Here is a 215,492-nt window from a genome sequence, read left to right on the forward strand (position 1 = left end):
TGTAACCGCTCCTCCAGCACCACCCGCTCACCGGCGGCACCGAAACGGCCTGCAAAGGCCTCACGGATGGCGGTTGCGGATTCCTCGATGCTGTCTGCCACGGTCACGCCTTTGCCGGCGGCCAGGCCGTCGGCCTTCACCACCAGCGGCCGTTGGATGCGATCAAGCACCGCCAAGCCTGCGTCGGCATCGGCCACTGCCCAGTGGCCTGCGGTAGGGATGCCCGCTTCTGCCATCAAGGCCTTCGCCCAGGCTTTGCTTGCTTCCAGCTGCGCGCCATCGGCTGAGGGCCCGAAGACTGTCAGGCCGGCTGCGCGCAGATGATCGGCTACCCCAGCCGCGAGGGGCGCTTCAGGTCCGATCACTACCAGATCAATCGCTTGCTCGCGGCAGGCGGCAATTAAGCCGTCGGAGTCGCATTCACCAATGCTCAACTGCCCGCAGTCACCCAGCGCAGCAGTGCCGCCATTGCCGGGAGTCACCCAGACCGCCTCCACTCCTGGGCAGCGGCGCAGGGCCCACGCCAAGGCCTGTTCGCGGCCGCCGCCGCCCACCACCAGCAGATGTCGCAGGGGAGGCAGGGCTTGGGGACGGGAACTTGAATGGGCCATGGGAGCAGGCGTGACGGGCGAAGACCCTTAGGTTTGAGCGTCGCTCCCTCGCTTTCAGCACTGGCTGTCGACGATGCGGAGACTCGTCCATCTTTGTTGAGCGCCTGCCAGCCCATGGGATTGCTCCCCCTGCCCTTGTCATTGCTGCTGGCGGCGGCCCCTGTGGTGACCCCGCTGGGATCCGCTCCTGCTCCCGCCTCGCTACCAATGGCTCAGGACACCTTTGATGCGTTGCTGCTGGAGGGTGACCTGTCAGAACTGCAGGAGGCCTGCGTGGAGTCAGCTGGCTTCGGCGCCAATGATCGGCTGCAACAGCTGCGGGATCGGCTCCTGCAGGTGGCGCCGGCTCCCCAGCCTTTCTCTGTGGTGATGGCGAACGCCAGGGCTCTGATGACTTGCAAGGACCCTGCTGGTGCCCAGCGGGTGCTGAGTCGCTACGGACCTGGCACGGCGCGCCAGCGGCGCGAATGGCTGCTGCTCTCCTGGCATGCCGCGAGTGCAGCGCTGGATCAGGAGCGCGCCATCCTGGCGCTGCTGCGATTGGCTGACGGACAGCCCGGACGTCTGGAGGGGGAGCAGCTGGTGGTGGGTCTGGATGCGCAGGGCCAACCCCTTGTGCGTTCTGGCCTGGATGTGCTGGCGCAGGCGCAGGTTGCGTCTGGGCAGACGCTGGATGCGGTGCAGACGCTGTTGGCTGGTCGCACGCCTGGCAAGGTGGCAGCGCGTCGACTCGCGATCGTCGCGGAATTGCTGGCGGAATTGGAGCCGGACCGCAGCGCACCCCTGTTGGAGACGGCGCTGGATCAGGCGGCTGCCGATCAGGCCTGGAGCCTGGCGGAGGAGCTGCTGCGTCTGCAACTACGACTGGAGTTGGCCAACGGTGGCAGTGGTGAGCGGCCGAGGGAGCGATTGCGTCGCCTGGCAACGCGTGTGGATGACCAGTTCACCCTGCTCGAGCTCGAGGAGGAGGATCCACTGCTAACCCCAGAGCAGCGCCAGCAGCTCGAGCAGCAGCTGCGCTCTCCCCGCGAGCCCGGGGGGCATGCCGCGCTGGGAGAATCGCCGAATCCTGAAGCCGGTGCGTCCGGTGTTGACGACCAGCCATGACCATCCCCCACGGTGATCTCCTCTACGAAGGCAAGGCCAAGCGCATCTATGCGAGCGACAGCGATCAACAGGTGCTGGTGGAATTCAAGAATGACGCCACGGCCTTCAATGCTCAAAAGAAGGCTCAACTCGACGACAAGGGACGTTTGAACTGTCAGATCTCCGCCTGTCTCTTTGAGCTGCTGGAGGCGCAGAACATCCCCACGCACTATCAGGGGCTGGTGAACGACACCTGGATGGCGGTGCAGCAGGTAGCTGTCATCCCTGTGGAGGTCGTGCTTCGCAACACCGCCACGGGGTCCTTGTGCCGGGAAACGCCGATTCCTCAAGGAACATCTCTCGATCCCGCCCTGCTGGATCTCTATTACAAAGACGATGGCCTGGGCGATCCGCTCCTGACCGATGCCCGTCTGGCATTGCTAGGCGTGGTGTCGGTAGAGATGCGGGATCGGATCGAGGTGTTGGCCAGACGGGTGAACGCTGTGCTGATTCCCTTCTTTCGATCCGTCGACTTGCAGCTGGTCGATTTCAAGCTGGAGCTCGGGGTGAATGCCACCGGTGATCTGTTGGTGGCTGACGAGATCAGCCCCGACACCTGCCGCCTCTGGGATCTGCGTAGTGCCGATGAGAATGAGCGGATTCTGGATAAGGATCGCTTCCGTCAAGACCTCGGCGGCGTGATCGAGGCCTACGGGGAGGTCTGCAAACGGGTACAAGGGGCGTGCCCCAAACCCCGCATCTGGGGCTAGTTTCTGCGACGTTTGTGGCCATTAAGGCCAAGTTTCGCCCTCCCCCATGGCCGCTTTTTCCTCCCGCCGAACTCGGAATGCCGTTCGGCACGGCGCATTGGGGCTGGTGCTGGCCTTGCCACTGGTTGCGGGTCTGCCGACGCAGGCCCAAAGCGAGGGCTCCGAATCGGAACGTGATCAGGCCCAGCTCGAAGACGTGCAGGTGGATGCTCAGACCAATGGGTTGAGTGAAGAGCCGGGTGCTGCGGAGCCCATTGAAGTGGTGCCGGCTCCCGCTTCCGGTCCGCTGGCCGAACCGATCCCGGTGACGCCGGAGCAACCGCGGGTGTTGATCACGGAGGTGATCATTGAGGGCATTGATGGCCACCCTGAGCAGGAGCGTCTCGAACTGGCCGCCTATGACGCCATGGCCGTGCGTCCCGGCAGCCGCGTCACCCGAGATGAGCTGAAGCTCGACCTTGATGCGATCTACGCCACCGGTTGGTTCTCTGATGTGCGCATCGAGCCAGTCAATGGTCCGTTGGGTGTGCAGCTGGTGGTGCAGGTGATGCCCAATCCGGTGCTCAGCGAGGTGGTGCTTGCGCCGGAGGACAACTACATCGAGCCGCAGGTGATTGAGGACACCTTCAGTTCGGACTACGGCCGCACGCTCAATCTCAGAGAGCTGCAGCTGCGCATGAAGGAGCTGCAGAAGTGGTATGCCGATCAGGGCTATTCCCTGGCTCGGGTGAGTGGACCGACCCGGGTGAGCCCGGATGGTGTGGTGGAGCTCAAGGTGTTGATCGGCACCGTGGCCGGTGTGGAGGTCCAATTCGTCAACAAGGAGGGTGATAACACCAACGAGAAAGGCGAGCCGCTGAAGGGCAAAACCAGGCCTTGGGTGGTCTCCCGCGAGATTTCCCTGAAACCGGGCGAGCCGTTCAACCGAACGCAGCTCGAGGGTGACATCCGCCGCCTCTACGCCACGTCTCTGTTCAGCGACGTCAAGGTGACCCTGAAGCCAGTGACGGGTGAGCCGGGCGAGGTCACCATTGTGCTGGGCATCGTGGAACAGTCCACGGGCTCGCTCTCCGGTGGTCTCGGCTATAGCCAAAGCCAGGGTGTGTTCGGCCAGGTTCAGCTGTCGGACAGCAACCTGTTTGGTCGCGCCTGGAATCTGGCCCTCAACATCACCTACGGCCAGTTCGGTGGCCTGGCCAACCTCACCTTCTCGGATCCCTGGATCAAAGGCGATTCGCATCGCACCTCCTTCCGGACTTCGCTGTTCCTTAGCCGCGAAGTGCCGCAGGTGTTCCAGAGCCAGGACGAGGGCGATATCCGCACGCTGGATGCCTACGAGGACAATGGTTCCAGAAACGCCTATTCGATCAACTCCGACAAGAACCCGGCAGGTCGCAAATTCGACAATGTCGCGGAGGCCAGTGAGAAATTTCCCAACGTCAGCTGGTTTGATTACGAAGGCGATTCCGTGGCATTGCAGCGGGTTGGCGGCAATGTGATCTTCGCCAGACCGTTGAACGGTGGCGATCCTTTTAAGCGGGTGCCCTGGTCCGTGCTGGCCGGTCTCAACCTCCAAAACGTCCGCCCGATCAACTTCAGTGGGGATACACGCCCTTACGGCATCCCCAACGACCGCTTCCGCGACGGCAAGATCCCCGACGACGAGATCATTTGCGTTGCGTTCAACTGCGCCAACGAGAACAATCTGGCAAGCCTGCGTCTGGCCGCCTCCTACAACAATTTGAACGATGCCCGCAATCCAACGTCGGGCAACTTCTTCAGTGTGAGCACGGAGCAGTACGTCTCCGTGGGTGAGAACTCACCCACGTTCAACCGCGTTCGCGGCACCTACACGCACTTCATTCCGGTGCGGTGGCTGAAGCTGTTCAAGGGTTGCCGACCGAAGGAGGGTGAGCCCGAGAACTGTCCGCAAGCATTGGCCTTTCAATTCAAGGCCGGCACCGTGATTGGTCAGCTGCCCCCGTACGAGGCTTTCTGTCTGGGTGGTTCCAACTCCGTACGTGGATGGTTTGATTGCGACCTGGCTGTGGGTCGCAGCTTTGGCGAAGCCACGATCGAATATCGCTTCCCATTGATCAGCATCTTTGCGGGCGAGGTGTTCATCGACGCCGGCACCGACTTCGGGTCTCAGGGCAATGTTCCCGGCAAGCCTGGCGAACTGCTCGACAAGCCCGGTTCCGGTGTGTCCCCAGGTGTGGGTGTGATCATCACCACGCCGGTGGGTCCTCTGCGTCTGGAGGTGGCCAGCCAGAATTTCACCGAAGAGTATCGCTTCAACCTGGGCGTCGGCTGGAAGTTCTGATGGTCTGCTGGCCCAGTGATTACGACGGTGCCTGGACCTTGGCCGGTTCAGCCCGTCGCAGCGGGATCGGTCTCCACAGCGGCCATGAGGTGGCTGTGCTGTTGCATCCCTGGCCGGATGCTGGCGTCTGGGTGAGCTGGTCAGGTGACTCCGAGCCACCGGTGCGGCTGCAGCCCTCTCAAGTGCGCGACAGTCAGCTCTGCACCACGCTGGAACTGGGGGATCGGCGTCTGTCCACAGTGGAACACCTGCTGGCGGCTTTGGCTGGCTGCGGCCTGACCCATGTGCATCTGGAGGTGGATGGCGGTGAAGTGCCGCTGCTAGACGGTTCAGCGCAGGGCTGGGTTGAGGCGATCGCTGAGGTGGGGATCACGCCTGCCGGTACACCCGCCGCCTCTCGCCCCGTGCTAGAGGGGCCAGTGACTCTCCACCGTGGCAACAGTGTGATCACGGCGACGCCAGCGGAGCAGTTCACGCTGGTGGGGATGATCGATTTTCCGCAAGCTGCGATCGGTCGTCAGCAATGGACCGTGGCGCTCACGCCGGAGCGCTTCGTCGCGGAGATCGCGCCCGCCCGCACCTTCGGCTTCCGTGAGCAGGTGGAGCAGTTGCGGGCCGCAGGCTTGATTCAAGGTGGGGCTTTGGACAATGCTCTGGTCTGCGACGGGGATCACTGGGTGAATCCACCTCTGCGTTTTCCCGACGAACCGGTGCGCCATAAGCTGCTGGACCTGATCGGTGATCTGGCACTGGTGGGTTTCCCGCGTGCCCAGGTTCTGGTCTACCGCGGCTCCCATGGTCTGCACACCGACCTCGCGGCGGCCCTGGCCGATCGTTCCGCTGTTCAGCTCTGACTGATTTGACTTCCCCTTCCACCACTGCCGCCACTGCTGCCGCCGCGATAGTCCCCGAGACCCTGCTCAATGCCGAGCAAATCATGGGGTTGCTGCCGCATCGCTATCCCTTCGCTCTGGTGGATCGTGTGATCGAGCATGTCCCCGGCGCAAAGGCGGTGGCGCTCAAGAACGTCACCTTGAACGAGCCGCAGTTTCAGGGGCATTTCCCTGGGCGACCGTTGATGCCTGGCGTTCTGATCGTTGAAGCGATGGCCCAGGTGGGTGGATTGATCGTCACCCAGATGCCCGATCTGCCCAAGGGGTTGTTCGTGTTCGCCGGTATCGATGGCGTGCGCTTCCGCCGTCCGGTGGTGCCTGGTGACCAGCTGCGCATCACCTGTGAACTGATCAGCCTCAAGCGTCAGCGTTTCGGCAAAGTGAAGGCTGTGGCGACAGTGGACGGCCAGCTGGTGTGCTCCGGCGATCTCATGTTCTCGTTGGTGGACTGAGCATGATGAGCGAACAGCGTTCCCCCGCCGTGACTGCTGAGGACCGTCCTCCACAGATTCACCCGCTGGCAGCGGTCGATCCAGGCGCTGAACTGGCGAATGGAGTTGTGATTGGCCCTGGTGCCGTTGTGGGCCCTGAGGTGCAAATCGGAGCCCACACCTGGGTGGGCCCTCATGCCGTGCTCGATGGCCGGCTGACGATCGGCGCGCACAACAAGATCTTCCCTGGTGCCTGCATAGGGCTCGAGCCTCAGGATCTCAAATACAAAGGTGCCCCCACGCAAGTGGTGATCGGTGATCACAACGCCATCCGTGAATGCGTGACTATCAATCGGGCTACCGAGGAGGGAGAGGAGACTCGCATCGGTAACTACAACCTGCTGATGGCTTACTGCCATTTGGGCCACAACTGCGTGCTGGGCAACGGCATCGTGATGTCGAATGGCATCCAGGTGGCTGGTCACGTCTTGATCGAAGACAAGGCTGTCATCGGTGGATGTCTGGGTATCCACCAGTTCGTGCACATCGGTGGCATGGCCATGGTGGGAGGCATGACGCGGGTGGATCGCGATGTGCCTCCTTATTGCCTAGTGGAGGGTCACCCCGGCCGCGTCCGTGGTCTGAACCGCGTCGGCCTGCGGCGACGCGGCTTTAATGGCGAGGAGCTCAAGCAGCTCCAGGAGGTTTGGTCGTTGCTGTATCGATCGGACCATGTCATTGCCGAGGGTCTGCGCCTGGCGCGGGAGCAGTCGCTGATGCCCCTAGCGGATCATCTCTGCACCTTCCTTGAGGGCTCGATCTCCAAAGGACGGCGGGGTCCCATGCCAGCTGCCATCGGGCGCTGATGGTGCGGTTACTGATCAGCACCGGAGAGGTGTCAGGCGATCTGCAGGGCAGCCTGTTGATCGCTGCGTTGCACCGACAGGCTGCCCTTAGGGGGATCGACCTGGAGGTGTTGGCTCTCGGCGGTCAGCGCATGCGTGCCGCTGGTGCGGAGCTGCTGGCGGACACGGCCCCGATGGGGGCTATTGGGCTCTGGGAGGCCCTGCCGCTGGTGGTGCCTACGCTCAAGCTGCAGGCAAGCGTGGATCGGCTGCTGGGGCAGCGTCCCCCGGATGGCGTGGTGCTGATCGATTACATGGGTGCCAACGTGCGCCTCGGCAACAGCCTGAGGCGGCGCTTGCCGCACATTCCGATCACGTATTACATCGCTCCCCAGGAGTGGGCCTGGCGCATCGGTGATGGTGGCACTACGGAGCTGCTCAAGTTCACCGACCGCATCCTGGCAATCTTCCCGGCGGAAGCAGAGTTCTATGAGCGGATGGGTGCTGAGGTCACCTGGGTGGGTCACCCCCTTCTCGACACGGTGCTGAGCCGACCGGAGCGGGCCGAAGCTCGTGCCCAGCTTGGCTTACCTGACCAAGGCAAGCTGCTGCTCCTGCTGCCAGCTTCGCGGCCCCAGGAGCTGCGTTACCTGATGCCAGTGCTTGTCGAGGCGGCGCTTCGCCTGCAACAACGGGACCCCAGCTTGGATGTGATGGTTCCCGCTGGGTTGGAACGATTTGAACAGCCCCTGCGTAAGGCCCTGGCTGCGGCGGGTGTGCGCTCCAGGGTGATTCCCGCCGATCAGGCGGACAGCCTCAAGCCACTGCTCTTCGCTGCGGCCGATCTGGCTCTCGGCAAGTCGGGCACCGTGAATCTGGAACTGGCCCTGCAGGGGGTTCCCCAGGTGGTTGGGTATCGGGTGAGCCGCGTGACCGCCTGGGTGGCCCGGCATCTGCTGCGCTTCAAAGTGGCGCACATCTCACCGGTGAACCTTTTGCTGAACGAGCGGTTGGTGCCGGAGCTGCTTCAGGATGAGTTCGATGTCGATCGCTTGGTGACGCTGGCGGCACCGTTGCTGGAGGCTGGCGAGGCACGTCAAGCCATGCTCAGTGGCTATGACCGGCTGCGTACAACTTTGGGTGAGCCGGGGGTGACTGATCGTGCCGCCGCCGCCATCCTCGACAAGCTCCCTGCGCCCTCCAACTCGTGATCCGATGCCTGTTGCCGCTGCTGATGGCGGTCCTGTTGCTGCTGTTCGCTCCCGTATCGGTGTTGGCGGCGGCGCAGGACGCGGTGCTGGCTGGGGGCTGCTTCTGGTGCCTCGAGAGTGATCTCGAACACCTGCCTGGGGTGCTGTCGGCGGAGAGCGGCTACACCGGTGGCACGGTGGCCCGGCCGACTTATCAGCAGGTGAGCAGCGAGACCACCGGTCATCAGGAGGCGGTGCGGGTGCGGTTTGATCCCGCAAAGATCAGTTACGCCCGTTTGCTGCAGTCCTATTGGCGCAATGTGGATCCGCTCGATGGCGGCGGCCAGTTCTGCGATCGTGGTGATTCCTATCGCCCGGTGATCTTTACCCAGGGGGAAAGACAGCAGGATCAGGCCTTGGCCAGCAAAGCTGCAGCGGCCGCGGAGCTGGGTGTGCCGGAAACCGCGATCAAGGTGGAGATCAAACCGCTCACAACCTTCTGGAAAGCTGAGGGTTACCACCAGGATTACGCCATGCGGTCCAAAACCAAATACACCTATTACCGCTGGGCATGCGGTCGTGATCGCAAGCTTGACCAGGTTTGGGGAGCAAAAGCGCGAAGTGGGGCCCCATGGGCTGATTGATGCTTACTACCCCGCATGCTGTCCTGAGGTTCACACGGCATGACTTGATGCTCGTCAGTCCGTGGTGCTTCGCTGTGGTGAACCCACTGCAGCGGCGGCGACTCACCCTCTCTGGAGATGCGTTGAGGAATCGCAGCGAACCAACGATGAGAGCGTTCGTTCGCTGCGCCAAACGATGTGTTGCCTTACGGAAAAAGGACGCGATCCTGAAGACAAGTTTTTAGTCGCTCCGTGATGTTCATCACTGTTTTTGGTCAAAAGGGTGGTGTCGCTAAAACATGCAGCAGTGTTCACATCGCAGCGTGCTGGAGCCACCAGCAAAAACGGGTGGTGCTGGTTGATGCCGATCGCAACCGCTCAGCGACGGCGTACGGGGCTAGAGGGCTCTTGCCTTATCCCGTTGTGCCCATCGAAGCGGCAGCCAAAGCGACGCGATCAGCAGAGATTGTGATCACAGATGGGCAAGCCAGCAGCAACGAAGAAGAAATGAAAAACTTAGTTGAGGGGGCTGATTTCATTTTGCTACCCACCACGACGCAGAGTCGATCAATCGAATTGACAGTTGAGATGTCACAAATGCTTAGGCAATACAAAATCCCGTTTGCTGCATTGCTTGTTAAAGTAGATGCACGCAAAGAAGCTGCGGCTGAACAAGCGATCGAGTTATTTGAAGGCTTCGATATCAAGGTTTTGGCTACGCAGATCCCACTCCTGAGTGCTTTTGAACAGGCAGAAACAGAAGGAGTCACGGTTGATCGGGCCATTGACAAGCGGGGTCGTGCCAATTCCCGCCGAATGGCAGGTTGGGCTGCATACAGTGCAGCCTGCAAGGAAATTGAGGTTCTATTTGAGGAGCACCACAAACAGAATCAGAATCATTCACCGATTGGATGGGACTTCACACCCATGGAAAATCGTATGGCGGCGTAAGACGAATGATGTGCGAACGAGCCGTCAACTCAACTCGCGGGATGAGGTCTCGCTGAGTTCAGAACGAACCTCGTTGCGACTCGTTTCTTTCGAGTTGTGACTGCAGGGGTCAACGCTGCCGCAGCCTGCTGAGCAGTCTGAAGTCCCGAACGAGGGGCTGGCATGACAGCCCCTCGTTCGGGACGACAGGTTGACCATTCACCGCCAGGACCCCAGGGAGCGCAACGCGTCCAGGACAACCTCGACTGCTGGGACTGCGGGCTTGACCGGCACCTGAACGGCGTCTGGAGATCCAGGGCGCACGACAAGACCGCCTGGGGTATGCCTTCAGGGCGCAGTATTCGCCGCGTCTTATTTTTATGAATCTGAGGAAAATCTGTGGAAATTCTGTAGCAACTGATGCTATTGGATTCAGTCACTTCTCAGTGAAGGTGCGGGTTTTCCCCCCTCGACGTTGACCCAAACATTGCGTACTATCAATGGACGAATTGTGAGAAAACTGTATGTATCTGCTGACCATCAAAGACGGTCTCGTGACACGTCATGTTGGTCCGTACCCCTCTCCGAAGCAGGCCTCCGATGACCTTGAAAGAGTCATGGCCACCTGCTCGGATCGGGCTCGTTGGCAGATTCATGCTCTGGAGCAACCCCAATCGTTGGCAGTGATGGCCTCCTGAGGCTTAAGACTTGCGGCCTGGATATCCGCGCAATAAACCTGATTCGATCATCAGCCCAACACCGGCGTTGATCAGGATCAGGCTGAGTGTGCCGTACCACCACCAGGGACCTCCATCGCTCCCCGCCAGCTGAAGGGTGCGACGGCTGACGGCCTCCCCGAACAGGCAAAGGCCCGCGGGGAGGAGCAGCACGCCCAGCTGAGCGCGGACGTACCAGCGGAGAGGGCTGGAAGCCATGGAGCTTGCTCCGGTCTGGATGGAATTTAGGCCGCTGCCGTTGAGGCCTGGCTCAGCACCCAGTTCACCAGCGTGCGAACGCCGTAGCCCGTGGCACCCGATGGGTTGAGATCCCGGCCCTTGTCAGTCCACACTGTGCCGGCGATGTCGATGTGCGCCCAGGGAATACCTGCTTCCACGAATTCTTTGAGAAACAGCGCTGCGGTGATTGAACCACCGGGGCGGGGACCGGTGTTCTTCATGTCTGCCAGCAGCGACTTCAAGCCCTTGCGGTAGCTGCTGTGCAGCGGCATACGCCAGAGCCCTTCGCCAGCATTGCTAGCGGCGGATTCCAGCGCTTCCGAGAGGCCGTCATCACCGCTCCACAGGCCAGCGATTTCATCCCCAAGGGCCACCACACAAGCACCGGTGAGAGTGGCGAGATCGACGATCGCGTCGGGCTTGAGCTCGCTGGCATACACCAGTGCATCCGCCAAGGTGAGGCGGCCTTCGGCATCGGTGTTGTTGATTTCGATCGTGGTGCCGTTGGAGGCGGTGACGATATCGCCGGGGTGCACAGCCGAGCCGTTAATCATGTTTTCGCAGGAGGCCACCAGCATGTGCACCTCCACGCCGGCGGGTTGCAGCTCTGCGATAGCGCGCATGGCGCCGAACACTGCAGCACTGCCGCCCATGTCGAACTTCATCATGTCGATCTGGGCCGCACCCACTTTGAGGTTGTAGCCGCCGGAATCGAAGGTGAGGCCTTTACCCACGAGCACCAGACGCTTGTGCACCGCATCGCTCGGGCGGTACGTGAGGTGAATGAACTTGGGATCCATGTCGGAGCCCTGGCAGACCGACAGGAAGGAACCCATGCCCTTGGCCTCGCAGTCGGATCGCTCCAGCACCTTGAGCTCGAGACCATGGTCTTTCGCGAGGGCCTCGGCGGTGTTGGCCAATTCGCTGGGGGTGACGCTGTTGGGCGGTGCAGCCACCAGCTCCCGGGCCAGTTCCACACCGGCGCACACCGGCTGAATCGCCGCCAGGGCTGCGTCGATGCCGGCAGGCCATTGACCCAGCAGCTCCAGCTGATCGGGGCAGGGTTTGGGCTCCGGCTTGCTGTGGAAACGCAGGTCGCTGTAAAGGCTGAGGCGCACGGCTTCCGCAGCGGCGATGGCATCGCCCGCCGGATCCTCTGATCCCCAGGGCAGATGCAGCGCCAGGCTGCCGCTCTGACCATTCGCCGCCCGGGCAGCCGCGGCAGCGGCTTTGCGCAGGCTGTTGCGGTCCACCTCAGCGGCATCCCCCAGGCCCACCAGCACCAGCGCTGTGCAGTCGCTCCTCAACAGCTGCAGGCTGGCCAGATCACCGCTTTTGCCGGTGAAAGGTTTCTGCTTTAGCCAAGCGCTGAGCTGCAGATCGAAGCGCCGCTCCATCGCCGCCACCAGGTCCTGTGGGTCGTCCTTGGGGATGCCAAGCGCCAAAACGGAACCACTCCAGGCCTCAGGGGTGGCTGGAGAGAGAGAGATCTTCATGGGGAGCTGATGCCTGGACTGATGCTAGAAGCTGCGCTCAGTCGGCTTGGAAGGGGGTGGCCCAGCGGTCGCGCATTTCCTTGTTGAACGGAGGCTGCCAGCGCCTGATCAACGTCTGTTCCAGTTGCCGTCGTGCTCGGGTCCCTTGGGGAACATCCCCCCAGAAGCGGATGCTGGGGCTGCAGCTCAGTCCGCAGCTGGCGCAGGCTTCCTGGTATGCCGCCAGATAGGCCTTGCAATCGTGCTCGCCCTTCCAACGGCGATCGGCGGCCTTGGTTTCGCCCAGATAAAGAAGGATGGGAAGGTCGAGATGGTCCGGGCGGTCCATCACCCAGTAGAGAGCGGCCCCCTGGTGGGGACTCTCCGGCCAGCGCCAGAAACTGAGGGGGAGGGGATTCAGGCTCAGCGGTTGAATGTCTTCCGCCGGAGCGCTGACCGCCCCGAACAAGCTGCCCTGGCTGTCGACCTGGGCCTTGGCCTCAAACAACGGGGCTTGGGCGCGATGCACCCGCTCTTGCCAGCTGCGCAGTTGGTCAGCGGTGAGTGTGAGGGCAGCCGCCTGCTGATCGGATGCGCCAGCAGCTGCTTGATTGAACAGGTCGCCCTGGCGCGGAGCAGCAGCCATGGCGCTTAACCCCGTGGTGGCAGGGAGGGACCTGCGGGCCTGGCACCGAAACGCACCCGACCGATCAAAGCCTCCACGGCATCTGGCGGCAGATAAAGTCTTTCCTGAAGATCGGCGAGGTTCTTGAAGGGTTGGCGGCGACGTTCGGCCATCAGCCGTTCCAGGCGGTCATTCGGCCACTGCAACTGCCCTGCGAGCACCGCGCGGCTGGCGCCATTGAGATCGAGCGGTTTGGGCTGGGGCAAGGGCGGCGCATCACCGTGCCAGCGAAAAATCAGGTGGGGCTGCCACAGGTCGCGCAGATCCTCCGACAGATCGAGCAGCTGGGCTAGATCCTCCAGTTGGCTGAACTGCACGCCGCCCCGTTGCAGACGCAGTAGTAGATCCACCATGGCATCGCTGCAGCCAGGCAGTTGGCGCCATTGCTCGGCGCTAGCGCGGTTCACGTCGATGCAGAGGCTGTCGACAGAAGGGCTCCCGGCCGATGCAGCCTCCGGCTCGAGTGACGGGCTACGCGCCTCCTGCACGCGGGGCGCGGGGTCGGGGGGCAGCTCGCCCATGGCCTGGAGCACCTTGCGGGCCAGGGGATCGAGCCAGTGCCGGCGCGCCATCGCCGCGTCTCTCCTGAGCAGCTTCGCCAGGACCCTAGGTCCAGCGCGGCGGTCTGGTGGGCACTTGCACCAGCCCCTCACGAAATGCGGTCACCACCGCTGTGGTGCGATCCCGGGCCGGCAGCTTGCGCAGCAGGCTGCTCACGTGACTTTTCACGGTTTCGATCGAGACCACGAGGGCATCGGCGATTTCCTGGTTGGTCATGCCTCGGCAAAGGCCACGCAGCACGTCTTCCTCTCGCATGGTTAGCTCCTGGAGCGGCGTCTGCTGGCCACTGCGGCGCAAGCGGCTGTGGTGCAGCACGCCGCTGATCAGAGGGTCGATGTAATGCCCATCGGTATCAATGGCCGTGAGAGCCGCTGCCACCGTGCCGGTGCCGGTGGCTTCCGCGGAGCAGAGACCGTGGCAGCGAGCATCGATCGCATCAAGAATCGTGCGCGGGATCGGCCGTTGAAGCAGCATCAGCACCTTGAGGTCCGGGTGGTTCTTCCGAGCGCGGCGTACCAGGTTGGTGCCACTACCGCCTTCGAGGTTGTCAGTGCAGAGCAGCAGGTTGGCGCCGCTGCTTTGCAGTCTCTCCAGGCAGTCGTCTTCGCTGGTGCAGGCCGCCACCAAAGGACCCTGCCCTTCAAACCAGCTCATCCAGCTGGCAAGGAGCACGCGGTCGGCGCTGGCGATGGCGGTACGACTGCGCTTGAGCAGGCTGTAACCCTGGCGAGAGCGCTGCTGCAGTGAGGGGATCCGATCGCTGAGATCCACAGATGAACAGGCTCGTAGCCCTGACCATTGCCTCACCATGGTGGCTCGGAACAAGGGGGTGTGGATCCGCACTGTTACCGCGAGCTCAAATTGTTCAGAATCTCTGAGTTGCATCGATGGCTCATGGCGTTCTTCGACTCGGACATCGTTCAGGAGGAGGCCAAGCGGCTGTTCGGCGACTACCAGCAGCTGATGCAGCTGGGCTCGGACTACGGCAAGTTCGACCGGGAGGGCAAGAAGAAATTCATCGACACGATGGAGGAGCTGATGGAGCGCTACCGGGTGTTCATGAAGCGCTTCGAGTTGTCGGAAGACTTCCAGGCCAAGCTCACCGTGGAGCAGCTGCGCACTCAGCTCGGCCAGTTCGGGATCACCCCTGAACAGATGTTTGATCAGATGAATCAGACGCTCGAGCGGATGAAGAGTCAATTGGATCAGCCCCCTAGCTGACGGCGGCTCGTACGATTCAGCCCGCTCACGTCCCGCTCGTCCATGGCCACGACCCCATCCCTGCCGGCTTGGTTGTCGCGTGGCATGGCTGATCTGTTCCCTTCCGGCGACCCCGGTGATGCGGACGAATCCCTTGCGGCGCGGCTGGCGCAGGCCGAGGCCGGAGGTCGGCCGCTGCGCATCAAGCTGGGCATCGACCCCACCGGCAGCAACATCCATCTGGGCCACAGCATCCTGTTCCGCAAGTTGCGGGCCTTCCAGGACGCCGGTCACACCGCGGTGCTGATCATCGGTGACTTCACAGCGCGGATCGGCGACCCCACTGGCAAGAGCGCCACTCGGGTGCAACTCACCAAGGAGCAGGTGGCTGCCAATGCCTCCACCTACCTGCGTCAGCTGGGGCAGGACCAGCCCAAGGAGACGGCGCTGCTGGATTTCGAGACGCCAGGCCGTCTGGAGGTCCGCTACAACTCCGAATGGCTGGAAAGCATGGATCTGCCGGCGGTGATCGGCCTTCTGGGCACCGGTACCGTGGGTCAGATGTTGGCCAAGGACGACTTCTCCAAGCGCTATAGCAGCGGCACGCCGATTGCCTTGCATGAATTCCTTTACCCGCTGCTGCAGGGCTATGACTCGGTGGCGGTGAACGCGGATGTGGAGTTGGGCGGCACCGATCAAAAGTTCAACGTGGCCATGGGCCGCGACCTGCAGCGCCGCTTCGACAAGGGCACCCAGTTCGGGCTGTTGCTGCCGATTCTGGTGGGTCTGGACGGCGTGCAGAAGATGAGCAAAAGCCTCGGCAACGTGGTGGGGCTGGAGGAGGATCCGTTGTCGATGTACTCCAAGCTGGAGAAGGTCGGCGATGCGGCCATCAACGACTACGTCACGTTGCTGACCGATCTGGATCTGGCCTCCCTACCGGAAAACCCGCGCGAGAAGCAGAAGGCGATGGCTCTGGCAGTGACGGCCAGCCGCCACGGACTGGCTGCTGCCAGCAAGGCACAGAGCGATGCAGCCACCCTGGTGGGTGTCGGCGGTGATGCCGCTGCCGATGTGCCGGAGGCGTCGCTGGCGCAGGTGAACTTCCCCGCCAAAGCGTTTTATCTGCTCAGTGCCGTGGGCATCTGCGCCAGCAGCAGTGAGGCACGCCGCCAGATCAAAGGTGGTGCTGCCCGTCTGGAGGGGCAGAAGCTCACCGACCCCAACCAAGAGTTTGCTTCAGCGGCCGAGCTGGAGGGCAAGGTGCTGCAGCTGGGCAAGAAGACCTTCCGGCGGCTGATGGCCTGAGCTGCCAGATTCTCCTCGATTGGGAAATCCCCTGATTGAGCAGCGAAGCGATGCTGAATCGAAACTGAGAAGCCGATCCAGGCCTGCGTGTTCTGCATCTCTTCGAGGCACTCACCGCCGTTCTCGCTGGTCCCGTGTTCATTCGACGGCCTCATGCCGTCACCTGCAGCCTGAGCGTCGCCAACGTTGTGTTCGCCGGCTGGATGAGCATTGCGTCGATGCACGGCTCACCTCTTAGATGTCAGCCAAACTGGCAATAACAATGGGGTGTTGTGATGCGGCGGAGTCTCAGCTGGTTACGTGCCTGCGCTGCGGCTCTGCTGCTGATCGGTGCGCCGCTGAACGCCGAGGCGGAGCCCCGCAAGACTCTGGTGGTGGGTGTGGTGGATGAGGCGGCACCCTGTTCCAACCGCGTGGGGCCTCTGTATGAGGGCTATGCCGTTGAAATCTGGGAAGCCATCGCCTCACAGAAGGGCTGGCCCTATCGCTTTGAGCCAGTGCCGTCACCAAATGCTGCGGTGTCGATGGCGGCGAGTGGTGAGATTGATGTGGGGGTGTCCTGCCTCAACCAGGTACCGGAGCGCCTGGCGGTGACCAATTTTTCTGTCGCCATCAGCTCTGATGGGCTGGCCTTCCTTTCCCCCCGTGAGAACAGCTACCCCCTGAGTGCGCTGCTCACAGGGATGGTGGGCAATGGCTTGCTGCTGCGTTCCTTGTGCTGGTTGTTTTTGGTGTCGCTGGCTGGGGCGGTGCTGTTGTGGTTGAGCTACGGGCGCTTCAGAAGCAAAGACGTGGAATGTGCCACAGCCCAGGGCACCTTCATCAAAGGCTGGATGATGCTGCTCATGGGCTCCGGCACTTACAAGATGAGCGACAGTGCCGGCGGCATTCTGTTGGTGCTGGTCACCAATTTGTTCCGTCTGGTGATCGTGTCGATCTTCGTGGGTGCGACGGCGAAAACACTGATCCGGGAATCGGTGCCAGTCGATGGCAACGCATCAGAGATCCTCGCCAGCAAACTTGCGGATGGGGTGGCGGTGGATGCCCAGACCATTTCCGAAACCTGGTTGCGTTTCAAGCTGGAACAGCTCCCCTCGGGGGCGCGCGAGGCAGCAAAGGTGGAACCCATCAGCGGTGATGAGCAACTGATTGAGGTGTTGCGTTCCGGAGTGGTGCAACATGTGCTGGCCGATAGCTCCCGGGTGAATTATCTGCACAATCAGGTGCTGTCTTCGTCGGATCGCTCCCGCTACGCCGTGTCAGCGCAGGTGTTCAACAGCACGCCCCAGGGCTTTGTGTTTGGCAGGGATCTACCGGAGACCACCCAGCGGCAGATCTCGGTGGCGATTGCCGATCTGCGTTTCCAGGGGGTGATCGACGCCATGGTCAACCGCAATCCCTAAGCGGCCTCTCGTATCCAGATGGATCAGAGGTTGCGCAGCACCTCCAAATCTTCTGGGTCAAGGGCCGTGGGAATGCCACATTTCACTAGCTCGGAAAAACCTTCATCACGGTTGAGCACCGTGAGCAGATAAAGGCGATCGGGGCCAGGGTTCTCGAAATCATGGGCAGCATCGGCCGGCACCACCACAAAGTCTCCGGTGTGGGCGGTGATGGAGCGATCGTCGATGTGAAACAGCACCGTGCCGCGCAGCACGAAATAGAACTCGGCGGAGCGGTGATGGCTGTGGGGCGGCACCCGGTCGCAGGGGTCGTGGATCTCTAGAAACAGGCTCATCGCTTCGCCGGAGCCGCGATCGTCGTCGCCATCGGCGGGTGCACTGAGCAGAGCCAGGCGGCAGTGATCCTGTGCGTGCAAGCGAAAGCCCTGGAGCTGCTCGGGGTGAACGATGCGCGGCAGCATGACGGCGGAACGGTGTGAGCTCAGGATGGAGGCAGTTGATGCCGTTGCCTTGGCTCCGTTGCTTTCTGCGAATCCCGCCGATCGGATCATCGTGGCCCTCGATGGCATGGCACTCGAGCAGGCGCTGGCTTTTGCCGGCCAGGTGGATGGGCTGTGCTGGGTGAAGGTGGGCCTGGAGCTCTTTGTCCAGGCCGGCCCGGAGGTGGTGGCGCAGCTGCGCGAGCAAGGGCTGCGGGTGTTTCTTGATCTCAAATTCCACGACATCCCGGCCACGATGGCCGGTGCTTGCCGGAGAGCGGCGGCTCTGGGGGCCGAGCTGATCACGGTGCATGCCTGCGCCGGCAGCGAAGCGCTCCAGGCGGCTCAGGCCGCGGCGATAGAAGGGGCACAAGGTGCTGGCCAACCCGCCCCCACATTGCTGGCGGTGACGGTGCTCACCAGCTGGGAGGAGCAACGATTGCAACGGGAACTCGCCATCTCCCAGGGAATCGCCGAACGGGTGCCGGCGTTGGCGCAGCTGTCGGCAACTGCTGGGATCGGCGGTTGTGTGTGTTCACCCTTGGAGGTTGAGGCATTGCGGGCCCAGCACCCCGAGCCGTTTGCGTTGGTGACTCCAGGTATTCGCCCGAAAGGCTCTGCTGTGGGTGATCAGGCCCGTGTGATGGGGCCTGCTGAAGCGGTTGCAGCGGGGGCCAGTCAGCTGGTGATCGGCCGGCCGATCACCAAGGCCGAAGATCCCAGTGCTGCCTTTGGCCAATGTTGCTCTGAACTGATCGCTTAGGACTCGGGCCCGAACCAACCAGGCAGCTCATCGCTCGGCAGTCATGCCGACGTCCTTGGGGGGTTGGAGCGATCTGATGGGCCTGCGCACCTCCAACACCACCGCCGATGGCTGAAGTGACAATGATCACTCCAACGACGCCTTGCTCAGCTTTCTTGGCCGATCCGAGCACTGCTCCTTCAGCCGCTGTCGCATCCAAGCGGCAGCCGTGTTGGGATCTTGGTCGCTCCAGCGCTGCAAAGCTCTGGCCTCCTCCTCCAGGGCGTCGACACGCTGCTCAACATCCAGTTGCGCGGCCAGTTCCGGTTGACGGCAATGCTGCAGCCGGTGCATGGCTTCATGCAGCAGCGTGCTGGTGAGCGCTGCATCGCTGTTGTGGTTGTTGCGGCAGAGGCCGATACGGTTGCGCGATGGGGCGTAGAAGCCCTCCAGGCCAGCAGGGCAGTCGTCCAATAGCAGGACGCGCGTCTGGCCGGCGCTTTCCATCTGGGCGATCAGGGTGAGCAGGGCGATGCCGGCTGCTGCACTCAAGACTTCTGGCCCACTTTGGGTTCGGTGCCATTGATCAGCCGCTGGATGTTGCTGCGGTGGCGCCAGAGCACCAACGCCATTGCCACCAATGCCACCAGCAGGTTGGCGTTGCTGCCGGAACCGGTGGCCATCAGCAGCGGAAGGCTGATCGCGGCCACCACGCTGGCGAGTGACACGATTTTGCTGAGGCTGAACACGGCAAGAAACACCCCGAAGCAGGCCAGCCCCACCGGCCAGGCCAGGCCCAGGAACAAGCCCAGCCCCGTGGCCACCGCCTTGCCGCCCTTGAAGCCCAGCCACACCGGCCAGATGTGTCCAGCCAAGGCCGCTAAGCCCGCGAGCACCTGAATCCAGTCGTTCAGTGGATGGGTCGCAGTCAGGGCACCAGCCAGCAGCACGGCAGCGGCACCTTTGGCCACATCCAGCAGGAACACCACCAGCGCCGGACCCTTGCCCACGTTGCGCAGCACGTTGGTGGCGCCGGTGGAGCCGGACCCGATCGTGCGCAGGTCGATTCCTTTGCACCAACGACCGGCCAGATAGCCGCAGGGCAGGGAGCCGAGCAGGTAGCCCAGCAGCAGTGCAAGGAAGGGCATCAGAGCAGGTCGTCGTCGTCGTCGTCGGTTTCGCCAGGCCCTGCCGCAAACGCCAGCCAGAGCGGGAACTGAAGCACAGGGATGTCGACAAACCGTTCGCCTGCGTCGATCAGAATCAGCGGGACCTCGCCGCGTTCCTCCAGTCGGTCGGCGCGCTCCACCAGAGCATCACCCCGTTCAAACAGCACGATGCCGCTGCTGGGGCCAAAGTCTTCTCGGCCTAGTCCGAGGGCATCCTGCAGTCCCCGGCGCCACTCCCCCAGTCGTTCCGGCCTGCCAGCCAGCACCAGCGTCTGGAATTGATCGCCATAGAGCTCGCCGATCACCGCGATCAGGGCGGCGCCCACCAGCACGTTGCGCGGGCGGTTGCCGCGGCTGGCTTGAGCGCCACGGCCCCCCTGGTTGAAGAACCAGTCTTCGAGCATCGCTGTGTCGCTGGAATCGAGGCTGCGGCGCAGCTTCCAGGGTTCGGCGTAGAAATCGGGTTGCTCCAGGAAGCGCGTGATGTTGGCGCGGATCAGCGCCTCATCAGGGCGAAAGGTGTCCGCCACTGCCGGTGCGGTGCCATCGGTAGGAGCAACGGTGTCGTCGGCGTTGGCAGCGGCCTCTGAGTCCAGTGGTGAGGGCTGCACCACCATGGGCTGCACCACCAGTTCCATGGTCTCCACCGACTGCACCAGGCCCTGCAGGGCTCCTCCTAGGTAGTCCTGGAATCCCTTCACCTTGCGTGCGATCGCATCGGACTGACCCGCGAAGCTGGCGGTCATCTCCTGCTCCAGAGCTTGCTTGCGCTGGCTCAGGACCTCGATCTCCTGCTGCAGTGCATTACGGCGGTTCTGCAGATCAGTGAGGGCCAGCTGAATCAGAGCCTCGTGACCACCGTCGGTGGTTGATCGTCCTGTTGCGCTTGCGCTCGTTTGGTCCGTTTCGATGGCTGTGGATGGTTCAGCCGCTGCTGCCATTTCAGGGGCTGGCGCTTCACTGGTGACGTCCTCGGAACCCTCCGCGGCAGGTGTCGCGTCTTGGGGCGTCAGGTCGGTGTCGTCAGGCATGGCTGGCTTGTCCTGCTCTTATTTCAGCCGATCGCAGGGAGCTTGGCAGCGTAGGCACGCTGGCGTTCCTGTTTCGTATCTTTAACGTTACGCTAGTGTGCCGCTTGGTTCTGGCAGGTGGCCGCAGCTCAGGCTTTGGGTGTTTCCAGAGCTCCCACCCGCAGCTCCAGTTGCTCGCGCAGTTCCTTGGCGTTGAACAAGATCGGCAGGAAGTGAATGCTCTTCACCTCGCGGAAATAGAACAGGCCTGGCATCCAGGCGGCGAACAGACGCCAGCTCTGCCAGTCGGCATAGGGAAAGCGCCGCAGCTCCTGCTTACCGCGCCACACCACCAGGGTGTTGGCGGTGAACTCAAGCCGCAGGCTGTAGGTCTGAACCAGCAGGAACAGGCCAAACAGGCCAACCACCAGGGTCGGCCAAGGCCGCAGCGGCAGGGGCAGCAAAGCCCCGCTCAACAGCACCACTAGCAAGGCCAGCCGCGGGCTTGGGCTGATGCTCACGCTGGTGGCCTCGCTGCTGGGCTGTTCTGAGGGGGAGGGTGTGAAGGTCATCGAGGGCAAGGGCGGGTCAGCCGAACAGGAGTTGCGTGAGCAGGACGTCCATCAGGGCGACGGTCACCAAGATCATCACCACTGCGCCGGTGGTGCTGGTGCCCACTTCCTTGGGGCCGCCCTGCGTGGTCATGCCCCAGCCGCAGGAGAGCACCGCAATTTGCAGGCCAAAGATCAGGGCCTTCACCAGCATGAATGGGAGATCTTCCGGTGACAGCCAGGTGCGCACCGAGTTCCAGAACACCTCTGGAGGGATTTGATAGATCTCGGTGCTGCTGATCTGGCCGCCCAGGATCGCGACCCCGAAGAACAGCAGGCACTGCACCGGTGCCATCACCACCATCGCGATCAGGCGGGGCACGACGAGGTATTCCACCGGATCGGTGCGCAGCATTGTGATGGCGTCGATCTGCTCGGTCACCTTCATCGTGCCCAGCTGCGCTGCATAGGCGGTGGCCACCTTGCCTGTCAGCAGCGTGGCGGTGAGCAGCGGCGCGATCTCCCGTGCCAGGCCGATGGCCAGCACGCCGCCCACGGTGGCGTTGGCGCCCATGCTGTTCAGTTCCTTGGCCACCTGGATGTTGAACACCGTCCCCGCGGCCAGGGCGGTGATGATCACGATCAGAAAACTGCCGGGTCCGGCTTCTTGCAGTTGATCGAGCAAGTCGATCGTGTTGATCCGCCCTCGCGCGGTAGCCGTCACTGCCTGGCCACCGATGATCAGGCTGCTGCCCAGACGGTTCAGCCAGCGGGGTGATTTCAGACGGACGCGGAGGCGGGACGTGGTCATGTGCGTTGCAGATGGGCGCCGCGGTCGGGCCAGCGACGCATCACCAGGAGGCCAATGCCTACCAGGATGGCGGGAATCAGCCCCATGCTCATGCGGATGGCGAACAGTGCTGAGGCCGGCTGCTCGATGAAGTTCATGGCGCCTTCGCAGCTCGCACTGGAGATGTAGCCGGTCAGCGACAACAACCCACCGAACACGCTCATGCTCACGCCGATGATCAGTTTCTGGCCGAGCACCATCCAGGCGGTGTAAAGCCCGGCCGGTCGGGTGGGATCGGCGTCAATGGCGTCTGGCAGCAGTGACCAAGGGATCAGATAGGCGGTCGAGGCGCCGATGCCCACCAGCGCAATCAGACCGATCAGCGGAGTCAATTCAGCCGGGGTACCGCCGTGCTGCATGGCTGGGAACACCATCGAGATTAGGCAGGCCACGATCCACAGGCCCGCGCCCCAGCGCAGGGCCACCAGGCGCCCTCGCCTGTTGGAGAGCAGGCTCCACAGCTGCAGGCCCAGCAGGGCACTCAACTGGAAGGGCAGCAGGATCCAGGTGGAGAGATTCGGGGGAACGTGCACCACCTGCACCAGCCAGATCAAGGCCACCACCTGCATCAGCTGCAGGCCGAACCAGAGCGCCAGATACAGCCCCAGCACCATTAGAAAACGGGGATTGGAGCGGATGCGCTTGAGCTGCGCCAGTGGCGGCTCCGCCTGGTTGATTGGCCGCGCTGATTTCTTGGCGTAGGGGGCCAGACCCCAGCAGCAGGCCAGGGTGGCGAGGGTGGCAATGGTGCCAGTAATCCGCCCCATGCGCAGATAACCATCCGCCCCATCAGTGAGCACCAATGAGGCCACGATCAACCCGCTGAGTCCAGCCACGATGGAGCCGGTGAAACGGGCCGCGTTCAGGCGGGTGCGGATGGCGGTGTCGCTAGTGAGTTCAGTCGAGAGCGCTGCGTAGGGCAGGTTGACGCTCGTGTAAGCCGTCATCAGCAAGATGGCCATCACCACGTAGTAAAAGGTGCGCTGCAGGGTGGTTCCCTCCGGAACCCACCACATCGCCGACAGGCTGATGCCCAGCGGTAGTGCAGCCCCGAGAATCCAGGGGATGCGCGGCCCCCAGCGGCTTTGGGTGTGGTCGCTCATCCAGCCGATCAGCGGGTCGTTGATGGCATCCCACACCTTGATCACCGTCAGCAGCGAGCCGGCAATGAAAGCCGGTAGGCCCGCCGTGCATGTGAAGAATGGGAACAGGTAAAACCCCAGCTGCGTCGCGGCCAATCCTGTGCCGGCATCTCCCAGTCCGTACGCAACCATCAGGCGCCGGCGGGATCCCCCGGCCAGGGTGCTCGTGCTCATCGGGCAGGAAGGGGGGCGGACGGACCGCCATAATGGTTAGGCACAACACCCACCAGGCCTCTGCGGCATTGGTACGGATGTTTTGGTGCGGGCGTAGTTTAGTGGTAAAACCTCAGCCTTCCAAGCTGATGATGCGGGTTCGATTCCCGCCGCCCGCTTGCTTCAAGCCGACACTCAGAGCTTGAGTTTGGCGGCCTCATCGCGGGCCACCATCACCACCAGGCTTCGGGCCTCCAGCGGCACACCCTTGGGGCTCCAAGGTTCCAGGGCAGTCGGCAAGTCTTCGCCAGCGGTGAGGGCGGTATCGATGAGTCGGCACCAAGGTGATGACGGCTCGGGCAGATCGAAGTGCATCGCCTTGAAGTAGGCGTTGAATCCAATCCAAAGTGCTGCCCCTTCGCTGCCCCGTTGCACGCTGTAGGCCAGGCAGTGGGACCAACTGGCCCAATCCGGTTTGTTCAGTTCTACGCCATGCCATTGGCGCCACAGCCCCTCTGGCTCACTGAGACGTGGTTCGGGCGATTCGGGCGTTTCGGGCGTGTCCGCGGATGGTGCCGGCGGTGGCGGCGGCTCGCTGTGGGCCACGAGGGGATTGATCAGCTCCGCCAGCTGGGAGCGCACCTTCAGCAGCCTCTGGGCATAGGTCAGCAGCGCTTTATCGCAGTGGGTTTCAGACCAGATCATCCAGCTCAAGGGGGTGTCCTGACACCAGGTGTTGTTGTTACCGCCCTGGCTGCGGCCCACTTCATCGCCCATCAACAGCATCGGGACGCCCCGTGCGAACAGCAGCGTGGTGAGCAGATTGCGCTGCTGGCGCTTGCGCAGCGCCCGGATCGCCGGGTCGCTGGTGGGACCCTCCACGCCATGGTTCCAGCTGGTGTTGTGGTTTTCCCCGTCGCGGTTGTCCTCGCCGTTGGCCAGGTTGTGCTTGCCGTTGAAGCTCACCAGATCGAGCAGCGTGAAGCCGTCATGGGCGGTGAGCAGGTTGATCGAACGCCCAAGGCTCGCCGCTTTGCCGTCGTAGAGATCCGGGCTGCTGCGCAGTCGCTGCGCCAGGGCCCAGGTGCTGTCGTCATCACCTTTCCAGAAGCTGCGCAGCGCATCGCGGAACCGACCGTTCCAGGTGCCGATGCGTTGGGCTGGGAAGTCATTGAGCCGGTAGAGGCCGCCGCAGTCCCACGGTTCGCTCACCAGCTTCAGTTCGCTCAGCAAGGGGTCGGCTTCCATTGCTTCAAACAAGGCCGGTTTGTCCAGCGGTTTGAGCCCTTCGCCACGGCTCAGAGCAATGCCGAGATCGAAACGGAAGCCATCCACCCCCAGTTCCAGAGCCCAGCAGCGCAGCGACTCCAGGATCAGCTCACGGCTGATGGGTTGGTGGGCCGCAATCGAATTGCCGCAGCCGCTGACATCCAAATACTGACCCTTGTCGTTCTGGTGGTAGTACGTGCGGTCGGCGAAGCCCCGCCAACTCAAGGTGGGGCCCTGGCTGTTGCCCTCGGTGGTGTGGTTGTAAACCACATCCAGAAGCACCTCCAGCCCGGCGTCATGGCAGGCCGCCACCAGGGCCCGCATCTGGTCGCGGGCCAGCAGTGGGTCGTCACCACACACATAGCCCTGATGCGGTGCGAACCAGCTCAGCGGGCTGTAGCCCCATACGTTGTCGCGTCCGGGAGGGGCGTCCTGGGGGTCGAAGGCCTGCACTGGCAGCAATTCGATCGTGGTGACGCCCAGGCTCTTCAGGTAGGGGATCTTGTCGATCACCCCCAGCAGGCTGCCGCGATGCTCCGCAGCGACTCCGCTGTCTTCCGCCTTGGTGAAGCCGCCCACGTGCAGCTCATAAACCACCGTGTTCTGCCAGCTGTGCCGCGGTCGCGGATGCGCATCGAAGTCGAAGCGATTCCGTTCACACACCACACCCTTCAGGCAGCAGTCGGTGTTGGGCGACGCTCCAGTGGCGGCGCCACGTTCGTACACCGACCAGCCGTCAATCGCTCGGGCGCAGGGGTCGAGCAGCACCTTGCCGGGGTGGAAGCCATGTCCGCCGGGGGCCAGAGCACCGAACACTCGGTAGCCGTAGCAGCAGCCGGCCTGCAGTCCTGGCAATTCCACATGCCAGTAATCACCCGAGCGGTGCCGATCGCCTTCCAGATCGATCACCTCGCAGGGGCTGGCGGCTTCACCAGACTCGAACAACAGCAGTTCCACCCGATTGGCGGCCGGTGCCGCCACCGAAAAATTCACGCCCAGCTCACTCAAGCTGCTGCCCAGGGGCCAGGGTCTGCCGCGCAGGATCGTGCTCAAGGCTCCACTCCCGGACCGCTGAACGTGCTGCCATCAAAGTAGTGAGAACTGCGGTGAACCACCGTGTCTGTGATGACCTCCGCTCTGGAGTCGGGCCGTCCGCCCCAGCAGATCCGGCCGGACCTCTGGTTGTTTCCCCCCAACCGCGACTGCCGTGGCGGCTCCTCTTGGTGGGTGGATGTGGATCCGGAACCGGTGCTGATCGACTGCCCGCCGTTGACTGAGGCCACCCTCATGGCCTTGCAGGCGTTGGCGGCGGGACGCCGAGCTCGCATCTTGCTCACCAGCCGGGAAGGTCATGGCCGCCTGCGGCGTTTGCAAGAGCGTGTGAATTGGCCTGTGCTGGTTCAGGAGCAGGAGGCCTACCTCCTGCCCGGCGTTCAGGAGCTCGACCTCTTCGCCGACGAAGCGACCACTGCCTCCGGTTTGCGCCTGCTGTGGACCCCTGGACCGACCCCAGGCCATGCCGTTGTGCATGCGCCTGGGCCTTTGGATGTGCTGTTCTGCGGACGTTTGCTTGTTCCTGTCGCATCGGATCGTCTCGCTCCGCTGCAGCATCGGCGCACCTTTCACTGGCCGCGGCAGCAGCGAAGTCTGGAACGTCTCCGCCAATGGCTTCCAGCAAAAGCCGCGCCAGCACTAGCTTCTGGTGCGGGGCTTGGAGCGCTGCGGGGCGGTCGTCTGGCGCCGTTCAGCAGTTGGGTCGAGGCCGATCCGTCAAAACCGGACTTTTTTTGAAGCGTCGCTGATGCTGTGAATGCATTGCGGCACGGTGTTTTTGGTTGCCGCACCGCGATTGTCTCCATACGATTGGCGCGCTTGGGAAGCCGTGCGGATGCCGACTCCGCATCGTCGATCCAACTGCTTCCGCCACTTTCCCCCTCCCAGTTCATGAACAAAGCCGATCTCGTCAATCTGGTTGCAGCCCGCACTGAGCTCACCAAGACCGACGTGTCCCTGGTGGTAGACGCCGCCATCGAGACCATTATTGATTCCGTTGTCGAGGGCAAGAAGGTGTCCATCCTCGGCTTCGGCTCCTTCGAGCCCCGTGAGCGTTCCGCCCGTCAGGGTCTGAACCCCAAGACCGGTGAGAAGATCAAGATTCCCGCCAAGCGCGTGCCTGCCTTCACCGCCGGCAAGATGTTCAAGGATCGCGTGCAGGGCTGACGTCTCGGCCTCAACGCTTGATTTAGGTGGTCCTGCGGGGCCACCTTTTTTATGTGGACTTCCCCGACCATCTTCAGGCCCTGTTCGAGCAGGGATACCGCGCGCGTCAGCAGGGCTATCGCGGCCGGTTTGCTCCGACACCCTCTGGTCCCCTGCATCTGGGCAACCTGCGCACGGCACTGATCTCCTGGCTCCATGCCCATCTGCAGGGTGGGGAGTGGTTGCTGCGCATCGATGATCTCGATACCCCGCGCATCCGTGCCGGGGCGATTGCTTCAGCGCAGGAGGATCTGCGTTGGCTGGGTTTGCTTTGGGATGGACCGGTTCTGATCCAGAGTCAGCGTCGGGGCCTTTACGGCAGTGTGCTCTCAGCCTTGCGGCGGGCCGAGCTGCTCTATCCCTGCCGCTGCAGTCGCCGCCAGCTCGGGCAGGGTCGGCGCTATCCCGGCACCTGCCGTCACCAGTTCCGCGGTTGGGATTCGCAGAACGGGCGCCTACCGTCCTGGCGGCTGAAGGTGCTGGCGGCTGACGAGACCCAGTGTGGCGACCTTGTGCTGCGTCGAGCCGATGGATTCATCGCTTATCACCTCGCCACAGCCGTCGATGAATTGGCGCTTGGCATCACCGATGTGGTGCGTGGTGACGATCTGGCTCCGGTGTGCCGTGCCCAGCGGGCGGTGATTGCCGTGTTGGACCAAAGCCCACCGCGCTACCAACATGTGCCGTTGCTTTGTGATGCTGAAGGCCAGAAGCTGTCCAAGCGTGAGCGTGCCCAGGGGCTGGCGCCGTTGCGAGACCAGGGCTGGACTGCAGAACAGGTGCTGGGTCGTCTGGCCGCGTCACTGACCCTGGTCCCTGAGGGATGTGCGCTGTCGGCCACTGAGCTGCTCGAGCACCTTCGGCAACAGCCGCGATTGCTGCAGCACTGCATCCAATCCTTGGATTCTTAAGGAAAGTTTCGGGATCATGGCGGCCTGGTGATCCCACACTGGCAATGGCTTTAAGGCTGGGTTATGGCGATCTGCTCGAGCTGTGGCGGCAGCGGAATTCAACGCATCAGTCAGCAACAATCCCGCACGTGTCAGACCTGTCTCGGTCGTGGCGTGACCGCAGCGGTTGAGCTCGCTCCACAAACCCTTGATTTGGCGAGGGTGACTGGTCTCCGGGCTGGGGTCAGCACCCAAGAGGCCCCTGCCACGCCTAACGCAGTTGCTTCTTCTTCTGCTGCCAGATAAAGAAAGTGGCAGTGGCCACCACGGCCAGCAGCGGTACCGCGGTGAACAGCAGCAGGGCAACGGCGGTCCAATCGGTGTACATCCGGTGTCTTCAGCGAATCGACAGCATTCTTTCAGCCAGGAGCAGCGCAGCGTGATGGCGTTGATGGTTGAAAACGATCGAGGTGGTTTGGGGCGGTGCACCCCATGGATCGTTTCGCTTGGATGTGCCGCTGCACTGGCTGGGTTGCCATCGCAGGCCTCGTCGCTGTCTGCGGTCAGGCCCTTGCTGTTGCACTGCTTTCGCGCGGCCCATGCACCCAGTTGCGAGCAGGCGCTGTTGCTGACTGAAACGCTGCAGCGTCGTGCTGGAGCTCAGGATCGATATCCCTGTCAGACCTTGCTGTTGGGCCTGCAGGCCGAGGTGGTGATGGTGCAGCTGGATGTGGCCCGTGGTGAGGAGGCCTTCGAGACGCTGCGGGAAAGCGAACAACTCTGCTCCGGACTCTGATCAGCCACAGCCCTCCGATCTCGGCAAAATGGAGGTTGTTGCTTCGCGCACCATGAGGATCTCGGGCTCAGGGCTTACCGCCGCTTTGCTGATTGCCGGAGCGTTGTCCGGTACCACCCATGCCCAGGTGCGCTTTGACGACTGCCAACCCGTCGCTGGTGGTGGGATCACCTGCAATACGGTGCCGACCGGCAACACTCGCGCTGACATGATCGATGGTGAATATGGCCTGATGGATCAGGCCAGCCCCGGCTGGTCGGAGTACAACCCTTACGAGGGGTATGACGACATGCTTGGCGGCAATCAGACCTGACCTTTTGCGCGCCGGCTGACGCTCCCGCAGGCTGTGGACGCCTCAGCGATCTCTGCGCAGCATGGGATCAGATCTTGCTGTCGCATGCGCCCGCTCCACGCCTTCAGAGGACCTGCTAACCCCAGCTTTTCGGGGTGGCTGCTGATCGCGTTGGCCTCCGGAATCGTGCCATCTGCGCTGTTGAATCCTGCACTGGCTCAGAGCCAGAGCAGGGAGGCGATGTTGAATGACGACTTGGAACTCGTGCAGTTTCACTGTGCGCGTGGCGCTGAGGACAATCGCCAGGGCCTGTCGGCGTTCAATGATGCCTGGGTCCAGCAGACGCAGATGCTGCGCTTCGAGGCCGGGGTCGCGCCGGACCGTCCCGATGGCTCCAATGATTTCTTCGCGGCCTTGTCAGCGGCGATGCACGTGCAGTGCCCGAACGTGTGGTGATCGAATCAAGCGCCCGTGTGCTGTTGGCTCAGGAAGCGATCCATTGCTTCGATTGCCAGAGCCCAGTTCGATGCTTCGCTGTGGCCTGAACTCTTGCGAGGCTTGAAGCTGTGATCCCCGTCGGGTAACCAGGCCAGCTGCAGCTGCTTCGACAGCTTGTAAGTGCTCACCTCCTCCTGGCGTCCCATCGCGTCTCGCTCCCCCTGAACGACCAGCGTGGGTGTGCGCAAGTCGGCCAGATGGTCTGTACGCAGCTGATCGGGCTTGCCCAATGGATGGAACGGATAACCGAGGCAGATGCAGGCCTGGATGCGTTGCTCGTCGAACAGAGCATCCGCCAGAAGGCTGGCGATGCGCCCGCCCATCGACTTGCCCCCGATCACAAGGGGCTTGTCGTGCGCCAGCGCCTTCACCTGTTCGCGGAAGCTGTTCAACAGAAGTTCAGCCTTGTCGGGCGGACGCTTCTTGCCGCTGTTGCGTTGCCGTTGCATATAAGGAAACTCGAAGCGCAACACCTGCCAGCCCTGATCGGCAAGGCCGTCGGCCATTGCCGCCATGAACGGGCTGTCCATGCCGGCACCGGCTCCATGGCCCAGCAGCACCCTCAGCGGTGCTGAATCCGCACCCGACACCAGCAGGTTGTCCATCCCATCTCCTTGGAGGACCAGCATGCTCCTTTGCCCTGCGAACCCTTGCTATGCCAAGCAGGGGTTCAGGATGCTGTGCGATGCCCGGCAGGAGCTGTTGCAGCATGCCAATGGCAACAGGCTTCGCATCCAATACCCGCCCTGAACCTGTCTCTCAGGGGATTTTGCCGTCGTGATCGTAATGGGTTGACGTGGCCGCTGGTCGCGGTTTCTCCTGCTCCATCTCCTCGGAGGGCTCCGCTGCCAGCTGTTGTGTGCCGGAATTCATCATCTCGGTGTAGGTGAGCGCCCGGCGTTTCCGGGTTTGCGGTGATTCCGTCATCGCTGGCGACTGGGCTTCGTTGGTTGTGTTTTAGGCATGCAGTCACGCCAGGAGGTGGTCAGAGTGATGGAACGGAGATGGCCGCCCCACCGGATGGTGAGACGGCTATGGTCGCTCGTTCATGCAGGGTTCAACCCTTCAATCAGTGATCTGAAGTCGGGGTCGACACGACTGGCTGGGGCGTCCCTGGGGCCATGGGTTCAAGTGTTGGGTTGATGCAACTCCCGGGCACCTGGGACGGTGCAGTGGAGTGTCGATCGGCGTGGCGGTCCGGGTCATGCCTGTCAAAGGACCAACCTCACAATTCGGTTGAAACTGTTGGAGCAGGGTGCCAAAAAGTCAGACTGCTTCTCAGTTGTGCTGGGGTGGAGTGTCAGCTGTCATGAGCGCCTCCGTTCTCGATGCACTTACTGTCCACCGTCCGGCGGGCATTGCCTACTGGTGTTCATGCTCATTGCCCTGCGGGCGGAATCGGCGGAGAGTTGAAGGGTGTGGATGGACGGTTGTCTGTTAGAGCGCTGTCGTCGTGATTGGCCGTGATGCCAATCAGAGACCGAGGGCCTGCAGCAGTCCTTGTTGCAAACAGGCCTCCGTTACCAGCAGCGCAATGAATCCCAGCATGGCCAGGCGTCCGTTGAGTCGTTCCGCTCGCACAAGTCGCTCACGCCGGATCTGGGCGGCGGCCAGGCCCTGCCAGTAACGCTCCTGGGCCTGAAGTGTGGTGGCCGTCATGGTGGTCTCCGAAAGGGACCTGATTGGTCTACGCCTCGCCTTAATCCCAGGGAAGGAGGACACCCGACCGTCTTGGTTCGGTTTCAGGACCTGTGCTGCTGGGTCCTTTCAGGAACAGATTTAGGCATGAATGGTATTCATTGGAATCGTGACGTTACCGCTGCTGTAGGGGGACAGGCCTCACACGGCAGGAACCTTTGGGGCATCAACCTGTCCTGGCCGTCCTGCTTGACAGCTAGCCAGCCGGTGGAGAGCTGCCCATTGGCTTGATTGTTAAGCGGCCACTTTCACCATCAAGGTGGTAATGACCACGGCCAAGAGAACCGTTCCACCGAGGAAAGCAACGTTGACGTGAAGTTGATGCACGCAAATCGTTTCGAGATGGATGAGTATTGCGCTTTTTAATCCTTCAACGACTAAGTCTTAATGCCTAAATTTTCAAATTTGGTGGTTGACTCTGCAGCTCTTTTATTGCGAAAAAATATTAGCTCAGATACGTGTTTTTGCGAAAATGCCTTGTTGGATGTGAATTGTTGTAGAGAATGAAGGTCGTCGTGTGGAGAAAAGAATGGGGCTCACAATTCCAACGCTTTGCTTGACCGTTTTGGGATGTCTGATCGGGTATCTCCTGCTGGCTCCGGTATTGGGTTGATCGTATGTAGGACTCATCGTGTCCACCCCGCCTTGTCTTCAGAATTCAGAGCGCAGGCACGATGTGCGTGATCTGGTGGCCGCTGATCCAACGAATCACGCCGGTGTGAACGTCTATCACCTCAAACAGCGGAGGGTTCTGTGTGGACTCTTGCTGGTCGCTGACGCGTCGCACGTCGGCCATGCTGATGTTTGAGTCTTTTGAGCGGTGGATGACTGTCATCCCCGCCTTGACGTGATGAAACAGCGGGTCAACGTCGTTCGTTGTGAAGCGCGAGTGGCAAGTTGGCATGGAGTCGTGGCAACGCCAGCGCAATTCGAGCACTGATCGAAGTTCTGGCGTGTTTCTTTGGCGACATGACGGCGCATCGCGGAGCACATTTTGCCGAGGTGGCCGGGTTTGTGAGTGGGTAATTGTTACTACCGAGTCTTTGGACGCGAGCCATCAGAATGCAGCGGTCTTCGGGTGAAAACCGGAGATGCGTCGAGCTAAGGAGGGGTGGGACCCTCCTTTTTTTTTGGATGACAAACCTCCAGCGGAGCTAATTGTTTGCTGATTTGGAAGTGGGTTGCGAGTGATACGTCAAGTTTTTGGAAAGGCTTGTAACACAGTGTCAGCAAGTTAATTCCCATGGGTGACGAGATCGTCGCGAGCTTCGACTACGACCTGAGGGCGTTGCGGCTCGAATACAAAACCACCTGTGATGCCTTGCGTTACTGGCCCGGTGGTGATGCGCAAGAGCAGGAGTTTCTTGTCTACAAGAAGCAGGAGTTGTTCAGGGTTCTCGTGGAGCAGACGCTTCAGATTGAGGCGTTTTGATCGGCTGCGATCGCAGTTCTCAAGTTTCATGCGCATTCGGGTGAGCGTGAACCATCAAGGGAGAGAATTCCCTGCATGCAGGATCTGATTGATTCCAAGTGGCCGGTCTCCGCTCACCACGACCGGGGCACCTGGATGGTGAATGGTATGGATCAGCGCTTGGTGCATTTCCGGCCCGACACCAAAACGAGCCACGGTCAGTGGGTTGAGCTGCGGGTTTACGAATGGATTCGTCCGCAGCCTCCTGTTCCGCGCTACCGCCGACGTCTCTTGAGGGCCAATGCGATCGATGTCTGGAACAACATGCTCAAAGTGGGATGGCGTCGTTGTTTTCCCCCTGTTCGCTGATGGAGGAGTGGACGGATGAATTCATCACTCATGCGCAGCGAGAGCTCACGGGGATGGTGGATGATTGGAAATACGACTACGGCGCCGATGACCGGGCCTGCGTCGCAATGCTGCTTTGGATGGTGTTGAAGCTCAACCCCGAGGCCGACATCGACTCCAGCTTGGTCTGAGCTTGTGCAGATAGGGGGCAGGGGTTTGTCTTATACTTTCGATACGTTGGTCCCCTGGTAGGGGACGCAGTTCGATCTCAAACAAGCAACGGGGTTTGAGACGCTGTCGGTGATGTCCATGAACACCCTCCTTTTGATCAAAGCCAAAGAGCTCAAGGCTCGTCGTCTTCAAAGTGCTCAGCATGTTTTTGCTGCCCACTCCGAGGGCATCGATTACACATCAGCTCATCTGTCCCCTGTGAAGCTCTCTGCCAACGCAGGTTGATCACGCTGCGTTGACTTTCAGCTGAAGTCTCACCCCGCCAATGGCGGGGTTTTTTTTTTGGAACTGCATTCCTCGTCAGGTTCGGCAGCGTGACACGCGCAAGTCAGGATTTTCTGCTGATCTTGTTTTCTGCTGATCTTGACGGAGGCGAGATGAAGGTGGGCAGGCCAGTGCACTACAGGGTTGGTGAGCGGATTCGATGATCAGATGGCCCATCGGTTAAGCATTGGCAGCGTCAATGATGATGTGATTGCCGTTGTCCGCCCCGGTGAACTGTTGACGGGTTGCCTTGTCTGTCTGTTCACGGCTAACCGACAGAACAGTGTCGATCGTCAATCCTGATGGCCGTTGCGAATCGGTTGCGATGGCAAGAAGCAATTGGCTAAAGACTCCGACACGGTGTTCTCCCGCTTCGACCTGGCGTTCGCCCGTTGTGACAACCAAGCCGAGTTTGAGCAGTAAAGCGGCGTCGGCGTCGAAGCGAGCGTTATCGATTCCCATTGTGATGGCGAAGTCCCTGAGACCAGCATCCGTTTGAAGCTCAGCTTGCGTCCTTTGAATGGTCAGAACCACGTGTTGAGTGCTTAGCCAAAGATTGAGGACTTCATCCGTAATCGGCGCGAGTTTGACGTGATGTTTCCTGATCAACCTGTTCGGTCCCTGTAGCAGCAAGCCTGAGGTCTGAACCGCCTCAGTTGAGTTAATGCTGTGTTCGAGAGTTCAAGGTCCATGCCTAGCTCTGAACTGCATTGAGGACGGCTTGGATGTTCGGGTGCGTTTGTGCAACTCCGCTCGTTTTTGTTGTCACACCCGCAACTAACACGGACTCAGCCACAGTGATTGACTAGCGCAACCATTTGATTAAGTCATGGAAACCACCGTGTGGACTTTTAGCCTGAGCGTGCCTTTTGAACAGTGGGCAGCGATTTACGACAGTGAGGATGTGACCAAGATGCATGAATCGATTGGTCTCAAATCGCTGTTCCGCGGCGTGAGCAAAGACGACCCCACCAAGGTTTGTGCCGTTCAGCAAGCCCCAGTGGGTGCAGCTCAAAAACTCTTCGAAGACAACAAAGCGATGATTGCCGGAGCTGGGCACATCATCGAGAGCACGGTAATCACGGCGTATTCCCAAAGCTGAGCAGCTGTCGCATCCAAGGACACAGACCAAGGGCTTCGTGGACGGTTTTGCACCACGCGAAGCCTGCCCCAGGGTGGTCAGTTGCGGAGTGGGTTCAGTCTGGAATCACCGTCAGGCTGTAGTGGCCATCTCGCACGAACACATCATTGCCTTGATGGTCGGAGCGTTCGTAGGTCACCCCTTCCTCATGACTTAAGAAGCTGAAATTGAGGTATAGAAAACCGTCCACATAGGTGTGTCCCTCATGCTCATTGACCAGACAGGGGCCTTCGATAGTGCTGGTGCAATCGTTGTGCCAATCAAGGGTGCAATAGGCATCAACGGGTTCGGTAAGACCATCAGCTCGCAGCAGACTTTCAGAGACGGTGACCAGTGCTGCTGCCGCCGCCAAAACCAGAGTTGTGCTGCGCATCATGAGCTCTGCTGTGGTTGATGCCCCCAATTAACCGTCGGCTGGTTCAGTTGTTGACGGAGGTCTTCCCCGACCCTAACCAGAGATTGCTGATCAAGCCTTGTCGGGACGATCCAAATTGGTTTGGATGGAGAGTCGACACCCGGGAGTCCCCGCTGTGATCGGTCTAACCAGGATCTACTGCAATCAGGGGGAGGAATTCCTTCTCGTTCATGTCCCCGCCCAGGATGCAGCGCAAACGGCTGATGAATTGACTGAAGAGGGGTGGGACATTGAGGCTGAAATCCCTTTGTGATGCTGGTGGATGTTTCAAGGGTGGCCTCCATTGGTGCAGGCATTGACGAAAACAATCCCGAGTCAATCGGGTTGGATTGACCCAGCACTGATTCTTGTCGCAAGGGCTTCAGGCCGCCCGTTCATCATCTTTGAGCCAGATGTTCCGGCGGCTGTCGGGCAGCCGAATGACGGAGCGTTCATATCTTGATCGGCAGCTCTGTTTCTTCAGGTGATTTTCCGCGTCCTGCAGCAGTTGCTCAATTCTTTGATCAGTCATGGTTGAGTGTCAAAGGGGGCAAGGCCATTCAGAAGGAGTTGGTGCAGGCGTCAAGGCCCCAATCTGGTCGGCTTCCTTAAGGCTGTTGGTCCAAAAGACTGTGAAATGTCAAGTTTGGATTGATCACCAGCATGGATCCCCCAAGCGCGGGCGATAAAAGACATCGGGACCTAACTGATTCGCTTGGCAGGCTTCAACAATCACGCGGGTTCGGTCTTCAGCGATGTTGGCCCCATGGCGATTGAGAAGTTCATAGAGGGCCGGAGTGATCAGGCGCTCCTGGGGCAGTTCTTCATTGGTTTGAGCGAGTGCTGGCATGCCCAGCGCCAAGACCAGGGCAGCGATTGAGAGCATGCTGTTTGCCCTTTCACTGCTTGATGCACAGATCTTTCTAAGCAAGTGATCCATGTTCGACCCTTTGAAAACATGGAGCATTCACCCATAAAAAAGGAGCCCCCTCAGGCTCCCAACGCACGAGGCGTCATTCTCTCAACAAGCTCAAACTACTGACGCATGATGCGTCTCAACCGTGGCGTTTGATACCAACTGTTCTGATCATTGCCGTCGCCCATTGGCTCCCGCCGGTTTGTCCTCAATGGGTGTGCAACGCTCTGCAGGATTCAAAGCCTCGGGGGGCATGACGACGTGGTTGGCTGGGCTCGCATGCCTGACATTGCTGGCGCCTGCTGAGGCACGTGCCCAGAAGCGCATTCCGAAGGCAACCGGTCATGATCAGTTCCCCCTCGATGATGTGAACACGTTGGAAACGACCTGTGTGTTGCCGATCCGCTGAGACGTGAAGCTCACCAACGGTGAGGCTTGCCCGAGCGGTTGGATGAACATCAGCGCCGGCTACCGCCTCAAGAAATAAAGACCCCTTGGTAGGAACGGGGTGCTGAGAGTCCAACCTTTAACAACCCCTGTTGGCCTTGTGGTGGATCGAGGTGGGGTGTCTTCTGGTGTTTGGTGAGAAGGAGAATTCTGAACAACATCCCAGCGCCCTTCCCAAAGTGTTTCGTTGTGGAATTCAGACAAGCCCTCCTTGTTTTCGTTTCATGGGCGCCGTGGATGAGAAGACAGTGAGGCCTCCGCTGATGGATGCGAATCAACGCGGGGTGATGTCTTTGTCTATTCAGGTGCTGAATGATCAATGTTGCGCCAAGGGCTTTAGGTGTTATGAGCATGGTCGTCAGTGTCGGCTTGGCGCAACCCTCCATCTGAATTCCAGTTGCCCATGACGTCCCGCAGCACGATGCAGTCATGTGTTGGCGGTTTCACTGTTGTGGAGTGCGACATTTCAGTGGTTAAAGACCACCTGATTTTGCCCTTGGGTGTAACGCCAGGAACCTTTGCAAACACTCGTTGATGTGGCAGTTTTCTGGTATTCCTATTGCCCAGCTCAACAATGCTCACCGGAGCCGATCTTCTCGCCAAAGTCAAAGAGCTTGGCGATGTTTCCAAGAGCGACATGGCGAAAGCCTGTGGTTATGTGTCGACCAAAAAGGACGGTGGAGAGCGCATCAACTTCACCTCTTTTTACGAAGCCCTGCTGAATGCCAAGGGTGTTGAACTTGGTGGTGGTTCTGCGGGTGTTGGCAAGGGTGGCCGCAAGCTCTCCTACAAAGCTGTCGTGCAAGGCAATGGAAACCTGCTGGTTGGCAAGGCCTACACAGCCATGCTTGACCTTCAGCCTGGGGATGAATTCACCATCAAGCTTTCCAAAAAGAAAGGTGTTTCGCTGATTCCTTCAGGAGCAGAAGACGAGGAAGGCGAGGAGTGATCGTCTGACTGATTTCATTGAACGGGCACACCTCAGCGTGTGCTTTTTTTATTCAGTCTCCCTGCGCACGGGTTTAGAGGCTTTCTTTATGGGGTACCCTTTGCCTACTCAGGCACGCCTGAAGAGGCTGAGGGGGCTGGAAACGCTCAGCGTTGCTTGCTGTGCCTGATGTTGTCGGAAGGCTTGATCACTTCAGAGCAAGCAGACAAAGCTGTTTTCTTTGTCAGTGAGCTCAATGATCAATTGTTCAATCAATACACCGAAGAGTACGGACGAATGCGATCTGATGCCTATGATTTGGCTTGGATATCGACTACTGTTGCTACCAACGAGTACGACAGTCGCTGAGAGAAAATTCAACAGCCAAAACCAGTTTTTTTTGAATCAACGAATGGTTTTATAAAGAACATCAAACTTCTTACTGCTGACAATCGTTGCCTAGTGCTAGCAAAAGGGGCAACTAGTGATGATCAAAACAGTTTGGGTTGAAGGTTCTGGTGAGACCTCTCTCTTAGCCTTTCATCATTTGCCTGTCTCACCGTTAGGGCAGATCGATTCATTCCTGTCAATGGCGGAGATGTCTCATGGGTAAACGCAGACTTAGTTGGTCGTGGAATTGACCCAAAGCTATGATTGCGGTGGAGTAAACAAGCAAGATGAATTTTTCTTCGCCAAGTTTGCTTGATAAAAATATATTTTCTGACCCATTCGCAAAGCCAGACTTTTTTACAGATTTACCACCTTTGGGTATCGATGATGGACTGACTAGTCTTGCAAAAGACTATCTTGACGATTATTTCCAGCTGGCTTTTTCTAAGCCGGAAAATGAAAATGACTCGTATTTTACTGATGAATTTGTCACTTTTGAAGGCGAAACAGCACTGTCTGACGGAAAAGACGACATCATTATCGGCACAGGCCGTGGTAATCCTACGGGACCGTTAGTACGCGTCATTGATCCAGTTACAGGTGCTGACAGATTTAAACCTTTTTTTGCATTCGAGCCAAGCTTCCAAGGTGGTGTTCAGGTGTATGGCGCAGACGTCACCGGTGACGGTGAGCCTGACATCATTACTGCTTCAGGACCAGGTCGACTGGGTGAAGTCAGGGTCTGGGAGCTCATCGACGATAGAGCTGTTGAAAACATCGCGTATAACTTCTTCCCATTTGGAAGAGGTTATACCGGTGGCGTAGAAATCTCAGCGGGATCGATTACAGCTCCCGGAAAAATTGAGATTGCAGCAGCTCAAGGTTTAGGTGGGCTTGTCAGTATCTTCGGAGTTTCATCGACTGCTGCTGACCCTAATTGGCAAGGAAGCGCCTTTAGTGGTGATTCTGACTGGCAATTGAACTTGGTCAGGCCAAGGCCGATTCGACAACTGCGACCTTTTGGATCTTCTTATCTTGGCGGTGTCAGAATCGAGACGGCTGATGTCGGCACTTTGCGTGGAGGAAACGTGTCATCAGTCAATCCTGATGGCATTATGGAGCTCTTCTTGGGAAGCAGCTTCGGCATTCAGGCTCAGGTCAGGGGATACAACGGCACGACAGCTGGACCGACGCTCTTCAATTCATTCAATGCGATTCGTACTGGATATCGCCGGGGAGTATCAGTCGCACGCCTGCCATCGAGCACAACCAATGCAGCGAATCGCATTCTTGTGTCAAGTGGTTTCGATGGTAACTCGCTGGTTGAAATTTATGATGGAAGAAAATCCACACGTGATAAGAGTTTCTTTGCGTACACTGATAGCCGAGCAGAGGTGTTTAGCGCCGCGATTGATGATGATTCAATTTTCAACGTACAGGGTTTGCTCGGGAAACAAGGTGGTGTACAGAATGCACTCTTGCCATCTGGTGAATCGAAATTCACATTCACTCGCCCTTTGGCACAGTCAATAGTGATCTCTCCACCACTGCAGATTTCTATTCTGAGAAATTAAGGCTGAAATCATTTCTGACCAGGATCTTTTCCACGCGTCGAAGGGAGGTCTTGCCACCGATGGACGTCAATTCGGGACGTTCTACTCTCGATCGCTGAGGAGTTGCATATGTCATCTCCTCAGCGATCCTCTGACACCACGTTTAAACCGTTTGGCTGAACTGTTGCCTCATTGCAGCTAAACCGGAGTCACGCTGCAGCTCCCCCTGTGTTGGGAATGGATGAATTGGCTACATCAAGATCTTCAAAGGCTCTTTTCAATGGCGTGTATTGCCGTGGGTAGATGCCGGAGTCAGGACCTGATCCCTATGTGCAATTTCTAGAGAACTGGATTCCCGGAATTGGCGAGTGCACTGAGCTGCACGATAAACTCCACGATCATTTCGGTCTTGATTTCAGCGTCAATAGCGAAGCCCGTCTGCTGGGGTTTCAGCTAGGTCATCACCCCGCAGGAAATTTTTTTCACGTCATGATCTTTGCTGTCATCAGCACACTGCTATACCCAAGCCAATATCGCAATAGTTGGATAGATTTGAAAGATTTTTTTCGCTCCTATATTTTGGGCAAAAATTTTCAGCTCATTTCCTATTGGTTTATCCCAAGGGGAATCTTGGCATGGCAGAAAGCTTGAAAGCTACTATCCGCTGTTCTGGCTGGCTGTGCATGCGCTTGCCTAATTTGAGACTCTTGTTCACTTGCTAGCACTCATGGATACTTCTAGAGGAAGGCTAGTTCAACCAAAAAGGAGCAGTCCTTAGACACGTCACTTTTGATGTGATTTGCGCATTGTCATTGTTTTGTTGAGTGATATATCCTTCGACAACATCGATAGTCCAACGCTCGTAGATTCCTTCTCTATCTCCCTCCCAATAAATTGCGAGCCCTTCATCTTCTATCGTAAATCCGTCATACCATCCCAGATAATTGTTGAAGGTAAAACGACGATTGTTCCAATCAATTGTGAGTCGCGTCCCTAGCTTTGGAAATTCGTCGCTGATGAATGGATCTCTACATAAATAATGCCTAACATCCTGTTTGGATTGAGCCGATACAGCAGGACAGCATGAGGCCAGCGTTATTAATATAGCAAGAAAGTGTTTCATCATTGTCAAAACCGATCAGAAATTTTTCGTTAAACTATCGGCGTGGGTGAACCAGATGCAGGGCATCAATTCCTTCAGTTATAGGTCTGTGAAGGATGGTCTTGATGAATGCTTTTAATTCTTTCTCTCGCGATGCATTCGATCTGAAGGGTTTTGGACAATTTGCTTGCGCTTGGCCTGGATGAAGGGAGCTAGATCGTCGTGGTTAGCCAACATGGGACTGTCTGGTGCCATTGCTGAGCGAGGAGGAAGCGGATCAGATGGCGTCCTGGCTGGTGGGTGCGATCGAGTTCAATCGCGGCAAGGTTTGTTCTGATCGAGGGATGGAGCAGGTCTGGATGATCAGCCGCGAACCGAAGCCCGCTTGTCGTTATCCGACGATGGTTTTGCTTGAGCCTTGGACGGCGTCTTGGTAGCCAAGGACGCTTCAAGACGCTGGAGCTGTGCATCGCGCAGTGCCGCTGAGATGCTGATTGCGAGGTCAGTCATTGCTTGGTGTTCCCGGCTGCTGCAGGCCATGAGCGCGTGGCAGCGGAAGGTCACCTGCCGATCAAACAACCGACAAACGATAAACAGCTCTTGGCTCGCCACAAGGAGTGGAAATACTTAGGTGAGCAGTTCATGACACCACGTCTCTTCCCGTTGTGCAAAGCATGCTGTCTTGACACCAGATTGGGCTGCAACAGCAAAAGAAAGCTCTCGTATCTGTACAGGTGGCCACTGTGATGGACCACGTGGATCAAGCAGGGTTTTGCATGCTTCGGTTTTGTGGCGGGTTTTTCCGCGCTGGACGCGCCTCTTTGTCCGCTTCATCGCTTTTGGACACGTCGGCCCATTGTTCTTCAACGGTTGTTTCACTACCTCGGCACTGAAAACCGCATCAATCTGCAGAGAATCGACTGGAAGCAGGTCACTACTCAGTGAGGGGTTTTGGTCGTTGGATTCTTCGATGAAGTCTTGTTTATTGAATCCAAATGGAATGGAATGGTCAGTGGTGTGATGATTAAAGCGACTAGAGAGAATGGACAATGTTTCTGAACTGATGAGCCAGACAAGTGTTGGGACAGTGTTCTCAATCCTAATATGGGCTGAGTTAGCCTAAGATTCTTCAAGGTGTATTCAAAGACAGTGTTCAAACGACTTATCCCTGCAGTTGTATTATTCAGTGCAGCCATGGCGAGCCCAATGGCTTCAGCAAGTGTTCCTGAGGTACAACTTATTGTGCTCTCTCTGGGATCGCAAACACTGCGTCAATGTGAGCGTTCATCGTTAAGGTTCCTGAACGCCAATGGCTTTGCAACAAGCGTCCGGAGAGAGGGCTCTCAATTTGTGAAAATCTTTGGTGAAAAAGCTTTTGATCGCTTCAGTTTGCAGCTTGAGTGCGATCGTTCACTTAACACCAAAGCCTTGGCTTTTTCGCATCCCCGTCGTGCGAGGCAATCATTAGTCGATGCAATTATTGAGGGTTTGCTTGAGTGATGTCTGCAATAGGCTTATGCGCACCTTGCTTTGCCCTGCAATCGCGATTGCACGTCCCATGCAGCTCCATCGTCGCGGGATTGCGTGTCACTGATGGATCGCGAGCGATCGCAGGATGCAAAATTGCCTGACCCATTCTTGGTTCGACGTGTTGTTCTGCCGAGGCAGCAATCGTGGAGATGGCGTCAATCCGATTGGTTTGGTTCTGCGGAGGTACGTCGTGCTCGTGACACAGCCGGTTTCTGAATCATCAACCGATCGGGTCAGAAGGCGCGGGCGAGGGAACCCGCTAAACATCTGCCTCCTGTCGATGCGTCGAGCGTCGAAGTGCATTTCTACGCGATGTGAGAACGATTATCAAATGAGTCTTAATGCCTGATCCAAAACTGAATCTTGTTTGTCATGACGCTGCGTTGGGTCTCTCAGGGCGGAGAGTGATGGTTGAAGGCGTTGCCTTCATGTGTTGAGACGAGACTGGCTGAGAGGTCTGTCTCTCTCCCTCGGCAAAATCGACGGTCGGAGAGGCGCTAGCCCGCGCTTGCCACGATGCAGCGGCAAGCCTTCCTGCAAACAACTGCTTGAAGACGCGCCGGTATCGGCGCTCATCGGCCGCTCGAGCCATGCGGCGGGGTGGCTCTCCAGCGATCTGATCTCGACGCGAATGAGTGCACGGATTGAACAATGACCAAGATCACAGGTCGAATTGATGCTGGTCGCCATCTGTGATGTGGATTCCCGAGAAGGTGATGTCACACGGGGGAGACCCCAAACCACACACCTCTCAACCCATGGCTTGCGCTCTTGTCATTGCTTTCACCATCATCGGCATGCTTGCCACGCACTCCGAGCAAGCATCACTCAACCGCATCGAGGACGGTCTGCAGGTCCGAGTGCGTTGAACAGGATCCATCGAAAGTTGACGGCTGCGGCCAACACATTGGTGGCACACAATGCGGCAGAGCAGGGCATCACGCTCACAGTGGACGAGATGACGGGTTCTCTCAATCCAATGGATGAAGTCGATGAGGGCCAATCGATGCTGTGGCCATTCGTTGCCGTTACTCTTGGACGCCGCATCGCGGTGAGTGCTGAGAAACAATCAAGTGGACGACGAGCCCAGAGGGTGGTCGCCCTGGCGTGCGTCTGATGCGCCAGTGGCTCTGGTGGCTCGCCCCAGAGCGCTTGTGACGTCGATGCCGCTACCAGTCGCTGACTTCAGCTCACGCAGTATGCCTATGCCAGTTGGCGAAGGCGGCAAGATTAACGCTCGATGCAATTGTTGATCACCCTGTTCACCTTCGACGAGTTCGTTGATCGTTTTGTATTCCAGTGAACCCTTGGTTACCTAAATACATCTACAGGTGTATTTGAGTGAAGCAATCAGGCAGAAGTTGTTCTCGGTTTTTAGCGTCCAGAAAACAGAATTACTTTCAATGACGCGTGTATCAGGCCGACAACAAATTGCCAGGAATGCTCAGCTTGAACAACTGGCAAAGGAAGCGATTGAAGCAACGTATGGTGATCCATCCAAGATTGCTTGCCTCCGGTTTCTTGCGAATCCTGTTCTGCCACCTATTACGTCTCAACCAAGGTGGAGAGGTCGAAAATTGAGTGACTGATTGCGCAGTCTCTTTGGACTTTGGCTCGACTCACCAACATGGCTTGTTATTTGTAATGGAAAGATGTGTGCTTTTTGATCGATGAAACCCTTGAAAAAAATGGCCTTCATATAGTTCTTTCATTGCTCGTAGTAACGATTGATGCGTGTCCTGTTGTTCTTCGCCACTTCTAACCGAATTAAGACGATTCAACTGCTTCAAGGTGTCAGTCGACCACCACACTCGTGGATGTTCATGCTGACCTCCCTTCTTTGTCGTCAATGCACCCGCTGCCGGCATGCCTCGGCGATCAATTGCACGCCCTGCATCTTCAGAATCATCGGGTTGCTCTGAATTCGAAATACGCTCTTTCCGCTGCAGCACAAGCGGAGACCAAGTGAACCCATCGCCTGTGACCACTCTTGTGACATGAAAAATTACCCTGAAACCCGAGATTCTCGTGCTGGGCTTGGTTTTTGACTGACGCCCCCAGATGGTTTGAACCACCGACCGACTGCTTAGAAGGCAAAAAATTTTTAGTTGTGGATTGGATATTTCATGATGACTGGGCTCTTGGATGTGGAGGGCGCCACCGGTATCCCTCAAAAGTCCCTTTAGTGATCCCATTTTTGTAAACTGCACCACTTTTAAAAAGACTGACCACCTGAGAGAAAAGTGCTCCTTCTTCGGGATCCAGTTGATCTAACACCATTGTGCGATGTGGGTTGGATCAAGCTCAGCAATCGCCGCCTGCAACAAACCCGCTGTCATCCCTGACTTCTCAAACGGATTTGATGGACTGATCTTGCTTGAATCAACGCCTGCCATCTTGCAAGCACGATTCAATCATTGAATCTGATTTGGTGTCATGATTTACGGGCTGCAATGTCCCTAATTGACACCCTAATTTTAGCGAATGCGTTTTATCTACTTTGACTCAACTGCCCTCACTCGTGCCAGGTATCGAAAGCTGATTTGGGGGATTATTGGCGAGATTTAAGAAATAAAAGCCACTGTCATTGCAGGGATTTTGGGTGGTTTAGTCTTATGCCTGACCTCATTTATAGGTGGTTTTATGTTTGGTTTTGTTCCAGAATTTTTTTGTGGTTCGAGGGGGCAAGCCAGTAGTTACTACAAGTAGTGGTGTATACCAATCGTCTCTGGCAATAAGTCATGTCGTGCACCCTGACATCCCTGTTTTTGGGTGATGCAGTTAGGGCGTGAATTGTTGGATTTTCCCACTTTTTCTTCTTGGCTGCTGTTGTATTGGGTCCGCCAAAACGAACGCTGATATCAGCGGAAACGCGCGTGTCAAAAGCCTCGTCGTAGGAAATATTGATTCCAGTTGTTAATCCTTGGCTGATCTCATAAGCGAGGCGACCGCGAACGCCTGAACCATCGACGTCTTCTTGATCACGGTGCTGGTAGTAGTAACCAGCGGAGGCATGAAGTTGTGGGGTTATGAAATAACCAACATCCAGTCCATAGGTGTTGAGTGCACCAGCGTCATAAACGCTGTTGAGTCTCTGCTCAATATCCCCAAAGGGGATCAGTCCATAGCCATTGAAGGTCCAGCTGTTGGAGACCGCTTCTGCGTTAACGGCGACCTGGTTGAAAAAGATCGTTTGCTTATCAAAGACCGGGATGTTGGTATCAGCATCCCCGGATTTGATGGTGCGGGTGTCGTAGCCAGCATTCAGCCCGTACATCCAAGAGCGATCACCGTTCAGCCAGCGGTACCCCAAGCGTGTGGAGGTGGAGAAGCCACCATCCACATCGGTGTTGATGATGCTGCTCTCACCATCGCGATCAGCGAAATTGACGTTGACCAGGGCATCAAGGAACCAGACGCTGTTCTCGCCAACCGAGAGTGGCAGGAACCCGCCGATACCGGCCTGGTTGGGAGTGCCAGCCCCTTGCAGAGCACCTTGAAAGCCGACGTTGGGTTTGACCACATCTTTAAGGCTGATGCTCATCACACCACCGAGATCCTCAGCGCTGTCTGCGTCTTGAGCAGCAGCAGGCAAGAGAGTGACGCTGGAGAGGACCAGTGCAGCGGCACCACCAAGCGAAAGCGACAAGTTGATGGAGCGCTGCATGCCACATCGGAATTTCAGGCAGTCTGCCGACGGTGTACACGTTGTGCACGAGTCGGGTTTTGCTTTCACAAGCGCCTACGCTTCTGCAATAACTGGTACGCAGGCAATAAAAAAGCCTCCTAAATGCGGGCGATGGTGCCAGGTATTGACTGCTGATTGATGGGGTTAGCCAGACTATTGAAGTAATAAAAAGCCCCTGCATAAGTAGGGGCTTTGAGGGCCTAGGCAAATTACCTTTTCAGCTTCCTAGTTACATCGCCACTGTGTTACTACTCGTCCTTTTTTTCCACCCCTACCGCCACCTGCATCTTCTAGCTCCTCATCTGACACTTCTGCCGTTGTCGATTGCATTGATTGAATATCTTCTGCGGTGATTGCAAACCCAGCTTCTTTAGCGATTGCAATAGCAGCTTCAGGTGTGTTTGCTGCATTGAGCTTTTCCTGCAGGCTGGTGTCGCCTTGGACCTTTTCTAGAAAAGCATTGAGCTGCTCTTCTGACATTGGAGGGACTGAAGCTTCAGCTCGGTCATAGCAACGGTCGGGAGCCGTGCCTGTAAGCGATAAAAAGCCACTATCAATGCAGGGTGTTTGAAGGCGAAGGCGCTTTTAAAAGTGGGGAACTAGAACCCATTTCGTCGCCTCCTCCGGGCCCGGCAACACGCTAATTGCACCACCACTGGGTAGTGGTGCCACCATCGAGCGCAGTACGTTGACACTGGTCGAGGGGCCCACAACCCCTGGCAAGGTGAGTATCGCGAGTACCGCGAGCGCATCCACCAGCTGCACCTTCCAGCTCTGCGTCTGACAATTCGTTTGCTGATTGCATTGATCGAATATCTTTTGAAGTAATCGAAAAGCCTGCTTTTTTCGCAATCTCCGCAACAGCATCTGCATCTGCAGCTCCATTGAGCTTTTCTTGCAGGCTTGTGTCAGCTTTGACCTTCTCTAGAAAGGCGTTGAGTTGCTCTTCAGACATGGGAGGGAGTGGAGCTACGGCCTTTTGAAGTCACGATCGGCTTTACGAATCAAACGATAAGGGATGGGCCACCCGGTTCGATCCGGGTGGCCCATTGCAAGGGCAGTTAGGGAGCGATCACCACGGTGCTCACCAGAGCTTCACAGCATCGCTGCTGCCGACCTTCCAGGGCGTCAGGCTTTTGCTGATGGCGATCGCCATGTCAGCGGTGGCCTCCGCCATGTGGCTTTTGTCGCCGACCATCCGCTTGGCTTTGCCTGAAAGATTTTAGACGCCCCCTGATGGATTCGAACCATCGACCGACTGCTTAGAAGGCAGAAAAATTCACAGTCGTGGACTGGGTTTTTGAAGCTATGACTGCGCTCTTGGATGTGGAGGGCGCCCTTGGTATCCCCCCAGAATGCCAATAGTGGTCCCGTTTTAGGGGGCGGGACCACTTACAAGGTGGGACCACTTTGCAATCGACCGACTGCCTCCAAGGCAGTTGGTCTTTCTTCTGCATCCAGCCGATCCACCGCAGCAGGACCACCCTCAATCAACTGCTGGCAACGATGCCGTGCCGCAGCATTCTCAGCCGGTGTGTGGAGGGCATCGTTGGCACGCAACTGACTCCAGCGACCCTGTTCAAGGATCTCCGCTTCAGCCTGTGCCCTGGCCTTTGGTGGCAAAGGGCGTCGACGACGCTTGGTCGCCATCAGCGCAGCCTCGCCATCAGCTGAGACATCACCACAAGCGCATCCTGGAGAGAAATGCACACCGGCTCATCCAGTGCTGATTGCTCTGGCATTGCCTCCAATGCCTCGCGTATACGGCTCAGTGATCGGAGTGATGCGGCGCTGCGCAACCGTGGTGTCTCATCCAGTTGAGTGATGAACTCACTGGTGGGATTCATGCAATCCGCCTGATCGGCAAATGCATCCCAGACGGTGGACTGAAGAGGAAAGCCGATGCCCCCATCGGCATTTGACCGGGCGCCCATGTCCTCATCACTGCCCCCAGGCGTGACGATGACCTCAGCGGGTGGATCCACCACGGTCTGGATGGGTTTAGGTGCAGCGCAACAGGCTGATTCACAGCCATGGTCACCATGGTGGTGATCGGGCGCGATCAAGCTCAAAAACCTGCAGAAGAAACCCAAGCCTGGCCCTCGGGCCATACCCACCGATGACGCGATCATCAAACTTGTCGATGCAGTCAGAGGCGAGCGTTACGGCTGGTGTATCGCTGCAATGGCGACCTTCGGCTGCAGGACAGGTGAAGTACCCAGCCTGCAACTCAACGATGACGGCACCGCCAGCTGCCTGACGATCAAAACCAAGCTGTCCCTGCCGGAAGAGCGCACCTGTTTTGCGTACCCAGGGGAGTGGATTGAACGCTGGTACCTACATAACGTCGATATCCCAGGTGGTGTCCGCTGGCTAACGCCTCAAAGCTGGGACGCTAAGCGGAGCGAAAACTGGGTCGCAGCATGGCGGCAGTAGAGGTGCAGGTCAGTCTTCAAGGCCATTTCTGAAGAACTCACGCCGGGCTTCGACCTCTACAACCTTCGCCACCGCTGGGCCATGCGCTCCATCGAGGCGAACATCAACCAATCCCTGTGCGCCCAATCGATGGGTCACACCCTCAAAGAGCATGAGCAGATCTGCCACCGTGAGCTGAAAGGGAACACGTTGAGAGCCGCCATGGCGAAGCTCACCATGTAGCTCCGCAGCACCTCGAAAATCGAACACTTAATGGTGTTGGGAGAGGCCTAATGGAACTCGATCCCCCCTTTGTGCGGGAGGAGGCCTAGTGGTCCTCGACTCCCAGCTGCAGACAGATCCCTCACGCCAGCAGGGTCAAGATGCGCCTGCCGCTTGATTCGTCGAGAGGATCTCAGTTTCCTCCTCCATCCAAAGCGGCTGCAGCGCGGTCTACTGCCTGGATACCCGCTTCAATGGCCCCTTCGAAATAACCAGGCCAGCGGGTGGATTCTTCCGTGCCAGCCCAGAAAATTCTGCCGTGAGGCTGCTGCCAGGTTGTGCCGAATCCAGTCCATGCTCCCGGCGTGCGGAAAGCGGTGTAGCCACCGGTGGTCCACTGTTCATCGATCCAGCGCTGAACAACAAGATCGAGCGGTTCGGCAGCCTTTGGCCCCCAGTATCGAACAAGATCTTCAAGGATCAATCGCCGTTGTTCTAAATCTGGGAGACGATTCAGCTGAGATGCTCGATGTCCAGAAACAAATGAAGCCAATATTCCCGGACTTGTTTCTGGGGGACCGCTATCGGCAGTCTGTTCAAGCAATTTTAAGTTTCCTTGGCCTGCCCCACAGAACCCCTGTTCTCTCCAGAAAGCTTCTTTGTAAACCGCTAAAACTTTAAATTTTGTTCCCATTGGCGAACGTTGGATAAATTGCCTGTACTCGCTTTCAAGTCCAGGGTTGAAGGTTATTTTTTGACGTAATACTGGTGGAATTGCAACGATAGCTGCATTAGATGAAATTGATTTATTTGCACCATATCCATAAAAAACTTCAAGACCATCACCTGTTTGAGTAATTTCTTGAACTGGAGCAGAAAGTTCTATATCCTCTCTCATTTCTTCGCCAAGTAGTTTTGCAACCTCTCCCGCACCCTTCGTGATGAGCCATTCCTCTCCACCACCACTTTGAGGCGCAACGTTCTGGCCTAAAGCAAGATGCAAAATAGAGGATTCACAGGGTTCATACCCTCCTGTACCAGTTCCGCCGGTGCAGTTGTAGGCAAAGAGCCATTGAGCAAGGCGAGACGCGTTGTTTTGCTCGAGCCAATGCGAAACAGTTGTTTTATCTAAAATTTCTGCATCAGCGGCTAGCCAAGGCTGACTTGGATTAATCGTCTTACTGATGGCTAATAGTTTATTCCACAAATTAATTGCAGAGGTTTTCTCTTCTAAATTGATGTTCAAACCTCTTGCAATAAAAAAGCCAATTGATTCAACTTCTCCTGGCATAATGCTGATATCAGCTATAGACTTTTCACCATCCCAAATAAAAACACCCTTGCCGTCGTAAAAACTTGGATGTCGTTGTAGTCCTAGCTCATCAGTCAATTGTTCTAAACGGTGATGAGTATGTCCACCCCACTGTCCCCCGAGATCAATAATTCCGCCGCTGGGGGTGATTTGATTAAACATCCGGCCGCCCACGCGGGACCGGGCCTCAAGCACTTTGACGCTGTAGCCCTTTTTCTTGGCTTCCCTTGCTGCAATCAAGCCAGAGAGACCGGCACCAACGATAGTGATGTCAACTTGATCCATGCTTTGTTATTGAATTTGAAGGGGAGAAATCTGCTAACTGGCCCGAATTAAAGCAACGGGGAAAATCCCAGTAATTGCTTTTGATGACTGGCTTCAGGCAGGCAGACTTGCCCGCATGTTGACAACGTACCCGGTTGGAGTGAACCCGTCAGGAAGTTGCGGTTTGGATTTCTTTGCGATGGCACATCGCTGACTAAGGGCTGATTCTTCGACGTGTGCCAACCGCAGGAGGCACGCCATTGCGCTTCCTTCCTCCTCGGTCAGCAGTCGAGGCTCAAACATCGATCGGTCGTCCTTGCTCCAGCTGGGCCATCTGCTCGCGCAGCTCGGCGATGTGTTCCCGCATCTCGCGGTCCAGCACCCCTCGCTCGATGCTGCGGATCACTGCCTCGCAGGCAGACACCGCGGCATAGGACTTCGTCGCCGGATCCAACGCAATCGACAGCAGCCGATCGGCAACAGCTGGGCCTGCACTGATGAGCCTGTTGTAGGTGCCCGCTAGGGCCTCCCTCACCTTCTCCTCGACGTAGGCTTCAGCTATCGGTAGATCCTTCCATTTCAGGAGGTTCCGGTAGCTGGCCCCGGTCATGTCGGAGCACTGTTTCCAGCTGTGGCCGGCGGCCCTGAGGGTTAGGGTTGCCCGCACCTTGGGTGGGATCTCACCGGATTCCTCCCGGGTGGGTCTGCCGGTGTGGCACGCCAGCGACGTCATTCGCTGATGCCCCATTCCCGCCGGGCTGCTGCCGCCGCTTGGTTATCCATCTCCGCTTGGCTGCGGGACGTCTGATTGCGCAGGCTGGCTTCCACCGCAGTGGCATGGATCACAGCATCACTGACGCTCGCCAGTTGCTCTGACAGCTCATTGGATTTCTCGATCGTCACCACGGTGTCGATCTGTTCCAACCGCCGCTGGAGACCCTCCACCACCGTCAATGCCGTCGACATCTGAGTGCGCAGCGCTGCAATCTCACGCCGATCGGCATCACGTAGATCCAACAGCTGATTGATCATCCCCATTGCAGCGTTGTCATCGCTGTCCTTCTTCAGATCTGCTGCTTTCAGCTCCAGAAACTTTCGCTGCCGTTCTGCTGGCCAGTCATAAATCTCTTCTGGCACCTCCATCCCGCTCGAATGCTTGATCGTTCGACCGCTCAACGTTGGCTTGGCTGGTGATGACGCCCGCGGGGCAACAGGTGTTTTCACTTGCCCTAACGCACGAGCCCGAGCCCGCTCCACTGCACCAGGAGGTGCTGCATTCAATGCTTCTGCTGCACCACGATTTCGCGCTGCTTGTTTCTTTGTTCGCTCAGCACTGATGTCGTAAGCGACCTGTTCACTCTTTGTCAGTTCTGCCATCAGACCCGACCTCCTTGTGCCCACACTGCGCGTTGTTCAGACAGTTGCTGTGCCTTTGCATCCTGTGCCGCAATTGCTCGCTTTGCCTGATGCTCATTGCCACCGGCACTACGCAATTCACGGTTAAACCGCATCTGCGCTGCTTGCTCTTCGAATGCCTTCAGCTGTGCAGCTTCCTGATCAACATGCTGCTGCTGAATCTCTTCAACGTACTTGGCATCATGTTCGAACAGATCACGTTGCGCTGCAGCGCTCAACTCCTGCCCAGATTGCAATTCAGCCATCGTCGCAACACTCAACCCACCACCTGCAGCAACACGCCACCGTGCCGCCTGTGCGGGATCAAGCTCTGCAATCGCTGCTTGTAACAAACCCGCTGTCATCCCTGACTTCTCAAACGGATTTGATGGACTGATCTTGCTTGAATCAACGCCTGCCATCTTGCAAGCGCGATTCAATCATTGAATCTGTTTAGGTGTCATGATTTACGGGCTGCAATGTCCCTAATTGACACCCTAATTTTAGCGAATGCGTTTTATCTACTTTGACTCAACTGCCCTTATCTATGCCAGGTATTGAAGGCTGATTGATGGGGTCAGTCAGACTGTTGAAGTAATAAAGAGCCCCTGGTGCTGCAGGAGCTTTGAAGGCGTAGGCTGTTTCTATCCATCGGTCAACAATGCAAAGCGTTTGACAAAACAAAACACACTAACAGTATTTCGATTCTGGACAGTTTCGCGAATATTTTTTACCTGTTCCACCAGCTGCACCTTCCAGCTCCTCGTCTGATACATCTCCCGATTGCGATTGCACGGATTGAATATCTTCTGCGGTAATTGAAAATCCAGCTTCTTTGGCGATTTCAATCGCAGCTTCTGGGGAGGCTGCTGCTTTGAGCTTGTCCTGAAGGCTGGTGTCGCCTTGGACCTTTTCCAGGAACGCTTTGAGTTGCTCTTCTGACATGGGAGGGCGTGGAGCTACAGCTTTTTGATAGTCACGATCGGCTTCAACGACTCAAACGGTCATCGATAAGCCACCAAACAGCCACTTGCGCATGGGTCGCATGCCAGGGCGACGCCCCCAGGGCTCGTCATGCGCTTGCTTGTTTCTCAGCACTCTCCTCCCGCGCCACTATTACCCCCTGCAATGGCAGCAAGAGCGACAGCATCCAGCTCGATGTCATCAAACTCGTCATCGTCATCCATCTGCCTGAGGAAGCCACGCACCTCTTCTGAGGTGACCGTCATCCCTTTCTCAGCAGCGATCTCCACAATGCGCTGGATCGAGGCATCAGGGTCTGAAGTCATCAGCTTGAACAGCTCCCCTTGCACCGCAGCGGGCACCGCATCACGCATTGCCTTGAACTCGTCCAGCGTTGCCATCAGCGGATCTGCAGCGTGACTCCGTTGTAGCCCTGATGCGGCAACAGTTCAGTCACCCGGTTCGATCCGGTTAGCCCATCGCAAGGGCAGTAAGGGAGCGATCACCACGGTGCTCACCAGACCTTCACAGCATCGCTGCTGCCGACCTTCCAGGGCGTCAGGCTTTTGCTGATGGCGATCGCCATGTCAGCGGTGGCCTCCGCCATGTGGCTTTTGTCGCCGACCATCCGCTTGGCTTTGCCTGAAAGATTTTTAGACGCCCCCTGATGGATTCGAACCATCGACCGACTGCTTAGAAGGCAGTTGCTCTATCCAGCTGAGCTAAGGGAGCAGAGGGCTCATTGTTGCAGTCGATCCCGGCGGCGGCACCTAAGGTTGAATGCTGTGCAACTTTCGCGATGGCACCCAGCCGGCTTACAGACAGTCAGAAGCAAGAGCTGCTGGAGCGGTATCGCGCCGGGGAAACCAGTGCCGTACTGGCAGACGCCTTCGGATGCAGCACCAACACGGTCAGTCGTACGGTGCGAACGCTGTTGTCGCCTGACGAGTACAGCGCACTCAAAGCTTTGCGTTCCCGCGGTGCTTCTTTTGCACCACAAGCCAAGGCCGGTGCTGACCTCAGCTCAGCACCGGAGGCTCCGAAGTCCGAAGCTATGCCGTCAGACCCGTCGGATCCAGAGGAACAATCAGCCCAAGAAGACGAGCAGGCTGAAGACGACAGCCCGTCCACTCTGGCTCTCGACGATGCTGATGACTTCGGAGCGGATGAGCCAGAGGACATCAGTGAAGACGACGACCTTGCTCCTGACCCTGATGATGTGTTTCACGAGGTGGCCGTTCTCGCTGTTGACCTGCCCCAGGTCAGCCGCGAGCAAATGAGCTGTCTGCCCTTTGCCGCTGGCGTGTTGCCTGAAAGTGTTTACATGCTGGTGGATAAAACCGTGGAGCTGGACCCACGACCGCTGAGTGAATTTCCTGAGCTCGGCGTTGCTGATCCTTCTGAACTGTCGCGACAAGCCTTATATCTGTATGCCAGCCCCAGAACGGCAAAGCGTCAGTGTGGTCGCAGCCAGCGCGTGATCAAAGTGCCTGACACGCAGGTGTTTGAGCGCACCACGCGTCACCTTGTGGCTCGCGGCATCACGCGGCTGGTGATGGAAGGAGCGTTGTATTCCCTCGACGCCTGATTGACCTACTGCTGAGAGTTGGGCATCAGGAGGGCTGTAAGGCTGCCACCGCTAACAACCCCAAGCACCGCACTCACGCCAACGACAAAACCAGCGGGCAATGGAGCCGTTTCTCCAATGCCAAGTCGCAGGCGATAGCGATCACTCAGGTTCTGGGCTCCTAGACAGAGCACCACCAGCAGGGCTGCGCCTGATCCCAGCGTGATCAACAGCAGTCGCAGGCGCAGCAGCATGCCGCGTGGTTCAAAGGGTGGGCTCAGTCTGCCTGGTTCTCTGCGGTGTGCAGCAGTGCATATAACTCCCGCTTGGATCGGCCACTGCGTTGAGCCAGATCCCGAGCTGCATCACTGGCTTTCATGCCATCGGCAATCAGTTCCTGGAGTTGCTGCAGGCATGCCTCGTCATCCAGAGGGTCTGGAGCCTGCACTTCGGCGCCACCCAGCACCAAAGTGAATTCTCCTTGGGGTGCCTGATGGGTGAAATGAGCCAAAGCGTGCCCGATCGTCGGTCCAACCTGCTCTTCGTGGCGTTTGGTTAGTTCACGGGTTACCTGCAGAGGGCGTGCCGCACCACAGTGCTCCTGTAATTCCTCCAGCAATTTCAGAAGTCGGTGGGGTGCCTCGTACAGCACAGTCGTGCGGGGTTCCTTGGCAAGGGTTTCCAGGCGTTGTCTGCGATCCCTCCCCTTAGCGGGCAGAAATCCTTCGAAGCAGAAACGACCGCTGGGGAGTCCGCTGCTAACCAGGGCGGTGGTGGCGGCGCAGGGCCCTGGGATACAGATCACGGCATGGCCTGCTGCTCTGGCTGCAGCCACCAGCTCTTCGCCTGGGTCGCTAATCCCTGGTAGCCCAGCATCACTGATCACCGCCACGCTGCGGCCCTGGCTGAGCTCATCCAGCAACTGGGGGATGCGGGCGTGGGTGTTGTGCTGATGAAAGCTGCAGCGTCTGGCTGTCGATCCCAGAGAGACGAGCAGCTGGCCGCTGTGACGTGTGTCTTCACAGGCCACCGTGTTTACCGCCGCCAGCAATGCACGCGCCCTTGGCGAAAGGTCACCGAGATGACCGATCGGTGTGCCGACCATATAAAGAACACCGTTCTCCGGTTCGGCGCGCTGCTTCACAATGGCTCCGCCCAGACCTACCCATGATGCCGACTGCTCTGACTTTGCCTGCCGGTGTCAGCCAGGACGCTTTGCTCGCGGCTTTGCGTCCACTCTGTTGGGGAGCTGCAGATATCTTGCGGGCCTATGCCCGCGGTGAGCAGCCACCGCACGGCTTTCCCAAGGTTTTGCGCGTTGATGACGGTGGAGATGGCCCGGTGTCTGCGGCTGATCTAGCTGTGAACCAGTGGTTGCTGGATGGCCTTAAGCAGGCGTTCCCGGAGGTGGATTGGACGCTACTCAGCGAAGAAACGGCCAAGGAGCAGCTCACGGAAGGCCAAACGCTGCCTGCGGAATGGCTCTGGATCCTTGATCCCCTCGATGGCACCAAGGATTTTCTCCAGGGCACCGGCGAATACGCCGTTCATCTGGCTCTGGTGCACGGGCGGCGTCCCGTGCTGGGGGTGGTGCTGCTGCCGGAAGCCGACGAACTCTGGATCGGCCTTGTCGGCGAGGGGGCCTGGTGTGAAGACCGCCAGGGCGAGCGGTCGCCGGTTCGCTTCAGCGACAGAACCACGGTTTCGGAGCTGATCCTGGTGGCCAGCCGTAGCCATCGTGACGACCGTCTGGTGACGTTGATTGACACCCTCGCCCTTGGCGGTTCTAAAGCGGTGGGCAGCGTCGGCTACAAAATCGCCACGATTCTGCGCGGCGAGACCGATCTCTATGTTTCACTCTCCGGCAAAAGTGCTCCCAAGGACTGGGACATGGCCGCGCCGGAAGCGGTGCTGCTGGCTGCAGGTGGTGCCTTCACCCATGCCGATGGTCAGCCTTTGACGTACAACACTGGCGATGTGCGTCAGGCCGGGTGTCTGATCGCTAGTCATGGAAAAGCCCATGCCGCTCTTGAAGAGAAAGCGACACGGGCCATGGAAAGGATCGATCCTGGTTTTCAGGTCTGAACCTGAGCCCCTCAGGAGAGGGGCGCGACGGGGGTCGGAGCAGGTTCGGGAGCTGCATCCTCACCGCTCTGGGGCACTCCGCGGAGAGTGAGGTTGATACGGCCGCGGTTGTCGATCTCACGCACGCGCACGGTGACCTCATCGCCCACTTTCACCACATCTTCCACTTTCTCCACCCGCGCCTCGGAGAGCTGGGAGATGTGGATCATGCCCTCCTTGCCAGGAAGAATTTCCACGAAGGCCCCGATCGGAATGATGCGGGTGATCGAACCGCTGAACACTTCGCCTTCATTCACCTTGCGCGTCAGTCCTTCGATGATCTTCTGGGCCTCGTCGGCGGCCGCACCGTCGTGCGAAGCAATGGTGACGATGCCACTGTCCTCGATGTCGATCTTGGTGTTGGTGCGCTCGGTGATGCCCTTGATGGTGCGTCCGCCAGGACCGATCACTGTGCCGATCAGTTCCGGATCGATGCGGAAGCTCAACAGACGTGGAGCATGGGGTGACATGCCTTCACGCGGGGTGTCGATGGCCTCCATCATCTTTTCAAGGATGTGAAGACGGGCAGGACGCGCCTGATTGATGGCTTCAGCCACTGTGTTGATGGCCAAACCGGTGATCTTCATGTCCATCTGCAGGGCGGTGATCCCCTTGTCGGTGCCGGCCACCTTGAAGTCCATATCGCCGAGGAAATCTTCGATTCCCTGGATGTCGGTGAGGATGCGTACCTCCTTGCCTTCCTTGATCAGGCCCATGGCGGCGCCGCTCACCGGTGCCTTGAGCGGAACACCAGCGTCCATCAGCGCGAGGGTGCTCCCGCAGACCGAACCCATGGAGGTGGAGCCGTTGGAGCTGAGCACTTCGCTCACCACACGCACCACGTACGGGAAGGTGTCTTTGGCTGGAAGCACGGGAAGAATCGCCCGCTCGGCCAGGGCTCCATGACCGATCTCGCGCCGTCCCGGAGAGCGCATTGGTTTGGTCTCGCCGACGGAGTAGGGCGGGAAGTTGTAGTGGTGGAGGTAGGTCTTCTCGGTGTTTGGGTTGAGATCATCCATCTCCTGGGCATCACTGGGAGTGCCGAGGGTGGCGGTGGACAACACCTGGGTGAGTCCACGTTGGAACAGGCCCGAGCCATGAACGCGCTTGGGCAGCACGCCAGCCAGAGCGCTGATTGGACGAACCTGATCCAGGGCGCGTCCATCAACGCGCTTGCCGTCCTTAACAATTTGCTGGCGCATCAACTTCTTGGTCAGAGCCTTGAAGCTGGTGGGCAGGGCCTTGCCGTTGGCAGACACCAGCTGACGCACTGGGTCGTTGTCCTTCAGCCCGTCAATGCTCTCTGCGGTCTTGCTACGGATCGCGTCCAGTTTTTCGTCCCGTTCGGCCTTGCTTTGGTCGAACTGGCTCAGCACCTCACCAATCGCCTTGCTGCACGCCTTCTCGAGGTAAACCGGCAGGGTGGTGTCTTCGCTGGGAGCCTCAGGTTTCACCTGCTTGATGCCCGCGTCTTTGAGGATGGTCTCCTGGGCCTTGATCAGCTCGCAGACAGCCTCGTAACCGAAGTCAATCGCTTCGATCACGTCCTGCTCGGGTAGCTGGTTGGCGCCTGCCTCCACCATCACCACACCTTCCGGTGTTCCGGCTACCACCAGGTCCAGATCACCGCGTTCGATTTCTCGGTAGCTGGGGTTTAACACGAAGTCGTCTCCGAGGAGACCGACTCGCACCGCCGCCATAGGGCCGTGGAAGGGAATGCCTGCAAGCAGCGTGGCCAGGGAAGCACCAGTCACCGACAGCACATCAGCGGGGACCCGCTCATCCAAAGACATGCAGGTGGCCACGATCTGCAGGTCATCCCTGAGCCAGCTGGGGAACAGCGGCCGCATCGGGCGGTCGATCAGGCGGCTGATCAGCGTGGCCCGTTCTGGCGGACGTCCTTCCCGGCGCATGAAACTGCCAGGGATGCGACCTGCGGCATACAGACGCTCCTCGTAATCGCAAATGAGGGGCAGGAAATCAATGCCCTCGCGTCCTGCTGAACGGGTGGCGGTCACGAGCACGGACGTGTCACCGCACTCAATCATCACGGAACCACCGGCCTGGGGGGCATACCGCCCTGTGGTCAGTCGAATCTCCCGACCGTCAAAGGAGATCGACTGTGTCTGACCTTGCACTGTTGTTTATGTCTTTCTGTCAAGTCTGATTCTGGCACTTCACCGGATTCAACCGCCAATCCCTCGGAATCCACTCAGTTTGCTGACGACGATTGCATCAAAAAAGGAGGTGATTGCTCACCTCCTTTTTTCGCTTGAAAGCGTTTTGACCTCAGCGGATCACCAGCTGGACTTGACCACGCCGGGCAGTTCGCCTTTATGGGCACGTTCGCGCAGCTGGTTGCGGCAGAGGCCGAAATCCCGATACACACCGCGGGGTTTGCCGGTAGCCCAGCAGCGATTGCGCATGCGAGTGGGTGCACTGTTGCGGGGAAGGGCCTGAATCTTGCGATGAATTTCAAGACGCTCCATTGGATCCTTCGCTGCATCGAAGGCGGCCATCAGGGCTGACCGCTTGGCAGCGAAGCGCTCCACAATTTTTTTCCGCTTCGCATCGCGGGCAATCATCGACTTCTTGGCCATGCAGCGGTTGAAAAGGAGCGGTTCGATCAATAACGATACCGTCTCACTGTCCCAGTAACTGACGCACCACTGGCAGCTGGCTGGTGTCGCGCACGATTAGCAGAACACTGAGGCCGAGCACGAACAGCAGGCTCGATTGCATCACCGCCAGTTGGAAGCGCTCGGGCAGCGGTCGACCGCGTAGGCCCTCCAGGAGTAACAACACCGCCTGGCCTCCATCGAGCAGGGGCAGGGGCAGGGCATTGAGCACGGCCAAGTTGATGGAAATCAAGGCCACGAACAGGGCCAAGCCGGAGCCTCCCTGACTGGAGAGTTGAGCGCCCATCTCCACGATTTTGACCGGGCCCGACACCTGCTGCGCTGTGGCACCGAAATTGGTGAACAGTCCGGCATATCCGGCCGCTGTGCGAGTGACCAGTCCGCTGAACTGATGGCTGGACACCGTGATTGCTTCCCAGGGCGATCCCACGGGTCGGCTTTCGCCGGTGAGAACCTCTTGCAACTGAGCGCCGATGCGACCGGTGCCCTGTTGATCTGAGGGGGTGAGCGTCAGGGGGAGTTGCTCCCCGTTGCGTTCAATGCGCAGGCTCAGGGATTGCCCGGGGTGTTGACGGATCGGGTCCACGGCTGCTTTGACCGCCGGCTCGCCGCTTCCAAGAAGAACATTATCGATGCTGAGGATGCGGTCGCCCGCCCTCAACCCCGATGTGGCGGCTGCTTCGCCGCCCTGCACGCTCATCACCATCACCCCAGGGGCTGGTTCTCCAGGCACCCCGGTCACGGCCGTGTGGCTGACGAGCACCAACCAGGCCAGCAGCAGGTTGGCCAGCACTCCAGCACTGATGACGAGCAACCGCTGAGGAATCGGACGGTTGCGTAGCAGATCTGGGTCGTCATCCGGAATCTCGCTGGCCTCGTCATCGTCCGGGAAGGAGACGAAACCGCCGAGGGGTAACAGGCGCAGCGCGTAGGTGACACCATCGCGCTCGGTTTTGAGCAATGCAGGTCCGAATCCCACCGAGAAGCCATTCACACGGATGCCCTGCAGTCGAGCAGCCAGGAAGTGCCCGGCTTCATGGATCACGATCAGCAGCCCCAGAGCCAGCAGTGAGGCCAGAACGTTCATGAGATCCGATTGAGTGGAATCATTCTGGCCGGATGTGGTCGCCACCGAAGTAAGGCACCAACGCCTGGGGGAGTTTCACGCTCCCATCGGCTTGCTGACCGTTCTCCAGCAACGCCGCCATGGTGCGGCCGATGGCCAGACCGCTTCCGTTCAAGGTGTGAACCAGCCGGGTGGCTTTGCCTTCTTTGGTGCGGATGGAAGAACGCCTCGCCTGGAAATCTCCGCAAACGCTGCAACTGGAGATCTCCCGGTAGGCTCCCGCGCCGGCAAGCCACACTTCCAAGTCATAGGTTCGGGTGGCGGAGAAGCCGAGATCACCGGTGCAGAGCTCGAGCACGCGGTAGGGCAGTTCCAGGGCCTGCAGGACCGCTTCGGCATCGGCAGTGATCTGGGCGTGGGCCTCAGCCGACTGGTCGGGATGGGCGAACCAGTAGAGCTCAACTTTGTTGAACTGGTGCAAGCGGATCAACCCACGGGTGTCACGGCCATAGCTGCCTGCTTCGCGACGGAAGCAAGGGCTGTACGCCACGTAGCGCAACGGCAGCTGATCCACCGGGATGATTTCTTCACGGTGCAGTGATGTGACCGGCACCTCGGCCGTGGGTGTCAGCCACAGGTCGTCTTCAGCGCAGCGAAAGCTTTCCTCGGCAAATTTCGGAAGCTGACCGGATCCTGTGAGGCTGGCGCTGTTGACCAGCACTGGAGGCAGCACTTCCCGGTAGCCCTTACCGGTGTGCAGGTCCAGCATGAAATTGATCAGGGCCCGTTCCAGCCGCGCGCCCTGGCCGAGCAGGGTCACAAAGCGGCTCTGAGCAATCCGCACGGACCGCTCGCTGTCGAGAAGCCCCAGGCGATCGGCAATCGCCCAATGTTCCTCGAGGCCTCGCTCTTCGCGTGGACTGCCCCAGCGGCGCACCTCAACGTTGTCGGTTTCGTCCTTGCCATCGGGGCTTTCGCTCGACGGCAGGTTCGGAAAGGTGAGCAGCTGGGTCTTCAGTTTCAAGGCCAGCTGCTTTTCCTCGTCTTCCAGCACCGCCACCTTCTGCTTGATGGCGTTGCCTTCCTTGCGCAATTCGGCGACGTCATCCCCCTTCGGATCCGCACCTCCTTTGATTCTCTGGCCCACCTCCTTGCCGATCCGGTTGCCTTCGGCTTGGAGGTTGCTGCGTTGTTCTTCGAGGTCGCGCTGTTGCTGTGCGATCAGTTGCAGGGATGTGAGATCAACATCCATGCCTCGGCGCCCCAGTTGAGCCGCAATCAGCTCAGGGTTTTCTCGCACCAGACGCTGATCGAGCACAGGGATTCAGATAACAGCGCCGGCAGCCTAAGCGTCCGCTGCCAGCGCCTTCCTCGCGCTCAGAGAACCTGTCCCACCATGACAGCTGCGACGGCGGAGAACAGGGTGATTCCCAGTGCGGTAATCGGGTTCTGGCCCTGCGCCACAGCCACCGTGGTGATCACACCGGCCCCGAGGCAGGCTGCTGCCAGCTGAGCAGTGAAATCGGAAGGACGGTTCACAAAAAGATCGCGGTCGATGACCGGAACTTACGGAGTGCACAGGGTTTTGACCTGAGTACCCCACTCAGATTGTTACGCCGTTTGAGAGTTCGTTACGCCCCGCAATGAAGCGGGTCGTGCGCGCCCTGCGCTCGCCCATTGCTTGAGGCTCTCGAGTTGTTCCCGTGCGGTGCGTGACAGTGGCACCAGCTGTGCCGCTGCTTGAATCAAATCGCTCTCAGACAGCTCCCGGCTGTCTGCGAAGGCCAGGTGCATGGCTTCAATCACCACCTGCTCGAGTTCAGCGCCTGAATACCCATCGGTGCGGTCGACCACGGTGGAGAGAGGCAGCTCGAGACCGGGGCGTCGGCGCTGGAGGTGCAAGCTCAGGATGCTGTTGCGCTCGTCCCGCGAGGGAAGGTCCAGCAGGAAGATCTCATCGAATCGTCCTTTCCGCAGCAGTTCCGCTGGCAGGCGCTCCACGCCGTTGGCGGTGGCCACCACAAACACCGCAGAGCGTTTCTCGGCCATCCAGGTGAGCACGGTGGCGAGTACGCGCTGGCTGGTGCCGCCATCGCTGCGGCTGTCATTGCCGAACCCTTTATCGATTTCGTCAATCCACAGCACGCATGGGGCCATGGCTTCCGCCCGTTGAATCATGTCGCGGGTGCGCGCTTCACTGGCCCCCACCAGACCGGAAAACAGTCGGCCCACATCCAGTCGCAGTAGCGGCATGGACCAGCTGTGTGCGATGGCACGGGCCGTGAGTGATTTCCCGGTGCCCTGGGGGCCGACAAGCAGAACCCCGCGGGGGAGGGGCAGGCCGAATCGACGGGCATCGTCATTGAAGGCACGGTGGCGTTGATCCAGCCAGTGCTTCAACGTCTCCAAGCCGCCGATGTCGCCCGGTGTGGCATCGGTCCGGCAGAACTCGAGTACTTCGCTGCGGGCGAGGGAGAGGCGTTTTTCCTCCAGCACATCAGCCAGATCGTCACGGCTCAGGGATCCCCGTTGAGCGAGAGCCTTAGCGGCCACATGCCGCACGCGTGCCTCGCTGAGGCCACAGCAGGCATGGGTGAGTTCTTCCAGCACATCCGCTTCCAGGTCGCGTCCGCTGGCGCGGGCGATATTGGCCAGCAGTGTGCGTAGCTCCTCTTCCTGGGGCAATGGCAGATCCAGCAGTGTGAGCGCTTCATCCAGGTCTGCGGGTGGAGTCCACTGCCCGCAGGTCACGATCAGGGTGTGAGGCGTCGTGCGCAGCTGGCTGGCAAGGTTGCGCAGCATGCGGGCAATGCCAGGGTCATCGCAGAAGCGATGCACGTCTTTCAGCAGCAGCAGCGTGGGGTTGCTGCTGGGGCGATCTTGAAGCCACTGGAGGACGGCCATGGGCTGACGCGCACCCAGCTGTTCTTGCCCCAGCACGCCACTAAGGCCGCCTACGAAGTCCCAGCTGGCCAGGGTTCGATCCGGAAGGCGCTGACAGGTCTGCCTCAGCAGTCCCTCAACGCGCTCTTCTTCATGGCTGCGGATCCAGATCAGGGGTGTGCCCGACCGAATGAGCAGATCCAGTTGACCGATCCAGGTGTTAGCCATGGTCTCCCCTATCCGGTTGCAGGGACGACTGCAGATCCCGCAGTGCCTTCCAGCGAGGATCCACGGCCGCGGCGCTTGATGGTTTGCGAGGCTCGGCCGCGTGAGTTGGCATGCCTGGGCAGAGATCGCCGCAACGGTTGACCACCGACATCTGAAGACTCAGTTGTTCAAACACCCAGCGTTCCGGTTCGAAATCCCCACGGGGATCCAGCACGTCCACCAGACCGTCAGGGATTTCCGGATCAAGCCCTGCATCGGCCAGCAATTCGTCCGTTGGCTCACCCCCAAGCCAGATCAGTTCTTTGGACTCGGCCTTGAGCTCTTGATTGAAGCGACCCAGGCAGCGATCGCAACGAAGGCAGACGATGGTCTGTAGCGACCCCTCCACCTCAAGCAGGTTGCCGCGGTGCTCAGCCCTGAGGCTGCCACGCACGGGAGTCAGGCTTTGGATCGCCTCGAGTTGCCCCTCCACATTCCAGACCCTGGACGTTCCCAGAGCCTGGAGCTCCCTCAGCGGTACCGGCTCGAGGCCGGGGATCATTTGTTCCCGCCTTTCGGCTCGAAGGGCAGCCGGCTGCCGGCTGCACCGCTGGCGGTGGCGGCTGCAGGTGTCTGGGCCTGTTTCAACTGCTCATCAAGAATGGCCTGGAGGTTGTCAGGCAGGGCCTCGCGGGTGAGCAGGAAGGTTTGCGCAGCCTGGAAGATGTTGGCGATCACCATGTAGAGGAGAACGCCCGCGGGCAGTGGGAAGAACAGGAACATGCCCGTGATCATGACTGGCGTGATCTTGTTGGCGGTGGCCTGTTGGGGATTGGCAGGCATTCCCATTCCTGACAGCAGCTGGGAAATGAACAGACTCACGCCAAAGGAACCCACCAAGATGGCGATGTCCCAGTTGATCGAACCATCGGTGTAGAAGCCCACCTGACCCAGGGCCTTGATGAAGAGGAAACCACTGCGGGCCGCTAGGCCGGGGATCTTGCCTTCGACGGTGGCGTCGCCGGGAGCCAAAGCAGTGATGGTGCCGCTGTCCGAGACGGACACGATGGATTCGCCTTTGGTCACCGTCCAGTCGGGGAGAAAAGACTGGCCGTTGTCGACCCCAGTCAGCACCTCGCTAAAGGGCGTGCCGCTTTTGGTCTGCAATTGGATCTGGACCGATTCCCCTGAGCCGATCTTGGTGCCGCCCGGCAGGCTGGCGATCACGGGAACGTGATCGGTTTCGGTGACAAAGATCGAGTGGCTGGCGCTGCTGAAGGGCTTGGGTTCGATGGCAGCGATCTGCTCCGAGGGCAGCACCTTCAGATTGAGGGTGTACGGCACATCCGCGAACGGTGATCCGCGCAGCGTGGCGAACAGGGCAAACAGGATCGGCATCTGCACGAGCAGAGGTAGACAACCGGCCAGCGGGCTGCCGAACTCCTTCATCAGCTTGCTCAGCTCCTCTTGCTGCTTTTGAGGGTTGCTGGCGAAGCGCGCCTTGATCTCGGCTTGCCGCTTCTGCATCACCGGTTGGGCGATGCGCATGCGGCGTGCACTGCGGATGGATCCGGCGCTGAGAGGGAACAGTGCGAGGCGGATCACCACCGTGAGCGCCACGATCGCGAGTCCGTAGCTGGGGACCAATCCGTAGAAGAAATCGAGGATTGGCAGCAGCAGATTGTCGGAGATGTACCCGATCACGATGGCGTTCCGCGTGGTGATGAAAGGTGATGCCAGTGTGCAACAACGGCGATGCCGTTGCGCTCATGCCAAGGGTCAGGCAGCGAATCCCTTGGTGGAAGCGATGTCGCTCTCTGCACCTTTGGCCGCAGGACGGGACTTAATCCGTTCCTCGATGTAAGTCTCGATCTCTCGGAACTTAGGCATGGAGCGAAGTTCCAAGCGCGAGCCGTCTGTTAGCACCAGCACCATGTCCCCCCAAGCACCGAAGCCCCGAGGCACACAGCGCACTTCCTTGATCTGGCTGTAAACAACCTGGGTGCGATCGCGGCCCAGCCAGCCGCCGCTCACGGAGATGCGCCGGCTGGTGACCTTGAAACGCAGCCAGAGAGCACGAACAACCCCGCCAACAGCGAAGGGCAGACCAATCAGGGTGAGGCCCAGAAGGAGGTTGAAAATCAGATCCCCTTTGGCAGGGCCCCCCTCGTAAAAGGTGTCTTCCTGGATCGAACCGTTCATGTCGTCAGCCCTGCCTGTTTAAGCAATCTGTCGCATTCTTCCAGCAAGGCGTGGCTCTCGGGGGCAACCCCTGGCTTCAAACTCACCAAAAGCCAGATGGCACCGTGTTCCGGTGCCTGTTCGAAGCGGCTGCGCAGATGCGCGTGCAAGCGGCGACGCAGGCGATTGCGCACAACGGCACGCTTGCTCACCTTGCTGCTGATTACGACAGCCACGCGGCAACGTGCGCGATCCGCTGTGGACGATGAGGTCTTCAACGCCGCGTTGCGGTTCAGCAATTCATTTCTGGCTGGGGCAGTGCGCAACACCATCAAGGTGCTGTGAAATCGTCTGCCACGCCGATGAAGGTGGTCGAAACAGCGATGGCCACGCAGGCGCATGGATGCCGGCAAGACCATCGCAGATGTCTTGACTGATCAAGCAGCGAGACGGGCCCGTCCGCGCTTACGGCGACTGCGGATCACGCGCCGGCCAGTATGAGAGCGCATCCGCACTCGGAAGCCTGAGACGCGCTTGCGCTTGCGGCTGGTGCCTCCGAGAGTTCGTTTGGTCATTGGATAGTTACGGCGCCCGGCCTTTCGTCAAGAAGCGAGTTTATCAGCTTGGGTCAGTCAATATCGACGGACCAGCTGCCCAGATAGCCAGACACCGGCACTTCTCCGGGGGCCTGAGCAAGGGCATTGAACTGGAACATGCCCGACTTGGTGGGGTTGAACACATTCATCACCACGGCAACGGTGCCACCGGTCGGGATCGGCGTGTCGGGAAAGACATCAATCGCGGTTTGCTCTTCGTTCACCTCAATCACCGCCGGCAGAACCTCTTCGCAACGACTGCGCGACAGCATTCCGCCCAGTTTCATCCTGCAAAGAGAGAGGTTTTTGGGACGAATGCGGGCGTTGAAGTGCCTGGGCACGCTGATGCTCAGTTTGAGAATGGCGGTCTTTCGATCCTTGGGTCGCAACATGAACATGTACTCAGCCCGTTCCCGTTGACGCTGGCTGCTCTGCACGAAATACAGCTTGCGATAACCGCTGTTGTCATCCCAGCGGAATTCCAAGAGCGACGGAGTGTTTTGTGCCGATGCCGGTGGTGCTGAAAGGGGTTGCAGCAAGGCGGTGGTACCGATGGCGCCACAGCTGATCAGGGCTGCGATACCAGCGCTTCGGCTCATGAAGGGAAAATGTCGGGTCATCGCGGCAAGAAAGTGATCGGCCCTTGAGCCGTGAGTCGTTTGTGAATTGTCGTGAGAATCACTCCCGGTGAACGGCCGTGGGGGTCGGCCCTTGATCTGTCAGTTGTGACGAGATCGGTCCGGGCGCAGCTTCATCGCCCCGCGCAGATAGGGATGATGCAACGGTTGCGTCGCGGGCAGCCAGGCATGGGCGAGCAGGCGGATGCAGCGGGCCAGATCCCCCTGCACGGCCATCTGTTGGACATCCAGCAAGGCCACGGCGTCCCAGCCGGGACGGTGCCGTGCCGTGGCGGCAGGGAAACTTGCATCCAGATCAGCGGTCACCGAGAAGGTGACAGACACCAGCTGTTGGGGGCTCAAGTGGTTTTGATCCATCAGGGCTTCCACCAGTTCATTGACCGCATGACGGATCGCTTGAACCGTGTTCTCACTGCTGGTGGTAGCGCCGCGCAGCCCGCGCAGTTGCAGGGACTCCGTCATGGTCGATGCATCCAAAGGGGCTGACCGCTGAGTTCCAGTTCGGTGTTCAGGACCTGCTCCAGCCTTGTGAGCAGCCGCGAGCCCGGCAGGTTCTGCAACAGTCGCTTGCGGGGTTTGCCGAGGGTCACCGGCTTGCAGCGCTCCTCATCGAGATCAGCCAGGCGTGCCGCCAGCCTTCGCGCTGCCTCCTCATCGCCCAGCTCATCCACAAGGCCGAGATCCTTGGCCTGGGCGCCACTAAACACGCGGCCATCGGCGAAGCTGCGGACCTTGGTTTCTTCAAGATTGCGGCCCTCCGCGACAGCGGTCACGAACTGGTCGTAGCTGCTGTCAATCAGGCTCTGCAGCAAGGCGCGTTCCTCGGTGCTCAGGGCGCGGTCCGGCGAGAGGATGTCTTTGTAAGCGCCGCTTTTCACCGTTTCGAAGCGGACACCGATCTTCTGCAGCAGCTCAGAGAGATTGTTGCCGCGCAGGATCACGCCGATCGACCCGGTGATGGTGCCTGGGTTGGAAACGATCGCTTCAGCGGCGACGCCCACGTACACCCCGCCAGAGGCCGAGATGTTTCCGAAGCTGGCCACCACCTTGCAGCCCTGGTCCCGGAGTCTCAGCAGCGCTGCATGGATCTCTTGGCTATCACCGACTGTGCCACCAGGGCTGTCGATGCGCAGCAGCAGTGCCGGGAATTCCCGCTCCTGAACCTCCCGCAGGGCCTTCAGCACTCTCTGTCGCGTCGAGCCGCTAATCGCACCTTCGATTTCGATGCGCGCCATGCGGCGTTTGGATTTCCGGCGCCACAGCCAGCCCATGGCCCTCCGTTCAACTCGTCAGATCTTAAAAAGGACCCTGTCGGCCCAATGTCATGACGTCGCTGCAGCGTGGTCTGCTGATGGTGTTGCCGTTTGCCCTCTGGGGAACGGCGATGGCAGCGATGGCGCCCCTGGTGCAATCCGGCGGCGCACTTTTGGTGGCCTGTCTGCGGCTGTTGCCGGCTGGGGTGGTGATCCTGATGGCGGTGCCATGGCTGGGTCGCTCGTTGGCCATCGATCCAGGAGACCGCATTTGGTTCCTACTTTTCACCCTGGTGGATGCAGTCCTGTTTCAGTTCTGTCTGGCGAAGGGGCTCCAGGGCACCGGCGCGGGTCTTGGTTCAGTTCTGATCGATTCCCAGCCCTTGATCGTGGCCCTGCTGGCCCGCTGGCTGTTTGCTGAGTCGATTAATCCGATTGGCTGGATCGGTCTGGTGGTGGGTCTGGCAGGGATCGTCTGCCTCGGAGTGCCGGCCCCACTGCTTCAGCACTGGTGGCTTCAGGCCGATCTCTCGGCTCTGCAGACGGGCTGGCAGCAAGGCACCGGTTGGATGCTGCTAGCAGCGCTGTCCATGGCCTTCGGCACCGTGCTCAGCCGTTTCGCCTGCAGGCGCAGTGATCCGGTCTCGATCACTGGCTGGCACATGGTGCTGGGGGGAATCCCGCTCCTGCTCCTCCATAGCGCCGACAGCAGCACGGCGCTGCTACCAGCCTGGACCCTCTGGAACTGGGCCCAGATGGCCTATGCCTCCCTGCTAGGTAGCGCCCTGGCCTACGCCTTGTTCTTCTGGTTTGCCAACCGTGAGGACCTCACCGGTTTCAGCACACTCGGCTTCTTGACACCCGTTTTTGCCCTCGCAACGGGCGGTGTTCTGTTGGGTGAGCGCCTGCAACCTCTGCAATGGTTCTCCGTGCTGTTGGTGCTGTTGTCTGTTCTGCTGGTCAGTCAACGCCAACGCCTCTGGGAACCGTGGGTCTCCGCATCGATCAGCAGTCCTGGAGATCTGAAGGCATGACGGATCGGCCTCTGACGCTGGTGCTGGTCAGCACACCCATCGGACAACTCGGCAGTGGCCGCGGCGGTGGCGTTGAACTCACCTTCACCTCGGTGCTGAAAGGTCTGGTCGGCCGCGGACATCATCTGCATGTGGTGGCGCCCTCCGGCTCCCATCTCCCTGCCCTGGATGGTGCCGTGACCCTGCACACGGAGCCTGGTGTGGATCAGCCCAGTTGGCAGCATGCCAATCGAGAGGCCGCGATGCAGATTCCGCTGGACGGGGTGCTGCCGCAGCTCTGGGATCGAGCCCTCGCGCTCAGTGCCGATGCGGTGCTCAATTTCGGCTACGACTGGCTACCGCTCTGGCTTACCCCCCACGTGGTCAGCCCCGTCTTCCACCTGGTGAGCATGGGATCGGTGTCCTCCTTGATGGATCGGGCCATTCAGGATTTGGCGCATTGGGATCAGCGCCGCATGGCCTTTCATACCCAACGTCAGGCCAAAGATTTCGCTCTTCCCCATCCCCCTGAGGTGGTGGGCAATGGCTTTGACCTGTCCCGCTACGCACTGCAGCTCACCGGGGATGGTCCGCTCGGATGGGCTGGTCGTGTGGCTCCCGAGAAGGGGCTGGAGGATGCTGCTGCCGTCGCAGCGGCGCTGGGCGAGCCCCTCAAAGTGTGGGGACTGGTGGAGGATCCCGCCTATGCCAGCCGTGTGGAAGCGCAGGTGCCTGCCGGCACGATCGAGTGGTGTGGTTTTCAATCCACGGATGAGCTTCAGCGACAACTGGGGCGTTGTCGTGCCTTTCTCAACACTCCCAAATGGAATGAGGCCTACGGCAATGTGGTGGTCGAGGCCCTGGCCTGCGGCGTCCCCGTGATCGCTTACGACCGCGGTGGCCCTGGCGAGATCATTGAAAACGGTGTGACCGGATGGCTGGTCACTGCCGATGACCGCGAAGCGCTCACCGAAGCAACCCGGCGCGTGGCGGCTATCGACCGGCGTGCCTGTCGACGCTGGACGGAGCAGTGGGCCAGCCAGGAGGCCCTCGCGGCTCGAATCGAGGCCTGGATCCGTCGTGGTTTGATCCCAACGGATGGCACCATCAGCTGATGACCGCGGTTTCGTCAGCTCCAATCGTTCCCACGCCACGGCAGCGCCGACGGGGACTGTTGCTCATTCTTGCCCTGGGGGTAGCGCTCTGCTGTTGGAAGCTCGGCAGCACAGGATTGGTGGATGAAACACCACCGCTGTTTGCAGCTTCAGGACGAGCCATGGCCGAGACCGGTGATTGGCTGACACCACGGGTGAACGGGTTGCCCCGTTTTGACAAGCCGCCCCTCGTTTACTGGCTGATGGGGCTGGGGTATGCCCTGCCTGGTCATCAGCTCTGGGATCCCCTTGGGACCTGGGCGGCGCGTTTGCCGTCCGCGCTGGCTTCTGTGGTGACGATGCTGGCCATCGGTGACACCTTGATGCGTCATCCCGGTTCCGAGGATGACCATCCCCGCCGCACGGCAGTGGCAGCAGCGCTGGCTTTCGGGTTGTCGCCCCTTGTGCTGATCTGGAGCCGCACGGCCGTCAGCGATGCCCTACTGAATGGAACGCTGGCTCTCAGCCTGCTCTGCCAGTGGCGTTGTTACGTCGCCGAATCCGAACGGCGCTGGTGGTCGGCCTGGATCCTCCTGGCCACAGCTGTGCTCACCAAGGGGCCTGTCGCAGTGGTGCTCACGGGCATGACTCTGTTGCTGTTCGCGATCACCCGACGAGACTTGGCTGGTCTCTGGCGTCGCCTCAGACCGTTGCCAGGACTTCTAATCACCGCGGCGATCAGTCTTCCCTGGTATGTGGCTGAGTTGCTGGTGGAGGGTCAGCCGTTCTGGGACAGCTTCTTTGGGTACCACAACCTCCAGCGACTCACGAGCGTGGTCAATGATCACCTCCAGCCCTGGTGGTTCTTCGGACCTGTGCTGGTGGTGGCATCTCTGCCGTTCACGCCCCTCCTGCTGCTTGGGTTGGGACGGGTGTTGACCGGCTTCTTCGGCAGCGCCTCCACCGCTCGAAAGCCTTCTCACGACAGCCTGATTGATTTCGCTGGTTGTTGGTTGCTGGCTGTGCTGTTGTTGTTCACCGCAGCGGCCACCAAGTTGCCCAGTTACTGGTTGCCTGCCACGCCGGCTGCGGCGCTGATTATGGCGATCACAGCGCGCCCAGCGGCGCTTCAGCGCCGCTGGGCGCTCCTCACTGCCTGGTCCTGCATAGCGGGTCTCGTCTTGATCCTGACAGTGGGTTTTTGGCTGTCTTCGCTTTGGATCCCTTTGATCCAGGATCCTGAAATGCCCACCCTGCCCGCCGAGCTGCTGGCCAGTGGTCTTGTGCTGAGGTCAGCGGTCTGCTTTTCAGTCGCTCTCTTTCTGGGCCTGGGGTGTCTGGGTTCTCCGGTGTCGGGGCGACTGCTTGCCTGGCAGGGGCCACTAGTGGCCTTCCAGTTGTTTGCGCTCGTGCCGATGATCCAGCTGGGTGATCGGGTGCGCCAGCTGCCGGTGCGCCTTGTGGCCGAGCAGGTCGTGGCGCAGCGCCGGACTGGCGAACCGCTCGCCATGATCGGCGTCCTTAAGCCATCGCTGCACTTCTATACCGGTCAGGTGGTGATCTACGAAGGCGAATCGCGGGCCGCACTCATGAACCTGGCCGATCGCCTCAACCATGAACGTCGGCGCGGATTTGAGGGCCGCCCCCGCGACGCTGCTGATGGATCTCCCTCGGTGCTTGTGGTGATCAACACGGGCACCGCAGCCAAGGAGCATTGGCAGGATCTGCAACCTCAGATCCTGGCCCGTGAAGGAATTTATGAGCTCTGGCGCCTCGAGCGTGAACGCCTGGAGGAGCGCGCCGATGCATTGCAGGCCAGTGGCGTGGTGCTCACCTGGCGCAAGCCAAGACCAGAGCGCTACTGATCGCCCCCGTTTGCCTTGCTCAGCTCCATGCGACGGCAGAAACTGCAATGACCCCACTGGGCCATCTCGCCCAGGGGGGATGGCGTGCCGCAACGGGGACAGGGCGCGATGCCATGCACATCGATTCGGCTGGGATGGCGCTTCCAGTCTTCAAGAGGGTCATCCGCAGCTGGGCGCGCGACTGCGTGGTGCTGCTGGATGCGCAAATCCTTCACCGGATGGCCTGCGGCACGAATCGCCGCCAGCAGTTGCAATTTGCTGTAAAGCAACGCCTGGCGCCACTGGGGGTGGCTGGCCCCCACGGTGAGGACGCCATTGCGCAGGCCCAGGGGTCTGCAGTGGCCAGCGAGCTGGTCGCCGGCCAAGGTCGGCCAGTCCTGCCAGAGAGCCGCTAGGGACCCTTCCTGACGCCAGGTCTTCTGGAGGGCTTCCAGACATCCGCTCAACGGTTGGGCGGGCGCAGGCATGGGTGGCAGAAGCACTTCACCCTTGCCAAAGCGACGTCGCTGCGATTGCGGGGCCCGTCCCATGGCCGTCTGCCGATTTCTGCCAAACCCTAGGCAGGTCCGGTTGATTCGCTCGCTACCCTCAGGCAACGCTCTCCGCGATTCATGGGTTTCTTCAATCGGGTCAGCCGTCTGCTGCGCGCCAATGTCAATGATCTGGTGAGCAAGGCCGAGGATCCGGTCAAGATTCTCGATCAGTCCGTCGCGGACATGCAGGAGGACCTGGTGAAGCTTCGCCAGGCCGTGGCGTTGGCGATCGCCAGCCAGAAGCGTCTGCGCAATCAGGCAGATCAAGCCGAAGCGCAAGCTCGCACCTGGTACGAACGGGCTGAGCTGGCACTGAAGAAAAACGAGGAGGATCTGGCCCGTGAGGCGCTAACCCGCCGCAAGACCTTCCAGGAGACCGCTACGTCCCTCGCCAAGCAGGTGCAGGGTCAGGACGCCCAGGTCGAGACCCTGAAGAAGAGCCTGGTGGCGCTCGAAGGCAAGATCGCTGAAGCCAAAACCAAGAAAGACATGCTGAAGGCTCGGGCTCAGGCGGCCAAGGCCCAGCAGCAATTGCAGAGTGCTGTGGGCAATCTGGGCAGCAACTCCGCCATGGCGGCTTTCGAGCGCATGGAGGACAAGGTCGAGGCCATGGAAGCCAGTAGTCAGGCTGCGGCCGAGCTCGCGGGAGCTGATCTCGAAAGCCAGTTTGCTGCTCTAGAGGGTGGTGACGACGTCGACGATGAACTGGCTGCGCTGCGCCAGCAACTCTCGGCGGGTCCCGAGGCTGCCGCTCTGCCCTCTGCAGACCAAGCAGCAGATGCCACCGTCGAACCGGTGAAAGTTACGGAGGTTGATACCGACCTTGAAGAGTTGCGCCGCTCCATCGACAAGCTCTGAGCCTGCAGGCCCTCCGGCAGTCACACCGATTCATAGGATCGAAGCACTTCGCAGCTCCGATGTGTCCGCCTCTGTTTCTGATTTCACCGACGCAGGGTTTGCTCAAGAGGTGCTCAAGGCAGACAGCACCGTTCTGGTGGACTTCTGGGCTCCCTGGTGTGGTCCCTGCCGGTTGATGGCGCCGCTGATGGACTGGGCCGCGGAGGCTTATGCAGGTCGTCTGAATGTCGGAAAAATGGAAGTGGATGGCAATCCCACCACCCGCGATGCTTACAAGGTGCAAGGCATTCCCTGCTTAATCCTGTTCCGGGATGGTGTGGAACTCGCCCGGCATGAAGGAGCGGTCGCCCGCCCACAGCTGCAGGCCTTCCTGGATGCTCACCTCTGATCGTCTGGCCAGGCTGGGCAGCGGTGTTTTTGACCGCAACGATCGCCGTAAAGCCGCTTATGGACGCAGCGCCGCTTGCGCTGAACAGCCGCTGATCGATCTTTCGCTTGGCTCAACTGATCTTTTGCCTCCGCCGGCTGCTGTGCAGGCCATGGCATCTGTCCTGACGGAACCGGCCAGTGCCTCCTACTGCCTGCACGCGAGTACGGAACCCTTTCGCCAGGCCGCGGCGGCCTGGTGCCAGCAGCGCTTCGGTGTGTCGGTCGATGTCGACCGTGAGGTGCTGCTGCTGGTTGGCTCCCAGGAGGGGACGGCCCATCTGCCGCTCGCTGTGCTCAATCCAGGAGATTCAGCGCTGATCCTCGACCCCTCTTACCCCTCCCATCGGGGCGGCCTCGAACTGGCGGATGCCGCCATTGAGACCCTGCCCTTGTTTGCTGAGCGGCAATGGGCTCCCGATTTCGACGCGCTCTCTCTGGCTCAGTGGGATCAGCTGCGCCTGATGGTGCTGGGCTTTCCGCACAATCCCACCGCCTGCACCGGCGAGCAGGCCTGGTTGGACGCGGCGATGCGCCGCTGTGATCGGCACGATCTTGTGCTGGCCCACGACAATCCCTACGTGGATCTTGCCTTGGAAGGAGAGGCGCCGTCATTGTTGCGTTGTCCCCATTGGCGGGAGCGCGGTATCGAGTTCTTCTCCCTCTCAAAAGGGTGGTGTCTTGGTGGGTTCCGTTTGGCATTTGCGGTGGGAGCGGCGCCTTTGATTGCGGCCCTACGCGAACTCAAGGGCGTTGTGGATTTCAACCAGTGCCGGGCGCTGCAGCAAGGCGCGATTGTGGCTCTTGATCAACATCCCGACTGGCCATTGCGCTTGCAGCCGGTGTATCGCGAACGGCGGGATCGCACCCGTCAGGCCTTGGCAGCTTTCGGATGGTCGATCCCCGAACCGTCGATGGCGCTTTACCTCTGGATGCCTGTACCGGGTTGGGCTCGTGCCCGGGGTTGGAGTGATGAACAGTTGTCGGCTGACCTCTTGGAGCATTGCGGGGTGGCCCTGACACCTGGCTCCGGGTTCGGTGATGCCGGCGCCGGTTGGCTGCGCCTGGCCTTGGTGCGGCCCACCGATGTGTTGGAGCAGGGGGCAGCCCGTCTGGCTCGATGGTGGACGCAACAGCATTGAAAGAGATCCGCATCCCGCAGGGACGGCTAGTTCACGCGCTTCGCGACAGGGGCTCGTCCGGGTGGCAGCTGCGTCATCTGAGTGTCTGTTCCAGCACTGAAACCGCGTTGACGCAGTGGTTGCGTCAACAACCCTGGTTGGCGCGTCAGCCCCGGGCGGTGCTGGCCCAGCATCAACGCTTCGCCCACGGCCAGTACGGTCGCTTCTGGATGGCACCGCCAGGAGGCGTCTGGTTGAGTGCCGCACTGCCTTGGCCGAACGGTGAACCCTCCACGGGCCTCTTTGGGCTGACTGTGGCGTTGGCGATGGCCGAGCAGCTGGAGAGCCATGGGGTGTCGGCAGCCATCAAGTGGCCGAATGATCTGCTCGTTGGCTCCCGCAAGCTGGCGGGTGTGTTGCCCAAGCTTGTGTTTCGTGGCCATCACGTGCGTTTGGCCCGGATCGGGGTGGGGCTGAATGTGTGCAATCCAGTGCCGCAGGGGGGCATTGCCTTGCGGGAGTTGCTCCCTCCCGGACGTTGTCGAGTTCGCTTGTGGCAACTCCATACGCTGCTGGCACTCGAGCGTGCCAACCAGCTTGCGGCGCATCCTCAACGGGTGGTCGCTGCGGCGGATCAGCGCCTGTGGTGCAGGTCCGTTGCCGATCCGGCTAGCGGTGAACACTGGGCTGTGTGCGGCATCGGTCTGGATGGTCAGCTGCTCCTGCGTCAGGGAACCCGGACCACCAGCTGGACGCGTTGGGGCGGTCGCTCAGAAGGGAATCTTTAAAGTCTCACCAATGAGATGGCGTTGTTCATTGGCATTGCGCTTGCTCGCTGCGTCCCTGCTGCTGTCCCTCCCTTCACTGCAGGCTCCGGTGCAACCTCAGGAGCTGCTTCCACCTCAGGCGCCTCTGACCTTCGACCGGTCGCTGGAATCTCTGGAGCGCAATCAGGTGATCACACCGCAGGAGCGTCGACAGCTTGAAACCGGTGATGTCAGCCGACCAATCAACGTGCCGGCATTTCAGCAGGCCTGTCGAAGTGGTGCCTTGTCACGCCAGGAATGCAACGGTGGCGTCGCCGTGCGTGGTCGTGGGGTTCGCTCGCCCCGAATTGTCTGGAATGGCCGTGATGAGTTGCTCACTGGACTGCGTCGTCTTGGACCGGATGGTCAGCCCTTACCCCCGATTTCGGTCCCCGTCGGCGCTCTTCTCGCGGGACCGTCTCCCGGATTCCGGCTGGACTCGGTCTTTGCGGTGTCACCGCGTCCTGCTTCCGTCGCAGGCAATGGCGATCGCCAGCTGTTATTCCCGATCATCGGGTCTGCCATCACCACGAGTGAGTTCGGATGGCGCCTCCATCCGATCGTGGGCCAATGGCTGATGCATGCCGGCAAGGATTTTGCTGCGCCGGAAGGGACTCCCGTCGTGGCAGCACTCTCGGGCCGTGTGCTCAGCAGTGGTTTGGCCGGCGGCTACGGCATCGCCATTGAACTGGAACATGAACTGCCCCGCCGCAGAACGCTCTACGGCCATCTCTCCGAGCTGTATGTGAAGGCCGGCCAGACGGTGCGCCAAGGAGAGGTGATCGGTCGGGTCGGCAGCACTGGTCTAAGTACGGGACCGCATCTTCACTTTGAGTTGCGCCAGCCGCAGTCAGGCGGATGGGTGGCCAAGGATCCAGGCGATCTGGACCTTAATCCGCTGACGGCCTCCGGCGCTGATGCAGTGTCGTTGCTGGTGGCCCAGCTGATGAACAGTCTTGAGCGGCCAGAGGGGTCATGACGCCGACGATCGGCTGTCAATGCGCATGATGAATCCCACACCGCGAACAGTGTGGATCAAAGGAGGCAACTCCTTCGATTCAATTTTCTGACGCAGATAGCGGATGTAAACATCCAGCAGATTGTCGTCGCCGTAGAAGTTTTCGCCCCAAACACCGCGCATGATTTCGGCCCGTTCCAGCACCTTGCCCTGGCCACGCATCAGGAAGTTCAGCAGCTCGTATTCCTTGACCGACAGCTGAATCATGCGGCCTGACCTGCAGACATCCCGGGTGTTGGTGTTCATGGTGAGATCCCCCACCTGGAGAGTTTCTGGTTGAGCGGCTTCGCCATCACCGCCAGAGAAGCTGATCGCGCGTCGTTGCATGGCCCTGAGCCTGGCCATCAACTCTTCGATCGAGAACGGCTTGATCAGGTAGTCGTCTACGCCCGCATCCAGTGCTGTGACGCGATCCGCGACGTCATCGTGTCCCGTCAACATCAGGATCGGTGTGGTGATGCCACTGCTGCGCATGCGTTGACAGATGTCCACGCCACTGAAGTCCGGAAGATTCCAGTCCAGAACAATCAGGTCGGGAGCGGGTTCGGTGCGGGCACGGATCAGGCCACTGGCACCATCAGCGGCCACCTCCACGGCGTAGCCCTCCACCTCCAGCTCCATGGACAACAGTTCTGTGAGTCTGGCTTCGTCATCCACAAGAAGGAGTCGGGTCTTCGTTGTAGTGGAGGACGCCATGTTGGCCAGCTCACTCGCGCCCAGACTAATCAGCTTGTCCCGGGCTTCCCAGCTGATTTGGGGCGCTCGTTCCAGCGCTCGATGCGACCGTCGCGGAAATGGGCCACCCGCTCGGCTCGCGCGGCGACGTCATCTTCATGGGTCACGAGCACCAACGTGATCCCCTGAGCATGCAGTGCATCAAACAGGTTGAGCACATCGTCGGTGGTGCGGGAATCCAATGCTCCGGTGGGTTCATCTGCCAGCAGCAGGCTCGGCTGGTTGATGATGGCTCTGGCAATGGCGACACGCTGCTGTTGGCCGCCGGACAGCTGGTTAGGACGGTTCTGCATGCGATCTGCCAGACCGACGCGATCCAGGGCTTGGCTGGCTTTCTCGCGTCGTTGCTGGGCGGGCACTCCCGCGTAGATCATCGGCAGCATCACGTTTTCCAGTGCTGTCGCATGGGGCAGCAGGTGGAACTGCTGAAACACGAATCCCAGCTGCTGATTGCGCAGGTCAGCCAGAGCATCATCGTCAAGATCCTCAACAGCGTTCCCATTGAGGCAATAGGACCCTCCGCTGGGTCGATCCAGGCAGCCCAGGATGTTCATGGCCGTGCTTTTGCCTGATCCGCTGGCCCCCATCACGGCCACATAATCGCCCTGACGAACGGTGAGATCGAGTTGATCAAGTGCTTTGACCAACCCATCACCATTCCCGTAGACCTTATCAACGCCGCGCAGTTCTGCGACAGGAAGCCTTGCGACTGCCGTTGATTTATCCAAGGGTTGTTCCGGAAACACTGGCGATCGCCTCCTGCAGCAGTGGAGTGCCGGCGACAGCATCACTAGCCCATTGGAAGAGGGGATTGGACAGGATTCCACCGATCGCGGTGATCACTACGCAGGTAACCAGGGCCACGCGCAGGGGTGGAAGGCCAAGGGTGTCCCACTGGATGGAGGGGTAAGCCTTCACCACTTCAGAGGCCTCCTGAGGCTCCTTGACCACCATCATCTTGATCACACCGATGTAGTAGTAGATCGAGATCACCGAAGTGATCAGGCCCACCACCACCAGGAGGTACTGCTGATCGGCCCAGCCAGCGAAGAACAGGTAGATCTTGCCGAAGAAGCCCAGCATCGGCGGAATGCCACCCAGGGAGAGCAGGCAAAGGCTGAGGCCCAGGGTGATCAGCGGATCCTTTTGATAAAGGCCCGCGTAATCGGAAATTCGATCACTGCCGGTGCGAATGGAGAAGAGGATGATGCAGGCGAAGGCCCCCAGATTCATGAACAGGTAGGCCGCCGTGTAGAGGATCATTGCGGCGAAACCGTCTTCCGTCCCGCAGACCAGTCCGATCATCACGAAGCCGGCCTGACCAATGGAGCTATAGGCCAGCATTCGCTTCATCGAGGTTTGCGCCAAAGCCACGACGTTGCCGAGCGTCATGCTCAACACGGCCAGAACTGTGAAGAGCAGTTTCCACTGGGTGTCGAAGCTGCCGAAGCAGCCCACCAGCAGGCGCAAGGCCAGAGCAAAGCCCGCCGCTTTGGAACCCACGGAAAGGAAGGCCACCACAGGGGTGGGAGAGCCTTCGTAAACATCGGGGGTCCACTGGTGAAAGGGCACGGCCGCAATCTTGAACGCCACGGTGGCCAGCACGAACACCAGCGCTAGAGCCGCCAGGGGGGTTGGACTGGTCAGCAGCGACTGACCGATTACCTCAAGACTTGTGGAGCCGCTGAGGCCGTAGAGCAGGGAGGAGCCGTAAAGAAATACTGCCGCCGCGGCTGAGCCCACCAGGAGATATTTCAGAGCTGCTTCTGAGCTGCGCGCGTCGCCCTTCATGTAGCCGGAGAGCAGATAGCTAGCGACGGATAGCGTCTCTAGAGACACAAAGACACTCACCAGATCGGTGGCTCCGCAGAGCAGCATTGCTCCGAGCGTGGCCGCTAGCAGGATTGCGGCATATTCCCCGACCGGGGTGCCTCCCTGTTCGGCGTAACGCCAGCTGATCAGCAGCGACAGCAGGGTGGATGCTGCCACCACGGCGCGGAAGGCGATGGCCAGATGATCCGGCAGGAACGCCCCGAGAAAGGAGCTCTCCAGTGGTGCATTCCATTGCAGGGCAAGCAGCACCAGAGCCGTGCCAAGGCCGGCATAGCAGATGGGTGGAACCCAGCGAACAGAAACCTTTTCACCGGCCAGATCCACCAGCAAGGTGGCGAGCATGGCGAGGAGGACTGCACCCTCGGGGGCGACGGCTCCAGCGTTCAACGCCAGGTTCAGAAGGTCACCAGGGGCTGCCAACGCCTGGGTGGAAAGAAAGAAAGCACCCAATTCGGGCATGGCGCGCGCAGGGCAGAGCGGTTCGGGTGACTGTAGCTGCGCTTTCGTTCTGGCTTGTGGCTTCCGATCAATTCGCTGCAGCCGGCGCGACGGTGCGATAAAGAGGGTGACGGTTACCTGCCCCCCTTTGGCGCACACCCTGGTCATCGTTGAGAGCCCCACCAAGGCCCGCACCATCCGTGGATTCCTCCCCAAGGACTTCCGAGTGGAGGCCTCGATGGGACATGTGCGCGACCTTCCCAACAACGCGAGTGAGATTCCTGCTGCTCAAAAGGGGCAAAAGTGGGCCAATCTCGGCGTCAACACGGAAGCCGACTTCGAGCCCCTATACGTGGTTCCGAAGGACAAAAAAAAGACGGTGAAAGAGCTGAAGGATGCGCTCAAGGGTGCCGATCAGCTGCTTCTGGCAACGGACGAAGACCGTGAGGGAGAAAGCATCAGCTGGCATCTGCTGCAGCTGTTAGCGCCGAAGGTGCCGGTGAAGCGCATGGTGTTTCACGAGATCACCAAAGAGGCCATCGGTCGCGCGCTTGAGCAGACCCGGGAGCTCGACATGGAGCTGGTCCACGCCCAGGAAACGCGCCGCATTCTCGACCGACTGGTCGGATACACCCTCTCGCCGCTGTTGTGGAAGAAAGTGGCCTGGGGGCTCTCGGCCGGGCGGGTGCAGTCGGTGGCCGTGCGTTTGCTGGTGCAGCGCGAACGGGCTCGGCGTGCGTTCCGCAGTGGCAGCTACTGGGACTTGAAGGCGGCTCTTGAGCAGTCCGGCACGCGTTTCGATGCCAAGCTCACCCATCTCGAAGGGCAACGAATCGCCACCGGCAATGACTTCGACGAGAGCACAGGTGGACTGAAGGAGGGCAGCAAGGTCCGATTGCTGAGTGAGGGCGATGCCCGCACGCTGTCAGAAGCTGTGAAAGCCGCCGCCTGGGCTGTCACCACGGTGGAGGAGAAGCCCACGGTGCGCAGGCCCGTGCCGCCGTTCACCACCAGCACCCTGCAGCAGGAATCCAACAGAAAGCTGCGTCTGTCGGCGCGCGAGACCATGCGGTGTGCACAAGGTCTCTATGAGCGTGGCTTCATCACCTACATGCGCACTGATTCGGTGCATCTCTCCGACCAAGCCATCAGTGCGGCCCGTAGCTGCGTGGAGTCCCGCTACGGCAAGGAGTATCTGAGCAAAACCCCTCGGCAGTTCAGCACAAAGGCTCGCAATGCGCAGGAGGCTCATGAGGCGATTCGCCCTGCCGGTGAGAGCTTCCGTGCTCCCCAGGAGACCGGACTCGATGGCCGGGATTTAGCCCTCTACGAATTGATCTGGAAACGCACGGTGGCGAGCCAGATGGCCGAGGCGCGCCTCACCATGCTGTCGGTGGATCTCAGTGCTGCGGAGGCCGTGTTCCGCGCCAGTGGCAAGCGAATTGATTTTCCCGGATTCTTCCGTGCTTACGTCGAGGGCAGCGACGATCCCGATGCTGCGCTGGAGGGCCAGGAAGTGCTGCTGCCGGCCTTAAAGGTTGGTGATGCTCCCAACCTTCAAGAGGTGGAAGCGCTCGGTCACCAAACTCAGCCACCGGCCCGTTTTTCCGAAGCTTCCCTCGTGAAGATGCTCGAGAAGGAAGGCATCGGCCGGCCATCCACCTATGCATCCATTATCGGCACGATCGTGGATCGCGGGTACGCCTCTCTCCTTAACAACTCACTCACTCCGAGCTTCACGGCCTTTGCGGTGACGGCGCTCCTGGAGGAGCATTTCCCCGATCTCGTCGACACCTCCTTCACGGCCCGAATGGAGAACACGCTGGATGAGATCTCCCATGGCAAGGTGCAGTGGCTGCCTTACCTGGAAGGTTTCTACAAAGGCGATGAGGGCCTGGAGTCCCAGGTGCACCAACGTGAAGGTGACATCGACCCGGGGGCATCACGCACCATCGATCTCGAGGGTCTTCCCTGCGTGGTCCGCATCGGCCGTTTCGGTGCCTACCTGGAGGCGAAACGTGTCGGTGACGATGGCGAAGAGGAGCTGATCAAGGCCACTCTTCCCCGCGAGATCACTCCTGCCGATCTTGATCAAGAGCAGGCCGAACTCATTTTGAAGCAGAAGGCCGATGGGCCTGAAGCTCTTGGCGAAGATCCCGAAACCGGTGATCTGGTTTATCTGCTGTTCGGTCAGTACGGCCCCTATGTGCAGCGGGGTCAGGTCAGCGACGACAACCCCAAGCCCAAGCGCGCTTCGCTGCCGAAGGGCGTCAAACCCGAGGATCTCAGTCTTGACGATGCGCTGGGCTTACTCCGCTTACCCCGTCTGCTTGGTGAGCACCCTGATGGCGGCAGGGTGCAGGCCGGTCTCGGCCGTTTCGGGCCCTATGTGGTTTGGGACAAGGGCAAAGGGGAAAAGGATTACCGCTCCCTCAAGGGTGATGACGACGTGCTTGCCGTTGGACTCACCCGTGCCATTGAGCTGTTGGCCATGCCCAAGCGTGGCCGCGGCGGCCGCACGGCGCTCAAGGATCTGGGCAAGCCTGACGGCAGCGATGAGACCGTGCAGGTCTACGACGGTCCCTACGGGCTCTACGTGAAGCAGGGCAAGGTCAATGCCTCTTTGCCTGAAGGCAAGGGGGCTGACGACATCACCCTGAAGGAGGCGGTGGAACTTCTTGCGGCCAAAGCGGCCACCAAAAATAGCAGTCGCAAGTCGGCATCGGCGAAGAAGCCAGCCGCCAAGAAATCAACAGCGAAAAAGCCAGCGGCCAAGAAGCCTGCCGCCAAGAAGCCCCCGGCCACCACCAAATCGGGTCGGCTTCGCGCCAGTGCCGTGCGCGTGATCCGGCCCGCCGATTCCTGATGGACATCCGGCGGTTTTCTTCGGCGCTGCTGCCCCTAGTGGTGCTGCTTCAGGCGTGCTCCAGCACCCCGTTCGGTCAGCAGCTCTCTGAGAGTTTCGATGGGCAGACTGCTGCGGACGTGCCCACCGCTGCACCCTCCCAACCTGAACCGTCCCAATCCCAACAGGCCCAGGCCACGGAGTCGAAGGACGATGGGTCCGATCGCGCTGCTGAACAGGAGCCGCCGAAGGATCCAACCATTTCGGAACCTCAGCAGGTCAGCGCCGATCAGCCGGTTCCAACAAAGGATGTTCAGCCAGCAGATGGTCAGCCAGCAGATGGTCAGCCAGCCGAAGCGCGCGCGGTGCCGGAGCGGACCCGTCCTTATCGGATCATCATTCGCTTGTCAGCTGCTGATCCAGCGGCACCGGCAGAGGGGGTCACGGAAGCTCTGCGGCGCGCGGGAATCGGTTTCGAGGTGGAAACGATTGAGAAAGTTCCTGCGCGAGATCTGAATCCGTCCCCCAGCGCTCAGCCGTCCAGCACGCAGCGACAGCCCGCCTCCTGATGCCTCCAGCCCTCAGTCGTCGTCAGGCTCTGCGCATGATGGAGTCCTCTTACCTAGCGGCCGCGGCCGCGTTGATCTGGCTGGCTCTCTACTACCTGCCGGTTGGCGGTGCGTTGTTCCGGCTCGCCCTGCCGCTTCCGTTGGCCTTGCTGACAGTGCGTCGCGGCGGCCGCGCTGGTGTCGAGGGGCTTGCGGTGGCGATTCTGCTGCTGATCGCCCTAATGGGGCCCGTCCGCGGCCCCCTAATGCTCTTCCCCTACGGCTTGTTGTCGGTCTGGTTGGGCTGGTGCTGGTTGCATCGACGCAGCTGGTGGCTGAGCTGGGGCATCGGTCTGCTCGTCGGTGCGGCGGGCTTTCTGGTGAGGGTTGTGGCGCTGTCGTTGCTGGTGGGAGAAAACCTGTGGCTGGTCATCACCCGGGCTGGGGCTGGCCTGCTAGATCGCCTGCTGGATCTTTTGCAACTGCCCGTGGCTCCAGATCTGCTGCTCGTGCAGCTCATGGCTCTCGCACTCGTGCTGATCCAGCAGCTCGTGTATGTACTGGCGCTGCATGCTCTGGCTTACTGGATCTTCCCTCGGCTGCAGGCTCCTGTGCCTGAGCCGCCTCCGCTTCTGCATGGACTGGTTGCCCTCGATCCTCTCTGAACGGCTTGCGGCCAGCCAGCGGCTGACAGGCACGCCGGTTCCGGCTGCAGCGGCACCGTTCCTGCAGTCTTGGTGTGATCCATCCAGGCCTCTGCCGGATCTGTTGCTGCTGCTGGCTGGCACCAGAACCGCGGAAACCAATGGGATCTCTGCTGCTGGATGTACCCCAGAAGCCCGTCGCACCACGGCCCTCGCCGATGCGGAATTGCTGCTGAACGGACCGTCGGTGGCTCCGCGTTGGCCGCTGCCTCCTCTTCCTGCTGGTGTTTCACCGGCTCTCATCAGCTGGGTCATGTGTGATCAGCTTGGTCTTCATCCGCAGGTGGCGGCGCTAGGGCTGTCTTTGCCGCCACCGTTCGCCCATTTGCGCTGTGAGCCGCCTGAGTTCGGCCCGGCGGACTGCGTGTCCACGGGGCACGCCATGGAGCTCAAACGGGTGCGCCAGTTGCTGCAGCGTGGTCACCGGCTCGGCAGTCGATTGCGGCATCCGTTGCTTCTGGCGGAATGCGTCCCGGGCGGAACGACCACGGCCCTGGCGGTGCTGACCGGTCTAGGTCTGCCGGTGGACACCCTGGTGAGCGGCAGCGCCTTGCACCCCCCCATGACGCTCAAGCAGACCCTGGTTCGGCAAGGGCTTGCGTCATGTTCAACGGGCTCCGACGTTGACATTGGGGTGTTGCTGGCTGCAGTCGGTGATCCGTTTCAGGCCTTTGCGACGGGGCTGCTCCTCGGTGTAGTGGAGGCGGATCAGCCGGTGTTGCTCGCTGGGGGCAGCCAGATGGCTGCAGTGCTGGCCTTAGCACTTCAGGCCCTGCCGCCCTCTGCGCGCCAAGGCCTCTCCAACCAGGTGCTGTTGGGCACCACGGCTTGGCTGGCCGCTGAGTGTCTCCAGGCTTCAGCCGGCCCCTCATCACTGATGGTGTTGTTGCGCAACTTGGAGCAGCATTTCTCGGTGTCGTTGCAGGCTTATGCCGCCGGGCTGCGTTTCAGCAACAGCCAGCAGCCACGGTTGCGAGATTTTGAGCAAGGTCACGTGAAGGAGGGCGTCGGTGCGGGGGGGCTCACCCTTCTGGCCCAGTGGCGTGGTCTTCCGCTCAGTCGCCTGGGGATTGCCTGTGATCGTGCAGTGGATCAATTGCTGGCCCATGGACACCACAACCGGGCTGCCCCGTAGGTTCAAACCATGAAGGCTGCTGTCCCCCCAGAGTTCCCGCTGAATCGCCGTCGCTTTCTCCAGCTCGCTGCCCTCACCGCCGCAGCCGGTCTTAGTGGCTGCAGCCGCGGCAATGCTGTGCCCACCCTGAGAGCCTCAGCGGACACCCTGCCTGCACTCTGGCGTCGCCGTCTTCCCTCCCCCTGGGCGTTCTCTCCCTTCAGCAAGGCTGCTGAGGTTGCTGATGTTTGGCCTCCATCCACCGATCTCCTGGCTCTGACCGATGGTTGGTTAGCAGGTCTTGCGCCATCGCGGCTTCAGGCGATCGCTACATCTCCGCTTGAAAGCCAACTGGGTCGACTCGGCCAGCGGTTTCTGGCTAACACCCCCGAGGCCTGGTCGGGTCTGATGCTGCCGGTGGGATTCAGTCCCTGGGTGATGTTGATCCGCCGCGAAAGCGGCACTGCGCCGGATCTGGATGCAGGCTGGAACATCCTTTTGGACCCGGCGTTCGAGGGCAAGCTGCTGCTGCCATCCAGTCCAAGACTGTTGGTCTCTTTGGCGGATCGGATCAGCGGACCTGACCCGCTGCGTCGTCTCCGTGCTGCTGCACTCAGCTTTGACGACCGCTTTGCGTTGAACTGGTTGTTGCAGGGTGAAGCCCGGCTGGCGGTTCTGCCCTTGCAGCGCTGCATGGGTGCCCTGCAGCGCGATCCGCGTTTGATGGTCGTGCTGCCGCAGCAAGGGGCTCCTCTGCACTGGACGTTGCTGCTGCGACCGACGGGGACCGCCGAGCCAGTGCCGCAGGCTTGGGTGGAGGAAGCCTGGACCCCCCCGCTTCTGCCGCGGATGTTGTCTCAGGGTTGGATTCCACCTCTCCCAGCAGCCACGCTTGCTGCCGCCGCCAATCGGGTCCCCAGCCGCCTGCTGCCCGCTTTGCTGCCACCCGCAACGGTCTGGGATGCCTGCTGGACCTTGTTCCCCTTGGATCCTTCCCAGACGTTGCCGCTGCAGGTTCGCTGGAACGCTTCAGCCCCATAGACGTCGACGTGGTGCTGCGGCCAGTCGCTTGTGGGTGTCGGCCAAAAGCGCTGGAATGGCCAATTGATGGGGGCAGCGCGGCAGGCAGTCACCGCAGGACTGACAGGCCTGGGCATTGATCGTTTCCCACCAGTGGCCAGCCCTGCCGATCAGGTTGTACCGCTCACTGGCGAATTCCATCAGCTCGTGACCGAGCGCCAGATTGCGAAGACGCAGCAGATCAGGGATGGGCACCGCATTAGGACAGGGCAAGCAGGCGCGACACTGCTCGCAGAGCTCGTCACCCAGTCGTTCTCGGCGCTGTTGATCCAAGCGCTCGATGGCCTGGCATTCCTCGGCCTGCAGGGGACCATCGTGTTGGCCGAGCGCGTGGGCCAACTCCAGGTCTGTGGCGTTTTGTGCTCCCACGGTGAGCGTGCTGATGCCTGCGGCCAGCAGATAGCGATAGGCAAGCTCCAGGGGTTGAAACGGGCGGCAGTCCTCAACCAATCGCGTGCTGGGAGCCTGAAGACGGCCGCCCTTGTCTGCGGGCGAAATTGCGAGCACACCCATCGTCTGCTGCAAAGCCAGCTGCGCCAGAGGCATGCGTGTGGGATCGAGTAGATGCAGATGCAGACAGCAGAAACGGAACCGTTGACTCTCGATCGCCTGATGGATCAGGGCATTCGAGCCGTGGCTGCTGAACCCCACCTGGCTCACTGTTCCGCTGTTCAGGGCCCAATCGATCAAGCGGGCGCCCTCGCCATGGAGGGCCCAGTTGAGATGGCTGTCCAGATTCAGCCCGTGAATCGCCAGGTTGTCGAGTCGCTCAATTCCGAGACGCTCAAGGCTTCCCCTCAGAGCGGCTCGACCCTCGTCAAGGCTGAGACCAGGCAACAGCTTGCTGGTGACGACCCAGCCATGGCCGGCCGGTTGGATCCCTTCGCTGTGCAGTTGCGTTAGGGCCTCACCCAGAAAGGATTCGGCGGGTCCATAGGCCGGGGCTGTTTCTAGATGGTTCACCCCCGCTGCATGGGCGGCCCGCAGCACCATGAGCATCTGATCGGGTGCCTGCAGCGCCCGCATCGTGCCCAGCGTGAACAGGCTCACCGGGGGACCATCACCGAAGGGGCGTTGCTGCATCGCTTTGATGCTGCTCAAGGGGGTGGGGTGTCGCTTTGAGAGTCGCGGGAATCGCCAGGGGGCCGGGATTCCAGGTGACGCACCAGTGCGGCGGGGCTCAGTTGATCCAGGAAGCGACGGAATTCGTCCCTGTCTTCCGCATCTGCCTCGGCATCCACGGCGATTGAGGCTTCGGCGACCACTTCCTCCAGCATCCAGATGCTGCTGCCGGTGCGGATGGCTAAGGCAATGGCATCACTGGGGCGCGCATCAATCTCCAACTGGTTGACGCTCTCTAGATCACCGCCAGTGGCATCGTCGCCGTCTGGCTCGTCGCCGAGCGGTTGCAGCCGCAGCACCGCGCGAAAGGTGCTGTCTTCAATGGCATGGATGATCACCCGTTCCAGTCGAAGACCGCCTGCTTCGAGCAGAGCGGCCATGAGGTCGTGGCTGAGCGGCCTGGGCTGTGGTGTGTCGTTGAGGCCGGCCATGATGTTGTGGGCCTGGGCCTGATCAATCCAGATCGGCACCTGACGGGTTCTGGATGGATCTCGCAGCAGCACGATCGGGCTGCGACTGCTGGCATCTAGGGCGATTCCCGCCACGCTCATCTCAACCAAGGACGGCTCCGCCGCTATATCGATTATGAACAGATGACAGGGCTGCAGAGGGGGAGATGTTCACGGGTTTGGTCCAGGCGGTGGGTCGCGTTGAGCGGCGCGGTCGAGCGTTGCTGGTGGAGGGCTGTTCGCCGTTCACCCCTTTGGCACTAGGTGACAGCGTGGCCGTGGACGGTGTCTGTCTGACGGTGGCGGAGCTGGTTGGAGATGGTTTTCTGGCGGATGTCAGCGAAGAGACCCTGCAGCGAACGATCCTGGGTGCGAAGGCTTCGCACGGTGCAGCGGTCAATCTCGAGCCAGCCCTGCGCCTCTCCGATCGTCTGGGCGGCCACCTGGTCAGCGGCCATGTGGATGGCATTGGTGAGGTGGTGGCTGTGGAGGCCTTGCCGCAGTCGTGGCACTTGGAATTGCGCTGGCGGGACCCGTCTTTCGGTCGCTACATCTGCGACAAAGCCAGTATCGCCGTGAATGGCATCAGTCTCACTGTGGCGGGCTGCGCCGAGCAGGGAGCCAGGTTCTGGGTTGCCGTGATTCCCCACACGTGGTCGGTCACAGCCTTGCGGGATCTACAAGTGGGGGATGCGGTGAATCTGGAAATCGACCTGTTGGCTCGGTATACGGAGCGATTGCTCGCGGCCACTTCACCCAAGCCGGAAGGTGCCGCTGTTACCACCGCCTGGCTGGCGGAGCATGGCTGGGGCTGAGGAACGATCACAAACGATGGCCGCTTGTGAAGGGTGTCAATAAGTTGCGGGAGTTGTTCAAGCTGAACCCTCGATGACTGGCGATGAGCGCCCTGACTCTCTGGGCACGTTCAAGGCTTTCACCATTGCCGAAGGCATCCTTCTAATTGTTCTGGGCATCCTCGCCCTGATCTTCCCCGTGATTGCCTCGTTCTGGACCATCGGAGTGATCGCCGTGTTGTTCCTCGTGGGCGGCGTGGTCGGCTGGATCAGCAATCTGGCGCGTTCCGGACGCATGGGGCGCTGGGTCTGCTTCTGGCGTCTGGTGGTCTCCACCCTTTTTCTGGTGGCGGGCGGCTCGATGATCAGCAACTTCCGGGATCCGGAGGAAGCGGCCGAGCAGGTGGTGACTTTTGCCCTGGCCATCGGCATCGTTTTCCTTGTTGAGGGACTGGTCGCCTTCTTCAACGGCCTTGCACACACCAACCGACCGGGTTCCGGCTGGGCGATCGCCAACGGTGTGATCACTTTCGTTCTGGGTTTGCTGATCGTGACCTTGAAGTTCTGGGGTCTGCTGTGGGTGCTCGGAACCCTGGTAGGAATCAGTTTCCTGTTCAGCGGCCTCGAACTCATGATCTTCAGCTCAACCCTGCATGACGATCAGGATCCTCCAGCTGTGGCCTGATGGACCAACGCTCAGGGGAACTCAGGCAAAACCCATATGCCTGGGTTGCGAATTCACTCCGACGCCGGGGATTCCTCGAGGGGCAGGAGTGTGATCGTGCCTGAATCTTTGTTCAATTCAATCTTGAACTCCTGGCCAGGCACGAGGTCAAGTCGTCGCGTATAAGCATGACCGATCAGTAGGTTGCCGTTGCCGTGAACGCGCGTGCGGAAATCGGCCTGACGTCCCCTTGGGCCGCCGCTGCCATTGCCGCTGCTGGAGGGCAGCTTGTAGCCCTTGGCTTCAACGAGCGCGCGGTAAAAGCTTTTGCGCAACAGCCGGCCACTGGGTCCGACGTAGCCGCAGCCACGGGCAATTTCGTCCTCAGGTCGGTTGCTGAGGGCCCGGGCCTTGTTCAGTAATTCCTCTCCAACCAGCATCTTTATCGGAAAAGACACATCAATTCTGGCTTCAGAGTGCAATCTGGGCAAGGAATCCATGGGGATTCCCTGCACAAAGCAAAGACGGTCTGTTTCAGATCAGGTAGAGAATCACGAACAGAATCACCCAGATGCCATCCACGAAGTGCCAATAGAGCTCGGCGGCTTCGAGGGGGAAATGATTGCTGGCGCTGATGCGTCCTGATGGGGTGCGGCATTGCCACCACACAATCAGGATCATCAAGGTCCCAAGGGTGACATGCAACCCATGAAATCCAGTCAGGGCATAAAAAGTGCTGGCGAAGAGATTGTCAGTGAGACCAAACGGCAAGGTGAAGTACTCCACCATCTGACTGGCCAGGAAGGCCAGGCCAAGGCCCGCTGTGAGCAGGAGCCAGAAACGGCATCGATCGTTTTCCTGTTGGCGCAGATTCGCTCCAGCGCGATGAAATGTGGCACTGCTCACCAGCAGGAGGATGGTGTTGAGGGTGGGCAGCGGCAGTTCAAGTTCGTAAATTGCACCTGGCAGGAGTGGATTGACCGCTTTGAAGGTGAGATAAGCGGCGAAGAATCCGGCGAAGGTCATGGCATCAGCCACCAGAAAGGTGGCCAGTCCGAACATGCGGTGATCGGGATGCTCCGCTGCATGCGGATCGTGATTGGTCAGGTCGTGATCCTGGGTGGTGATGGTCATTGGCCGCTGCTCCAGAGATCACTGCCGCTGGCAGAATTGAGGTCAATTTCATCGGCGGGAACCCCATAGCCATAGGGATGGGTCACCAAGGGCGGTTCGCCGGTCCAGTTCTCCACTGGTGGCGGTGAGGACGTCAGCCATTCCGGTGTGAGCGCTTTCCAGGGGTTATCCCCTGCGGGTGCTCCGGAGAACGCGCTGGCCACCACATTCCAGAGGAAAGGAAGCGTGCTGATGGCCATCAATAGGGCTCCCACGCTGCTGATCTGATTCACCAGAGCAAATTGAGGGTCGTATTCCGCCACGCGTCGGGGCATGCCATTAAGGCCAAGCCAGTGTTGAGGCGCGAAGCAGAGGTTGAAGCCGATGAACGTGATCAGGAAGTGAAAACGCCCCAGATGCTCGTTGAGCATGCGGCCAGTCACTTTGGGGTACCAGTGATAGATGGAGGCGAAGATCACAAACACCGATCCCCCGTAGACGATGTAGTGAAAGTGGGCGACCACGAAGTAGGTGTCGTGGACATGCACATCGAAGGGCACTTGCGCCAGGGCGACGCCGGTGATGCCCCCCAAGACGAAATTCACGATGAATCCGCAGGAGAACAAAACAGCACTGTTCAGGCTGATCCGCCCGCCCCAGAGGGTGGCTAGCCAGTTGAAGAATTTGATGCCCGTCGGTACGGCGATGAAGGCCGTAGCAATCGTGAAGAACAGGCGCATCCAGGGAGGAGTACCGCTGGTGAACATGTGGTGCGCCCAAACCACAAGGCCCAGCACCACAATCGCCATGATCGAATACACCATCGTCGCGTAACCGAACAAAGGTTTTCGGCAATGCACCGGCAGGATTTCACTGACGAGCCCGAAAGCCGGCAGCACCATGATGTAGACGGCAGGGTGTGAGTAGAACCAGAAAAGATGCTGATACACCACCACATTGCCCCCCAATCCAGGATTGAAAAATCCGGTGTGGGCCACGATGTCGAAGCTCAACATGATCAATGTGCCAGCCAGCACGGGCGTGGAGAGCACGACGAGAATGCTGGTGCCGAGCATGGCCCAGCAGTACATCGGCAACTGCATCAGTTTCAAACCGGGTCGGCGCAGTTTGAGAATGGTGGCGATGAAATTGATGCCTCCGAAAATGGAGCTTCCACCTAGTAGAAGCACACTCAAGATCCAGATGATTTGCCCAGTGGCCGGTGTGGTGATGCTGAGGGGGGGATAGGCCGTCCAACCCGATTGCGCCGCACCCGTGATGAAATAGCTGCTGATCAGCATCAGCCCTGCCGGAGGAATCAGCCAGAAGGCGACGGCATTCAGCCTGGGATAAGCCATGTCCCTCGCGCCGACGTAGAAGGGAATCAGATAGTTACCAAAGGCGCCATTCACCACCGGCACAATCCATAGAAAAATCATCACCGTGCCGTGCAAGGTGAGAATCTGGTTGTAGACATCTCTCGGCATGAAGTCCGAGATGGGGCTGAGCAGCTCAGTGCGAATGGCGCCGGCCATCGCCCCGCCGATCAGATAAAAAGCGAAGCCGCACACCAGGTACTGGAGGCCGATCACCTTGTGATCGACGCTGAAGCTGAAATAGCGCAGCCATCCACTGGGTTGCAGTGACGCTGACGACGGTGTGGATGGTGGGGGTGCGGTGATGGTCATGCTTCAGAAGGGGTGGTCTTGCTGTTGGCCTGCAGCCAGGTCTCGAAGTCATCGGCGCTGTCCACCACGACAGAGGAGCGCATGCCGCCGTGATAAGGCCCACAGAGCTCTGCGCAAACGATCGAATAAGTGCCAGGTCGAGTGGGTGTGAAGTCGAGAACCGTCGGTTGCCCAGGGATAACGTCCTGTTTCAGCCGGAACTCAGGGATCCAGAACGCATGGATCACATCCTTCGCTTCCATTGTCAGTGAGACAGGGCGATCGGCTGGGACGTGCAGCTCCCCAGAAATGAAGTCGCCTTCCGGGTAGTGGAACAGGAAAGCGAACTGCATCGCCGTGACCTCGATGGGAAACGGTGCGATGGCCGACGCCTTGGCCGTTTGGGAATCCTGTGTAGAGCCAATGCCTCCCCAGATCCGTTGCTCCGTCGCGCTGGCAGTCGCACTGACGGCTCCATGGTTGCCATGGCCAAGGGGAACCATGCCGCCCATGCGTTCGTAGATGTCGTAGCTGTAGAGCCCGACAAACAGAACAACGATCGCGGGAACTGCCGTCCAGAACACCTCGAGCGGCAGATTGCCTTCCAGGGCGATGCCATCACCGAGTTGGCCAGGACGTCTCCGGAAACGCACCAGACTGAACACAATCAACCCAACGATTCCGACGAAGAGAATCGTGCCAATGCTGAACAAAACACGAAATAACTCGTCGTAGATGGGCGCATTCACGCTTGCATCCACCGGCAAAAGATTCACGTTCTGGCCAATCCAAAGCCCCCCGAGAACGAGGAGCATTCCTAGGACAAGCGTGAGGATGGCTGAAGGAATAGGCACCCGAACTTTGATGGGGGCAACTTCAGGCTATGGAGGTTGGTTTCAATCACCACCTACTGATTGTTAAACCAGCCTGAAAATCTCTCGGCCTGGCTGACTTTCTCGAGGTTTGTGTCAGCAAAGTCGCATCACTCTCCTGATTCTGTTGTTGCAGTCGTGCACACATCGTGCCGTTTTGATTGAGATCGCTACGTTCCGTTGATCACCACTCCATGGAGGAGTCGACGTTGACTGCATCGTCTCTTGCTCCGATCCGTCGACGTTTGGCCCAGCTGGCTGCGCATCTGGTGGTGGCCTTGGTGGCCTTAGTGGTGATCGGTGGCGCGACCCGCGTCATGGAGGCTGGTCTGGCGTGTCCGGATTGGCCGTTGTGTTACGGCACGCTGCTGCCAGGGCGTCAGATGAACCTCCAGGTTTTCTTGGAATGGTTTCACCGACTGGATGCCTTCGTGGTGGGGGTTGCACTCATGGTGCAGCTCGGTGCTGTGTGGTGGTGCCGCCGAGATCTGCCGAGATGGTTGCTGCCCATCAGCGCTTCCCTGGTGCTGATGGTCGCCCTGCAAGGAGGGCTGGGGGCTCTCACGGTTCTGCAGCTTCTTCCTTCCGCGGTGGTGACCGCTCACCTGGCTCTGGCACTAACGCTCGTCGTCACCGTCAGTGCACTCACACAGGTGCTTCTCGCCGACGCCTCGACCACGGCCGCTCCGCGCTGGTGGGTGCTGCTCGGATCCTTCAGTGTTTTGGCAGTGTGCGGGCAAAGCCTCCTCGGCGCCCGCATGGCTACGACCTGGGCGTCCCAGCGTTGCCTGGAGGCCGGAGCCTCCTGTCATTGGTTGCACTGGCATCGGATGGCCGCCACTCCCGCGGCTCTTTCGGTGCTCGTTTTCGTCCTCGTAGCGCTGTTCAGCGGGCGTTGGGGTCGCAGCCAGTGGCCGCTTCTGTGCACAGCCCTCCTGCTTGTGGGCACCCAGATCGCCCTTGGCGTCAGCACGTTGCGGCTGGGTTTGTCCCAGCCCGCTCTCACCGTTGGTCATCAGTTGGTGGCTTGCCTGCTGGTGGCCGTGCTGGCGGCGCTCACGTTTCGGCGTCAGCCTCCCGCCAGCGATGCGCTGATCGCCCTTCCCGATTCTTCCGCTTTGGAGGCCTGTCATGGCTAGTGCCACTCCGACCGCAGCTGCAGCTCCTCTCACCCGGGACCAGGTGGTCCCCTCCCGTCGCCGCATCAAGCTGCCTCCATGGTTGGAGGTGGCCAAACCAAGGCTGATTCCTTTGCTTCTGGCCACCACTCTTGGTGGGATGGCGCTGTCGGAAGGCTGGCCTCTGTCGTCGCCACGACTGGCCTGCACCCTTGGAGGTGGAGCCTTGGCCTCCGCTGCGGCAGGTGTTCTCAACTGCCTCTGGGAACAAGAGCTGGATGGTCGGATGCAGCGAACTAGTGGTCGTGCTCTCCCATCAGGACGGCTCTCCCCGACCGCCGCTTTCGCAGGTGCCGTGTCCTGCACCCTTGCCGCGGCGACGTTGCTGGTCAGCGGTGTGAACTGCCTGGCGGCCGGGTTGTCCCTGCTCGGTCTGTGCAGCTACGTACTTCTCTACACGGCGCTTCTCAAGCCCAGAACCACTCAAAACATCGTGATCGGCGGAGTGGCTGGGGCGATTCCGCCGCTGGTGGGTGCTGCGGCCGCCACCGGTCATGTGGGCCTGAGCGGCTGGTGGCTCTTCGCGTTAGTGATGGTCTGGACCCCTGCCCACTTCTGGGCCCTAGCTCTGTTGCTTCGCGACGACTATCGCGCCGTTGGAATTCCCATGTTGCCGGTGGTCAAAGGCCCCGTTGTGACTGCTCGTGCTATCCGCCGTTACGGCTGGGCGACGGCTCTGCTCAGTTTGCTCGGTGTTGTCGCGTTGCCAGAAGGTGGTGTGCTCTACGGCTTGCTGGTAATTCCCTTCAACGGGCGCTTGCTTCAGATGGTGGAGCATCTCGCCCAGGACCCCAGCAGTTCCGAACGCGCCAAAGGGTTGTTCCGCTGGTCGATTCTTTACCTCTTCGGTATTTGTCTGCTGCTGATCCTCAGCCGTCAATCGGATGCAGCACTTTTGGACGCGCAGGTGAGGGGATGGATGCTGATGCTGACGGGCGGGTTCTCAGGGACATCTGCCTAGATTTTGCGAGTTCGTTTCTGTCGGTAGATGTCTCTGCTGGAGCTGGACCAACTGGAAAAGTCCTACGGGTCCGTTGAGGCTCTGAAGGGACTCAGTTTGTCTGTTCCTTCCGGTTGCCTGTACGGCTTACTCGGCCCAAATGGTGCCGGAAAGACAACGGCCCTGCGCATCCTGGCCACCTTGCTTGCCCCTGATCGCGGCACCGTGACGGTTGGAGGCGTCAATGCCTTGGAGAACCCGCGTGTTGTCCGCCAGCTCATGGGATTCGTGGCTCAGGAGGTGGCGATCGACAAGATTCTGACTGGACGTGAGCTCCTGGCTTTGCAAGGCGATTTGTACCACCTACGTCGCGCCGAGCGGAACCAAAGGATCGAGACCCTCATCGACCGCCTGTCGATGAACGAATGGATTGATCGCCGCTGTGGCACCTACTCAGGCGGGATGCGTCGTCGGCTGGATCTGGCTGCCGGACTCCTGCACGAGCCTCGATTGCTCGTTCTGGATGAACCCACGGTGGGGCTCGATATTGAAAGTCGTGCCGTGATCTGGGAAGTGCTTCGTGATCTTCGAGATCAGGGAACGACAGTGTTGCTTAGCAGTCATTACCTCGAGGAGGTGGAGGCCCTGGCCGACCGCATGGCAATCATCGATGCCGGTCGCGTGATCGCCGAAGGCTCACCCGACGGCCTCAAGCAAGACCTGGGTGGCGACAGGGTGACCTTGCGAGTGCGTGAATTCAGCGATCAACCGGAGGCCGAAAAGGTGCGCCATCTACTGGAGGGCTTGGACGGCGTCAGGCGGATTGTGGTCAACCGCGCTCAGGGCTACTCGCTCAACCTCGTGGTGGATGGCGAGCACGTGCTGTCAGTACTCAAAACGCAGCTCGCCAGTGCTGATCTCGAGGTGTTCTCCCTGTCCCAGAGCCGTCCAAGCCTCGATGATGTCTACCTGCAAGCGACGGGTCGCACCCTGATGGATGCTGAGCTGGCCGTTGCGGGTCAACGCGATCCCAAGCTCGAGCGTCGTCAGTCGATGCGTTGAAACACAGCCCTCTGTTGTTCCTGTTTTTGTCTTCTTCATGACCAGTCCAGTCATCGGTGCTCCATCCGCCCAACCCGTCGACCGCTCAGCTTTGTCCGAGTTGGCGCAGGAGACGTCTGCACTGACGCGCCGGTTGTTCCTTCAGTTGCAGCGTCGCCCGTCAACGCTGGTGGCGGGAGTTCTCCAACCGTTGATCTGGTTGGTGTTGTTCGGTGCACTGTTTTCGCGCGCTCCAGAGGGATTGCTTCCCGGTGGCATGAGCTATGGGCGCTTCCTTGGGGCTGGCGTGATTGTGTTTACGGCCTTCAGCGGGGCTCTCAATGCAGGGTTGCCGGTGATGTTCGACCGGGAGTTCGGCTTCCTGAACCGACTGCTGGTGGCTCCTCTGCGCAGTCGAAGCTCGATTGTGCTGGCGTCGGTCATTTTCATCACCACCCTCAGCCTGGTTCAGAGCCTGGCGATCATGCTGATGGCCGCGCTGCTGGGTTACGGCTGGCCTGGAGCTGCGGGTCTTCTGCTGGTGATCATCACCTTGCTGTTGCTGGTATTCGCGGTGACGGCACTCAGCCTCGGCCTTGCGTTTGCTTTGCCTGGTCACATTGAATTGCTTGCGGTGATCTTCGTGGCCAATCTGCCGCTGCTGTTCGCCAGCACTGCGTTGGCACCCCTCAGCTTCATGCCCCCCTGGCTGGGCTGGCTTGCAGCGCTGAATCCCCTTACCTTCGCGATTGAACCCATCCGCGCCGCCTATGCAGGTCCATTGGATCTGTCGTCGGTTCTTTTGGAAGCCCCTTACGGTCCGGTCACCGGAACCACCTGTCTGCTGGTCCTGACGCTGTTAACTGCTGCGTTGTTCCTGCTGATTCGCCCTCTGCTCAATCGCAAACTCGCCTGATCCCGTGACTCAGTCTCCGTACCAGCATCAGGATCCACGCCGGATCGACCTGCAGCGTCTGATCGATCAGGCGCAACGGGATGGCGATGCGCAACGTCTGGCGCGTCTCGAGCTGCAGTGGGTCCATCGCTTTGGGGTGGATTCGCTACCGCAGAGCACCACGCTTGAACGCATCGATGATGCCGCTGTTCATCCCGACGTGTCTCCAGCCTTGATGGAAGAAAGCTCCGCTGAGGCGATCGCCGCCGTTGAGCTGGCTTCCTCTGAGACAGCCACCTCAGAGACAGCCACCTCTGAGACAGCCCCGCCCGACCTAGCCACGCAGACCCCAGCCGCTACCACGGATTCGGTCACGGCTGATTTAAAGGCAGTTCCTGCTCCCGAAGAGCAGCGCGTTGACTCGACGGCCAGTCCCTGGTCAGCGCTGGAGCCAGAGCCAGAGCTGGAGACAGAGCCAGAGCCAGCACTGCAGGCCGATCAAGAGCAGCCGACGACTTCGGACTCAGGGTTCAGTCGTTTCACTGCGCTCTTGAAGGATTGTCTTGATGATGTGGGACTGGTCGTTGATCGTGAGGACCGCACCAGTGGCGCTTCACCAGCCCCTTCCGCAATCTCTGCTGCTGCACCAGCACCATCCCCCAGGCCCGTTCCAGCCTCAGGCCCCCGTCGTCTACGCCGATGGTTGACTCCCGTCGATGCTGACGATCTGCCTAAGGCGTCTTGAGACTCCATGGCTGGTTTCCTTGATGCGCCCCTTGATCGTGCCCAGCTCAAGCGCGGCTTGATTGTGTCGGTGCAGGCTCCCGAGGGATCGCCCATGCGCCATCCGGATGTGATTGCAGCCATGGCGGAAGCGAGCCTGCGCAATGGGGCCCTGGGTGTTCGTCTGGAGAGTCCGGAACATATCGGTGCCGTTCGGGAACGCTGTCCTGATGCCTTGATCATCGGGCTGTGGAAGCGCACCTGGGCTGGAAGTTCCGTCTACATCACTCCGCGATGGCATGAGATCCAAGCGGTCTGGGCCGCGGGCGCCGACGTGGTGGCCTTAGATGCCACCGATCGCGTGCGCCCGGATGGTGAACGGTTAGAGGATTTGGTGCGTCGCGCTCGATCAGAGCTTGGAGCCCCGTTGATGGCCGATGTCGACACGCTGGCCAATGGGCTGCGCGCGGCTGCGTTGGGTTGTGACTGGGTTGGAACCACGCTGTTCGGCTACACCGAAGCGACAGCAGCCTCGTCTCCACCGGCCTGGGATCTCATTCAGCCCCTGCGTGAGCAGTTGCCATTGACCACCCCCTTGATCTGTGAGGGCGGCATCGCATCGGCTTGCGCAGCTGCTGACGCCATTCAGCGCGGTGCAGATGCAGTGGTGGTGGGAACGGCCATCACCGGCGTGGATCTCCAGGTTGCTGCCTACAGGCAGCGGATGGACGTGCAGACTGGTTGAGTCTCGCGAGACTCAACCATGCTTCGCCTGATGTCGGCCCCGGCAATGATCGGTGGATTGGTTTTCGCCCTGCCTCTCGCGGTCCTTCCGATGAGCGAACTTCAGGCTTTGAATCGGGAGTTGGGCTACCTCTGCCGCAACCCCCCGCGCGAAGCCTTGACGGTGTGTCGGATTCATGCGCGCCTGGTGAGATCGTTTTGATCCGATCAGGCGCGCGTTGTTGAATCACATCATGCCGGGCATGCCCATGCCTCCCATGCCTCCCATGCCACCCATGCCACCCATCGGGTCGCCGCCGGGTGCAGCTGCTGCAGCGGGTTCGGGCTTGTCAGCCACCACCACCTCTGTGGTGATCAGCAGCGAAGCGATCGACACCGCGTCCTGTAGGCCCAGGCGAACCACCTTGGCAGCATCCAGGATGCCGGCCTGAAGCAGGTCTTCGTAGGTTCCGGTGAGGGCATTGAAGCCCTGGCCGGTGCGCTGGACCTGCTCCACCACCACATCCCCGTTGGAGCCAGCATTGATGGCAATCTGCTTGAGCGGTGCGCTCAGGGCACGCTTCACGATTTCCACGCCAGTGCGTTGATCACCCTCGAGCTTCGAGGCCACGGCATCGAGAGATCCGGCGAGCTGCAGCAGGGTGGTGCCACCACCCGCAACAATTCCCTCCTCCACTGCGGCGCGCGTGGCATTGAGAGCGTCTTCGATACGCAGTTTGCGGTTCTTCAGCTCCGTTTCGGTGGGAGCGCCCACTTTGATCACCGCCACGCCGCCGGCCAGTTTGGCGATCCGTTCGGTCAGCTTCTCGCGGTCGTATTCCGATTCGGTGTTCTCCAGCTCGCGACGGATGGAGGCCACACGGTCAGCCACGGCGGCCTGACTGTCTTCGCCCGCCACGATCGTGGTGTTTTCTTTGCTGATGGTGATTCTGCGGGCGCGTCCGAGGTCCTGAAGCGTGACCTTGTCGAGGGTCATGGCCTTGTCTTCGCTGATGACGGTGCCACCAGTCAGGATGGCGATGTCAGCCAGTGCTGCCTTGCGTCGCTCGCCGAATGACGGAGCACGCACAGCGGCCACTTGCAGCACACCACGGTTCTTGTTGACCACCAGGGTGGCCAGGGCTTCACCGTCCACCTCTTCGGCCAGGATCACCAGTGGGGAGCCGGACTGTTGAACCGTCTCGAGCACCGGCACCAGATCGGTGACGGAGCTCACCTTCCGATCGGTCAGCAACAGCAGTGCGTTGTCGAATTCGCACAGCTGACGGTCACCGTCGGTGACGAAATAGGGAGAGCTGTAGCCGCGGTCGAAGGCCATTCCTTCGGTCACTTCCAGCTCGGTGGCGAGGGACTTTGACTCCTCCACGGTGATCACACCGTCCACGCTTACCCGGTCCATGGCCTCAGCGACCATCCGGCCGACCTCTTCATCACCACCGGCACTGACCGTGGCGACCTGACGGATGGCATCGCCGCTGACGTCTTGACTGCATTCGGCAAGGCCTGCCACCACATGGGCGACGGCCGCTTCCATTCCGCGACGCAGTTCGATCGGGCTGGCACCCGCCGCTGTGTTGCGCAGGCCCTCTTCGACCATGGCCTGAGCGAGCACGGTCGCCGTGGTGGTTCCGTCGCCAGCCTTGTCCTTGGTCTTGGACGCCACCTGCTGGATCAGCTTGGCCCCGATGTTTTCAAAGGGGTCTTCCAGTTCGATTTCCTTGGCGATCGTGTCGCCGTCGTTAATGATGTCGGGCGCTCCGAAGGACTTCTCAAGCACCACATTGCGACCGCGGGGGCCGATGGTGACGCGCACGGCATCGGCAAGGGCATTCATCCCACGCTCGAGCGACGCGCGAGATTGATCTGAAAAGCTGAGAAGTTTGGCCATAAACAACACTTACCCAATTGCTAATTTCCCATAGCAACAGGTCGCTTGACCCGGTTTTGGAAGTGGGGAAAGCCGAATCAAGCCGCTCTGATCACAGACGGATCGAACTCAGCTCGTTAGCGTTGATCCATGACTGATTCAGGGGTGCTGTTTTTCGGTCTGATGGCCGCTTTGGCGGGCTCCCTGGCCCTCGTCTATGTGCCTCTGAGGATTTTTCTGACGGCCACGGAGCGCAGCCGTCGGTTTCGTCTGCTGCAGCGGATTCGCAAGTTGCGAGATGAGCTGGGACAGCCCCTCGAACGCTGATCACAGCCTCATAATTCAACCCATCACCATGCCTCCATCCACTTGGATCACCTGACCGGTGATGTAAGCGGCGGCGGGATCGGCGGCGAGGAAGCGGACGGTGCCAGCCACCTGTTCGGGTGTGCCGAAGCTTCCGAGTGGAATGGCCGCAAGGATGCCCTCGGCGTTTAGATCCTTGGTCATGTCTGTGGCGATGAAACCAGGCGCCACAGCATTCACAGTGATCCCCCGACTCGCCATTTCCTTGGCTGCACTGCGGGTGAAGCCCACGACCCCTGCTTTGGCGGCGGCGTAGTTCGCCTGACCTGCATTGCCCATGAGACCCACCACAGAGGTGATGTTGATGATCCTTCCGCTCTTTTGCTTGAGCATCGGACGGGTCACAGCGCGCGTGCAGAGGAAGACACCACTCAGGTTGAGGTTGATGACGGACTGCCAGTCAGAGGTTTTCATGCGCATCAGCAGTCCGTCGCGCGTAATTCCGGCGTTGTTCACCAGGACGTCGATGCGGCCACTTCGCTCCAGCACGGCCTTGATCAGCCCATCGACGGCCTCCTCATCAGCCACGTTCGCCTGGAGGGCATAGGCCTTTCCCCCTGAGGCCTCGATCGCCTGCACCACGGCTTCTGCCGCATCAGGGGAACTGGCGTAATTCACCACCACCTCGGCACCGGTTTCGGCCAACGCCAGGGCAACGGCCCTGCCGATGCCCCGGCTGGCTCCAGTGACCAGGGCGATTTGACCTTCAAGGGTGTGAGTGGTGCTCATCCATGGACCTGCGGTCGGTTGATCGTAAGCACCGATCATGTGAGCTCTTAATCCGTCGTGCTGATGCCACTCATGGTTTCCACGGCATCGACGCCATCGCCCAAGATGCCCCGCAGATCCTCCAGCTGCTGCTGACTTCCCATCACCACCAGCATCTGGCCCGGTGCGAGGGTCATCGCACCACTGGGATTAGCTGTCAGGGTGTTGTTCTCACGGATGGCCAGGACCATGGCACCCGTGCGTCGTGCCAGGTCGAGATCTGCAAGGCTGCGATCCGACAGGTGACGCATCATCAGGGGATCTTTGCTGAGGCGGAATTCTTCGATTTCACAATCGGATCCCGCTAGCAGATCAACAAAATCGACCGCCAGAGGGCGCAGGGCCGTGGCGGCCATCATCCGTCCACCTGCCACATAGGGACTCACCACCACACTGGCTCCAGCCAGTTCCAGCTTGGCTGCGGCTTCTTCGCTGTCGGCGCGTGCGATCAGCCGGCAAGTTTTCTCGAGCCCGCGGGCACTGAGGATCACGTAAAGATTGGCGGCGTTGCTGGGGAGAGCAGCCACCAGACTGCGACAACGGCGAAGGCCAGCCTCCAGCAGCGTTTCGTCCAGGGTGGCGTCGGCTTGAAGCACCTGCAAGCCGCATTGCTCGGCGGCGGCTTTGCGGGCAGGGTCCAGTTCCACCACGAGCACCGGCACCTGGTCTCGACGCAGTTGCTCGCCGATCTCACGGCCAATCCTGCCGTAACCGCAGAGAATCACATGGTTGTTCATGCGCCGAAGCATCCGGCGAAACCTCAACTCCCGCACTTGACGGAAGTACCCCGATTCTGACAGTCCCAGCACGCGCTGAATCGACAGCTGTACCACCAGCAGGCCGCCAGCAATGATCAGCACGGTGACCAAGCGCCCGGCTTGGGAAAGGGGTTCCACTTCTCCGTAGCCGATGGTGCTGATGGTGATCAGCACCATCCACAGGCAATCACCCCAGTCCCACCCTTCAGTGATGCGGTAGCCCAGAGCACCTCCCAGCACCAGAACCGTGAGCGCCAGCACTGGCAGCAACCACGGTTTGGCGATCAAGGCCAGATGGCGCAGCCTGGTGCGATGCCTCGTGGACGCTCCAGGTCGCCTGGGGCTCCGCATCAGAAGCCCAGAGCCTGCATGACATCCGCATCTGAGAGGGAGGAGAGATCTGGGCTCTCCAGTCGCCGGATCACATCACGTTGCGGGATCTGATCTGCGTTGGCCCCCAGCGTCACCATCGGCAAACCGCAGTAGGTGGCGAGAAGCTGCGTAATCGGGCAACTGCTCAGGACCACATCCGCACAGGCCACGGCGGCCGCTTTCTCCACCACAGGCATGTCAGGTGCCAACAGCTGACTGCGCAGCTGAGGCAGCTTGCTGCGGATGGTGTCAGGCAAAGCAGTCCAGCGCTCCTGGGGCCAATCTCCGGGGAATGCGCCGGGGGCCAGCAGAAGGAGGGGCCCGTCGCCGGAGGGTTGACGCTCGCGGGCCGCATCCATGGCTTTCGCGCTCAGACTCAGACGGAAGGCATCTGCCTGAAGCGTGACCCCCATCGGCGTCAGAAATGCTTGCAGTTCTTGTGGCAGCCAACCGGCGTTGATCTCCGCCTGAGTCGTGCTTGCGAATCCTTCAGTGGCGATCCGCGTGGGAATGTGGCTCATCGACAGGAGCAGATTCACCTGTCGCCCGGTGGCGAAATTCAGACAGGCCTGAAAGTCGGGCTCACGCACGAGACCAAGCAGGTTGGCCCAATCCGCCAGGTTGGGTGCTTCGTTGAAGGGAAAGGGAATCACCTTCTCCACTGCAGGGAGCAGTTTCCAGAGCCCCAGATGGGACGGATCGCAGGCCACTTGGAGACTGGCCTGCAGCTGTTCAGCGGTGGCAGCCAGGGCCGGAAGGCGCTCAAGCTGCTGCTGAAGGCTTCCAGGGCTGAGAGCGAGAACGCGCATGAAGCGGCAGCACAAGTGGTGCGAGCTGATTGTATGGAGGCCGTTTCAGCCTGCCGGGAGCAGGAGTCGCTTGTGCATCTGTTGATCGCTGCCGCCGGCAGCGGCCGTCGTATGGGAGCGGAATGCAACAAGCTCCTGTTGCCCCTGCTGGGCAGGCCGGTGCTGGCCTGGACCCTGGACGCTGCCTTTGCCGCAGCGGACATCCATTGGATTGGTGTGATCGGTCAGTCGCTGGATCAGGTGGCCTTCGCTCCCTTACTCGAGGGAGCGCCGAAGCCTGTGGTCTGGATTCAAGGGGGAGCCACGCGACAGGAATCGGTTGAACGTGGCTTGGCTGCTCTTCCCGGCGATGCTGAGCATGTGCTCATTCATGACGGTGCCCGCTGTCTGGTCGAGTCCGCTTTGTTCAATCGCTGTGCTCGGGCTGTACGAGAGGGTGGCGCTGTGATCGCCGCCACGCCGGTCACGGACACGATCAAACGGGTGAATGCCCAGGACGTGATTGTGGACACGCCGGACCGTGCGGAGCTCTGGGCGGCGCAGACACCCCAGGGGTTTGCCGTGGCGTCCCTGCGACAGGGACATGTCGAGGCCAAGGCCCGTGGTTGGAGCGTGACGGATGACGCTTCCCTGTTTGAGCGGTTGGGATGGGATGTGCGGGTTCTCGATGCGGGGCCCGCCAACATCAAGGTCACCACGCCGTTTGATCTCACGGTGGCGGAGGCTGTCCTCGGTCAGCGTTGAAATGGCATTGCCACACTCAGGGTTCCCTGATCGGCGTCCAGCTGTGCCTCCACACCCACCGGCAGGGCTGCATTGCCACCGGTTCCATGGCCGACTGGCAGATCAGCGATCACCGGGCAGTTCAAATCTGCAATTCGTTCCCGCAGCACCTGTTCCAACGTGAAGGTGTCGGCGGAGGCCTCCTCACTGTCGTCGTCACAGCCGCTGAAGCGACCGAAGCCGATCCCGGCGAGCTGGTGCAGCACACCAGCGAGTCGCCAGTGGGTGAGCATCCGATCGATTCGGTAGGGAACTTCGCCCACGTCTTCGATCACGAGGATGGCACCACGCAGATCCGGGAGGTGAGGCGTGCCCAGAAGGTGCGATGCCACGGTCAGATTGATGGTGACCAGAGGGCCTGATGCATGGCCGCTGCGCCAGCACGTGCCCTGCAGAGAGGGAACCGGTTGCCCGAATAGGAGAGACCTCAGCCGTTCCTGGCTCCACGGCGGTTCACTCGCCAGGGTCGTGAGCAGTGGTCCATGAATTCCTCCCCCCAGGCCGCGGGCCCAGCGGCTGCAGAGCAGTGCTGTGACGTCGGAAAACCCCAGCAACCAGCCGTCCGTCCAGGTGATGGGAGCTTCCAGGAGGCGTGCTGCTCCCCAGCCGCCACGCGCACAGGCCAGCAGTGCTCCTTGAGACGGAAGCAGGAGATCTTTGCGGCGTTCGTCGTCGCGTCCGGCCAGATATCCCCAGCGCCGCTCCAGAGGCGGTGGAGGGTTGACCTGCAACCCCCAGGAGGTGAGAACGGCGACCCCTTCCAGCAGCGTGTCATGGTCTCGCAGGCAGGAGCTGGCTGCGGCGATTCCGACCTGATCTCCGGTTCGCAGCGGAGCGGGCCATTGGTGCGAGGAACCGGGCACGCTCATCCGAGACCCCTGGATAGCACCAAACCGCCCAGCAGGAGTGCTCCGATCTGGACCTGACGGGCGAAATGACGCGCATAAATCGCTGGCGCCTGTTGCTCTGAGCCCCGAAGTGTCTGGGTGGATTGCCAAAACCCCACGGTGGCTAGCCCCCAAATAGGCCAGAACACCACGCCCACTTCAGCGGACGCAGCTGCAATCGCCAGTGCCGCTGTGGTGAGGCCGTAGCCTGCCCTCACTGTTCTGACGGCTCCACGCCCTAAAGACAAGGCACTGCTGCGCAGCCCCAGCCGAGCATCGTCCGGGCGGTCGGCCATGGCGTACACCGTGTCAAAACTGAAGGTCCAACAGACCGTGGCAAACCAGCAGCAGATCAGCGGCAGGGTGGGCCAAACATTGCCCTCAATCGCTGCCCAGGGGATCAGCACAGCGAAGCCCCAGCAAATCGCCAGGACAGCTTGCGGGTAGGGAAACCAGCGCTTGGCAGAGGGATATAAAAGAATCGGTGGCAGCGCCAGCACCGCCAGCAGCAGGCACAGCTGCAACACCTGAGAGGGAAAACTGAGCACCACCCCGAGGGACAGTGCCAGCAGCAGCAACAGGGCTACTACAGCTTGTGATCGGCCTAGTGCGCCGCTAGCCAGTGGACGTTGACGGGTGCGTTCGACCTCGGAATCGATCCTTTGATCCCAGAGATCATTGGCCACACAACCGGCGCCACTGACGGCAAGTCCACCGATCAAGATGCGCAGGATCAGGGCTAGGGAAGGTGGTGCGGCTGGAGCCAGCCAAAGACTCCAGCCGGCCGGAATGAGCAGAATCAGGCGACCTGTGGGCTTGTTCCACCGCAGCAGGGCCAACCACGGTGTCGTGACGCGCGCAAAGGTCGTTCCGGTCACGGTGCGAAGCGCTCAAACACGGGAATTTTCGAACCTTAATCAGCAGGCTCCCCCCCTGGAGAACCGATGGCAGAGTGGGGCCCACTCCTTCACGGTGCGCCATGTCAGGTGCCGACACTTCGCCTGTGACTACCGTGGACCGAAATGATCAGCGCTTGCGCCAGGCTCTGGACGCGGGCCTGCGCGAGCCGCGGCAGGTTCGGCGCGTGGCTGCGATTGATGTCGGCACAAACTCCACCCACATGCTCGTGGCGTCGGTGGAAGTGGCATTGGGCACGTTCACCATCGATCTAGCGGAGAAATCCACCACCCGCCTGGGTGAGCGCGATCCAGAGACCGGTGAGCTCACGCCTGAAGCAATCGCCCGAGGATTGGAGAGCCTTCGCCATTTCCAGGAGCTTGCACTCAGTCACCAGGTGGAGCAGATCGTCGTCGCCGCCACCAGTGCAGTGCGTGAGGCGCCCAACGGCCGGGACTTTCTCCAGATGGTCAAGGATCAGCTGGATCTGGACGTGGATCTCGTCAGTGGTCCTGAGGAAGCGCGCCTGATTTACCTCGGGGTCTTGTCCGGAATGCCCTTTGGTGATCGACCGCATCTGGTGCTCGACATCGGCGGCGGATCCACCGAGTTGATCCTGGCGGATGGTCGGGATGCCCGCGCACTCACCAGTACCCGTGTTGGCGCGGTGAGGCTTCAGCGTGATTTCGTCAAAGATGATCCGATCCCACCACAACGTCGCTCCTTTCTTCAGGCCTTCATTCAGGGATCCCTGGAGCCTGCGGTGGACAAGGTGCATCGCCGGATCAAACCGGGGGAGACCCCGGTGCTGGTGGCAACGAGCGGCACCGCCATGGCGATCGGTGCTCTTGCCGCCGCCGAGGATGACCGCCCTCCTTTGAAGCTGCATGGCTACAAGGTCTCTCGGCAGCGCCTGAACCGCGTTGTGGAGAGACTCGCGACCATGACGCCTGATCAGCGACGCGGTCTCACAGCGATCAATGATCGCCGGGCCGAAATCATCGTGCCTGGATCACTCATTCTCCAGACCACCATGCAGATGCTCGGGGTTGACGAACTGGTCCTGAGTGAACGAGCCCTGCGCGAGGGCCTGATCGTTGACTGGATGTTGCGTCACGGTCTTTTGGAAGACCGGTTCAGCTTTCAGAGCAGCATTCGGCAGCGCACGGTGCTTCATCAGGTTCAACGGTTTGCCGTGAATCAGACCCGTGCCGAGCGGGTGGCAAGTCATGCTCTAGGCCTGTACGACAACACGTACGGAACCCTGCATCGTGACGACGGATCTGGACGGGATCTGCTGTGGGCGGCCGCCATGTTGCATGCCAGCGGTCAGCACATCAATCTGTCCGCTTATCACAAGCACTCCTGGTATCTGATCCGTCACGGAGAGCTGCTGGGATATTCAGAAGCCGAGCATCTGATGATCGCGGCGATCGCGCGGTATCACCGCCGTAGCTTGCCTAAGAAGCGTCATGAGTCGTGGCAGGCATTGCAAACGAGGGACAACCGTCGAACTGTGTCCGAGATGTCCCTGTTACTGCGCCTTGCCGCCGCGCTCGACCGCAGGCCCGAGCCAGTGGTGAGAGCTCTGATCGCTGAGGTGGTAGGCCATCATCTCGTGCTTGAGCTCGTGCCTGAACGTCTCAATCAGAACGTCAGTCTTGAGCAGTGGAGTCTAGAGAGCTGCTCTGAGGTGGTGATGACGGTCACCGGGCTGAAGCTACAGGTGAAAATCAGGGATTGAGCTTGTACCAACGCACCTCTTCAATCGTGCCCAGGGCCTTGGGCGTTTCTTCGCCACGGCTAATCAGTACAAGATCCGGTCGGCCGGCGTAGATTTCAACATCTGCATCCGCGGGCAATGTCTTGCTGTCGGCAAGGGTGCCTTCGAACAGCTCCGATCCATCGCTGTTGCGGATCGACAGCCAGCTGGGTTCTGAGCTTGTGATGGTGATAACGGCCGGTGGTGTCGACGTCTCCAGTTCGACAACGCTGTCATCGCTGTCATCGTTGCTCACCACCTCAGAGGGCATGGCCTGTGGCACTGTAGGGATGGCTGTGTTTTGGAGACTGCGCCGTTGGCTGGCCAGCACCATGGCGCTACCGGCCGCCACAGCAACGCTAATGGCTGCAGTGATCCAACGACCCCACGAATGTTGGGGACTGACCGTCATCAATTGAGTTGTGGTCTGAGCCTTGGCACTGGGGCCAGGCTCTGATGTCTTGCGGCTGCTCGGATTGGGAAGCGCTGTCTGCAATCGCTGGATCAGAGAGTCGCTGTCCACATGAAGTTTGGAGGCAACGCGGCGCGTCATGGCCGTAATGAAGACCGGTTCAGGTAGCCGATCGAGATCACCCGACTCAAGGGCCTCCAGTTGCTCGGTTCCCATGTTCAGAGCGCCAGCTAATTGCTCGCAGGTCATCCGACGGGACTCCCTTGCCTGACGGAGCACTGCGCCGATGTCTTGGAGCGTTGAGGTGGATTCAGAGTCCTTGTTGCGATCGGAATCCGTCGACCACATTCGCCCTTTTACAAACCTCCTTTGAAATTAATGTGATTTCACAGATCTGTCAGTACCAAGAAGCACACAGTCATTGTTAATTGAGGCAGGGCTTCATTGCGGCCTATGACGATGACGGGTGTTCAGGGCTGGCTTCTGACTAACAAAAGGGGGTGTTCGCCTGGGTTTAAGGATGTCGAGTGCGCGCAATCGTTCGCGTGAGCAGCTGTCTCCGCGGGCTCTGCTTCAGGACCTTCAAGGGGCTCGTGACGCCATGATTGCCTTTGATGGATACGAACCTCCGGCCACGGCTCTCCATGCCATGGCTCTGGATCGACCCAGTGCACCCACCACCACGGCTTCGAAGGGCTTGGAGCTCTTCGTTCGGCGAATTCAGATTTGGATGACGACAGCGTTGAAATTTGGTAGCTGAATCAGTCCCGTTCGTCTATCCAGAACGGCGTTATTGTCTTGCGCATTGGAGTGAACCAAGGCTGGTGGTTTGACTGAAAATTGTTGCTTTTGTTCCTTGATTAAATAAAAAAGAGACCCCCTAATCATAAGGGAGTCTTTTTCATGGGCGATACTGGATTCGAACCAGTGACCCCTTCCGTGTGAAGGAAGTGCGCTACCACTGTGCTAATCGCCCGCACACCATGATCCTAGACCACGGCCGGCCTCGCAGGCTTTAGCGGTGAGGTCTGAATAGGTGGTCATGATCTGGTGCATAGAGTTTTGAGCGCTGCTGACTGGAGCGAAAGGCAGGGCTGACGACATACAGCGTGGTCCGGATCAGATTGCGTTCACGACTGGCCTTGGCCATCTGATCGAGTGGCACCATCATCATCCACTGATCTGGCCAGCTCACCCTGTAGCCAATCGCGACCGGTGTATCTGCTGGGTAGTGCTCCAACAATGTCGCCGCCACTTCGTCCACATGACGAGCACTCAAATAAAGACATAACGATGCTTGAAGTCGGGCCAAGTTTCCCAAGTCTTCTCGCTGTGGAACGCCGGTGCGTCCACCTGTTCGACTCAGAACGATGGTCTGAACAACCCCTGGAATGGTCAGTTCCGCATTCAGAGCGGCAGCTGTGGCCTGATAAGCACTCACGCCAGGGACAACTTCCACTTCAATGCCGGCATCTGCAAGTCCGCAGACCTGCTCATTCAAAGCGCTGTAAAGAGCAGGATCTCCATCGTGTAGTCGAACCACTCTCAGGCCTTGCTTGGCACGATCGATCATCAGTGGAAGCACGTCTTCCAGCGTGAGCGAGCTTGTGCGAATGCTTTCGCAACCCACGGGAGCTAAGCCAGCGATCTGAGGAGAGACCAGCGAGTCTGTCCAGATCAGCACGTCGGCCGCACGAATTCTCTCTTCAGCTCGACGGGTGAGCAGGTCAGGCGCGCCTGGCCCGGCACCCACGATTGAAAGCTTGATCATGATCCATCTGTCTGTCGTAGGCCTGGGTCAGGGAGAGAGGCTTGGCGTCCATACAGCCAGTACAGCCCGAGACTCGCCAGGGCCATCAGGCTGAAGCTCATCAATTGAGCCGCACGCAATCCGCCATCGCAGAAGGGGGGCTGGCCTCCCAAGCAGAGAGGATCAATCCTCAAGCCCTCAATCCAGATGCGACCAAGGCTGTAACTCAGTAAGTAGGTACAGCTGAGGGCCCCAACAGGAAGTTGGAGCCTTTGACTGCGTCCTAGCTGGAAGAGCACCATCAGCAGCACAAAGACTCCGAGATTCCAGATTGACTCGTAGAGAAACGTGGGGTGAAAAAATTCGGAGTCGCTGAAGATCTGAGGGCGGTTGGCAAAGGGAATGAACAGTTTCCAGGGAAGATTGGTTGGAACGCCGAAAGCCTCTGAATTGAAAAAATTTCCCCATCGGCCGATGGCTTGGCCCAGAACAACCGAGGGCACCAGAACATCCAACACATCCCAGAAGGCCACGCGCTTCCATCGGCAAAACAGGATCACGGCCAATGTGCCTGCCAGTAAGGCGCCGTGGATGGCAATGCCTCCCCTCCAAATGGCGAAGGCGTCCCACCAGGAGCGTTGGTAGCTCTGCCATTCGAAAGCGACGTAATACATCCTGGCTCCCACAACAGCTGCCAGCACCAGGATTGGAAGCAGGTCACTAATCAGATGAGAGTCCAACCCTCGTTGACGTGCCAACCAGCCGGAGAGATTGAGGCCGATCAGCACAGCCAGAGCAATCAGCAGGCCATACCAGCGGAGAACAAAAGGCCCGAGCTGAAACAGCTCGGGCCCGGGCGATGTGAACACTGCGGAGAACACCGGGCTCAGACACCCTCAGCAGCTTGGACTTTTTCGATCTGCTTTTTCTTCAGAACCAACATGATCTGGGCCAGTGCAACAGCTGCGAAGAAAGCGAGTAATCCGTAGATTCTGACTGGGTTCTGAAGCACAACCTCAGCGTCCATCTGTCCGAAACCACCGACGTTGGGATCGTTGGTCAGAGGAGCACCGGCAGTCACGGAATCACCTGTTGCCACGAGAAGTGCTGGGCCGACAGGGATGGTTTCGCTGACGCTGCTGCCATCGTCAGTGTTGATGGTGACCACCTTGGCGCCGTTGTCACCGTCTTCGATGGAGTCGATGGTGCCGGTTGCAGAGGCCGTGAAGACGGTGTTGTTGCTCTTCTCACCAGTGGGATACACCTGGCCACGGCCACGGTTGCCGCCCACGAACACCTGATACTTGCCGAAGTGGATGTTGCTGTCGGTGGCAGGGTCGGGAGACAGGATCGGGAAGACAATCTCCTGATGTTGGTCACCAGGGAGGGGACCCACCAGAAGAATGTTGGGTTGATCGTCGCTGTACTGGGTGTAATAAACGCCTTCGGTTTCTTCCTTGATCTCGTCGGTCCAGCGATCCTGGGGCGCCAGAGTGAAGCCATCGGGCAGCTGAATCACAGCACCCACCTGCAGGCCGACGTCGCTGCCATCGGCTCCAATTTCCTGGAGACCTTCCTCATAGGGGATTTTGACGGACGCTTTGAACACCGTGTCCGGAAGCACCGACTGAGGCAGCTCAGCCTGGGTCAGTTTTTTCGCCAAGTGACAGTTGGCGCAAACAATCTTGCCTGTGGCTTCGCGGGGGGCGTCGTAGTTCTGCTGAGCCCAGAAGGGATAAGCCCAGCTGCTGGACGGTGCTGAGAACACGGCAACGCCGACGATTAGAGCGGCGAAAAGAGGTGAAAGAAGGCGGCGCATCGGAGACGGTGAGTCAGGGGAGAACGGCGGGAAAGGAATCGTGGATCAGCCCCACCAGGGCTTCTCGCCCGTGCGGAAGTCGGTTTCGGTCCATTGGCTCACGAACACGTTGTCGTCTTCAACACTGACGTTCGCCAGGGCAAGGGACAGGGGTGCTGGACCGCGAACCACCTTGCCGGTGGCGTCGTACTGGCTGCCGTGGCAGGGACACATAAATTTGTTGGCACCGCTGTTCCAGGGCACGACGCAACCCAAGTGGGTGCAGATGGCGTTGATGCCGTAGCTGCCAATGGCGTCATCGCCTTCGACAATCAGATAGGTGGGGTCACCTTTGAGGCCCTGGACAAGGCTGCGGTCACCGCTGGGATGATTGCTCAGCCAACCACTGGCAGTGACCGGATTGCCCAGCTCATCCTTGGCCGTGGTGCCACCACCGCCTCCTGCAGCGCGAGGGGGGATGAAGTAGTTCACCACCGGATACAGAGCGCCGAGGGCCACGCCGGTCACAGACCCGAAGGTCAGCAGATTCATGAATTGCCGACGCCCCATTCCGGGCACATCACCTGCTGGCGTTTGAGTCATAACTGACTGTCGTTGGGCACTGAATGCGGTTCATTATGGACGCTGTAGGTCGTGTCACGCTCTGCGAAGACTGGACTTTTCACCGATGTTTAAGGTCGCCATTTGTGCTTGTTGAATCACCCTTGTCGTCTCTGCCAGATCCCCTGACTGTGGATGAGGTGGTTGAACTTCTGCGCTCTCGCTGGCAAGCCAGCTACGACCTGCAATTGGTGACTCGCCGTCGCCGGATGTATCTGCAGGTGATGTGGGCCTATCTCGAGCAGCAATCGTTCCCTTTGAGCGAAGAGGCCTACCGATCTCACCTCGCCGAAGTGTTGGAAATCGTCAACCGATTGGGGCAGGCGGGGGTCGTTCGCGATTGGTTAAGCACCACTCGAGACCGTCCAAGGTTGGGAAAAGCCCTCAGCCTGCAGCTGCAGGGGGAGGAGCGGCTGGAGGAGTTTCTGCTTTGAAGCGCTGCACCAGCGCCACCAGAAGAACCCCGATCAGGTACAGCCCAGTGATCGCACCCCCCAGAAGAATCATCGTCACCGGGTCCGTTGAGGGGGTGAGCACCGCTCCGGCAAGAGCCGAAATCATCACAACCCAGCGCCAGGCCGAGAGCATGCGTTTCCAGTTGACCAATCCGAAGGCTCCCAGCAGTAATTGCAGCACGGGTAATTGGAAGGCCAGCCCAGTGGACAGCATCAGAAGCAGAACGAAATCGAGGTAGCGCTCGATCGACCAGATTGGTTCCACCACATCAGCGCCGTAGCTCACCAAAAAACGCAGTGCTGCTGGAACAAGGGCCCACCATGCGAACGCCAGGCCGGCCAAAAACAGCACGGCGGAACCCGCCACCGCCGGTGCAATCAGCCGGCGCTCACCACGGGTGAGGCCTGGAAGCACAAAGGCCAGGCCTTGATAAAGAACATATGGCAGAGCCAGGGTTAGACCGGCGTAACCGGCCACTTTGAAAGACACGAATAGGAATTCCCCTGGTGCCAACTGCAGGAACCGGATGGAACCTGCAGGCTCTTCGAGCACTCGGACCAGCGGCCGAACGGTCAGCAGGCAGGCCAGAGCGCAGAGGACCACAGCTCCAAGACTGCGCAGCACCCGTTGACGCAGCTCCTCCAGGTGATCCACCAGAGGCATCTCCACGTCATTGGGAGGGCTGTCAAGACTCCCGATACGAATCGGGGGTGGCGGTGACAGTGCGCTTGGCTTGTCGGGCTCGGTCCTGGTCAGGGGGGCTTCACTGTCCGTTCAAGGTCAGGCTAGGGGCTCCCGCGCCTCAAGGGTTCGGCGTGCACGGTCTGGCTCAGCCCAAACCAACTCCGCCTGACGATGTCGCACGGTTCCTGGGGCCGATCCAGGAATTCTCTGGAGATGATCCACCGAAGCCATCACCACAGGTACCCGTCGGTTGCCCTTCGCGCGACTGAACCAAGCGGCGAGGTCTGCTGCTTCCTGAACATCCTGATCGGATGCCGCTGCGGCTGATGCCTTCAGCACTACGTGGCTGCCGGGGCATTCTTGTGCGTGAAACCAGAGATCACCGCTGCGGGCCTGTCGAAGGCTGATCCATTCGTTCTGGCGGTGGTTACGCCCCACCTGAATCAGCAGTCCACCCGTGGTTGCCAAGGCCAGTGGCTGTGGCTGTCCCGGTGGTGGACCCGCGTGACGACGTTGCTGCTTGGGGGCCAGTAGCTCCTCCAATTCAAGCTTGAGGTCCTCGAGCTGTCGGCTGCGCTCAGCAGGGTCATCCCATTCCGCCTGGATCAAATCCTCGAGAAAGCTCTCGCTGCCATCCAGCAGGGCCAGGCGTTGATTGTGATGCCGGAGGCGCTCCTGGATCACGGGAATGGCACGCCGCAACCGTCGGGCTCGTTGATACAACTTCTGAGCCCGATCAATGCTGTCGCGGTCTGGATTCTGCTGACAGAGAAGGGTGTCGGCCTGGTGCTGCAGGGTTCCCGCGTTGTCGGTGTCTTCCATGCGGTCTTGTTGCTCCTGTCGTTGGGCCTCTTCCCGTTCACGACTCACTTGCAGCAATTGCCTCAGTTCGTCGGTCCTGCGCTGCAGGCGACGAGCATTGAGGTGGTGCCGGTAATAGAGACCCAGGCGGAGGCTGAGGCAATCCCCCACGCCAGCATCTTGTTGATCGTCACGTTGATCGACGCGTTCGTCGTCAGGGTTGTTCCAGACGCAGTACCCACCCTCTTTCTCGAAGTGGAGTTCGAAGATTGTCTGGTCGAGATGCTTGAGCCATTGCAGCCAGCGATGATGCAGTCGCAACCACTGGTCAGAGGTGATGGAGTCCACTGGTGTGGAGGGCAGTAGTGCTGGAGAAGGGTCGGCAGCCGTCGGCGGAAGTGCGATCAGTTGTTTGACCAGCGCGGGGCTGATGCCCTGGTAGGTCTCCCGCAATGCCTTGCCCAAGGCGATCGGCAGGAGTGACAGGCGTCGCTGCCACTGTTCGATGGGTTCGTTCAGCTGTGGCGGCAGGCTTTGCAGAGCAGGGGGTGGACAATAGGCATCACCACTGCTCAACGGCCGAATTCTTGATTGATGCTGCCGCACTTGACGGGCGATCGCTGTGATGCGCTTTTGCTCATCCAGCATCAGGCAGTTGCTATGACGGCCCATGAGCTCCAAGACCAGGGTCCTGACGGCTGCTTCTCCGGGTCGCGGAGCGAATTGAAACTGCACCACACGCTCGAATCCCTGTTGTTGCAGGCCGACGAGGGCTAGCTGTCGCAGTCCGTGTTGAACCTGTTGTGCCAGCGTGCTGCCGGAACCAGTCCTTTTGGGTGGCCGAATCTGCACGAGCCTGGCGGCCTCTGCCTGCCAACTGAGCTCCAGCCAAATCATTCCCTTCAGCGTGCGGAAACCCAGCTGGAGACTGTGTGGGTCTGGCTGCTGGGCCTTTTCGAAACGGCTTGGAAGAATCTGACCGCTAAGGTCCGCTAGCACAGCCTTGAGGCTGGTGAGATCCATCACCTGAAGCGTGCTGCTGGCCATCGCTGTCGGTGGTCTACTGATGTGGGGTGCCTTCCTACCCTGCAGCCTGACTGCGCACAAGCCATGGCCCTGACCGACCGCCGAGCCCGGCTCGTCCTCTTGACGGGGCCAAGCGGTGTGGGCAAAGGCACGCTTGTGGCCCGTCTACTGGAGCGTCATCCCGAAGTTTGGCTCTCGATCTCTGCGACCACACGCTCACCGCGGGATGGTGAGCAGCATGGAGTTCAGTACTTTTTTCATTCACGTCCATCCTTCGACGAACTCGTAGCGCAAGGAGGACTGCTGGAGTGGGCAGAATTTGCCGGTAACTGCTACGGGACCCCCCGGCAACCAGTGATGCAGCGATTGGATGCTGGCACCCCTGTGCTGTTGGAAATCGAGCTGGAGGGAGCACGTCAGGTGCGCCGCAGCTTTCCTGAGGCTTTTCAGATCTTTCTCGCTCCACCGAGTTTTGAGGAGCTCGAGCGCCGTATTCGCGGACGTGGAACGGAGTCGCAAGATGCCATCCAGAAACGATTGGATCGTGCCCGAGCTGAACTGGCAGCTCAGAAGGAATTTGATGCAGTCGTGGTCAACGATGATCTGGACACTGCACTGACAGAGCTTGAACGCCTCATGAATCTTGCCTGAATGGTGGTTGGCAATGCGCAAAAAAAGAGGGAGGACCTCAGTCCACCCTCTTTTTATAAAAAGTGAATCTGTGCTCAACCCATGGGGTGGAACAGAAGATCGGGGAAGAACCGATTCCACTCAATCAAGATTCCTGCTGTGGCTGTGAACCAGATGGCCGCAACTACAGGTGCTGTGCTCAAAAATTTCTTCATCGTTTCAGTGGATCAAGGAGTGACTGGGACTAATTAGCGAGGGGAAACAGTGATTTTGGAATCATCTTCCAGCAGCTTTCCACTGGTGAATTCACGCACTGCTGCCAGAGGCCAGGTGGCTGAAGCGATCAGAGATTTGAGAGCCAACGGGAGATCGATCTGGATTTCCTTCATGTACTGCTCTTTGGTGCCGCGAGTGGCCTTGAGGTACTCACGACCCGACCAACCAATGCAACCAGCCACGTAGAGAAACATCAGGCCGGGATAAACAAAATCACCAGCGTGATCCCAGCGGCCGTCCACGATCAGGTGAGGGAGACCATCTTCACCACACACAGCTTGGCTGTACATGTCGAAGCGAGCTTTGGCTTGTGGTGTGGAGGCTGCGCTGGCGCGTTGCTGGAAACGGGCACTTTCTGAGCAGGGAGTCAGACCTGCAACATCTGCTTTGGCGACGGGCGCAAAGCCGAAGACAAGCAGTGCCGAAAGCGCGAGGGCGAAGAGACGACGCATCGGGACGATTCCTGTTGAGCCTGCGCCGAAGCGGCAGGATGTCACAAAACGACAGTAGTGGAGGCGCTCGGTTCGGATGTCAAAGCTGCTCGCCCTCGAAACAAGTTGTGACGAGTCCGCAGCTGCCGTGGTGGAGCTTCGCGAGGGTCGATTGCACGTGCTGGCGCATCGCATTGCCTCCCAGATCGAGGAGCATGCCCAGTGGGGAGGCGTGGTTCCTGAAATTGCATCCCGTCGGCACGTGGAAGCACTGCCGCACCTCATTGATCAGGCCCTCGATGACGCTCAGTTATCGATTCCTGATCTAGACGCTGTGGCGTCCACGGTCACGCCAGGACTTGTGGGCGCTCTGATGGCCGGCTCCATCACCGGACGCACGCTTGCGGCTCTCCACGACCGCCCCTTTGTGGGTGTGCATCACCTTGAGGCCCATTTGGCCTCCGTGCATCTCGCTGACGAATCCCCAGAACCGCCTTACTTGGTCTTGTTGGTGAGTGGGGGCCACACCGAGCTGATCCGGGTGGATGGTGATTGCTCCATGGAGCGTCTTGGCCGAAGCCACGATGATGCCGCCGGTGAGGCCTTCGACAAGGTGGCCAGGCTGATGGGGCTGTCCTATCCGGGTGGTCCTGCCATCCAGGCCGTCGCGGTGAATGGCGATTCGACTCGCTTTTCTCTGCCCCAGGGCCGTGTGTCCAAGCCTGGTGGTGGCTTTTATCCCTATGACTTTTCCTTCAGTGGTCTCAAGACGGCCATGTTGAGGCAGGTCGAGGCCTGCAAACGTGCTGAGGAACCCTTACCGCTTGCAGATCTTGCCGCCAGCTTTGAGCAGGTGGTGGTGGATGTGCTCGTGCAGCGCAGTCTCCGATGCTGTGTTGACCAGAGTTTGTCGACTCTGGTGATGGTGGGTGGTGTGGCCGCCAACCAGCGCTTGCGCCGCTGCATGCATGCGCAAGGCAGTCAGCAGGGAGTGGCTGTCCATCTCGCTCCATTGGCGTATTGCACCGACAACGCTGCGATGGTTGGTGCGGCAGCGTTCCAGCGCCTCCACTGGAGCGCGATGTGTGGCTTCAGTTCTTTGCAGCTGGGGGTGTCTGCCCGCTGGCCGCTTGAGAACTGTGCACCTCTGTATCAATCGAATCCCCCCTTTTGAGATGCAACACATAGGGTGATTGCATCTGATTTGGGGTGAGGGGATGACAGTTGACCCCCATCAAGAGTCCAAGGTCGAACCGGTGGATTCTGTTGAGCTGAATTCCTGGCGCAGGGGTTTCACCCCTCAGGCTGAGATCTGGAACGGTCGCCTGGCCATGCTTGGGTTGTCAGCCGGACTGGCATTTTTGTTGTTGATCAGACTCTTCGCAGCCGGCTGACGCGTTGTTCGGTTGTTCTTCTGAGTGATTGTTTTGCCAATGGCTGGTTTTCAAGGTGGTGGTGTCTGAATGGATTTGATCAAGTTCCTCCACGACCACGCAGAGCTTGGGCTAGTTCATTGGGTTTGAGACTTACGGCAACCGCTTGATCGGCGTCAACACGACCTTCCTCCACCAGCCTCTGTAGCGATTGGTTGGTGGTGACCATGCCATCGAACCGGCTGCGCTCCATGATGTTTTCAACCTCATCCAGGGCTCCCCGTTGGATGTAGTCCTTGCAAGCATCTGTGTTGATCAGGATGTCGTGAAACGCGGCGCGCTTGCCGTCGTTGGTGCGGATGAGTCCCTGAGCAATCACCCCGAGCAGGGCTTCCGACAGGGATCGTCGAATGCTGTCTTGATCTTCTGGAGGAAACATTCCTAGAACACGCTCCACGGTCTTGACAGCAGAGTTGGTGTGCAGCGTCCCAAACACCAGATGTCCGGTTTGGGAGGCTTCCAGTGCCGTGTTGAGTGACTCCTGATCGCGAATTTCACCCACGAGGATCACATCGGGATCCTCACGTAATGCTGCCCGGAGGGCATTGTGGAATTGGTGCGTGTGCAGACCCACCTCCCGATGGCGGATCAGGGAGCGCTGGCTGGAATGCACGAATTCAACGGGGTCCTCGATGGTGAGGATGTGACGACTCTGATGACGGTTGATCCAATCGATCATCGCGGCCAGTGTTGTGCTTTTGCCAGATCCTGTTGGCCCCGTGACCAGCACCAGCCCCTTGGGTCTGATGGCTAAATCTCTTAGAACATCGGGAAGTTGCAGCGCCTCAAGGCTGAGGATCGTCTGGGGAATCAGACGCAGAACCATGGCTGGCCCTCTCAAGGAATCCAACAGGTTGATGCGCACGCGCACAAACGGGAACGCATGGGCGCCGTCGAACTCCTTCGACCGAAAGAAGTCATCAATCTGTTGAGGAGAGAGAATCTCCTGGAGCCAGCCCTGAAAGGTTTCCTGCGTGGCAACAGGCCATTCGGTCTGGAGCATTTCGCCTCGGGCTCGGTACCGGGGTGATTCCCCGACGCCAAGGTGCACATCGGAATGTCCTCGCTCATTTGCGATCTGGACAATGCGTTCCAGGCTCGGTGCTGACTCCAGATCGGAGGGCATGGCTCTGATCGGTGCCGGTGTCGGATGACGGTGGGGAACTGGAACCGTGGTGGACGGGAACCCTGGGGGGAAAATCGTTTGACTCACGCCGGCTCCGCTGCTGGGTTCAGCTTCGCTGAGATCACTGACCTGGCGAGTGAAGGCTTGGTGGGAGCTTGGTGAAACGCGATTAAGATTTCGCCATCAGTTTTCTATCTATGGCTGCCAAGCCCCGCGTCACAATCGTGCTTGGCACTCGTCCAGAAGCCATCAAACTGGCCCCTGTCATTCAGGAATTCCGTGCCTGCGATGCCCTCGACACCCGCGTGGTGCTGACGGGACAGCACCGTGAAATGGTGTCTCAGGTGATGGATCTGTTCCGTCTGAAACCGGATCAGGATCTCAATCTGATGGCCCCGCGTCAGACACTGACACATGTCACCTGTGCTGCCCTGCAGGGGCTCCGCGACGATTTCCAGGCGTTCCCACCTGGACTGGTGCTCGTTCAAGGCGACACCACCACCGCTTTCGCTGCTGCCCTAGCGGCCTTCTATGAGCAAATCCCGGTCGGTCATGTGGAAGCTGGCCTGCGGACCGACAACCTGCTGGATCCCTTCCCAGAGGAAGCCAACCGCCGGCTGATTTCACAGGTGTCGCAGCTGCATTTCGCCCCAACACAGCGCTCCCACGACAACCTTCAGGCCTCTGCTGTGGTCGGTCGGGTAATGGTCACGGGTAACACTGTGATCGACGCTCTGCTGCGGATGGCAAAGCAAGCCCCATCGCTCGATGATCTGCCCATCGACTGGGCTCATCAGAAGGTGATCCTGGCCACGGTGCATCGACGGGAAAACTGGGGTGAGCGTCTGAAAAGCATTGCGGCAGGCATGCGCCAGGTGATTGAGAGTCATCCGGATACTGTGCTGTTGCTGCCGCTTCACCGCAATCCCACGGTGCGTGAGCCCCTGCAGGCTCTTCTCGGTGACCATCCCAGGGTCGTGCTCACCGAGCCACTCGATTACGACCGGCTGGTGGCGGCCATGAAGGGATGCACGCTCCTGCTTACCGACTCAGGCGGACTGCAGGAAGAAGCCCCGGCCCTTGGGAAGCCCGTTTTGGTGCTGCGCAGAACCACCGAACGTCCCGAGGCTGTGGATGCAGGAACCGCTCGCTTGATTGGCACCGACAGTGCGTCGATTGCCCGTGAAGCCTCGCTTCTGCTCGATGATCCCGAGGCTTATGACCAGATGGCCCGAGCGGTGAATCCATTCGGCGACGGCCTGGCCAGTGGTCGGATTCTTGAGGCTGCCCGTGGTCTGCTGGAGGTCTGAAGCCTCCTTCAGCACCTGCGGCCAGTACCGATGGGAGCTTCAGCGTGCCGTTTCAACACCCGCACAGGATGAGCGTCGGCGTGTTCTTCTGTTTGTGGGGTTGAATCCTTCCCGCGCTGATGCCGATCGTGACGACCCAACCCTTCGGCGGCTGCAGGGATTTGCCCAGGCCTGGGGGCATCATCAGCTTGTGGTGCTCAATCTGTTCGCTCGGATTTCACCGGCTCCTGTGGCCCTAAGACGTTGCGCCGATCCGGTCGGCGAGAACACCGACCGGGTCTTGATCCGCTGGTTCCAAGGTTGGGCATCTCACCCTGGTTGGGATCTCTGGCTCGGTTGGGGTGCCGCCGGTGGTTTGCACCAAAGGGATCAGCAAGTGGTGCAGATGCTGAAACAGTCCCTGAGGCACCGACGAGCAGGGACGGCCCCGCTGGCCATGGGCACCACCCGAAGCGGGCAACCGCGTCATCCTCTCTATCTTTCGAGTGGAAGCTCACCCACACCCTGGACCTGTACGGTTCGCTGATGACACGTACCCCCCGTCGCTATCGCATTTCGCTCCACTTATCTGGAGGTCAGACGGAGGTGGTTCATTTCCCCACGCTCGAGACGTTTCAGGATTGGTATCAGGGGCTGGTCAACGGTGGTAGCGCACAGGCCTTCGTGAATGTTCCCTTGGGTGATTTCGAAGGTGAATATCTCGTGATCCGTCCGGATGCGGTGATCGGTGTGCGTGTGGAACCGCAATACGCCTCGATCGATGACGCCTGACAGGCTCGGACTGCTCTGGGGAATCACGGTCTTCGCCGGTGCCTGTGCACGTTTGCTTGCTGCCTTGTCGGGTCTTCAGGCTGTGGTGCTCCTGCTGCTGTCCGGCCTGTTGATCGGGCGCTCCGGTCTGGGACTGGTTGAACCTCTGGACCTCGGCCTTGGGCTGGAAACAACCGTCGGGCTGCTGGTCAGCCTGGTGTTGTTCGACGGTGGTCTGAACCTGCGTCTCCCTGGGGACACGATCAAAGCCACTGTGCTTCGCATCTCCTTGGCGCGCCTGGTGTTGTCATTTGGGGCTGCCATGTTGGCGGCCCATTGGTTGGCAGGCCTGGGATGGTCCCTCGCGGGGGTCTACAGCGCGATCGTGCTGTCCACTGGCCCCACGGTGGTGACTCCAATCGTGCAGCAAATCCGACTGGCTTCGCCCCTGGGCGATGTGCTCGAGGCGGAAGGTCTGGTGTTGGAACCCATTGGTGCTGTCCTGGCATTGTTGCTGTTGGAGCAGTTGTTGGGTGACCTCTACGGCTGGAGAGGCCTGGCCATGGGTTTGCTTTCAAGACTCGGTGGTGGGGTGCTCATCGGTTTGGCGGTGGGCTGGCTCCTGTCCGAGGTGTTGCGGCGCCTTCCATCGGAGCATTCGGTGGGGCTGCGTCTGCAGATCACGCTGGGCGTCCTGTTCCTGATGTTCTCGATCTGCGAGTGGCTTCTGCCCGAATCCGGTCTGCCTGCATCCGTGGCTGCTGGTGTGGTGGTGGGTCGTCGTCCTTCGACGCAGGCTGCTCAGCTGGATGCCTTGATCCGTGAACTGGCCAGCCTCGCCATCACCATGCTGTTCCCGCTCTTGGCGGCCGACGTGTCCTGGGCCGAGCTCAGTCCACTGGGATGGGGCGGTGTCAGCTGCGTGCTTGTGCTGATGGTGCTGGTCCGTCCAATTGCCGTTGGTGTGTCCACCATGGGATTGCCGCTCGACTGGCGTCAGCGCCTGTTCATGGGCTGGCTGGCTCCGCGGGGGATTGTGACGGCAGCTGTTGCATCACTGTTCGCCATTCGGCTGGAACAGGCGGGTGTACTCGGGGCCGGCCGCCTCCAGGGTCTGGTGTTCCTAACGATTCTGATGACGGTTGGCTTGCAGGGCCTGAGCGCCCAACCCCTCGCCAGAGCGCTTGGGTTGACTCAGAAGGATCCTGAACCCTCAGTCCAGACAGCGCCTAAGGCGGGGCAAGTCTTGCTCGATTCGGGCCAGCAGTGACCAGGTCGTGATCAGATCCGGTCCTTGCAAACGGCCCAACAACGCGGCGCGCAGGGATTTCATCAGTACGCCCTTCTTGACGCCCGTCGCTTTGGCCGCATCGCTGAGCATCGCTTGGGCTTTGCTGGAGTCGAGCCCATCCCAGGGATCGGATTCCAAGGTTGTCACCAGATGGGCGATGGCTGTTTTGGCCCCCTCCACAGCAAGTTGCTTCACACCATCCTCTTCGAGTTCTGGGCAGATAAAGAAGGGTGATGCCTGTTCGACGCCGTCTTTGATCAGTGTGAGCGATGGACCCAGCAGTTCACACAGCGCCAGCGCCCAACTTTGATCCTCAGGAAGCGACCAGCCCTCTGACGTCCACAGCGGCGTCACGTCCTGGAGCAATTGCTCTGGCGGCAGAGCGTGCAGCACCTGCCCATTGAGCCAGTTGAGCTTGTCCCAGTCGAAACGGGCCCCCGCTTTGTTCACACGATCGAAGCTGAACACCTCCGCTGCCTGCTGCAGGGTGAAGCGTTCCTCCATGCCTTCCGGTACGGACCAGCCCAACAGGGTCATGTAGTTGGCAATGGCTTCTGCTGTGTAGCCCATGCTGCGGAAGTCATTGATGGAGGTCACCCCATCGCGCTTCGAGAGCTTGCGGCCCTCGGCGTTAAGAATCAGCGGTGCGTGAGCGAACGTCGGCTGGGCCAGACCAAGGGCTTGATACAGCAGCAGTTGCTTGGCGGTGTTGGCAATGTGATCTTCTCCGCGGATGACGTGGGTGATGGCCATGGCTGCGTCATCAACCACCACCACCAGGTTGTAGAGCGGATCACCGATCTGATCAGCAGGTGCCCGTCGGGCGACCACCATGTCGCCCCCGAGGTCGGCGCCGCGCCAACGCATTGGTCCGCGAACCAAGTCCTTCCACAGAATCTCAGCGTTGTCATCGATCTTGAAGCGGATCACGGCCTCTCGCCCTTCAGCCTGAAACGCGGCCTCTTGTTGCGGTGTGAGTTCGCGATGGCGATTGTCGTATCGCGGCGCCTGATTGGAGGCTTTCTGGGTCTCCCGCATCCGCTCCAGCTCCTCTTCGCTGGCGTAACAGCGATAGGCGAGGCCTTTGTCGAGCAAGGTTTGAATCGCTGCTTGGTGCTGATTCACCCGCTCGCTCTGAATCACGGGATCTTCATCCCAGTCGATCCCGAGCCACTGGAGACCCTCAAGGATGTTGCGGGTGAATTCAGGTTTGGATCGCTCCTTGTCGGTGTCTTCAATGCGCAGCAGGAACGATCCGCCCTCTTTCCTGGCGTAGAGCCAATTGAACACAGCTGTTCGAGCCGTGCCGATGTGCAAAGTTCCCGTTGGGCTGGGTGCCAGACGAACGCGAACCATGCGGTGTCGGATGAATTGAAAACGGGACCGACGGGGCTCGAACCCGCAACTTCCGCCGTGACAGGGCGGTGCTCTAACCAATTGAACTACGGTCCCAGGTGCTGCGTCGCCAACGGCTCGGTTGGGAGCGGACCTGTGTCGCGATCGCGACGAGTGAAGTATCGACCTCAGCCCTGCCCTTCGTCAACATCAGGGCGTGTGAACGGGTTTGGAGCTCTCAGGTCAAAGCCTGAGATCACTTGTCTTCACAAGGTTGTCAGTTTCAAAATTGCAGGAGCGGTGGCGAGGATCTCAGAAATAAGAAGGACGACCATCTGGCAATGCCCGACCAGCCCCAGTGACTGCGTTCCAGTGAAGCCGCCACCAAACCAAGACACCTTGGCTAGTGCCAGTGTTTGGCTCTTGAATCCAAGTGATGCCAAAGCTTGTGCTGCTGAATGTTGATCAGGGTTTGTCCAGTGGTGAAGGTCTGTTGATTGGTCGTGGTTTGAAGAAGCAGCCGACGATTCCAGCGTTGCTGTCTGCGCTGCGATCGCGTCGGGCCGACAAGATGGCAGTCGACTCAGAGTGACAGTTCCTTTCATAAAAAGAACCCGGCAGTGTTCCTGCCGGGTTCAGCGGACCAATTCGACGACAGCGATTGTCGTTAGGGCCTGAAACCTGCTGGTTCAATCAAGCGCACCTGATTGCCACGGGCAGTGAATTCGCGGCCTTGGTCGCTTTGAACGACCACACGTCCGCCGGATTTGACACGGATCACACGGGCACGAACCCAGCCGAGGGCGGCGGATTCGAGGACCTTGACCACATCACCAGGTTGAAGATCCAACTCCATGCTCGAAATCAGGAAACTGCAGAAGGGGCCATCGGACGCGCCGTGGAGGACTCGAACCCCCGACATCAGGTTTTGGAGACCTGCGTTCTACCAACTGAACTAACGGCGCAAGGCGATGAACCCCTCGACCACCACCGAAGCGATGGCATTGGATTGAACGAGGCCGGAGCCTCAGCGATCGAAGCGCTGCTTCACGCGGGTGGCCTTGCCCACCCGTTCCCGCAGATAGAAAAGCTTCGCCCTCCGTACCTTACCGCGGCGCTCCACCTTGATGGAGGCCACTTGAGGGCTGTGAAGCATAAACACTCTTTCCACACCGATGCCCTGGAAAATTCGACGGACGGTGATGGTTTGGTTCATCCCTCCATGGCGCTTAGCGATGACGACGCCCTCATAGGGCTGAACCCGCTCTTTGTTGCCCTCGCTGATGCGAACGCCGACGCGCACAGTGTCCCCGACATAGATGTCGGGAAGGTCACTCTTGAGTTGAGCGTGCTCAAACTCTTTGATGAGATCAGCAGGACTCAAGCGCTCAGCCTTGGCGGTGGTGGCAGCGGCCTTGGGGGTCTCGCTGTCAGTGGCTACTGCATCAGCAGTGTCCTGCGCAGATGTTTCTTTCGGGTCCGCTGCCATCCCAGCTCCGGGTAATCACGCCAAACAATCACTTTACCCTGCCGGCTCACCCTTCTCTGAACGCTGTTTCCAACTTGTTCGCCAGGACTGCAACACCATGCTTCCGCCGGTGACGATCAACCAGAGAACGCCAACGCCATTGAGAATCACGACGACAGGCTCCAATTGCGGTCCCAGCCATTCCCCTTCGTGGAGACTCATTAACCAATGCGCATCGTCGCGACTAAAGCCGAACCAGTCGCGAAGCACGCGGTAAGCGGTTCCGGTGATCACACTGGTCAGCAACGGCAGCACCACAAAAGGAGCCACCCATCGATGCAAGCGTCGCAATTGTGCGATTAAACGCGCCACTGTCATCTGCCCGTCACGATTGATAGCGTGACAGCAGGACGTCGGGACTACCCGAAGACATCACCGATGAACTTGTTTGCTGATCTGCTTGCCTCAACAAAGAATGGCGGCGTGACCGCTACCGGTCCTCGCATTCAGCAGCGTCGGGGCGTGGAGATCAAGTCAGCGCGTGAATTGAAAATCATGGCCAAGGCCAGTCGCATTGTGGCCACGGTTCTGAAGGAGACCATCGCCATGGTCGAACCGGGCCAAACCACAGGTGATCTGGATGCCTATGCCGAGCGACGCATTCGTGAAATGGGAGCCACACCAAGCTTCAAGGGTTACCACGGATTCCCCGCCAGCATTTGCGCCAGCATCAACGACGAGGTGGTCCACGGCATCCCCAGCAACAAACGGGTGATCCGTGCCGGTGATCTGCTCAAGGTCGATACGGGTGCCTTCTACGACGGCTACCACGGCGACAGCTGTGTCACCATCTGCGTTGGTGAGGTGAAAGAAGAGGCGGCAGTTCTCAGCCGTGTTGCCCAGGAATCATTGATGGCAGGCTTGGCTCAGATCCGACCTGGCAACACCTTGCTTGACATCGCCGGTGCCGTGGAAGACCGGGTGCTGGAAGGTGGCTTCAGTGTTGTTGAGGATTACACCGGTCATGGAGTCGGCCGTAATCTCCATGAGGAACCCTCGGTGTTCAATTTCCGAACCGATGCTCTTCCGAATGTGACCTTGCGGCCTGGGATGACCCTGGCGGTTGAACCCATTCTGAATGCCGGTAGCAAGGCTTGCCGCACCCTCAAGGATCGCTGGACGGTTGTCACCCGCGATGGAGGCCTCTCTGCGCAATGGGAACACACCATTGTTGTGACATCCGATGGTTGCGAGATCCTTACGGATCGGGGTGACTGACTCTGAAGATCCGGTAATAGAGCAGCCGTCCGAATTCCGTTAAGGGCATCACCACCCAGGTGATCGGATTGGGAGTGATGATGATGAGCGGCAGTCCAAACTCCGCTTGCCAAACAATTTGTTTGGCCACGAAATCAGCCGACATCACGCCAATGGGGTTCAGTTTGGAACGAAACGGACCTAAAACCAATTTGCGCAATTTTGGAAGGCCGGCGCGTTCTCTTGCAGGAGCACTCCAACGCAAACTCACCAGCTGGCCGATCAAACGCTTGCTGAGCTCATAGGCGGGACTCAGCGCCGGCTGAATCTCTGCTTCTGAGGTGTTCACCCAAACCTCCGCAGGCTTCGATCCTGTTGCTTCGGTGCTGTGCAATCGCTCAAAACGTTGCAGCAGCCGCCAGTGGCTCATGGCGTTCACCTCGATCGCCAGGCTCAGGCTCTCGGGGCATTGGTCCCCACCGGGATTGATGCCATGGTTCAGCACCAGCAGGTCGAGATCCTGCAGGGTCGAATCCAGCGCGTCTTCCCGACCGCAGCTCCAGCGCACCCAGTCATTGGGGCCTGCATTCAAATCGCGTTCCGAGGGTTCTGATCGATGACTCAGGGCGATGACATGAGCTCCTCGCTCCCTCAAACAACGGGTCAAGGCACGGCCCAGTTCGCCCCCAGCTCCTGTGATCCCTACGCGGCGCCCGTTCCAGACATCGGCCGCGGAACCGGATCGGGGGCTTGTGGATCTGGACGAGGACTGGGCCATCGCAGCGAGCTTGGGCATGCTTGAAACAGCTCGACGGTATGACGTTGTCCAGCCCGTCTGGAGAAGCCCAACTCGCACTGTTTGCGCCTTACTGCGGTGGTCGCCGTCGGGAAGAGGAGCTGCGGCGAGCGCTCGAGTGGCTTGCGATCGGGCAGTTCCAGGGTGAGCGCCAACTCAGCAATGCTGGGTCTCACCGCTTCCGCATGGATTGGTCTCCCACGCGATCCCCTCTGGAGATCAGCCGTTGCCAGCTGGTCCTTTTGGATGTGCAGCAACAGCCTTACCGCTTTGCATGTCCTGCCCATCAGTTGGTGCAGTGGCTGATGGATGTGGAAGCTGCGGAGCCCATGGATCTGCCGGATGCATTCTGGCGATGGTTATTGCTGGAGCGGATTCCTGACGAGGGACCCCTTTAAATTGTGGCGATTGACATCAGTACTCCCGGATGGGCTCAACCCTGCTGATCGGATCCTGTGAACCCTTCAGCGGAAAATCCGCGCTTGTACTGGGGATCGCGCGGCATCTTCGTTCAGCTGGTGCAAGGGTTCTGTTTGGCAAACCACTGGCCACGAGCCTTGACTGGGAGCCTGGGGAGGGAACGCCTCCATCGCCTCTGATTGATGACGACGTGCGTTTCGTCGGAGAGATCCTCGGGTTGGCGGAGCAGGATTTGCTGCCCTCTTTGCATCTGCTCTCGGCCCATTCAGGCAAGCAACGGCTTGCCGATGGGGTGCTTACGGCAGGTGACGGCCTCGATCATCTGCGTTCCAGCCTGCAGCAGCCAGACAGCGGCATCACACTGCTCGAAGCGGCGGGCAGCCTGCATGAGGGACTGCTGTATGGCCTCAGCCTTGTGCAGCTGGCCAGAGACCTGGATGCTCCTGTGGTTCTTGTGCATTTGTGGGAGGACAGTCGCAGTGTGGATGCCTTGCTGGCTGCACAGCAGCAGCTCGGCGAGCGTCTGCGCGGTGTCGTGCTGAATGCGGTGACGCCGGAGGACGTCGAGACCCTCGAACGCGACGTGGTTCCGGCATTGCAAGCGCTTGGTATCGAGGTGTTTGGTGTGATGCCACGGTCCCCTCTGCTGCGCAGCGTCACGGTTGGTGAGCTCGTGCGACGTCTGGATGCCCGAGTTTTGTGCTGTCGGGAAAAGCTCGATCTTCTGGTCGAGACCCTGAGCATCGGTGCGATGAATGTGAATTCCGCTATGGAATTCTTCCGGCGTCGCCGAAACATGGCGGTGGTTACCGGTGCGGATCGCACCGACATCCAGCTGGCGGCTCTGGAAGCTTCAACGCAATGTCTGATCCTGACCGGTGCGGGTGATCCGCTTCCCCAGCTCATCAGTCGTGCCGACGAACTGGAGGTGCCTCTACTCAAGGTTGAACAGGACACCCTGGGGACCGTTGAAGTGATTGAGCAGGCGTTCGGTCATGTGCGCCTGCATGAGGCGGTGAAGGCGACCTACGCCTTCCGCCTCGTTGAAGAACACTGCCGCTTGAATGATCTGTTCGAGGCCGTCGGCTTTGAAGCCTTGGCGATTCCCTCAAATTGATGGCTCCGACTGGGTTCATCACTGCTAGTTTTTAGAAACAACGGCGGGTAGTCATTGAGCCAGTCACTTGATCTCCCTGCACTGGACAGGGTGGACACACTTGCTCAGGAACTGGCCCTTCTGCAGGACAAGGGCAAGCGGCGAATCGCCATTCTCGGAAGCCGGCACGTTCCGGTGGTTGCGATTCATTTGATCGAACTGATTGCCCGCTCCCTGGCTCAGGAGGGGCATTCCTTGGTCACCTCGGGGGCGCAAGGTGTTAACGCTGCTGTCATTCGCGGTGTTCTTCCCGTCGATCCCGCCAAGCTCACGGTGCTGTTGCCCCAAAGCCTCAGTCGTCAGGCTGTCGAGATTCGCGATCAACTGGAACAGGTTTTGCATCTCATCGAAAAGCCTGAGCACGATGATCTGCCGTTGCCCATGGCTAGCAGCCTCTGCAATCAAGACATCATTAGTCGTTGCGATCAACTGATCTGTTTTGCCTTTCACGACAGCGAGACTTTGCTGGCCAGTTGTCGCAACGCTGAGGACATGGGCAAGGTGGTCAGTTTGTTGTTCTTTGACTGAGCCTCCAGGAGGGGTCTCAAAGCGGTGGAAGTGTGGGCAGCACCTGCAACCTGGTGCCGTCCCGCCCCATGACCAGCACCTGATCCCCTGGCTTCAAGAGGGTTTCGATATCCAAGGAGTGTGCTGCCCAGCTTTGCCCGTGCCAGCGGACACGGCCTTCGCCGCCTGGCGCGATGGCATCCAAGACTTCAGCGGTGTCCTCCCGAAGTTGGCGCCTGCCGGTTCGCGGCGTGCGTTTGGCTGACCAGCGCGTCAGCCAAAGTGTTCCCAGCACGGTCATCAACACAAACAGGCTGATCTGTAGCCAGATCGGCACGGGTAGCAGAGCTGTCAGCACGGAGACGGTCAGCCCCGCGATGGCCGCGAACATCAACCCGTCAAAACTGGGGGACACCAGTTCGATCCCCAATAAGGATCCCGCCACCAGCAACCAGATCAGGGGAATCCACAGGGATGGCATAACGGGTTGGTTTGCTTGCTCCACTTTGGGGGCTACGTTCCCAACAGACACCCTCTCGTCATGGAAGCCTTTCTGAGTCTGCCGGCCCTGATTTTGATCGCGCTGCTGGGCAGCGGAAGTGTGAAAGTCACGAGTGGGGGGCGATCAAGACTGGTGGAACGTCTCGGCAAATTCGATCGTGAGCTGCAGCCTGGTCTTTCCATCGTGATTCCCGTTGTGGAGAGAGTGGTCAGCCATGAATCACTGAAAGAACGTGTGCTCGATATTCCGCCTCAGCTGTGCATCACCCGTGACAATGTGTCCATCGAAGTTGATGCAGTCGTCTACTGGCAGTTGTTGGAGCATTCTCAGGCGTATTACGCCGTTGATAATCTGCAGGCCGCGATGGTGAATCTGGTGCTCACCCAGATCCGTGCGGAGATGGGAAAACTGGATCTCGATCAGACGTTCACGACTCGCAATGAAGTGAATGAACTGCTGCTTAAAGAACTGGACGAAGCCACGGACCCCTGGGGAGTGAAAGTGACCCGTGTGGAGATGCGCGATATCAATCCATCGCCCGGTGTGAAGCAGGCGATGGAGGCTCAGATGACTGCGGAACGCGAAAAGCGAGCCGCCATTCTTCGATCGGAAGGCGAAAAAGAAGCCCAGTTGAATGAGGCTCGCGGGCGTGCTGAGGCTCTCGTTCTTGATGCGCGTGCCCAGAAAGAGGCGCTGATGTTGGAGGCCGAGGCTCAAGCCAATCAGCAGAGCGTGCTGGCTGAGGCCAAATCAGAGGCAGCTCGGGTAATGGCCAAAGCGCTGGCGGAAAGTCCTGAAGCCGAAGAAGCTGTTCGCCTGATGTTGGCTCAGGATTGGATGGCCATGGGTCAGCAGATGGCGAATTCCCCCGCTGGCAGTGTGTTGATGGTGGATCCCCAATCACCGGCTTCGCTGATTGCGGCGCTCAAGCAGTTCCAGCAGTCGAAGTCCTAAGCGACGAGCAGGGCTTTGAGGCCTTCGCTGTAGAGGATGCCGGTGCACAGCAATGCTCCGGCCCAGCACATGCCGCGCAACGGTGGAAGATTGGCGATGTAGGCGGGCAGGTAGAGGAAGCGCAGCAGGGGTTGCAGCAGTGCAGCTGGAACCGCCAAGCCAGGCAGTTCCCCCACCTGAAGTACGGCAATTAAGGCCAGCAACGCTGCCGGTGCATGGAGAGTGAAGGCTTCAAAACTGTTTTGATGCGCCCAGCTGGCCCGTTGCCCCCAGGCAGGCAGGCGCTCGAACATGGCCCTTGGTGCCTTCATATCGGCCATGGTGAAGTCAGCCTGGGAGCGGGCAGCACCCAGTGGAATGATGCTCGCGATGACGGCTGCTCCCGATAGCACGAGCGACCAGGCGTAGGGAGCAGCAGGGGTCTGGGTCAGCCAATCCGTGATGTTCACGACCGATCGCAAGAGACCCCAAACAATAGAGATCGACTGTTCATGAATGCGAAAGCTCATTTGAGCCTCCGTCCAGCGCATTGCATGGCAAGAGAGCGATCGGATGGCGATTGCTAGCCTTCAAACATCTGGACGTTTTCGATGGCTTCATACTCTTTTGATGTGGTGTCTGACTTTGATCGCCAAGAACTGGTCAACACCCTTGATCAAGTGCGGCGAGATGTTTCTCAGCGTTATGACCTCAAGGATTCGGGCACTGAGATTAAGCTTGAAGAGACTGCTGTGGTCATCAACACAGCGAGCGATATGACCCTTCAGGCTGTTGAGGACATCCTTCGGACGAAAGCAACCAAAAGAAATTTGTCCCTCAAGATCTTTGATTTCCAGCCAGCAGAAACAGTCGGCGGCAACCGTGTTCAACAGACCGTTAAGCTGAAAAAAGGACTGAGCCAAGAGCTTGCCAAGAAAATGAGCAAGATGGTGCGTGATGAAATGAAGAAAGTAACAGTCGCTATTCAAGGGGAGAGTTTGCGAATTACAGGAAAAAGTAAGGATGATTTGCAACAGGTAATTCAGCTGCTGCGCTCAAAGGATGACGAGCTGGATGTTCCCCTTCAGTTTGAAAACTACCGATAGAGCTTCGATCGATTCGAGAATTAGTAATGACTCTATTGCCCTAATTTTTGTTTATTCTGTTGCTTGCCTGGAGAAAGAGGCTTGCAGGCATTGACACATTTGTGGCGCGTGGAATAAGCAATCGAGTATTAGCTGTTCTGCTAACGATCAAAGGTTCAGGTTGAGTTGAACGCCTCCGGCCCAGATCCCTGGTGTTTCGCCTGCACCGCCCGGGTTGATGATCCATTGCATGACTGGCTGGATTTGCAGCATTTCGGAAACGTAGATCGAATAATTGAGTTCAATCGTGGCTTCGTAGCTCTTGCCGGATAAAAGTGTTGAGCTGAAACTCGTGCGTTCGAGACCGAGGGCAAGCACGTCGAGTGGGCGGCTCGGAACAACACCCTGCGTCAGCCAGCCGCCGCCAACGAAGGTCGGATAAGGGTTGTTCTCAGGGTCAAGGCTGACAGTGCCTGCGACCCAGAGGCGACTGTCGAGGCCGACGGGTAGGTCCAGTGGCCAGGTGATGGATCCGTAAATGCCACGGTTCAGTCCCTCACCCAGCTCATCTGCGTCATCGCTCAAGAGACGCGTGGATGTCAGATAGCCGCCCAATTGAAGCTCGGGCATGGGCAATTGCCGGATCACGTTCGCCTGGGTGTCAGGACGAGGGATGGGTTTCGATAGATCGGTTCGCGATGGAAGCGGATTTCGGGTCCATTGAAGAGCTTGCATACCTCCCTGCACCTCGGGGATGCCCGGATTGACCCCCAGGCTTGAAGCAATGGTCGTCTGTGGATCGAGATAGAAGTACCCGTAGCCCAGACTTCCGAGCGTCTCGGAATGCGCCTTCACCTTGAGACCGGGTGCCACAAAAGGATTGATTGGCATGCCGATCACCAGCAAATTCATGGTGTTGTTGAACACCGAACTGAAGTAGTTATTCATCACTGGTGAGGACACAAAGCCAGGCTCACCAGCCATGTCGGGTGCCAGCGACATCAGACCGAGTTGCGCTTCCCACCATCCACGGCCGCGGTTTCTAACAACGCTGGCCTCGGTGAGCCAGGTGCCAACGGGGTTCACCAGAGTCTGGAGGGTGAAGGCGGATCCCAGATCGGTGTTCAGATTGGGGTTGCCGGCGTTGCTGGAGAGCTCCACGTTCAGCTGCCAGTGATCGAGCTCACTCCAGCTGTCTTGGTCTTTTTCGAATCCGCTACTGAGGGACAACCCGAGGTTGATGGATTGGAACCAACTGCTGGCACCAGGTCGATCACCCCCGACGACACCCACCATGGGCTGGGCGGTGACCGTGACGCTGAGGTCAGCCCATTCGGGCAGCCCTAATAAGGATTCGAGGGGACTTGTTCGAGCCGATGGGGCAAAGACTGCACTGCAGGTCAGTGCGAGGGCTGATGAGGTGAGCTTTAGAAACGTTCCCATCCATCCTGGTTGATGTGGAGGCATGGGAACGCATCAGGAGGGCTCAAAATCTCAGGCGACAGCAGCGAAGCTTTCGCGGAAGGCCTGGATTGTGCTCTCGATGTCTGTATCCGAGTGGGCCAGGGAGGTGAAGCCTGCTTCGAACGCGGATGGTGCGAGGTAGACACCTCGCTCGAGCATGGCACGATGCAACTTGCCAAAACGTGCGGCGTCAGTGGCTTTGGCTTCTTCGAAGTTCCGCACAGGACCTTCGCAAAGGAAGAAACCGAACATGGCGCTCACACTGCCGGCGGAGATCGGCAGACCGGCGGCGGTGGCGGCCTCTTTGATTCCAGCCACCAACTTCTCGGTGGTGGCCGTCAGCTTCTCGTAGCTACCGGGTTGTTTTAGTAGCTCAAGGGTTTTAATCCCGGCCGTCATGGCCAGAGGGTTTCCACTGAGGGTGCCGGCCTGATACATCGGGCCTGCAGGGGCCACCATCTCCATGATCTCTCGACGGCCGCCGTAAGCGCCAACAGGAAGACCGCCACCGATCACTTTGCCCATGGTGGTGAGGTCTGGGGTCACGCCGAAATGGGCCTGGGCGCCGCCATAGCTGATGCGGAAGCCCGTCATCACTTCGTCGAACACCAGCAGGGCGCCATGTTCCTTGGTGAGCTCACGCAGGCCTTCAAGGAATCCTGGTTCGGGCTGAATGAAACCGGCGTTGCCGACGATCGGCTCGAGAATCACTCCGGCGATGGCCTCGGGGTTCTCGGCGAAAAGTTGCTTGACCGCCTCAAGATCGTTGTAAGGAGCGGTGAGAGTGTTGGCGGTGGTGCTGCGGGGCACACCTGGAGAGTCGGGAAGTCCGAGCGTGGCGACACCGGAGCCCGCCTTCACCAGGAACATGTCCGCATGGCCGTGATAGCAGCCTTCGAACTTGATCACTTTGTCGCGACCTGTATACGCGCGCATCAATCGCAGAACAGCCATGCAGGCTTCTGTGCCGCTGTTCACGAAGCGAACCATCTCGACACTGGGGACCGCGTCGATCACCATTTCTGCCAGGGTGTTCTCCAATGAACATGGGGCTCCGAAACTGGTGCCCTTCTCAATGGTTTCTTGCAGCGCGCCGATGACTTCAGGGTGCGCGTGACCGCAGATGGCGGGGCCCCAACTACCGATGTAGTCGATGTATTTGTTGTCGTCCACGTCCCAGGCATAGGGTCCTTTGACGCGGTCGAAGACAATCGGCTGGCCTCCCACGGACTTGAACGCGCGCACGGGAGAGCTCACGCCGCCGGGCATCAAAGCCTGGGCTGCATGGAAGAGCTCCTGGGAGCGAGTGGTGTTCAAGCTTGGTGCTGTCACGGGGGCGGAAGCCAAAGGGCCGATGCAAACCGTGCAACATCCTGACCCAAGAACGACCCAAATCGGCTGATCTGTGTACGAAGACGCGTTTCCGAGTCTTTCAATGGCATGGTTGGTCCAGTGATTCAGACCGGTTTTGGTCCACGACTGGGCAGCTCTTGAGCAGGACCTGAGACGGTTTCTGGCCCCGCGCGACATCGTTTGTCGACGTGAGGAGTTGCTTGTGTACGACTGTGACGGTCTCACCATGGATCGGCATAGCCCGCCGCTCGCAGTGCTGCCGAAAAGCACCGAACAAGTGGCAGCGGTGCTCAAGGCCTGTCATGCCCGCGGCATCCCCTTCGTGGCCCGTGGCAGTGGAACCGGGCTGTCGGGAGGGGCACTGGTGGAACAGGAGGCGCTGCTGGTGATCACCAGTCGCATGCGCCGGATCCTCTCCGTGGATCTGCCCAATCAGACGATCACGGTGGAGCCCGGTGTGATCAACAGCTGGGTGTCGCGTGCCGTTGCGGGGGATGGCTTTTATTACGCCCCTGACCCATCCAGCCAGGTGATTTGCAGCATCGGCGGAAACGTGGCGGAGAACTCCGGCGGCGTGCACTGCCTCAAATACGGCGTCACCAGCAACCACGTCCTCTCGATGCAGGTGGTTCTCCCCGATGGCGAGGTGACGCGCTTAGGGAGCGATCTCTCCGACAGCGCCGCCCTTGATCTGCGCGGCTCTTTCATCGGTAGCGAAGGCACGTTGGGCATCGCCACGGCGATCACGTTGCGGCTCTTGCGCGCTCCCCAAACTGTGGCGGTGCTGCTCGCCGACTTTCCTTCGATGGCGGCGGCGGGCGATGCCGTGCGCAGGATCACCCAGGCAGGGGTGTTGCCCGCTGGTCTGGAGATCATGGATCACACCTGCATTGCAGCTGTGAATGCGGCGTTCGAGCGGGAGGAATATCCAGCGGATGCCGGGGCCGTGTTGCTGATCGAACTTGATGGTCAGACCCAGGAAGTGAAGGAAGCCGTTGCCCTCACCAGTGCCCTGTGCCGTGAGGCCGGCGCGGGTTGTTTGCGAGAGGCCTGGGACGAAGCCGAGCGCGCCCGCCTCTGGAAAGGTCGTAAAAGTGCCATCTCGGCCCTCGGCCGCCAATGCCCGAGTTACTACCTCCAGGATGGTGTAGTGCCCAGGACTGCGCTTCCCTCGGTGCTCGCCGCGATCGACAGGCTTAGTGAAGAGCGCGGGCTGGTCGTCGCCAATGTGTTTCACGCCGGCGACGGCAACCTTCACCCGTTGATCCTCTACCGCGCCTCAGAACCTGGGGTGAATGAGCGGGTCAAAGCACTCGGGGCCGCCATCATGGAGTTGTGTCTGGATGCGGGCGGCAGCATCTCTGGGGAGCACGGGGTTGGCAGCGATAAGCGTTGTTTCCTGGATCGGATGTTCTCCACAGATGATCTGGCCACCATGCGTTTACTGCGCTCAGCCTTCGACCCTGAAGGGCGCGCCAATCCTGGAAAGATCTTCCCGACACCCCGCACCTGTGGTGAATCCCAGCGGCGTTACGTGGAATTGAAAAACCAGGCCGCACCGCTTCCTGATGAAGCAGTGGTCTACTAAACGTTGAAGGTGTCTTCGTCGGCTTCTTCGTCGTCTTCCCAGGCAAGATCAACCACGACGGGCGCGTGGTCACTGGGCTGCTCCAGACCGCGTTCCTGTTTATCGATGCTGCAGCTGCGCGCTAGCTCCTGCAGGTCACTGCTGAGATAGATGTGATCGATGCGCCAGCCGGCATCACGGTTCCAGGCCCCACTGCGGTAGTCCCACCAACTCCAGTGACCGCTGCTGGATTCGAACAGGCGGAAAGCATCCTTGAGGTCTGCTCCCAGGGCCTGCGTCAGGGCGAGGCGTTCGGCTTCGGTGGCCATGATCCCGCCGGTGAGACGGTCGGGGTCGTGTAGATCTCTGTCTTCCGGGCCAATATTGAAATCACCAACAACACAAAGGGGTTCGTCCCGCGACTCCAACTGACGCAGGTAGCGCTCAAGGCAGCCCAGCCACGCCAGCTTGTAGCTGTATTTCTCTGAAGTGAGGCTTGAACCATTGGGGACGTAGAGATCGACCACTCGGATTCCATCCACCAGAGCACTGATCACCCGCTTCTGTTCGCTCAGGTCGGCGGCGACGTCATCGTTCTGCAACTCTCCGCTGAAGCCCACTCGCACGTCCTCCAAGGGATGGCGGCTGATCAAAGCAACGCCGTTGTATGACTTCTGGCCGTCGATGCTCACCTCGTAACCCCTCGACTGGAACGGCTCGAGAGGGAATAGAGGGTTGTCGACCTTGGTCTCTTGAAGGGCCAGCAGGTCCACATCACTCCGGTCCAGCCAAGCCAGCACATGGTCCAGCCGAGTCCGCACCGAATTGACATTCCAGCTGGCGATCCGCACAGATCCTTTCGAGCAAGACGTGTGACCCTTAGCATCTGGCCGGCCCGCTGACTCGTCACCATGCCTTTTCAACGCGTGTCCGCAGCTGTTGTGATGGCTGTCAGCGCAACATCTATCTGGCTGACCCCTGCAGCCATCGCTCAGTCATCGTTTGGGGGTCAGAGCCCTTTCGAAACCAACGAGGATCGCGACATTTTCAATAATCTCCCTGATGCGAAACGGCAGGGATCGGTGCTGGATGCCACCAACCCCATGGAACTGATGCAGCGTCTGCGCGAGGCCACGTCGATGAATGACGCCACGGACCCAGTGGATGCCATCGACGCCGCGCTGCAGGAGTTCAACCAGCCCTGATGCCGGTGCAGATTGATTGGCTGAAGACAACATCCCAATGCTGGTTACAGTTGCTGCGGGCTAGTGGATGCCCTTGAAACTGATGCGCGACCATCCCATTCCCGCGGTGACCGAGCCGCTGCAGTACCGGGCCATCGGTGTCGTGCGAGGAATCTTTAGAACGGAATCCGAGGACCAGCCCACGCGCGGGCATCTTGTTGATGCCGACGGCCAGGAGATCGAAGCTGTCGTGCTTGGGAGGATGCTCACGCTCATGCGTCGTCATCTCGAGATGAGCCAGCCGCACCTCTGGGTCGTCTATCCCCGTTGTCGGGAAGCCGGTCAATTGCATCTCCAGATTGCAGGAATTTGGGAGCCGAGCACGCTGGCGGCAACCCAAGATGACGTCGAAGCCCTCGACCCCTCCGTGGATCAGCTCCCCGAAGGAGACGACTACTTCTCGATTCGGGGTGAGCTGATTTACACCAAGCCTGAATCCTCTGAGCTGGTGATCAAGGTGCGCCAGTTGCCGCGCGCCGATGGATTCAAGCCCCTGCCCTTCAAGCTTCAGCTGAGTGGTGACGTGGAGTTGGCACATCTGCGTCACTTCGTAAGTTTGGATGTGCGTCGCCAGGGTCAGGCGCTGCAGGTGGAGTCGGTTGAGGTGATCGCCCCCATGCCAACCCGAGGCGGAAAGGGACGTGGTGGGGCCTCCCGCCGAGGTGGTGCCGGGGCCGGCGCTCGTAACAGGCCTGCTCGTAACGGATGAACGCTTCACCGGTGTCTGCAACCACTGCTGGTTTTGCAGTGGCTGGCTGCACCGGCCTTGCGGTGTTCGGCCCTCTCGTCGGACTGTCTCCGGCCTGGATTGCCTTGCTCATCGGCGGTGGACTCCTGGGTCTCACCGTTGATGCGTCTCAGCTGGAAGGCATGGGCGGCCATCTTCTGGCGGAAGCCCTGCCTGGTGGTCGGTCCCGCCTTCGTCGGGTCGCACGCCATGAAGCGGGCCACTGGTTGGTGGCTCAGCAGGAGGAGCTGGCGGTTCGACGGGTCCTCGTAGGAACACGCGCCTGTCTGAAGGCTGGTTTGCGTTGCAATGGGGCGACGGAATTCGATCTGCCGGAGCAAGTGAGATTGCCTCTCGAGGATTTACGTCGCTGGAGCCGCGTCCTGCAAGCGGGAATGGTGGCCGAGGCCCTGCTGGAGGGAGAAGCTCGTGGTGGTGCTGATGATCGCGCCTTGTTAGGTCGGATCTGGGGCTTGTCGGGACAAGATGTAGCAACAGCTCAGCGTGAGCAACGCCGTGCCCGCCGTGAGGTGGAGCAGTTGCTGAAGAAGCGATTGGATGAGCTGGATGGTGTAGCGGAACGGCTGCTGGAGGGCCTGGAGCCGGAGTCGGCATGACCACGCCGGTTTCAGCCGATTTTTTTGTGGATTGTCCGACCGGGCTTGCCGGAGACATGCTCCTGGCGGCCTGCCTGGATCTTGGTGTTCCGACTTCGGTGATTCAAGCGCCACTCCAGCAGCTTGGTCTTGATACGGCCTACGCGCTGCGTGTGTCTGAGGCCCAAAGTGGTGGCTTGCGAGGCCTGCGGCTCAAGGTGGATGCACTGGAGCCCGATCCAGCGCATCGCCATTGGGGTGATCTGCGCCGGCAAATCCTGGCGGCTGAGCTGAAGCCTTCTCTCCGGGACATGGTGCTTGCTGTGTTCTCCAACTTGGCGGAAGCCGAAGCAGCCGTTCACGGTGAGGCTCCTGAACAGGTGCATTTCCACGAAGTGGGTGCCATTGACAGCCTGGTGGATGTGGTGGGCGTCTGCGCCGCCTTCGATGTTCTGCAGCCTCGTTCCCTTTGCTGTCTGCCACCGCCGTCCGGCCGCGGCACGGTGTCCACGGCCCATGGCGTGTTGCCGGTGCCGGCACCGGCGGTGCTGGAGCTGGCTCAACGCCATGGTGTGACGCTGCGCAGCGGGGATGACTGGCCGGAAACCGAGCTGACAACTCCGACAGGGTTGGCCTTGATGACGGTGCTGGCCGATCGATTCGGCTGGCCGTCTCTGCTGGAACCCGAGTCCATCGGGATCGGTCTTGGACATCGCCAGCTGGACCGTCCCAATCTGCTTCGACTGATTCGGATGCGCCCCCGTTCGTCGGTGGCCCTCAACCAGCCGCACTGGCAGGAGTTGATGGTTCAAGAAGCATGGATCGATGATGCATCCGCTGAAGCGATTGCCTGGTTGTGTGAGCAACTGCGGGATGCAGGTGCTGTGGATGTGGCCTCTGCGCCTCTTCAGATGAAGAAAGGTCGACCAGGCACCTCGGTCATGGCCCTGGTGTTTCCCGAGTCTGCTGAGCGCCTGCGTCAGATCTGGTGGACGGCAAGCCCCACGCTTGGTGTGCGTGAACGGTTTCAGGGCCGCTGGGTGCTGCCCCGTCGGTGTGGATCCCTGGACACGCCCTGGGGTGCTCTCGCCGCCAAACAGGCCATGAAGCCGGATGGAAGCCTGGTGGTCAAAGCAGAGCAGGATGCGCTTCAATCCCTGGCTGATCGGGAAGGCCTTTCGCCGGAATCACTCCGCCAAACGCTGCGCTCGTCGACCCTGCCGTTTCGGCCAGAGGAGGACTGGACATGTTGAAGCGACTCCAAGCTCGCTTGTCCTCGTTCCTCCCCGGCGGCTTGAAACTCTGGGTCACTTTCCTCACCCTTGGTTTTGTGGGATGGGCCCTGGCAGGCCATGCCAAGGGTCTGAGTGAGCTGTCGATTTCAACCCGTGGTTGGTGGTGGTTGGTGACGGGACTGGGGCTGAGCTGGCTGAGCCTGGTGGTCAACGCCCTTGCCTGGAAAGTTCTTGTGGCATGGCTAGGCCATGGCTCCGGCCCGGTGCCATTGGTGCCTTTGTATCTCAGCAGCAACTTGTTGAAATACCTGCCGGGCGGGGTCTGGCATTTCCTGCGGCGTGTCCGGGCTCTCGGGCCCTCCATCGGCACAGGCCCTGCTCTCGTTTCTGTGCTGTTGGAGCCGATGCTGATGGCTGTGGCTGCGGTGCTGTGGATACCGTTGGGCGGATGGCAGAACGGTTTGGTTCTGTTGGCCCCGCTGCCTGCGCTTCTGTTGCTTCCTCGCTGGAGAGAGCCTCTGCTGTGTCGCCTCGAGCGCAGTCGACTCAAGCAGCTGAATCAGGCTGAACCCGCTCTCGAGGCTTTGCCACTCCCAGAGCAACTTGGCAGTGGTCGTCGTGGCTACCCCTGGGCTCCACTCGGGGCTGAGTTGCTGTTCATCGCTTCACGCTTCTCGGGATTTTGGTGTTGCATCCAGGTGTTTGATCTGGGAACTGTGTTGCCCGCTGGACGCTGGATGGCGGCCTTTTCCTTGGCTTGGGCCGCGGGGCTCGTTGTTCCCGCCGCTCCTGGAGGTCTGGGTGTGTTTGAGGCCGTCTTGTTGCTGCGTCTGGGTGCATCCGTGCCGGAAGCAGGATTGTTGGCCGTTGCTTTGAGTTATCGCTTGGTGGTCACGCTGGCCGATGTACTTGCTGCCGTAGGAGCACGGGCCGATCGTCTGCTTGCTGAGTCGATCAGCAAGCGATCGAGTTCTGGATCGCCTTCCGTTGCCCCTTGAATCATGAGGGACTTGCCTGAGCATCACGGTCGAGTCGCGGTATGAGGGCTGAGGCCGCCAGTAGACCCAGAGCCAGGATCATCAGCGCAGGCCAGAGAGCTGCTGCAAGACGCTCATCGCCGGCGTACTGATAGACCCGCACCGCCAGGGTGTCGAAATCAAAGGGGCGCAGAGCAAAGGTGAGCGGAAGCTCTTTCACGGTGTCCACAAACACCAGCAAGCCCCCCACCACGATGGGGCCACGCAGAAGCGGGAAATGAACCCGTTTCAGAACGCCTGGCCAGCGGAGGCCGAGTCCTGTTGCGGCTTCATCGAGGCTTGGCGAGAGGCGTTCAAGAGCGGCATCAATGCCTCCTTTGTTGACGGCGAGGAATCGATCGCTGTAGCCCCAGAGCAGCAGAAGGATCGGTGAGAGCTGCCAAGGACCGCCTAGCAGCAACAGGGATAGCGCCAGCACGGCTCCAGGGATGGCGTACCCCATCCCCGCCAGGAATGTGACAGTTCTGAGCCAGTGCGATCGACTCCAGCGTTTTGCGATTGAGAGCAACAATGCGGCGCAACCCGCTAGCAGGGTGGCGGCCAGGGCGAGTGCGAGGCTCCGAAGCGTCAGCAAGATGAGCTCGGGTTCAAGACCATTGGCGAGTTGGTCTGCATTGATTCCTGCCCAGGTGAGTGGAACGCCAAGACTGATCAGGGGTGGAAAGACGCTTAATGCCTGCGCAACGAAGGCGCGTCCCCCATACAGGGTCCAGGCCGGCGATTCTCCACCCGCCACGCCTTCCGACCAGCGGCGGCTGCGGCGACGCAGCCAGCGTTCTCCCACCAAAAGCACCAGCACAATGCAGAGTGTGATCAGGGCTAACCCCACCGCACCAGTGGCATCACCATCCATCTGCCAGGCCTGCAAGATGCCCGCTGACAGACTGGGAATGCCTAACAACTGAACGGCGCCCAGTTCATTGGCTACTTCCATTCCCATCAGCGCGATGCCTGCACCAATGGCTGGAAGAGCCATCGGAAGGGCGATCCGTCTGAAGCTGCTCCAGGGGCCGACCCCCAATGATCGGCAGGCTTCGAGCTGACGACGCCCGCTAATGCTGAAGCTCTCCGTGCTGAGGAGGAACACGTAGGGATAGGTCGTCAAAGCCATGACGGCGATTCCCCATCCCAGTCCATGGATGCGGATGCCATGAACACTGCCCAGATCCACCAACGTTCCCGCCAACAGATAAGAGGGTGTTGCTAGAGGAAGCAGCTGAGCGATCCGCAATCCGCGGCGGCCGGGGAACCGGCAGTTGGCTAAAAGCCAGCCATTGGCTGTGCCCACCAAGCCCCCCAGTCCTGCGGTGCCGAGCAGCAGTGTCAACGTGCCGCGAACCTGTGCCAGTCCATCAGAGCCGAGGCTGGCATTGCCATGGGTCAGTCCGAATAGGCCCTCCCTTAGCAGTCCGGCAATGGGGAGAAGCGCCAAGAGTGCAATCAACAGGGCTCCTGTGACCAACAGAAACCGACCCGACAGCAAGTTGAACGACTGGGGGCGGGTGGCCTTGCAGAAGATGCCTGGCATCGCGAAGGGATCGCTGCTCACAGTCGAATCAAGGACAAGCCAATGAATTGAGAATTATATTCAATTTCAATAGCTCGCTGACTTCAATAAAAAACCACCCGCCGCGATTGCGGTGGGTGGTCCTAACAGTGGAGAAAGCAGGGAAAGGGTGAGGGAACGTTGAGGATCAGCGACGTGAGCTGCGGACGGGGATAGGAACGAGCGTCGGCTCCATCAGACCGCCGCCGCCATTGTCATCATCGGAATCGAGCAGCAACCAAAACGCGAGTGCCAGGGCGGTTATGAGGCCGCCTGCTGCGAGAACTTCAACCATGCTCCCTCCGCTTTGAGGAGCAGCTTAATCGTGATTTCCGCCCGTGGGTGAATCAATCACGACTCATTCAGGAATGTCGCAGACACAGGCTTGAAGCTGTTGTCTCAGGATGTCGTGCTCCAGGTCACGGCCGATCAGCACGAGTTGGTTCTTGCGTTCACCAGTCCAGTCGCTGTCGTCGATGGAGAAGCGTTTTCCGGCCAAATGGAACACATGACGGCGCTCACTCTCCTTGAACCAAAGAATTCCCTTGGCGCGGAACACGCTCTCAGGCAGCTGGTTGTCGAGGAAGTTCTGGAACGCTCTCAGATCGAAAGGGCGAGGGCTTGCGAATGACAGCGATGTGAACCCCTCAATGGCGAGGTGGTCGGCAGAACCATGGTCATGGCTGTGATCGTGATGGCTGTGATCGTGATGGCTGTGATCGTGATGGCTGTGTCCATGATCGTGATGGTGTTCATGGTCATGGTCATGGTCATGGTCATGGCTGCAGTGTCCGTGGTCGTGATCGCAGTCGCTGTGATCAAGGCTTGGATCCTGGGCCGGACTCACCACCCGGTCGGATTCGAACAAGCCCACGCTCAGAAGCAAAGGGAGCGGCACCTCGCCTTTCACTGAGCGCAAAATTCGGGCATCTTTTTTGACTTCGCGCAGCTCGTTCTCCAGGGCCACAAGCCGGCTCTCTTCCACGAGATCAGTCTTGTTGAGCATCAGGATGTCGCCATAGATGACCTGGGAACGGCCCACTTCGCTGGCGAGGATTTCGGAGCCGAAATTCTCGGCATCCACCAAAGTGATGATTGAGTCAAGCCTGGTCTGATCGCGCAGTTCGCTGCCCAGAAAGGTCATCGCGACAGGCAGTGGATCCGCTAGCCCTGTGGTTTCCACGACGAGATACTCCACGCCATTGGGGCGTTCGAGAATCCGTTCGACGGCATCCAGAAGTTCGCCATTGATCGAGCAGCAAATGCAGCCGTTGCTCAGTTCGACCATGTCCTCGCTGGTGCTCACCACCAGCTCGTTGTCGATCCCAATTTCTCCAAACTCATTTACCAGAACGGCGGTTTTTAGCCCGTCTTGATTGCTCAGAATGTGATTGAGCAGCGTGGTTTTGCCAGCCCCTAGGAACCCGGTGAGAATCGTCACCGGCACTGCTGAGTTATGGGTCGCGCTGGCCGTCATCGAAACTGATTTCACCACCCTTTTATTCTGACAGTGGTTCAAAGAAGCGCGTTGATGGCGTGGGCCATCGCAGCATCTAGGTCACTCAGGCCCCCGAGATCGTGTGTGGTCAGTTCGATCGTCACGCGGTTGTAGACGTTGCTCCAGTTGGGATGGTGCTGCATGGTTTCCGCCAGCAGCGCTACCCGGGTCATGAAAGCGAACGCCTCGCTGAAGTTCTTGAACTGCCATTGACGCTTCAAGCGGTCGCCCGTCACCTGCCAGTGCTTCAGCGTGAAGCCAAGCTCTTCCTTCTCTTGTGCGCTGAGCAGTGCTGCCATGACGAAGATCGTTTCTGGACTTCAGCTCTAGTCTGAGCGCGGTGAAACGCTTCGATTGTGCGGATGTTCAACAGGAAGCTCTGGCTCCCGCTGATCATCGTGGTTGTTTGCGATCTTCAGGCCTCTACGGCCCGCGCCCAACGCGTCGTGAAAAAGCTCACGAGCGAGTGCCCCATGGGCTACATCGACACGGCTAACGGCAAGTGCAGCGCCCTGGGGTTGATGACTTACACCCTCAGGCCCGCGATGGGTGATGAGTGTCCGCCAGGCTGGAGCAGCATTGGTGGCGATTACTGCCGCCGGGACTGACTGAGCGCAGATGATTCGCAGTGCGACCCCCAACGCCTGGACACGCCTTGGCGAGCACCTGAAGGAAACCCAGCTGCTTGGTTCAATCCAGAGCACCCTCTATTGGGATCAGAACACGCGCATGCCCAGCGGCGGTGCAGCTTGGCGTGGCCAGCAACTGGCACTGTTGGCTCGTCAGTTGCATGCCCGACAAAGTTCGCAGCGTTATGCCGATCTGATTGCGGACGCTCGCGCTGAGTGGAACGCCAGCACCAGTTCTGGGGAGGCTGGCGAGCTGAAGGAGCAGGCCCGCAACCTTGATCTGCTCGAGCAGGATCTGCGTCGTCAACAGTCGCTGGACCCTGCATTGGTCAGTGCTCTCGCAACAGCGAAATCCCAGGGATACAACCTCTGGCAGCAAGCCAAAGCGGCATCGGATTTTCAGATCTTTGCACCTGCATTGCGGCAGATGGTGGAGTTGCGCCAGGAACAGGCTCGTCAGTTGTCGGAATCCCGCAGCTGCTGGGAAACCTTGGCGCAACCATTTGAGCCTGATCTCACCCTGACCCGGCTTGAAGACCTGTTCGCACCATTGCGCAGCCGTCTCCCCGCTCTGCTGGATTCGCTCCCAGGTGGGCCCCGTCCTGCATCGCTCAGCTGGGATCTGACGCCGGCGACGCAGCAACAGCTCTGTGAGCAGTTGCTGCAGGAGTGGGGCCGTGATTCAGCGATCACGTGTGTTGCGGCCTCTCCCCATCCTTTTTCCATCACCCTTGGACCCCGCGACTTCCGCATCACCACCCGGGTTGTGGCAGGTCAACCTCTCTCTTGCTTTTTGGCGACGGCCCATGAGTGGGGACACAGTCTTTACGAGCAAGGGTTGCCGGAATCCAGCCATCAGTGGTTCGCCTGGCCCCTCGGTCAGGCCACGTCGATGGCCGTGCACGAAAGCCAGTCGCTGTTCTGGGAGAACCGGGTGGCCCGTAGCCAGCCGTTCTCGGAGCGCTGGTGGCAGCCTTTTGCCGCCGCCGGAGCCCCGGTGACGTCCTCGTTGGATCTCTGGCAAGCCATGAATCCCATGGCCCCCGGCTGCAATCGTGTGGAGGCTGATGAACTCAGTTACGGGCTACATATTCTGATTCGCACGGATCTGGAATTGGCCCTGCTTGAGCAGGGAATGCCAGTTGAAGATCTCCCCAGCGAGTGGAATCGCCGCTACAGCGAACTGCTCGGCGTGACACCAGCCAACGATGCCGAGGGCTGTCTGCAGGACGTGCATTGGAGTGAAGGCCTCTTCGGTTATTTCCCGTCCTATCTGCTCGGTCATCTCGTCAGTGCCCAGATCAGCGAGGCGATGACCGCAGCGATCGGTTCACCGGAAGAGCATGTGTCTCGGGGGGACGTGACGCCGTTGCTGGCCTGGCTCAGGGAGCATGTGCATCCTGTGGGCCGAGCGTTGAACGCTGAGCAGCTCGTGGAGCAGGTGTCGGGTCGAGCGTTGTCGAGTGCGCCTTTTTTGACCTACCTCGACGACAAGATTGAAAGACTTCAAGCACAGGGCCACTGAGAGATAAACCGTCCCGATTGGTCGAGCTTCTCGACGTGCTCTTGTGGCATGGATGGCTGCTGTTCTGGGACGGAAGATCTGCGATGACGAATCCGTTGTGCGCGGTTTTTGCGGTGATTCACCACGATGGTGCTGGTCAGGGCGCCTCGATGGTTGGCCGGCTGCCGAGAAGGCATCCTTTCCCCGTTTCGGCTTCGCTTCAAAAGCGTTCATGGAACGGTCCGTAGGATCACTGCGCCGATCGCCGTCTCCCATGGCCAATCTCGACCAGGCTCCCAGCCGGAGCATGCCCAATCTGTTGCATGTGCTCCCCGCTTTTGCGGATGAATCCGAGCTGCGTCTGAACACGATCGTCGAGCTCAACTCGAACACGATCAACAAGTACGAGCTGATCACCGAGACCGGTCATCTGAAGCTGGATCGGGTTGGTTATTCATCCCTGTCCTACCCCTTCGCTTACGGCTGTATCCCCCGAACCTGGGATGAGGATGGCGATCCGCTTGACATTGAGATTGTCAATGTCACTGAACCGCTGATTCCTGGCTCAATTGTGGAAGCTCGCATCATCGGCATCATGACTTTCGATGATGGTGGCGAGGTCGACGACAAAGTCATCGCTGTGCTGGCGGATGACAAGCGAATGGATCACATCAAGAGCTTTGAGGATCTTGGCGACCATTGGAAAAAAGAAACCACTTACTACTGGGAGCACTACAAAGATCTGAAGAAGCCTGGAACCTGCAGCGTCAACGGTTTCTTCGGAACCGAGAAGGCTGTCGAGATCGTCAAGAGCTGTGAGGCCCGCTACGTGGCGGAAATCGACCCCAAGCTGGTCGACTGAGCTTCAGCCGTCACGTCCTGCAACGGTGAACACAACCATGAACAAGGTGGGGGAGCCCCCGCCTTGTTCATGGTTTGAGCAAGACAGGCCCGGGTGTCTGGGGGATGTGGAACTGCTCCCTGAGTTGAGTGACTTGTTGCTCAGCGTGCCTCCAGAAATCGAAGTCTTGAATCAGATTCACGTTGCAGGCCAATCCTTTTTCGTAGCCAGCCATGGCGTCGTCGGGGATGAACTGCCCTGTTTCCGGCGGAATCAGACTGTTGGTGGTGCTGAAGGATTTTCCAAGATGGAAATCGAGCATCACTTCAAGCAGTGATTCAAAGCCGAATCCATCGGTAAAAAGTCCGGCTTGAAAGGCTGCCACATTCATTTCCCCTTGCGTGTCGGTGTTGAAGCCACCCAGGATGTGGCAACAGTCATGATTCACTAGCAATTCCGAGGTGCTCTTGTGCTCGCCGGGCAGCGCCCAGTTGCGGTCGCGATACCAGTGGAAAAAGCTGTGGCCAAGGCTTCCTTCTGGAAACTCTTGCAGGGCTTGGTAACGACTGGCGAGGATTGGATCCCCGACAGCTTGGTGGATTGCGCTGATGATGCCGCGTACAAATTTTGAGGGACTGTCGAGGCGTAAGAATTCACTCATGCTCCGGCGGCCGTAATCGAGCAGCAGGCGCCTGAGGTGGTTGTCGCGAACCTGGTGGAGGTCCTGCAGCGTCTGGGGTGTCACCTCAAGACATTCGGCAAAGTCGTCCACCACGCCCACCATGCGCGCATCCACTGTCATGTCGACGTAAGGAATCAGCACCAGCATTTGGATGAGTTGTTCTCGCTGCGCTGGATCAACAATCAGATCCGGATATTGGATGGGAGGAATGATTGCCAGGTTGTCCAGATCAATGTCTGAATGCAGAACATGCATCTGAATCGCGTGCATCATCTCCAGGATGATCGGCTGCAGTTTCAGCACGCCACCAGCGGTGCCTACGTTTTTGATGGCCTGAAGCACAAGTTTGGCTTCGGCAGTCGTCCACGTCAGTTGCTGCGGCATCACTTAAGAGGCTGGTAGTCGCATCTAGCACGTCTTTCTCAGCAGGTCTGGGCCCGAACGACTGGTTTCTAAAGAAAGTCCTCCACTGATGGTCGGTTTTAAATCTGACCAGTGAATACGTTGAGACCAGTGAGTCTTGAAAGTCCGATGTTGCGTCTCGATTGCGTCGGATGGCGTCATTTGGCTGGCGTTGGTGTTGTCTCGGCGGTGCTGGCAGGTTCGGCTGCTTCGGTTGCTTCCGTGCAGGGGGCAACGGTGCCGAGCACATCGGTGCCATGGCAGGCCGCAGCCCCCGCGACGCGGATTCATCTCGATCTGCGGGAACGCCGCATCAGCGTGATTCGAGATGGCCAACCATTGGGTCGCTGGCCTGTGGCCATCGGCGACCCCAGCACACCCACGCCGACAGGATTGTTTCAGGTGGAATCGAAGCTGGAGAATCCTCAATATCAGAGCACCACGTCAGGCAAGGTGCATCCAGTCACCGGCCCTTCCAGTCCTTTGGGACATCGATGGATTGGGTTTCTTCAGCAGGGCCCTAATCAGTTCGGCATTCATGGAACACCCTGGCCCCACTGGGTCAAGATTCGTGCTGCTGTCTCCAACGGATGCGTGCGGATGCTCAATGCCGATGTGCAAAAGCTGTATGAGCTCGTTGAAGTGGGTACTCCCGTGGTCATCACCCAATGAGTCCAGAGTCCTTGAGAATGGGAAAGCCGATGCTTATGCCTGTGAACAGCATCTGAATCGCGATTGCCGTGAGCAACAGTCCCATGATTTTGGTCAGCACTTGCAAGGCTGAGGCGCTGATTTTTGAGGACAGCATTTCGCCAGCATTGATTACCAGATAAACGACGGCGGTGAGAGCGACCGCCACCAGACTGGGGCTGACTTTGCCTTCAAGGCTTGCGGCGTGGGGATCAGCGATCACCACCGTGAGGGTGCCTGGCCCGGCGAGAAGGGGAATGCCCAAAGGCACGATGCCTTTGACAGCAGAATTTTGATCTCGGTCTACTGACTCGGGATCGTGGTGCACCTTCGATGGCTCGGAGTGCAGCATCGAAAGCCCGATCAACACCACAATCAACCCTCCTGCGACCTGAAAGGCAGCACGGCTAGTGCAGAAGAACCCCAAGAGGTCATTCCCAAGCCAAGTTGCTAACAGCAGTGCACTTAGAAAGGTAAAAGCGCCGCTGCGGGCAATCGCTCGATCTTTTTTTTTTGTTCCCGTCGGTGAAGGAGAGATAGATCGGAAGGTTGCCGATCGGGTTGGAGATGGTGAAAATTCCGACCGCGGTGTGCAGCAGAGACCTGCTCAGGCTTCGGGGCGAACCGAGGCAAAGATCTCTTGAAGGATCTCTCCAGCACCGCGTGATTTCAACTCGCCGGCCAATTTCACGCCGAGAACTTCCGGATCAGAAACAGGTCCGCTGCACTCATCTCGGATCAAGCGCGTGCCATCAAGGCTCGCCACCATGCCAGTGAGGGTGAGGGTGTCGTCTTCGATCACAGTGTTCACGCCGATCGGCACCTGGCAGCCACCTTCGAGTTCCCTCAAAAACGCTCGTTCCGCGAGGCAACGCGCTGCAGTGGGGGCGTGTTCGAGGACCTTGATCAACTCCAGAACTTCGGGGCTGCCTTCCACGCATTCGATGCCGAGTGCGCCCTGACCAACGGCGTGAAGAGAGATGTTGCTGGGGATGATCTGATGAATGCGGTCGCCGAAACCCAGGCGTGAGAGTCCTGCGGCCGCCAGGATCAGACAGTCGTAGTCACCAGAATCCAGCTTTTCAAGGCGGGTGATCACGTTGCCCCGCACATCCTTGAACTGGAGGTGGGGATAGTGATGACGTAGTTGTGCCAGCCGACGCAGGGAACTGGTTCCCACCACGGATCCATCAGGCAGCGTTTCCAGGGTGTGATCAGCATTTTTTTTGTTCACCACTAGGGCATCGGCAGGATCCTCCCGTTCGGTGACACAACCCAACATCAACCCCTCTGGAAGGTTGGTGGGCAAATCCTTCAGGGAGTGAACGGCGATCTCCGCGCGGCCCACCAGCATCTGGGCCTCGAGCTCCTTGGTAAACAATCCCTTGTCGCCGATCTTGGCGAGGGCGACGTCGAGGATTTTGTCTCCCTGGGTGGCCATGGCTTCCACGGAGATCGCCAGCCCGGGATGAGCTTTTTCGAGTTCAGCTTTGACCCAATTGGTTTGCACCATGGCCAGCTGGCTTCGGCGGGAGGCGATGCGCAGTTGCTCGAGGGCCATGGGCAGGGGGAAGTGGCCATGAAGCTTACGGACTCAATGGCCCCGATCCGGTCAAGATTTCACAGAACGCAGGCCCTTCGTTCATGGGGAAGGCGAGCATCCACACAGACAGATGCCGACGATCCGCCGGAACAGCTTTACGATCTGTAAGCATTCGAGAGTCGTTATGCCTGGACCTGTAGTGAATGGGGTTAAGGCGCAACGGGCAACATCTGCCGTTTCTTTGGGCCAGGAGGGAGAAGCAACTCCTTTCCTCCCCGTGTTGAGCGAGGGATCGATTCGACTGGTGTTGCTCACCAGTGGTCAGATGCTGGTGGCACGACTCCGGCAGACCACTGACTCTGATGGAGATCGGGCTTACCAGCTCATTCGTCCCCTTCGTTTGGTGAAGGAAGCAGAGACCGAGCCGTGGTCACTGCTGCCTTATCTGGCCGGTCTTACCCCACAGCGGAATGTGGTGATGTTGAAGCCGGCCGTGGCAGCTGTGCTGGAGCCGGAAGCACGCATCCTTCAGGCCTATACGCGGTCCACGAATCAGGAATGCCCACCCTCGGAGACGCCCGTGGAACGCCTGAAAAAAGCTTTTCAGGAATTCACAGACAGCATCGAGGCTGTTTAAGCCAATCGATGTTGGCTGACAAACGGCAACATCTGGGAGACATCCAAGGGATGTGTGGTTGCAATGGTCTCGGTGATGTTCCGACGGAGAAATGTTTTGAGGATTCATGCCTTGCCCGCACTGTTGTCGCTGACAATGGTTGGGATACCGCTTCCGGTGAGAGCTGCTGTCGTCAGCTTTGAATGCAGGGGGGAGAAGACACAAGGGTCTGGGGTGGCGACGGGGCTGCCGATGAATCATCCGCTTCGCGTTCGCTACCGATTGGATACCGATGCATCAATGCTCACTGAAATGGAAATCAGTGATGAGCAATTGTCAACCGGTCAGCAGCTGATACCCGTCAAAATCTATGGAAATTTGTTGATAGCTAAATTCAGTAATCTCAATACAGGTAAAGATTACGAGATTCAAATTCGTGGTGATGAAAAGCGCTTTTCCATTACGGTTTATCCAGACGGAATCTATGAACCCGATGCTTGGTACGGAACCTGTCAATCATTGATCGTTGAAGAATAACCCTGAAGAGTCGTGTTGCTTGTTCTTGGTTTGATTCAATCACCAAATCCCTTGGAGCGCTTAGGTCTTTTCTGTATTTTCTTGTCGAGGACCTTGACCACGGTTTTGTCAGAGGTCTCGTCTTTGAAGATTAATCCGTCCAGCCAAATCGTTAGGATGTAAACAACGATTAGAACGGGAATGATCACGCCCCATTCATTAGGGAATTCATAGGGAATTTGTCTGACGCCAAAGATTGCTAAGTAGCCCGTGATCAGTGTGAAGACGAACCGTCTGATGCTTGATGGATTCATTGTGATTAATTGATGATCTGATCTTAAGCAAATTGGCTTGCCCTTGATTTACTGTGTGGAAGCATGTCAGCAATGAGGCAATGGTAAGTTCTAACTGATAGTCAATCCATCGAGTTGGGTAGGTAAAGTCAAAGGTTTTTCTGCTGATAGTTACATCTTGTCTTTCTTCGGTTAATCCTTATTGGGATTTTGCCATTTTTCATGGTTGTGACGCTGAACATCGAGTTTGGACACATGTTGATGATTGGCGGCTGCTCTTGCCCCATTCCTCTTGCTGAGGAGCCGCATCGATCTATCATTGATTTGTGAGGGGGAGACCAATCAGGTGTGGTTACCTGGATTGGTGGGTGGGGTCACGCTCACTGCCTCTCTCACTCCTCTTTGCATACTTCAGAATTCGCCTGAAGGTAGTCAGTTGATCGTGTGTCTCCAAGAGACGATGCCTTCTTCCAGTCAGCGCAGGCGCTAGGCACAATTCCCAACTCTGCAAAGAGTGATCCACGCTCCCTCAGGGCATCGGAATAGTTTTCATCAAGTTCAAGGGTTCTTGAATGGTCCGTCATTGCGCCATTAAGGTCATTCATGTTGTACTTGATGATTGCACGATTAAAATAAAAAGTTGGAATTGCAGAATCAATTGCTATTGCCTTGTTTGCTGACTCCAATGCTTCTTTCAGAGACTTTGGAGATGCGCCACTTGATCGGAGCAATAATACGGCATGATTGTTGTATGCCCATGCATCATTAGTTCCGAGTTCTATCGCCATATTGGCATCCTCTAATGCTTCTTTGAGTAAACCCAATTTTCCTTTTGCTGCGCTTCGCCTTGTATAACCTCTTGGGATTTCAGGATAGCGTTCGATGAGCTGACCGTAGTCATTGATGGCACCTGGATAATCACCTGCTTGGTATTTCTTGTCTCCACTTGCTTCTAAGCTTCCAGGAGAGGGGGGATAGGTGACTGAAGGGTCTTTGAACTTCAATGAAATATTCGAGCAACCTGTTATGCCCAAAGTGCAAAGCGCAAATGTCAGTGCTGCCATGGATTGACGGAGAGGCATCTGCTGAGGCACTTCGTCTCTTATGGGTTTATTTAGCTTTTTCATTGAAGTGTTGCGGATGTGTCTTGCGCCTTGAGCTGTTTGAGCCCTGGATTTTTGTTTGGAAATGATGCCATGTCAATGCAAGATTTGATGTCGCTTTCTTGGTGGTACTTGCGTGGTGTTCTTGAGGAACACCACGAAGCGTGCGTTGATCGATTACTTTGCCGTCTGCTTCATGAAGAATAGCCACATACTCTTCTGAATCAATGCCCTTTGCCCTGATGATAATAATGTAAGTCAGCGGTCTATCTGACAAAATTATTTAGTGTGGTTATATTGGTGTGGTCAAGACGGAGAGTAGTATGAAACTCCCACTACTCCTCGGTGCTCTACTCCTCTCAGTATCACCTGCTGTAGCTGGTGACCTCGTTTATCTGAAATGTACTGGAACGGTTCAGTGGGGGGAAATTAAACCTTCAGGGGAGAAGTCACAAGAGACTGAGGAAATCACATTACATTTCAAGATTGATACAAAAGAGAAGTTCTATATTGATTCAGCTCAGCCTGAGAACCAACACGAAGTGAAGATACGGAATGGGGTGGTTTTTGAACAATTTACTGATTACAAAGAACCTTTTACGGGAATTACGAATGCCCAAATTGCCTTTGATCCACCAGGGATGATGCTTGCAAAAACCAAAGCAAGGGATAACAGCACTTCCGTTGAATATACCCAAGAAATTTCAGGTACTTGCGAAGCATCGGATGCTGAAACCTACGAGGCATCAAAACAATGAAACTTCCACTTCTCCTCACTACCCTGCTTCTCTCATCATCACCTGCTTTGGCTGATGACTTCCTTTATATGGTTTGCGATATGGAAGGAACTAGCAAGACCATGTTACTGCCTTCAGGCCAATTAATCTCTGAAAAGCCTCTGGATAGCTCCCTAAAATTTCAAATTAATTTGAAGGAACTAAAGATGAGAAACCATAAGAATTCAGTTTGGGTTGATATTTCTATTAGGGGTGATCGGATTATCCAAAATACTCAATTCAATGAAGATGGATATATTGGTCAAGTCCAAGGCGTTATGCCATTAAATCCACCTGGGCCAACCTCGACCAATATTTGGACGAAGACTCAGACAGAGTATTGGGTGACTGAAGGTGAGGGTGATTGTAGAGAGATTGACTCCTCTGTTTTTGACGAGGCATCAAAACAATGAAACTGCCACTACTCCTCACTACCCTGCTTCTGTCAGCATCACCTGCACTCGCAAACGAGACTTATAAGGGTGGAATCTTTGAGGGTGAGAACTATGTTATGACCTTTTATCGTATTCGTAACTTTGACCATATATATTCTGTTTCAGTGATTGAGCCAAGATCAGTTAAAAACGACAACGGAGTGGTTGTTCCATCCTCATTTTCTTTTAATTGTGAAAATGGAAATGTAGATGGATTTGTGGCAATGGGTGCAGACAGATCAAAGGCCTTTATTGAGGATGTCATGATGTATTACCTTTTGGAGTTCTGCACTCGTAATGGATATCAATACGAGGGATCCTCACAGCCTCACATTCAATTGCTATTGGACAGATTACAGAAAGGCTGAAATGAAACTCCCGCTTCTCCTCACAACGCTGCTTCTTACAGCATCACCTGCTCTTGCTGATGACTTCCTTTATGTGTCCTGTGAGTTTAATGGAACAAACAAGATAACTTCTCTCCCTTCGGGAAAGGTGATTTCAGAAAGGCCATTGGTGGCGAATACCTTATTGCTCAAAGTTGATTTAATAAACAATAAGATGAGGAGTCATGCAGTTGCAAAATGGAGTGATTTTCATATTGAAGGGAATAAGATTATCTCCGACGATCGAGTGAGCATAAAAGGTTTCAGCAGCCAGGTAAGTGGGGTAATGCCGTTAAACCCACCAGGCCCGTCCACATTTCATAATTGGTTTAAGACTAAAACAGAGTATCAGGTGATTACAGGTGAAGGCGAGTGCCATGAGATTGACTCCTCTGTTTTTTACGAGGCATCAAAACAATGAAACTCCCACTACTTCTTACAACCCTGCTTCTGTCAGTCTCTCCAGCAGGTGCTCTTCCGGCACGGCTGTTGTGCCATGAAAATGATGGAGTGGTCATCTATGAAGCAAATGAGTTAATGGAGTACTTTGGTAAAAAAAGGGTTGAGAGACCAATATGTGAGCCAGAAGATTATTTCAATGATGACTGTGAAATGGGAAACATTTATAGAGACGATGATCCATACACCATTGAGTTCAACCCAGAAACACAGGAAGCAGTTGTCGATCGTGATTCAGAGACCATCTTTTACACCATTGAAGAGACAAATAATCAAATTCGATTAATCAGGAAAAGACGACCATTGATTGAAAGCACGTATCAAAGTACAGGCTATCAATCATTTTATGCCTACAGCATTTTGATTGAAAAGGATTCTTTGTCTTCTGTGTATACAGAAATCGTAGACAGAACTGATTGGGGTACTGCGGATGAGGGTGGGATTTTATACACAACGATCATCCATGGTTCCTGCAAAGATCATCCATTGTGAGATATGGGATTCAGCTTATGTTTTCTGATGTGTTCAAATAATGAAACTCTCACTGCTTATTAACCAATCCCTGTTGTGATGAGTCTTCCAGTTCCAATTGACATAAGGAACATCATCATAATTACCACATCCCATGCCTTTAGTTTGATGAAGTATGGAACTGATATTGTTAATGCAACCAAGTGAACAATCACACCAGTTACCATATCAAGGTGGAGAGTGATGAAGTAAGAAGCAATTACCAAGCAACTACTTATCACCCTCATTCGCTGCAATAGATCCATCCTTATTTCACATGCTGTCCATTTCACGAGCAAGAGCATAACGACATAACTGAGAGATCTTTAAACCAGATGACTCAGCAAAGACTTTCAACCTGTCATGGAACTCAGGATCCACTTGAAAGGAGACCATCTTTTTCTCCTGTTCACGAGGAACGCATTCAACGGGTTTCGAGCTTGTTGACGGTATCCCTGCCAAGGGACTTCTCTGCCTCATTGTGTTGGCTCGTTGAGGTTCAAACGAATGGAGGCTTGGAGTCGTTGAGGCAATTCAGAAGTCTGGGGTGTTTGTTGATCTCTGAACTGGCTCTTGGCTAAGGACATCTGGTAGGCCAAAGGAAAAAAGGGATGTCCCCTTGATAACTCATTAAAAAGCTGCCGAGATCTCTTGTTCAGAAGGGATCTCGGCAGCTGACTCGATCTTTAACCGTTATTTGATGTATTCCTTGAGCACACCATTACGGTTGGGATGACGCAGCTTGCGTAGTGCTTTCGCTTCAATCTGGCGAATGCGCTCCCGGGTGACATCGAAGATCTGGCCGATTTCCTCAAGGGTCTTCATGCGTCCGTCATCGAGGCCGTAGCGAAGCCGGAGCACGTCGCGCTCCCGGGGGCTGAGTGTGGCCAGAACACCTTCAAGATCTTCACGCAGGAGATTCTTGGCGACATCCTGCTCGGGATTCTCAATGTCGGCTTCGATGAAGTCGCCCAGACGGGAATCCTCTTCTTTGCCGATCGGAGTCTCCAGGGAGATCGGCAGTTGAGCGCTCTTGGCGATGAAACGCAGTTTTTCGATGGTCATTTCCATCGATTCAGCAATTTCTTCCTCTGTTGGCTTGCGGCCGAACTCCTGGCTGAGCACCTTCGTGGTCTTTTTGATCCTGGAGATGGTCTCGTAAAGGTGAACCGGCAAGCGGATGGTGCGGCTCTGGTCGGCGATGGCGCGGGTGATGGCCTGGCGAATCCACCATGTGGCGTAGGTCGAGAACTTGTAACCCTTCTCGTGGTCAAACTTCTCAGCCGCGCGGATCAGGCCAAGACTGCCCTCCTGGATCAAATCCTGGAAACTCAGGCCCCGATTCATGTATTTCTTGGCGATCGACACCACCAGGCGCAGGTTGGACTGCACCATCTTTTCTTTCGCCCGCCGGCCGAGCATCAGCCGGCGTCGGAAACGGATCAAGGGCATCTCCACCAGTGCTGCCCATTCCTTGTTGTCAGGTTCGCGGCCGTTGTCGCTTTCGAACTGAGCTGCGAGTTCTTCGAGATAGAGCAGATCGGCGATCTTTCTCGCCAGTTCGATTTCTTCATCCGGTCGCAGGAGCCGAATGCGGCCGATTTCCTGCAGATACACCCGAATGGAGTCTTCGGTGTAGACCCCTTTGGGCCCCACCTTGATGCTGGCCAACACCTTGGCTTTGGCATCGGCTTTGGCTTTCTCTTCCTTGCCGGCTGAAGCAGCACCAATGCCGGTCTTGCCTGCCGCTTTGGCGAGCAATTGGTCTGCCGCAGCATTCAGGTCTGCAGGCTTGGCACCCGCTTTGGCTTTGCTTTTAGTCGAGGCTGCCTTGGGGGTGCTGCCCTTGGCCTTAGAGGTGGTGCTTTTGGCTGTTGATTTGGCTTTGCTAGTCGTGCTTTTGGCCTTGGTGGCGCTGGCCTTTGCCTTCGCTGCGGGCTTGGCTTTCGCGGCCACCGTCTTGGGCTGACCTTTGGGATCAGCCAGCATCACGATGGCGGGAGCAGCCTGGGACTTAGCTGACTTGCTCGCAGCAGGACTCATGGGAAAGAAGAAGGAGGATTAAGGGGTTAACGGGGCTTCAACACCCAAGAACAACTCAGACACTTTTCAATGCGCTGCTAGACCTCGCCATCGAGGGGCGTCGACGTCATCAGAGCAATGATCAAAATTGATGTGTTGGTCTGTGGTCCGTGGCAGGGCTGTCAGGGGCTTTCGCAGACCGGTCGGCCGTCGGGCAGAACCCTGGCTCGAGCTTCGTGTCTTCCCACTGGACGGAACTCTGCTTTGTTCCGACAACAGCTCAATAGCTGTCCAACAAATGTATCTTAAGAAAAACATGTGACGTCGGCAACCCCTGCCGAGTTACCGTGCTGCGTGCTTTCCGAACAGTCGGTTTCCGTTGTTGACGTCTGGCTGGAGGCCGGTCGAGACGGTCGCACGTTTCGCTACTGCGACAGTCTCCGACTCGGTGTTGGTTTGGGAGATCTGGTGTCCGTCCGCCTGAGAGGCCGACGGTTGCAGGGCCTGGTGACCAGCTGCCGCGGCTTCGACGAGGATTCCCACGCTGAGGGTTTCAGCGGCCACCCTCTCCTGCCTGTGGATGCACTGGTGCAATCCGCTGCGGTTGATGCCGGTTGGAGGGAGTGGCTCGACGCCATGGCAGATCGATGCCATACCAGTTCCTTTCGGATGCTCAAAGCGGCTTTGCCACCCGGATGGCTGGGGCAGCGGCCCACCCCTTCTGCGGCTGGCCGTCGGATGTGGTGGGTTGCCTTGCGAGACGTCGCGCCCTCCGTCGACCTCTCCAACGCGTCACGCCAGCAAGCCTTAATGGATGTGCTTGCGCAACGGGGTGGGGGGGCCTGGCAGCGCGATCTCCTGGCGGAAGGGTTTCAGTCGGGAAGTGTCCAGGCCTTGGAATCCAAAGGGTTGATCCAACGTGAGCAGCGCTGCTGCAACGACCTGGAGTCCTCCGTTTCGCCACCCTTTCATGCGGAGCCTCCGCGAGCGCTGACTGAAGAACAGCAGGCTGCAATTACGCGCTTTCAGAGGCTCCCGGATAGCAGCGAAATGCTGCTTTGGGGAATCACCGGGTCAGGAAAAACTGAGGTGTATCTGCAGCTGGCTGCGGCTGAGCTTGGGGCCGGACGGCACGTTCTGATGCTCACGCCGGAGATCGGATTAATCCCACAACTGGTGGACCGTTGCCGCAAGCGTTTTGGCGCGCAGGTTGTGGAGTACCACAGTGGTTGCACTGATCGGGAGCGCGTCGCTACCTGGCGTCGTTGTCTTGCCTCTGATCAGCCCCTCGTGGTGGTGGGCACGCGTTCGGCTGTGTTTCTGCCGCTGCGCCCGTTGGGATTGCTGGTGCTTGATGAAGAGCACGACAACTCCTACAAGCAGGAGTCACCGATGCCTTGCTACCACGCTCGGGATCTGGCATCCGAGCGGGTGAGGTTGCAGGGTGGCCGTTTGCTGTTGGGCAGTGCCACGCCATCGCTGGAGACCTGGAGCCGTCTTCAACCCGAAGGTCCGGTCATGCTCTCCAAGTTGCGCTCAAGGATCTCCCGTCAGCCGTTGCCTCCCGTGCGCATCATCGACATGCGCCATGAGTTGGCAGAGGGCAATAAACGCTTGATCAGCCGTGCACTCATGGATCGGCTGGCAGGCCTTCGAGATAAGGGCGAGCAGGCGGTGGTGCTCGTTCCGCGCCGCGGGTACAGCACCTTTCTCAGTTGCCGCAGTTGCGGAGAGGTGGTGATGTGTCCCCACTGCGATGTGCCTCTCACCGTTCACGGCAGCCGGTCGCATCAGCAGTGGCTGCGCTGTCATTGGTGCGACCATCGCGAGCCAATCGCCGCGTCCTGTTCCGCTTGCGGATCACTGGCGTTCAAGCCCTTTGGTGCCGGAACGCAGCGGGTGATGGAGCGGTTGGCCGCGGAGCTGAGCGATCTGCGCCTTTTGCGATTTGATCGCGACACCACCGGCGGGCGAGATGGGCACCGACGCCTGCTGGACCGATTTGCCGACGGCGAGGCTGATGTGCTGGTGGGAACGCAGATGCTGGCCAAGGGGATGGATCTTCCCCATGTGACGCTGGCTGCAGTGCTCGCGGCAGATGGCCTTCTCCATCGCCCTGACCTCAGGGCTGGTGAGCAGTGTCTGCAGTTGCTTCTGCAACTCGCTGGTCGTGCCGGCCGTGCGGAGAAGCCTGGCGAAGTGCTGGTGCAGACCTACAGCCCGGACCATCCTGTGATTCGGCATCTGGTGGATGGTCGTTACGAGCGGTTTCTCGAGGAGGAAACCACCTTGCGACGGGAAGCAGGACTCGTGCCGTTCGCTCGGGCTTGTCTGCTGAGGCTCGCAGGTCGATCCGCCAACGACACGGCGACGGCGGGAACGCTCTTGGCGGAACGCCTGCGCGAACCGTGTGCCGCGGCCGGCTGGCAGTTGCTCGGGCCCGCACCAGCTCCTGTGGCCAGAGTGGCGGGACGTAGCCGCTGGCAGTTGCTTCTGCACGGTCCCAAAAACAGTCCCATTCCTCTGCCCCCGGGTGCCAGCCTCTGGGACGGCTTGCCTCGGGATGTGTCGCTGGCTGTGGATCCTGATCCCCTTCAGCTCTGAGTCAAGACGGGAGTTCTGGGTAGCCGAAACCCAGACGCAAGCGCACCGATTGGAGCATCAGGCTTAGCAGCAGCAGGATGCCAACCACCACACTGCCCAGTCCAAGGCGGCTCCATTGCCAACGACGGATCCGGAGTTGATTGATCGCTCCACTTTGAAGCGGCCAGCGCACCACCTGCTGGTTCAGCGTCGCTTCAGTCGGTGATGTCTGCACATGCTTGAGGTTGGCAACCGGTTGAATCGTGATCTGCAGCTCACCGGTGGTGTACGACGCCAAACCAGTGAGATTCAGCTTGAGGTCGAGGTCTTGCTGGACACCGATCAGCCAGTTCCGTTCCTGCACCGAAAGCTCAGGAGGCGGAAATGACTGGCCGGCAGTGAGACCCGCTAGTTCGACGCTGCGGCTTAACAGCGTTGAGGCCTGCTGGCCGGTGAGGGTAGGGCTGCTGAGGGAGAGCCCACCGGTTCGTTGCTGATTCACCGACCAGCTCAGTCCTTCGGATTGCAGTGCCTTAGCAAAATTTTCTTGCCAGGGAAGCCGGCGGCCACTGAGGCTGTTGATCTGCCAGCGCATCGCCAGTCGATCCGGGCCACCCAGTTCGATATCAGCACTGACATGAACACATCCACTGAGCAACAGGGTCAGCCCCAGCAGCACAGCCAGCACCAACGCTGCGAAGCCTGCCGATGGACCCCTTGTTGGCCCCGTCGGCGGAGGCGGTGGCGGTTTTGGCTTTCGACTGCGTCGGCTGCTGCGGGGCCTTTTGCCCAGCTTGGGAGCCATCTCGAGGGTCGGCAGCTGCATCGACCATCGGGCTGGCCGGTCAAGGCTCGGTGCCTCCAGCACGCTCAACAATTGCCGGGCTCGGTTGCGCAGCTCGACGTCTTTGCAACGGGTCAGCAGCCGACAGGTGGCAATGGCTTTCTGGTCATCACCCTGTCCCATCCAGGCTGTCACCATCACCATGCGCACGGAGGCTCCTTTGGGCTCGGTGATCGGATGGGCCTCAGCAAGAGGCTCGAGTAGGCGCAGACACTGGCCATAGTCACCTCGCTCAAGCGCGTCCTCCGCTGCCTTCAGCCCCGTACTCATCGGTCAGCCGCGTCCCACCACCATGGTGCCAATGCCTGCATCGGTAAACACTTCCAGCAGTAGGGCATGGGGGACGCGGCCATCCACGATGTGGGCGGCTGAGACGCCCTGGGCAAGAGCCCTAATGCAGCATTCGGTCTTCGGCGTCATGCCGCCGGCCACGACTCCATCCTGAATTAGCTGTCGTGCCTCGGACAGCTTCAACTGCCGGTACAACGAGGCTGGATCCTCCCGATCTCGGAGAATTCCTGGTGTGTCGGTCAGCAGAATCAGTTTTTCTGCTTCCAATGCTGCAGCCACTTCGCCGGCCACGGTGTCAGCGTTGATGTTGTGGGCCACACCTTCGGGGTTGGCGGCCACGCTCGAAATGACCGGCACATAGCCACGCTCCAGCAAGGGCTCCAGCACGTCGGGTGTGATCCGTGCCACTTCACCCACCATGCCGTGGCTGCCATCACCCCAGGTGCGAGCTTCCACCAAACTTCCATCGCTCCCGCTCAATCCAACCGCCTTGGCTCCCAAGCGGTTGAGACCATTGACGATTTGCTTGTTGACGCGCCCAACCAGAACCATTTCCACAATGTCCATGGTGTTGGCATCGGTGACGCGCAGACCATCGCGGAACTCTGGTGCGATCTCCAAGCGATTGAGCCAGTGATTGATCTCGGGCCCTCCGCCATGCACCACCACCGGCTGGACGCCGACACTGCGCAACAGAGCAAGATCCCGGAACACCGCAGTCTGCAGTTCAGCGTGCGCCATGGCCGCTCCGCCGTACTTCACCACAATCCTGCGGCCGGCAAACCGCTGGATGTAGGGAAGGGCCTCACTCAGGACGGAGACCCTGAGAGCATCATCCATGGGATTGTGCGTCGGTCTTTCCATGCTCGCTCTTCGCGAAAACCCCTTCCGGAAGCAGCGTCAGGTCGAGACGATCACCGTCGAGCGGAGTGATGGTGGCGTCGAGCCCTTTGGCGAAAAAACGACTTAAGCGCTCTTGACGTTCCTGCCAGCGTTCCAGCGGAACTCCCTCACAGGAGAAGCGAAGACGCAACCCGTAGCTGTTGCCCAGGCTGAGTTCTTCGATTTCCTCGAGCTGTGGCGGATTGTCTTCGTCCCAGAGCTTGAGGGCTTCCAGGGAACTCTCCAGGTGAGCTTTCTGGCCGTAGCGCCAGCGGGTCACATCAGCCAGGAGTTTGCCTAATTCGGGAGTGGCAGCTTCGCGCTGAGTTTTCAGCAAAGCTTTGGGCGTGACCCGTCGTGCGGGCGGAAGTTCAGACGATTTCAGGGCGAGCCCACCCAGAAAAATGGGAATGCCGTAAAAAATTGTCGGCAGGCTCAGGTTGGCGTTGCCTGTGCCGTAGGCCACAGCTCCGACCACGGTTAAAACACCGCCGGCGATAGTGACCAGGCTTCCCGGCGAGAGCAGATCGGTCATGCGGCCTCGAAAGTGGCGCCATTCTGACCATGTGGGGTTCAGGATGGATGGAACCATCCCGCAATCCATGGACAGCTCCCGATCCAACGAACGAGAGTCCACAGAGGATCCCGCCGACTTGATTCAACAGCTGGAGCAAGACCGGGCCTGGCTGCTGGAGCAGATTGATCGTGGACGCTGGGCCGAGTTCCGGTTGGATCTGGCTGCTCTGGAGCGGGAACTCGGTCAGTTGCTGCAACGGGCCTCCGAGCACTTCACGCCTAGCGCCTCACAACGCTGAAGCAGACCATCTTTGATCAGAAGGGGATGTCATCGGTGTCAGGCACCAGAGGCGCACTGTTCCACTGGGCGGCGGGTTCAGCAGTGGGCGCCGCAGCTGATGCAGATGCGGAAGCTGGGGGTGCTTGTCGGCCGGGTGCGCTCTGCGGCAGAGGTTGGGGTGCTGATGCGGCCGTAGGGGCTGATTCCACCGCATGCAACCTGGCGAGGGTGAATTCAGCCCGCTTCTCTTTTGTGCCGTCTTGCCGCGGAACAGTGTTCATGCGCAGTCGCCCTTCGATCACCAGTCGCTGCCCCACTTGAACCCGGTTCTGCAGGTCCTGGGCGAGGTTCCCCCACCCGACAACCTTGAGTTGACCACGGGGATCATCCGCACGCAATGCATCGAACCCAACCTCCATCTCAGCGATTGGGGTCTGATTGTCCTGGGTGTAACGCAGGGTGGGAGCCTGAAGAACATCCACCTCAAGTACGCAATGATTCATCCTCGGCCGGATCAGTGAGCGCCATCCTGATGCACCAACGGCGGAATCGCCATGAGCATGTGCTGGTCTTTGCTGGGACCGGAGAGGGCCCTGGGATTGTGCAGTCGCTGCTGGATAGAGGATTCCGCGTCAGCGTCAGTGTGGTGAGTCAAGCGGCGGCGAGGGGTTTCGCCGCGATGTCATTGCAAGGTCTGCATGTTGGAGCTTTCCCGTCGCAGCAGTCGTTAGCTGATCATCTGGCGACGCAGGCTGTGACCTGTGTGGTGGATGCCACCCATCCCTTCGCCCTGCGCATCAGTGCTGATTTGCAATTCACCTGTTCCACCGGCCATCCATGGCTCATTCGCTATGAGCGCCCTGATCACGGAGCCGTTGACCATGGGCTGCTCGCAACGATCGATGACCTGGCCCGTTGTCCGTTATCGGGTCATCGTCTGCTGCTGGCGGTTGGAGCAAGGCAGCTTCATGCTGCAGTGGCAGCGGCGCACCTGGCCGGGGCTGTGGTGCATGCTCGAGTGCTGCCAACGCCCGAGGCCATTCGCAAGGCTGGTGCAGCGGGCTTGTCCGGCGACCAACTGGCCGTGCTCAGGCCCGGTGCCGGTGAACGTCCCGGGGCTCTTGAAGCAGCCTTATGCCATCGCTGGAAGATCAGCGATGTGCTGTGTCGCCAGTCGGGTGGTGCAGCTGATGGGCTTTGGAGTCGTCTTTGTGCGGACGGATCGATGCGTCTATGGAAACTGAAGCGACCGCACGCAAGGCTGGATGTTGACGTGGTCCATAGCGTGAATGCGCTGTGCCGCCTTCTCAATGCCAACACCGCAGGACCTCAAGCTGGTGCTTACAACGGAGGCCAATGAAACCCTGGCTGAGGCACTGGCCCAGGAGTTGCTGGACCAGCGTCTGGCGGTTTGCGTCAGTCTGATGCCGTTGCAGTCGCGCTACCGCTGGCAGGGTGCGATCGAGCGTGCCAATGAGGTGCAGCTGCTGATCAAAACTTGCCCGGACCATTTGCAGGATCTGCTGTCGGTCCTGGAGAGCCTGCACAGTTATGACACGCCAGAAATCTTGCATTGGTCGGCCCAGGCAGGCAGTGGTTATGCCGCCTGGGCCACAGCGGCGCTCAGCGCAGATGCTCGCTCCTGAGCTCCTTCAGGCAAACCTGAGATCGGGCCCCAAGCTGCGTGACGATCTGACCGGCGCAGAGTGCGCCAAGTTCTCCACAGCGCTCTAGCGACTCCCCCTGGGTGTAGGCGTGCAGGAAACCACCGGCGTAGAGATCTCCGGCACCGGTTGTATCCACCAATGATCCAAGGTTGAAAATGCCGATGTTCCAGCGTTGATTGCCCTCAAGAACCACCGAACCCTCTCCAGCACGGGTGATGGCGGTCACGGAGCAGCATCCACGAACCTGCTCGAGCGCTGTGTCGAAGTTGTCGGTTTCATAGAGCGCTTTGATCTCTGCTTCATTGGCGAAGAGAACATCTACATGACCGTTCACCAGGTCCAGGAAGCTTTCGCGGTGACGATCAACGCAGAATCCGTCAGACAGCGACAAGGCCACTTGACCTCCTGCTTCTCGGCAGGCCTCCGCCGCTGCGATGAAGGCTCGTTTGGCCGCTGGGCTGTCCCAGAGGTAACCCTCCAGGTAGAGCACTTTGGTTTCCTTGACCATGGATAGATCGAGATCCTGCGGTTCGAGCTGGGTTGAGGCGCCAAGGAAGGTGCACATCGTGCGCTCTGCATCAGGCGTCACATAGATCAAACAGCGAGCTGTGGTGGCTCCGCTGGTGGCCGGAGGTGTGTCAAATCGGGCACCGACCGCGCGGATGTCGTGGCTGAAGATCGAACCAAGCTGGTCATCGCGAACGCGGCCGATGAATCCGGTGCGGCCTCCCAGCTGAGCAATGCCCACCATGGTGTTGGCCACGGAACCACCGGAGGTCTCTAGGCCTGGACCACTCGATTGGTAGAGCGTTTCAGCCTGCTGCTCATCGATGAGCGCCATTCCCCCTTTGGATAGCCCGTGCTGCTCCAGGAAGCTGTCCTGGGTTTGCACCAGCACGTCAACAATGGCATTGCCGATCCCCACCACATCCAGTGATGCGCTGGGCTGGAAGCGGTGGGATTCGGCCATGAAACGGGGGGATGAATTGCCGCAGTCTTACGCCTGGACCGACTCCTCCGAATCAAGCGCTCAGCAGAGCGCGCTTCGGTCCATGAATCGGGTCTTCCACCACGATGGTCTGGTCCCGTCCGGCTCCCAGCGACACGATGGCGATGGGCACTTCCATCAGGTCAGCCAGGAAGCGCAGGTAGGCCATCGCCTTCTCCGGAAGATCCTCAAGGCTGCGGCATTCTTCGGTGGAGCACTGCCATCCAGGCAGGGTCTCGAAAATAGGGGTGCAGCGAGAGAATTCCTCGGCGCAGGAAGGGAAATGCTCGATGCGGACACCGTCGAGGTCATAGGCCACACACACTTGGAGCTCGTCGAGTTCGTCGAGCACGTCAAGCTTGGTGATGGCCAGACAATCGAGACCGTTGACGCCCACCGCATAGCGACCGATAACGCCGTCGAACCAGCCACAACGGCGGCGGCGGCCTGTGGTGGTGCCGAATTCACCGCCGCGATCACAGAGGTGATCGTTGAGGCTGCCCTCGAGCTCGGTGGGGAACGGTCCCTCGCCGACGCGCGTGGTGTAGGCCTTGGCTACGCCGATCACCCGATCAATCAGGGTTGGCCCCACCCCGGCTCCAATGCATGCTCCGCCGGAGATGGGATTGGAGGAGGTGACGTAGGGATAGGTGCCGTGGTCGAGATCAAGCAGGGTGCCCTGGGCCCCTTCAAAAAGGATGTTTTTTCTGTTGCGAGCCGCTTGGTGAATTTCGCGGGTGCAATCCACCACGTGGGGAGCGAGGCGTTGGCCGTAAGCCAAGTACTCGCTGATCACCGCCTCGGCGTCGAGGGGCTCCACGCCATAAATGGTTTCCAGTAGCTGGTTCTTTTCTTTGAGCGGACCATCAAGGCGATCCCGCAGCCGATCTTCATCGAGTAGGTCGATGACACGGATGCCACTGCGTTGTGATTTGTCGGCATAGGTGGGACCAATGCCACGGCCGGTCGTGCCGATTTTCCGGTCGCCACGCTGCTTCTCCATCGCTTCGTCGAGGAGGCGGTGGTAGGGCATGGTCACGTGGGCTGTCGATGACAGCTTCAGCCCGGAAATATCGATGCCGTTCTCGATCAACATGTCGAGTTCGCCAAGCATCACCTTTGGATCCACGACGGTGCCGGATCCGATCAGACAGTCGGTGTCCGGGTACAGAATTCCCGATGGGATCAGGTGCAGCTTGAGCACACGATCGTCCACAACGATGGTGTGGCCAGCGTTGACACCGCCCTGATATCGGACGACGACGTCAGCGGAGCGGCTGAGAAGATCTGTGATCTTTCCTTTCCCCTCGTCACCCCACTGCGCACCGATGACGACAACGTTGGCCAAAGACACAGCGGCCCGAAGCCGCGATTCTGCACAATCTGCGATCTTCTCAGGTCGAGATGCCTGAAGTCAAAGCGATTGCGGATTTGTGATGTTGCTGTTGAAGAACAGAGGCGTCAGGTGCCGCGCAGAACTGCTTTTTCAGCTTTGCCAAGCTCCTTGTCGACCCTGGCTCTCAGATCGTCCGGGACAGGACGATTGGTGTAGGTGTTGTAGTGGCCTTGAAGGGAATTCAGGGCGGTTTGCATTGTGGTGAAAGAGCTCAGCCCATTCACTCGAGGTTGCGGCCTGTAGCGCGACATGTAGTCGTTGATTAAATCGTGGGCCTCACGCTCTGAGTCTTGAAGTCCCTCGGCGTCTGCTGGCAGGGCGAGGGTGGTCTGCAGTGTGTGAACCACGGCCACGGTGTCTTCGACATAGTCGCCGGTGAGCATGGAGACGGAATCTCCACAGGCGGTGAGCAACAAGGTCAGCCCAAGACAGAGAGCCAAGGTGAAGCTTTTGAGCTGTCGGCTCAGGTGGTTCAGCGCGTCTTGCATGGTTGGGTCGGTTTGAGGGACTTTAGGCGGATAGGGCGTCAAATCTGTATTCCTGCCGGGATGGTGTCGATCAAGCGCTTCAGTGCTTCTTCATGCGGAAGCGTCTCACTGGCTCGTGTTGCTCGCTCAACCAGCTCCACCCGGCCCTCGGCAGCATCACGTCCGACCACGATCCGCCAGGGAATGCCAATCAGATCCGCGTCCTTGAACTTCACTCCAGCCCGTTCGCCGCGATCATCAAGGAGCGCATCGAGTCCAGCGCTTTTGAGTTGTTGATACAGGGATTCGCCCAGCTCAAGCTGGGTGCTGTCCTTCAGGTTCGCGACGACGACGATCACCTGAAATGGAGCGATGGCCACAGGCCAGCAAATGCCAGCGTCATCGTGATGTTGTTCGACCGCTGCCTGCGCAAGCCGTGAGATGCCGATGCCGTAGCACCCCATCAGCAGGGATTCCTGTTTGCCGTCCTTATTAGTGAAACGCGCGTCTAAGGCATCGGAGTATTTGCGACCTAGCTGGAAGATGTGGCCGACTTCGATGCCGCGTCTCTCCCCCAGCGTGGCCTCTGCGTTGTGGACGCAGCGATCGCCTGATCGGGCATTGCGCACATCCGCGGAATGCTGTTTCGGCATCGATGACCAGCTGGCTCCCCAACGATGTTGATCCGAGACATTGGAGCCGCAGACGAAACGTTCGACCTCGAGAGCCGTCGGATCTGCTAGCCGTTCAAAACGGCCTTCCCAGCGGCGGGCCCCTCTTAGAGCGGCGTCGTCCAGATCAGGGCCCAGGGATCCGAAGGCCAACGGTGCCAGTCCCTGCTGGCGGACCTGATCGGGCGTGGCCGGAGCGACATCCAGCACGGTTGATTCCAGGAGGCGGGTGAGCGTGTTGGTCAGCTTGACCTCATTCAGTTCCTGGTCGCCGCGAAGGCTCACAAGGACCGGTTGTTCGCGTCCGTCTTCCAATCTCGCCACGAGCACCAGCACTTTGATGATTTGGGTGGGACTGAATTCGTGGGCCGAACAAAGTTGCTCAATGGTGGTCTGCCCGGGTGTTTTCAGAGTGCGCTCGTCTCCGGCTGGCAGAGCCTCGGCCGGCGGTGGAATGGAGACAGCTTTCTCTTGGTTGGCGGCATAGCTGCCATCCGAGCTGGTCAAGATGAGGTCTTCGCCGGCATCGGCGGTGACCATGAACTCCTGGGAGGCAGCCCCTCCAATGGCGCCGCTGTCGGCATCCACGCCAACGGCATCGAGCCCGCATCGCTCGAAGATGCGTTGATAAGCTCCCGCCATTGCCGCATAGGTCTCCTGCAGGTCTGTCTCGTCGGCGTGGAAGGAGTAGGCGTCCTTCATGATGAATTCCCGTCCGCGCATTAACCCGAACCGGGGACGGATCTCATCCCTGAACTTCGTCTGGATCTGATAGAGGGTGACGGGTAATTGTCGGTAGGAACGCAGCAGGTCGCCTGCCAATTCGGTGATCACCTCTTCATGGGTTGGGCCGAGGCCGAGGCGTCTCTCCTGTCGATCTTCGAGGTGAAACATGATTCCTTCGCCTGCCGTGTAGCCCTGCCAGCGACCGCTCCGTTCCCAAAGCTCGGCAGGTTGCAGCTGTGGCAGCAGTGTTTCGAGAGCACCAAGTGCGTCAAGCTCGTCGCGCACAATCGCGCTGATTTTGCGCAAAACCCTCCACATCAGCGGGAGGTAGGCGTAGATACCTGATCCGACGCGTCGGATGTATCCACCGCGGATCAGCAGTTGATGTGACGGAATCTCTGCATCTGCGGGGACATCCCGCAACGTCACCAGCGTGAGGCGGGAGACGCGCATCACATCACTTCAAGGGCGTGTTGGAAGTTATCACCCGCAAGAAAACGGTCGATTCTGGAACTGTCTCTTTCGCTGTGATCGACGCTGGCGTCCTGAGTCTCAGCTGCTAAGGTCTGCGGATTCCAAGCTGTCCCAGCGCTGTCTCATGTTTCCTCGGCCGCTCGATGTTTCGGTGCCCTCTGTCACCGAATCTGGAGAATTACGAGGCGATGCTGGAGCTGCTCTTTCGCAATCGGATGCTTTGGTTGGCATCGATGATGTTCAGAAATCTCTGAATCGTTCACGCGCATCTGTTTATCGCTACACGAACACTGACCCCCGCAATCTCAACCCCCCTTTCAACCCTCGCAAGCTCAATCCTGAATACAGGAGCGATCAGAAAGATCCCCTTTTATTTCACCCCAACGAGGTTGCTCGCTTCGCTAAGGACGTCCTGAGGATTAAAGAAGTCACTGTTGAAGTTCTCAACTCTCCGTCCACGGCCACTCAGCAAGTGCTAGGAGCCATCCTGGAAGAACTTCGTTTGATTCGCAGCCGGCTGGACGGACTCCCTGAAGCGCCTTCAGATCTTGCTTCCCGCAGGGATCGTCAGGATCGGCCTGCTGCATAAGCGTTCCATGAGTGGCAGAATGCAGGTGAAATTGATCGCCTGATCCCTTTCATCTCCCCACCGGTAGCTTCTCGAGGTTTCGGTGTCTTCAGCGCTTCAAGCTCTGACGTGTGGGATGTCCTCGATAACCACTGAATGGACCCTGAGCCTGCCCCCCAATCGCCTGCGCACCCAGCGCAGCTCGTGTCTGTTCCTGCTCTCGCTCTTCTCGGCTTCACCCTTGCCATCACCGGTTTAGGCGTTCCGCTTGCTGCCGTGTTGACCGACCGCCCCAACCATTCCTCCATCGCTGTTCAGGAGAGTCATGGATCTCAGGGCCCTTACACCCTCACCCTCTCCAGGGCTGATCAATCTGATCGTTGAGATTCCTGCCGGAAGCAGCAACAAATATGAATACCTTGAAGAAGCTGGAGTGATGGCCTTGGACCGCGTTCTCCACTCAGCGGTTCGATACCCCTTTGATTACGGCTTCGTCCCAAACACACTGGCTGAGGATGGATCTCCTCTCGATGCCATGGTCATCATGGCCGAGCCCACGTTTGCTGGTTGCTTAATTCATGCCAGGCCGATCGGTGTGCTCGACATGCACGACATGGGTCATTACGACGGCAAGATTCTGTGTGTTCCAGCTGCCGATCCACGTCAAAGCAGCATTCAGAGCATTCGCCAGATTGCACCCAGTCAGCTGGAAGACGTGGCTGAATTCTTTCGTACCTATAAGAATATGGAAGGTCGCGTGACCAGCATCGGCGGCTGGCGAGACGTGGACGCTGTGCAGCCTCTGCTTGAGACCTGTGTCGCAGCGGCAGCCCGATAACCCGAGCTGTGATTTTTCCCTTCAAAGGCGGCGGACGAGCTTGGCTGTTTTGCCTCCTCCCATTGGTTGATTGCTGTAAATTGAGCCACCGACATTTCAGGACGCCCCGTGCCCACCATCCGTTTCGAGCAGGAAGGCCAACAGGTCGGCTGTATTGAAGGTGCCAATCTGCGGAAAGCGGCTCTCTCGGCCGGTGTGAATCCCTACAAAGGTTTGAACAACCTCAACAATTGCGGTGGTGTCGGTCAGTGCGGCACCTGTGTGATTGAAGTGATCGAAGGCGCGCAGAACCTCTCACCACGAAGTGATGTCGAGGAGGTTTACTTGGCTGACCGGCCGGCGAACTATCGCCTCAGCTGCCGCACCAGCGTCAATGGTGACGTCACGGTTCGCACCCGTCCTCAAGACGGTGTTGGTCAGGGCTCCAACAGCCTGATCGGTGCTGTGAAGAGCTTGCTCGGTCGCTGATTCCTTGGCTGATTACACCGTCTTCAGCTATTCGCGCTGCAGCACGTGCCGAAAGGCCCTCACCTGGCTGGAGAGTCAGGGTCTTTCATGCGAGGTTCTCGACATCACGCTTGAGCCGCCCTCCATTGATTGGCTCTCTAAGGCTGCCGATCAGTTCGGCAGTCTCAAACCGCTGTTCAATACCAGTGGCCAGAGTTATCGCGCCCTTGGTGCCGCCGCCGTCAAGGCCATGACCCATGACCAGGCACTACAAGCCCTCGCCTCCGATGGGAAGTTGATCAAGCGACCCTTTCTTCGCGGCCCTGATGGCCGTTTTTTGACGGGATTCAAGCCTGAGATTTGGGAGGCTGAACTGTTGGGTTGAAGTTCAAACCATCCAGTTCCTTGATCAGTGCATCCACATCCTTCTGCGAGCGCAATTGCGTCATGCTGTTGCGCTTGAGTTCCTCGAGAAACGAAGCAACGAGTTCCTGACTGCGTTCCAGCACGGGGCCTTGTTCCAAGGTTCTGGCGAGTTCTTCCCAAAAACGATCCACCGTCTGAATGCCAAGGTCCTTAAGTACCTGGTCTTTCTGACCCAGTCGATCGCCGGCGCGGCGCGAAAGGCTGAGCAGTGAATCGACCAAGCCATTGGAGAGCTGATGGCTAAGACGGTCTTCGGCGCGTTCCATTCCCGGGAGAGCTCGGAGTGAGGAGGGAATCGCGGTCTCCTCCAGATTCCGCCGTAAGGCATGGCTGACAAGCGCTACCAATTGTGGACGCATGGCTGGCCCCACTTGCGTCAGCACGAGTGGCAGCCAGAGTCTCAGCAATTCTGCTAGTTCCCTCTCTCCGTCGTCATCGACGCTTTGGTGGCTGCACAGCCTTCGGATCTGGTCCGGCCAGCGGGGTGAGCGCACGGCATCCTGGGCGGCATCCAGGGTTCGAAGGGTGATCACTTCGAATAATTCAAGAGCCAGGACCGCCACCACTCCACGACTGACCGCAGCCCGCAGGGGCTCCAGCTGAATCATGCGTGTGCTGGACAGACGTTCGGTGACCGGCACCACCCGCAGCAATCTCCAGAAAGGGATCAGCAGTGGCAGATCGATCCAGCGGCGCAGTAGGGCATCCCGCCAGGCAATCGCGGGAAAGCGTCGTTTCAGGCGAACGGCCCGCAAGACAATGTCCAGCAGGAAGAGGATTTGAAAGGGAAAATCAATCCGCCAGGACAAGTCGACCGGTTGCCCGTTCTCATCGGTTCCGCGCCAGTAGTTTGTGGCGACCAGGGGCAGGATGCTGTCTTGCCAAAAACGCTTTTCGTCGTCCCAGTTCTCTGGTGTCAGATGACTTTCCCCCAGCAGATAGGCGGCGGACTGCTTGGCCGAATCCATGTCGGCTCTCGCCCGGAGACGACTCTTGAGCTTCTCCAATGAACCCGTTTTATTCGAGGCCACGAATGGGTTTTCATCGATCAGCTGATTGCTCTTCACCACCATTTGCAGTCTCAGCTGGCGTGCTGCTGGGCTGTTGATGCCGCTTGATGCAGCGGTGGCTTCCAGTTGCTGAAAATGCCTGAGGTAGGACTCAGTGTCTGGGTGGGGTTCGATGCCTTTCACCCGGTCGTAGACCTTGGTGAGGTTTGGCAGCCAGGGCAGTGGAACCGCGAGGCCAATCGTTGGAAGGGGATAGAGGGTTCGCTGCAACCAGAAGTTGCGCAATGGCACATAGGTCACGTCGAACACGACCCAGGTCAGGTTCACCGCGGCGATGGCAGCGATCGTCCGATCCCATCTCAGCCAAAATCGGCGGCTCGCTGTCGGTTTCGCGCTTTGCCACCGGGGTCGGACCATGGGCGTACTCCGCTGACTTCAGGCTAGGAGGCCAGCGCCATCAGGCCTATCTTGGGTGCTCAAACGCTTGATCTGGGTTTCTTGCCTGACCCTCAGCCCGACGCCTCATCCAAAGGAGCTGAGTCTCCCCCGGGTTCCTCGCCATCGCCTGCCCCTGCTTCGACCCGCAAAGCGCATCCCTTTTGGGATTTCTGGGGTCCAGTGCTGTTCACGCTGGCGTTGTATTTCGGCATCCGGCACTACGTGGCAGAGGCACGGTTCATCCCTTCGGGCTCAATGCTGCCCGGTCTGCAAATTCAGGATCGCTTGTTGGTCGAGAAACTCACCTTCGCAGGCCGGTCACCGCGTCGCGGCGAAATTGTTGTGTTCAACTCTCCGCATGCGTTTGATCCAGCGTTGAAAACCACCGAATCTCCACCAGTGTTCCGCTGCGCTCTGGCCAATTTCCCGCTGATTGGATTGATCCCTGGCGTGAGCCAGCCCGCCTGTGATGCCTACATCAAGCGTGTGGTTGCCATCGGTGGTGATCAAGTGACCGTCAACCCGCGCGGTGCCGTGACCGTCAATGGAGTTGCACTGGATGAGCCATATGTCACCAACTACTGCGACGTGGACGATCAGGGCATGAGCCTCTGCCGCACGCTGAATGTGACGGTGCCTGAAGGCCACGTGCTGGTCTTGGGTGACAACCGAGCCAACAGTTGGGATGGCCGTTACTGGCCTGGCGGGCCCTTTCTTCCTGAGGATGAAATCATCGGTCGTGCGTTCTGGCGGTTCTGGCCCCTTAACCGCAGTGGCTCTCTGGGGTCCTGAGGCCGCAGGCCACCACTTTTCCCTTGACGGCTCGATGCAGCCAGGGTTGGTTGGCCGCTTTTGATGCCGAAGGATCATCACGCGATGGCGTCCAAGTCTGCTCGGGGTCGAACAACAGCCAGCGGTTGCTTCCGAGCGCGAGCTGCTCCGGTGTTCGTCCCAGCAATGTCGCTGGCTTAAAGCTCAGGATGTCCCAAAGCTCTTCGGCGCTCCATCCGCGCGTCACGACCAAGGCCTGCCAAAGAGCGGGCAGCACGTGTTGATGGCCGGCGACCCCCCGTTGACGCTGATCCGGCGGCAGCAGACATTCCTCGTCATCCAAGGGCAGGGCATGCACCGCAACGGCGTCAATCACCCCGTTGCGCAGGCCTTCGATCAGGCCCTGCTGGTCTGCGTCATCGCCTAGGGATGGCGAGACGAACCAAGAGGCCGCGGTTGCGGCACTGTCGCTGCTGCTCTGGATTAAGTGCCACCAACTCACGGTTGAACCGGGACGTTTGGGCTGTCGCTGGAGGAGGTCGACGCTTGTCGCTGTCGATACCCCCATCACCATCAGCCTTCGCTCGGGATGTTCTTGCTGGAGCTGAGCGAGCTGGCTGAGGGGAACCGTTTCACTACTCAGCGGATCACCCGGCCATCCGGCCCTTAGCGCTTCCGGACCTTCACGCAGCAGGCCTTCGCCCCGCAGGTTGAGGTCAAGGGGCGAGATCAGTAGCGGTGCTGATCCGCACTCCCCCAGAGTGAGTGCTCGATCGATCAAGGCCATGGATGGGATCGCACCACCGTCGGACAGTCCGACAGCACCGGCTTCAATCAGATCGGCATGGGGGGTGAGCTGCTCACCCTCTCCCCCTTGACTGAAACCTGCCCAGAGATGCACGTCCACATCGCAGTCTTTCAATTCAAAGCCATGCAGATGTTCCGGACGTTCGCGACGAGTCTCGCCATCCGGCAGGAGAGCGATCTGGCCGAAGCCGCCAGCCCCGGCGGATCGCATGAGGCTGTTGAGGGTCTCACCCTGGCCCTGAAACGGGGCGGGCAGAAACGAATGTGCATCCACCAGGCAGGGTGCAAGCAGTTGCTGTGAGGCGTCTTGCACGGTGATGTTGGCTGCATGAGCAGCCGCACGAGCAGCCTCGCCGAGTGCTTCCAGCCGGCCATCCCGCAAGAGCGCAGCACCACCGATCTCAACGGCATGACCCGGGCCCTTGAGCACCTGGACGGGGTCGAGCAGCAGCATCTCGGTCATCGGTCTTGTGATTTCAGAGCGCTCCAGCGGCCGTGCGATCGAGAACCCCACCAAGGTGGGAGGTGAGATTCAGGCAAGCCACTACTGCAGGCTGCCCCGGTTCTGAGGGCATGTCGACCACCGTGACACCGCCGTTGCCTTGTTTGACAGCCCAAATGTCCGCAGGAGTAAGCCCCAGCAGATGGCAGAGGATGGTTTTGTTGACAGCGTCATGGGCCACCACCAGCGCGGTTTCGGCAGGGTTCAGGTCCTCGGCGATCGTGTTCCAGCTCTGAACGGATCGCTCCCAGACATCCTGAATGGTTTCACCCTCAGGCATCTGGACGGTTTCCGGTGTGCGTTTCCATTCCTCGAGCAGAGCACCCCACTCCGCCTTGATTTCGGATTCCAGTTTCCCTTCCCAGAGGCCATGGCCGATTTCCACCAGACCGTCGGTTTGTTGCAGGGCGACGTCGGGATGCGACATCAGGATCCCCTCAGCTGTTTCCCTCGGACGGGTCATTGAGCTGCTGAAGGCTTTCTGAATCGGCACATCTGCCAGAAAGCCTCTGGCGGCTTCAGCCTGGGCATGGCCATTGCTGTTGAGCGGGATGTCGATCTGCCCCTGAAAGCGGCCGTCACGGTTCCAGTTGGTTTCGCCGTGCCGAACCAGGATCAGCCGTGCTCCTTTCCCTTTGGTTGGCAGTGGGGGCGTCAGGTGTGCGGTGCTGTTCAGGCATTCGATCTGCACTTGATGGCCATCACCTTTTGAGCTGATATTGAAAATCGAGAGCGATGCATTGTCGAGGCGGAGCCGCCTGAAGCCCTGTTCCGGTTCACCGAGCAGCGTCACGATCAGGCAGCGCAGGATGGCGTTGTGCCCAACGATGAGAACGGTGTCGTTTCCATCCACAGAGTGCTTGCTGATCAGTGCGTCGAGAAACTCGCGCGCCTGTTGCATCAGCTCCTGCAGAGGTTTGTAGCGACGTCCATCGGCGCGGCTCAGCTCCAACACTTCCGGCTGACGTTTCCAGGTGGCGAATTCCTCGGGAAAGCGCTCGGCCCGCTCGTCAGCAGTGAGTCCGCTCCAGGGTTCAAGATCAATCTCAAGCAGACCGTCGTCGAAGCTGGGCGAAAGCTTGTCATTGCGTTCAGCCAGCACACCGGCAGCTGTGGATGCCGCTCGTTTCAAAGGAGAGCTATACACCGCTGTGATCGGCACGTCAGCCAGGGCCAGGCCTGTGCGACGGGCTTGTTCCTCTCCGGTTGTGGTCAGCGTTGAGAGGTCATCACGCCCTTGAATCCGGCGCTCCACGTTGAAGCTGCTGAGACCGTGGCGAACGAGGAGAAGACGCAAGGACACCGCTTCATGCAGAGAGAGCGCCGCCATCGTATTGGCGAGCCTCCATGGCTTCCTTTGGATCGTTCCTTGGATCGTGCGGTCGCCCCGCATGCCCGTGACCGAGGAGAATCTCTTGCAGTTGCTTGCGCTGTGTGACCAGCCCACCCTCGGGACGTTCTTCGGCAGCTCCGACCTGGAAGGTGTTGCTGGCGCTCCTCTCGCTGGTCCTGGCCACCACTGTCTGGGTGCTTGGACTGGTTGACAGTGTCAGCAAGCCATCCGTCGCGCCTGCTCTCTCTCTTGAGCAGCAGGAGCTGGCTCTGCTGGCTGAGCCGAAGGTGCCAGTACCGCTGCAATCGCTTCTAGTGGGTGCCGATCCCAGGGCTGCTCTGCTGAAAAGCCTGCGCCAAACCCCTCTCGATCGGCTTGATGAGCGTCAGAGGCTGCTCTTCGCCGCATTGGAGTCCGACCCCGAGCATCTCCGCACACTTCAGCAGGCTGCGCCTCGCGCCGATGCATTCGCCGAGCTTCAGAAGGCCCTGACGGATCCCGGTGCCCGCGATGTTTCGGTCGACGATCGCGCCAGGTTGCTGAGCCAGGCTCCTGATCCGCTGGTCCGTCGGTTGGCCTGTGAGGCCTTGGGTGGTGATCTCACGTCATGTCTTGACCCCCGATCGGCAAGTGCAGCGGCCAGGCGGCTGGTGATCAGTGAGCTTCTGCCGTTGTTGGCGCTGCTGCTCGGGGGGCTCTTGCTGATCCGTCATCTTTGGCTGCTGTTCCGCCGCCGCCTTGCCCCTTGGCCTGCGCTCGTCGCACCACCCCTTGCTCCGTTGGACATGGTGCTGCTGGTGGCCGGTGGATTTGTGGTGCTCGGCGAGGTGCTGGCGCCTCTCGTGGTGTTGCCTGTGGCCGGGCTGGTCACCCGAGGGCTTGCTGCACCTCTTTCCCAGGGCATCACCGTGCTGTTCGGCTACGTCGCGTTGGCGGTTCCGCCGCTGCTGATCCTGCGCCAGCAGCTCAGAACGTGCGATCCGTCACCACCTCCTTCCGGCGGTTGGTTGCAGTGGCGTTTGCAGCCTTTCGGAACAGCTGTGCTGCAGGCCTTGCGAGGTTGGCTGATGGTGATGCCTCCCGTCGTGCTGACGGGTTGGTTGGTGTCTCGGGTGATCGGTGACCAGGGCGGCAGCAATCCCCTGCTGGAAATCGTGCTGACCAGCAACAGTTCCCTGGCCCTGCTCCTGCTCGGCTCCACAATCGTGGTGCTGGCGCCGCTGTTCGAGGAAACCATTTTCCGCGGTGTGCTGCTGCCTGTGCTTGGGCGGTCGCTTGGCCGAGCCGGCGCTGTGATTGTGAGTGCCTTGGTGTTTGCGGTCGCACATCTCAGCCTTGGTGAACTGCCGCCACTGCTGGTGCTGGGTCTGGGCTTGGGGTTGTTGCGACTGAGCACCGGGCGCCTGCTCCCCTGCGTGGTGATGCATGCGCTCTGGAACGGGGTGACCTTCCTGAACCTTCTCCTGCTGGGCAGCTGAGCGAATCTTCAGTCCTGGTCAAGGTTTCGGCCTTGCGGTGCCCCGTCCCAGATGGTTCACTGGCGCATTGATCAAACCTTGTCCGTGGTCGCGGTTCCGCAATCTCAACCGTCGTCCACGCAACGACCGGTCGCTACAGGGGCTCTTGAAGTTATTCAGGGGTCCCTCTCGGCCCGTCGTGTTGCCCGGCAGTCGCCCCTGCTGGCAGGTCTTCATCGTGCTGCCGATGGAAGCTTGATCGGCGTGTTCGCTGCTGTGCTGGTGCTGAGTGGCCTCACCTTGCATTGGCAGCATCGCTGGACCCTGGCGTTTCGCCAGTTAGAGATGACCCGTGAGATGGCCCATCGACTGACGGAATCCACGGCGATGCTTGAACGTCATCTTCTGGAACGCTCCAGTGGACCTCGCCAGATGGTCCCCACCACCGTCGCCAATTTGGTGTATCTCGATCGTCCCAGCTTTAATGCCGCTGAGCCTCCGGCTGACCATCTGGCCATGCTCGGATCGTTTATGGACCAACCCATTCGGCACGGCTACTGAGTTGATGGGTCGCACCGATCAGTCTCGCCGCACTTCTGGTCAACGCTCGCGCAGGCGTGTGGTGCCCCTCGAGCCGGTTCCACCCGGACGCATGCGATCCGTGTTTGCCCTGTTGTGTCTGGGATTGATTGGATTGATGGGGCGGATGGCCTGGTTGCAGGTCTTTCAGGCCACAGAACTGGAAGCCCGGGCGCGATCCGTGCAGACGCAGCGCACCCAACCGCTGGGGACACGGCGACCGATCGTCGACCGCACAGGGCGACTGGTGGCCTTGGATGAGGAGCGCTATCGCCTTTGGCTGCACCCCCGCTACTTCAACTTGCCAGGCGATGAACCGACCCTGATCCGGCCGCCGGCCGATGTGGCGGCTCGCCTGGCTCCGTTGCTTCCTTTGTCGGAGGAAGAGATTCTGCAGCGCATGGGTGATCGCCCATCCGGGATCAAGCTCATGGATGGTCTAGACCCGGAGACCGCCACCACGATCAAGGCTGAGGGCATCAGCGGTGTTGATCTCGAGTCGTATCCCCATCGGGTTTATCCCCAAGGTGAACTGTTCGCCAATGTCGTTGGATTTCTGAATCAGGACCGCGAACCTCAGGCCGGTCTCGAACAGAGCCGTCATGAGGATCTGCAACGCCACGAGCAGGCCCGCAGTCTGCGTCGTGGTGCCGATGGCACACCGTTGCCGGACAATCTCGATGCCGGTGTCTTCTTTGGGGATGACCTGAGGCTTCAACTCACCTTGGACGCCCGTCTTCAGGCTGTGGCGGCGAAGGCACTAGCGGATCAAGTCAAGGCCTGGAAAGCCCAGAAGGGTGTCGCGATTGTGATGGACGTCACTAATGGCGAGTTGCTGGCGCTGGCCTCGGTGCCCACGTATGACCCCAACAACTATTGGAGTTTTCCGACAGCCCGTTTTCGTGAGTGGTCTGTGCAGGATCTCTATGAGCCTGGCTCCACCTTCAAGCCGATCAATCTGGCCTTGGCGCTTCAGGAGGGCGTGATTGAGGCATCGGGTCGTGTGAATGACAATGGTTCGGTCACCATCGGTGGTTGGCCGATCAACAATCACGACCGCAGGGCCAATGGTCTGATCGACTACGCCACCGTTCTGCAGGTGTCCAGCAACGTGGGCATGGTCAAGGCCATGGGGAATCTTCCCTCGTCGACCTATTGGGACTGGATGAGTCGACTCGGCCTGGATGCAAGGCCAGATACGGACCTTCCCGGGGCGGTCGCCGGACAGATCAAGACGAAGGAGCAGTTCACCACGCAACCGATTGAACCCGCGACGGCGTCCTTCGGGCAGGGCTTCTCGCTGACTCCGTTGAAATTGGTGCAGCTTCATGCGCTGTTGGCGAATGGTGGGCGTCTGGTCAGTCCGCACATCACCCGGGGGCTGAGAGCTGGTGATGCCCTCGCACCACCTGGATCCCGCCGAGGCAAAGCATTGCTGGACCCTGAGGTCACCCGAACCGTGCTCGCCTGGATGGAGTCAGTGGTCGAGCAGGGCAGTGGCCAAGGGGTGAAAACACCTGGCTACCGGATTGGTGGAAAGACGGGGACGGCTCAGAAGGCGCTCAATGGTGTGTACGTGCCGGGGGCTTTGATATGCAGTTTTGTGGCCACCCTGCCCGTCGAGGACCCTCGGTATGTGGTGCTGGTCGTGGTTGATGAGCCAAAAGGAGACAACGCCTACGGCTCAACTGTGGCCCTTCCCGTGGCCAAATCGATCATCGATGGTTTGCTGGTGATCGAGAAGGTTCCACCCAGCAGTGCCTCCAGCACAATCTCAACTAAAGCCGGTTGATCGGCTGAGTCTGCACAACAATCCAACAGAAAATCTGCCGATGCCAGCACAAAAAAACGCCTGTACGTTACGGACATCAAGCCCTTCAACGTCATGGCCACTCTTCTAGAGCAGCTTTCCGAAATGACCGTCGTGGTGGCGGACACTGGTGATCTCGAAGCGATCCGCAAGTTCACACCTCGAGATGCCACCACCAACCCTTCGCTGATTCTCGCGGCTGCCCAGATACCCGATTATCAGAGCCTGATTGATGAATCCCTCCGATCGTCACGTCATCTGATGGGCGAAAACGCTCCTGTTGAGCAGGTCGTGCGTGAAGCTCTTGATGAAATCAGCGTGATCTTTGGCAAGGAGATTCTGAAGATCGTGCCTCGCCGGGTTTCTACGGAAGTGGATGCTCGGTTGAGCTTCGACACCGAAGCCACCATTGAGAAAGGCCGCAAACTCATTCGCCTCTACAACGATGCGGGCATCAGTAACGACCGGGTGTTGATCAAAATTGCTTCCACCTGGGAAGGCATCAAAGCGGCCGAAGTTCTGGAGAAAGAAGGCATTCATTGCAACCTCACGTTGCTGTTCGGTTTCGGTCAAGCCGTGGCCTGTGCCGAGGCCGGTGTCACCTTGATTTCTCCCTTCGTTGGGCGCATCCTGGATTGGTACAAGGCTGAGACCGGGCGCGATTCCTATCCAGGTCCTGAGGATCCAGGGGTCTTGTCTGTGACAAGGATCTTCAACTATTTCAAGTCGTACGGCTACAGCACCGAGGTGATGGGAGCGAGCTTCCGGAACATCGATGAGATCACCGAGCTTGCCGGTTGTGATCTGCTTACGATCTCACCCAAGTTGCTGGATCAGCTGCGATCCAGCGAGGCGGTTCTCACCCGCAAACTCGATGCTGACAACCCCGCTGGCGGTGAACCTCAGATTCATGTCGACCATGAATCGTTCCAAACGATGATGGCCTCGGATCGCATGGCCACCGACAAGTTGTCGGAGGGGATCAAAGGTTTCAGTAAAGCGATCGAAACCCTCGAAAGCATGCTGGCCCATCGTCTCGCTGAACTCGAAGGGGGGCATGCGTTCGGCCATGCCGTGCAAGAGATCTTTCTGCTCAATGACATGAACGGTGATGGATCCATCACGCGGGATGAATGGTTGGGAACTGACGCCGTCTTCGATGCCCTGGACCTTGACCACGATGGACTTCTGTCACAGGAGGACGTGCGCAGAGGCTTTGGTGCCGCACTCTCACTGACAACGGCCTGACGGCACCTCGATCGCCCTTTGCCTGTGAACGCTCTCGACACCATGCGTGCTCTTGCTCAGACGAGCGAGGTTCGCAGTGTCGGAGCAGGTGGCATCATCTTTCGTGCCGATGATCCGGGTACCTCGATGTTCGGGGTGCTTGAGGGCACCGTGCGATTGTCCTGGACTAACGACAACGGTCAACAGGGCTATGAGGTGATTGAGGCCGGGAATGTCTTTGGCGCCGGTGCCCTGGTGATGGATGGTCATCGACGACTGAGCACGGCTCAGGCGGAAAAGGATTGCCGTCTCATCGAGATGAATCGCGAGAAGTTCCTGTTCGCTGTGCAGGAAGCCCCAATGTTTGCCATTGAATTGTTGGCTTCGGTGGATGAACGACTTCGTGATCTCAAGATCACCTCTCAGCTCTGATTTCAGGCTGTTTAGGGTCTAACCCCATCAGCAGAACGCTTCGTCTCCGATGACCCTCCAGCTGGTCTGGTTCAAGCGTGATTTGCGATGGGTGGATCACCAACCCTTGATCCAGGCCCTGGAGAGAGGTCCTGTGTTGCCGCTCTACATCGTGGAGCCTGAGTTCTGGCGGCAACCCGATGCTTCGGGCCGGCAGTGGGCCTTTTGCAGAGAAGCACTCATCGATCTACGTGGCGGGCTGGCTGCTCTAGGTCAGCCGTTGGTGGTGCGCTGTGGTGACGCGGTGGAGGTGCTGGAACGTGCCCGTTGCCAGTTGGGCATTGAGTCCCTGTGGAGCCATGAAGAGACAGGTAACGACTGGACCTATGCCCGCGATCGGCGTGTGGCGGCCTGGGCCAAGGAGCAGGGCATCCCTTGGCGGGAGATCCCCCAGTTTGGCGTCACCCGACGGATGCGCTCCCGCAGGGGATGGGCCCAGCGCTGGGAAGCGCGGATGGGGGAGCCACTCACACCATCGCCTGTCTCCCTGACACCTCTGCCGACTGTCTCCCCCGGAGACCTGCCGGACGCAACGGCACTCGCACTCCCGGCGGATCCTTGCCCCCATCGACAAACCGGTGGTCGGCACCAGGGGCTGAGAGAACTGGAGGATTTCATCGAGCGTCGGGTGCAGCGCTACTGCAGTTCCATCTCAAGCCCGAACCGGGCGTTCACGGGTTGTTCCCGCCTTTCGGCCTATCTCACCTGGGGGTGCCTGTCGATGCGTGAGGTGTTGCAGCGCAGTCGAGAGGTGTCCGGCCGCGGCGCGAGCAGCTTCGGATCTCGTCTGCACTGGCATTGTCATTTCATTCAGAAGCTGGAAGATCAACCACCGATCGAATGGCAGGATTTTCATCCGTTCATGCGCGGCATTCGCCCCTCGGATCCTGAACGGCTGGCTGCCTGGGCGGAGGGGCGCACCAGGGTGCCTTTTGTGGATGCCTGCATGCGTGCGTTGCGAGCCCATGGCTGGATCAACTTCCGCATGCGAGCCATGCTCATGTCGTTCGCCAGTTACAACCTCTGGCTTCCCTGGAGAGACAGCGGTCTGCATCTCGCCCGTCAGTTCGTTGATTACGAACCGGGAATTCACTGGAGCCAGTGCCAGATGCAGTCAGGCAGCACCTCCATCAACACCATCAGGATCTACAACCCGATCAAGCAGGGGCTCGACCACGATCCAGATGGGGTGTTCATCCGGCGTTGGTGTCCGGAATTGGCCGATGTTCCCTCCGTGCATTTGCATGAGCCATGGGGACTTGGTGGTTCCTTGCCACCCCCGATCGTGGATTGTGCTCAGTCAGCCCGGGAGGCCAAGGACCGCATCTTCGCCATTCGACGTTCAGCTGGCTTCGATCGTCATGCGGATGCCATTCAGCGTCGCCATGGATCGAGGCGTGCTGGCCTTCCTTCGACATCCAGGCGCCGCTCGCGACGTCAGGTCGACGATCCGAATGCGCAGCAACTCACCCTTGAGCTTTAACGACGTTTCAGCAATAAACGTTTAATCACACGCTGGGCGATGTCGCCATATCCCATCTCACCGGAAAGGATTTGGGCAATTCTCTGAGGAGCCGTCGGGCGTTTAATGCCCAGCTGATAGCCAACCCCAGGAAAGCGGTAAAAAACCTGAGCGATGCGACGACCCCAGGCCATCGACTCGCCCCACCGATGTCGCATGGCTTGGCTGTAACCACGCAGATCATCCTGGTTGCCGCGGAGCCACTGGTCGAGGTGTTGGGCCGCTTCGCAACCGCTCATCAAGGCGGGTCGTAAGCCTTCGGCAAGAAAGGGATCGCAGAGTGACGCCGCATCCCCGACCACCACGATTCCATTGCCATCAATGCGGTGGTGGCCGTTCCAGACCCGCAGCTGGCCGCGCTGGCGGATTCCCGCGTCAGGGGCAAAACCCAGATCTGGCAAGAGCTTCGCCAGCACCGCCTCCGGGTCGGCATCCTGGCGTCCAATGAAGCTCCCAACCCCGATGTTCACGCCACCAGCCACCGGAAAGGCCCAAGCGAACCCCTGCTTCACCAGGCCGAATTCAAATCGGGTGGTTCCATCAGCGAGATGGCCTCGCCCTTCGAGTCGTACCGACATGGTGGTGGCGGTCTGCACCTGTTTGGCTCCAAGCCCGAGACGTTGCGGCCATGGTGAAGAGGAACCGTCAGCGATCACCACGGCTTTGCAGCGCCAGCGCCGACCGTCGATGGCTTTGACCTGCCAGAACTCTTGGTTGCGGATGACATCGTCGACATCCACACCATCGATGCGTTCGGCTCCGGCTTGGCAGGCTTGTTCGGCCAACAGCTGATCAAGCTTCTCCCGCCGCACAATCCAGAAGGGTGCATCTCCCGGCAGTTCAGCCACCACAGGATCGCGGAGGCACCAGCTGAAATCGACTCTCCGGATCACTTGCTCGACAGCAGGCTCCAGGGAGAACGGGAACCACTGCTGGACCGACGCAGCCATGCCACCGCCGCAGGGTTTGATCCGCGTTTCATGATCCTTCTCAAGCAGAAGAATGTCGTGGCCGGCTGCGGCCAGATGGGCAGCTGCTGCGCCGCCGGCGGCGCCGGATCCGACGATGACAACATCGCGGATCCGCTGATCAGATCCGTTCAAACCTTGAGAATGTCAGCTTCCTTGTCGCCGAGGTGCTTCTCCAACTCCGCGATGAACTTGTCGAGCACTTTCTGCACGGCATCTTGTTCATCACGGCTTTGATCTTCACTGAAATCGCCGTCTTTTTCCTTCTTTTTGATCTTGTCGATCGCATCGCGGCGAAGATTGCGAAGCGCCACCTTGCCTTCTTCGGCGTATTTGGAGGCCAGTTTGCAGAACTCTTTACGACGTTCCTCCGTGAGCGGCGGCACATTGATCCGAATCACTTTGCCGTCGTTGTTGGGTGTGAAACCCAGTTCGCTCATGGCGATGGCCTTTTCGATTGCGGCCAGGGCGCTGATGTCGAAGGGCTGGATCTGGATGGTCTGGGAGTCTGGTGTCGATAGCGTCGCCAGCGATTTCAGAGGTGTATCAGCTCCGTAGTACTCGACGCTGATGCGATCCAATAGGGATGCGTTAGCTCGACCGGTGCGGATCGTGTTGAAGTTGCGCTGGGTGGCTTCCACCGACTTGCGCATGCTGGATTCGAGCTCGGGATGAGACATGACGTTGATTAATTGCTGATGCGTGAACCAATGGGTTCGCCCGCGACGGCTCGGCCAATGTTGCCGGCTTCAAACAGATTGAAGACCACGATTGGGATGTTGTTGTCTTTGCAGAGGGCGATAGCCGTGCTGTCCATCACCGCCAATTCTCCGCTGAGCACCTGTTGGAACGTCAACTGCTCGTAGCGCACCGCATCAGCATGTTTTTCGGGGTCCTTGTCGTATACCCCATCCACTTTCGTGGCTTTGAAGACGACATCAGCACTGATTTCGGCAGCGCGCAGGGCCGCCGTGGTGTCGGTGGTGAAGAAGGGGTTGCCGCAGCCGGCCCCAAAGACCACAACCCTTCCTTTTTCCAGATGGCGAATGGCTTTCCTGCGGATGTAAGGCTCTGCCACCTCCTGCATGCCGATGGCGGTCTGAACGCGGGTCGGCACACCTGCCTGTTCCAAGCCATCCTGCAGTGTGATGGCGTTCATGACAGTGGCCAGCATTCCGACGTAATCGGCCGTAGCACGATCCATGCCAGCCGCTGAACCTTTGAGGCCGCGAAAGATGTTGCCCCCGCCCACAACGATGGCCAGCTGAGTGCCACCCTCGATCACTTTGGCGACATCTGCAGCAATGGACTGAACAATGGCTGGGTCAATTCCGTAGCCCTGATCTCCCATCAGCGCTTCACCGCTGAGTTTCAGGAGTGCACGCGCGTAGGCCATTCAGTCACCTGATCCCGCTGACAGTAGCAACCGGGATCGGACGGTCACAGCACTGGCGCGCCGCCGTCGTAGCCGCTTCCATGGAGCAACGATGTGAATGCGATGTCTGAGGAAATCGGTGAGCGCAGTTCCGTGATGGCCCGCCTCACCTTGTCAGCTCTGGACAAGGCCAGTCAGGATCCGTCCTGTTGGCGCGATCCCGTGGTGCATCGCGCGTTGTTGGTGAGTGGGTTGTCGGTGTTGACGGCCGCTGCAGGGCTGCTTCGTCATGACCTCGAGCAGTCCTGAGCGCACGTCAGTGGGCCAGAGCTCCATCTAGAACTCAATGCCTGCCTGGGCTTTCACGCCTTGTTCGCGGAAGGGATGGTGCACCAGGGTCATTTCGGTCACCAGATCAGCTGCTTCGATCAGGTCCTTCGGGGCGCCACGACCAGTCACTGCCACGTGGCAAAGCTCGGGGCGTTCTTGCAATCCAGCGATCACCGTGTCGGCCTCGATGTAACCCAGCTTCAGTGCCACGTTCAATTCATCGAGAAGCACCAGTTTCACCTGGCTGTCGCGGAGATAGCTCAGTGCGGTCTGCCAGGCCTCGCCGACCAGTTGTTGATCCCGCTGTCTGTTCTGGGTCTCCCAGGTGAAGCCTTCGCCCAGGGCATGCCAGACCACCTGATCTCCAAAGGCTTTGAGCGCCCGCGCTTCCCCCGGTTCCCAGCCGCCCTTGATGAACTGGACGATTGCCACCCGTTCGCCATGACCCAGGGTTCGCAGAACCAGACCTAGGCCGGCGGTTGTTTTGCCTTTTCCCTGGCCGGTGAATACCAGGATCAAACCCTTTTCCCTGTTGCGTTCCTCCACCCGCTGCCGCTGCACTTCCTGGCGACGCTCCATGCGTTTGCGGTAGCCGCTGTCATCGGCCTCAGGGGCAAGGTTGCCTCCCATGCCCAGGTCTGCGGCGGCCTGATCGAGGTTGCTATTGGTCATGGGGTGATCGCTGCAGTGGGACGGGTTGCGGTAATGCGCTGCAGGGCGTTCCCCGCCAGCAGTTCCTGGTCGATGTCGGAGAAACCAAGCGTCTCTAGCTGACCTGGCAGGTCATCTTCAAGCATGGCCAACGCTGTGTCCGTTTCAAACAGGGCGCAGAACAGTTGCTGTGGCAGGCGCAGCCAGGGGCCGGCGGGATGCAGATCCACGAGCACCAGCCAGCCACCTGGGCGCAATAATTTCAGGCATTGCTTCAGCACCTGAGCCCGCTCAGCACGGGGAAATTCGTGCAAGGCCACACTCATCTGGATGGCATCAAAGCTGGCCTCCCTCAGCGGAGGCTCCTCCGCAAGCCCTTCGACCCGTTTGAGATCCGGATGGCGTTGCGCGGCTAACGCCAGCGCCAGAGGTGAAATGTCCAGTCCGGTCACCTGGAAACCTGCCTTGAGCCAGGGTGCCGCCGCTTCCCCGCTCCCGCAGCAGAGATCGAGCACATCGGCTTTGGGGGTCAGTCTGGGGTGGAGCGCGTCGAGTCCCAGAGCCCTTAGGCGCTCCACGCCTCCCACGCTGAGGGATGACACCGCGGTCACGCAGTCATAAATCCAGCGATATCGGTAGGCCAGCGGTCTCAAAAAGGATGTCATCAGAACCAGTGACAGCGCGGCTTGCTGCGTTCAACAACATTCCCATCCTGGCGGCCACGGATGGGGCTCGCTTGGCCTCTTGGCTTGCCTTTAGGCCTGATGACGGGCCAGGGCTGTGTCTACTGCCTGTTGCTGATCCCGACGGGTAATCCAGTGGTGATAGGTGCGGGTGTGGATCGCCACGGAGTGCCCCATCATCCGAGCGGACACCGTGTCAGGCAGCCCAATATGGATCGTGCGGACGGCCCAGGCATGGCGGAGGTCATAGGGGGTGAGCGGCAGTTCGTAGCGCCGAAACTGCTCGCTCACACGGCGTCCCACCTGTTGAAGCGTGGTTCGGCGCAGATCCGTGCTGATGGATGGCAAGGCATCGGAGACGTTCCCCAGCCTCGTGAGATCGAATCGCTCCACCCACTCGGGGTGAAAAGGCCACACCTGATGTTCGCCGGTTTTGGTGGTCGGGAGCACGCGGATCACCCGGTCTCCACCGGTGCCAAGGGCGCTGAGGTCGCAGAAAAACACCTCATGGTTGCGAAGGCCGTAGGTCGCCATCAGTCCATACACCAGCCGCCAACGCGGGTTCGGGATCCTCAGCAGTGATTCCAGAATCAGACTGTCGCTCGGAAGCTGACGAAATCGTGCGCGATGCAGGCCATAGCCCGCGGCTTCCGCGCGCCACTCATCTGGCAGGTCGATATTGAGATGCTTGGCCAGGCTGGCCAAGGCTGTGCTGCACTGCTGACGACTGCGACTGCCGTCGGGATAGCTGTGCAGCGCTTTCATCAGCAGTTCGCTGCTGACTCCCTCTGACTCTTGAGTGGCCAGGCTTCTGAGCCTGCGCAGATAGGGGTTGTAAGCCCCTGCCCAGGTCGTGCGACTGCCGGAGGGGGAGCGTCGACGTCGCGGATCGGCGAAAAATGCCGCGCAGAACCCTTCGATCTGATCGTTCATCGGCGTTTCCCCACGACGGTGGGACAGGGCTGTCGTCGACATATTGGCTGCTGCTGCGGCACTCCATTGCTCCCACCGGAACTGGTCGCGCTTCAACTGCCCGTCAATCACCCGGGCGATCTGTTCGACCTCCAGCAATCCTTGTGCGTTGGCTGCGACGCCCAGGCTCAGGCGCTGAACGGATCGTCGATCAGGCGTCTGACGACCTGGCAGTGAACCGCGCAAGTTGAGACGCATTCCGCGCTGTTCAATCCTCAGCCCCACGCCTGATTCAGCCAGCGAAGCATTTGCGTTTCTTTTCGCTACTTCGAACGCGTCGCTTTGTTCCATCCTTTCGTTCAGGCCAGGCCCACCATGCCTTTGATGGGGGTTACTCTCAACCCCTGCAATCGGTTTCGGACATGTCTCGGGTCGGTGTCGTGCTCCTCAATCTGGGTGGGCCTGAGCGCATTCAGGATGTCGGTCCTTTTCTGTTCAATCTGTTCGCGGATCCGGAAATCATCCGCTTGCCGATCCCGGCGCTGCAGAAGCCATTGGCCTGGTTGATCAGCACGCTGCGCAGCGGTAAATCCCAGGAGGCCTATCGCTCCATTGGCGGTGGATCACCCTTGCGGCGCATCACCGAACAGCAGGCCCGGGAATTGCAGAGCTTGCTTCGTCAACGGGGAATCGAGGCTACGAGCTATGTGGCGATGCGCTACTGGCATCCCTTCACCGAGTCCGCCGTTGCCGATATCAAGGCTGATGGCATGGATGAAGTGGTGGTGTTGCCTCTCTATCCCCACTTCTCCATCAGTACTAGTGGGTCCAGTTTCCGTGAGCTCCAGCGCTTGCGCCAAGGCGACAGTCGCTTCGAAAAGCTGCCGATCCGCTGCATTCGCAGCTGGTTCGATCACCCCGGTTACGTCCAGGCGATGGCTGAGTTGATTGCTGAGGAGGTTCGCAACAGCGACGACCCCACCCAGGCGCACGTGTTCTTCAGTGCGCACGGAGTTCCGAAGAGCTACGTGGAAGAGGCCGGGGATCCTTACCAGCAGGAAATTGAGGCCTGCACGGGCCTGATCATGAAGAAGCTCGAGGAGCTGATGGGCCATGGCAACCCCCATACGCTCGCCTATCAGAGTCGAGTGGGGCCGGTGGAGTGGCTCAAGCCCTACACCGAGGAAGCACTGGAAGATCTCGGTAAAGCCAAGACCAACGATCTGGTGGTGGTGCCGATCAGTTTCGTCAGTGAGCACATCGAAACCCTCGAGGAAATCGACATCGAGTACCGCGAACTGGCCACCGAGGCTGGTGTTGTGAATTTCCGTCGGGTGCGTGCCCTCGACACCTATCCCGCCTTCATCGAAGGACTTGCTGATCTGGTGGAAACCAGTCTCAAGGGACCTGAGGTGAGCCTTGATGCCGCGGCTGAACTGCCCACCAAAGTGAAGCTCTATCCCCAGGAAAAGTGGGAGTGGGGATGGAACAACAGCTCCGAAGTGTGGAATGGCCGTCTGGCCATGCTGGGTTTCTCCGCATTTCTGCTGGAGCTGATCAGTGGGCAGGGTCCCCTGCACGCACTTGGTCTGCTTTAAATCCCGTGACGACAGCGGATCGCCGCCTAACGTGGAGGGTCAGTTCTTCGTGACAACGCTGTGACGCTGACCTCCGCTCCAAAAGCCGATGCAGCGTCGAGTAGTGGTGACAGCCGGCGCATCACCGGGGCCCAGGCCTTGATGGATGCACTGCGCCGTCATGGGGTGGACACGATCTTCGGCTACCCAGGTGGCGCCATCCTGCCGATTTATGACGCGTTGCACGTTGCCGAGAGCGAAGGCTGGCTGCGTCACTATCTGGTGCGTCACGAGCAAGGTGGGACGCACGCTGCTGACGCTTATGCCCGAGCTACGGGTCGTGTCGGCGTTTGTTTCGGAACATCTGGGCCCGGTGCCACCAATTTGGTGACCGGGATTGCCACCGCTCAGATGGATTCTGTGCCGATGGTGGTGATCACCGGACAGGTGCCGCGCACGGCCATCGGCACCGATGCGTTTCAGGAAACTGACATCTTCGGCATCACCCTTCCGATTGTGAAGCACTCCTGGGTGGTGCGTAATCCTGCTGATCTCGCTTCGGTGGTCGCCCAGGCGTTTCACATCGCCGCTTCGGGTCGCCCAGGCCCGGTTCTGATCGACATCCCCAAAGATGTGGGTCAGGAAGAATTCGACTACGTGCCTGTTGAGCCCGGTTCGGTGGTGCCGGCAGGGTTCGCATCCACACCATCTCCCGATCCCCAGTCGATTGAGGCGGCCCTCGATCTGATTGCTGAAGCGGATCGTCCCCTGCTTTACGTCGGTGGTGGTGCCATCGCTGCGTCAGCTCACGACAGCATCCGCCTGTTGGCAGAGCGTTATCAGATCCCGGTCACCACCACCCTGATGGGTAAAGGGGCATTCGATGAGAACCATGCCTTGGCTCTAGGCATGCTGGGGATGCATGGCACGGCTTACGCCAACTTCGCTGTCACAGACTGCGACCTTCTCATTGCTGTCGGGGCTCGATTTGATGACCGGGTCACAGGCAAGCTCGACACCTTCGCCCCCCGGGCTCGGGTGATCCATTGTGAGATCGATCCCGCCGAAATCGGCAAGAACCGTCGCCCTGATGTCGCCGTTCTTGGCGATGTGGGTGCCAGCTTGTCGGCCATGGTGGATCTCAGCCTGCGGCGTTCTCCCGAACCCCGCACGGCCAACTGGCTGGAACGCATCCGCGAGTGGAAGCATCGTTATCCGTTAACGACTCCACCTGCAGAGGGCGAGATCTACCCCCAGGAGGTGCTGCTGGCTGTCCGTGATCTGGCTCCCGGCGCCATCGCCACCACCGATGTGGGTCAGCATCAGATGTGGGCCGCCCAGTATTTGCGCAACGGGCCCCGCAGCTGGATCAGTAGCGCCGGCCTGGGCACGATGGGATTTGGGGTGCCTGCGGCTCTCGGTGCCCAGGTGGCATGCCCCGATCGTCAGGTGGTCTGCATCGCTGGTGATGCCAGCGTGCTGATGAACATCCAGGAACTAGGAACCTTGGCTCAATACCGCTTGCCAGTGAAGGTGGTCATCGTCAACAACCAGTGGCAGGGCATGGTGCGTCAGTGGCAGGAAAGCTTCTATGAGGAGCGCTACTCCGCTTCAGATATGAACAACGGGATGCCTGATTTCCAGGCTCTTGCCCAGGCCTTCGGGGTGGAGGGAATGACAATCGTTGATCGCGCGGATCTGCACAGCGGCCTAGCGAAAGCCTTCGCATCTCCCAATCCGACCGTGATTGATGTGCGCGTGCGCCGCGGAGAAAATTGCTACCCCATGGTTCCACCTGGCTGCAGCAATGCCCAGATGGTCGGACTGCCGACCCATCCTGAGTTGGCGTTTCAAGATCTTGGCTCCTCGTCGTCCAGCGCTGCTGCCCAGTGAAAATCCATCGGCTGTTGGGTCTGATCATTGGTCTGCTGCTGTTGCTGAGTCAACCGCTCGCATCCCATGCGGCCGAAGTGCTGCAGGTGCGTTCGGCCACATTGCTGCAGGTCGGTGACCGGAACCGCAATTACACCGTTCAATTGGCTTGTATTGATGTGGCTGTCGATGATCAGCAACGCGCTCAAGACTGGCTGCGCGCTGAACTCCCCCGCCGTCGTCGCGTCAACCTCCGCCCCGAGGGCTCCGCTGATGGAGTGCTCATAGCCAGGGTCACGCCCCTAGGGGATGAACTTGATCTCGGAGCGGCCCTAATTCAGGAAGGTCTGGCTCAATCCACCTGTCTCGAAGGCTGAGATGGCGCGCAACCGCATTGCCTCCGGGGTGGTCATGGTGCCCTGCGTGCTGCTTGGATCAGCGTTTCTGAGCACAGCTTTCTGGGCTGATGCCGCATCGGGCAACCGCTCACTGGCCTTGACGATTGGCGGCCTCTTGCTGTCCGCGGGATTGCTGGCCTTGGTGTTTCAAAGCGGTTCCACCGGTTCGGAGACAGAGACAGACGAGTCCGATCAGTCTTAAGCGTTTTGGAGGGGGTTCCTGCGTCATGGTCCCCAACTTTGCGGCTGAATCCAGGGGCAGCAACGATGGGGGATCCGATTCCGCACACAGGATCGATCCGTCAGATGTCATCCAACATCAACCCACCCGGCTGATGTCCGGCCGGTAAGGTTTCCACTGGGGTCTGATGGGAGACGGCTCGTGCTGCGCCTCAGCGAGCTAAGGGTTGATCTTGATCACACGGATGAGGATCTGGAGCAGGCTGTACTCCGATGTCTGCGAGTTCCCCGTGAGCGGCTGATCTCACAACATTTGGTGAAACGGAGCATTGATGCCCGTCGCCGCGATCGGATCCGCGTGATTTACAGCGTGGATGTGAACGTGCGCGGCGAGAAGGCGCTGCTGCGCCGCCGCGCGTCCGACCGTCGCATCCGCCTGGCGCCCGACGAGCGCTATCGCTTTGTGGCTCATGCGTCATCGCGTCAGAACGGTGAGGATCTGGCACGTCCTGTGGTGATCGGTGCCGGTCCCTGCGGCTATTTCGCAGCGCTACTGCTGGCTCAGATGGGCTTTCGACCGCTGCTGCTGGAACGGGGTCAACCCGTCAAACAGCGCAGCCTCGACACGTTTGGCTTCTGGAGGCGCACGTCGGATTTCCAGCCTGAATCCAATGCCCAGTTCGGGGAAGGGGGCGCTGGCACCTTCTCTGACGGCAAGCTGTACAGCCAGGTCAGTGACCCTGTCCATTACGGACGGAAGGTGCTGGAGGAACTGGTGGAGTGCGGAGCCAATCGCGACATCCTTACCCTGCATCGGCCTCACATCGGCACGTTCAAGCTGGCAACGGTCGTGCGAGGTTTGCGGAGCAAGATCGAAGCGTTGGGCGGGGAGGTGCGCTTCGGAGCGCGCGTCGACCGTTTGGTTCTGGAACCTTCAGGATCCGATCACGGCAAGCCATGGCGGATTCGGGCTTTGCAACTGGCCGATGGCAGTGAGCTTGCCTGCAGTCAGGTGGTGCTTGCCCCTGGGCATTCGGCTCGAGACACCTTCGCGATGCTGGAGGAAACGGGGGTGGCACTTGAACGGAAGCCATTTGCCATCGGCGTGCGCATCGAGCATCCGCAGTCGTTGATCGATCGGGCCCGTTGGGGTGATTGTGCCGGCCATCCTCTTCTGGGAGCTGCTGAATACAAGCTGGTGCATCACGCCAGCAACGGCCGTTGCGTCTACAGCTTCTGCATGTGCCCCGGTGGCTTTGTGGTCGGTGCTACATCCGAGCCTGGCCGCGTGGTCACCAACGGCATGAGCCAGCACTCCCGCAATGAGCGCAATGCCAACAGCGGTTTGGTCATGCCGGTGTTGGATGCCGATCTGATCCCCCACGAACGGTGGTCAGGTGATCCGTTAGCCGGTCTGACGTTTCAACGGCAATTGGAATCCACGGCGTTTCGGCTTGGGGGTGAGGATTACAGCGCACCGGTGCAGCGGCTCGAAGACTTCGTGGCAGCTCGGCCTTCAACACGTCTCGGCACCGTTGACCCTTCGTATCAGCCGGGGGTCACGCCAACTGATCTGGCTGATCTGCTGCCCGAAGCGATGGTGGAGGCCCTGCGCGAAGCGCTGCCCGCATTTGACACCAAGCTGTCCGGTTATGGCCATCCCGATGCCGTCTTGACGGGAGTAGAAACCCGAACCTCTTCTCCACTGCGGATCCCGCGGGATGCGCAGTTGGAGTCGCTCAATGTGTTCGGCCTCACCCCTGCCGGTGAAGGTGCCGGCTTTGCCGGCGGAATTCTGTCTGCTGCAATTGATGGCATTCGGGCAGCCGAAGCGGTGGCCTTGCGTCTTCTCGCAACGACAGCTTCTGCATCAACAGAAAGTTGACTCCGCAGCCTGGCCAACGATGCCGCTCCACTGCACGGCCTTGACCTGATCCCTGCGCCAGGAATGAAACAGGCTTGGTTCACTCAGCGTGCACAACGGACACATGGCGATCTTGCTGGCCTCCAAACCGGCATGCTGAAGCTGAAGCCTGGCGGCTGCTCGGATGTCGAGGCGGCAGTGGCCGTCCTTGGAATCGGGCGTGACGACCTTCAGGGTTTCCAGGTCAGCGATCGTATGGCTGGTTCCGTCCAGTGAGGCGCCGACCTCAAGCGCCACGCTGTTGTTCACCTGGTAGTGCGCTCCACTGATGGCAGGTCCCAGGGCAACCAGGAGCGACTCGCGGCATGCCCCTCGTTGTTCAAGCCGCAGGATTGCTTCATCCAGGATTCGACGGGCGACTCCGCGCCAGCCGGCATGGCAGGCCGCGGCATGACCGCTGACTGGATCCGCCAGAAGCACAGGGGTGCAGTCGGCTCCGCAGACCCACAGGCTTTGGCCGCCGCGATCACTCACCACACCGTCGCCATTCGGCCAGGGCGATCCGGTCGCCGACGAAGCCTCGATCACAACAGCGCCGTGCACCTGCTGGGGACGATGCACACTCACCCCCGCAGAGAGATAACCGGCCAGTTCGTCAGGACCACGACCATGCCAGCGGCGCGTGAAGAATCCATGTTCAAAACCAGCCTCTTGCAGGTGATTGGCTTGCAAGTAATAGCCGCCATAACAACCGATCCAGCTCCAACCCTGCAAAGTGTTGAATCGGCTATCAGGTCGATCGAATGGATCGTCGCCCAAGTCGGCATGTGCCCCGTGCAGGGGACTCATGGTTCAGGTTGATCTCGCAACATCCAGAAGCCCTCAAACTTCTCGCTGTCTGGAGCGCTCTGGATGGCGATGAACTGCAGTCCCCGCACGTCCTGGCAGGACTGCTTCAGGGCCTCTGCGATCTGTCCGGCTTCCTGTGGAGCCAGATCACTCACCAGCCAGGAATCGTCCTGACCTGCGTCAAGGATCAGCTGACTGGCACTGACGCGAAGCCGCACAGGCTCAAGACCGCCAAGCCACCCCGCCAGGGCCAGAGCCCTGGTGCGACTGAATAGTCGTAATCCGGGAACCTGCTGATTCAGATCCAGAGCCGCAGGCACCGGCAGCAATCCGTTGAACCCTAGGGGCCACTCTCCGGCTTCCTTCAAGCTTCCCAGGGGAAGACCAGCCCAGCTCCAGGCATCACCACGCACCGCTTCAGGCAGGGGAAGCGGGGGTGTCACGACCGGAGATGGCGGTGGAGCCAGCGGTCCGGCCATGAATCCTTCCTCTTGCGGGTAAACCGTTTTTTCCCGCTCTTCAAGCCAGTCGAGCAGCGCGTAGGTCCGTCGGCTGGACACCATCTCCAGCTTCAATTCAGTGGCGGCTCGCTGCACCATTGTTCGCATGGCACTGCGCCAAGCTCGCAATCGTCGGGGTGCTTTCCATCCCTCCTTTTCAGCCTGAGCAATCGCTTCACGCAGAGCTGCGGCGAGCCAGGTGGAATTCACCTCGTTTGCTGGACATCGCTTGGCGAATCGGAAGCAATCGCTGTGGCTGATGTCGGGGGTGCTGATGATCAATAGCTCCCAGCGTTTCTTGCCGTCGGCTTCCAGGATTGGCCTGGAATAAAAATCCAGTTCCCAGTCCGCTTCGCGTGCGGACCCGGATTTTGCACCGGTGTCACCGGCGGACTGCGGAGCTGTGATCATCCAGCTGACTGTTCCTGCTGTCTGAGGACGTTACGGGCTCTATTGGCACGATCGGCTGCTTCAGCCATCACTGTGTCTTTCTCAACAATCAGCTCACCGGGCTGGTTCTCCAGAAGTGCTGTATTGAGTGCGATTCGACCCCGCCCTGGATCGAGTTCTGTGATCAGGGCCTTCACGGCATCGCCATGGTCAAACACTTCGCGCAAGGAGCGCAGACTGCCGCCGGTGATGACCGATTGGTGCAGCAAGCCACTGATCCCACCGAGGTCGATGAACAACCCATAGGGCTTGATGGCAGCGACATGGCCTTCCACTAACTGACCAACTTCCAGCTCTGAAAAACGGGCGGCCGTGGCTGCTCGCTTCTCAGAGAGAACCAACTTGCGGGTTTCAGGATTGACCTCGAGGAAGGCCACTCCAAGGGTTTTGCCCACCAAGGCTTCATGATTCTCGCCTTCCTGGAGCTGGGAGCGGGGGATGAAGCCGCGCAGGCCCTCGAGATCGCAGGTGACACCCCCGCGGTTGAAGCCGGTCACCTTGACCTGGACCACCTTGCCTTCCTTCTCAAGTTCACGCACCTTGTCCCAGCTCTTGCGCAACGCCAGGGCACGACAGCTGATGGTGACCATGCCGTCAGCGTTCTGTTCGCGCGTCACCAGAACCTCAATTTCCAGACCCTTCGGAAACCGTTCCTTGAGGTTGGTGATCACGCCAAGGCCACACTCGTTCTTGGGCATGAAGCCCGGCGCCTTGCCGCCGATGTCGACATACACACCGTCGCTTTCCATGCCGATCACGGTGCCGGTGACCACTTCCCCGGTGGTTCCCACCGGTTCATTGGCATCCAAAGCCGCCAGGAATGCATCCTCGTCGAAATCGAAGTCATCGACACTTCGGCTGACGGCGGCCGCCCCGGCCTTGGATGGGTTCGATTGACGGTTGGCATCGGCAGGGCCCAGCAGGTCCGCCATGGTCATGCCCGCCAGGTCATCATCATCAGGGTTTCTGAAAGGTGCTCCAAGGGCCGGGGCTGCAGGGGATTGAGGTGCCCTTGGGGCTGATGGTGCCTTGGGTGTCCCAGCCTGGCCACCTTCCGCTGCGAGAGCGGCCTGTTCCAGCTCTTCTGCTCGCGCAGCGGCAGCATCAGCAGCTGCTCTGGCTTGTTCGGCTTCTTTGCGCAAACGCTCCTGTTCCTCACGCTTGCTGATGTGCATCACCTGCAGCGGTTTGCGGGGTGGTTGCGCGGAAGAAGCGGCACTTTTGCCACCATCCGGGCGGGAAATCTGACGTTCTGTTCCGGCCATGGGACCCATCGTCCTTGGCCAGACAGTCTGACAGCAGGAGGTTGATTCAGGATGCAGTCCGGTGAAGTTCAAACAGTCAAACGGCTGCATTGCATGCCCTGGCCTGATGCGGCCAAGGCGCTTCAGTGCCCCGGTGCAACGTTGGTCTGGCCCTTTGGTGCCATGGAACAACATGGCCCACAGTTGCCCCTGGCGACCGATGCGCTGTTCGCTGAGCGCATCCTTGATGCCGTTCTAGGGGAACTCTCGCAAGATCTGCCGATCTGGTCTCTGCCCCCACAAACCATTGGTTTTTCACCGGAACATCGAGGTTTTCCCGGCACCGTCAGCCTGAGCGCCGACCTTCTGATCGACCTGATCAAGGACGTGGGTGGTCAGCTGGCTGAACAGGGAGTGAAGCGATTGGTGCTGTTCAACGCCCATGGCGGACAAATTGGCCTGCTGCAGGCCGCGGCCCGTGAACTGGCGGCTCAATCACCGTCCATGGCCGTTCTGCCCTGCTTCATTTGGAGCGGTGTCTCCGGGCTCAGCGATTTGCTTCCCGACCACGAGTTGAGGCATGGCCTGCACGCAGGCCTGGCGGAAACCAGCTTGATGCTCGCGTTGGAACCCACGCTGGTGGGAAGCGAACGACCGGCAGACGGGGATCATTCCAGCGCTGGTTCCAGCTCTACGCCCCCCGAGGGCTGGAGTCTCGAAGGGGATTCGCCCATGGCTTGGTTCACGGCTGATCTCAGCGAGTCCGGTGTCGTGGGTGACAGCCGTGGTGCCGATTCCGCCCTGGGCCATCAGTTGCAGACGCAACTCATTCGGCACTGGAAGACCCTGTTCACCAGTCTTTTGGCGTCATCCTGGCCACCCCGCGCGGACCCACGACGTATCTGAGGATCATCAATCGGAACATCCATTGACGGTGGCACTGGTTACAGTCGCTTCCATTGACCGTTGTGGAAAGATCCATGCCGACTCCCGTCAGCCCTGACGTCGCCGTCCTGGAGGAGCGGGATGAAGCAGCTCAACAGCTGCCCGATTTCACAACTGAGGCGTACAAGGACGCTTACAGCCGGATCAACGCAATCGTGATTGAGGGTGAGCAGGAGGCTCATGACAACTACATTTTGTTGGGCACCTTGATCCCCGATCAGGCTGATGAGCTGACGCGATTGGCTCGGATGGAGATGAAGCACATGAAAGGCTTCACGTCCTGCGGTCGCAACCTGGGTGTTGAGGCCGATCTTCCCTTCGCTAAGGAGTTCTTCGGCCCGCTGCATGGCAACTTCCAAGCCGCCTTCAAAGAGGGCAAGGTTGTGACCTGCCTGCTCATTCAGGCCCTGTTGATCGAAGCGTTTGCGATTTCCGCTTATCACATCTACATCCCTGTGGCAGATCCCTTTGCCCGCAAGATCACTGAGGGTGTGGTCAAAGACGAGTACACCCATCTGAACTACGGCCAGGAGTGGCTCAAAGCCAACTTTGAGGCCAGCAAGGATGAGCTCATGGAGGCCAACAAGGCCAATCTCCCTCTGATTCGCTCCATGCTTGATCAGGTGGCTGAAGACGCCGCTGTTCTGCACATGGAAAAGGAAGATTTGATTGAAGATTTCCTCATCGCTTATCAGGAAGCTCTTGGTGAGATCGGCTTCACCGGCCGTGACATTGCCCGCATGGCCGCAGCCGCTCTTGCGGTCTGATCCGCCAGGCTTTTCAGTCCTGGATTCGCCGATCATGTCCGGTTTCTTCACAGGCACGTTTTGCAGGGCACGTGCCTTCGTGGGACCATGATCGATCAGCCCACCTTCGTGGTGAGTTCTTGTTCCATGCGTTCACATACGACCTTCGGCGGTACATGTTTGGTCTGATCGGACACTCCACAAGCTTTGAAGCGGCGAGGCGGAAGGCTTCAGAACTTGGGTTCGATCACATCGCCGACGGCGATCTTGACGTGTGGTGCAGCGCACCACCCCAGCTTGTCGAGCATGTCGAGGTGACAAGCGCCACGGGAAAAATCATCACCGGTGCTTACATCGATTCCTGCTTTGTGCCGGAGATGCTCAGCCGCTTCAAGACGGCGAGGCGCAAGGTGCTCAACGCCATGGAGCTGGCGCAGAAAAAGGGCATCAACATTACGGCTCTGGGCGGATTCACCTCCATCATTTTCGAGAATTTCAACCTGCTCCAGCACCAGCACGTGCGCAGAACAACCCTGGAGTGGGAGCGTTTCACCACGGGCAATACCCACACGGCCTGGGTGATCAGTCGTCAGGTTGAGAACAATGCTCCGCTGCTGGGAATCGATCTGACGCAAGCCAAAGTGGCTGTTGTGGGTGCGACAGGTGACATCGGCAGTGCTGTTTGCCGCTGGCTCGCAAACCGCACCGGTGTGGGTGAGTTGCTGCTGGTCGCACGCCAACAGCAACCTCTCCAGGATCTCCAGGCCGAGCTCGGTGGCGGAAGAATCCTCACCTTGGATGAAGCCCTCCCTGAAGCCGATGTGGTCGTCTGGGTGGCGAGCATGCCACGCACGCTTGAGATTGATTCCGCTTCACTGCGCAAACCCTGTCTGATGATCGACGGTGGCTATCCCAAGAACCTGGACGCCAAGGTTGCCAGCGAAGGCGTTCATGTGCTGAAGGGAGGCATTGTCGAATTCGGCACTGACATCGGCTGGACGATGATGGAAATCGCCGAAATGGAGAAACCTCAGCGGCAAATGTTTGCTTGCTTCGCTGAAGCCATGCTGCTCGAGTTCGAGGAGTGCCACACCAACTTCAGTTGGGGACGCAACAACATCACGCTTGAGAAGATGGATTTCATTGGGGCGGCTTCCGTTCGCCACGGTTTCTCCACCCTCAATCTCCAAGGGCAGCCTCAGGCTGTCATTGCCTGACCTTCGTTCCGCGTTCTCCCATGGCCAGACGCCCGCTGCTTGATTTCGAGAAACCCCTGGTTGAGCTCGAACAGCAGATCGAGCAAATCCGTCAGCTGGCAAGGGATTCCGAGGTTGATGTGAGTCAGCAGCTGCTTCAACTTGAAACCCTTGCGGCACGCCGCCGGGATGAAATCTTCCAGTCGCTGACCCCAGCACAGAAAATTCAGGTGGCGCGCCACCCGCATCGTCCCAGCACACTGGATTTCATCCAGATGTTCTGTGACGACTGGGTTGAATTGCATGGTGACCGCCGAGGCAGTGACGACCAGGCTCTGATCGGCGGGATTGGTCGTCTGGGAGACCGCTCCGTGCTGTTGATCGGCCACCAGAAGGGACGCGACACCAAGGAGAATGTGGCGCGTAATTTCGGGATGGCCACTCCCGGTGGCTACCGGAAGGCTCTGCGGCTCATGGAGCATGCGGATCGCTTCGGCCTTCCGATCCTCGCTTTCATCGATACGCCGGGTGCCTATGCGGGACTTCTGGCTGAGGAGCAGGGTCAGGGCGAGGCCATTGCCGTCAACCTGCGCGAAATGTTCCGACTGCGTGTGCCGATCATTGCCACGGTGATCGGTGAAGGCGGCTCGGGTGGAGCGCTGGGAATCGGTGTGGCTGATCGACTGCTGATGTTTGAGCACAGTGTCTACACCGTGGCCAGCCCGGAGGCCTGCGCATCGATTCTTTGGCGGGATGCCGCCAAAGCCTCCGATGCTGCGGCTGCCCTGAGGATCACCGGCAAGGATCTGCTCAGCCTTGGTGTCGTGGATGAAGTGTTGGAGGAGCCGGCCGGTGGTAACAACTGGGCCCCACTCGAGGCCGGTGAAACGCTGCGCATTGCTCTGAATCGTCATCTCGATCATCTGCTGTCACTCTCCGAAGACGAGCTGAAAGATCAGCGCTACCGGAAATTCCGAGCGATGGGCCGTTTTCTAGATGTGGCCTCGCCGGAAAGTAACTTCGCTGCCTAGTGTGCTTCGGTTTGCACCGATTTCTTGCCCTCAGTCCTGATCACTGGTGCATCACGTGGTATTGGTCATTCAGCAGCAAAAGCGTTCGCTGACGCTGGCTGGGACTTACTTCTGGTGTCACGAAGTGAAGCTGCTCTTCAGTCGCTGGCGTCCGAGCTGAGATCGGGTGGATCACGCGTGATTCACCAATCCATCGATTTCACGGATCCCTCTGCCATTGCACCTGGGATCGAGACATTGCTCAGTCAGGGCCTTCGTCCTTCGGTGTTGATCAATAACGCCGGTGCGGCCTGGACTGGGAACTTGCTGGAGATGCCTCTGGAGCGCTGGAACTGGCTCATGCAGCTCAACCTCACCAGTGTGTATCAGGTGTCTGCTGCCGTTGTTCCCTCGATGCGACCTGCAGGTGGCTTGGTCATCAATGTGAGCAGTCATGCTGCTCGCAATGCCTTCCCCGGTTGGGGTGCTTACTGCACGGTGAAGGCTGCTTTGGCCAGTTTCACCCGTTGCTTAGCAGAGGAGGAGCGATCCAACGGAATCCGTGCTTGCACGCTCACGCTCGGGGCTGTGGACACGTCCCTCTGGGATTCACCCACGGTTGACAGCGATTTTGATCGGCGTGCGATGCTGCCCGTCAATCAGGCCGCTGCAGCACTTCTTCATCTTGCTCAACAACCTGCCACACAGGTCGTTGAGGACCTCACTCTCATGCCAGCCACCGGCGCCTTTTGAATTCTGAAAGAGATGACTTCCACACTCCCTACTTCCAGTAACGGCAACGGTGTTGCTCTCGGTAAGTTGCGCAGCAGTTCCCCAAGCAAAAGTCAATTCCCGATCGCGGAGGCCAAGATCTCCGAGGTGATTCGTGAGCGGCTGCGCCAGCGTGGGGTGTCGTTTTTGGCTAACGACAACATCGCTGATCACTTGCTTCCTGGTGAGCTTGAAACACTCCAGGTGGAAGTGGCTGACCGTGTGCGCGACCTGTTGCACAGCCTGGTGATCGACACCGAAAACGATCACAACACAGCTGAAACTGCTGAGCGGGTCGCCAAGATGTACCTGCAGGAAGTGTTTAAAGGCCGGTATCACCAGCAACCCAAGGTCGCCAGTTTCCCCAATGTGAAGCAGCTGGATGAGATCTACACCGTTGGACCGATCACGGTGCGATCCGCTTGCTCCCACCATCTTGTGCCGATCATGGGCAATTGCTGGATCGGAATCAAACCCGGCGCCCGTGTGATCGGACTCTCCAAATTCACACGTGTGGCTGATTGGGTGTTCTCACGGCCCCACATCCAAGAGGAAGCTGTGATGATTCTTGCCGACGAGATCGAAAAGCTCTGCGAGCCCCAAGGTCTCGGCATCATCATCAAAGCTCAGCACTACTGCATGAAATGGCGTGGTGTGCAGGAGCCGCAAACCAGCATGGTGAACTCCGTTGTTCGTGGCGACTTCCGCCACGACCCAAGCCTCAAGCAGGAATTCTTTGAGTTGGTGCGTCAGCAGGAAGCTCTGCTCTGCACCTGATCGTGCGCTGATTTGTTCCATCGATCAAACAGAACCCGATCACGTTGATGAGGCTTGATAAGGCTCCACGGCCTGCACCAGCTCTTCTACCAAGCTGAGATTCTTGACGCCGGGGCGTTCTTCCAACCGGCTGGATGCATCCAGCCCGAAAGGGCGCACCTGCTCTAACAGGGTGGGCACCCACTCCCCACTGACACCCCCTGCGAGCCACCAGGGTGTTGCTTGATTGATGCGGTCATCGACCTGCTTCAGCCAGGCAGGGTCCAACCGGTGTCCTGTTCCTCCCAGTTGGGACGGGCTCCAGGCATCCAACAACAGCGCGTCCACGCAATCGGAGTAAGTGTCAAGCCGGCTCAAATCCTGTGCACCGCGCAGGCGCAGCGCTTTCCACCAGCCAATCTGCGGGAACCGTCGTCTGAGTTGCTCGCAGTACTGCGGTGATTCCTGCCCATGCAGCTGAATCACAGAGGGTTGGCCCTCTCCTGAAAGGGTGGATCCCAGCTCCTCTTCGCTGAGATCAGCCACTACCCAGACCCGCTGAACGGAGGGATGTTCTACAGCAAGGCGCTGAAAGATGGCCCGCCGTCGTTCTTCCCCGACAAATCGTGGTGTCCCTGCAACGCCGATCACACCGATGGCCTGCACACCCATGGCAGCGATCGCGCAGGCCTGATCGCTGTCGGTGAGACCGCAGATCTTGAGGGACAGGCCCTGGTCGACCATGAAGGGAAGGTAGTTGAGGGTCCTTTCTAGGATTGAGGCAACGAGACCGGCCACTCCTGCCGGAAAAACACGTGGGTGATGGCTGGCAATTGATGCGTATCGGTGGGATCCCTCTCAGGGTTCACCCCAGCTGGTTCATCATCCTGGTGTTATTCACGATGGCGTTTCAGCAGCAGGTGGCCAGCACCATGCCGGACACCAGTGGCACGGTCTGGATCAGCTGGTTCATGGGTCTGGTCACCGCCTTGCTGCTGTTTGTTTCAGTGTTGCTCCATGAATTGGGCCATTCGCTGGTGGCCCTGCGTGAAGGGGTGAAGGTGCGCAGCATCACTCTTTTCCTAATGGGGGGAGTGGCACGGGTGGAGCGTGAATGCTCCACAGCGATGGGGTCGTTGCGCGTCGCCGCTGCCGGGCCAGCGGTCAGCTTGATTCTGGGGCTGATCCTGCTGGCAGCCTCCCACCCCGGCAATCACGTCAGTCAGTTGCTGGGAAATCTGTTGACGCAGCTGGGCTGGCTCAATCTGGTGCTGGCCATCTTCAATCTGTTGCCAGGGTTGCCGCTGGATGGCGGCCTGATTCTTAAGTCCCTTGTCTGGCAATGGACCGGAAGTCAGCGCCGCGGCATTCAGGTAGCAACCGCGAGCGGACGTTTCCTGTCGCTGTTCGCGATCATGCTCGGCTTCTGGATTGTGCTGCGCGGCGGTGGTTTCTCAGGCTTCTGGTTGGTGCTCCTGGGCTGGTTCGGGATGGGCGCCTCGCGCAGTCAAACGCAGACCCTGGCTCTTCAACAGGTGCTCAAGCGCGAAACCGTTGGCCCTGCTACGGCGCGCCGTTTTCGTGTGGTGGAGGCCGGTCAGAGCTTGCGCAGCCTCAGCAAACTTCGTCTTGGAGCGACGGAAGACGGCGACCAAAGCCTTCCCGACTGGGTGCTGGTGTGTCGAGAAGGGCGTTGGATCGGTTTCATCACCGATCAACCGCTCAAGGATTTGCCAGTTCAGCAGTGGGACCGACAGACCATCGCTGATCATCTCGAGCCCCTCGACCGTCTGCCATCGATTCAGCAGTCAGCCCCCCTTTGGAAGGCGGTGATTGCACTGGAGTCCAGCGCGCAGGGCCGTCTGTTGGTTCTTGGTCCTGCAGGACTCCCCAGCGGAACCCTCGATCGTTGTGATCTCGGAGAAGCCGTGCTCAAAGGTCTATCTGTGAAACTTCCCGATGGAATGCTGACCGCTGCCCGTCGCTCCAATACCTATCCCTTCGGCATGCCTCTTGCGCAAGTGGTCAAGAGCATGAAGTCTTCTGGGCTCTTGGAGGATCAAAGCCCAGATGCCCCCACCCGGTAGAGGGGAGCTCTGGTTTGGAGATCCACGCGCTCGGCGGCGCTGATCGGGAGGCTGATCCATTCCAAGCCAGGCCACGGCTTCTTGAAGGCCGTCATCAGTGCGTCTTCCACCTCCTGTGCAGAGGGGGGCTTGGGATGCCATTGCGGTGGTGGGCTCTTGAAGAGAGATCTCCAGAGGGTGACAGGCGGTGTCAGTGGGATTTCCCCATGCTGAAGCAGGTGACCGTGCTGCCAAAACTGAGCGCTGCCGATCCGTTTGCTGCCGTCTTCATCCACAAGGTCGGCCAGGGTTGAGCGGGCAAAGCAGTTGAATCCGCCAGCGTCTTGAGGATGATCCCCCGATCTCAGGCTGACCCCGAGCTGTTGGAATCCACGCCGGATGCAATTGTTCAAAATTGCATAGGCCTTTTTGCCTTGGCGAGGGGCCATGGGCCAGATCAAGGCATAGGTGAGTCCGCCGGCATGCAGCACAGCTCCGCCCCCACTTGGACGTCGAACCAGCACCACTTGCCCATCATTGGCGAGCTGATGCCAGCGGTCAGGAAGCTCACGAAGATGCCGGCCCAGGGAGAGCGTTGGGCGACGCCACTGATAAAACCGAATGACTGGGGATCGTTGCTCTGACCTCCAGCACTCCTCCAGCAACAAGGCATCCAATGCCATCTGTTCGGCACCGTCGAGCGCAAGATTCGGCACCATGCGCCCGCTGTTCCGTTGTTCGGACCGGCAGGATGCAGGCTGCGTCATGGCGGCGATGACTTTGACGGATGTGTTGCTGGTGGTGCCTCTGGGCCTCCTGGCAGGAGCCTTGGCAGGCCTCCTTGGCATTGGAGGCGGTTTGATCTTCGCGCCTTTGCTGCTCTGGATGGGCCTCAGTCCGCATCAGGCCCTCGCCACCAGCACGTTCGCGATCGTGCCGACGGCACTGGGCGGCAGCTTCATCCACCTCCGCTCGAGGTCACTGCAGCTCAAGCCCGCTTTTGCCATCGGCCTGGCGGCCTTCCTGACTGCTTGGGTGTTCAGCCAGCTGGGACGCCTGGTGGCCGGCTGGCATCTGTTGACGCTGCAATCACTGCTTTACGTGGTGCTGGCGTTCACAATTCGCGGTGATCGCGGCGACACTGAGAGACCTGACCAACAGCCGTTGCGCCTGGCCGGGCTGACCGCCGTGGGCGGCGTGGCCGGTCTTGCCGGCGGAATGCTGGGACTGGGAGGCGGGCTGTTGATGGTGCCGTTAATGGTGAGCGGGCTGTCGGTGCCAATTCGTCAGGCCATCCGGTTGAGCACGCTGGCGGTGGCCTGTTCCGCCACCGCTGCATCCCTTCAGTTCCTCCAGGAAGGCCGTGGTCAGTGGATGCTGGGGGTGCTGCTCGGAGCCGTCGCGGCTGTGGCGGCGCAATGGACGGCCTCAAAGCTCGACAGTGTGCGCGCTGGCACCTTGGCGTGGCTGCTCAGAGGGCTGGCGGCGCTGCTGGCCGTGGATAGTGGTCGCCGGGCCCTAGCGCTTGCCTTGCAGCAGGCATAACCGCTTGATTGCAAGCTCTCAGCCGGTGCTCCAGGCGATCAGTGGTTGGAGCCCAAGCGCAAACAGCACGCTGACCAGAACACCGACTGACGCTTTGCCAATGTCGTTGCCAATGATCTGGTGGAGCTCTCCTCCGTTCCGATTGGTGAACACCTCATCGAGGCTTTTTCCCTTGAAACGAAGGGCGACTTCTCGCCCGCCGATCAATCCCAGGAAGACCCAGGTGGTGCTGAGTGGAAAGCTGCTCAGGCCTGCTTTGATCAACAGGCACAATCCGAACGTGAAGTCGATCACGGTTGCCGAGCGCAAATCAGCCATGTTGGTTTTGCTGCTTAGCACCCCTTGAATCGGTCCGCCGCCGATGACCACCAGCAGGCACAGTCCGATGCAGAGAATCACGGTGCAGAGAACCATCGGCAGCATCCCCAGACTGCGCGGCAGATACACAAAGATGTTGGCCAGGTCCTGCACCATCCACATGCTCCAGAGAAATCCTGTCGAGCACCACTGAAGCCCGTACCAGATCGCGTTGAATTCCTTGTGGTCGCGAGTCCGCCGGAATACCCAGCGCTCCAACATCCACATCCCCAGCCACCAGACGGTCCAGCCAAGCCCGAACGCCAGGACATAGCCCGATAACGAGCTCTATAGCAATTTTCCGATGTTGTTCGGCACAAAGGATGTCAACACAAGGAAGGATGTGCTGACAGGGGCTCCCCAGGCTGTTAGTGCCAGCACAGCCAACGGTGGCAGGACGTACACCCAGGTGAAAGTTTCAGGGAGGGGAAAGTGCTCCAGGCGCCCCCAGGCGGGATCACCATTGTTCATGCTCCAGCCCAAGCCCAGAACCACAAGCGTGATGGTGCAGATGAAGCTCATCTGGATCCACCTGGGCGTCCGTGCTCGGTTGGACGAGATGTAGGTGCCCAGCGTCTGCAGAGAGTCATTCGCCACCACGGAGCAGGCGGCGAGGAGAAAACCCAGCACCATCCAGATGTTGACGTCCATCAGTGCGACTACTGGCAACACCTGTTTAGAGAGAAATATTTTCTAAGGACTTGATTTGACCGACTTCAGTCGGGGTGGTTCGTTCCCTTACCCCTTACCGCGACTGATCCAGCAGCTCCCAGAAACCGGCATCCAACTCGAAGCCCAAACTTGCGGCCATCAGGCTCAGATTGCCCCGCTGCTGGCCAGCTTGGCCAGACCTTGCACCGAGATGATCCAACAGCATCAGGCGGTGGGTGATCCAGAGCTCCAGGGCCTGTGGGTCGAAGCGAATGCCTTCGCTGGCGCTGAAATCATGGGGAACCAGCATCGCCACGTGTTGCGCGAGGCTGCCGCTGGTGCGATCCAGAAGCAGGGGCAGCCAGGGATGTTGCGCATCAGCCTTAAGCGCCCACAGCCTGGGTTCTGGGCATTCACTGAGTTCCCGGGGGTCTTCGGCAGGGCGCGGCCATGCATAGCGAATCTCTAATGCGGCACCGGCCTGGAGCAGGGTTTCCAGTGGTTGTGTTATCCAGGGGTCGAGCGGTTTCAGATCCAGCGTCCGGATCGCCTCTGCGTCGATGGTGACTCGGGGATCAGGACTCAGCGCTTGCATGGGGGTGTGACAGGCCTTTGCGAATGATGGCGTCCCGAGCGCTAAGCACGAAAGAATGCGTGTGTTTCGTGGATCCGACATGGTCAGCTCAATCACCCAGACCGAAATTTTCATCGCTCTCGTGGTCGCTGCTCACGCCGGCGTTCTGGCCTTGCGTCTCTGCGTGAGCCTTTACCGCGCCTGAGTGCATCGGGATGGAACAGGTCCTCTTGGCAGGTCCGGGTCCTCGCGTTAAAAGCGGACATGCACAAAGCTGTTCCATCCGCGCCTGATGCTGCCTCTTTGGCCGCTCTGCTTCAGCATCAGAACGATCGTCGGGAGCTGTTGTGCAGCACCCTCGCTCTCGCTGTGAAGGTGGGGTTGATCTTTTTGGGGTCTGTGAGCCTCGTGCGGCTTTCAGTGGCCTATCAAGAAAGGCTTGATCGCCATGGGGAGCTTGCTGCTGTGGTGGATGTTGAGGCCAATAAATTGCAGGGACTGCAGCATCGCTTTGACTCGCTATTCACTCTTGGAGGCGAGAAGCGGTTGATGGATGAGCAGGAGCAGTGGATTGCTCCCAATCGGTTGCGCGTGATCTGGCGCTGAAGCGAAAGCAGGGTCTCAACCTCTCGCTCATCCCCCGGTGGGCAGTTGAAGTGGAATCGGCAACCCCCACAGCGTTTCCTTACCTAAAGGCCAAAGAGGTTGTGGAGGGTCAGGTGTTGGATGAAGCCTCTTCGTAGTTGAAGTCCTGCAGACCGTATTGGGCCATTCTCTTTCCAGATTTTGTGTCAAACAAAGAGACAACTAAGTCGGGCTCCTTCCAGTTTTTTTGGTTGATCAATCTGTTCAGTGCGTCCATTGCATCTTCAAGGTCGTCGTGGAGATCAACATCGCGGAATGCTCCACCTTCTGATCCAACCGCAATTCTGTAACCCATGCATGTGTGTGATTTCGAGCATGGTACGGCGGCGGATCCCTGGCAACAGATTGAGGCTGTCTGAACAATTCATCGTTTGTAGCCAGCAATGAAGACACCCCTCGTTTTGAGGCGGGCAACTGCTGACATGGGGGTGGCAGATGCGTTCAGTAGCGATAAAGAGGGTTTGATGCTGCATCGATGGGATGCTGATTCACACCGCACATGGTCAACCTGTTGGTGAATGGATTGACGACGGCAAGCACCCGCCCTTCAGGGCGCCAGGGTGTCCGTTGCAGGCGTTGAATTACGACGAGTCTCAGATGAAGGAAAGCGACGCTGAGACCAGAGCACAACGGGGATCATTGGTTTACGACTGCTGAGCGTCTGTTCTTCTGCTGAGCGTCTGTTCTTCTGCTGAGCGTCTGTTCTTCGATCTGGTCACCGAAGGATTCTTTGGTTGCGGTTCTGTGGGGAGACCGCTCAGCTTCTTTCTGCGCGTTGGCCACTCCAGGGGTTGGTTTGGTGGCCACTAGAAACCAAACGTTCCGAGCATCAGCTGCAGAAGGCCGAGGCCCAATAGGAAGGTGCTGGCCAGGAGGCCGAGATCTTTTCTCGAGGGAGCCACGGCTGCCCGCAACAACAAGGTGGAAAAACCTAAAGGAAATCTAAAGAAGCATTTGCGCGTCTCAACCTCTCGTCACATCGGTGAATCTCAGTTGCGGCTGTTCGACGCTGTTGACAGGATCAACCGAAGCAGGCCGGAGAGGCTGCTGCTGGTTCCGTTTTGGTGGTTGTAAACAAGGTCGCTGATCACCCAGCCGTTGTCCGATCGAATCAGGCGATAAGAGAGTTGCTGGGGTCTTTCTGATGCGCGTCCTCTGAGACCTGTCTGCACGGCCACGGATGCTGCGATCACGTCTGGAAAAAATCCATTCGCTGCGGGGTAGAGCTTGTGGCAGCCGATCACATCGGCCCCGAAGGTTGTCACTTGGGTTCCGCTGAACACCACGAAGTCGAGAAAGGCTCGATCCACCCGCGGGTCGAGATCCCAGGCACGGTGGAGTTGGTCGTAAAGCTCAGGCGTGAACGTTTGTTTCTGCAGTGTGAGGTCACCGCGATGTTGATCTGCCTGAGCAGCGAGGTGCCATCGGTACAGGTCATCGAGGCGATCCACCACCTGTTGGGGGCATGCCGCTCCAGCCGAGGTCAGGGCTGTCGCAAGGATCAGATTCAGCACAGCAAATCAGCACGTTCTCCACAGTGTGTGCTGTTTTCCCTGGACGCGGGTCTTGCTTCAAAGCCGTTTGGATGGCTCAGCCGGACTGTTGCACTGACGGTCCAGCCCGCTGAGATTCGTGACCGAAGCATGCCGCTGGTTTCGGCTGGCGTTCAGACTGACGCCCTCCTTGGACTGATGCGATGTCCGCCCCTGGCACCGTTCTGATCACCGGCACCACCTCCGGGGTCGGTCTTAATGCCACGCGAGCCTTAGTGCAGCAGGGTTGGACGGTGATGACCGCCAACCGCAGTCCGCAACGCGCTGCTGCTGCTGCTGATGCGCTGGATCTTCCCAAGGAGCGGCTTCAGCATGTGTTGATGGATTTGGGTGATCTCGACAGCGTGCGTCGGGCCGTGGATGCCTTGCCCGAGCGTCTGGATGCCGTGGTCTGCAACGCAGCCGTGTACAAGCCCAAGCTGAAGCAGCCGGAGCATTCCCCTCAGGGCTATGAAATTTCAATGGCCACCAACCATTTCGGCCACTTCTTGCTGATTCATCTGCTGATGGATCGTCTGCAAGCTTCCACGCATCCATCCCGCCGTGTTGTGATCCTTGGAACCGTGACGGCGAATTCCAAGGAGCTGGGTGGCAAGATCCCTATCCCTGCTCCCGCCGACCTCGGCGACCTATCCGGCTTTGAGGCCGGGTTCAAAGACCCCATTGCCATGGCCAGCGGCAAGCCGTTCAAGCCCGGCAAGGCCTACAAAGACAGCAAACTCTGCAACATGATCACGACGCAGGAGCTGCATCGGCGTCTTCATGCGGAGACCGGCATCACCTTCTCATCGCTCTATCCCGGGTGTGTGGCCGATACGCCCCTGTTTCGCAACACGCCACGGGCCTTCCAGGTGATTTTCCCCTGGTTTCAGAAGAACATCACAGGTGGGTACGTCACCCAAGCGCTGGCCGGTGAGCGGGTCGCCCAGGTGGTTTCCCATCCAGATTTCGCCGAATCTGGTGTGCACTGGAGCTGGGGTAACCGTCAGAAAAAAGACGGCGAACAGTTCCGTCAGGAACTATCCGAGAAGGCCACTGACCCCGAAACCGCGTCAAAGGTTTGGGATCTGTCGATGGCGTTGGTGGGGCTCAGCAACGAGGGCTGAGCCAGGCATCACCATCAGTCGAAGCCGAGCAGGTCGAAGATCTCTCTGTCTTTGAGAGGCTCAGCTTCTAAGGGCTCAACCGACTCAAGCATTGACTGCGCCAGCCTGAGGTATTCCTGTTGAACAGCGCTCACCCCTTCATCGGCAGGATCCATTTCGAAGATGGTGCACTTCTTCAGGCGTGACCGTCGGATGGCGTCCACGTCTCGGAAATGGGCCATGGTTTTCAGGCCTGTGCGGGTGTTGAACTTATCGATCTGATCGGTGTCTGCCGAACGATTGGCCACCACGCCACCAAGCCGCACTTTGTAATTTTTGGCTTTGGCCTGAATCGCGGCCACGATTCTGTTCATGGCGAAGATGGAATCAAAATCATTCGCCGTCACAATCAAGCAGTAGTTGGCGTGCTGCAGCGGTGCAGCAAATCCACCACAAACCACATCGCCGAGCACGTCAAAGATCACCACGTCGGTGTCCTCAAGCAGATGGTGCTCTTTGAGCAGCTTCACCGTCTGGCCAGTGACATAACCACCACAGCCCGTGCCAGCCGGCGGGCCGCCGCTTTCGACGCACTGAACTCCGTTGAAGCCGTTGAAGACGAAGTCTTCAGGTCGGAGTTCTTCGCTGTGGAAGTCCACTTCTTCCAGGATGTCGATCACGGTCGGCACCATCCGATGAGTGAGCGTGAAGGTGCTGTCGTGCTTTGGGTCGCATCCGATTTGCAGCACCCGCTTGCCCAATTTGGAAAAGGCGGCGGAGAGGTTGGAGGAGGTGGTGGATTTGCCGATCCCCCCTTTGCCGTACACAGCAATCACCAGGGTTTCCTCGGTGATCTCCATGCCCGGATCCTGGTGGACCTGCACGCTTCCTTCGCCGTCTGCCGGCCGCCTCAGGGTCGTGGTCATTCAGCACCCTTCTCCAATGGGTTTGGTTTCATTCAACAGCAGTTCATGGACTGATGCTCATTTACAACGAGAAATCAAAGATCTGCTCCCGCTGACATCAGAATATCCGTCCATTTTTAAATGGTAAAAATAAAAAAATTGAGTGCAAATGCTCATGCCTTGTAGTGGGCTTTGGCGTCATAGAGCGTTTCGCTACTGATCTCCAGATGGCCCTGCTCGCGTGCATAAGACTCTGTGTTGCGTCGCACTTTGCCGCGAACGAAAAATGGAATCTTGCGAAGCTCGGCTTCGCCATCCGCGGTCCAAGTCAGACCTGTGGACGCTGTGGCTTGATCCGCACTTGATGCTGTGGGCATTTCAGCGCTTGCGCCCGACCCTCCGCTGTGGCCGAGATGGCTCTGATGTCCATCCACAAACTCGAAGTCGTGGCGGAACATGCCGATCAGATGCTCCTCCAGACCCATCATCAAGGGGTGCACCCAGGCATCAAAGATCACGTTGGCCCCTTCCCATCCCATCTGAGGACTGGTGCGTGCGGGGACGTCTTGCACATGCATCGGTGTGCTGATTACCGCGCAGGGAAGTCCTAGCCGTTTGGCGCTGTGGCGTTCCATTTGCGTTCCCAGCACCAGCTCCGGCGCCGTCTCCGCCATAGCGGCCTCCACCTCCAAATAGTCATCCGTGATCAGGGCCTCCAGGCCCAGTTGCTTCGCAGCAGCCCGTACCGCCCGTGCCATCTCACGGCTGTAGGTGCCAAGGCCGACCACCTCGAAGCCCAGCTCCTCTTGGCAGATGCGTGCGGCAGCTAGGGCGTGGGTGCCATCGCCGAAAATAAACACGCGTTTTCCGGTGAGATAAGTCGAATCCACTGATTCGGAGTACCAGGGCAAGCGTGAACGTCGATAACCTTCGTCGGGTGCCGGCGGCTCCATCCCAAGCAGGGTGTGGAGCTCCACCAAAAAGGCGTGCGTGGCGCCAACGCCGATGGGGACCGTGCGCGTGAACGGGGTGCCGAAATTCCGCTCCAGCCAGCTGCAACTGGATTCGGCAATTTCTGGGTACAGGCAAACGTTGAGATCCGCCTGAGGCAGGCGTTGGATGTCATCCACACTGGCGCCAAGGGGAGCCACCACGCCGACATCCACACCATGAAGAGTCAACAACCGCTGCACTTCGAGCACGTCATCGCGGCAGCGGAATCCAAGTAGCGAGGGTCCAAGCAGATTCACCCGCGGCCGCCGGCCCTCAGTTTTCCAGGCCTCTGTGTTGTGCTGCGGCTGATCCGGCACCTGTGGCTTCAGCAGGCTGCGGGTTAGTTGATACAGCGTTTCGGCTGCTCCCCAATTTTCTTTCTTGCTGTATGCAGGCAGTTCCAAAGGCACCACCGGCATTGTCAGGTCCATCCCCTTGGCCAAGGCACCGGGTTGGTCCTGAATCAGTTCAGCGGTGCAACTCTCTCCAACGAGCAGTGCTTCAGGTTGAAAGCGCTCGGCCGCTTCTCGCACCGTTCGCTTCACCAGTTCGGCAGTGTCGCCTCCCAGATCCCTGGCCTGAAAGGTGGTGTAGGTGACCGGTGGGCGCTCCCCTCGCCGTTCGATCATCGTGAACAACAAGTCGGCATAGGTATCCCCTTGTGGTGCATGCAGCACGTAGTGCACGTCGCGCATGGATGCGGCGATGCGCATGGCCCCCACATGCGGCGGGCCTTCATAGGTCCAGAGCGTGAGTTGCATGGGATTTCAGACGTGAACAGAGGGTTGAGGCGCTGTGGGATGCAGTGCTGGTTCGATGCGCTGACGCCGGCGCAGGGGTCTCGAGAACAATTCGGCCAGATCACCGGCCTGATCGATCCCATGGATGGGACTGAACACAAGTTCGATCGACCACTTGGTGGTGATGCCTTCCGCTTCAAGAGGGTTGGCCAGGCCCATGCCGCAGACCACAAGATCCGGCTGGCTGTCGCGAACGCGGTCCAGCTGGCGATCGACGTGTTGTCCTTCCATCACCGTGGTGCCTTCAGGAAGCAGCGCCAACTCTTCGGCCATCAGCTCACGGTTGAGATACGGCGTGCCCACCTCCACCAACTCCATGCCGCATTCACGCTGCAGAAAGCGTGCAAGCGAGAGCTCGAGCTGCGATTCAGGCAGCAGGACAATCCGTTTGCCTTCGAGAATCTGGCGGTGTGGCGCCAGGGCCTGATGGGCCCGCCGTTCGAGGGGATCGAGCACCTCCGCCACCCGATCGGCTGGCAGGTTGAAGTCTCGGCAGGCGGTCTCCATCCATCGGCGACTGCCCTCTGCTCCGAGCGGAAAGGGTGCACTCAACACGCGTGCGCCGCGATCGCGAAGCATCCGCGCGGTGTTGCTCAGAAACGGCTGGGTGAGCAGAACCGTCGTGCCGGGTCCCACCGCTGGTAAGTCCGTTGATTGCCGAGGCGGCAGGCTGTGCACCGTCTGGATGCCCAGGCGTGTGAAGAGGTGGATCAGGCGGTCTTCCACCGCATTGGCGAGGGTTCCGACCAACAGCAACTGACGCTCGTCAGTGCTGGGCAGCAGCGGACCCAGTGCTGCGAGAGCGCCATCCTCGCCATCGGTGAAGGTGGTCTCGATCCCACTGCCGGAGTAATTCACGACTCGCACACGCCCTTGAAGCTCCTCATTCAGGCGTTCGGCGGCACGAGCTAAATCCAGCTTGATCACCTCACTGGGGCAGGACCCCACAAGAAACAGGGTGCGAATTTCCGGTCGACGTTGCAGAAGTTCCCGAGCCACACGGTCGAGCTCGTCATGGGCATCGGCGAGGCCCGCTAGATCGCGTTCGCTGAGGATCGCGGTGCCAAAGCGCGGTTCCGCGAAGATCATCACGCCGGCGGCGCTCTGGATCAGATGGGCGCAGGTGCGGGACCCGACCACCAGGAAGAACGCATCCGGCATGCGGCGATGCAGCCACACGATTGAGGTCAGGCCACAGAACACCTCCCGAGGTCCTGACTCCTTTTGCAGATTCGCGCCCATGGCGATTCCCGAGCTTTTCCTGTTATCACCATGACCACAAATGAGCGGAGCGAGCCAAGTGATCGAAACTCTTTGGGATCACTGCGGTTCAGGTTGTTTCCGCTAACGCGCTTTCAGACAACGGTCCACCGGGGTGGACTGTCGAGCTGCACACCCACACCCAATCGAGGGTGATCGCCCAGCTAACGACCACCGCTGTTCTACGCACATGGCATGCCAAGACAAACCCGCATTGGGCTCAGAGTCTGCGGCGGAAGCGATTCTCAACGAAGTGTGCGCTGGAGTGGCTTTCGGCCTCTTCCATGCGGGTCAGGCGCCAGACGTTGCGGCTCACGCGACGGGCCTGCAGGCCTCCGCGTTCAACGACTTCGCTGCCCGGGCGTGCCCCGAGCAGATAGGTCACCTCTGATGTGGTGAGAGGGGCGCCGGTTTCGATAGCAAGCGACGTCAATTCCAATCTGTGGCGCAGTTGTCGCACCATGATGCTGGGACCGCTTTCCTCCGCTTCGATCCAGGGGAGTTCTCCCTGCCCTTCGCTGGCGAGTCGCTGCATGAGCCGATAGCTCACCAGGCCGAGGGCCTGCTCGGCATTGATCTCTGTCAAGAGTTGACCTGGCTCTTCAGCGGTTTGGCGTGTCGGAGCCATGGCTCAAAAGGCAGCTGGGCTGAAGGTATCGGCTGTGTCCAGCTGCGCAAGCGCCCATTCCCTGATTTCTGGAGAGCTTCGAGTAACATCTCCGCCATGAATCGTTTCGCCGGCTTCGACGCCAGGGAGCGGCGGGTCGGCGGAAGCGCTCTCGTCACTGGAACGGAGGTCAATCCCTCCGCCAGTGGTGCAAGCTGCGTGGTCACCACCGATTCGGAGTCTTCACGCTTCACGCGGCGGAACAGCCATGTGCAGTCGATTGAACTGCGCACGCATGTCTTCATCGATTCACTGCAGCCACAACTCGCGGCCTATATGGGTTCCGTGAGCCAAGGTTTCCTTCCCATACCGGGAGATGCCTGCCTCTGGATGGAGGTGTCACCTGGTATGGCTGTGCACCGTGTCACTGATATTGCCCTCAAGGCCAGCAACGTGCGCCTCGGTCAGATGGTGGTGGAGCGGGCCTTCGGATCCATGGCCCTGTATCACCGCGATCAGAGCACGGTGCTCCATTCCGGAGATGTGGTGCTGGAGGCTATCGGCAGCTCCATCGAGCAGCGCAGTCCCGCTGAAGTGA

The 215,492-nt window shown here is 59.3% G+C and carries 259 protein-coding genes and 5 tRNA genes (2 of these 264 only partly in view); 128 read left to right on the forward strand and 136 right to left on the reverse strand.

What is annotated here, in order from left to right:
• Positions 1–611: the 5' portion of a phosphoribosylamine--glycine ligase gene (gene purD / locus SynA1560_RS04015; RefSeq protein WP_186470364.1), read on the reverse strand. Its footprint begins 706 nt before the window's first position; the window shows 611 of its 1,317 coding nt (coding positions 1–611); its start codon is at positions 609–611; its stop codon lies off the left edge, out of view.
• A 114-nt stretch (positions 612–725) separates the two neighbouring features.
• Here purD and SynA1560_RS04020 point away from each other — a divergent pair, with 114 nt between their 5' ends.
• The 10 genes from SynA1560_RS04020 to SynA1560_RS04065 all read left to right on the forward strand — a co-directional run bounded on the left by SynA1560_RS04020 (position 726) and on the right by SynA1560_RS04065 (position 10,400).
• Entirely contained in the window at positions 726–1,718 is a 993-nt protein-coding gene (locus SynA1560_RS04020) for a hypothetical protein (protein WP_186501221.1), read from the forward strand.
• Complete coding sequence (purC, locus tag SynA1560_RS04025; protein ID WP_186470366.1) at positions 1,715–2,467, forward strand: phosphoribosylaminoimidazolesuccinocarboxamide synthase; 753 nt, start codon at positions 1,715–1,717, stop codon at positions 2,465–2,467. The genes SynA1560_RS04020 and purC overlap by 4 nt, the downstream gene beginning before the upstream one ends.
• Before the next feature lie 46 nt (positions 2,468–2,513).
• On the forward strand, positions 2,514–4,790 hold the full coding sequence (locus tag SynA1560_RS04030; RefSeq protein ID WP_186501222.1) for a BamA/TamA family outer membrane protein: 2,277 nt from the start codon (positions 2,514–2,516) through the stop codon (positions 4,788–4,790).
• Positions 4,790–5,644, forward strand: coding sequence for a UDP-3-O-acyl-N-acetylglucosamine deacetylase (lpxC, locus tag SynA1560_RS04035; RefSeq protein WP_186501223.1), 855 nt, complete (start codon positions 4,790–4,792; stop codon positions 5,642–5,644). Before SynA1560_RS04030 ends, lpxC begins: the two co-directional genes overlap by 1 nt.
• An 83-nt stretch (positions 5,645–5,727) precedes the next feature.
• Positions 5,728–6,135, forward strand: coding sequence for a 3-hydroxyacyl-ACP dehydratase FabZ (fabZ, locus tag SynA1560_RS04040; RefSeq protein ID WP_186471006.1), 408 nt, complete (start codon positions 5,728–5,730; stop codon positions 6,133–6,135).
• A gap of 5 nt (positions 6,136–6,140) precedes the next feature.
• Positions 6,141–6,980: an acyl-ACP--UDP-N-acetylglucosamine O-acyltransferase gene (gene lpxA / locus SynA1560_RS04045; RefSeq protein ID WP_186501224.1), complete on the forward strand. Its 840-nt coding sequence runs from the start codon at positions 6,141–6,143 to the stop codon at positions 6,978–6,980.
• Positions 6,980–8,170: a lipid-A-disaccharide synthase gene (lpxB, locus tag SynA1560_RS04050; protein ID WP_186501225.1), complete on the forward strand. Its 1,191-nt coding sequence runs from the start codon at positions 6,980–6,982 to the stop codon at positions 8,168–8,170. The genes lpxA and lpxB overlap by 1 nt, the downstream gene beginning before the upstream one ends.
• A 23-nt stretch (positions 8,171–8,193) precedes the next feature.
• Positions 8,194–8,793 (forward strand): peptide-methionine (S)-S-oxide reductase MsrA, encoded by a 600-nt coding sequence (gene msrA / locus SynA1560_RS04055; protein ID WP_186501226.1) that lies wholly within the window; start codon positions 8,194–8,196, stop codon positions 8,791–8,793.
• Between the two features lie 234 nt (positions 8,794–9,027).
• Positions 9,028–9,723: a ParA family protein gene (locus SynA1560_RS04060; RefSeq protein ID WP_186501227.1), complete on the forward strand. Its 696-nt coding sequence runs from the start codon at positions 9,028–9,030 to the stop codon at positions 9,721–9,723.
• A 503-nt stretch (positions 9,724–10,226) separates the two neighbouring features.
• Positions 10,227–10,400, forward strand: coding sequence for a hypothetical protein (locus SynA1560_RS04065; RefSeq protein ID WP_186501228.1), 174 nt, complete (start codon positions 10,227–10,229; stop codon positions 10,398–10,400).
• A gap of 3 nt (positions 10,401–10,403) precedes the next feature.
• On the opposite strand, the gene SynA1560_RS04070 is transcribed toward SynA1560_RS04065, so the two are convergent.
• Genes SynA1560_RS04070 through SynA1560_RS04090 form a run of 5 tightly spaced genes read right to left on the reverse strand, consistent with a single transcriptional unit; the run spans position 10,404 to position 14,150 of the window.
• On the reverse strand, positions 10,404–10,637 hold the full coding sequence (locus tag SynA1560_RS04070; protein WP_186470374.1) for a hypothetical protein: 234 nt from the start codon (positions 10,635–10,637) through the stop codon (positions 10,404–10,406).
• A 26-nt stretch (positions 10,638–10,663) separates the two neighbouring features.
• Complete coding sequence (locus SynA1560_RS04075; RefSeq protein ID WP_186501229.1) at positions 10,664–12,154, reverse strand: leucyl aminopeptidase; 1,491 nt, start codon at positions 12,152–12,154, stop codon at positions 10,664–10,666.
• Positions 12,155–12,191: 37 nt separating this feature from the next.
• On the reverse strand, positions 12,192–12,779 hold the full coding sequence (locus tag SynA1560_RS04080; protein ID WP_186470376.1) for a GIY-YIG nuclease family protein: 588 nt from the start codon (positions 12,777–12,779) through the stop codon (positions 12,192–12,194).
• A gap of 5 nt (positions 12,780–12,784) precedes the next feature.
• A complete protein-coding gene (locus SynA1560_RS04085; RefSeq protein ID WP_186501230.1) occupies positions 12,785–13,390 on the reverse strand; it encodes a hypothetical protein in 606 nt (201 codons plus the stop codon).
• 34 nt (positions 13,391–13,424) lie between these two features.
• Entirely contained in the window at positions 13,425–14,150 is a 726-nt protein-coding gene (locus SynA1560_RS04090; RefSeq protein WP_255477121.1) for a response regulator transcription factor, read from the reverse strand.
• Positions 14,151–14,273: 123 nt separating this feature from the next.
• On the opposite strand from SynA1560_RS04090, the gene SynA1560_RS04095 reads away from it, so the two are divergent.
• The 3 genes from SynA1560_RS04095 (at position 14,274) to SynA1560_RS04105 (ending at position 17,290) form a co-directional block, all read left to right on the forward strand.
• Positions 14,274–14,600: a DUF1825 family protein gene (locus SynA1560_RS04095; protein WP_186470378.1), complete on the forward strand. Its 327-nt coding sequence runs from the start codon at positions 14,274–14,276 to the stop codon at positions 14,598–14,600.
• A gap of 42 nt (positions 14,601–14,642) precedes the next feature.
• Positions 14,643–15,887 carry a tyrosine--tRNA ligase gene (gene tyrS, locus SynA1560_RS04100; protein WP_186501231.1) on the forward strand — a complete coding sequence of 415 codons (1,245 nt, stop codon included), beginning with the start codon at positions 14,643–14,645 and terminating at the stop codon, positions 15,885–15,887.
• A 275-nt stretch (positions 15,888–16,162) separates the two neighbouring features.
• Positions 16,163–17,290 carry a transporter substrate-binding domain-containing protein gene (locus tag SynA1560_RS04105; protein ID WP_186470380.1) on the forward strand — a complete coding sequence of 376 codons (1,128 nt, stop codon included), beginning with the start codon at positions 16,163–16,165 and terminating at the stop codon, positions 17,288–17,290.
• 23 nt (positions 17,291–17,313) lie between these two features.
• Here the strand turns inward: SynA1560_RS04105 and SynA1560_RS04110 are convergent, their stop codons facing one another.
• On the reverse strand, positions 17,314–17,751 hold the full coding sequence (locus SynA1560_RS04110) for a cupin domain-containing protein (protein WP_186470381.1): 438 nt from the start codon (positions 17,749–17,751) through the stop codon (positions 17,314–17,316).
• 49 nt (positions 17,752–17,800) lie between these two features.
• Between SynA1560_RS04110 and pyrF the strand changes: the two genes are divergently transcribed.
• Positions 17,801–18,532, forward strand: a complete 732-nt coding sequence (gene pyrF, locus SynA1560_RS04115; protein WP_186501232.1) for an orotidine-5'-phosphate decarboxylase — start codon at positions 17,801–17,803, stop codon at positions 18,530–18,532.
• A gap of 126 nt (positions 18,533–18,658) precedes the next feature.
• On the opposite strand, the gene SynA1560_RS04120 is transcribed toward pyrF, so the two are convergent.
• The 6 genes from SynA1560_RS04120 to SynA1560_RS04145 form a co-directional block, all read right to left on the reverse strand.
• On the reverse strand, positions 18,659–19,063 hold the full coding sequence (locus SynA1560_RS04120; RefSeq protein ID WP_186501233.1) for a hypothetical protein: 405 nt from the start codon (positions 19,061–19,063) through the stop codon (positions 18,659–18,661).
• The gene (gene plsY, locus SynA1560_RS04125; RefSeq protein WP_186470384.1) at positions 19,060–19,659 is read right to left on the reverse strand and encodes a glycerol-3-phosphate 1-O-acyltransferase PlsY; all 600 of its coding nucleotides are present in this window, start codon (positions 19,657–19,659) and stop codon (positions 19,060–19,062) included. The genes SynA1560_RS04120 and plsY overlap by 4 nt, the downstream gene beginning before the upstream one ends.
• Positions 19,659–20,711, reverse strand: coding sequence for a DUF3086 domain-containing protein (locus tag SynA1560_RS04130; RefSeq protein WP_186501234.1), 1,053 nt, complete (start codon positions 20,709–20,711; stop codon positions 19,659–19,661). Before SynA1560_RS04130 ends, plsY begins: the two co-directional genes overlap by 1 nt.
• A gap of 128 nt (positions 20,712–20,839) precedes the next feature.
• Complete coding sequence (locus SynA1560_RS04135; RefSeq protein WP_186471008.1) at positions 20,840–21,262, reverse strand: DUF3119 family protein; 423 nt, start codon at positions 21,260–21,262, stop codon at positions 20,840–20,842.
• A 16-nt stretch (positions 21,263–21,278) separates the two neighbouring features.
• On the reverse strand, positions 21,279–22,025 hold the full coding sequence (locus SynA1560_RS04140) for an ABC transporter permease (protein ID WP_186471009.1): 747 nt from the start codon (positions 22,023–22,025) through the stop codon (positions 21,279–21,281).
• 23 nt (positions 22,026–22,048) lie between these two features.
• Positions 22,049–23,365 carry an MFS transporter gene (locus tag SynA1560_RS04145; RefSeq protein ID WP_186501574.1) on the reverse strand — a complete coding sequence of 439 codons (1,317 nt, stop codon included), beginning with the start codon at positions 23,363–23,365 and terminating at the stop codon, positions 22,049–22,051.
• A 129-nt stretch (positions 23,366–23,494) separates the two neighbouring features.
• Between SynA1560_RS04145 and SynA1560_RS04150 the strand changes: the two genes are divergently transcribed.
• Positions 23,495–23,565 (forward strand) — tRNA-Gly (locus SynA1560_RS04150).
• 16 nt (positions 23,566–23,581) lie between these two features.
• Here the strand turns inward: SynA1560_RS04150 and SynA1560_RS04155 are convergent.
• Positions 23,582–25,708, reverse strand: coding sequence for a glycogen-debranching protein (locus SynA1560_RS04155; RefSeq protein ID WP_186501235.1), 2,127 nt, complete (start codon positions 25,706–25,708; stop codon positions 23,582–23,584).
• 72 nt (positions 25,709–25,780) lie between these two features.
• On the opposite strand from SynA1560_RS04155, the gene SynA1560_RS04160 reads away from it, so the two are divergent.
• The 6 genes from SynA1560_RS04160 (at position 25,781) to SynA1560_RS04185 (ending at position 29,348) form a co-directional block, all read left to right on the forward strand.
• Positions 25,781–26,446 (forward strand): MBL fold metallo-hydrolase, encoded by a 666-nt coding sequence (locus SynA1560_RS04160; protein WP_186470387.1) that lies wholly within the window; start codon positions 25,781–25,783, stop codon positions 26,444–26,446.
• A gap of 153 nt (positions 26,447–26,599) precedes the next feature.
• Positions 26,600–26,875 carry an HU family DNA-binding protein gene (locus SynA1560_RS04165; RefSeq protein ID WP_006043393.1) on the forward strand — a complete coding sequence of 92 codons (276 nt, stop codon included), beginning with the start codon at positions 26,600–26,602 and terminating at the stop codon, positions 26,873–26,875.
• Between the two features lie 53 nt (positions 26,876–26,928).
• The gene (gene gluQRS, locus SynA1560_RS04170; protein ID WP_186501575.1) at positions 26,929–27,825 is read left to right on the forward strand and encodes a tRNA glutamyl-Q(34) synthetase GluQRS; all 897 of its coding nucleotides are present in this window, start codon (positions 26,929–26,931) and stop codon (positions 27,823–27,825) included.
• A 421-nt stretch (positions 27,826–28,246) separates the two neighbouring features.
• Positions 28,247–28,600, forward strand: coding sequence for a hypothetical protein (locus tag SynA1560_RS04175; protein WP_255477057.1), 354 nt, complete (start codon positions 28,247–28,249; stop codon positions 28,598–28,600).
• A 52-nt stretch (positions 28,601–28,652) separates the two neighbouring features.
• The gene (locus SynA1560_RS04180) at positions 28,653–28,913 is read left to right on the forward strand and encodes a lactate dehydrogenase (RefSeq protein ID WP_255477058.1); all 261 of its coding nucleotides are present in this window, start codon (positions 28,653–28,655) and stop codon (positions 28,911–28,913) included.
• Positions 28,914–28,997: 84 nt separating this feature from the next.
• Positions 28,998–29,348: a hypothetical protein gene (locus tag SynA1560_RS04185; protein WP_186470388.1), complete on the forward strand. Its 351-nt coding sequence runs from the start codon at positions 28,998–29,000 to the stop codon at positions 29,346–29,348.
• A 5-nt stretch (positions 29,349–29,353) separates the two neighbouring features.
• Here SynA1560_RS04185 and SynA1560_RS04190 read toward each other — a convergent pair whose 3' ends face one another.
• The 4 genes from SynA1560_RS04190 to SynA1560_RS04205 all read right to left on the reverse strand — a co-directional run bounded on the left by SynA1560_RS04190 (position 29,354) and on the right by SynA1560_RS04205 (position 32,025).
• Positions 29,354–30,019: an alpha/beta fold hydrolase gene (locus SynA1560_RS04190; protein WP_186470389.1), complete on the reverse strand. Its 666-nt coding sequence runs from the start codon at positions 30,017–30,019 to the stop codon at positions 29,354–29,356.
• Positions 30,020–30,149: 130 nt separating this feature from the next.
• On the reverse strand, positions 30,150–30,317 hold the full coding sequence (locus SynA1560_RS04195; RefSeq protein WP_186501236.1) for a hypothetical protein: 168 nt from the start codon (positions 30,315–30,317) through the stop codon (positions 30,150–30,152).
• Between the two features lie 546 nt (positions 30,318–30,863).
• Positions 30,864–31,049, reverse strand: coding sequence for a chlorophyll a/b-binding protein (locus tag SynA1560_RS04200; RefSeq protein WP_186470391.1), 186 nt, complete (start codon positions 31,047–31,049; stop codon positions 30,864–30,866).
• A gap of 697 nt (positions 31,050–31,746) precedes the next feature.
• Positions 31,747–32,025 (reverse strand): DUF3104 domain-containing protein, encoded by a 279-nt coding sequence (locus SynA1560_RS04205; RefSeq protein WP_255477059.1) that lies wholly within the window; start codon positions 32,023–32,025, stop codon positions 31,747–31,749.
• A gap of 306 nt (positions 32,026–32,331) precedes the next feature.
• On the opposite strand from SynA1560_RS04205, the gene SynA1560_RS04210 reads away from it, so the two are divergent.
• From SynA1560_RS04210 to SynA1560_RS04225, 4 genes are all read left to right on the forward strand, one after another.
• Positions 32,332–32,520 carry a hypothetical protein gene (locus SynA1560_RS04210; RefSeq protein ID WP_186470392.1) on the forward strand — a complete coding sequence of 63 codons (189 nt, stop codon included), beginning with the start codon at positions 32,332–32,334 and terminating at the stop codon, positions 32,518–32,520.
• A gap of 75 nt (positions 32,521–32,595) precedes the next feature.
• Positions 32,596–32,868, forward strand: coding sequence for a DUF1651 domain-containing protein (locus tag SynA1560_RS04215; RefSeq protein ID WP_186501237.1), 273 nt, complete (start codon positions 32,596–32,598; stop codon positions 32,866–32,868).
• On the forward strand, positions 32,868–33,038 hold the full coding sequence (locus tag SynA1560_RS04220) for a hypothetical protein (RefSeq protein WP_186470394.1): 171 nt from the start codon (positions 32,868–32,870) through the stop codon (positions 33,036–33,038). The genes SynA1560_RS04215 and SynA1560_RS04220 overlap by 1 nt, the downstream gene beginning before the upstream one ends.
• Positions 33,039–33,156: 118 nt before the next feature.
• Positions 33,157–33,303, forward strand: coding sequence for a hypothetical protein (locus SynA1560_RS04225; protein WP_186470395.1), 147 nt, complete (start codon positions 33,157–33,159; stop codon positions 33,301–33,303).
• A 219-nt stretch (positions 33,304–33,522) separates the two neighbouring features.
• Here the strand turns inward: SynA1560_RS04225 and SynA1560_RS04230 are convergent, their stop codons facing one another.
• A complete protein-coding gene (locus tag SynA1560_RS04230; protein WP_186501238.1) occupies positions 33,523–33,951 on the reverse strand; it encodes a hypothetical protein in 429 nt (142 codons plus the stop codon).
• A gap of 220 nt (positions 33,952–34,171) precedes the next feature.
• Here SynA1560_RS04230 and SynA1560_RS04235 point away from each other — a divergent pair, with 220 nt between their 5' ends.
• Complete coding sequence (locus SynA1560_RS04235) at positions 34,172–34,444, forward strand: DUF3764 family protein (protein ID WP_186470397.1); 273 nt, start codon at positions 34,172–34,174, stop codon at positions 34,442–34,444.
• Positions 34,445–34,538: 94 nt separating this feature from the next.
• Here SynA1560_RS04235 and SynA1560_RS04240 read toward each other — a convergent pair whose 3' ends face one another.
• The 3 genes from SynA1560_RS04240 to SynA1560_RS04250 all read right to left on the reverse strand — a co-directional run bounded on the left by SynA1560_RS04240 (position 34,539) and on the right by SynA1560_RS04250 (position 35,763).
• Positions 34,539–34,856, reverse strand: a complete 318-nt coding sequence (locus SynA1560_RS04240; protein ID WP_186501239.1) for a hypothetical protein — start codon at positions 34,854–34,856, stop codon at positions 34,539–34,541.
• 403 nt (positions 34,857–35,259) lie between these two features.
• Positions 35,260–35,409 carry a hypothetical protein gene (locus SynA1560_RS04245; RefSeq protein WP_186470399.1) on the reverse strand — a complete coding sequence of 50 codons (150 nt, stop codon included), beginning with the start codon at positions 35,407–35,409 and terminating at the stop codon, positions 35,260–35,262.
• A gap of 123 nt (positions 35,410–35,532) precedes the next feature.
• The gene (locus tag SynA1560_RS04250) at positions 35,533–35,763 is read right to left on the reverse strand and encodes a hypothetical protein (protein ID WP_186501240.1); all 231 of its coding nucleotides are present in this window, start codon (positions 35,761–35,763) and stop codon (positions 35,533–35,535) included.
• 217 nt (positions 35,764–35,980) lie between these two features.
• Between SynA1560_RS04250 and SynA1560_RS04255 the strand changes: the two genes are divergently transcribed.
• From SynA1560_RS04255 to SynA1560_RS04275, 5 genes are all read left to right on the forward strand, one after another.
• A complete protein-coding gene (locus tag SynA1560_RS04255; RefSeq protein ID WP_370523183.1) occupies positions 35,981–36,202 on the forward strand; it encodes a hypothetical protein in 222 nt (73 codons plus the stop codon).
• 612 nt (positions 36,203–36,814) lie between these two features.
• Positions 36,815–37,189 carry an AbrB family transcriptional regulator gene (locus SynA1560_RS04260; RefSeq protein ID WP_186470401.1) on the forward strand — a complete coding sequence of 125 codons (375 nt, stop codon included), beginning with the start codon at positions 36,815–36,817 and terminating at the stop codon, positions 37,187–37,189.
• Positions 37,190–37,228: 39 nt separating this feature from the next.
• Complete coding sequence (locus SynA1560_RS04265) at positions 37,229–37,537, forward strand: hypothetical protein (RefSeq protein ID WP_186501241.1); 309 nt, start codon at positions 37,229–37,231, stop codon at positions 37,535–37,537.
• Between the two features lie 308 nt (positions 37,538–37,845).
• Positions 37,846–39,132 (forward strand): hypothetical protein, encoded by a 1,287-nt coding sequence (locus SynA1560_RS04270; RefSeq protein ID WP_186501242.1) that lies wholly within the window; start codon positions 37,846–37,848, stop codon positions 39,130–39,132.
• Between the two features lie 282 nt (positions 39,133–39,414).
• Positions 39,415–39,762: a hypothetical protein gene (locus SynA1560_RS04275; RefSeq protein WP_186470403.1), complete on the forward strand. Its 348-nt coding sequence runs from the start codon at positions 39,415–39,417 to the stop codon at positions 39,760–39,762.
• A 97-nt stretch (positions 39,763–39,859) separates the two neighbouring features.
• Here SynA1560_RS04275 and SynA1560_RS13670 read toward each other — a convergent pair whose 3' ends face one another.
• Positions 39,860–40,234, reverse strand: a complete 375-nt coding sequence (locus SynA1560_RS13670) for a hypothetical protein (RefSeq protein ID WP_222930225.1) — start codon at positions 40,232–40,234, stop codon at positions 39,860–39,862.
• Between the two features lie 227 nt (positions 40,235–40,461).
• Between SynA1560_RS13670 and SynA1560_RS04280 the strand changes: the two genes are divergently transcribed.
• On the forward strand, positions 40,462–40,650 hold the full coding sequence (locus SynA1560_RS04280; protein ID WP_186501243.1) for a hypothetical protein: 189 nt from the start codon (positions 40,462–40,464) through the stop codon (positions 40,648–40,650).
• 190 nt (positions 40,651–40,840) lie between these two features.
• On the opposite strand, the gene SynA1560_RS04285 is transcribed toward SynA1560_RS04280, so the two are convergent.
• Positions 40,841–41,263 (reverse strand): hypothetical protein, encoded by a 423-nt coding sequence (locus SynA1560_RS04285; RefSeq protein ID WP_186501244.1) that lies wholly within the window; start codon positions 41,261–41,263, stop codon positions 40,841–40,843.
• Positions 41,264–41,407: 144 nt separating this feature from the next.
• Here SynA1560_RS04285 and SynA1560_RS04290 point away from each other — a divergent pair, with 144 nt between their 5' ends.
• Positions 41,408–41,713, forward strand: coding sequence for a hypothetical protein (locus SynA1560_RS04290; RefSeq protein WP_222930226.1), 306 nt, complete (start codon positions 41,408–41,410; stop codon positions 41,711–41,713).
• A gap of 916 nt (positions 41,714–42,629) precedes the next feature.
• Positions 42,630–42,860, forward strand: a complete 231-nt coding sequence (locus tag SynA1560_RS04295) for a hypothetical protein (RefSeq protein WP_186501246.1) — start codon at positions 42,630–42,632, stop codon at positions 42,858–42,860.
• 1,524 nt (positions 42,861–44,384) lie between these two features.
• Here the strand turns inward: SynA1560_RS04295 and SynA1560_RS04300 are convergent.
• From SynA1560_RS04300 to SynA1560_RS04320, 5 genes are all read right to left on the reverse strand, one after another.
• On the reverse strand, positions 44,385–45,410 hold the full coding sequence (locus SynA1560_RS04300; RefSeq protein ID WP_255477060.1) for an inverse autotransporter beta domain-containing protein: 1,026 nt from the start codon (positions 45,408–45,410) through the stop codon (positions 44,385–44,387).
• 246 nt (positions 45,411–45,656) lie between these two features.
• The gene (locus SynA1560_RS04305) at positions 45,657–45,911 is read right to left on the reverse strand and encodes a Nif11-like leader peptide family RiPP precursor (RefSeq protein WP_186501247.1); all 255 of its coding nucleotides are present in this window, start codon (positions 45,909–45,911) and stop codon (positions 45,657–45,659) included.
• A 160-nt stretch (positions 45,912–46,071) separates the two neighbouring features.
• Positions 46,072–46,386, reverse strand: a complete 315-nt coding sequence (locus SynA1560_RS04310) for a Nif11-like leader peptide family natural product precursor (protein WP_186501248.1) — start codon at positions 46,384–46,386, stop codon at positions 46,072–46,074.
• 437 nt (positions 46,387–46,823) lie between these two features.
• Complete coding sequence (locus SynA1560_RS04315; protein ID WP_186470418.1) at positions 46,824–47,081, reverse strand: hypothetical protein; 258 nt, start codon at positions 47,079–47,081, stop codon at positions 46,824–46,826.
• On the reverse strand, positions 47,081–47,497 hold the full coding sequence (locus SynA1560_RS04320; protein ID WP_186470419.1) for a hypothetical protein: 417 nt from the start codon (positions 47,495–47,497) through the stop codon (positions 47,081–47,083). The genes SynA1560_RS04315 and SynA1560_RS04320 overlap by 1 nt, the downstream gene beginning before the upstream one ends.
• A gap of 118 nt (positions 47,498–47,615) precedes the next feature.
• Here SynA1560_RS04320 and SynA1560_RS04325 point away from each other — a divergent pair, with 118 nt between their 5' ends.
• On the forward strand, positions 47,616–47,867 hold the full coding sequence (locus SynA1560_RS04325; protein ID WP_186501249.1) for a hypothetical protein: 252 nt from the start codon (positions 47,616–47,618) through the stop codon (positions 47,865–47,867).
• Positions 47,868–47,876: 9 nt separating this feature from the next.
• Here SynA1560_RS04325 and SynA1560_RS04330 read toward each other — a convergent pair whose 3' ends face one another.
• From SynA1560_RS04330 to SynA1560_RS04370, 9 genes are all read right to left on the reverse strand, one after another.
• Entirely contained in the window at positions 47,877–48,116 is a 240-nt protein-coding gene (locus tag SynA1560_RS04330) for a hypothetical protein (protein ID WP_186501250.1), read from the reverse strand.
• A 145-nt stretch (positions 48,117–48,261) separates the two neighbouring features.
• Complete coding sequence (locus SynA1560_RS04335) at positions 48,262–49,665, reverse strand: FAD-dependent oxidoreductase (protein ID WP_186501251.1); 1,404 nt, start codon at positions 49,663–49,665, stop codon at positions 48,262–48,264.
• A gap of 274 nt (positions 49,666–49,939) precedes the next feature.
• Complete coding sequence (locus SynA1560_RS04340) at positions 49,940–50,377, reverse strand: hypothetical protein (RefSeq protein WP_186501252.1); 438 nt, start codon at positions 50,375–50,377, stop codon at positions 49,940–49,942.
• A complete protein-coding gene (locus SynA1560_RS04345; RefSeq protein ID WP_186501253.1) occupies positions 50,374–51,021 on the reverse strand; it encodes a hypothetical protein in 648 nt (215 codons plus the stop codon). The genes SynA1560_RS04340 and SynA1560_RS04345 overlap by 4 nt, the downstream gene beginning before the upstream one ends.
• Complete coding sequence (locus SynA1560_RS04350; RefSeq protein ID WP_186501254.1) at positions 51,021–51,461, reverse strand: hypothetical protein; 441 nt, start codon at positions 51,459–51,461, stop codon at positions 51,021–51,023. Before SynA1560_RS04350 ends, SynA1560_RS04345 begins: the two co-directional genes overlap by 1 nt.
• A 268-nt stretch (positions 51,462–51,729) precedes the next feature.
• A complete protein-coding gene (locus SynA1560_RS04355; RefSeq protein ID WP_186501255.1) occupies positions 51,730–51,984 on the reverse strand; it encodes a Nif11-like leader peptide family natural product precursor in 255 nt (84 codons plus the stop codon).
• A gap of 146 nt (positions 51,985–52,130) precedes the next feature.
• Positions 52,131–52,403 carry a hypothetical protein gene (locus tag SynA1560_RS04360; RefSeq protein ID WP_186501256.1) on the reverse strand — a complete coding sequence of 91 codons (273 nt, stop codon included), beginning with the start codon at positions 52,401–52,403 and terminating at the stop codon, positions 52,131–52,133.
• Between the two features lie 113 nt (positions 52,404–52,516).
• Positions 52,517–52,684 (reverse strand): hypothetical protein, encoded by a 168-nt coding sequence (locus SynA1560_RS04365; protein WP_186501257.1) that lies wholly within the window; start codon positions 52,682–52,684, stop codon positions 52,517–52,519.
• Positions 52,661–52,734: transfer RNA gene (locus SynA1560_RS04370), tRNA-Arg, on the reverse strand. The genes SynA1560_RS04365 and SynA1560_RS04370 overlap by 24 nt, the downstream gene beginning before the upstream one ends.
• A 67-nt stretch (positions 52,735–52,801) precedes the next feature.
• On the opposite strand from SynA1560_RS04370, the gene SynA1560_RS04375 reads away from it, so the two are divergent.
• Positions 52,802–53,590, forward strand: coding sequence for a helix-turn-helix domain-containing protein (locus tag SynA1560_RS04375; protein WP_186501258.1), 789 nt, complete (start codon positions 52,802–52,804; stop codon positions 53,588–53,590).
• Between the two features lie 5 nt (positions 53,591–53,595).
• Here SynA1560_RS04375 and SynA1560_RS04380 read toward each other — a convergent pair whose 3' ends face one another.
• Together SynA1560_RS04380 and rsmI are read right to left on the reverse strand one after the other, a co-directional pair.
• Positions 53,596–53,823: a hypothetical protein gene (locus SynA1560_RS04380; protein ID WP_186501259.1), complete on the reverse strand. Its 228-nt coding sequence runs from the start codon at positions 53,821–53,823 to the stop codon at positions 53,596–53,598.
• A gap of 23 nt (positions 53,824–53,846) precedes the next feature.
• Positions 53,847–54,713, reverse strand: a complete 867-nt coding sequence (gene rsmI, locus SynA1560_RS04385) for a 16S rRNA (cytidine(1402)-2'-O)-methyltransferase (RefSeq protein WP_255477061.1) — start codon at positions 54,711–54,713, stop codon at positions 53,847–53,849.
• A gap of 23 nt (positions 54,714–54,736) precedes the next feature.
• Here rsmI and SynA1560_RS04390 point away from each other — a divergent pair, with 23 nt between their 5' ends.
• Positions 54,737–55,654 (forward strand): 3'(2'),5'-bisphosphate nucleotidase CysQ, encoded by a 918-nt coding sequence (locus tag SynA1560_RS04390; RefSeq protein ID WP_186501260.1) that lies wholly within the window; start codon positions 54,737–54,739, stop codon positions 55,652–55,654.
• A gap of 11 nt (positions 55,655–55,665) precedes the next feature.
• On the opposite strand, the gene SynA1560_RS04395 is transcribed toward SynA1560_RS04390, so the two are convergent.
• The 14 genes from SynA1560_RS04395 to sppA form a co-directional block, all read right to left on the reverse strand.
• Positions 55,666–57,831, reverse strand: coding sequence for a polyribonucleotide nucleotidyltransferase (locus tag SynA1560_RS04395; RefSeq protein WP_186470435.1), 2,166 nt, complete (start codon positions 57,829–57,831; stop codon positions 55,666–55,668).
• 159 nt (positions 57,832–57,990) lie between these two features.
• A complete protein-coding gene (rpsN, locus tag SynA1560_RS04400; protein ID WP_186470436.1) occupies positions 57,991–58,293 on the reverse strand; it encodes a 30S ribosomal protein S14 in 303 nt (100 codons plus the stop codon).
• A gap of 43 nt (positions 58,294–58,336) precedes the next feature.
• Positions 58,337–59,419 (reverse strand): RIP metalloprotease RseP, encoded by a 1,083-nt coding sequence (rseP, locus tag SynA1560_RS04405; protein ID WP_186470437.1) that lies wholly within the window; start codon positions 59,417–59,419, stop codon positions 58,337–58,339.
• A 19-nt stretch (positions 59,420–59,438) separates the two neighbouring features.
• Entirely contained in the window at positions 59,439–60,716 is a 1,278-nt protein-coding gene (gene serS, locus SynA1560_RS04410) for a serine--tRNA ligase (RefSeq protein ID WP_186501261.1), read from the reverse strand.
• Between the two features lie 59 nt (positions 60,717–60,775).
• A complete protein-coding gene (locus SynA1560_RS04415) occupies positions 60,776–60,937 on the reverse strand; it encodes a hypothetical protein (protein WP_186470439.1) in 162 nt (53 codons plus the stop codon).
• Positions 60,938–61,009: 72 nt separating this feature from the next.
• Positions 61,010–62,509 (reverse strand): AAA family ATPase, encoded by a 1,500-nt coding sequence (locus SynA1560_RS04420; RefSeq protein ID WP_186470440.1) that lies wholly within the window; start codon positions 62,507–62,509, stop codon positions 61,010–61,012.
• Entirely contained in the window at positions 62,502–63,050 is a 549-nt protein-coding gene (locus SynA1560_RS04425; RefSeq protein WP_186501262.1) for a DUF177 domain-containing protein, read from the reverse strand. Before SynA1560_RS04425 ends, SynA1560_RS04420 begins: the two co-directional genes overlap by 8 nt.
• The gene (gene yidC, locus SynA1560_RS04430) at positions 63,047–64,192 is read right to left on the reverse strand and encodes a membrane protein insertase YidC (protein ID WP_186470442.1); all 1,146 of its coding nucleotides are present in this window, start codon (positions 64,190–64,192) and stop codon (positions 63,047–63,049) included. The genes SynA1560_RS04425 and yidC overlap by 4 nt, the downstream gene beginning before the upstream one ends.
• Before the next feature lie 75 nt (positions 64,193–64,267).
• Complete coding sequence (locus SynA1560_RS04435; protein WP_186470443.1) at positions 64,268–64,690, reverse strand: PH domain-containing protein; 423 nt, start codon at positions 64,688–64,690, stop codon at positions 64,268–64,270.
• A complete protein-coding gene (gene rnpA, locus SynA1560_RS04440) occupies positions 64,687–65,088 on the reverse strand; it encodes a ribonuclease P protein component (RefSeq protein ID WP_186470444.1) in 402 nt (133 codons plus the stop codon). The genes SynA1560_RS04435 and rnpA overlap by 4 nt, the downstream gene beginning before the upstream one ends.
• An 18-nt stretch (positions 65,089–65,106) precedes the next feature.
• Positions 65,107–65,244, reverse strand: coding sequence for a 50S ribosomal protein L34 (gene rpmH / locus SynA1560_RS04445; RefSeq protein ID WP_186470445.1), 138 nt, complete (start codon positions 65,242–65,244; stop codon positions 65,107–65,109).
• A 53-nt stretch (positions 65,245–65,297) separates the two neighbouring features.
• Positions 65,298–65,864: a DUF2808 domain-containing protein gene (locus SynA1560_RS04450; protein WP_255477062.1), complete on the reverse strand. Its 567-nt coding sequence runs from the start codon at positions 65,862–65,864 to the stop codon at positions 65,298–65,300.
• A 120-nt stretch (positions 65,865–65,984) separates the two neighbouring features.
• The gene (aroH, locus tag SynA1560_RS04455) at positions 65,985–66,365 is read right to left on the reverse strand and encodes a chorismate mutase (RefSeq protein WP_186470447.1); all 381 of its coding nucleotides are present in this window, start codon (positions 66,363–66,365) and stop codon (positions 65,985–65,987) included.
• Complete coding sequence (gene sppA / locus SynA1560_RS04460) at positions 66,362–67,174, reverse strand: signal peptide peptidase SppA (protein ID WP_186501263.1); 813 nt, start codon at positions 67,172–67,174, stop codon at positions 66,362–66,364. The genes aroH and sppA overlap by 4 nt, the downstream gene beginning before the upstream one ends.
• A gap of 53 nt (positions 67,175–67,227) precedes the next feature.
• Here sppA and SynA1560_RS04465 point away from each other — a divergent pair, with 53 nt between their 5' ends.
• The 3 genes from SynA1560_RS04465 to SynA1560_RS04475 are packed head-to-tail and all read left to right on the forward strand — an operon-like array spanning position 67,228 to position 71,128.
• Positions 67,228–68,190, forward strand: coding sequence for a DMT family transporter (locus tag SynA1560_RS04465; RefSeq protein ID WP_186470449.1), 963 nt, complete (start codon positions 67,228–67,230; stop codon positions 68,188–68,190).
• Positions 68,187–69,284: a glycosyltransferase gene (locus SynA1560_RS04470; protein WP_186501264.1), complete on the forward strand. Its 1,098-nt coding sequence runs from the start codon at positions 68,187–68,189 to the stop codon at positions 69,282–69,284. The genes SynA1560_RS04465 and SynA1560_RS04470 overlap by 4 nt, the downstream gene beginning before the upstream one ends.
• Entirely contained in the window at positions 69,284–71,128 is a 1,845-nt protein-coding gene (locus SynA1560_RS04475; RefSeq protein WP_186501265.1) for a glycosyltransferase family 39 protein, read from the forward strand. The genes SynA1560_RS04470 and SynA1560_RS04475 overlap by 1 nt, the downstream gene beginning before the upstream one ends.
• Here SynA1560_RS04475 and SynA1560_RS04480 read toward each other — a convergent pair.
• Positions 71,122–71,658 carry a DUF721 domain-containing protein gene (locus SynA1560_RS04480; RefSeq protein ID WP_186501266.1) on the reverse strand — a complete coding sequence of 179 codons (537 nt, stop codon included), beginning with the start codon at positions 71,656–71,658 and terminating at the stop codon, positions 71,122–71,124. The genes SynA1560_RS04475 and SynA1560_RS04480 overlap by 7 nt on opposite strands.
• 81 nt (positions 71,659–71,739) lie before the next feature.
• On the opposite strand from SynA1560_RS04480, the gene SynA1560_RS04485 reads away from it, so the two are divergent.
• From SynA1560_RS04485 to SynA1560_RS04505, 5 genes are all read left to right on the forward strand, one after another.
• Positions 71,740–72,519 (forward strand): PspA/IM30 family protein, encoded by a 780-nt coding sequence (locus tag SynA1560_RS04485; RefSeq protein ID WP_186470453.1) that lies wholly within the window; start codon positions 71,740–71,742, stop codon positions 72,517–72,519.
• 61 nt (positions 72,520–72,580) lie between these two features.
• Complete coding sequence (gene trxA / locus SynA1560_RS04490; RefSeq protein ID WP_186470454.1) at positions 72,581–72,907, forward strand: thioredoxin; 327 nt, start codon at positions 72,581–72,583, stop codon at positions 72,905–72,907.
• Complete coding sequence (locus SynA1560_RS04495; RefSeq protein WP_186470455.1) at positions 72,894–74,087, forward strand: aminotransferase class I/II-fold pyridoxal phosphate-dependent enzyme; 1,194 nt, start codon at positions 72,894–72,896, stop codon at positions 74,085–74,087. The genes trxA and SynA1560_RS04495 overlap by 14 nt, the downstream gene beginning before the upstream one ends.
• Positions 74,066–74,854, forward strand: coding sequence for a biotin--[acetyl-CoA-carboxylase] ligase (locus tag SynA1560_RS04500; RefSeq protein WP_186501267.1), 789 nt, complete (start codon positions 74,066–74,068; stop codon positions 74,852–74,854). Before SynA1560_RS04495 ends, SynA1560_RS04500 begins: the two co-directional genes overlap by 22 nt.
• Before the next feature lie 28 nt (positions 74,855–74,882).
• Complete coding sequence (locus tag SynA1560_RS04505) at positions 74,883–75,851, forward strand: M23 family metallopeptidase (RefSeq protein ID WP_255477063.1); 969 nt, start codon at positions 74,883–74,885, stop codon at positions 75,849–75,851.
• Here the strand turns inward: SynA1560_RS04505 and SynA1560_RS04510 are convergent.
• From SynA1560_RS04510 to SynA1560_RS04520, 3 genes are read right to left on the reverse strand one after another with little or no spacing between them, the layout of a single operon-like run.
• Positions 75,846–76,586 carry a response regulator transcription factor gene (locus SynA1560_RS04510; RefSeq protein ID WP_186501269.1) on the reverse strand — a complete coding sequence of 247 codons (741 nt, stop codon included), beginning with the start codon at positions 76,584–76,586 and terminating at the stop codon, positions 75,846–75,848. The two genes, SynA1560_RS04505 and SynA1560_RS04510, sit on opposite strands and share 6 nt — an antisense overlap.
• 29 nt (positions 76,587–76,615) lie before the next feature.
• Entirely contained in the window at positions 76,616–77,353 is a 738-nt protein-coding gene (locus tag SynA1560_RS04515; RefSeq protein WP_255477064.1) for an ABC transporter ATP-binding protein, read from the reverse strand.
• Positions 77,346–78,917: an NAD(P)H-quinone oxidoreductase subunit N gene (locus SynA1560_RS04520; protein WP_186501271.1), complete on the reverse strand. Its 1,572-nt coding sequence runs from the start codon at positions 78,915–78,917 to the stop codon at positions 77,346–77,348. Before SynA1560_RS04520 ends, SynA1560_RS04515 begins: the two co-directional genes overlap by 8 nt.
• A 127-nt stretch (positions 78,918–79,044) precedes the next feature.
• Between SynA1560_RS04520 and topA the strand changes: the two genes are divergently transcribed.
• Genes topA through SynA1560_RS04545 form a run of 5 tightly spaced genes read left to right on the forward strand, consistent with a single transcriptional unit; the run spans position 79,045 to position 85,148 of the window.
• A complete protein-coding gene (topA, locus tag SynA1560_RS04525; protein ID WP_186501576.1) occupies positions 79,045–81,762 on the forward strand; it encodes a type I DNA topoisomerase in 2,718 nt (905 codons plus the stop codon).
• Complete coding sequence (locus SynA1560_RS04530) at positions 81,762–82,310, forward strand: hypothetical protein (protein WP_186501272.1); 549 nt, start codon at positions 81,762–81,764, stop codon at positions 82,308–82,310. The genes topA and SynA1560_RS04530 overlap by 1 nt, the downstream gene beginning before the upstream one ends.
• Entirely contained in the window at positions 82,310–82,954 is a 645-nt protein-coding gene (locus tag SynA1560_RS04535; RefSeq protein WP_186470462.1) for a DUF2232 domain-containing protein, read from the forward strand. The genes SynA1560_RS04530 and SynA1560_RS04535 overlap by 1 nt, the downstream gene beginning before the upstream one ends.
• Positions 82,926–84,128 carry a nicotinate-nucleotide--dimethylbenzimidazole phosphoribosyltransferase gene (locus SynA1560_RS04540; RefSeq protein ID WP_186470463.1) on the forward strand — a complete coding sequence of 401 codons (1,203 nt, stop codon included), beginning with the start codon at positions 82,926–82,928 and terminating at the stop codon, positions 84,126–84,128. The genes SynA1560_RS04535 and SynA1560_RS04540 overlap by 29 nt, the downstream gene beginning before the upstream one ends.
• A 9-nt stretch (positions 84,129–84,137) precedes the next feature.
• A complete protein-coding gene (locus SynA1560_RS04545; RefSeq protein WP_186501273.1) occupies positions 84,138–85,148 on the forward strand; it encodes an ABC transporter substrate-binding protein in 1,011 nt (336 codons plus the stop codon).
• Here SynA1560_RS04545 and SynA1560_RS04550 read toward each other — a convergent pair.
• The gene (locus tag SynA1560_RS04550; protein WP_186471021.1) at positions 85,137–86,270 is read right to left on the reverse strand and encodes an aldo/keto reductase; all 1,134 of its coding nucleotides are present in this window, start codon (positions 86,268–86,270) and stop codon (positions 85,137–85,139) included. The two genes, SynA1560_RS04545 and SynA1560_RS04550, sit on opposite strands and share 12 nt — an antisense overlap.
• Positions 86,271–86,284: 14 nt before the next feature.
• Complete coding sequence (locus tag SynA1560_RS04555; RefSeq protein WP_186501577.1) at positions 86,285–86,860, reverse strand: bifunctional nuclease family protein; 576 nt, start codon at positions 86,858–86,860, stop codon at positions 86,285–86,287.
• Between the two features lie 65 nt (positions 86,861–86,925).
• On the opposite strand from SynA1560_RS04555, the gene SynA1560_RS04560 reads away from it, so the two are divergent.
• The gene (locus tag SynA1560_RS04560) at positions 86,926–87,573 is read left to right on the forward strand and encodes a riboflavin synthase (protein WP_186501274.1); all 648 of its coding nucleotides are present in this window, start codon (positions 86,926–86,928) and stop codon (positions 87,571–87,573) included.
• A 73-nt stretch (positions 87,574–87,646) separates the two neighbouring features.
• Positions 87,647–88,237 carry an HdeD family acid-resistance protein gene (locus SynA1560_RS04565; RefSeq protein ID WP_186470466.1) on the forward strand — a complete coding sequence of 197 codons (591 nt, stop codon included), beginning with the start codon at positions 87,647–87,649 and terminating at the stop codon, positions 88,235–88,237.
• Between the two features lie 53 nt (positions 88,238–88,290).
• Here the strand turns inward: SynA1560_RS04565 and SynA1560_RS04570 are convergent, their stop codons facing one another.
• The 4 genes from SynA1560_RS04570 to SynA1560_RS04585 form a co-directional block, all read right to left on the reverse strand.
• A complete protein-coding gene (locus tag SynA1560_RS04570; protein WP_186471023.1) occupies positions 88,291–88,656 on the reverse strand; it encodes an AbrB family transcriptional regulator in 366 nt (121 codons plus the stop codon).
• 94 nt (positions 88,657–88,750) lie between these two features.
• Entirely contained in the window at positions 88,751–89,350 is a 600-nt protein-coding gene (locus SynA1560_RS04575; protein ID WP_186501275.1) for a cytochrome c oxidase subunit 3, read from the reverse strand.
• Complete coding sequence (gene ctaD, locus SynA1560_RS04580) at positions 89,347–91,017, reverse strand: cytochrome c oxidase subunit I (RefSeq protein ID WP_186470468.1); 1,671 nt, start codon at positions 91,015–91,017, stop codon at positions 89,347–89,349. Before ctaD ends, SynA1560_RS04575 begins: the two co-directional genes overlap by 4 nt.
• A complete protein-coding gene (locus tag SynA1560_RS04585) occupies positions 91,014–91,850 on the reverse strand; it encodes a cytochrome c oxidase subunit II (protein WP_186470469.1) in 837 nt (278 codons plus the stop codon). The genes ctaD and SynA1560_RS04585 overlap by 4 nt, the downstream gene beginning before the upstream one ends.
• A gap of 212 nt (positions 91,851–92,062) precedes the next feature.
• On the opposite strand from SynA1560_RS04585, the gene SynA1560_RS04590 reads away from it, so the two are divergent.
• From SynA1560_RS04590 to SynA1560_RS04620, 7 genes are read left to right on the forward strand one after another with little or no spacing between them, the layout of a single operon-like run.
• Complete coding sequence (locus SynA1560_RS04590; RefSeq protein ID WP_186470470.1) at positions 92,063–93,007, forward strand: heme A synthase; 945 nt, start codon at positions 92,063–92,065, stop codon at positions 93,005–93,007.
• The gene (locus SynA1560_RS04595) at positions 93,000–94,007 is read left to right on the forward strand and encodes a heme o synthase (protein ID WP_186501276.1); all 1,008 of its coding nucleotides are present in this window, start codon (positions 93,000–93,002) and stop codon (positions 94,005–94,007) included. Before SynA1560_RS04590 ends, SynA1560_RS04595 begins: the two co-directional genes overlap by 8 nt.
• A gap of 27 nt (positions 94,008–94,034) precedes the next feature.
• Positions 94,035–95,048 carry an ATP-binding cassette domain-containing protein gene (locus tag SynA1560_RS04600; protein ID WP_186470472.1) on the forward strand — a complete coding sequence of 338 codons (1,014 nt, stop codon included), beginning with the start codon at positions 94,035–94,037 and terminating at the stop codon, positions 95,046–95,048.
• Positions 95,049–95,085: 37 nt separating this feature from the next.
• Positions 95,086–95,943, forward strand: a complete 858-nt coding sequence (locus SynA1560_RS04605; protein ID WP_186470473.1) for an ABC transporter permease — start codon at positions 95,086–95,088, stop codon at positions 95,941–95,943.
• A gap of 4 nt (positions 95,944–95,947) precedes the next feature.
• The gene (locus SynA1560_RS04610; protein ID WP_186501277.1) at positions 95,948–96,667 is read left to right on the forward strand and encodes a hypothetical protein; all 720 of its coding nucleotides are present in this window, start codon (positions 95,948–95,950) and stop codon (positions 96,665–96,667) included.
• 6 nt (positions 96,668–96,673) lie between these two features.
• Entirely contained in the window at positions 96,674–97,390 is a 717-nt protein-coding gene (locus tag SynA1560_RS04615; RefSeq protein WP_186501278.1) for an N-acetylmannosamine-6-phosphate 2-epimerase, read from the forward strand.
• Positions 97,391–97,420: 30 nt separating this feature from the next.
• Positions 97,421–97,591 carry a hypothetical protein gene (locus tag SynA1560_RS04620; protein WP_255477065.1) on the forward strand — a complete coding sequence of 57 codons (171 nt, stop codon included), beginning with the start codon at positions 97,421–97,423 and terminating at the stop codon, positions 97,589–97,591.
• A 24-nt stretch (positions 97,592–97,615) separates the two neighbouring features.
• Here the strand turns inward: SynA1560_RS04620 and groL are convergent, their stop codons facing one another.
• A complete protein-coding gene (groL, locus tag SynA1560_RS04625) occupies positions 97,616–99,277 on the reverse strand; it encodes a chaperonin GroEL (RefSeq protein ID WP_186470477.1) in 1,662 nt (553 codons plus the stop codon).
• A gap of 129 nt (positions 99,278–99,406) precedes the next feature.
• Between groL and SynA1560_RS04630 the strand changes: the two genes are divergently transcribed.
• Positions 99,407–99,583 (forward strand): hypothetical protein, encoded by a 177-nt coding sequence (locus SynA1560_RS04630; RefSeq protein WP_186470478.1) that lies wholly within the window; start codon positions 99,407–99,409, stop codon positions 99,581–99,583.
• Between the two features lie 15 nt (positions 99,584–99,598).
• Here SynA1560_RS04630 and fabG read toward each other — a convergent pair whose 3' ends face one another.
• The 3 genes from fabG to SynA1560_RS04645 are packed head-to-tail and all read right to left on the reverse strand — an operon-like array spanning position 99,599 to position 102,329.
• Positions 99,599–100,351, reverse strand: a complete 753-nt coding sequence (gene fabG / locus SynA1560_RS04635) for a 3-oxoacyl-[acyl-carrier-protein] reductase (RefSeq protein WP_186501280.1) — start codon at positions 100,349–100,351, stop codon at positions 99,599–99,601.
• 47 nt (positions 100,352–100,398) lie between these two features.
• Positions 100,399–101,499: a TrkA family potassium uptake protein gene (locus tag SynA1560_RS04640; RefSeq protein ID WP_186470480.1), complete on the reverse strand. Its 1,101-nt coding sequence runs from the start codon at positions 101,497–101,499 to the stop codon at positions 100,399–100,401.
• Positions 101,499–102,329, reverse strand: coding sequence for a glycosyltransferase family 9 protein (locus tag SynA1560_RS04645; RefSeq protein ID WP_186501281.1), 831 nt, complete (start codon positions 102,327–102,329; stop codon positions 101,499–101,501). Before SynA1560_RS04645 ends, SynA1560_RS04640 begins: the two co-directional genes overlap by 1 nt.
• A 72-nt stretch (positions 102,330–102,401) precedes the next feature.
• Here SynA1560_RS04645 and ispD point away from each other — a divergent pair, with 72 nt between their 5' ends.
• A complete protein-coding gene (gene ispD, locus SynA1560_RS04650) occupies positions 102,402–103,073 on the forward strand; it encodes a 2-C-methyl-D-erythritol 4-phosphate cytidylyltransferase (protein WP_186471024.1) in 672 nt (223 codons plus the stop codon).
• Here the strand turns inward: ispD and SynA1560_RS04655 are convergent.
• Both SynA1560_RS04655 and SynA1560_RS04660 read right to left on the reverse strand, forming a co-directional pair.
• Positions 103,064–103,975, reverse strand: coding sequence for an LD-carboxypeptidase (locus tag SynA1560_RS04655; protein WP_255477066.1), 912 nt, complete (start codon positions 103,973–103,975; stop codon positions 103,064–103,066). The two genes, ispD and SynA1560_RS04655, sit on opposite strands and share 10 nt — an antisense overlap.
• Positions 103,976–103,977: 2 nt before the next feature.
• Positions 103,978–104,877: a 4-hydroxybenzoate polyprenyltransferase gene (locus SynA1560_RS04660; protein WP_186501283.1), complete on the reverse strand. Its 900-nt coding sequence runs from the start codon at positions 104,875–104,877 to the stop codon at positions 103,978–103,980.
• Positions 104,878–104,978: 101 nt separating this feature from the next.
• Here SynA1560_RS04660 and SynA1560_RS04665 point away from each other — a divergent pair, with 101 nt between their 5' ends.
• On the forward strand, positions 104,979–106,640 hold the full coding sequence (locus tag SynA1560_RS04665; protein WP_186470484.1) for a Ppx/GppA phosphatase family protein: 1,662 nt from the start codon (positions 104,979–104,981) through the stop codon (positions 106,638–106,640).
• Here SynA1560_RS04665 and SynA1560_RS04670 read toward each other — a convergent pair.
• The gene (locus SynA1560_RS04670) at positions 106,630–107,418 is read right to left on the reverse strand and encodes a helix-turn-helix domain-containing protein (protein WP_186501284.1); all 789 of its coding nucleotides are present in this window, start codon (positions 107,416–107,418) and stop codon (positions 106,630–106,632) included. The genes SynA1560_RS04665 and SynA1560_RS04670 overlap by 11 nt on opposite strands.
• A gap of 172 nt (positions 107,419–107,590) precedes the next feature.
• On the opposite strand from SynA1560_RS04670, the gene SynA1560_RS04675 reads away from it, so the two are divergent.
• Positions 107,591–107,830, forward strand: coding sequence for a hypothetical protein (locus SynA1560_RS04675; protein WP_186501285.1), 240 nt, complete (start codon positions 107,591–107,593; stop codon positions 107,828–107,830).
• Positions 107,831–107,974: 144 nt separating this feature from the next.
• Here SynA1560_RS04675 and SynA1560_RS04680 read toward each other — a convergent pair.
• The 5 genes from SynA1560_RS04680 to petC form a co-directional block, all read right to left on the reverse strand.
• Positions 107,975–108,046: transfer RNA gene (locus SynA1560_RS04680), tRNA-Val, on the reverse strand.
• Between the two features lie 39 nt (positions 108,047–108,085).
• On the reverse strand, positions 108,086–108,841 hold the full coding sequence (gene cobM, locus SynA1560_RS04685; protein ID WP_186470487.1) for a precorrin-4 C(11)-methyltransferase: 756 nt from the start codon (positions 108,839–108,841) through the stop codon (positions 108,086–108,088).
• Complete coding sequence (lgt, locus tag SynA1560_RS04690; protein ID WP_186501286.1) at positions 108,838–109,701, reverse strand: prolipoprotein diacylglyceryl transferase; 864 nt, start codon at positions 109,699–109,701, stop codon at positions 108,838–108,840. Before lgt ends, cobM begins: the two co-directional genes overlap by 4 nt.
• Before the next feature lie 5 nt (positions 109,702–109,706).
• Entirely contained in the window at positions 109,707–110,639 is a 933-nt protein-coding gene (petA, locus tag SynA1560_RS04695; RefSeq protein WP_186501287.1) for a cytochrome f, read from the reverse strand.
• A 45-nt stretch (positions 110,640–110,684) separates the two neighbouring features.
• Entirely contained in the window at positions 110,685–111,221 is a 537-nt protein-coding gene (gene petC / locus SynA1560_RS04700; RefSeq protein WP_186470490.1) for a cytochrome b6-f complex iron-sulfur subunit, read from the reverse strand.
• Between the two features lie 122 nt (positions 111,222–111,343).
• Here petC and SynA1560_RS04705 point away from each other — a divergent pair, with 122 nt between their 5' ends.
• Positions 111,344–111,673: a DUF3067 family protein gene (locus tag SynA1560_RS04705; RefSeq protein WP_255477067.1), complete on the forward strand. Its 330-nt coding sequence runs from the start codon at positions 111,344–111,346 to the stop codon at positions 111,671–111,673.
• Here SynA1560_RS04705 and tatC read toward each other — a convergent pair.
• Positions 111,624–112,358 carry a twin-arginine translocase subunit TatC gene (gene tatC, locus SynA1560_RS04710; protein ID WP_186470492.1) on the reverse strand — a complete coding sequence of 245 codons (735 nt, stop codon included), beginning with the start codon at positions 112,356–112,358 and terminating at the stop codon, positions 111,624–111,626. The genes SynA1560_RS04705 and tatC overlap by 50 nt on opposite strands.
• 117 nt (positions 112,359–112,475) lie before the next feature.
• Positions 112,476–114,227 carry an NFACT family protein gene (locus SynA1560_RS04715; RefSeq protein ID WP_186501288.1) on the reverse strand — a complete coding sequence of 584 codons (1,752 nt, stop codon included), beginning with the start codon at positions 114,225–114,227 and terminating at the stop codon, positions 112,476–112,478.
• A gap of 63 nt (positions 114,228–114,290) precedes the next feature.
• On the opposite strand from SynA1560_RS04715, the gene gmk reads away from it, so the two are divergent.
• On the forward strand, positions 114,291–114,857 hold the full coding sequence (gene gmk, locus SynA1560_RS04720; protein WP_186501289.1) for a guanylate kinase: 567 nt from the start codon (positions 114,291–114,293) through the stop codon (positions 114,855–114,857).
• Positions 114,858–114,931: 74 nt separating this feature from the next.
• On the opposite strand, the gene psaJ is transcribed toward gmk, so the two are convergent.
• Positions 114,932–115,051, reverse strand: coding sequence for a photosystem I reaction center subunit IX (gene psaJ / locus SynA1560_RS04725; RefSeq protein ID WP_186470495.1), 120 nt, complete (start codon positions 115,049–115,051; stop codon positions 114,932–114,934).
• Between the two features lie 33 nt (positions 115,052–115,084).
• The gene (locus tag SynA1560_RS04730; RefSeq protein ID WP_186470496.1) at positions 115,085–115,564 is read right to left on the reverse strand and encodes a Photosystem I reaction center subunit III; all 480 of its coding nucleotides are present in this window, start codon (positions 115,562–115,564) and stop codon (positions 115,085–115,087) included.
• A gap of 76 nt (positions 115,565–115,640) precedes the next feature.
• Here SynA1560_RS04730 and tsaD point away from each other — a divergent pair, with 76 nt between their 5' ends.
• On the forward strand, positions 115,641–116,717 hold the full coding sequence (gene tsaD / locus SynA1560_RS04735; RefSeq protein WP_186501290.1) for a tRNA (adenosine(37)-N6)-threonylcarbamoyltransferase complex transferase subunit TsaD: 1,077 nt from the start codon (positions 115,641–115,643) through the stop codon (positions 116,715–116,717).
• Positions 116,718–116,760: 43 nt separating this feature from the next.
• Entirely contained in the window at positions 116,761–116,937 is a 177-nt protein-coding gene (locus SynA1560_RS04740) for a high light inducible protein (protein WP_186470498.1), read from the forward strand.
• Between the two features lie 79 nt (positions 116,938–117,016).
• Here SynA1560_RS04740 and SynA1560_RS04745 read toward each other — a convergent pair whose 3' ends face one another.
• Positions 117,017–118,189: a type IV pilus twitching motility protein PilT gene (locus SynA1560_RS04745; RefSeq protein ID WP_370523184.1), complete on the reverse strand. Its 1,173-nt coding sequence runs from the start codon at positions 118,187–118,189 to the stop codon at positions 117,017–117,019.
• Between the two features lie 110 nt (positions 118,190–118,299).
• Between SynA1560_RS04745 and wecB the strand changes: the two genes are divergently transcribed.
• From wecB to SynA1560_RS04765, 4 genes are read left to right on the forward strand one after another with little or no spacing between them, the layout of a single operon-like run.
• Positions 118,300–119,412, forward strand: coding sequence for a non-hydrolyzing UDP-N-acetylglucosamine 2-epimerase (wecB, locus tag SynA1560_RS04750; protein WP_186501291.1), 1,113 nt, complete (start codon positions 118,300–118,302; stop codon positions 119,410–119,412).
• Positions 119,369–119,938 (forward strand): DUF1643 domain-containing protein, encoded by a 570-nt coding sequence (locus SynA1560_RS04755; protein WP_255477068.1) that lies wholly within the window; start codon positions 119,369–119,371, stop codon positions 119,936–119,938. The genes wecB and SynA1560_RS04755 overlap by 44 nt, the downstream gene beginning before the upstream one ends.
• A complete protein-coding gene (locus SynA1560_RS04760; RefSeq protein ID WP_186501293.1) occupies positions 119,938–120,183 on the forward strand; it encodes a hypothetical protein in 246 nt (81 codons plus the stop codon). The genes SynA1560_RS04755 and SynA1560_RS04760 overlap by 1 nt, the downstream gene beginning before the upstream one ends.
• Complete coding sequence (locus SynA1560_RS04765) at positions 120,173–121,432, forward strand: sodium:proton antiporter (protein ID WP_186470502.1); 1,260 nt, start codon at positions 120,173–120,175, stop codon at positions 121,430–121,432. The genes SynA1560_RS04760 and SynA1560_RS04765 overlap by 11 nt, the downstream gene beginning before the upstream one ends.
• On the opposite strand, the gene gltX is transcribed toward SynA1560_RS04765, so the two are convergent.
• From gltX to SynA1560_RS04800, 7 genes are all read right to left on the reverse strand, one after another.
• Positions 121,376–122,809, reverse strand: a complete 1,434-nt coding sequence (gene gltX, locus SynA1560_RS04770; RefSeq protein WP_186501294.1) for a glutamate--tRNA ligase — start codon at positions 122,807–122,809, stop codon at positions 121,376–121,378. The two genes, SynA1560_RS04765 and gltX, sit on opposite strands and share 57 nt — an antisense overlap.
• 22 nt (positions 122,810–122,831) lie before the next feature.
• Positions 122,832–122,905 (reverse strand) — tRNA-Asp (locus tag SynA1560_RS04775).
• Between the two features lie 149 nt (positions 122,906–123,054).
• Positions 123,055–123,393, reverse strand: a complete 339-nt coding sequence (locus SynA1560_RS04780; protein WP_186470504.1) for a hypothetical protein — start codon at positions 123,391–123,393, stop codon at positions 123,055–123,057.
• A gap of 62 nt (positions 123,394–123,455) precedes the next feature.
• Positions 123,456–123,644 (reverse strand): hyperconserved protein Hcp, encoded by a 189-nt coding sequence (locus tag SynA1560_RS04785; RefSeq protein ID WP_006043540.1) that lies wholly within the window; start codon positions 123,642–123,644, stop codon positions 123,456–123,458.
• A gap of 36 nt (positions 123,645–123,680) precedes the next feature.
• Positions 123,681–123,753, reverse strand: a tRNA-Trp gene (locus SynA1560_RS04790).
• 62 nt (positions 123,754–123,815) lie between these two features.
• Positions 123,816–124,277 carry a 50S ribosomal protein L19 gene (gene rplS / locus SynA1560_RS04795; RefSeq protein ID WP_186470505.1) on the reverse strand — a complete coding sequence of 154 codons (462 nt, stop codon included), beginning with the start codon at positions 124,275–124,277 and terminating at the stop codon, positions 123,816–123,818.
• Positions 124,278–124,310: 33 nt separating this feature from the next.
• Positions 124,311–124,634 (reverse strand): PepSY domain-containing protein, encoded by a 324-nt coding sequence (locus tag SynA1560_RS04800; RefSeq protein WP_186470506.1) that lies wholly within the window; start codon positions 124,632–124,634, stop codon positions 124,311–124,313.
• A 60-nt stretch (positions 124,635–124,694) separates the two neighbouring features.
• On the opposite strand from SynA1560_RS04800, the gene map reads away from it, so the two are divergent.
• Positions 124,695–125,534, forward strand: coding sequence for a type I methionyl aminopeptidase (gene map / locus SynA1560_RS04805; protein WP_186471026.1), 840 nt, complete (start codon positions 124,695–124,697; stop codon positions 125,532–125,534).
• On the opposite strand, the gene SynA1560_RS04810 is transcribed toward map, so the two are convergent.
• Positions 125,515–126,309 (reverse strand): SDR family oxidoreductase, encoded by a 795-nt coding sequence (locus SynA1560_RS04810; protein WP_186470507.1) that lies wholly within the window; start codon positions 126,307–126,309, stop codon positions 125,515–125,517. The two genes, map and SynA1560_RS04810, sit on opposite strands and share 20 nt — an antisense overlap.
• A gap of 20 nt (positions 126,310–126,329) precedes the next feature.
• Between SynA1560_RS04810 and ebsA the strand changes: the two genes are divergently transcribed.
• From ebsA to SynA1560_RS04825, 3 genes are read left to right on the forward strand one after another with little or no spacing between them, the layout of a single operon-like run.
• Complete coding sequence (gene ebsA / locus SynA1560_RS04815) at positions 126,330–126,707, forward strand: type IV pilus biogenesis protein EbsA (RefSeq protein WP_186470508.1); 378 nt, start codon at positions 126,330–126,332, stop codon at positions 126,705–126,707.
• Positions 126,708–126,736: 29 nt separating this feature from the next.
• The gene (locus SynA1560_RS04820; RefSeq protein ID WP_186501295.1) at positions 126,737–127,846 is read left to right on the forward strand and encodes a phosphotransacetylase family protein; all 1,110 of its coding nucleotides are present in this window, start codon (positions 126,737–126,739) and stop codon (positions 127,844–127,846) included.
• 54 nt (positions 127,847–127,900) lie between these two features.
• Positions 127,901–128,413 carry a DNA recombination-mediator protein A gene (locus SynA1560_RS04825; RefSeq protein ID WP_186470510.1) on the forward strand — a complete coding sequence of 171 codons (513 nt, stop codon included), beginning with the start codon at positions 127,901–127,903 and terminating at the stop codon, positions 128,411–128,413.
• Between the two features lie 16 nt (positions 128,414–128,429).
• Here the strand turns inward: SynA1560_RS04825 and SynA1560_RS04830 are convergent, their stop codons facing one another.
• Positions 128,430–128,873, reverse strand: coding sequence for an NfeD family protein (locus SynA1560_RS04830; RefSeq protein ID WP_186470511.1), 444 nt, complete (start codon positions 128,871–128,873; stop codon positions 128,430–128,432).
• A gap of 60 nt (positions 128,874–128,933) precedes the next feature.
• Here SynA1560_RS04830 and SynA1560_RS04835 point away from each other — a divergent pair, with 60 nt between their 5' ends.
• Complete coding sequence (locus SynA1560_RS04835; RefSeq protein ID WP_186470512.1) at positions 128,934–129,848, forward strand: SPFH domain-containing protein; 915 nt, start codon at positions 128,934–128,936, stop codon at positions 129,846–129,848.
• Here SynA1560_RS04835 and SynA1560_RS04840 read toward each other — a convergent pair.
• Positions 129,845–130,309, reverse strand: coding sequence for an MAPEG family protein (locus SynA1560_RS04840; protein ID WP_255477069.1), 465 nt, complete (start codon positions 130,307–130,309; stop codon positions 129,845–129,847). The genes SynA1560_RS04835 and SynA1560_RS04840 overlap by 4 nt on opposite strands.
• A gap of 129 nt (positions 130,310–130,438) precedes the next feature.
• Here SynA1560_RS04840 and SynA1560_RS04845 point away from each other — a divergent pair, with 129 nt between their 5' ends.
• Positions 130,439–130,933, forward strand: a complete 495-nt coding sequence (locus tag SynA1560_RS04845; protein ID WP_186470514.1) for a YajQ family cyclic di-GMP-binding protein — start codon at positions 130,439–130,441, stop codon at positions 130,931–130,933.
• Positions 130,934–131,080: 147 nt separating this feature from the next.
• Here the strand turns inward: SynA1560_RS04845 and SynA1560_RS04850 are convergent, their stop codons facing one another.
• Both SynA1560_RS04850 and hemL read right to left on the reverse strand, forming a co-directional pair.
• Positions 131,081–132,379, reverse strand: coding sequence for a carbohydrate porin (locus SynA1560_RS04850; RefSeq protein WP_255477070.1), 1,299 nt, complete (start codon positions 132,377–132,379; stop codon positions 131,081–131,083).
• Between the two features lie 27 nt (positions 132,380–132,406).
• Positions 132,407–133,708 carry a glutamate-1-semialdehyde 2,1-aminomutase gene (hemL, locus tag SynA1560_RS04855; protein ID WP_186501296.1) on the reverse strand — a complete coding sequence of 434 codons (1,302 nt, stop codon included), beginning with the start codon at positions 133,706–133,708 and terminating at the stop codon, positions 132,407–132,409.
• 136 nt (positions 133,709–133,844) lie between these two features.
• Here hemL and SynA1560_RS04860 point away from each other — a divergent pair, with 136 nt between their 5' ends.
• Positions 133,845–135,317 (forward strand): FAD-linked oxidase C-terminal domain-containing protein, encoded by a 1,473-nt coding sequence (locus SynA1560_RS04860; protein WP_186501297.1) that lies wholly within the window; start codon positions 133,845–133,847, stop codon positions 135,315–135,317.
• Here the strand turns inward: SynA1560_RS04860 and xth are convergent.
• The gene (gene xth, locus SynA1560_RS04865) at positions 135,314–136,147 is read right to left on the reverse strand and encodes an exodeoxyribonuclease III (RefSeq protein WP_186501298.1); all 834 of its coding nucleotides are present in this window, start codon (positions 136,145–136,147) and stop codon (positions 135,314–135,316) included. The genes SynA1560_RS04860 and xth overlap by 4 nt on opposite strands.
• Positions 136,148–136,207: 60 nt before the next feature.
• On the opposite strand from xth, the gene SynA1560_RS04870 reads away from it, so the two are divergent.
• The 5 genes from SynA1560_RS04870 to SynA1560_RS04890 all read left to right on the forward strand — a co-directional run bounded on the left by SynA1560_RS04870 (position 136,208) and on the right by SynA1560_RS04890 (position 140,096).
• Entirely contained in the window at positions 136,208–136,501 is a 294-nt protein-coding gene (locus tag SynA1560_RS04870; RefSeq protein ID WP_255477071.1) for a hypothetical protein, read from the forward strand.
• 82 nt (positions 136,502–136,583) lie between these two features.
• The gene (locus SynA1560_RS04875) at positions 136,584–137,249 is read left to right on the forward strand and encodes a hypothetical protein (protein ID WP_186501579.1); all 666 of its coding nucleotides are present in this window, start codon (positions 136,584–136,586) and stop codon (positions 137,247–137,249) included.
• On the forward strand, positions 137,246–137,884 hold the full coding sequence (locus tag SynA1560_RS04880) for a hypothetical protein (RefSeq protein ID WP_186501299.1): 639 nt from the start codon (positions 137,246–137,248) through the stop codon (positions 137,882–137,884). The genes SynA1560_RS04875 and SynA1560_RS04880 overlap by 4 nt, the downstream gene beginning before the upstream one ends.
• The gene (locus tag SynA1560_RS04885; protein WP_186501300.1) at positions 137,881–139,116 is read left to right on the forward strand and encodes a LarC family nickel insertion protein; all 1,236 of its coding nucleotides are present in this window, start codon (positions 137,881–137,883) and stop codon (positions 139,114–139,116) included. Before SynA1560_RS04880 ends, SynA1560_RS04885 begins: the two co-directional genes overlap by 4 nt.
• The gene (locus tag SynA1560_RS04890) at positions 139,110–140,096 is read left to right on the forward strand and encodes a lysylphosphatidylglycerol synthase domain-containing protein (protein WP_186501301.1); all 987 of its coding nucleotides are present in this window, start codon (positions 139,110–139,112) and stop codon (positions 140,094–140,096) included. The genes SynA1560_RS04885 and SynA1560_RS04890 overlap by 7 nt, the downstream gene beginning before the upstream one ends.
• A gap of 1 nt (position 140,097) precedes the next feature.
• On the opposite strand, the gene SynA1560_RS04895 is transcribed toward SynA1560_RS04890, so the two are convergent.
• The 4 genes from SynA1560_RS04895 to SynA1560_RS04910 form a co-directional block, all read right to left on the reverse strand.
• A complete protein-coding gene (locus tag SynA1560_RS04895) occupies positions 140,098–141,663 on the reverse strand; it encodes an iron ABC transporter permease (RefSeq protein WP_186501580.1) in 1,566 nt (521 codons plus the stop codon).
• 166 nt (positions 141,664–141,829) lie between these two features.
• A complete protein-coding gene (locus SynA1560_RS04900) occupies positions 141,830–141,976 on the reverse strand; it encodes a hypothetical protein (RefSeq protein WP_186501302.1) in 147 nt (48 codons plus the stop codon).
• A gap of 63 nt (positions 141,977–142,039) precedes the next feature.
• On the reverse strand, positions 142,040–143,158 hold the full coding sequence (locus SynA1560_RS04905) for a GTP-binding protein (RefSeq protein WP_186501303.1): 1,119 nt from the start codon (positions 143,156–143,158) through the stop codon (positions 142,040–142,042).
• A 38-nt stretch (positions 143,159–143,196) separates the two neighbouring features.
• On the reverse strand, positions 143,197–143,478 hold the full coding sequence (locus SynA1560_RS04910) for a 4a-hydroxytetrahydrobiopterin dehydratase (RefSeq protein WP_186501304.1): 282 nt from the start codon (positions 143,476–143,478) through the stop codon (positions 143,197–143,199).
• 99 nt (positions 143,479–143,577) lie between these two features.
• On the opposite strand from SynA1560_RS04910, the gene SynA1560_RS04915 reads away from it, so the two are divergent.
• The 3 genes from SynA1560_RS04915 (at position 143,578) to SynA1560_RS04925 (ending at position 146,174) form a co-directional block, all read left to right on the forward strand.
• On the forward strand, positions 143,578–143,787 hold the full coding sequence (locus SynA1560_RS04915; protein WP_255477072.1) for a hypothetical protein: 210 nt from the start codon (positions 143,578–143,580) through the stop codon (positions 143,785–143,787).
• 10 nt (positions 143,788–143,797) lie between these two features.
• Positions 143,798–145,333 (forward strand): carboxypeptidase M32, encoded by a 1,536-nt coding sequence (locus tag SynA1560_RS04920; RefSeq protein ID WP_186470524.1) that lies wholly within the window; start codon positions 143,798–143,800, stop codon positions 145,331–145,333.
• A gap of 253 nt (positions 145,334–145,586) precedes the next feature.
• The gene (locus SynA1560_RS04925) at positions 145,587–146,174 is read left to right on the forward strand and encodes an inorganic diphosphatase (RefSeq protein ID WP_186471032.1); all 588 of its coding nucleotides are present in this window, start codon (positions 145,587–145,589) and stop codon (positions 146,172–146,174) included.
• A 67-nt stretch (positions 146,175–146,241) separates the two neighbouring features.
• Here SynA1560_RS04925 and SynA1560_RS04930 read toward each other — a convergent pair whose 3' ends face one another.
• Positions 146,242–147,219, reverse strand: a complete 978-nt coding sequence (locus SynA1560_RS04930; protein WP_186501305.1) for a hypothetical protein — start codon at positions 147,217–147,219, stop codon at positions 146,242–146,244.
• Between the two features lie 129 nt (positions 147,220–147,348).
• On the opposite strand from SynA1560_RS04930, the gene SynA1560_RS04935 reads away from it, so the two are divergent.
• Positions 147,349–147,909: a L,D-transpeptidase gene (locus SynA1560_RS04935; RefSeq protein WP_255477073.1), complete on the forward strand. Its 561-nt coding sequence runs from the start codon at positions 147,349–147,351 to the stop codon at positions 147,907–147,909.
• Here the strand turns inward: SynA1560_RS04935 and SynA1560_RS04940 are convergent.
• Both SynA1560_RS04940 and hemC read right to left on the reverse strand, forming a co-directional pair.
• A complete protein-coding gene (locus SynA1560_RS04940) occupies positions 147,899–148,465 on the reverse strand; it encodes a MarC family protein (RefSeq protein ID WP_370523211.1) in 567 nt (188 codons plus the stop codon). The genes SynA1560_RS04935 and SynA1560_RS04940 overlap by 11 nt on opposite strands.
• Before the next feature lie 69 nt (positions 148,466–148,534).
• Complete coding sequence (gene hemC / locus SynA1560_RS04945; protein ID WP_186470526.1) at positions 148,535–149,488, reverse strand: hydroxymethylbilane synthase; 954 nt, start codon at positions 149,486–149,488, stop codon at positions 148,535–148,537.
• A 166-nt stretch (positions 149,489–149,654) separates the two neighbouring features.
• On the opposite strand from hemC, the gene SynA1560_RS04950 reads away from it, so the two are divergent.
• Both SynA1560_RS04950 and SynA1560_RS04955 read left to right on the forward strand, forming a co-directional pair.
• The gene (locus tag SynA1560_RS04950) at positions 149,655–150,107 is read left to right on the forward strand and encodes a DUF6561 domain-containing protein (RefSeq protein ID WP_186501306.1); all 453 of its coding nucleotides are present in this window, start codon (positions 149,655–149,657) and stop codon (positions 150,105–150,107) included.
• 111 nt (positions 150,108–150,218) lie between these two features.
• Positions 150,219–150,623 carry a hypothetical protein gene (locus SynA1560_RS04955; RefSeq protein ID WP_186501307.1) on the forward strand — a complete coding sequence of 135 codons (405 nt, stop codon included), beginning with the start codon at positions 150,219–150,221 and terminating at the stop codon, positions 150,621–150,623.
• Positions 150,624–150,658: 35 nt separating this feature from the next.
• Here SynA1560_RS04955 and SynA1560_RS04960 read toward each other — a convergent pair whose 3' ends face one another.
• The 3 genes from SynA1560_RS04960 to SynA1560_RS04970 form a co-directional block, all read right to left on the reverse strand.
• Positions 150,659–150,916 carry a hypothetical protein gene (locus tag SynA1560_RS04960; RefSeq protein ID WP_186501308.1) on the reverse strand — a complete coding sequence of 86 codons (258 nt, stop codon included), beginning with the start codon at positions 150,914–150,916 and terminating at the stop codon, positions 150,659–150,661.
• A 371-nt stretch (positions 150,917–151,287) separates the two neighbouring features.
• Positions 151,288–151,959, reverse strand: coding sequence for a tetratricopeptide repeat protein (locus SynA1560_RS04965; RefSeq protein WP_186501309.1), 672 nt, complete (start codon positions 151,957–151,959; stop codon positions 151,288–151,290).
• A gap of 46 nt (positions 151,960–152,005) precedes the next feature.
• Positions 152,006–152,275: a hypothetical protein gene (locus SynA1560_RS04970; protein WP_186501310.1), complete on the reverse strand. Its 270-nt coding sequence runs from the start codon at positions 152,273–152,275 to the stop codon at positions 152,006–152,008.
• Positions 152,276–152,321: 46 nt separating this feature from the next.
• Between SynA1560_RS04970 and SynA1560_RS04975 the strand changes: the two genes are divergently transcribed.
• From SynA1560_RS04975 to SynA1560_RS04995, 5 genes are read left to right on the forward strand one after another with little or no spacing between them, the layout of a single operon-like run.
• Positions 152,322–152,756 carry a hypothetical protein gene (locus SynA1560_RS04975; protein ID WP_186501311.1) on the forward strand — a complete coding sequence of 145 codons (435 nt, stop codon included), beginning with the start codon at positions 152,322–152,324 and terminating at the stop codon, positions 152,754–152,756.
• Positions 152,753–153,187 (forward strand): hypothetical protein, encoded by a 435-nt coding sequence (locus SynA1560_RS04980; protein ID WP_186501312.1) that lies wholly within the window; start codon positions 152,753–152,755, stop codon positions 153,185–153,187. Before SynA1560_RS04975 ends, SynA1560_RS04980 begins: the two co-directional genes overlap by 4 nt.
• Entirely contained in the window at positions 153,184–153,576 is a 393-nt protein-coding gene (locus tag SynA1560_RS04985) for a hypothetical protein (RefSeq protein ID WP_186501313.1), read from the forward strand. The genes SynA1560_RS04980 and SynA1560_RS04985 overlap by 4 nt, the downstream gene beginning before the upstream one ends.
• Before the next feature lies 1 nt (position 153,577).
• Positions 153,578–154,015, forward strand: coding sequence for a hypothetical protein (locus SynA1560_RS04990; protein ID WP_186501314.1), 438 nt, complete (start codon positions 153,578–153,580; stop codon positions 154,013–154,015).
• A complete protein-coding gene (locus SynA1560_RS04995; protein WP_186501315.1) occupies positions 154,012–154,545 on the forward strand; it encodes a hypothetical protein in 534 nt (177 codons plus the stop codon). The genes SynA1560_RS04990 and SynA1560_RS04995 overlap by 4 nt, the downstream gene beginning before the upstream one ends.
• Before the next feature lie 711 nt (positions 154,546–155,256).
• Here SynA1560_RS04995 and rpoD read toward each other — a convergent pair.
• Positions 155,257–156,606 (reverse strand): RNA polymerase sigma factor RpoD, encoded by a 1,350-nt coding sequence (rpoD, locus tag SynA1560_RS05000; protein WP_186501316.1) that lies wholly within the window; start codon positions 156,604–156,606, stop codon positions 155,257–155,259.
• A 333-nt stretch (positions 156,607–156,939) separates the two neighbouring features.
• Between rpoD and priA the strand changes: the two genes are divergently transcribed.
• The gene (priA, locus tag SynA1560_RS05005) at positions 156,940–159,189 is read left to right on the forward strand and encodes a primosomal protein N' (protein WP_186501317.1); all 2,250 of its coding nucleotides are present in this window, start codon (positions 156,940–156,942) and stop codon (positions 159,187–159,189) included.
• Between the two features lies 1 nt (position 159,190).
• Here priA and SynA1560_RS05010 read toward each other — a convergent pair whose 3' ends face one another.
• From SynA1560_RS05010 to SynA1560_RS05020, 3 genes are read right to left on the reverse strand one after another with little or no spacing between them, the layout of a single operon-like run.
• Positions 159,191–160,282, reverse strand: coding sequence for a DUF3153 domain-containing protein (locus SynA1560_RS05010; RefSeq protein WP_186501318.1), 1,092 nt, complete (start codon positions 160,280–160,282; stop codon positions 159,191–159,193).
• A gap of 3 nt (positions 160,283–160,285) precedes the next feature.
• Complete coding sequence (gene argB / locus SynA1560_RS05015; protein WP_186470533.1) at positions 160,286–161,143, reverse strand: acetylglutamate kinase; 858 nt, start codon at positions 161,141–161,143, stop codon at positions 160,286–160,288.
• A complete protein-coding gene (locus SynA1560_RS05020) occupies positions 161,136–161,720 on the reverse strand; it encodes a DUF2854 domain-containing protein (RefSeq protein ID WP_186501319.1) in 585 nt (194 codons plus the stop codon). The genes argB and SynA1560_RS05020 overlap by 8 nt, the downstream gene beginning before the upstream one ends.
• Positions 161,721–161,787: 67 nt before the next feature.
• On the opposite strand from SynA1560_RS05020, the gene SynA1560_RS05025 reads away from it, so the two are divergent.
• Positions 161,788–162,000: a hypothetical protein gene (locus SynA1560_RS05025; protein ID WP_186501320.1), complete on the forward strand. Its 213-nt coding sequence runs from the start codon at positions 161,788–161,790 to the stop codon at positions 161,998–162,000.
• 16 nt (positions 162,001–162,016) lie between these two features.
• Here the strand turns inward: SynA1560_RS05025 and SynA1560_RS05030 are convergent, their stop codons facing one another.
• Complete coding sequence (locus SynA1560_RS05030; RefSeq protein WP_186501321.1) at positions 162,017–162,484, reverse strand: single-stranded DNA-binding protein; 468 nt, start codon at positions 162,482–162,484, stop codon at positions 162,017–162,019.
• A gap of 14 nt (positions 162,485–162,498) precedes the next feature.
• Here SynA1560_RS05030 and SynA1560_RS05035 point away from each other — a divergent pair, with 14 nt between their 5' ends.
• Entirely contained in the window at positions 162,499–163,341 is an 843-nt protein-coding gene (locus tag SynA1560_RS05035) for a precorrin-6A/cobalt-precorrin-6A reductase (RefSeq protein WP_186501322.1), read from the forward strand.
• Complete coding sequence (gene cutA, locus SynA1560_RS05040; protein WP_186470538.1) at positions 163,292–163,627, forward strand: divalent-cation tolerance protein CutA; 336 nt, start codon at positions 163,292–163,294, stop codon at positions 163,625–163,627. Before SynA1560_RS05035 ends, cutA begins: the two co-directional genes overlap by 50 nt.
• On the opposite strand, the gene SynA1560_RS05045 is transcribed toward cutA, so the two are convergent.
• The 4 genes from SynA1560_RS05045 to SynA1560_RS05060 all read right to left on the reverse strand — a co-directional run bounded on the left by SynA1560_RS05045 (position 163,605) and on the right by SynA1560_RS05060 (position 168,349).
• A complete protein-coding gene (locus tag SynA1560_RS05045) occupies positions 163,605–164,618 on the reverse strand; it encodes an adenosine kinase (RefSeq protein WP_186501323.1) in 1,014 nt (337 codons plus the stop codon). The two genes, cutA and SynA1560_RS05045, sit on opposite strands and share 23 nt — an antisense overlap.
• Before the next feature lie 52 nt (positions 164,619–164,670).
• Positions 164,671–165,990 carry an adenylosuccinate synthase gene (locus tag SynA1560_RS05050; RefSeq protein ID WP_186501324.1) on the reverse strand — a complete coding sequence of 440 codons (1,320 nt, stop codon included), beginning with the start codon at positions 165,988–165,990 and terminating at the stop codon, positions 164,671–164,673.
• Positions 165,991–166,097: 107 nt separating this feature from the next.
• Positions 166,098–166,520 (reverse strand): photosystem II protein Psb27, encoded by a 423-nt coding sequence (gene psb27 / locus SynA1560_RS05055; RefSeq protein WP_186470541.1) that lies wholly within the window; start codon positions 166,518–166,520, stop codon positions 166,098–166,100.
• Between the two features lie 38 nt (positions 166,521–166,558).
• A complete protein-coding gene (locus tag SynA1560_RS05060) occupies positions 166,559–168,349 on the reverse strand; it encodes a proline--tRNA ligase (protein ID WP_186501325.1) in 1,791 nt (596 codons plus the stop codon).
• 145 nt (positions 168,350–168,494) lie between these two features.
• On the opposite strand from SynA1560_RS05060, the gene SynA1560_RS05065 reads away from it, so the two are divergent.
• The 5 genes from SynA1560_RS05065 (at position 168,495) to SynA1560_RS05085 (ending at position 170,608) form a co-directional block, all read left to right on the forward strand.
• Positions 168,495–168,959: a resolvase gene (locus SynA1560_RS05065; protein ID WP_186470544.1), complete on the forward strand. Its 465-nt coding sequence runs from the start codon at positions 168,495–168,497 to the stop codon at positions 168,957–168,959.
• Between the two features lie 183 nt (positions 168,960–169,142).
• A complete protein-coding gene (locus tag SynA1560_RS05070; RefSeq protein WP_255477074.1) occupies positions 169,143–169,322 on the forward strand; it encodes a hypothetical protein in 180 nt (59 codons plus the stop codon).
• On the forward strand, positions 169,264–169,776 hold the full coding sequence (locus tag SynA1560_RS05075) for an inorganic diphosphatase (RefSeq protein ID WP_186470546.1): 513 nt from the start codon (positions 169,264–169,266) through the stop codon (positions 169,774–169,776). The genes SynA1560_RS05070 and SynA1560_RS05075 overlap by 59 nt, the downstream gene beginning before the upstream one ends.
• Before the next feature lie 108 nt (positions 169,777–169,884).
• Complete coding sequence (locus SynA1560_RS05080) at positions 169,885–170,244, forward strand: 2Fe-2S iron-sulfur cluster-binding protein (RefSeq protein ID WP_186470548.1); 360 nt, start codon at positions 169,885–169,887, stop codon at positions 170,242–170,244.
• Between the two features lie 4 nt (positions 170,245–170,248).
• Complete coding sequence (locus SynA1560_RS05085; RefSeq protein WP_186470549.1) at positions 170,249–170,608, forward strand: Spx/MgsR family RNA polymerase-binding regulatory protein; 360 nt, start codon at positions 170,249–170,251, stop codon at positions 170,606–170,608.
• Here SynA1560_RS05085 and SynA1560_RS05090 read toward each other — a convergent pair.
• The gene (locus SynA1560_RS05090) at positions 170,571–172,076 is read right to left on the reverse strand and encodes a hypothetical protein (protein WP_186501326.1); all 1,506 of its coding nucleotides are present in this window, start codon (positions 172,074–172,076) and stop codon (positions 170,571–170,573) included. The two genes, SynA1560_RS05085 and SynA1560_RS05090, sit on opposite strands and share 38 nt — an antisense overlap.
• 81 nt (positions 172,077–172,157) lie before the next feature.
• Here SynA1560_RS05090 and lepB point away from each other — a divergent pair, with 81 nt between their 5' ends.
• Positions 172,158–172,889 carry a signal peptidase I gene (gene lepB, locus SynA1560_RS05095; RefSeq protein ID WP_186470551.1) on the forward strand — a complete coding sequence of 244 codons (732 nt, stop codon included), beginning with the start codon at positions 172,158–172,160 and terminating at the stop codon, positions 172,887–172,889.
• On the opposite strand, the gene SynA1560_RS05100 is transcribed toward lepB, so the two are convergent.
• The gene (locus SynA1560_RS05100; protein WP_186501327.1) at positions 172,861–174,138 is read right to left on the reverse strand and encodes a dihydroorotase; all 1,278 of its coding nucleotides are present in this window, start codon (positions 174,136–174,138) and stop codon (positions 172,861–172,863) included. The genes lepB and SynA1560_RS05100 overlap by 29 nt on opposite strands.
• Positions 174,139–174,151: 13 nt before the next feature.
• A complete protein-coding gene (locus SynA1560_RS05105; RefSeq protein ID WP_186501582.1) occupies positions 174,152–175,480 on the reverse strand; it encodes a histidine phosphatase family protein in 1,329 nt (442 codons plus the stop codon).
• Between the two features lie 131 nt (positions 175,481–175,611).
• On the opposite strand from SynA1560_RS05105, the gene SynA1560_RS05110 reads away from it, so the two are divergent.
• The 6 genes from SynA1560_RS05110 to SynA1560_RS05135 all read left to right on the forward strand — a co-directional run bounded on the left by SynA1560_RS05110 (position 175,612) and on the right by SynA1560_RS05135 (position 182,537).
• Positions 175,612–176,988, forward strand: coding sequence for a CPBP family intramembrane glutamic endopeptidase (locus tag SynA1560_RS05110; RefSeq protein WP_186501328.1), 1,377 nt, complete (start codon positions 175,612–175,614; stop codon positions 176,986–176,988).
• Positions 176,989–177,072: 84 nt separating this feature from the next.
• Positions 177,073–177,528 (forward strand): hypothetical protein, encoded by a 456-nt coding sequence (locus SynA1560_RS05115; RefSeq protein ID WP_186470556.1) that lies wholly within the window; start codon positions 177,073–177,075, stop codon positions 177,526–177,528.
• Between the two features lie 4 nt (positions 177,529–177,532).
• The gene (locus tag SynA1560_RS05120) at positions 177,533–179,338 is read left to right on the forward strand and encodes a penicillin-binding protein 2 (RefSeq protein ID WP_186501329.1); all 1,806 of its coding nucleotides are present in this window, start codon (positions 177,533–177,535) and stop codon (positions 179,336–179,338) included.
• A 93-nt stretch (positions 179,339–179,431) separates the two neighbouring features.
• Complete coding sequence (locus SynA1560_RS05125; protein WP_186470559.1) at positions 179,432–180,604, forward strand: transaldolase; 1,173 nt, start codon at positions 179,432–179,434, stop codon at positions 180,602–180,604.
• A gap of 24 nt (positions 180,605–180,628) precedes the next feature.
• Positions 180,629–181,015: a Crp/Fnr family transcriptional regulator gene (locus tag SynA1560_RS05130; protein WP_186471035.1), complete on the forward strand. Its 387-nt coding sequence runs from the start codon at positions 180,629–180,631 to the stop codon at positions 181,013–181,015.
• A 49-nt stretch (positions 181,016–181,064) separates the two neighbouring features.
• On the forward strand, positions 181,065–182,537 hold the full coding sequence (locus SynA1560_RS05135) for an FAD-binding domain-containing protein (RefSeq protein ID WP_186501330.1): 1,473 nt from the start codon (positions 181,065–181,067) through the stop codon (positions 182,535–182,537).
• Here SynA1560_RS05135 and SynA1560_RS05140 read toward each other — a convergent pair.
• Genes SynA1560_RS05140 through pyrH form a run of 3 tightly spaced genes read right to left on the reverse strand, consistent with a single transcriptional unit; the run spans position 182,534 to position 184,940 of the window.
• The gene (locus SynA1560_RS05140; protein WP_255477075.1) at positions 182,534–183,679 is read right to left on the reverse strand and encodes an NAD(P)/FAD-dependent oxidoreductase; all 1,146 of its coding nucleotides are present in this window, start codon (positions 183,677–183,679) and stop codon (positions 182,534–182,536) included. The genes SynA1560_RS05135 and SynA1560_RS05140 overlap by 4 nt on opposite strands.
• Positions 183,676–184,224: a ribosome recycling factor gene (gene frr, locus SynA1560_RS05145; RefSeq protein WP_186501331.1), complete on the reverse strand. Its 549-nt coding sequence runs from the start codon at positions 184,222–184,224 to the stop codon at positions 183,676–183,678. Before frr ends, SynA1560_RS05140 begins: the two co-directional genes overlap by 4 nt.
• An 8-nt stretch (positions 184,225–184,232) precedes the next feature.
• Positions 184,233–184,940: a UMP kinase gene (gene pyrH / locus SynA1560_RS05150; RefSeq protein ID WP_186470565.1), complete on the reverse strand. Its 708-nt coding sequence runs from the start codon at positions 184,938–184,940 to the stop codon at positions 184,233–184,235.
• Between the two features lie 102 nt (positions 184,941–185,042).
• Between pyrH and SynA1560_RS05155 the strand changes: the two genes are divergently transcribed.
• Positions 185,043–185,228: a hypothetical protein gene (locus SynA1560_RS05155; protein WP_186470566.1), complete on the forward strand. Its 186-nt coding sequence runs from the start codon at positions 185,043–185,045 to the stop codon at positions 185,226–185,228.
• A gap of 27 nt (positions 185,229–185,255) precedes the next feature.
• Here the strand turns inward: SynA1560_RS05155 and cobO are convergent, their stop codons facing one another.
• The 3 genes from cobO to SynA1560_RS05170 all read right to left on the reverse strand — a co-directional run bounded on the left by cobO (position 185,256) and on the right by SynA1560_RS05170 (position 187,846).
• Complete coding sequence (gene cobO, locus SynA1560_RS05160; RefSeq protein ID WP_186501332.1) at positions 185,256–185,921, reverse strand: cob(I)yrinic acid a,c-diamide adenosyltransferase; 666 nt, start codon at positions 185,919–185,921, stop codon at positions 185,256–185,258.
• Positions 185,918–186,565 carry a class I SAM-dependent methyltransferase gene (locus SynA1560_RS05165; protein ID WP_186501333.1) on the reverse strand — a complete coding sequence of 216 codons (648 nt, stop codon included), beginning with the start codon at positions 186,563–186,565 and terminating at the stop codon, positions 185,918–185,920. Before SynA1560_RS05165 ends, cobO begins: the two co-directional genes overlap by 4 nt.
• Before the next feature lie 90 nt (positions 186,566–186,655).
• Positions 186,656–187,846, reverse strand: a complete 1,191-nt coding sequence (locus tag SynA1560_RS05170; RefSeq protein ID WP_186501334.1) for a site-specific integrase — start codon at positions 187,844–187,846, stop codon at positions 186,656–186,658.
• A 71-nt stretch (positions 187,847–187,917) separates the two neighbouring features.
• On the opposite strand from SynA1560_RS05170, the gene hemH reads away from it, so the two are divergent.
• From hemH to SynA1560_RS05195, 5 genes are all read left to right on the forward strand, one after another.
• Positions 187,918–189,093 (forward strand): ferrochelatase, encoded by a 1,176-nt coding sequence (gene hemH / locus SynA1560_RS05175; RefSeq protein ID WP_186470571.1) that lies wholly within the window; start codon positions 187,918–187,920, stop codon positions 189,091–189,093.
• A gap of 60 nt (positions 189,094–189,153) precedes the next feature.
• Positions 189,154–190,965, forward strand: a complete 1,812-nt coding sequence (ilvB, locus tag SynA1560_RS05180) for a biosynthetic-type acetolactate synthase large subunit (RefSeq protein WP_186501335.1) — start codon at positions 189,154–189,156, stop codon at positions 190,963–190,965.
• Between the two features lie 2 nt (positions 190,966–190,967).
• Positions 190,968–191,321: a nuclease gene (locus SynA1560_RS05185; protein ID WP_186501584.1), complete on the forward strand. Its 354-nt coding sequence runs from the start codon at positions 190,968–190,970 to the stop codon at positions 191,319–191,321.
• A 1-nt stretch (position 191,322) separates the two neighbouring features.
• Positions 191,323–191,544 carry a GIVxVP protein gene (locus tag SynA1560_RS05190; protein WP_186501336.1) on the forward strand — a complete coding sequence of 74 codons (222 nt, stop codon included), beginning with the start codon at positions 191,323–191,325 and terminating at the stop codon, positions 191,542–191,544.
• A 180-nt stretch (positions 191,545–191,724) separates the two neighbouring features.
• Complete coding sequence (locus SynA1560_RS05195; RefSeq protein ID WP_186501337.1) at positions 191,725–193,407, forward strand: NAD(P)/FAD-dependent oxidoreductase; 1,683 nt, start codon at positions 191,725–191,727, stop codon at positions 193,405–193,407.
• Here SynA1560_RS05195 and pgeF read toward each other — a convergent pair.
• From pgeF to SynA1560_RS05210, 3 genes are read right to left on the reverse strand one after another with little or no spacing between them, the layout of a single operon-like run.
• On the reverse strand, positions 193,393–194,235 hold the full coding sequence (pgeF, locus tag SynA1560_RS05200) for a peptidoglycan editing factor PgeF (protein WP_186501338.1): 843 nt from the start codon (positions 194,233–194,235) through the stop codon (positions 193,393–193,395). The genes SynA1560_RS05195 and pgeF overlap by 15 nt on opposite strands.
• Positions 194,232–195,146, reverse strand: a complete 915-nt coding sequence (locus SynA1560_RS05205; protein WP_186470576.1) for a Tab2/Atab2 family RNA-binding protein — start codon at positions 195,144–195,146, stop codon at positions 194,232–194,234. Before SynA1560_RS05205 ends, pgeF begins: the two co-directional genes overlap by 4 nt.
• On the reverse strand, positions 195,143–196,450 hold the full coding sequence (locus SynA1560_RS05210; protein ID WP_186470577.1) for a S1 RNA-binding domain-containing protein: 1,308 nt from the start codon (positions 196,448–196,450) through the stop codon (positions 195,143–195,145). The genes SynA1560_RS05205 and SynA1560_RS05210 overlap by 4 nt, the downstream gene beginning before the upstream one ends.
• Positions 196,451–196,543: 93 nt before the next feature.
• Here SynA1560_RS05210 and SynA1560_RS05215 point away from each other — a divergent pair, with 93 nt between their 5' ends.
• From SynA1560_RS05215 to folE, 6 genes are all read left to right on the forward strand, one after another.
• The gene (locus tag SynA1560_RS05215; RefSeq protein WP_255477076.1) at positions 196,544–197,335 is read left to right on the forward strand and encodes a creatininase family protein; all 792 of its coding nucleotides are present in this window, start codon (positions 196,544–196,546) and stop codon (positions 197,333–197,335) included.
• Positions 197,336–197,409: 74 nt separating this feature from the next.
• A complete protein-coding gene (locus tag SynA1560_RS05220) occupies positions 197,410–198,141 on the forward strand; it encodes an aldehyde oxygenase (deformylating) (protein ID WP_186470579.1) in 732 nt (243 codons plus the stop codon).
• A gap of 155 nt (positions 198,142–198,296) precedes the next feature.
• On the forward strand, positions 198,297–199,337 hold the full coding sequence (locus SynA1560_RS05225) for a long-chain acyl-[acyl-carrier-protein] reductase (protein WP_186470580.1): 1,041 nt from the start codon (positions 198,297–198,299) through the stop codon (positions 199,335–199,337).
• Positions 199,338–199,357: 20 nt separating this feature from the next.
• Positions 199,358–200,347, forward strand: a complete 990-nt coding sequence (locus SynA1560_RS05230; protein WP_186470581.1) for an acetyl-CoA carboxylase carboxyltransferase subunit alpha — start codon at positions 199,358–199,360, stop codon at positions 200,345–200,347.
• A gap of 24 nt (positions 200,348–200,371) precedes the next feature.
• Positions 200,372–201,079, forward strand: coding sequence for an SDR family oxidoreductase (locus SynA1560_RS05235; RefSeq protein ID WP_186470582.1), 708 nt, complete (start codon positions 200,372–200,374; stop codon positions 201,077–201,079).
• 12 nt (positions 201,080–201,091) lie between these two features.
• Positions 201,092–201,874, forward strand: a complete 783-nt coding sequence (folE, locus tag SynA1560_RS05240; RefSeq protein ID WP_186501340.1) for a GTP cyclohydrolase I — start codon at positions 201,092–201,094, stop codon at positions 201,872–201,874.
• Positions 201,875–201,913: 39 nt separating this feature from the next.
• Here the strand turns inward: folE and SynA1560_RS05245 are convergent, their stop codons facing one another.
• Positions 201,914–202,597: a phosphoribosylanthranilate isomerase gene (locus SynA1560_RS05245; protein WP_186470584.1), complete on the reverse strand. Its 684-nt coding sequence runs from the start codon at positions 202,595–202,597 to the stop codon at positions 201,914–201,916.
• Positions 202,598–202,668: 71 nt separating this feature from the next.
• On the opposite strand from SynA1560_RS05245, the gene SynA1560_RS05250 reads away from it, so the two are divergent.
• On the forward strand, positions 202,669–203,940 hold the full coding sequence (locus SynA1560_RS05250) for a site-2 protease family protein (protein ID WP_186501341.1): 1,272 nt from the start codon (positions 202,669–202,671) through the stop codon (positions 203,938–203,940).
• Here the strand turns inward: SynA1560_RS05250 and SynA1560_RS05255 are convergent.
• On the reverse strand, positions 203,913–204,686 hold the full coding sequence (locus tag SynA1560_RS05255) for a lipoate--protein ligase family protein (protein WP_186501342.1): 774 nt from the start codon (positions 204,684–204,686) through the stop codon (positions 203,913–203,915). The genes SynA1560_RS05250 and SynA1560_RS05255 overlap by 28 nt on opposite strands.
• Positions 204,687–204,693: 7 nt before the next feature.
• On the opposite strand from SynA1560_RS05255, the gene SynA1560_RS05260 reads away from it, so the two are divergent.
• Positions 204,694–205,464, forward strand: a complete 771-nt coding sequence (locus tag SynA1560_RS05260; RefSeq protein WP_186470587.1) for a sulfite exporter TauE/SafE family protein — start codon at positions 204,694–204,696, stop codon at positions 205,462–205,464.
• Between the two features lie 18 nt (positions 205,465–205,482).
• Here SynA1560_RS05260 and SynA1560_RS13920 read toward each other — a convergent pair whose 3' ends face one another.
• The 3 genes from SynA1560_RS13920 to SynA1560_RS05270 all read right to left on the reverse strand — a co-directional run bounded on the left by SynA1560_RS13920 (position 205,483) and on the right by SynA1560_RS05270 (position 207,067).
• The gene (locus SynA1560_RS13920) at positions 205,483–206,043 is read right to left on the reverse strand and encodes a hypothetical protein (RefSeq protein WP_370523185.1); all 561 of its coding nucleotides are present in this window, start codon (positions 206,041–206,043) and stop codon (positions 205,483–205,485) included.
• Positions 206,044–206,109: 66 nt separating this feature from the next.
• Positions 206,110–206,472, reverse strand: coding sequence for a hypothetical protein (locus SynA1560_RS13925; protein WP_370523186.1), 363 nt, complete (start codon positions 206,470–206,472; stop codon positions 206,110–206,112).
• A gap of 94 nt (positions 206,473–206,566) precedes the next feature.
• A complete protein-coding gene (locus tag SynA1560_RS05270; protein ID WP_186470589.1) occupies positions 206,567–207,067 on the reverse strand; it encodes a CRR6 family NdhI maturation factor in 501 nt (166 codons plus the stop codon).
• A 79-nt stretch (positions 207,068–207,146) separates the two neighbouring features.
• Here SynA1560_RS05270 and psaM point away from each other — a divergent pair, with 79 nt between their 5' ends.
• The gene (gene psaM, locus SynA1560_RS05275; RefSeq protein WP_186470590.1) at positions 207,147–207,251 is read left to right on the forward strand and encodes a photosystem I reaction center subunit XII; all 105 of its coding nucleotides are present in this window, start codon (positions 207,147–207,149) and stop codon (positions 207,249–207,251) included.
• Positions 207,252–207,310: 59 nt separating this feature from the next.
• Complete coding sequence (locus tag SynA1560_RS05280) at positions 207,311–207,652, forward strand: hypothetical protein (RefSeq protein ID WP_186470591.1); 342 nt, start codon at positions 207,311–207,313, stop codon at positions 207,650–207,652.
• 109 nt (positions 207,653–207,761) lie between these two features.
• On the opposite strand, the gene SynA1560_RS05285 is transcribed toward SynA1560_RS05280, so the two are convergent.
• Positions 207,762–207,986, reverse strand: coding sequence for a hypothetical protein (locus SynA1560_RS05285; protein WP_186470592.1), 225 nt, complete (start codon positions 207,984–207,986; stop codon positions 207,762–207,764).
• Between the two features lie 694 nt (positions 207,987–208,680).
• Positions 208,681–209,205, reverse strand: a complete 525-nt coding sequence (locus SynA1560_RS05290; RefSeq protein WP_186501343.1) for a hypothetical protein — start codon at positions 209,203–209,205, stop codon at positions 208,681–208,683.
• Positions 209,206–209,387: 182 nt separating this feature from the next.
• Between SynA1560_RS05290 and SynA1560_RS05295 the strand changes: the two genes are divergently transcribed.
• Complete coding sequence (locus tag SynA1560_RS05295) at positions 209,388–210,350, forward strand: protochlorophyllide reductase (protein ID WP_186470594.1); 963 nt, start codon at positions 209,388–209,390, stop codon at positions 210,348–210,350.
• 14 nt (positions 210,351–210,364) lie between these two features.
• On the opposite strand, the gene bchL is transcribed toward SynA1560_RS05295, so the two are convergent.
• From bchL to SynA1560_RS05315, 4 genes are all read right to left on the reverse strand, one after another.
• A complete protein-coding gene (gene bchL, locus SynA1560_RS05300; protein WP_186470595.1) occupies positions 210,365–211,255 on the reverse strand; it encodes a ferredoxin:protochlorophyllide reductase (ATP-dependent) iron-sulfur ATP-binding protein in 891 nt (296 codons plus the stop codon).
• A gap of 152 nt (positions 211,256–211,407) precedes the next feature.
• The gene (locus SynA1560_RS05305) at positions 211,408–212,988 is read right to left on the reverse strand and encodes a ferredoxin:protochlorophyllide reductase (ATP-dependent) subunit B (RefSeq protein WP_186470596.1); all 1,581 of its coding nucleotides are present in this window, start codon (positions 212,986–212,988) and stop codon (positions 211,408–211,410) included.
• Positions 212,989–212,994: 6 nt separating this feature from the next.
• Entirely contained in the window at positions 212,995–214,269 is a 1,275-nt protein-coding gene (locus tag SynA1560_RS05310; protein WP_186470597.1) for a ferredoxin:protochlorophyllide reductase (ATP-dependent) subunit N, read from the reverse strand.
• A gap of 238 nt (positions 214,270–214,507) precedes the next feature.
• Entirely contained in the window at positions 214,508–214,915 is a 408-nt protein-coding gene (locus SynA1560_RS05315) for a hypothetical protein (protein WP_186470598.1), read from the reverse strand.
• A 96-nt stretch (positions 214,916–215,011) separates the two neighbouring features.
• Between SynA1560_RS05315 and SynA1560_RS05320 the strand changes: the two genes are divergently transcribed.
• On the forward strand, positions 215,012–215,492 hold the 5' portion of the coding sequence (locus tag SynA1560_RS05320; protein WP_186470599.1) for a BMC domain-containing protein. Its footprint extends 305 nt past the window's final position; only the first 481 of its 786 coding nucleotides appear in the window; the start codon lies at positions 215,012–215,014; its stop codon lies beyond the right edge, outside the window.

Origin of the sequence: Synechococcus sp. A15-60 (assembly GCF_014280095.1) — a bacterium.
Lineage (GTDB): Bacteria > Cyanobacteriota > Cyanobacteriia > PCC-6307 > Cyanobiaceae > Synechococcus_C.

Excerpts from the sequence above, each read along its gene's own strand:
- SynA1560_RS04020 (WP_186501221.1), top strand. The coding sequence starts at position 726 with ATGGGATTGCTCCCCCTGCCCTTGTCATTGCTGCTGGCGGCGGCCCCT.
- purC (WP_186470366.1), top strand. The coding sequence starts at position 1,715 with ATGACCATCCCCCACGGTGATCTCCTCTACGAAGGCAAGGCCAAGCGC.
- SynA1560_RS04030 (WP_186501222.1), top strand. The coding sequence starts at position 2,514 with ATGGCCGCTTTTTCCTCCCGCCGAACTCGGAATGCCGTTCGGCACGGC.
- lpxC (WP_186501223.1), top strand. The coding sequence starts at position 4,790 with ATGGTCTGCTGGCCCAGTGATTACGACGGTGCCTGGACCTTGGCCGGT.
- fabZ (WP_186471006.1), top strand. The coding sequence starts at position 5,728 with ATGGGGTTGCTGCCGCATCGCTATCCCTTCGCTCTGGTGGATCGTGTG.
- lpxA (WP_186501224.1), top strand. The coding sequence starts at position 6,141 with ATGAGCGAACAGCGTTCCCCCGCCGTGACTGCTGAGGACCGTCCTCCA.
- lpxB (WP_186501225.1), top strand. The coding sequence starts at position 6,980 with ATGGTGCGGTTACTGATCAGCACCGGAGAGGTGTCAGGCGATCTGCAG.
- msrA (WP_186501226.1), top strand. The coding sequence starts at position 8,194 with ATGGCGGTCCTGTTGCTGCTGTTCGCTCCCGTATCGGTGTTGGCGGCG.
- SynA1560_RS04060 (WP_186501227.1), top strand. The coding sequence starts at position 9,028 with ATGTTCATCACTGTTTTTGGTCAAAAGGGTGGTGTCGCTAAAACATGC.
- SynA1560_RS04065 (WP_186501228.1), top strand. The coding sequence starts at position 10,227 with ATGTATCTGCTGACCATCAAAGACGGTCTCGTGACACGTCATGTTGGT.
- SynA1560_RS04070 (WP_186470374.1), bottom strand. The coding sequence starts at position 10,637 with ATGGCTTCCAGCCCTCTCCGCTGGTACGTCCGCGCTCAGCTGGGCGTG.
- SynA1560_RS04075 (WP_186501229.1), bottom strand. The coding sequence starts at position 12,154 with ATGAAGATCTCTCTCTCTCCAGCCACCCCTGAGGCCTGGAGTGGTTCC.
- SynA1560_RS04080 (WP_186470376.1), bottom strand. The coding sequence starts at position 12,779 with ATGGCTGCTGCTCCGCGCCAGGGCGACCTGTTCAATCAAGCAGCTGCT.
- SynA1560_RS04085 (WP_186501230.1), bottom strand. The coding sequence starts at position 13,390 with ATGGCGCGCCGGCACTGGCTCGATCCCCTGGCCCGCAAGGTGCTCCAG.
- SynA1560_RS04095 (WP_186470378.1), top strand. The coding sequence starts at position 14,274 with ATGGCGTTCTTCGACTCGGACATCGTTCAGGAGGAGGCCAAGCGGCTG.
- tyrS (WP_186501231.1), top strand. The coding sequence starts at position 14,643 with ATGGCCACGACCCCATCCCTGCCGGCTTGGTTGTCGCGTGGCATGGCT.
- SynA1560_RS04105 (WP_186470380.1), top strand. The coding sequence starts at position 16,163 with ATGCGGCGGAGTCTCAGCTGGTTACGTGCCTGCGCTGCGGCTCTGCTG.
- SynA1560_RS04110 (WP_186470381.1), bottom strand. The coding sequence starts at position 17,751 with ATGCTGCCGCGCATCGTTCACCCCGAGCAGCTCCAGGGCTTTCGCTTG.
- plsY (WP_186470384.1), bottom strand. The coding sequence starts at position 19,659 with ATGCCCTTCCTTGCACTGCTGCTGGGCTACCTGCTCGGCTCCCTGCCC.
- SynA1560_RS04130 (WP_186501234.1), bottom strand. The coding sequence starts at position 20,711 with ATGCCTGACGACACCGACCTGACGCCCCAAGACGCGACACCTGCCGCG.
- SynA1560_RS04135 (WP_186471008.1), bottom strand. The coding sequence starts at position 21,262 with ATGACCTTCACACCCTCCCCCTCAGAACAGCCCAGCAGCGAGGCCACC.
- SynA1560_RS04145 (WP_186501574.1), bottom strand. The coding sequence starts at position 23,365 with ATGGTTGCGTACGGACTGGGAGATGCCGGCACAGGATTGGCCGCGACG.
- SynA1560_RS04160 (WP_186470387.1), top strand. The coding sequence starts at position 25,781 with ATGACCTCCGCTCTGGAGTCGGGCCGTCCGCCCCAGCAGATCCGGCCG.
- SynA1560_RS04165 (WP_006043393.1), top strand. The coding sequence starts at position 26,600 with ATGAACAAAGCCGATCTCGTCAATCTGGTTGCAGCCCGCACTGAGCTC.
- SynA1560_RS04175 (WP_255477057.1), top strand. The coding sequence starts at position 28,247 with ATGGCGTTGATGGTTGAAAACGATCGAGGTGGTTTGGGGCGGTGCACC.
- SynA1560_RS04180 (WP_255477058.1), top strand. The coding sequence starts at position 28,653 with ATGAGGATCTCGGGCTCAGGGCTTACCGCCGCTTTGCTGATTGCCGGA.
- SynA1560_RS04185 (WP_186470388.1), top strand. The coding sequence starts at position 28,998 with ATGCGCCCGCTCCACGCCTTCAGAGGACCTGCTAACCCCAGCTTTTCG.
- SynA1560_RS04190 (WP_186470389.1), bottom strand. The coding sequence starts at position 30,019 with ATGCTGGTCCTCCAAGGAGATGGGATGGACAACCTGCTGGTGTCGGGT.
- SynA1560_RS04195 (WP_186501236.1), bottom strand. The coding sequence starts at position 30,317 with ATGACGGAATCACCGCAAACCCGGAAACGCCGGGCGCTCACCTACACC.
- SynA1560_RS04200 (WP_186470391.1), bottom strand. The coding sequence starts at position 31,049 with ATGACGGCCACCACACTTCAGGCCCAGGAGCGTTACTGGCAGGGCCTG.
- SynA1560_RS04210 (WP_186470392.1), top strand. The coding sequence starts at position 32,332 with ATGGGTGACGAGATCGTCGCGAGCTTCGACTACGACCTGAGGGCGTTG.
- SynA1560_RS04215 (WP_186501237.1), top strand. The coding sequence starts at position 32,596 with ATGCAGGATCTGATTGATTCCAAGTGGCCGGTCTCCGCTCACCACGAC.
- SynA1560_RS04220 (WP_186470394.1), top strand. The coding sequence starts at position 32,868 with ATGGAGGAGTGGACGGATGAATTCATCACTCATGCGCAGCGAGAGCTC.
- SynA1560_RS04225 (WP_186470395.1), top strand. The coding sequence starts at position 33,157 with ATGAACACCCTCCTTTTGATCAAAGCCAAAGAGCTCAAGGCTCGTCGT.
- SynA1560_RS04235 (WP_186470397.1), top strand. The coding sequence starts at position 34,172 with ATGGAAACCACCGTGTGGACTTTTAGCCTGAGCGTGCCTTTTGAACAG.
- SynA1560_RS04240 (WP_186501239.1), bottom strand. The coding sequence starts at position 34,856 with ATGCGCAGCACAACTCTGGTTTTGGCGGCGGCAGCAGCACTGGTCACC.
- SynA1560_RS04245 (WP_186470399.1), bottom strand. The coding sequence starts at position 35,409 with ATGACTGATCAAAGAATTGAGCAACTGCTGCAGGACGCGGAAAATCAC.
- SynA1560_RS04250 (WP_186501240.1), bottom strand. The coding sequence starts at position 35,763 with ATGCTCTCAATCGCTGCCCTGGTCTTGGCGCTGGGCATGCCAGCACTC.
- SynA1560_RS04260 (WP_186470401.1), top strand. The coding sequence starts at position 36,815 with ATGCTCACCGGAGCCGATCTTCTCGCCAAAGTCAAAGAGCTTGGCGAT.
- SynA1560_RS04270 (WP_186501242.1), top strand. The coding sequence starts at position 37,846 with ATGAATTTTTCTTCGCCAAGTTTGCTTGATAAAAATATATTTTCTGAC.
- SynA1560_RS04275 (WP_186470403.1), top strand. The coding sequence starts at position 39,415 with ATGCCGGAGTCAGGACCTGATCCCTATGTGCAATTTCTAGAGAACTGG.
- SynA1560_RS13670 (WP_222930225.1), bottom strand. The coding sequence starts at position 40,234 with ATGAAACACTTTCTTGCTATATTAATAACGCTGGCCTCATGCTGTCCT.
- SynA1560_RS04290 (WP_222930226.1), top strand. The coding sequence starts at position 41,408 with ATGGCGAGCCCAATGGCTTCAGCAAGTGTTCCTGAGGTACAACTTATT.
- SynA1560_RS04300 (WP_255477060.1), bottom strand. The coding sequence starts at position 45,410 with ATGCAGCGCTCCATCAACTTGTCGCTTTCGCTTGGTGGTGCCGCTGCA.
- SynA1560_RS04305 (WP_186501247.1), bottom strand. The coding sequence starts at position 45,911 with ATGTCAGAAGAGCAGCTCAATGCTTTTCTAGAAAAGGTCCAAGGCGAC.
- SynA1560_RS04310 (WP_186501248.1), bottom strand. The coding sequence starts at position 46,386 with ATGTCTGAAGAGCAACTCAACGCCTTTCTAGAGAAGGTCAAAGCTGAC.
- SynA1560_RS04315 (WP_186470418.1), bottom strand. The coding sequence starts at position 47,081 with ATGGCGACCAAGCGTCGTCGACGCCCTTTGCCACCAAAGGCCAGGGCA.
- SynA1560_RS04325 (WP_186501249.1), top strand. The coding sequence starts at position 47,616 with ATGGCGACCTTCGGCTGCAGGACAGGTGAAGTACCCAGCCTGCAACTC.
- SynA1560_RS04335 (WP_186501251.1), bottom strand. The coding sequence starts at position 49,665 with ATGGATCAAGTTGACATCACTATCGTTGGTGCCGGTCTCTCTGGCTTG.
- SynA1560_RS04340 (WP_186501252.1), bottom strand. The coding sequence starts at position 50,377 with ATGACGTCGCTGGCGTGCCACACCGGCAGACCCACCCGGGAGGAATCC.
- SynA1560_RS04345 (WP_186501253.1), bottom strand. The coding sequence starts at position 51,021 with ATGGCAGAACTGACAAAGAGTGAACAGGTCGCTTACGACATCAGTGCT.
- SynA1560_RS04350 (WP_186501254.1), bottom strand. The coding sequence starts at position 51,461 with ATGGCAGGCGTTGATTCAAGCAAGATCAGTCCATCAAATCCGTTTGAG.
- SynA1560_RS04355 (WP_186501255.1), bottom strand. The coding sequence starts at position 51,984 with ATGTCAGAAGAGCAACTCAAAGCGTTCCTGGAAAAGGTCCAAGGCGAC.
- SynA1560_RS04360 (WP_186501256.1), bottom strand. The coding sequence starts at position 52,403 with ATGGCAACGCTGGACGAGTTCAAGGCAATGCGTGATGCGGTGCCCGCT.
- SynA1560_RS04365 (WP_186501257.1), bottom strand. The coding sequence starts at position 52,684 with ATGGTTCGAATCCATCAGGGGGCGTCTAAAAATCTTTCAGGCAAAGCC.
- SynA1560_RS04375 (WP_186501258.1), top strand. The coding sequence starts at position 52,802 with ATGGCACCCAGCCGGCTTACAGACAGTCAGAAGCAAGAGCTGCTGGAG.
- SynA1560_RS04380 (WP_186501259.1), bottom strand. The coding sequence starts at position 53,823 with ATGCTGCTGCGCCTGCGACTGCTGTTGATCACGCTGGGATCAGGCGCA.
- SynA1560_RS04390 (WP_186501260.1), top strand. The coding sequence starts at position 54,737 with ATGATGCCGACTGCTCTGACTTTGCCTGCCGGTGTCAGCCAGGACGCT.
- rpsN (WP_186470436.1), bottom strand. The coding sequence starts at position 58,293 with ATGGCCAAGAAGTCGATGATTGCCCGCGATGCGAAGCGGAAAAAAATT.
- rseP (WP_186470437.1), bottom strand. The coding sequence starts at position 59,419 with ATGAACGTTCTGGCCTCACTGCTGGCTCTGGGGCTGCTGATCGTGATC.
- SynA1560_RS04420 (WP_186470440.1), bottom strand. The coding sequence starts at position 62,509 with ATGGCTAACACCTGGATCGGTCAACTGGATCTGCTCATTCGGTCGGGC.
- SynA1560_RS04425 (WP_186501262.1), bottom strand. The coding sequence starts at position 63,050 with ATGATCCCCGGCCTCGAGCCGGTACCGCTGAGGGAGCTCCAGGCTCTG.
- SynA1560_RS04435 (WP_186470443.1), bottom strand. The coding sequence starts at position 64,690 with ATGAACGGTTCGATCCAGGAAGACACCTTTTACGAGGGGGGCCCTGCC.
- rnpA (WP_186470444.1), bottom strand. The coding sequence starts at position 65,088 with ATGGTCTTGCCGGCATCCATGCGCCTGCGTGGCCATCGCTGTTTCGAC.
- rpmH (WP_186470445.1), bottom strand. The coding sequence starts at position 65,244 with ATGACCAAACGAACTCTCGGAGGCACCAGCCGCAAGCGCAAGCGCGTC.
- SynA1560_RS04450 (WP_255477062.1), bottom strand. The coding sequence starts at position 65,864 with ATGAGCCGAAGCGCTGGTATCGCAGCCCTGATCAGCTGTGGCGCCATC.
- aroH (WP_186470447.1), bottom strand. The coding sequence starts at position 66,365 with ATGACGGAGTCCCTGCAACTGCGCGGGCTGCGCGGCGCTACCACCAGC.
- sppA (WP_186501263.1), bottom strand. The coding sequence starts at position 67,174 with ATGGGCTGGCTGTGGCGCCGGAAATCCAAACGCCGCATGGCGCGCATC.
- SynA1560_RS04465 (WP_186470449.1), top strand. The coding sequence starts at position 67,228 with ATGACGTCGCTGCAGCGTGGTCTGCTGATGGTGTTGCCGTTTGCCCTC.
- SynA1560_RS04470 (WP_186501264.1), top strand. The coding sequence starts at position 68,187 with ATGACGGATCGGCCTCTGACGCTGGTGCTGGTCAGCACACCCATCGGA.
- SynA1560_RS04475 (WP_186501265.1), top strand. The coding sequence starts at position 69,284 with ATGACCGCGGTTTCGTCAGCTCCAATCGTTCCCACGCCACGGCAGCGC.
- SynA1560_RS04480 (WP_186501266.1), bottom strand. The coding sequence starts at position 71,658 with ATGGGACGGGCCCCGCAATCGCAGCGACGTCGCTTTGGCAAGGGTGAA.
- SynA1560_RS04485 (WP_186470453.1), top strand. The coding sequence starts at position 71,740 with ATGGGTTTCTTCAATCGGGTCAGCCGTCTGCTGCGCGCCAATGTCAAT.
- SynA1560_RS04495 (WP_186470455.1), top strand. The coding sequence starts at position 72,894 with ATGCTCACCTCTGATCGTCTGGCCAGGCTGGGCAGCGGTGTTTTTGAC.
- SynA1560_RS04500 (WP_186501267.1), top strand. The coding sequence starts at position 74,066 with ATGGTGGACGCAACAGCATTGAAAGAGATCCGCATCCCGCAGGGACGG.
- SynA1560_RS04510 (WP_186501269.1), bottom strand. The coding sequence starts at position 76,586 with ATGGCGTCCTCCACTACAACGAAGACCCGACTCCTTCTTGTGGATGAC.
- SynA1560_RS04520 (WP_186501271.1), bottom strand. The coding sequence starts at position 78,917 with ATGCCCGAATTGGGTGCTTTCTTTCTTTCCACCCAGGCGTTGGCAGCC.
- SynA1560_RS04530 (WP_186501272.1), top strand. The coding sequence starts at position 81,762 with ATGGACATCCGGCGGTTTTCTTCGGCGCTGCTGCCCCTAGTGGTGCTG.
- SynA1560_RS04535 (WP_186470462.1), top strand. The coding sequence starts at position 82,310 with ATGCCTCCAGCCCTCAGTCGTCGTCAGGCTCTGCGCATGATGGAGTCC.
- SynA1560_RS04540 (WP_186470463.1), top strand. The coding sequence starts at position 82,926 with ATGGACTGGTTGCCCTCGATCCTCTCTGAACGGCTTGCGGCCAGCCAG.
- SynA1560_RS04545 (WP_186501273.1), top strand. The coding sequence starts at position 84,138 with ATGAAGGCTGCTGTCCCCCCAGAGTTCCCGCTGAATCGCCGTCGCTTT.
- SynA1560_RS04550 (WP_186471021.1), bottom strand. The coding sequence starts at position 86,270 with ATGCAGCAACGCCCCTTCGGTGATGGTCCCCCGGTGAGCCTGTTCACG.
- SynA1560_RS04555 (WP_186501577.1), bottom strand. The coding sequence starts at position 86,860 with ATGAGCGTGGCGGGAATCGCCCTAGATGCCAGCAGTCGCAGCCCGATC.
- SynA1560_RS04560 (WP_186501274.1), top strand. The coding sequence starts at position 86,926 with ATGTTCACGGGTTTGGTCCAGGCGGTGGGTCGCGTTGAGCGGCGCGGT.
- SynA1560_RS04565 (WP_186470466.1), top strand. The coding sequence starts at position 87,647 with ATGACTGGCGATGAGCGCCCTGACTCTCTGGGCACGTTCAAGGCTTTC.
- SynA1560_RS04570 (WP_186471023.1), bottom strand. The coding sequence starts at position 88,656 with ATGCTGGTTGGAGAGGAATTACTGAACAAGGCCCGGGCCCTCAGCAAC.
- SynA1560_RS04575 (WP_186501275.1), bottom strand. The coding sequence starts at position 89,350 with ATGACCATCACCACCCAGGATCACGACCTGACCAATCACGATCCGCAT.
- ctaD (WP_186470468.1), bottom strand. The coding sequence starts at position 91,017 with ATGACCATCACCGCACCCCCACCATCCACACCGTCGTCAGCGTCACTG.
- SynA1560_RS04590 (WP_186470470.1), top strand. The coding sequence starts at position 92,063 with ATGGAGGAGTCGACGTTGACTGCATCGTCTCTTGCTCCGATCCGTCGA.
- SynA1560_RS04595 (WP_186501276.1), top strand. The coding sequence starts at position 93,000 with ATGGCTAGTGCCACTCCGACCGCAGCTGCAGCTCCTCTCACCCGGGAC.
- SynA1560_RS04600 (WP_186470472.1), top strand. The coding sequence starts at position 94,035 with ATGTCTCTGCTGGAGCTGGACCAACTGGAAAAGTCCTACGGGTCCGTT.
- SynA1560_RS04605 (WP_186470473.1), top strand. The coding sequence starts at position 95,086 with ATGACCAGTCCAGTCATCGGTGCTCCATCCGCCCAACCCGTCGACCGC.
- SynA1560_RS04615 (WP_186501278.1), top strand. The coding sequence starts at position 96,674 with ATGGCTGGTTTCCTTGATGCGCCCCTTGATCGTGCCCAGCTCAAGCGC.
- SynA1560_RS04620 (WP_255477065.1), top strand. The coding sequence starts at position 97,421 with ATGTCGGCCCCGGCAATGATCGGTGGATTGGTTTTCGCCCTGCCTCTC.
- groL (WP_186470477.1), bottom strand. The coding sequence starts at position 99,277 with ATGGCCAAACTTCTCAGCTTTTCAGATCAATCTCGCGCGTCGCTCGAG.
- SynA1560_RS04630 (WP_186470478.1), top strand. The coding sequence starts at position 99,407 with ATGACTGATTCAGGGGTGCTGTTTTTCGGTCTGATGGCCGCTTTGGCG.
- fabG (WP_186501280.1), bottom strand. The coding sequence starts at position 100,351 with ATGAGCACCACTCACACCCTTGAAGGTCAAATCGCCCTGGTCACTGGA.
- SynA1560_RS04640 (WP_186470480.1), bottom strand. The coding sequence starts at position 101,499 with ATGCGGAGCCCCAGGCGACCTGGAGCGTCCACGAGGCATCGCACCAGG.
- SynA1560_RS04645 (WP_186501281.1), bottom strand. The coding sequence starts at position 102,329 with ATGCGCGTTCTCGCTCTCAGCCCTGGAAGCCTTCAGCAGCAGCTTGAG.
- SynA1560_RS04665 (WP_186470484.1), top strand. The coding sequence starts at position 104,979 with ATGTCAGGTGCCGACACTTCGCCTGTGACTACCGTGGACCGAAATGAT.
- SynA1560_RS04670 (WP_186501284.1), bottom strand. The coding sequence starts at position 107,418 with ATGTGGTCGACGGATTCCGATCGCAACAAGGACTCTGAATCCACCTCA.
- SynA1560_RS04675 (WP_186501285.1), top strand. The coding sequence starts at position 107,591 with ATGTCGAGTGCGCGCAATCGTTCGCGTGAGCAGCTGTCTCCGCGGGCT.
- cobM (WP_186470487.1), bottom strand. The coding sequence starts at position 108,841 with ATGATCAAGCTTTCAATCGTGGGTGCCGGGCCAGGCGCGCCTGACCTG.
- petA (WP_186501287.1), bottom strand. The coding sequence starts at position 110,639 with ATGCGCCGCCTTCTTTCACCTCTTTTCGCCGCTCTAATCGTCGGCGTT.
- petC (WP_186470490.1), bottom strand. The coding sequence starts at position 111,221 with ATGACTCAAACGCCAGCAGGTGATGTGCCCGGAATGGGGCGTCGGCAA.
- tatC (WP_186470492.1), bottom strand. The coding sequence starts at position 112,358 with ATGCCTCTGGTGGATCACCTGGAGGAGCTGCGTCAACGGGTGCTGCGC.
- SynA1560_RS04715 (WP_186501288.1), bottom strand. The coding sequence starts at position 114,227 with ATGGCCAGCAGCACGCTTCAGGTGATGGATCTCACCAGCCTCAAGGCT.
- gmk (WP_186501289.1), top strand. The coding sequence starts at position 114,291 with ATGGCCCTGACCGACCGCCGAGCCCGGCTCGTCCTCTTGACGGGGCCA.
- psaJ (WP_186470495.1), bottom strand. The coding sequence starts at position 115,051 with ATGAAGAAATTTTTGAGCACAGCACCTGTAGTTGCGGCCATCTGGTTC.
- SynA1560_RS04730 (WP_186470496.1), bottom strand. The coding sequence starts at position 115,564 with ATGCGTCGTCTCTTCGCCCTCGCGCTTTCGGCACTGCTTGTCTTCGGC.
- tsaD (WP_186501290.1), top strand. The coding sequence starts at position 115,641 with ATGTCAAAGCTGCTCGCCCTCGAAACAAGTTGTGACGAGTCCGCAGCT.
- SynA1560_RS04740 (WP_186470498.1), top strand. The coding sequence starts at position 116,761 with ATGACAGTTGACCCCCATCAAGAGTCCAAGGTCGAACCGGTGGATTCT.
- wecB (WP_186501291.1), top strand. The coding sequence starts at position 118,300 with ATGGCTGCCAAGCCCCGCGTCACAATCGTGCTTGGCACTCGTCCAGAA.
- SynA1560_RS04760 (WP_186501293.1), top strand. The coding sequence starts at position 119,938 with ATGACACGTACCCCCCGTCGCTATCGCATTTCGCTCCACTTATCTGGA.
- SynA1560_RS04765 (WP_186470502.1), top strand. The coding sequence starts at position 120,173 with ATGACGCCTGACAGGCTCGGACTGCTCTGGGGAATCACGGTCTTCGCC.
- gltX (WP_186501294.1), bottom strand. The coding sequence starts at position 122,809 with ATGGTTCGCGTTCGTCTGGCACCCAGCCCAACGGGAACTTTGCACATC.
- SynA1560_RS04780 (WP_186470504.1), bottom strand. The coding sequence starts at position 123,393 with ATGAAAGGAACTGTCACTCTGAGTCGACTGCCATCTTGTCGGCCCGAC.
- SynA1560_RS04785 (WP_006043540.1), bottom strand. The coding sequence starts at position 123,644 with ATGGAGTTGGATCTTCAACCTGGTGATGTGGTCAAGGTCCTCGAATCC.
- rplS (WP_186470505.1), bottom strand. The coding sequence starts at position 124,277 with ATGGCAGCGGACCCGAAAGAAACATCTGCGCAGGACACTGCTGATGCA.
- SynA1560_RS04800 (WP_186470506.1), bottom strand. The coding sequence starts at position 124,634 with ATGACAGTGGCGCGTTTAATCGCACAATTGCGACGCTTGCATCGATGG.
- map (WP_186471026.1), top strand. The coding sequence starts at position 124,695 with ATGAACTTGTTTGCTGATCTGCTTGCCTCAACAAAGAATGGCGGCGTG.
- SynA1560_RS04810 (WP_186470507.1), bottom strand. The coding sequence starts at position 126,309 with ATGCCCAAGCTCGCTGCGATGGCCCAGTCCTCGTCCAGATCCACAAGC.
- ebsA (WP_186470508.1), top strand. The coding sequence starts at position 126,330 with ATGACGTTGTCCAGCCCGTCTGGAGAAGCCCAACTCGCACTGTTTGCG.
- SynA1560_RS04820 (WP_186501295.1), top strand. The coding sequence starts at position 126,737 with ATGGGCTCAACCCTGCTGATCGGATCCTGTGAACCCTTCAGCGGAAAA.
- SynA1560_RS04830 (WP_186470511.1), bottom strand. The coding sequence starts at position 128,873 with ATGCCATCCCTGTGGATTCCCCTGATCTGGTTGCTGGTGGCGGGATCC.
- SynA1560_RS04835 (WP_186470512.1), top strand. The coding sequence starts at position 128,934 with ATGGAAGCCTTTCTGAGTCTGCCGGCCCTGATTTTGATCGCGCTGCTG.
- SynA1560_RS04845 (WP_186470514.1), top strand. The coding sequence starts at position 130,439 with ATGGCTTCATACTCTTTTGATGTGGTGTCTGACTTTGATCGCCAAGAA.
- SynA1560_RS04850 (WP_255477070.1), bottom strand. The coding sequence starts at position 132,379 with ATGCCTCCACATCAACCAGGATGGATGGGAACGTTTCTAAAGCTCACC.
- SynA1560_RS04870 (WP_255477071.1), top strand. The coding sequence starts at position 136,208 with ATGCCTTTTCAACGCGTGTCCGCAGCTGTTGTGATGGCTGTCAGCGCA.
- SynA1560_RS04875 (WP_186501579.1), top strand. The coding sequence starts at position 136,584 with ATGCGCGACCATCCCATTCCCGCGGTGACCGAGCCGCTGCAGTACCGG.
- SynA1560_RS04880 (WP_186501299.1), top strand. The coding sequence starts at position 137,246 with ATGAACGCTTCACCGGTGTCTGCAACCACTGCTGGTTTTGCAGTGGCT.
- SynA1560_RS04885 (WP_186501300.1), top strand. The coding sequence starts at position 137,881 with ATGACCACGCCGGTTTCAGCCGATTTTTTTGTGGATTGTCCGACCGGG.
- SynA1560_RS04890 (WP_186501301.1), top strand. The coding sequence starts at position 139,110 with ATGTTGAAGCGACTCCAAGCTCGCTTGTCCTCGTTCCTCCCCGGCGGC.
- SynA1560_RS04895 (WP_186501580.1), bottom strand. The coding sequence starts at position 141,663 with ATGCCAGGCATCTTCTGCAAGGCCACCCGCCCCCAGTCGTTCAACTTG.
- SynA1560_RS04900 (WP_186501302.1), bottom strand. The coding sequence starts at position 141,976 with ATGGTTGAAGTTCTCGCAGCAGGCGGCCTCATAACCGCCCTGGCACTC.
- SynA1560_RS04905 (WP_186501303.1), bottom strand. The coding sequence starts at position 143,158 with ATGACGGCCAGCGCGACCCATAACTCAGCAGTGCCGGTGACGATTCTC.
- SynA1560_RS04910 (WP_186501304.1), bottom strand. The coding sequence starts at position 143,478 with ATGGCAGCACTGCTCAGCGCACAAGAGAAGGAAGAGCTTGGCTTCACG.
- SynA1560_RS04920 (WP_186470524.1), top strand. The coding sequence starts at position 143,798 with ATGATTCGCAGTGCGACCCCCAACGCCTGGACACGCCTTGGCGAGCAC.
- SynA1560_RS04925 (WP_186471032.1), top strand. The coding sequence starts at position 145,587 with ATGGCCAATCTCGACCAGGCTCCCAGCCGGAGCATGCCCAATCTGTTG.
- SynA1560_RS04930 (WP_186501305.1), bottom strand. The coding sequence starts at position 147,219 with ATGCCGCAGCAACTGACGTGGACGACTGCCGAAGCCAAACTTGTGCTT.
- hemC (WP_186470526.1), bottom strand. The coding sequence starts at position 149,488 with ATGGCCCTCGAGCAACTGCGCATCGCCTCCCGCCGAAGCCAGCTGGCC.
- SynA1560_RS04950 (WP_186501306.1), top strand. The coding sequence starts at position 149,655 with ATGCCTGGACCTGTAGTGAATGGGGTTAAGGCGCAACGGGCAACATCT.
- SynA1560_RS04960 (WP_186501308.1), bottom strand. The coding sequence starts at position 150,916 with ATGAATCCATCAAGCATCAGACGGTTCGTCTTCACACTGATCACGGGC.
- SynA1560_RS04965 (WP_186501309.1), bottom strand. The coding sequence starts at position 151,959 with ATGGCAGCACTGACATTTGCGCTTTGCACTTTGGGCATAACAGGTTGC.
- SynA1560_RS04975 (WP_186501311.1), top strand. The coding sequence starts at position 152,322 with ATGAAACTCCCACTACTCCTCGGTGCTCTACTCCTCTCAGTATCACCT.
- SynA1560_RS04980 (WP_186501312.1), top strand. The coding sequence starts at position 152,753 with ATGAAACTTCCACTTCTCCTCACTACCCTGCTTCTCTCATCATCACCT.
- SynA1560_RS04985 (WP_186501313.1), top strand. The coding sequence starts at position 153,184 with ATGAAACTGCCACTACTCCTCACTACCCTGCTTCTGTCAGCATCACCT.
- SynA1560_RS04990 (WP_186501314.1), top strand. The coding sequence starts at position 153,578 with ATGAAACTCCCGCTTCTCCTCACAACGCTGCTTCTTACAGCATCACCT.
- SynA1560_RS04995 (WP_186501315.1), top strand. The coding sequence starts at position 154,012 with ATGAAACTCCCACTACTTCTTACAACCCTGCTTCTGTCAGTCTCTCCA.
- rpoD (WP_186501316.1), bottom strand. The coding sequence starts at position 156,606 with ATGAGTCCTGCTGCGAGCAAGTCAGCTAAGTCCCAGGCTGCTCCCGCC.
- SynA1560_RS05010 (WP_186501318.1), bottom strand. The coding sequence starts at position 160,282 with ATGAGTACGGGGCTGAAGGCAGCGGAGGACGCGCTTGAGCGAGGTGAC.
- argB (WP_186470533.1), bottom strand. The coding sequence starts at position 161,143 with ATGGATGATGCTCTCAGGGTCTCCGTCCTGAGTGAGGCCCTTCCCTAC.
- SynA1560_RS05020 (WP_186501319.1), bottom strand. The coding sequence starts at position 161,720 with ATGACCGATCTGCTCTCGCCGGGAAGCCTGGTCACTATCGCCGGCGGT.
- SynA1560_RS05025 (WP_186501320.1), top strand. The coding sequence starts at position 161,788 with ATGGACAGCTCCCGATCCAACGAACGAGAGTCCACAGAGGATCCCGCC.
- SynA1560_RS05030 (WP_186501321.1), bottom strand. The coding sequence starts at position 162,484 with ATGAATCATTGCGTACTTGAGGTGGATGTTCTTCAGGCTCCCACCCTG.
- cutA (WP_186470538.1), top strand. The coding sequence starts at position 163,292 with ATGCCAACACCGCAGGACCTCAAGCTGGTGCTTACAACGGAGGCCAAT.
- SynA1560_RS05045 (WP_186501323.1), bottom strand. The coding sequence starts at position 164,618 with ATGGCCGAATCCCACCGCTTCCAGCCCAGCGCATCACTGGATGTGGTG.
- psb27 (WP_186470541.1), bottom strand. The coding sequence starts at position 166,520 with ATGCAAGACGCGCTGAACCACCTGAGCCGACAGCTCAAAAGCTTCACC.
- SynA1560_RS05060 (WP_186501325.1), bottom strand. The coding sequence starts at position 168,349 with ATGCGCGTCTCCCGCCTCACGCTGGTGACGTTGCGGGATGTCCCCGCA.
- SynA1560_RS05065 (WP_186470544.1), top strand. The coding sequence starts at position 168,495 with ATGTTTCCTCGGCCGCTCGATGTTTCGGTGCCCTCTGTCACCGAATCT.
- SynA1560_RS05075 (WP_186470546.1), top strand. The coding sequence starts at position 169,264 with ATGGATCTCAGGGCCCTTACACCCTCACCCTCTCCAGGGCTGATCAAT.
- SynA1560_RS05090 (WP_186501326.1), bottom strand. The coding sequence starts at position 172,076 with ATGGTCCGACCCCGGTGGCAAAGCGCGAAACCGACAGCGAGCCGCCGA.
- SynA1560_RS05100 (WP_186501327.1), bottom strand. The coding sequence starts at position 174,138 with ATGACCGAGATGCTGCTGCTCGACCCCGTCCAGGTGCTCAAGGGCCCG.
- SynA1560_RS05120 (WP_186501329.1), top strand. The coding sequence starts at position 177,533 with ATGGGTCGCACCGATCAGTCTCGCCGCACTTCTGGTCAACGCTCGCGC.
- SynA1560_RS05125 (WP_186470559.1), top strand. The coding sequence starts at position 179,432 with ATGGCCACTCTTCTAGAGCAGCTTTCCGAAATGACCGTCGTGGTGGCG.
- SynA1560_RS05135 (WP_186501330.1), top strand. The coding sequence starts at position 181,065 with ATGACCCTCCAGCTGGTCTGGTTCAAGCGTGATTTGCGATGGGTGGAT.
- frr (WP_186501331.1), bottom strand. The coding sequence starts at position 184,224 with ATGTCTCATCCCGAGCTCGAATCCAGCATGCGCAAGTCGGTGGAAGCC.
- pyrH (WP_186470565.1), bottom strand. The coding sequence starts at position 184,940 with ATGGCCTACGCGCGTGCACTCCTGAAACTCAGCGGTGAAGCGCTGATG.
- SynA1560_RS05155 (WP_186470566.1), top strand. The coding sequence starts at position 185,043 with ATGTCTGAGGAAATCGGTGAGCGCAGTTCCGTGATGGCCCGCCTCACC.
- cobO (WP_186501332.1), bottom strand. The coding sequence starts at position 185,921 with ATGACCAATAGCAACCTCGATCAGGCCGCCGCAGACCTGGGCATGGGA.
- SynA1560_RS05165 (WP_186501333.1), bottom strand. The coding sequence starts at position 186,565 with ATGACATCCTTTTTGAGACCGCTGGCCTACCGATATCGCTGGATTTAT.
- SynA1560_RS05170 (WP_186501334.1), bottom strand. The coding sequence starts at position 187,846 with ATGGAACAAAGCGACGCGTTCGAAGTAGCGAAAAGAAACGCAAATGCT.
- hemH (WP_186470571.1), top strand. The coding sequence starts at position 187,918 with ATGTCTCGGGTCGGTGTCGTGCTCCTCAATCTGGGTGGGCCTGAGCGC.
- SynA1560_RS05190 (WP_186501336.1), top strand. The coding sequence starts at position 191,323 with ATGGCGCGCAACCGCATTGCCTCCGGGGTGGTCATGGTGCCCTGCGTG.
- pgeF (WP_186501338.1), bottom strand. The coding sequence starts at position 194,235 with ATGAGTCCCCTGCACGGGGCACATGCCGACTTGGGCGACGATCCATTC.
- SynA1560_RS05205 (WP_186470576.1), bottom strand. The coding sequence starts at position 195,146 with ATGATCACAGCTCCGCAGTCCGCCGGTGACACCGGTGCAAAATCCGGG.
- SynA1560_RS05210 (WP_186470577.1), bottom strand. The coding sequence starts at position 196,450 with ATGGCCGGAACAGAACGTCAGATTTCCCGCCCGGATGGTGGCAAAAGT.
- SynA1560_RS05215 (WP_255477076.1), top strand. The coding sequence starts at position 196,544 with ATGCCCTGGCCTGATGCGGCCAAGGCGCTTCAGTGCCCCGGTGCAACG.
- SynA1560_RS05220 (WP_186470579.1), top strand. The coding sequence starts at position 197,410 with ATGCCGACTCCCGTCAGCCCTGACGTCGCCGTCCTGGAGGAGCGGGAT.
- SynA1560_RS05225 (WP_186470580.1), top strand. The coding sequence starts at position 198,297 with ATGTTTGGTCTGATCGGACACTCCACAAGCTTTGAAGCGGCGAGGCGG.
- SynA1560_RS05230 (WP_186470581.1), top strand. The coding sequence starts at position 199,358 with ATGGCCAGACGCCCGCTGCTTGATTTCGAGAAACCCCTGGTTGAGCTC.
- folE (WP_186501340.1), top strand. The coding sequence starts at position 201,092 with ATGACTTCCACACTCCCTACTTCCAGTAACGGCAACGGTGTTGCTCTC.
- SynA1560_RS05245 (WP_186470584.1), bottom strand. The coding sequence starts at position 202,597 with ATGGTCGACCAGGGCCTGTCCCTCAAGATCTGCGGTCTCACCGACAGC.
- SynA1560_RS05255 (WP_186501342.1), bottom strand. The coding sequence starts at position 204,686 with ATGACGCAGCCTGCATCCTGCCGGTCCGAACAACGGAACAGCGGGCGC.
- SynA1560_RS05260 (WP_186470587.1), top strand. The coding sequence starts at position 204,694 with ATGACTTTGACGGATGTGTTGCTGGTGGTGCCTCTGGGCCTCCTGGCA.
- SynA1560_RS13920 (WP_370523185.1), bottom strand. The coding sequence starts at position 206,043 with ATGTTGGAGCGCTGGGTATTCCGGCGGACTCGCGACCACAAGGAATTC.
- SynA1560_RS13925 (WP_370523186.1), bottom strand. The coding sequence starts at position 206,472 with ATGGACGTCAACATCTGGATGGTGCTGGGTTTTCTCCTCGCCGCCTGC.
- SynA1560_RS05270 (WP_186470589.1), bottom strand. The coding sequence starts at position 207,067 with ATGCAAGCGCTGAGTCCTGATCCCCGAGTCACCATCGACGCAGAGGCG.
- psaM (WP_186470590.1), top strand. The coding sequence starts at position 207,147 with ATGGTCAGCTCAATCACCCAGACCGAAATTTTCATCGCTCTCGTGGTC.
- SynA1560_RS05280 (WP_186470591.1), top strand. The coding sequence starts at position 207,311 with ATGCACAAAGCTGTTCCATCCGCGCCTGATGCTGCCTCTTTGGCCGCT.
- SynA1560_RS05285 (WP_186470592.1), bottom strand. The coding sequence starts at position 207,986 with ATGGGTTACAGAATTGCGGTTGGATCAGAAGGTGGAGCATTCCGCGAT.
- SynA1560_RS05295 (WP_186470594.1), top strand. The coding sequence starts at position 209,388 with ATGTCCGCCCCTGGCACCGTTCTGATCACCGGCACCACCTCCGGGGTC.
- bchL (WP_186470595.1), bottom strand. The coding sequence starts at position 211,255 with ATGACCACGACCCTGAGGCGGCCGGCAGACGGCGAAGGAAGCGTGCAG.
- SynA1560_RS05305 (WP_186470596.1), bottom strand. The coding sequence starts at position 212,988 with ATGCAACTCACGCTCTGGACCTATGAAGGCCCGCCGCATGTGGGGGCC.
- SynA1560_RS05310 (WP_186470597.1), bottom strand. The coding sequence starts at position 214,269 with ATGGGCGCGAATCTGCAAAAGGAGTCAGGACCTCGGGAGGTGTTCTGT.
- SynA1560_RS05315 (WP_186470598.1), bottom strand. The coding sequence starts at position 214,915 with ATGGCTCCGACACGCCAAACCGCTGAAGAGCCAGGTCAACTCTTGACA.